Source organism: Paracoccus tegillarcae (assembly GCF_002847305.1).
Classification (GTDB): Bacteria; Pseudomonadota; Alphaproteobacteria; order Rhodobacterales; family Rhodobacteraceae; genus Paracoccus; species Paracoccus tegillarcae.
Window position 1 is genome coordinate 1385001 of the sequence record NZ_CP025408.1, and the last position, 229285, is coordinate 1614285.

General features: G+C 62.0%; 212 protein-coding genes, 1 pseudogene and 2 riboswitches (2 of these 215 only partly in view). Of the genes and pseudogenes, 109 read left to right on the forward strand and 104 right to left on the reverse strand.

Translation table 11 applies throughout. The annotated features are described in order from the left end of the window. The 5 genes from msrP to asd form a co-directional block, all read right to left on the reverse strand. On the reverse strand, nucleotides 1-678 hold the 5' portion of the coding sequence (gene msrP, locus CUV01_RS06885) for a protein-methionine-sulfoxide reductase catalytic subunit MsrP (RefSeq protein WP_101459819.1). Its footprint begins 219 nt before the window's first position; the window shows 678 of its 897 coding nt (coding positions 1-678); its start codon is at nucleotides 676-678; its stop codon lies beyond the left edge, outside the window. Between the two features lie 272 nt (nucleotides 679-950). Beyond that, a complete protein-coding gene (gene recQ / locus CUV01_RS06890; RefSeq protein ID WP_101459820.1) occupies nucleotides 951-2990 on the reverse strand; it encodes a DNA helicase RecQ in 2040 nt (679 codons plus the stop codon). Nucleotides 2991-2992: 2 nt separating this feature from the next. Then, nucleotides 2993-3793 (reverse strand): alpha/beta fold hydrolase, encoded by an 801-nt coding sequence (locus tag CUV01_RS06895; RefSeq protein ID WP_101459821.1) that lies wholly within the window; start codon nucleotides 3791-3793, stop codon nucleotides 2993-2995. Between the two features lie 11 nt (nucleotides 3794-3804). Next, nucleotides 3805-4098 (reverse strand): YggT family protein, encoded by a 294-nt coding sequence (locus CUV01_RS06900; RefSeq protein ID WP_101459822.1) that lies wholly within the window; start codon nucleotides 4096-4098, stop codon nucleotides 3805-3807. A gap of 13 nt (nucleotides 4099-4111) precedes the next feature. After that, the gene (gene asd, locus CUV01_RS06905; RefSeq protein ID WP_277869391.1) at nucleotides 4112-5185 is read right to left on the reverse strand and encodes an aspartate-semialdehyde dehydrogenase; all 1074 of its coding nucleotides are present in this window, start codon (nucleotides 5183-5185) and stop codon (nucleotides 4112-4114) included. 216 nt (nucleotides 5186-5401) lie between these two features. On the opposite strand from asd, the gene CUV01_RS06910 reads away from it, so the two are divergent. The 4 genes from CUV01_RS06910 (at nucleotide 5402) to CUV01_RS06925 (ending at nucleotide 9165) form a co-directional block, all read left to right on the forward strand. After that, nucleotides 5402-5962 carry an acyl-CoA thioesterase gene (locus CUV01_RS06910; protein WP_101461917.1) on the forward strand — a complete coding sequence of 187 codons (561 nt, stop codon included), beginning with the start codon at nucleotides 5402-5404 and terminating at the stop codon, nucleotides 5960-5962. Between the two features lie 85 nt (nucleotides 5963-6047). Then, a complete protein-coding gene (locus CUV01_RS06915) occupies nucleotides 6048-7406 on the forward strand; it encodes an MFS transporter (RefSeq protein WP_101459824.1) in 1359 nt (452 codons plus the stop codon). Beyond that, entirely contained in the window at nucleotides 7403-8287 is an 885-nt protein-coding gene (mepA, locus tag CUV01_RS06920) for a penicillin-insensitive murein endopeptidase (protein WP_101459825.1), read from the forward strand. The genes CUV01_RS06915 and mepA overlap by 4 nt, the downstream gene beginning before the upstream one ends. A 71-nt stretch (nucleotides 8288-8358) precedes the next feature. Then, the gene (locus tag CUV01_RS06925; RefSeq protein WP_232962565.1) at nucleotides 8359-9165 is read left to right on the forward strand and encodes an esterase-like activity of phytase family protein; all 807 of its coding nucleotides are present in this window, start codon (nucleotides 8359-8361) and stop codon (nucleotides 9163-9165) included. Between the two features lie 15 nt (nucleotides 9166-9180). Here CUV01_RS06925 and CUV01_RS06930 read toward each other — a convergent pair whose 3' ends face one another. From CUV01_RS06930 to CUV01_RS06950, 5 genes are all read right to left on the reverse strand, one after another. Next, entirely contained in the window at nucleotides 9181-9492 is a 312-nt protein-coding gene (locus tag CUV01_RS06930) for a GNAT family N-acetyltransferase (protein ID WP_157994801.1), read from the reverse strand. A 188-nt stretch (nucleotides 9493-9680) separates the two neighbouring features. After that, entirely contained in the window at nucleotides 9681-10493 is an 813-nt protein-coding gene (locus tag CUV01_RS06935) for a transglutaminase family protein (protein WP_101459828.1), read from the reverse strand. A 3-nt stretch (nucleotides 10494-10496) separates the two neighbouring features. Beyond that, nucleotides 10497-11453, reverse strand: a complete 957-nt coding sequence (locus tag CUV01_RS06940) for an alpha-E domain-containing protein (protein WP_101459829.1) — start codon at nucleotides 11451-11453, stop codon at nucleotides 10497-10499. Between the two features lie 16 nt (nucleotides 11454-11469). Then, nucleotides 11470-12879, reverse strand: coding sequence for a circularly permuted type 2 ATP-grasp protein (locus CUV01_RS06945; RefSeq protein WP_198731892.1), 1410 nt, complete (start codon nucleotides 12877-12879; stop codon nucleotides 11470-11472). A 268-nt stretch (nucleotides 12880-13147) separates the two neighbouring features. After that, nucleotides 13148-14314 carry an acetyl-CoA C-acyltransferase gene (locus CUV01_RS06950; RefSeq protein ID WP_101459831.1) on the reverse strand — a complete coding sequence of 389 codons (1167 nt, stop codon included), beginning with the start codon at nucleotides 14312-14314 and terminating at the stop codon, nucleotides 13148-13150. A 92-nt stretch (nucleotides 14315-14406) separates the two neighbouring features. On the opposite strand from CUV01_RS06950, the gene CUV01_RS06955 reads away from it, so the two are divergent. Together CUV01_RS06955 and CUV01_RS06960 are read left to right on the forward strand one after the other, a co-directional pair. Then, on the forward strand, nucleotides 14407-14739 hold the full coding sequence (locus tag CUV01_RS06955) for an STAS domain-containing protein (protein ID WP_101459832.1): 333 nt from the start codon (nucleotides 14407-14409) through the stop codon (nucleotides 14737-14739). 65 nt (nucleotides 14740-14804) lie between these two features. Further along, nucleotides 14805-15239 (forward strand): ATP-binding protein, encoded by a 435-nt coding sequence (locus CUV01_RS06960; protein ID WP_232962567.1) that lies wholly within the window; start codon nucleotides 14805-14807, stop codon nucleotides 15237-15239. Nucleotides 15240-15335: 96 nt separating this feature from the next. Here the strand turns inward: CUV01_RS06960 and hspQ are convergent, their stop codons facing one another. The 6 genes from hspQ to CUV01_RS06990 form a co-directional block, all read right to left on the reverse strand. Beyond that, on the reverse strand, nucleotides 15336-15668 hold the full coding sequence (gene hspQ / locus CUV01_RS06965) for a heat shock protein HspQ (RefSeq protein WP_101459834.1): 333 nt from the start codon (nucleotides 15666-15668) through the stop codon (nucleotides 15336-15338). Nucleotides 15669-15779: 111 nt separating this feature from the next. Further along, nucleotides 15780-16247, reverse strand: a complete 468-nt coding sequence (locus CUV01_RS06970; RefSeq protein WP_101459835.1) for a CreA family protein — start codon at nucleotides 16245-16247, stop codon at nucleotides 15780-15782. A 14-nt stretch (nucleotides 16248-16261) separates the two neighbouring features. Then, nucleotides 16262-16996: a metallophosphoesterase gene (locus tag CUV01_RS06975; protein ID WP_101459836.1), complete on the reverse strand. Its 735-nt coding sequence runs from the start codon at nucleotides 16994-16996 to the stop codon at nucleotides 16262-16264. Between the two features lie 73 nt (nucleotides 16997-17069). Continuing rightward, nucleotides 17070-18659, reverse strand: coding sequence for a phosphoglycerate dehydrogenase (gene serA, locus CUV01_RS06980; RefSeq protein WP_101459837.1), 1590 nt, complete (start codon nucleotides 18657-18659; stop codon nucleotides 17070-17072). Between the two features lie 122 nt (nucleotides 18660-18781). Next, a complete protein-coding gene (locus tag CUV01_RS06985; protein ID WP_101459838.1) occupies nucleotides 18782-19930 on the reverse strand; it encodes a phosphoserine transaminase in 1149 nt (382 codons plus the stop codon). A gap of 240 nt (nucleotides 19931-20170) precedes the next feature. Further along, entirely contained in the window at nucleotides 20171-23602 is a 3432-nt protein-coding gene (locus CUV01_RS06990; RefSeq protein WP_198731893.1) for an ExeM/NucH family extracellular endonuclease, read from the reverse strand. Between the two features lie 189 nt (nucleotides 23603-23791). On the opposite strand from CUV01_RS06990, the gene serB reads away from it, so the two are divergent. Continuing rightward, nucleotides 23792-24667 (forward strand): phosphoserine phosphatase SerB, encoded by an 876-nt coding sequence (serB, locus tag CUV01_RS06995; protein WP_101459840.1) that lies wholly within the window; start codon nucleotides 23792-23794, stop codon nucleotides 24665-24667. Here the strand turns inward: serB and CUV01_RS07000 are convergent. Together CUV01_RS07000 and CUV01_RS07005 are read right to left on the reverse strand one after the other, a co-directional pair. Then, nucleotides 24657-25670: an NAD(P)H-dependent flavin oxidoreductase gene (locus tag CUV01_RS07000; RefSeq protein ID WP_101459841.1), complete on the reverse strand. Its 1014-nt coding sequence runs from the start codon at nucleotides 25668-25670 to the stop codon at nucleotides 24657-24659. The two genes, serB and CUV01_RS07000, sit on opposite strands and share 11 nt — an antisense overlap. A 54-nt stretch (nucleotides 25671-25724) precedes the next feature. Continuing rightward, complete coding sequence (locus CUV01_RS07005; RefSeq protein WP_338418342.1) at nucleotides 25725-26588, reverse strand: ABC transporter permease; 864 nt, start codon at nucleotides 26586-26588, stop codon at nucleotides 25725-25727. Between the two features lie 334 nt (nucleotides 26589-26922). Here CUV01_RS07005 and CUV01_RS07010 point away from each other — a divergent pair, with 334 nt between their 5' ends. From CUV01_RS07010 to CUV01_RS07025, 4 genes are all read left to right on the forward strand, one after another. Then, complete coding sequence (locus CUV01_RS07010) at nucleotides 26923-28008, forward strand: KpsE/RkpR family capsule polysaccharide export protein (protein WP_232962569.1); 1086 nt, start codon at nucleotides 26923-26925, stop codon at nucleotides 28006-28008. A 2-nt stretch (nucleotides 28009-28010) separates the two neighbouring features. Beyond that, on the forward strand, nucleotides 28011-28709 hold the full coding sequence (locus tag CUV01_RS07015; RefSeq protein WP_101459843.1) for an ABC transporter ATP-binding protein: 699 nt from the start codon (nucleotides 28011-28013) through the stop codon (nucleotides 28707-28709). A 139-nt stretch (nucleotides 28710-28848) separates the two neighbouring features. Further along, nucleotides 28849-31164 (forward strand): cache domain-containing protein, encoded by a 2316-nt coding sequence (locus CUV01_RS07020; protein ID WP_101459844.1) that lies wholly within the window; start codon nucleotides 28849-28851, stop codon nucleotides 31162-31164. 14 nt (nucleotides 31165-31178) lie between these two features. Next, nucleotides 31179-31823: a response regulator transcription factor gene (locus tag CUV01_RS07025; protein WP_101461919.1), complete on the forward strand. Its 645-nt coding sequence runs from the start codon at nucleotides 31179-31181 to the stop codon at nucleotides 31821-31823. Nucleotides 31824-32069: 246 nt separating this feature from the next. Here the strand turns inward: CUV01_RS07025 and CUV01_RS07030 are convergent, their stop codons facing one another. The 5 genes from CUV01_RS07030 to CUV01_RS07055 all read right to left on the reverse strand — a co-directional run bounded on the left by CUV01_RS07030 (nucleotide 32070) and on the right by CUV01_RS07055 (nucleotide 37550). After that, nucleotides 32070-33281, reverse strand: coding sequence for a glycosyltransferase (locus CUV01_RS07030; RefSeq protein WP_101459845.1), 1212 nt, complete (start codon nucleotides 33279-33281; stop codon nucleotides 32070-32072). Next, the gene (locus CUV01_RS07035) at nucleotides 33278-34183 is read right to left on the reverse strand and encodes a glycosyltransferase family 2 protein (RefSeq protein ID WP_101459846.1); all 906 of its coding nucleotides are present in this window, start codon (nucleotides 34181-34183) and stop codon (nucleotides 33278-33280) included. The genes CUV01_RS07030 and CUV01_RS07035 overlap by 4 nt, the downstream gene beginning before the upstream one ends. After that, on the reverse strand, nucleotides 34180-35205 hold the full coding sequence (locus CUV01_RS07040) for a glycosyltransferase family 2 protein (RefSeq protein WP_101459847.1): 1026 nt from the start codon (nucleotides 35203-35205) through the stop codon (nucleotides 34180-34182). The genes CUV01_RS07035 and CUV01_RS07040 overlap by 4 nt, the downstream gene beginning before the upstream one ends. Continuing rightward, nucleotides 35202-36569, reverse strand: a complete 1368-nt coding sequence (locus CUV01_RS07045; protein ID WP_157994802.1) for a lipopolysaccharide biosynthesis protein — start codon at nucleotides 36567-36569, stop codon at nucleotides 35202-35204. The genes CUV01_RS07040 and CUV01_RS07045 overlap by 4 nt, the downstream gene beginning before the upstream one ends. 279 nt (nucleotides 36570-36848) lie before the next feature. Continuing rightward, complete coding sequence (locus tag CUV01_RS07055; protein ID WP_101459850.1) at nucleotides 36849-37550, reverse strand: sugar transferase; 702 nt, start codon at nucleotides 37548-37550, stop codon at nucleotides 36849-36851. A gap of 573 nt (nucleotides 37551-38123) precedes the next feature. Between CUV01_RS07055 and CUV01_RS07060 the strand changes: the two genes are divergently transcribed. From CUV01_RS07060 to CUV01_RS07095, 8 genes are all read left to right on the forward strand, one after another. Next, nucleotides 38124-38798, forward strand: coding sequence for a PIG-L deacetylase family protein (locus CUV01_RS07060; RefSeq protein ID WP_101459851.1), 675 nt, complete (start codon nucleotides 38124-38126; stop codon nucleotides 38796-38798). 16 nt (nucleotides 38799-38814) lie between these two features. Then, the gene (locus tag CUV01_RS07065) at nucleotides 38815-39705 is read left to right on the forward strand and encodes a sulfotransferase family protein (RefSeq protein ID WP_101459852.1); all 891 of its coding nucleotides are present in this window, start codon (nucleotides 38815-38817) and stop codon (nucleotides 39703-39705) included. Continuing rightward, a complete protein-coding gene (locus tag CUV01_RS07070) occupies nucleotides 39693-40994 on the forward strand; it encodes an O-antigen ligase family protein (protein ID WP_101459853.1) in 1302 nt (433 codons plus the stop codon). Before CUV01_RS07065 ends, CUV01_RS07070 begins: the two co-directional genes overlap by 13 nt. Beyond that, on the forward strand, nucleotides 40991-41848 hold the full coding sequence (locus CUV01_RS07075) for a sulfotransferase family 2 domain-containing protein (protein ID WP_101459854.1): 858 nt from the start codon (nucleotides 40991-40993) through the stop codon (nucleotides 41846-41848). The genes CUV01_RS07070 and CUV01_RS07075 overlap by 4 nt, the downstream gene beginning before the upstream one ends. After that, complete coding sequence (locus tag CUV01_RS07080) at nucleotides 41845-44043, forward strand: GumC family protein (protein ID WP_101459855.1); 2199 nt, start codon at nucleotides 41845-41847, stop codon at nucleotides 44041-44043. Before CUV01_RS07075 ends, CUV01_RS07080 begins: the two co-directional genes overlap by 4 nt. 139 nt (nucleotides 44044-44182) lie before the next feature. Then, nucleotides 44183-46474 (forward strand): glycosyltransferase, encoded by a 2292-nt coding sequence (locus CUV01_RS07085; RefSeq protein WP_198731894.1) that lies wholly within the window; start codon nucleotides 44183-44185, stop codon nucleotides 46472-46474. 37 nt (nucleotides 46475-46511) lie between these two features. Continuing rightward, complete coding sequence (locus CUV01_RS07090; RefSeq protein ID WP_157994803.1) at nucleotides 46512-46889, forward strand: hypothetical protein; 378 nt, start codon at nucleotides 46512-46514, stop codon at nucleotides 46887-46889. A 40-nt stretch (nucleotides 46890-46929) separates the two neighbouring features. Next, nucleotides 46930-47670: a hypothetical protein gene (locus tag CUV01_RS07095; RefSeq protein ID WP_101459858.1), complete on the forward strand. Its 741-nt coding sequence runs from the start codon at nucleotides 46930-46932 to the stop codon at nucleotides 47668-47670. A 112-nt stretch (nucleotides 47671-47782) separates the two neighbouring features. On the opposite strand, the gene CUV01_RS07100 is transcribed toward CUV01_RS07095, so the two are convergent. From CUV01_RS07100 to CUV01_RS07155, 12 genes are all read right to left on the reverse strand, one after another. Next, entirely contained in the window at nucleotides 47783-50932 is a 3150-nt protein-coding gene (locus CUV01_RS07100; RefSeq protein ID WP_101459859.1) for an efflux RND transporter permease subunit, read from the reverse strand. After that, entirely contained in the window at nucleotides 50929-52155 is a 1227-nt protein-coding gene (locus CUV01_RS07105) for an efflux RND transporter periplasmic adaptor subunit (RefSeq protein ID WP_101461920.1), read from the reverse strand. The genes CUV01_RS07100 and CUV01_RS07105 overlap by 4 nt, the downstream gene beginning before the upstream one ends. A 225-nt stretch (nucleotides 52156-52380) precedes the next feature. Next, nucleotides 52381-53352 (reverse strand): HesA/MoeB/ThiF family protein, encoded by a 972-nt coding sequence (locus tag CUV01_RS07110; RefSeq protein WP_101461922.1) that lies wholly within the window; start codon nucleotides 53350-53352, stop codon nucleotides 52381-52383. Continuing rightward, nucleotides 53349-53960: a thiamine phosphate synthase gene (locus tag CUV01_RS07115; protein WP_101461921.1), complete on the reverse strand. Its 612-nt coding sequence runs from the start codon at nucleotides 53958-53960 to the stop codon at nucleotides 53349-53351. Before CUV01_RS07115 ends, CUV01_RS07110 begins: the two co-directional genes overlap by 4 nt. Continuing rightward, nucleotides 53960-54718 carry a thiazole synthase gene (locus CUV01_RS07120; protein ID WP_101459860.1) on the reverse strand — a complete coding sequence of 253 codons (759 nt, stop codon included), beginning with the start codon at nucleotides 54716-54718 and terminating at the stop codon, nucleotides 53960-53962. Before CUV01_RS07120 ends, CUV01_RS07115 begins: the two co-directional genes overlap by 1 nt. 4 nt (nucleotides 54719-54722) lie before the next feature. Continuing rightward, nucleotides 54723-54920: a sulfur carrier protein ThiS gene (gene thiS, locus CUV01_RS07125; protein ID WP_101459861.1), complete on the reverse strand. Its 198-nt coding sequence runs from the start codon at nucleotides 54918-54920 to the stop codon at nucleotides 54723-54725. Continuing rightward, entirely contained in the window at nucleotides 54910-55851 is a 942-nt protein-coding gene (locus tag CUV01_RS07130) for an FAD-dependent oxidoreductase (protein ID WP_101459862.1), read from the reverse strand. The genes thiS and CUV01_RS07130 overlap by 11 nt, the downstream gene beginning before the upstream one ends. Continuing rightward, nucleotides 55848-57653 (reverse strand): phosphomethylpyrimidine synthase ThiC, encoded by a 1806-nt coding sequence (thiC, locus tag CUV01_RS07135; RefSeq protein ID WP_101459863.1) that lies wholly within the window; start codon nucleotides 57651-57653, stop codon nucleotides 55848-55850. Before thiC ends, CUV01_RS07130 begins: the two co-directional genes overlap by 4 nt. A gap of 90 nt (nucleotides 57654-57743) precedes the next feature. Next, a riboswitch (TPP riboswitch) is annotated at nucleotides 57744-57864 on the reverse strand. 186 nt (nucleotides 57865-58050) lie between these two features. Then, nucleotides 58051-58464: a hypothetical protein gene (locus tag CUV01_RS07140; RefSeq protein WP_101459864.1), complete on the reverse strand. Its 414-nt coding sequence runs from the start codon at nucleotides 58462-58464 to the stop codon at nucleotides 58051-58053. 225 nt (nucleotides 58465-58689) lie between these two features. Beyond that, nucleotides 58690-59406, reverse strand: coding sequence for an inositol monophosphatase family protein (locus CUV01_RS07145; protein WP_101461923.1), 717 nt, complete (start codon nucleotides 59404-59406; stop codon nucleotides 58690-58692). Between the two features lie 52 nt (nucleotides 59407-59458). Next, nucleotides 59459-60811 (reverse strand): TldD/PmbA family protein, encoded by a 1353-nt coding sequence (locus CUV01_RS07150; protein ID WP_101459865.1) that lies wholly within the window; start codon nucleotides 60809-60811, stop codon nucleotides 59459-59461. Between the two features lie 68 nt (nucleotides 60812-60879). Then, nucleotides 60880-62514 (reverse strand): DUF2125 domain-containing protein, encoded by a 1635-nt coding sequence (locus CUV01_RS07155; RefSeq protein WP_157994804.1) that lies wholly within the window; start codon nucleotides 62512-62514, stop codon nucleotides 60880-60882. Nucleotides 62515-62601: 87 nt separating this feature from the next. On the opposite strand from CUV01_RS07155, the gene CUV01_RS07160 reads away from it, so the two are divergent. Continuing rightward, complete coding sequence (locus tag CUV01_RS07160; protein ID WP_232962571.1) at nucleotides 62602-63210, forward strand: enoyl-CoA hydratase/isomerase family protein; 609 nt, start codon at nucleotides 62602-62604, stop codon at nucleotides 63208-63210. On the opposite strand, the gene CUV01_RS07165 is transcribed toward CUV01_RS07160, so the two are convergent. Further along, nucleotides 63207-63548, reverse strand: coding sequence for a DUF2853 family protein (locus CUV01_RS07165; protein WP_101459868.1), 342 nt, complete (start codon nucleotides 63546-63548; stop codon nucleotides 63207-63209). The two genes, CUV01_RS07160 and CUV01_RS07165, sit on opposite strands and share 4 nt — an antisense overlap. A gap of 205 nt (nucleotides 63549-63753) precedes the next feature. Between CUV01_RS07165 and CUV01_RS07170 the strand changes: the two genes are divergently transcribed. The 3 genes from CUV01_RS07170 to CUV01_RS07180 all read left to right on the forward strand — a co-directional run bounded on the left by CUV01_RS07170 (nucleotide 63754) and on the right by CUV01_RS07180 (nucleotide 71442). Next, on the forward strand, nucleotides 63754-64677 hold the full coding sequence (locus tag CUV01_RS07170; protein ID WP_101459869.1) for a glucokinase: 924 nt from the start codon (nucleotides 63754-63756) through the stop codon (nucleotides 64675-64677). A gap of 97 nt (nucleotides 64678-64774) precedes the next feature. Next, nucleotides 64775-66640 carry an autotransporter assembly complex protein TamA gene (locus CUV01_RS07175; protein WP_101459870.1) on the forward strand — a complete coding sequence of 622 codons (1866 nt, stop codon included), beginning with the start codon at nucleotides 64775-64777 and terminating at the stop codon, nucleotides 66638-66640. Continuing rightward, on the forward strand, nucleotides 66640-71442 hold the full coding sequence (locus tag CUV01_RS07180) for a translocation/assembly module TamB domain-containing protein (RefSeq protein WP_101459871.1): 4803 nt from the start codon (nucleotides 66640-66642) through the stop codon (nucleotides 71440-71442). The genes CUV01_RS07175 and CUV01_RS07180 overlap by 1 nt, the downstream gene beginning before the upstream one ends. Before the next feature lie 59 nt (nucleotides 71443-71501). Here CUV01_RS07180 and CUV01_RS07185 read toward each other — a convergent pair whose 3' ends face one another. After that, the gene (locus CUV01_RS07185) at nucleotides 71502-73067 is read right to left on the reverse strand and encodes a PAS-domain containing protein (RefSeq protein WP_232962581.1); all 1566 of its coding nucleotides are present in this window, start codon (nucleotides 73065-73067) and stop codon (nucleotides 71502-71504) included. 82 nt (nucleotides 73068-73149) lie between these two features. Beyond that, complete coding sequence (locus CUV01_RS07190; RefSeq protein ID WP_101459873.1) at nucleotides 73150-74430, reverse strand: ActS/PrrB/RegB family redox-sensitive histidine kinase; 1281 nt, start codon at nucleotides 74428-74430, stop codon at nucleotides 73150-73152. Nucleotides 74431-74591: 161 nt separating this feature from the next. Between CUV01_RS07190 and CUV01_RS07195 the strand changes: the two genes are divergently transcribed. The 3 genes from CUV01_RS07195 to CUV01_RS07205 all read left to right on the forward strand — a co-directional run bounded on the left by CUV01_RS07195 (nucleotide 74592) and on the right by CUV01_RS07205 (nucleotide 76220). Beyond that, complete coding sequence (locus CUV01_RS07195; protein ID WP_101459874.1) at nucleotides 74592-75221, forward strand: SCO family protein; 630 nt, start codon at nucleotides 74592-74594, stop codon at nucleotides 75219-75221. A 59-nt stretch (nucleotides 75222-75280) separates the two neighbouring features. After that, complete coding sequence (locus tag CUV01_RS07200) at nucleotides 75281-75832, forward strand: ActR/PrrA/RegA family redox response regulator transcription factor (RefSeq protein ID WP_101459875.1); 552 nt, start codon at nucleotides 75281-75283, stop codon at nucleotides 75830-75832. A gap of 64 nt (nucleotides 75833-75896) precedes the next feature. Continuing rightward, nucleotides 75897-76220 carry an H-NS histone family protein gene (locus tag CUV01_RS07205; RefSeq protein WP_422385868.1) on the forward strand — a complete coding sequence of 108 codons (324 nt, stop codon included), beginning with the start codon at nucleotides 75897-75899 and terminating at the stop codon, nucleotides 76218-76220. Nucleotides 76221-76289: 69 nt separating this feature from the next. Here the strand turns inward: CUV01_RS07205 and CUV01_RS07210 are convergent, their stop codons facing one another. The 3 genes from CUV01_RS07210 to CUV01_RS07220 form a co-directional block, all read right to left on the reverse strand. Next, complete coding sequence (locus CUV01_RS07210) at nucleotides 76290-76910, reverse strand: HD domain-containing protein (RefSeq protein WP_101459876.1); 621 nt, start codon at nucleotides 76908-76910, stop codon at nucleotides 76290-76292. Between the two features lie 18 nt (nucleotides 76911-76928). Beyond that, nucleotides 76929-77456 carry a protein-export chaperone SecB gene (gene secB, locus CUV01_RS07215; RefSeq protein ID WP_101459877.1) on the reverse strand — a complete coding sequence of 176 codons (528 nt, stop codon included), beginning with the start codon at nucleotides 77454-77456 and terminating at the stop codon, nucleotides 76929-76931. An 81-nt stretch (nucleotides 77457-77537) separates the two neighbouring features. Further along, on the reverse strand, nucleotides 77538-78050 hold the full coding sequence (locus CUV01_RS07220; protein ID WP_101459878.1) for an FxsA family protein: 513 nt from the start codon (nucleotides 78048-78050) through the stop codon (nucleotides 77538-77540). Between the two features lie 111 nt (nucleotides 78051-78161). Here CUV01_RS07220 and CUV01_RS07225 point away from each other — a divergent pair, with 111 nt between their 5' ends. Further along, a complete protein-coding gene (locus CUV01_RS07225; protein WP_101459879.1) occupies nucleotides 78162-78818 on the forward strand; it encodes a Tim44/TimA family putative adaptor protein in 657 nt (218 codons plus the stop codon). Then, nucleotides 78818-79402, forward strand: coding sequence for a Smr/MutS family protein (locus CUV01_RS07230; RefSeq protein ID WP_101459880.1), 585 nt, complete (start codon nucleotides 78818-78820; stop codon nucleotides 79400-79402). Before CUV01_RS07225 ends, CUV01_RS07230 begins: the two co-directional genes overlap by 1 nt. 162 nt (nucleotides 79403-79564) lie before the next feature. Here the strand turns inward: CUV01_RS07230 and CUV01_RS07235 are convergent, their stop codons facing one another. The 8 genes from CUV01_RS07235 to tsaE all read right to left on the reverse strand — a co-directional run bounded on the left by CUV01_RS07235 (nucleotide 79565) and on the right by tsaE (nucleotide 90691). Continuing rightward, nucleotides 79565-79744: a PLD nuclease N-terminal domain-containing protein gene (locus CUV01_RS07235; RefSeq protein ID WP_101459881.1), complete on the reverse strand. Its 180-nt coding sequence runs from the start codon at nucleotides 79742-79744 to the stop codon at nucleotides 79565-79567. Nucleotides 79745-79802: 58 nt separating this feature from the next. Next, nucleotides 79803-81110: an ATP-dependent protease ATPase subunit HslU gene (gene hslU, locus CUV01_RS07240; RefSeq protein ID WP_101459882.1), complete on the reverse strand. Its 1308-nt coding sequence runs from the start codon at nucleotides 81108-81110 to the stop codon at nucleotides 79803-79805. Nucleotides 81111-81170: 60 nt separating this feature from the next. Beyond that, nucleotides 81171-81728, reverse strand: coding sequence for an ATP-dependent protease subunit HslV (gene hslV, locus CUV01_RS07245; RefSeq protein WP_101459883.1), 558 nt, complete (start codon nucleotides 81726-81728; stop codon nucleotides 81171-81173). Between the two features lie 161 nt (nucleotides 81729-81889). Next, on the reverse strand, nucleotides 81890-82210 hold the full coding sequence (gene trxA, locus CUV01_RS07250; RefSeq protein WP_101461925.1) for a thioredoxin: 321 nt from the start codon (nucleotides 82208-82210) through the stop codon (nucleotides 81890-81892). A 59-nt stretch (nucleotides 82211-82269) separates the two neighbouring features. Then, nucleotides 82270-85656, reverse strand: coding sequence for a double-strand break repair helicase AddA (addA, locus tag CUV01_RS07255; RefSeq protein ID WP_101461926.1), 3387 nt, complete (start codon nucleotides 85654-85656; stop codon nucleotides 82270-82272). Continuing rightward, nucleotides 85649-88600, reverse strand: coding sequence for a double-strand break repair protein AddB (gene addB, locus CUV01_RS07260; RefSeq protein ID WP_101459884.1), 2952 nt, complete (start codon nucleotides 88598-88600; stop codon nucleotides 85649-85651). Before addB ends, addA begins: the two co-directional genes overlap by 8 nt. Then, the gene (locus tag CUV01_RS07265) at nucleotides 88590-89276 is read right to left on the reverse strand and encodes a nucleotidyltransferase family protein (protein WP_422385869.1); all 687 of its coding nucleotides are present in this window, start codon (nucleotides 89274-89276) and stop codon (nucleotides 88590-88592) included. Before CUV01_RS07265 ends, addB begins: the two co-directional genes overlap by 11 nt. Beyond that, entirely contained in the window at nucleotides 89264-90691 is a 1428-nt protein-coding gene (gene tsaE, locus CUV01_RS07270; protein WP_101459885.1) for a tRNA (adenosine(37)-N6)-threonylcarbamoyltransferase complex ATPase subunit type 1 TsaE, read from the reverse strand. The genes CUV01_RS07265 and tsaE overlap by 13 nt, the downstream gene beginning before the upstream one ends. A gap of 112 nt (nucleotides 90692-90803) precedes the next feature. Here tsaE and CUV01_RS07275 point away from each other — a divergent pair, with 112 nt between their 5' ends. From CUV01_RS07275 to CUV01_RS07290, 4 genes are all read left to right on the forward strand, one after another. Continuing rightward, a complete protein-coding gene (locus tag CUV01_RS07275) occupies nucleotides 90804-91403 on the forward strand; it encodes an SH3 domain-containing protein (protein ID WP_157994805.1) in 600 nt (199 codons plus the stop codon). Between the two features lie 148 nt (nucleotides 91404-91551). Beyond that, nucleotides 91552-92574 (forward strand): aspartate-semialdehyde dehydrogenase, encoded by a 1023-nt coding sequence (locus CUV01_RS07280; protein ID WP_101461928.1) that lies wholly within the window; start codon nucleotides 91552-91554, stop codon nucleotides 92572-92574. A gap of 6 nt (nucleotides 92575-92580) precedes the next feature. Continuing rightward, on the forward strand, nucleotides 92581-93180 hold the full coding sequence (locus tag CUV01_RS07285; protein WP_101459887.1) for a DedA family protein: 600 nt from the start codon (nucleotides 92581-92583) through the stop codon (nucleotides 93178-93180). A gap of 90 nt (nucleotides 93181-93270) precedes the next feature. Further along, entirely contained in the window at nucleotides 93271-94899 is a 1629-nt protein-coding gene (locus tag CUV01_RS07290; RefSeq protein WP_157994806.1) for a DUF4139 domain-containing protein, read from the forward strand. A gap of 78 nt (nucleotides 94900-94977) precedes the next feature. Here the strand turns inward: CUV01_RS07290 and CUV01_RS07295 are convergent, their stop codons facing one another. Then, complete coding sequence (locus CUV01_RS07295; protein WP_101459889.1) at nucleotides 94978-95625, reverse strand: carbonic anhydrase; 648 nt, start codon at nucleotides 95623-95625, stop codon at nucleotides 94978-94980. A gap of 149 nt (nucleotides 95626-95774) precedes the next feature. Here CUV01_RS07295 and CUV01_RS07300 point away from each other — a divergent pair, with 149 nt between their 5' ends. The 3 genes from CUV01_RS07300 to CUV01_RS07310 all read left to right on the forward strand — a co-directional run bounded on the left by CUV01_RS07300 (nucleotide 95775) and on the right by CUV01_RS07310 (nucleotide 98424). Next, nucleotides 95775-96152: a hypothetical protein gene (locus CUV01_RS07300; protein WP_101459890.1), complete on the forward strand. Its 378-nt coding sequence runs from the start codon at nucleotides 95775-95777 to the stop codon at nucleotides 96150-96152. A 77-nt stretch (nucleotides 96153-96229) separates the two neighbouring features. Next, nucleotides 96230-97603 carry a leucyl aminopeptidase family protein gene (locus tag CUV01_RS07305; protein ID WP_101459891.1) on the forward strand — a complete coding sequence of 458 codons (1374 nt, stop codon included), beginning with the start codon at nucleotides 96230-96232 and terminating at the stop codon, nucleotides 97601-97603. After that, nucleotides 97600-98424 (forward strand): C40 family peptidase, encoded by an 825-nt coding sequence (locus CUV01_RS07310; protein ID WP_101459892.1) that lies wholly within the window; start codon nucleotides 97600-97602, stop codon nucleotides 98422-98424. Before CUV01_RS07305 ends, CUV01_RS07310 begins: the two co-directional genes overlap by 4 nt. Before the next feature lie 10 nt (nucleotides 98425-98434). On the opposite strand, the gene CUV01_RS07315 is transcribed toward CUV01_RS07310, so the two are convergent. The 4 genes from CUV01_RS07315 to rbfA form a co-directional block, all read right to left on the reverse strand. Then, the gene (locus CUV01_RS07315) at nucleotides 98435-98833 is read right to left on the reverse strand and encodes an SH3 domain-containing protein (RefSeq protein WP_101459893.1); all 399 of its coding nucleotides are present in this window, start codon (nucleotides 98831-98833) and stop codon (nucleotides 98435-98437) included. A 61-nt stretch (nucleotides 98834-98894) separates the two neighbouring features. Further along, on the reverse strand, nucleotides 98895-99788 hold the full coding sequence (truB, locus tag CUV01_RS07320; RefSeq protein WP_101459894.1) for a tRNA pseudouridine(55) synthase TruB: 894 nt from the start codon (nucleotides 99786-99788) through the stop codon (nucleotides 98895-98897). Between the two features lie 44 nt (nucleotides 99789-99832). Then, on the reverse strand, nucleotides 99833-100540 hold the full coding sequence (locus tag CUV01_RS07325) for a phosphodiester glycosidase family protein (protein WP_422385875.1): 708 nt from the start codon (nucleotides 100538-100540) through the stop codon (nucleotides 99833-99835). A gap of 37 nt (nucleotides 100541-100577) precedes the next feature. After that, nucleotides 100578-101006: a 30S ribosome-binding factor RbfA gene (gene rbfA / locus CUV01_RS07330; protein WP_198731895.1), complete on the reverse strand. Its 429-nt coding sequence runs from the start codon at nucleotides 101004-101006 to the stop codon at nucleotides 100578-100580. A gap of 68 nt (nucleotides 101007-101074) precedes the next feature. On the opposite strand from rbfA, the gene dapB reads away from it, so the two are divergent. Continuing rightward, nucleotides 101075-101884 (forward strand): 4-hydroxy-tetrahydrodipicolinate reductase, encoded by an 810-nt coding sequence (gene dapB / locus CUV01_RS07335; RefSeq protein WP_101459896.1) that lies wholly within the window; start codon nucleotides 101075-101077, stop codon nucleotides 101882-101884. Between the two features lie 37 nt (nucleotides 101885-101921). Here dapB and CUV01_RS07340 read toward each other — a convergent pair whose 3' ends face one another. The 4 genes from CUV01_RS07340 to CUV01_RS07355 all read right to left on the reverse strand — a co-directional run bounded on the left by CUV01_RS07340 (nucleotide 101922) and on the right by CUV01_RS07355 (nucleotide 105325). Next, complete coding sequence (locus CUV01_RS07340; protein ID WP_101459897.1) at nucleotides 101922-102563, reverse strand: glycosyltransferase family 29 protein; 642 nt, start codon at nucleotides 102561-102563, stop codon at nucleotides 101922-101924. Next, the gene (locus CUV01_RS07345) at nucleotides 102560-103600 is read right to left on the reverse strand and encodes a glycosyltransferase family 4 protein (RefSeq protein WP_101459898.1); all 1041 of its coding nucleotides are present in this window, start codon (nucleotides 103598-103600) and stop codon (nucleotides 102560-102562) included. Before CUV01_RS07345 ends, CUV01_RS07340 begins: the two co-directional genes overlap by 4 nt. Beyond that, nucleotides 103593-104783, reverse strand: coding sequence for an MFS transporter (locus tag CUV01_RS07350; protein WP_101459899.1), 1191 nt, complete (start codon nucleotides 104781-104783; stop codon nucleotides 103593-103595). The genes CUV01_RS07345 and CUV01_RS07350 overlap by 8 nt, the downstream gene beginning before the upstream one ends. A 128-nt stretch (nucleotides 104784-104911) precedes the next feature. After that, nucleotides 104912-105325, reverse strand: coding sequence for a hypothetical protein (locus CUV01_RS07355; RefSeq protein ID WP_232962584.1), 414 nt, complete (start codon nucleotides 105323-105325; stop codon nucleotides 104912-104914). A gap of 135 nt (nucleotides 105326-105460) precedes the next feature. On the opposite strand from CUV01_RS07355, the gene leuB reads away from it, so the two are divergent. Further along, nucleotides 105461-106588 carry a 3-isopropylmalate dehydrogenase gene (leuB, locus tag CUV01_RS07360; protein WP_101461931.1) on the forward strand — a complete coding sequence of 376 codons (1128 nt, stop codon included), beginning with the start codon at nucleotides 105461-105463 and terminating at the stop codon, nucleotides 106586-106588. A 15-nt stretch (nucleotides 106589-106603) separates the two neighbouring features. Then, nucleotides 106604-107590, forward strand: coding sequence for a DMT family transporter (locus tag CUV01_RS07365; protein WP_101459900.1), 987 nt, complete (start codon nucleotides 106604-106606; stop codon nucleotides 107588-107590). 21 nt (nucleotides 107591-107611) lie between these two features. Here the strand turns inward: CUV01_RS07365 and CUV01_RS07370 are convergent, their stop codons facing one another. The 7 genes from CUV01_RS07370 to CUV01_RS07400 form a co-directional block, all read right to left on the reverse strand. Then, the gene (locus tag CUV01_RS07370) at nucleotides 107612-108247 is read right to left on the reverse strand and encodes a PqiC family protein (protein ID WP_232962586.1); all 636 of its coding nucleotides are present in this window, start codon (nucleotides 108245-108247) and stop codon (nucleotides 107612-107614) included. Nucleotide 108248: 1 nt separating this feature from the next. Further along, the gene (locus CUV01_RS07375; protein WP_101459901.1) at nucleotides 108249-110588 is read right to left on the reverse strand and encodes a PqiB family protein; all 2340 of its coding nucleotides are present in this window, start codon (nucleotides 110586-110588) and stop codon (nucleotides 108249-108251) included. Nucleotides 110589-110598: 10 nt separating this feature from the next. Then, the gene (locus tag CUV01_RS07380) at nucleotides 110599-111246 is read right to left on the reverse strand and encodes a paraquat-inducible protein A (protein WP_101459902.1); all 648 of its coding nucleotides are present in this window, start codon (nucleotides 111244-111246) and stop codon (nucleotides 110599-110601) included. Further along, a complete protein-coding gene (locus CUV01_RS07385) occupies nucleotides 111243-111950 on the reverse strand; it encodes a paraquat-inducible protein A (protein WP_232962587.1) in 708 nt (235 codons plus the stop codon). The genes CUV01_RS07380 and CUV01_RS07385 overlap by 4 nt, the downstream gene beginning before the upstream one ends. Nucleotides 111951-112011: 61 nt before the next feature. After that, complete coding sequence (locus tag CUV01_RS07390) at nucleotides 112012-113814, reverse strand: sensor histidine kinase (protein WP_101459903.1); 1803 nt, start codon at nucleotides 113812-113814, stop codon at nucleotides 112012-112014. 7 nt (nucleotides 113815-113821) lie between these two features. Next, nucleotides 113822-114415 (reverse strand): RNA polymerase sigma factor, encoded by a 594-nt coding sequence (locus CUV01_RS07395; RefSeq protein WP_101459904.1) that lies wholly within the window; start codon nucleotides 114413-114415, stop codon nucleotides 113822-113824. After that, a complete protein-coding gene (locus tag CUV01_RS07400; RefSeq protein ID WP_101461934.1) occupies nucleotides 114416-114565 on the reverse strand; it encodes a NepR family anti-sigma factor in 150 nt (49 codons plus the stop codon). It lies immediately after the preceding gene. Nucleotides 114566-114663: 98 nt separating this feature from the next. Between CUV01_RS07400 and CUV01_RS07405 the strand changes: the two genes are divergently transcribed. Continuing rightward, nucleotides 114664-115470 (forward strand): response regulator, encoded by an 807-nt coding sequence (locus CUV01_RS07405; protein WP_101459905.1) that lies wholly within the window; start codon nucleotides 114664-114666, stop codon nucleotides 115468-115470. A 22-nt stretch (nucleotides 115471-115492) separates the two neighbouring features. Here CUV01_RS07405 and CUV01_RS07410 read toward each other — a convergent pair whose 3' ends face one another. From CUV01_RS07410 to CUV01_RS07425, 4 genes are read right to left on the reverse strand one after another with little or no spacing between them, the layout of a single operon-like run. After that, nucleotides 115493-116446, reverse strand: a complete 954-nt coding sequence (locus CUV01_RS07410; protein WP_232962589.1) for a YihY/virulence factor BrkB family protein — start codon at nucleotides 116444-116446, stop codon at nucleotides 115493-115495. Next, nucleotides 116391-117092: a DNA polymerase III subunit epsilon gene (dnaQ, locus tag CUV01_RS07415; RefSeq protein WP_101459906.1), complete on the reverse strand. Its 702-nt coding sequence runs from the start codon at nucleotides 117090-117092 to the stop codon at nucleotides 116391-116393. The genes CUV01_RS07410 and dnaQ overlap by 56 nt, the downstream gene beginning before the upstream one ends. Next, nucleotides 117085-117672, reverse strand: a complete 588-nt coding sequence (gene coaE / locus CUV01_RS07420; protein WP_101459907.1) for a dephospho-CoA kinase — start codon at nucleotides 117670-117672, stop codon at nucleotides 117085-117087. The genes dnaQ and coaE overlap by 8 nt, the downstream gene beginning before the upstream one ends. After that, nucleotides 117669-118523 (reverse strand): shikimate dehydrogenase, encoded by an 855-nt coding sequence (locus tag CUV01_RS07425; protein WP_101459908.1) that lies wholly within the window; start codon nucleotides 118521-118523, stop codon nucleotides 117669-117671. Before CUV01_RS07425 ends, coaE begins: the two co-directional genes overlap by 4 nt. A gap of 490 nt (nucleotides 118524-119013) precedes the next feature. Between CUV01_RS07425 and hemJ the strand changes: the two genes are divergently transcribed. The 7 genes from hemJ (at nucleotide 119014) to CUV01_RS07460 (ending at nucleotide 126282) form a co-directional block, all read left to right on the forward strand. Next, nucleotides 119014-119460, forward strand: a complete 447-nt coding sequence (hemJ, locus tag CUV01_RS07430) for a protoporphyrinogen oxidase HemJ (protein WP_101459909.1) — start codon at nucleotides 119014-119016, stop codon at nucleotides 119458-119460. Between the two features lie 126 nt (nucleotides 119461-119586). Continuing rightward, a complete protein-coding gene (rho, locus tag CUV01_RS07435) occupies nucleotides 119587-120858 on the forward strand; it encodes a transcription termination factor Rho (protein ID WP_101459910.1) in 1272 nt (423 codons plus the stop codon). 19 nt (nucleotides 120859-120877) lie between these two features. Beyond that, on the forward strand, nucleotides 120878-122134 hold the full coding sequence (gene mnmE, locus CUV01_RS07440; protein ID WP_101459911.1) for a tRNA uridine-5-carboxymethylaminomethyl(34) synthesis GTPase MnmE: 1257 nt from the start codon (nucleotides 120878-120880) through the stop codon (nucleotides 122132-122134). A gap of 10 nt (nucleotides 122135-122144) precedes the next feature. Continuing rightward, nucleotides 122145-124007 (forward strand): tRNA uridine-5-carboxymethylaminomethyl(34) synthesis enzyme MnmG, encoded by a 1863-nt coding sequence (gene mnmG / locus CUV01_RS07445; protein WP_101461936.1) that lies wholly within the window; start codon nucleotides 122145-122147, stop codon nucleotides 124005-124007. Continuing rightward, a complete protein-coding gene (rsmG, locus tag CUV01_RS07450; RefSeq protein ID WP_101459912.1) occupies nucleotides 124004-124597 on the forward strand; it encodes a 16S rRNA (guanine(527)-N(7))-methyltransferase RsmG in 594 nt (197 codons plus the stop codon). The genes mnmG and rsmG overlap by 4 nt, the downstream gene beginning before the upstream one ends. Next, nucleotides 124590-125387 carry a ParA family protein gene (locus CUV01_RS07455; RefSeq protein ID WP_101459913.1) on the forward strand — a complete coding sequence of 266 codons (798 nt, stop codon included), beginning with the start codon at nucleotides 124590-124592 and terminating at the stop codon, nucleotides 125385-125387. Before rsmG ends, CUV01_RS07455 begins: the two co-directional genes overlap by 8 nt. Next, nucleotides 125380-126282: a ParB/RepB/Spo0J family partition protein gene (locus CUV01_RS07460; protein WP_101459914.1), complete on the forward strand. Its 903-nt coding sequence runs from the start codon at nucleotides 125380-125382 to the stop codon at nucleotides 126280-126282. Before CUV01_RS07455 ends, CUV01_RS07460 begins: the two co-directional genes overlap by 8 nt. Here the strand turns inward: CUV01_RS07460 and CUV01_RS07465 are convergent. Genes CUV01_RS07465 through rph form a run of 4 tightly spaced genes read right to left on the reverse strand, consistent with a single transcriptional unit; the run spans nucleotide 126279 to nucleotide 129150 of the window. Continuing rightward, nucleotides 126279-126584: a YbaN family protein gene (locus tag CUV01_RS07465; RefSeq protein WP_232962591.1), complete on the reverse strand. Its 306-nt coding sequence runs from the start codon at nucleotides 126582-126584 to the stop codon at nucleotides 126279-126281. The genes CUV01_RS07460 and CUV01_RS07465 overlap by 4 nt on opposite strands. Nucleotides 126585-126642: 58 nt before the next feature. Then, nucleotides 126643-127830, reverse strand: a complete 1188-nt coding sequence (gene hemW, locus CUV01_RS07470; protein ID WP_101459916.1) for a radical SAM family heme chaperone HemW — start codon at nucleotides 127828-127830, stop codon at nucleotides 126643-126645. Between the two features lies 1 nt (nucleotide 127831). Further along, nucleotides 127832-128440 (reverse strand): RdgB/HAM1 family non-canonical purine NTP pyrophosphatase, encoded by a 609-nt coding sequence (rdgB, locus tag CUV01_RS07475; RefSeq protein ID WP_101459917.1) that lies wholly within the window; start codon nucleotides 128438-128440, stop codon nucleotides 127832-127834. Beyond that, a complete protein-coding gene (rph, locus tag CUV01_RS07480; RefSeq protein ID WP_101459918.1) occupies nucleotides 128437-129150 on the reverse strand; it encodes a ribonuclease PH in 714 nt (237 codons plus the stop codon). Before rph ends, rdgB begins: the two co-directional genes overlap by 4 nt. Nucleotides 129151-129225: 75 nt before the next feature. On the opposite strand from rph, the gene hrcA reads away from it, so the two are divergent. The 14 genes and pseudogenes from hrcA to CUV01_RS07550 all read left to right on the forward strand — a co-directional run bounded on the left by hrcA (nucleotide 129226) and on the right by CUV01_RS07550 (nucleotide 141495). Next, on the forward strand, nucleotides 129226-130281 hold the full coding sequence (hrcA, locus tag CUV01_RS07485; protein ID WP_101459919.1) for a heat-inducible transcriptional repressor HrcA: 1056 nt from the start codon (nucleotides 129226-129228) through the stop codon (nucleotides 130279-130281). Between the two features lie 7 nt (nucleotides 130282-130288). Further along, nucleotides 130289-130819 (forward strand): nucleotide exchange factor GrpE, encoded by a 531-nt coding sequence (locus CUV01_RS07490; protein WP_101459920.1) that lies wholly within the window; start codon nucleotides 130289-130291, stop codon nucleotides 130817-130819. Nucleotides 130820-130992: 173 nt separating this feature from the next. After that, nucleotides 130993-131766, forward strand: a complete 774-nt coding sequence (locus tag CUV01_RS07495) for an amino acid ABC transporter substrate-binding protein (RefSeq protein WP_101459921.1) — start codon at nucleotides 130993-130995, stop codon at nucleotides 131764-131766. Then, entirely contained in the window at nucleotides 131766-132440 is a 675-nt protein-coding gene (locus CUV01_RS07500; protein WP_101459922.1) for an amino acid ABC transporter permease, read from the forward strand. Before CUV01_RS07495 ends, CUV01_RS07500 begins: the two co-directional genes overlap by 1 nt. Beyond that, nucleotides 132437-133189, forward strand: a complete 753-nt coding sequence (locus tag CUV01_RS07505) for an amino acid ABC transporter ATP-binding protein (RefSeq protein WP_101459923.1) — start codon at nucleotides 132437-132439, stop codon at nucleotides 133187-133189. Before CUV01_RS07500 ends, CUV01_RS07505 begins: the two co-directional genes overlap by 4 nt. A gap of 123 nt (nucleotides 133190-133312) precedes the next feature. Then, complete coding sequence (gene gfa, locus CUV01_RS07510) at nucleotides 133313-133897, forward strand: S-(hydroxymethyl)glutathione synthase (RefSeq protein WP_101459924.1); 585 nt, start codon at nucleotides 133313-133315, stop codon at nucleotides 133895-133897. An 81-nt stretch (nucleotides 133898-133978) separates the two neighbouring features. Then, a complete protein-coding gene (locus tag CUV01_RS07515) occupies nucleotides 133979-135106 on the forward strand; it encodes an S-(hydroxymethyl)glutathione dehydrogenase/class III alcohol dehydrogenase (protein WP_101459925.1) in 1128 nt (375 codons plus the stop codon). Between the two features lie 91 nt (nucleotides 135107-135197). Further along, a complete protein-coding gene (locus CUV01_RS07520; RefSeq protein WP_101459926.1) occupies nucleotides 135198-135830 on the forward strand; it encodes an ATP-dependent Clp protease proteolytic subunit in 633 nt (210 codons plus the stop codon). Beyond that, complete coding sequence (locus CUV01_RS07525; protein WP_101459927.1) at nucleotides 135827-136345, forward strand: GNAT family N-acetyltransferase; 519 nt, start codon at nucleotides 135827-135829, stop codon at nucleotides 136343-136345. The genes CUV01_RS07520 and CUV01_RS07525 overlap by 4 nt, the downstream gene beginning before the upstream one ends. Further along, the gene (gene fghA / locus CUV01_RS07530) at nucleotides 136342-137184 is read left to right on the forward strand and encodes an S-formylglutathione hydrolase (protein ID WP_101459928.1); all 843 of its coding nucleotides are present in this window, start codon (nucleotides 136342-136344) and stop codon (nucleotides 137182-137184) included. Before CUV01_RS07525 ends, fghA begins: the two co-directional genes overlap by 4 nt. Before the next feature lie 167 nt (nucleotides 137185-137351). Beyond that, a pseudogene (locus CUV01_RS07535) lies at nucleotides 137352-139148 on the forward strand (methanol/ethanol family PQQ-dependent dehydrogenase); the annotation flags it as partial. A 325-nt stretch (nucleotides 139149-139473) separates the two neighbouring features. Further along, nucleotides 139474-140154 (forward strand): c-type cytochrome, methanol metabolism-related, encoded by a 681-nt coding sequence (locus CUV01_RS07540; protein WP_232962593.1) that lies wholly within the window; start codon nucleotides 139474-139476, stop codon nucleotides 140152-140154. 1 nt (nucleotide 140155) lies between these two features. Then, entirely contained in the window at nucleotides 140156-140968 is an 813-nt protein-coding gene (locus CUV01_RS07545; protein ID WP_101459930.1) for a substrate-binding domain-containing protein, read from the forward strand. Further along, complete coding sequence (locus CUV01_RS07550; protein WP_232962595.1) at nucleotides 140965-141495, forward strand: rhodanese-like domain-containing protein; 531 nt, start codon at nucleotides 140965-140967, stop codon at nucleotides 141493-141495. The genes CUV01_RS07545 and CUV01_RS07550 overlap by 4 nt, the downstream gene beginning before the upstream one ends. On the opposite strand, the gene CUV01_RS07555 is transcribed toward CUV01_RS07550, so the two are convergent. Both CUV01_RS07555 and CUV01_RS07560 read right to left on the reverse strand, forming a co-directional pair. Continuing rightward, on the reverse strand, nucleotides 141470-142405 hold the full coding sequence (locus CUV01_RS07555; RefSeq protein WP_101459931.1) for a YncE family protein: 936 nt from the start codon (nucleotides 142403-142405) through the stop codon (nucleotides 141470-141472). The genes CUV01_RS07550 and CUV01_RS07555 overlap by 26 nt on opposite strands. Continuing rightward, nucleotides 142402-142959 carry an SRPBCC family protein gene (locus CUV01_RS07560; protein ID WP_101459932.1) on the reverse strand — a complete coding sequence of 186 codons (558 nt, stop codon included), beginning with the start codon at nucleotides 142957-142959 and terminating at the stop codon, nucleotides 142402-142404. Before CUV01_RS07560 ends, CUV01_RS07555 begins: the two co-directional genes overlap by 4 nt. A 226-nt stretch (nucleotides 142960-143185) precedes the next feature. On the opposite strand from CUV01_RS07560, the gene CUV01_RS07565 reads away from it, so the two are divergent. From CUV01_RS07565 to CUV01_RS07590, 6 genes are read left to right on the forward strand one after another with little or no spacing between them, the layout of a single operon-like run. Continuing rightward, nucleotides 143186-144328, forward strand: a complete 1143-nt coding sequence (locus CUV01_RS07565; RefSeq protein WP_232962597.1) for an ABC transporter substrate-binding protein — start codon at nucleotides 143186-143188, stop codon at nucleotides 144326-144328. An 8-nt stretch (nucleotides 144329-144336) separates the two neighbouring features. Beyond that, entirely contained in the window at nucleotides 144337-145299 is a 963-nt protein-coding gene (locus CUV01_RS07570; RefSeq protein WP_101459934.1) for a YVTN family beta-propeller repeat protein, read from the forward strand. Between the two features lie 48 nt (nucleotides 145300-145347). Beyond that, nucleotides 145348-145926 carry a cupredoxin domain-containing protein gene (locus CUV01_RS07575; RefSeq protein WP_101459935.1) on the forward strand — a complete coding sequence of 193 codons (579 nt, stop codon included), beginning with the start codon at nucleotides 145348-145350 and terminating at the stop codon, nucleotides 145924-145926. Nucleotides 145927-145943: 17 nt separating this feature from the next. Next, nucleotides 145944-146666, forward strand: coding sequence for an ABC transporter ATP-binding protein (locus tag CUV01_RS07580; RefSeq protein WP_101459936.1), 723 nt, complete (start codon nucleotides 145944-145946; stop codon nucleotides 146664-146666). Next, entirely contained in the window at nucleotides 146663-147484 is an 822-nt protein-coding gene (locus CUV01_RS07585; RefSeq protein ID WP_101459937.1) for an ABC transporter permease, read from the forward strand. Before CUV01_RS07580 ends, CUV01_RS07585 begins: the two co-directional genes overlap by 4 nt. After that, nucleotides 147481-148098, forward strand: coding sequence for a hypothetical protein (locus tag CUV01_RS07590; protein WP_232962599.1), 618 nt, complete (start codon nucleotides 147481-147483; stop codon nucleotides 148096-148098). The genes CUV01_RS07585 and CUV01_RS07590 overlap by 4 nt, the downstream gene beginning before the upstream one ends. Before the next feature lie 29 nt (nucleotides 148099-148127). On the opposite strand, the gene CUV01_RS19610 is transcribed toward CUV01_RS07590, so the two are convergent. Next, nucleotides 148128-148337, reverse strand: a complete 210-nt coding sequence (locus tag CUV01_RS19610; protein ID WP_157994807.1) for a hypothetical protein — start codon at nucleotides 148335-148337, stop codon at nucleotides 148128-148130. Between CUV01_RS19610 and CUV01_RS07595 the strand changes: the two genes are divergently transcribed. Next, entirely contained in the window at nucleotides 148336-148731 is a 396-nt protein-coding gene (locus CUV01_RS07595) for a LysR substrate-binding domain-containing protein (protein ID WP_232962709.1), read from the forward strand. The two genes, CUV01_RS19610 and CUV01_RS07595, sit on opposite strands and share 2 nt — an antisense overlap. A gap of 6 nt (nucleotides 148732-148737) precedes the next feature. On the opposite strand, the gene argC is transcribed toward CUV01_RS07595, so the two are convergent. Continuing rightward, the gene (argC, locus tag CUV01_RS07600; RefSeq protein ID WP_101459939.1) at nucleotides 148738-149655 is read right to left on the reverse strand and encodes an N-acetyl-gamma-glutamyl-phosphate reductase; all 918 of its coding nucleotides are present in this window, start codon (nucleotides 149653-149655) and stop codon (nucleotides 148738-148740) included. 265 nt (nucleotides 149656-149920) lie between these two features. Here argC and CUV01_RS07605 point away from each other — a divergent pair, with 265 nt between their 5' ends. Together CUV01_RS07605 and CUV01_RS07610 are read left to right on the forward strand one after the other, a co-directional pair. Further along, entirely contained in the window at nucleotides 149921-150952 is a 1032-nt protein-coding gene (locus tag CUV01_RS07605) for a calcium-binding protein (RefSeq protein WP_101459940.1), read from the forward strand. A gap of 177 nt (nucleotides 150953-151129) precedes the next feature. Beyond that, nucleotides 151130-152167, forward strand: coding sequence for a calcium-binding protein (locus tag CUV01_RS07610; RefSeq protein WP_101459941.1), 1038 nt, complete (start codon nucleotides 151130-151132; stop codon nucleotides 152165-152167). A 79-nt stretch (nucleotides 152168-152246) separates the two neighbouring features. Here the strand turns inward: CUV01_RS07610 and CUV01_RS07615 are convergent, their stop codons facing one another. From CUV01_RS07615 to CUV01_RS07640, 6 genes are all read right to left on the reverse strand, one after another. Then, entirely contained in the window at nucleotides 152247-153341 is a 1095-nt protein-coding gene (locus CUV01_RS07615; RefSeq protein WP_101459942.1) for an ABC transporter ATP-binding protein, read from the reverse strand. 16 nt (nucleotides 153342-153357) lie between these two features. Then, entirely contained in the window at nucleotides 153358-154896 is a 1539-nt protein-coding gene (locus tag CUV01_RS07620; protein ID WP_101459943.1) for an alpha-amylase family glycosyl hydrolase, read from the reverse strand. A gap of 3 nt (nucleotides 154897-154899) precedes the next feature. Next, the gene (locus CUV01_RS07625; protein WP_101459944.1) at nucleotides 154900-156033 is read right to left on the reverse strand and encodes a carbohydrate ABC transporter permease; all 1134 of its coding nucleotides are present in this window, start codon (nucleotides 156031-156033) and stop codon (nucleotides 154900-154902) included. Further along, nucleotides 156033-157025: a carbohydrate ABC transporter permease gene (locus CUV01_RS07630; protein ID WP_101459945.1), complete on the reverse strand. Its 993-nt coding sequence runs from the start codon at nucleotides 157023-157025 to the stop codon at nucleotides 156033-156035. Before CUV01_RS07630 ends, CUV01_RS07625 begins: the two co-directional genes overlap by 1 nt. Before the next feature lie 77 nt (nucleotides 157026-157102). Then, nucleotides 157103-158458: an ABC transporter substrate-binding protein gene (locus CUV01_RS07635; RefSeq protein ID WP_101459946.1), complete on the reverse strand. Its 1356-nt coding sequence runs from the start codon at nucleotides 158456-158458 to the stop codon at nucleotides 157103-157105. Nucleotides 158459-158559: 101 nt separating this feature from the next. Further along, nucleotides 158560-159615, reverse strand: coding sequence for a quinoprotein relay system zinc metallohydrolase 2 (locus tag CUV01_RS07640; RefSeq protein ID WP_101459947.1), 1056 nt, complete (start codon nucleotides 159613-159615; stop codon nucleotides 158560-158562). Between the two features lie 121 nt (nucleotides 159616-159736). On the opposite strand from CUV01_RS07640, the gene pqqA reads away from it, so the two are divergent. The 6 genes from pqqA (at nucleotide 159737) to CUV01_RS07670 (ending at nucleotide 163723) form a co-directional block, all read left to right on the forward strand. Next, nucleotides 159737-159829, forward strand: coding sequence for a pyrroloquinoline quinone precursor peptide PqqA (pqqA, locus tag CUV01_RS07645; protein WP_101461940.1), 93 nt, complete (start codon nucleotides 159737-159739; stop codon nucleotides 159827-159829). A gap of 74 nt (nucleotides 159830-159903) precedes the next feature. Then, nucleotides 159904-160785 carry a pyrroloquinoline quinone biosynthesis protein PqqB gene (pqqB, locus tag CUV01_RS07650; protein WP_101459948.1) on the forward strand — a complete coding sequence of 294 codons (882 nt, stop codon included), beginning with the start codon at nucleotides 159904-159906 and terminating at the stop codon, nucleotides 160783-160785. Continuing rightward, on the forward strand, nucleotides 160782-161528 hold the full coding sequence (gene pqqC, locus CUV01_RS07655; RefSeq protein ID WP_232962601.1) for a pyrroloquinoline-quinone synthase PqqC: 747 nt from the start codon (nucleotides 160782-160784) through the stop codon (nucleotides 161526-161528). The genes pqqB and pqqC overlap by 4 nt, the downstream gene beginning before the upstream one ends. After that, nucleotides 161525-161818: a pyrroloquinoline quinone biosynthesis peptide chaperone PqqD gene (gene pqqD / locus CUV01_RS07660; RefSeq protein ID WP_101459949.1), complete on the forward strand. Its 294-nt coding sequence runs from the start codon at nucleotides 161525-161527 to the stop codon at nucleotides 161816-161818. The genes pqqC and pqqD overlap by 4 nt, the downstream gene beginning before the upstream one ends. Then, nucleotides 161815-162948: a pyrroloquinoline quinone biosynthesis protein PqqE gene (gene pqqE / locus CUV01_RS07665; RefSeq protein WP_101459950.1), complete on the forward strand. Its 1134-nt coding sequence runs from the start codon at nucleotides 161815-161817 to the stop codon at nucleotides 162946-162948. Before pqqD ends, pqqE begins: the two co-directional genes overlap by 4 nt. Nucleotide 162949: 1 nt before the next feature. Further along, nucleotides 162950-163723: a quinoprotein dehydrogenase-associated SoxYZ-like carrier gene (locus CUV01_RS07670; protein WP_101459951.1), complete on the forward strand. Its 774-nt coding sequence runs from the start codon at nucleotides 162950-162952 to the stop codon at nucleotides 163721-163723. A gap of 7 nt (nucleotides 163724-163730) precedes the next feature. Here the strand turns inward: CUV01_RS07670 and CUV01_RS07675 are convergent, their stop codons facing one another. Genes CUV01_RS07675 through CUV01_RS07685 form a run of 3 tightly spaced genes read right to left on the reverse strand, consistent with a single transcriptional unit; the run spans nucleotide 163731 to nucleotide 166060 of the window. Further along, nucleotides 163731-164324: an ATP-binding cassette domain-containing protein gene (locus CUV01_RS07675; protein ID WP_101459952.1), complete on the reverse strand. Its 594-nt coding sequence runs from the start codon at nucleotides 164322-164324 to the stop codon at nucleotides 163731-163733. Next, entirely contained in the window at nucleotides 164314-165054 is a 741-nt protein-coding gene (locus CUV01_RS07680; RefSeq protein WP_232962603.1) for an ABC transporter permease, read from the reverse strand. Before CUV01_RS07680 ends, CUV01_RS07675 begins: the two co-directional genes overlap by 11 nt. 34 nt (nucleotides 165055-165088) lie before the next feature. After that, nucleotides 165089-166060, reverse strand: a complete 972-nt coding sequence (locus CUV01_RS07685) for an ABC transporter substrate-binding protein (RefSeq protein ID WP_101459954.1) — start codon at nucleotides 166058-166060, stop codon at nucleotides 165089-165091. Between the two features lie 170 nt (nucleotides 166061-166230). Here CUV01_RS07685 and CUV01_RS07690 point away from each other — a divergent pair, with 170 nt between their 5' ends. The 9 genes from CUV01_RS07690 (at nucleotide 166231) to CUV01_RS07730 (ending at nucleotide 173820) form a co-directional block, all read left to right on the forward strand. After that, nucleotides 166231-166938 (forward strand): response regulator transcription factor, encoded by a 708-nt coding sequence (locus CUV01_RS07690; protein WP_101459955.1) that lies wholly within the window; start codon nucleotides 166231-166233, stop codon nucleotides 166936-166938. Next, nucleotides 166938-168077 (forward strand): FIST N-terminal domain-containing protein, encoded by a 1140-nt coding sequence (locus tag CUV01_RS07695; protein ID WP_101459956.1) that lies wholly within the window; start codon nucleotides 166938-166940, stop codon nucleotides 168075-168077. Before CUV01_RS07690 ends, CUV01_RS07695 begins: the two co-directional genes overlap by 1 nt. Next, the gene (locus CUV01_RS07700; protein WP_232962604.1) at nucleotides 168077-169399 is read left to right on the forward strand and encodes an ATP-binding response regulator; all 1323 of its coding nucleotides are present in this window, start codon (nucleotides 168077-168079) and stop codon (nucleotides 169397-169399) included. The genes CUV01_RS07695 and CUV01_RS07700 overlap by 1 nt, the downstream gene beginning before the upstream one ends. A gap of 97 nt (nucleotides 169400-169496) precedes the next feature. Further along, the gene (locus CUV01_RS07705) at nucleotides 169497-170105 is read left to right on the forward strand and encodes a hypothetical protein (RefSeq protein WP_101459958.1); all 609 of its coding nucleotides are present in this window, start codon (nucleotides 169497-169499) and stop codon (nucleotides 170103-170105) included. A 38-nt stretch (nucleotides 170106-170143) separates the two neighbouring features. Then, on the forward strand, nucleotides 170144-170437 hold the full coding sequence (locus CUV01_RS07710) for a hypothetical protein (RefSeq protein ID WP_232962607.1): 294 nt from the start codon (nucleotides 170144-170146) through the stop codon (nucleotides 170435-170437). A gap of 146 nt (nucleotides 170438-170583) precedes the next feature. After that, the gene (gene rpe / locus CUV01_RS07715) at nucleotides 170584-171273 is read left to right on the forward strand and encodes a ribulose-phosphate 3-epimerase (RefSeq protein ID WP_101459960.1); all 690 of its coding nucleotides are present in this window, start codon (nucleotides 170584-170586) and stop codon (nucleotides 171271-171273) included. Nucleotides 171274-171324: 51 nt separating this feature from the next. Further along, the gene (locus CUV01_RS07720) at nucleotides 171325-172104 is read left to right on the forward strand and encodes an SDR family oxidoreductase (protein ID WP_101459961.1); all 780 of its coding nucleotides are present in this window, start codon (nucleotides 171325-171327) and stop codon (nucleotides 172102-172104) included. Between the two features lie 3 nt (nucleotides 172105-172107). After that, the gene (locus tag CUV01_RS07725) at nucleotides 172108-172701 is read left to right on the forward strand and encodes a histidine phosphatase family protein (protein ID WP_101459962.1); all 594 of its coding nucleotides are present in this window, start codon (nucleotides 172108-172110) and stop codon (nucleotides 172699-172701) included. A gap of 39 nt (nucleotides 172702-172740) precedes the next feature. Then, on the forward strand, nucleotides 172741-173820 hold the full coding sequence (locus CUV01_RS07730) for an ABC transporter ATP-binding protein (protein WP_101459963.1): 1080 nt from the start codon (nucleotides 172741-172743) through the stop codon (nucleotides 173818-173820). On the opposite strand, the gene CUV01_RS07735 is transcribed toward CUV01_RS07730, so the two are convergent. Further along, nucleotides 173817-175499 carry a glycosyl transferase family 90 gene (locus CUV01_RS07735; RefSeq protein ID WP_157994809.1) on the reverse strand — a complete coding sequence of 561 codons (1683 nt, stop codon included), beginning with the start codon at nucleotides 175497-175499 and terminating at the stop codon, nucleotides 173817-173819. The genes CUV01_RS07730 and CUV01_RS07735 overlap by 4 nt on opposite strands. Nucleotides 175500-175708: 209 nt before the next feature. Beyond that, nucleotides 175709-175798: riboswitch (glycine riboswitch) on the forward strand. A gap of 147 nt (nucleotides 175799-175945) precedes the next feature. Between CUV01_RS07735 and gcvT the strand changes: the two genes are divergently transcribed. The 9 genes from gcvT to CUV01_RS07780 all read left to right on the forward strand — a co-directional run bounded on the left by gcvT (nucleotide 175946) and on the right by CUV01_RS07780 (nucleotide 192929). Further along, nucleotides 175946-177073, forward strand: a complete 1128-nt coding sequence (gcvT, locus tag CUV01_RS07740; RefSeq protein WP_101459965.1) for a glycine cleavage system aminomethyltransferase GcvT — start codon at nucleotides 175946-175948, stop codon at nucleotides 177071-177073. A gap of 10 nt (nucleotides 177074-177083) precedes the next feature. Further along, the gene (gene gcvH, locus CUV01_RS07745) at nucleotides 177084-177440 is read left to right on the forward strand and encodes a glycine cleavage system protein GcvH (protein ID WP_198731923.1); all 357 of its coding nucleotides are present in this window, start codon (nucleotides 177084-177086) and stop codon (nucleotides 177438-177440) included. Between the two features lie 126 nt (nucleotides 177441-177566). Beyond that, nucleotides 177567-180407 carry an aminomethyl-transferring glycine dehydrogenase gene (gene gcvP / locus CUV01_RS07750; RefSeq protein ID WP_101461942.1) on the forward strand — a complete coding sequence of 947 codons (2841 nt, stop codon included), beginning with the start codon at nucleotides 177567-177569 and terminating at the stop codon, nucleotides 180405-180407. A 108-nt stretch (nucleotides 180408-180515) separates the two neighbouring features. After that, the gene (locus CUV01_RS07755) at nucleotides 180516-185942 is read left to right on the forward strand and encodes an alpha-2-macroglobulin family protein (protein WP_101461943.1); all 5427 of its coding nucleotides are present in this window, start codon (nucleotides 180516-180518) and stop codon (nucleotides 185940-185942) included. A 1-nt stretch (nucleotide 185943) separates the two neighbouring features. Continuing rightward, nucleotides 185944-187992, forward strand: coding sequence for a penicillin-binding protein 1C (gene pbpC, locus CUV01_RS07760; protein ID WP_101459967.1), 2049 nt, complete (start codon nucleotides 185944-185946; stop codon nucleotides 187990-187992). A 72-nt stretch (nucleotides 187993-188064) separates the two neighbouring features. After that, on the forward strand, nucleotides 188065-189063 hold the full coding sequence (locus CUV01_RS07765; protein ID WP_101459968.1) for a Gfo/Idh/MocA family protein: 999 nt from the start codon (nucleotides 188065-188067) through the stop codon (nucleotides 189061-189063). Continuing rightward, the gene (locus CUV01_RS07770) at nucleotides 189063-190634 is read left to right on the forward strand and encodes an acyl CoA:acetate/3-ketoacid CoA transferase (RefSeq protein ID WP_101459969.1); all 1572 of its coding nucleotides are present in this window, start codon (nucleotides 189063-189065) and stop codon (nucleotides 190632-190634) included. Before CUV01_RS07765 ends, CUV01_RS07770 begins: the two co-directional genes overlap by 1 nt. Further along, nucleotides 190631-191401 (forward strand): enoyl-CoA hydratase/isomerase family protein, encoded by a 771-nt coding sequence (locus CUV01_RS07775; protein ID WP_101459970.1) that lies wholly within the window; start codon nucleotides 190631-190633, stop codon nucleotides 191399-191401. Before CUV01_RS07770 ends, CUV01_RS07775 begins: the two co-directional genes overlap by 4 nt. A 4-nt stretch (nucleotides 191402-191405) precedes the next feature. Then, nucleotides 191406-192929, forward strand: coding sequence for an aldehyde dehydrogenase family protein (locus CUV01_RS07780; protein WP_101459971.1), 1524 nt, complete (start codon nucleotides 191406-191408; stop codon nucleotides 192927-192929). Between the two features lie 14 nt (nucleotides 192930-192943). Here CUV01_RS07780 and CUV01_RS07785 read toward each other — a convergent pair whose 3' ends face one another. Beyond that, nucleotides 192944-193966, reverse strand: a complete 1023-nt coding sequence (locus tag CUV01_RS07785) for a LacI family transcriptional regulator (RefSeq protein ID WP_101459972.1) — start codon at nucleotides 193964-193966, stop codon at nucleotides 192944-192946. Between the two features lie 220 nt (nucleotides 193967-194186). On the opposite strand from CUV01_RS07785, the gene CUV01_RS07790 reads away from it, so the two are divergent. The 10 genes from CUV01_RS07790 to CUV01_RS07835 all read left to right on the forward strand — a co-directional run bounded on the left by CUV01_RS07790 (nucleotide 194187) and on the right by CUV01_RS07835 (nucleotide 204813). Then, entirely contained in the window at nucleotides 194187-195443 is a 1257-nt protein-coding gene (locus CUV01_RS07790; RefSeq protein ID WP_101459973.1) for an ABC transporter substrate-binding protein, read from the forward strand. A 108-nt stretch (nucleotides 195444-195551) separates the two neighbouring features. Next, entirely contained in the window at nucleotides 195552-196454 is a 903-nt protein-coding gene (locus CUV01_RS07795; RefSeq protein ID WP_101459974.1) for a carbohydrate ABC transporter permease, read from the forward strand. Further along, a complete protein-coding gene (locus CUV01_RS07800) occupies nucleotides 196454-197335 on the forward strand; it encodes a carbohydrate ABC transporter permease (protein WP_101459975.1) in 882 nt (293 codons plus the stop codon). Before CUV01_RS07795 ends, CUV01_RS07800 begins: the two co-directional genes overlap by 1 nt. Before the next feature lie 4 nt (nucleotides 197336-197339). Next, complete coding sequence (locus CUV01_RS07805) at nucleotides 197340-198458, forward strand: ABC transporter ATP-binding protein (RefSeq protein WP_101459976.1); 1119 nt, start codon at nucleotides 197340-197342, stop codon at nucleotides 198456-198458. Beyond that, complete coding sequence (locus CUV01_RS07810; protein ID WP_101459977.1) at nucleotides 198458-199948, forward strand: FAD-dependent oxidoreductase; 1491 nt, start codon at nucleotides 198458-198460, stop codon at nucleotides 199946-199948. The genes CUV01_RS07805 and CUV01_RS07810 overlap by 1 nt, the downstream gene beginning before the upstream one ends. After that, nucleotides 199945-200703 (forward strand): 3-ketoacyl-ACP reductase, encoded by a 759-nt coding sequence (locus CUV01_RS07815; protein WP_101459978.1) that lies wholly within the window; start codon nucleotides 199945-199947, stop codon nucleotides 200701-200703. Before CUV01_RS07810 ends, CUV01_RS07815 begins: the two co-directional genes overlap by 4 nt. 6 nt (nucleotides 200704-200709) lie before the next feature. Continuing rightward, on the forward strand, nucleotides 200710-202305 hold the full coding sequence (locus CUV01_RS07820; RefSeq protein ID WP_101459979.1) for a GMC family oxidoreductase: 1596 nt from the start codon (nucleotides 200710-200712) through the stop codon (nucleotides 202303-202305). 3 nt (nucleotides 202306-202308) lie between these two features. Further along, the gene (locus CUV01_RS07825) at nucleotides 202309-202635 is read left to right on the forward strand and encodes a Dabb family protein (protein WP_101459980.1); all 327 of its coding nucleotides are present in this window, start codon (nucleotides 202309-202311) and stop codon (nucleotides 202633-202635) included. Further along, nucleotides 202629-203798, forward strand: coding sequence for a dihydrodipicolinate synthase family protein (locus CUV01_RS07830; protein ID WP_101459981.1), 1170 nt, complete (start codon nucleotides 202629-202631; stop codon nucleotides 203796-203798). Before CUV01_RS07825 ends, CUV01_RS07830 begins: the two co-directional genes overlap by 7 nt. A 1-nt stretch (nucleotide 203799) precedes the next feature. Then, nucleotides 203800-204813 carry a LacI family DNA-binding transcriptional regulator gene (locus CUV01_RS07835; RefSeq protein WP_101459982.1) on the forward strand — a complete coding sequence of 338 codons (1014 nt, stop codon included), beginning with the start codon at nucleotides 203800-203802 and terminating at the stop codon, nucleotides 204811-204813. Here CUV01_RS07835 and CUV01_RS07840 read toward each other — a convergent pair. Further along, on the reverse strand, nucleotides 204810-205928 hold the full coding sequence (locus tag CUV01_RS07840; protein ID WP_101459983.1) for an iron-containing alcohol dehydrogenase family protein: 1119 nt from the start codon (nucleotides 205926-205928) through the stop codon (nucleotides 204810-204812). The genes CUV01_RS07835 and CUV01_RS07840 overlap by 4 nt on opposite strands. A gap of 263 nt (nucleotides 205929-206191) precedes the next feature. On the opposite strand from CUV01_RS07840, the gene pdxA reads away from it, so the two are divergent. After that, nucleotides 206192-207169, forward strand: a complete 978-nt coding sequence (pdxA, locus tag CUV01_RS07845) for a 4-hydroxythreonine-4-phosphate dehydrogenase PdxA (RefSeq protein ID WP_101459984.1) — start codon at nucleotides 206192-206194, stop codon at nucleotides 207167-207169. Nucleotides 207170-207191: 22 nt separating this feature from the next. Here the strand turns inward: pdxA and CUV01_RS07850 are convergent, their stop codons facing one another. The 11 genes from CUV01_RS07850 to CUV01_RS07900 form a co-directional block, all read right to left on the reverse strand. Beyond that, complete coding sequence (locus CUV01_RS07850) at nucleotides 207192-208370, reverse strand: sialidase family protein (RefSeq protein ID WP_101459985.1); 1179 nt, start codon at nucleotides 208368-208370, stop codon at nucleotides 207192-207194. Nucleotides 208371-208452: 82 nt separating this feature from the next. Beyond that, on the reverse strand, nucleotides 208453-209175 hold the full coding sequence (locus CUV01_RS07855; protein ID WP_101461944.1) for a FadR/GntR family transcriptional regulator: 723 nt from the start codon (nucleotides 209173-209175) through the stop codon (nucleotides 208453-208455). Between the two features lie 44 nt (nucleotides 209176-209219). Continuing rightward, a complete protein-coding gene (locus CUV01_RS07860) occupies nucleotides 209220-210248 on the reverse strand; it encodes a four-carbon acid sugar kinase family protein (protein WP_101459986.1) in 1029 nt (342 codons plus the stop codon). A 27-nt stretch (nucleotides 210249-210275) separates the two neighbouring features. Continuing rightward, nucleotides 210276-211181, reverse strand: a complete 906-nt coding sequence (locus tag CUV01_RS07865) for a 5-dehydro-4-deoxyglucarate dehydratase (RefSeq protein WP_101459987.1) — start codon at nucleotides 211179-211181, stop codon at nucleotides 210276-210278. A gap of 24 nt (nucleotides 211182-211205) precedes the next feature. Further along, nucleotides 211206-211886, reverse strand: a complete 681-nt coding sequence (locus CUV01_RS07870; protein WP_101459988.1) for an SDR family NAD(P)-dependent oxidoreductase — start codon at nucleotides 211884-211886, stop codon at nucleotides 211206-211208. After that, on the reverse strand, nucleotides 211883-212857 hold the full coding sequence (locus tag CUV01_RS07875; RefSeq protein ID WP_101459989.1) for a 2-hydroxyacid dehydrogenase: 975 nt from the start codon (nucleotides 212855-212857) through the stop codon (nucleotides 211883-211885). Before CUV01_RS07875 ends, CUV01_RS07870 begins: the two co-directional genes overlap by 4 nt. Next, nucleotides 212857-214476, reverse strand: a complete 1620-nt coding sequence (locus CUV01_RS07880) for an ABC transporter ATP-binding protein (RefSeq protein ID WP_101459990.1) — start codon at nucleotides 214474-214476, stop codon at nucleotides 212857-212859. Before CUV01_RS07880 ends, CUV01_RS07875 begins: the two co-directional genes overlap by 1 nt. Then, nucleotides 214469-215392 (reverse strand): ABC transporter permease, encoded by a 924-nt coding sequence (locus CUV01_RS07885; protein ID WP_101459991.1) that lies wholly within the window; start codon nucleotides 215390-215392, stop codon nucleotides 214469-214471. Before CUV01_RS07885 ends, CUV01_RS07880 begins: the two co-directional genes overlap by 8 nt. 7 nt (nucleotides 215393-215399) lie before the next feature. Continuing rightward, a complete protein-coding gene (locus CUV01_RS07890; protein ID WP_101461945.1) occupies nucleotides 215400-216314 on the reverse strand; it encodes an ABC transporter permease in 915 nt (304 codons plus the stop codon). Nucleotides 216315-216392: 78 nt separating this feature from the next. After that, on the reverse strand, nucleotides 216393-217892 hold the full coding sequence (locus tag CUV01_RS07895) for an ABC transporter substrate-binding protein (protein WP_101459992.1): 1500 nt from the start codon (nucleotides 217890-217892) through the stop codon (nucleotides 216393-216395). A 201-nt stretch (nucleotides 217893-218093) separates the two neighbouring features. Then, nucleotides 218094-219017, reverse strand: a complete 924-nt coding sequence (locus tag CUV01_RS07900) for a DMT family transporter (protein WP_198731896.1) — start codon at nucleotides 219015-219017, stop codon at nucleotides 218094-218096. Nucleotides 219018-219195: 178 nt separating this feature from the next. Here CUV01_RS07900 and CUV01_RS07905 point away from each other — a divergent pair, with 178 nt between their 5' ends. Then, nucleotides 219196-220128, forward strand: coding sequence for a LysR family transcriptional regulator (locus CUV01_RS07905; protein WP_101459993.1), 933 nt, complete (start codon nucleotides 219196-219198; stop codon nucleotides 220126-220128). Between the two features lie 26 nt (nucleotides 220129-220154). Here CUV01_RS07905 and CUV01_RS07910 read toward each other — a convergent pair whose 3' ends face one another. The 4 genes from CUV01_RS07910 to araD are packed head-to-tail and all read right to left on the reverse strand — an operon-like array spanning nucleotide 220155 to nucleotide 225053. Continuing rightward, on the reverse strand, nucleotides 220155-220865 hold the full coding sequence (locus CUV01_RS07910; protein ID WP_101459994.1) for a ribonuclease activity regulator RraA: 711 nt from the start codon (nucleotides 220863-220865) through the stop codon (nucleotides 220155-220157). Between the two features lie 2 nt (nucleotides 220866-220867). Beyond that, nucleotides 220868-222388: an aldehyde dehydrogenase (NADP(+)) gene (locus tag CUV01_RS07915; protein ID WP_101459995.1), complete on the reverse strand. Its 1521-nt coding sequence runs from the start codon at nucleotides 222386-222388 to the stop codon at nucleotides 220868-220870. A 13-nt stretch (nucleotides 222389-222401) separates the two neighbouring features. Beyond that, nucleotides 222402-223301 carry a dihydrodipicolinate synthase family protein gene (locus CUV01_RS07920; protein WP_101459996.1) on the reverse strand — a complete coding sequence of 300 codons (900 nt, stop codon included), beginning with the start codon at nucleotides 223299-223301 and terminating at the stop codon, nucleotides 222402-222404. Nucleotides 223302-223310: 9 nt separating this feature from the next. Then, nucleotides 223311-225053, reverse strand: coding sequence for an L-arabinonate dehydratase (gene araD, locus CUV01_RS07925; RefSeq protein ID WP_101461947.1), 1743 nt, complete (start codon nucleotides 225051-225053; stop codon nucleotides 223311-223313). Between the two features lie 208 nt (nucleotides 225054-225261). Here araD and CUV01_RS07930 point away from each other — a divergent pair, with 208 nt between their 5' ends. From CUV01_RS07930 to CUV01_RS07945, 4 genes are all read left to right on the forward strand, one after another. Beyond that, a complete protein-coding gene (locus CUV01_RS07930) occupies nucleotides 225262-226308 on the forward strand; it encodes a type 2 periplasmic-binding domain-containing protein (protein ID WP_101459997.1) in 1047 nt (348 codons plus the stop codon). An 83-nt stretch (nucleotides 226309-226391) separates the two neighbouring features. Further along, nucleotides 226392-226811, forward strand: a complete 420-nt coding sequence (locus tag CUV01_RS07935; RefSeq protein WP_101459998.1) for a tripartite tricarboxylate transporter TctB family protein — start codon at nucleotides 226392-226394, stop codon at nucleotides 226809-226811. A 13-nt stretch (nucleotides 226812-226824) separates the two neighbouring features. After that, entirely contained in the window at nucleotides 226825-228327 is a 1503-nt protein-coding gene (locus CUV01_RS07940; protein ID WP_101459999.1) for a tripartite tricarboxylate transporter permease, read from the forward strand. Nucleotides 228328-228372: 45 nt separating this feature from the next. Then, nucleotides 228373-229285 carry the 5' portion of a LacI family DNA-binding transcriptional regulator gene (locus tag CUV01_RS07945; protein ID WP_232962609.1) on the forward strand. It continues 131 nt past the right edge of the window, so the window shows 913 of its 1044 coding nt (coding positions 1-913); the start codon lies at nucleotides 228373-228375; the stop codon falls past the right edge of the window.

A 229285-nucleotide genomic window follows, 5' to 3' on the forward strand; every position in this document is an offset into this window, starting at 1 on the left:
GTCGGTCAGGGTGATCTTGACGATGGATTTGATCGACTTGAATCCGTATTTCCATGGCACAACAAGGCGGATCGGCGCACCGTTCTGGTTCGGCAGCGCATCATCGTACAGACCGGTCGCAAGGATCGCCAGCGGGTGCATCGCCTCGTCAATCCGCAGACCTTCGCGGTAGGGCCAATCAAGAATGGGCCGCGACTGACCCGGCATTTCCTCGGGCCGCACCAGCGTCTCGAATGCGACGAATTTCGCGCCCGGCTGTACGCCCGCCTTGTCCAGCACGCCGGCCAGCGGCACACCGATCCAGGGGATCACCATGGACCAGGCTTCGACGCAGCGCAGGCGGTAGATACGCTCTTCCAGCGCATTCGCAGGGGCAAGATCATCGACCGAATAGCTGCCGGGACGATCCACCAGACCGCCAATCTCAACTGACCATGGATCGGTCGTCAGGTTACCGGCATGCCGCGCGGGATCCTCTTTGCCGGTGCCGAATTCGTAGAAGTTGTTGTAATTTGTGATTTCTTCCAGGGTGTTGGGCGCCTCATCGGTCGAGAGGCCAGAGGGCTTTCCCGTCAGCGCCAATGCCGGAGAGGCGACCAGCGCCGCCGCTGCCGTCATGAAGCTGCGCCGATTGAGGTAGTCAGCCTTGGGCGTCACGTCAGACCATTTCAGTTTCATCGCCTAGTTCTCCTTCGCATCGTTCCTGATGGCTGGGCCGCATCCCATCATGTCACAGACACGACAGACAGGCTGATTATGCGCATCACATTCCTATTACCGTTCGTTCTGATAAGCCTGCCCGTTACAATTCTGGCAAATGAAAGGACCGTGATCCACCTGCAAATGCGGCACGAAAATGCACTCGGAGGGCGCCATATTCATGGTCGGGATCGCGCGCATCGCCGGTTTTCTGCTGCGATCTCGCCGGATCTCGGGCGCGCCGCAGAAAATCAGTCCGTGACCAGAATCTCGTGCAGAAAGGCAACGCCAAAGCGGTCCAGCCGGGGTTCATCCAGATAGCGGCCAAGCGCAGCGGTATCTGATGGACGTGCCTGGGCAATGCGTCGCAATTGCGCGGTGGAACAGGACAGCGGCTTGTCCGTGCCGTCCTGCCCACGCGCCAGCCGCGTCTGCGTTTCGGCCAGGCGATCGAACAACGCGCCCGCCGGCTTGCCGGCCAGGCTGCGGCGCGCCGGGTGCATGTCGGGAACATCGCCAGCAATGACCGCGAGAAAAGCGGCGCCGTAGCTGTCCAGCTTTTTCGCACCGACGCCGTTCACCTGCGCCATCGCGTCCAGCGTTTGCGGCCGGCGCTCGGCCATTTCGATCAGGGTGCGGTCGGGAAAGATGACATAGGCGGGCACCCGCGCCGCCTCGGCCAATGCGCGGCGTTTTGCCTTGAGCGCGGATAGCAGCGGCTCGTCCTCTTCCGAGACCTGCGTGCGCAGAACGGTTCCGGTCTTGGCCTTGATCGCGGTGTCGTGGCGCAGGGTGATCTGCGCCTCGCCTTTCAGGATCGGGTGTGCTGCGGGGGTCAGGTGCAGCGCGCCGTGCCGGTCGGGATCGGGGCGGCACAGATCGCGGCCCATCATTTGACGAAAGATCCCCTGCCACTGACCCTTGTTGAAATCGCCCCCGACGCCGAACGTCGGTAGCTGATCATGGCCGCGCGCACGGACCTTTTCCGTCGTGCTGCCGGTCAGGATATCAATCAGATGGCCCGCGCCGAACCATTCGCCGGTGCGAAGCATGGCTGACAATGCCATCCGCACGGCTTGCGTTGCATCGAACAGCTTGGGCGGGTTGGCGCACAGATCGCAATTGCCGCAATCCTCGCGCATATCCTCGCCGAAATAGCCCAGCAGCTGGCGGCGCCGGCATCCTGTTGCCTCGGCCAGCCCCAGCAGAGCATTCAGCCGGCCATGATCCGCCTCTTTGCGGGCATTCTCGGCCAATCCTTCATCGACCTGCGTGCGCCGCAGGCGGATATCATCAGGGCCGTAGAGGGTCAGCGTCTCTGCAGGATCGCCATCGCGGCCCGCGCGCCCGATTTCCTGATAATAGGCCTCGATCGACTTGGGCAGATCGGCATGTGCGACCCAGCGGATGTCAGGCTTGTCGATGCCCATGCCAAAGGCGATGGTCGCGGTGACGATCAGCCCGTCCTCTTGCTGAAACCGCGCCTCGGTCGCGCGGCGCAAATCGGCCTCCATTCCGCCGTGATAGGCAACCGCCGTCATCCCGTCGCGGTTCAGCGCGTCGGCCAGCGTTTCGGTCTTGGCGCGGCTGGCGCAGTAGATGATCCCCGACTGCCCGCGCCGCGCCGCCGCAAATGCCATGATCTGCTTGCGCGGCCCGTCCTTGGGCTGAAAGGCCAGCCGGATATTTGGACGATCAAAGCCGCGCAGAAAGGTCTCGGGCGGGCGACCGTCGAACAGGCGGGTGACGATCTCTGCCCGCGTTTCGGCATCAGCGGTGGCGGTAAAAGCGGCCAGCGGCACGTTCAGATCGCGCTTGAGATCACCGATCCGCAAGTAATCGGGGCGAAAATCATGGCCCCACTGGCTGACGCAATGCGCCTCGTCGACGGCGACTGCCGTCACGCCCGCGCGCCGCAGCAAATTCAGCGTTCCGCCCGATGCCAGCCGTTCCGGCGCCATATAAAGAATCTTCAGCGCGCCCTCGGCCAGCGCTTGAAAAACTGCATCTGTCTCGTCCTGTGTGTTGCCGCTGGTCAATGCGCCCGCTGCTACACCCGCCGCGCGCAGGGCGCGCACCTGGTCCCGCATCAATGCGATCAGGGGCGAGATGACCACGGTCACGCCGTCGCGCATCAGGGCAGGCAGTTGGAAACACAACGACTTGCCGCCGCCCGTCGGCATGATCGCAAGCACGTCATGGCCATCGGCGACCGCACGCACGATCTCTTCCTGACCGGGGCGGAATCCGTCAAAGCCCCAGATCGCGCGCAAATGCTGTTCGGCATCCATGATCACGGCGCAAGCTCCACCCGGTCAAGCCAGTCTTCGATCAGCGCATGCGCCAGTGGCATCTGATGGTCCAGCGGAAACTCGTGCCCTGCGGCATCCAAGACGGCCAGCGTTGCGCGCGGCCAATCGGCAGAGCGATCCACCGCATCGCGCCAGCCGACATTGTCATCCTGTCGCGCCACCAGGATCAGGGCCGGGTGCTGAAACTGCGTCTGCACCTGCCGCATGTCATAGCGCGCGGGATCGCCGCGCAGTGGCCCCAGATCGCGCCCACGCGCCCGGCGCATCGCAGGAAGAACGCGGGTCTCCATCTTGGCCAGCAGCGCCTTGATCCAGGCAGGCCGCTGGATGATCGGCGCGGCGCCCAGGATAATGCGGTCCCGTCGCGCGAGCGAGGCAATCAGATCGGCATCCTCATGCAGCACCGGCACGGGATCGACCCGGCGCCGCTGGTCATCGCCATGGATCATCGGCACACGCAGCAGCAGGCCACGCAGGCTTTCGGGCATCCTCGCAGCGACACCGCAGGCAATCAGCGCGCCTGCGGATGTGCCCGACAACAGAAAGGGCTGATCGCCGATCTCGTCACGGATCGCCGCCGCGACCTGGTCTGCATAGCCGTCTAGATCATGCGGCAGCGGCAAATCGGTGCTGCGCCCCATGCCAGGCAGATCAAAATAGATGCGTCGATAGCCGCGAGCCGCGAATACGGCATCGTAGCTGGCGAATTCATCGCCGTGATCCATCAGCCAACCGTGCAAGAACACGACCGGCGGTCCGTTTCCTTCAAGCCGGGTCCACATCACGCGGCCCCCTAGTAGCCCAGGAACAGACCCGCGTTATTGGCCAGAGCCTGCCGCAGAATGATGATGATGATGAACACGACCAGAGGCGCCAGATCCAGCGCGCCGGTATCGGGCAGGATACGACGGATCGGTCCGTAGATCGGTTCCAGAAGTCGGTTCAACCCGTCCCAGATCTGCGCGACGATCGGTTGACGCAGGTTCAGCACCTGAAAATTGATCAGCCAGGACATGATGATGTGGACGATCATGATGAACCAGATCACGTCGAGGATCAGCATCAGCGCCTGAAACAGTGTTGTCATAACTACGCCCCTCTCAGGCTTCGATTAGGATGCGCAGCATCCGGCGCAGCGGCTCGGCCGCGCCCCATAGCAATTGGTCGCCGACGGTGAAGGCGCCCAGATAGTCCGGACCCATCGCCAGCTTGCGGATGCGGCCGACAGGGATGGCCAACGTGCCGGTTGTCGCCACAGGCGTCAGGTCGCGCATGGTCGCCTCTTTCTCGTTCGGGACCACGCGGACCCAATCGTTGTCGGCGGCGATCATGGCCTCGATCTCGTCCAGCGGCACATCACGGCGCAGCTTGAAGGTCAGCGCCTGACTGTGGCAGCGCATCGCGCCGATGCGAACGCAGAAGCCGTCGATCGGGATCGCGGCCTCGTTCGAGCCGCCAACGGCATCCGGACCGAGACCAAGGATCTTGTTGGTCTCGGCCATGCCTTTCCATTCTTCCTTGGTCACGCCATTGCCCAGATCCTTGTCGATCCAGGGGATCAGGCTGCCGCCCAGGACCGCACCGAACTGCTGCGCCTCATCCGTGCCATCCATCGCGCGCTGACGCTCGATCACGCCGCGGTCGATGTCGAGAATGGCGGCTTTGGGATCATCCAGCAGTGGCCGCACGGCCTCGTTCAGCTTGCCATACTGGGTCAGCAATTCGCGCATATGCTGCGCGCCGCCACCCGAGGCGGCCTGATAGGTCTGGGTCGACATCCACTCGACCAGACCGGCCTTGAACAGCGCGCCCACGCCCATCAGCATGCAGGAAACGGTGCAATTGCCGCCAACCCAGTTGCGATTGCCCGCCACCAGCGCAGTGTCGATCACCGGGCGATTGACCGGGTCCAGCACGATCACCGCTTCACCGTCCATCCGCAACGTCGAGGCCGCATCGATCCAGTGGCCCGCCCAGCCGTCTGCACGCAGCTTGGCAAAGACCGCGCCCGTGTAATCACCGCCCTGACAGGTGATGATCGCATCGCATTGCGCCAATGCGGTCAGGTCATGCGCGTCCGCCAGCGGCGCCTCGCCCAAGGGCGCGGTCCCGCCTGCATTCGAGGTCGAAAAGAATACCGGTTCGATCAGGTCGAAATCGCCTTCACTCTGCATTCGGTCCATCAGGACCGACCCGACCATGCCACGCCAGCCGACCAGGCCAATAACAGGTTTGCTTCCGTTCTTTCCCAACGCCACGAGACTGCCATCCTTTCCGAAAATCGCGCCATTCCTATTGCAGGCAGCGCATGGGCGCAATGGCTGCCGCGAGGTCGTGGTTGACCTTGCCGCCGCTCCGCGCCAAGCCCGGCACGGAAAGGCAGGTGGCCCATGTATCCGCTTATTCGGTTCGTCAAAGAGATGATCAAGTTCCGCGCGGCGCCGCGGCTGTCGGTGACCGGCACCCATGTTTCGACGCATATGTGCTGGCCCTGGGATCTGGACCCCTGGATCGAGCTGAACAACGGCCGCACGCTGACGCTGTACGATCTGGGCCGCATCCCGATGGCCGCGCGGACCGGACTGGTGGGAATTCTGCGAAAGAAAAACTGGGGCTTTACAGTCGCCGGAAATTCCGTGCGCTACCGCCGCCGCATCAGGGCGTTTCAACGGTTTACCATGATTTCGCGGGTCATCGCGTGGGATGCGCGGTTCATCTATATGGAACAGTCGATGTGGCGCGGCGATGATTGCTGCAACCACATGCTGCTGCGCTCTGCCGTGACCGGGCCGAAGGGCATCGTCTCGCCCGCCGAAGTTCTGGCCGAGATTGGCGGCGACCCGGAAAGCCCGCCTCTTCCCGGTTGGGTCGAAGCCTGGATCGAGGCCGATGCACAACGTCCATGGCCACCTGTTTTGCCCGAGGATGTGCAAGGCATCTTGCCAGACTGATCCGTCTTTGGCCTTATGGCCCGGTCGGACCGGGGGCCAGCCCCCGGACCCCCGGGATATTTGACTGAAGAAGAAAAGGGCCGCCATGAACCGCAAGCGTATCTGGGGGTGGTGGTTCTTTGATTGGGCCAGTCAGCCCTTTGCGACCCTGCTGCTGACCTTTATCTTTTCGATCTATTTCGGCGAAGTCGCCAGAACCCACTTTATCGCCATGGGCGAAGGCGCGACCGTAGCCGGCGCGCAGGCGCAGACGTTGTGGGGCACCGGGCTGGCGATCTCGGGGGTGATCATTGCGATCTGCGCCCCGATTCTGGGGGCAGTTGCCGATACGACCGGGCGACGGATGCTGTGGATCTGGGTGTTTTCCGGCTTTTATGTATTGGGCGCGCTTGGGCTGTGGTTTCTGGTGCCGCAGCAGCCGCCCCTGACCTTGGCGCTGATCTTTTTCGGCATCGGATTGATCGGGATGGAGTTCGCCACGATCTTTACCAATGCGCTTTTGCCGGCGCTGGCACCGCCCGACGAGATCGGGCGCATCTCGGGCAGCGGCTATGCCTTTGGCTATCTGGGCGGGTTGGTCTCGCTGGTTTTCATGCTGCTGCTATTTGCGGAAAACCCCCGCACTGGCCTGACGCTGGCCGGGATCCCGCCGATTTTCGGGCTGGACGCAGCAGCGCGCGAGGGGACCAGGTTTGCCGGGCCATTTACAGCGATTTGGTATGTGATCTTCATGATCCCGTTTTTCCTGTGGGTAAAAGAGCCGCGGCTGCCAAAGCGGAGCTTCAGCGCGGGTCGCACGCTGTCCGATCTGTGGCGATTGATCCTGAGCCTGCGTGACCGGCAATCGTTGAGCGCATGGCTGGTGTCGTCGATGTTCTCGCGCGATGCACTGAACGCGATGTATGCCTTTGGCGGGATTTATGCCGGTACGGTCCTGGGGTGGCCGGTGTTTTTGTCGGGCGTCTTTGGCGTGGTCAGCGCGTTGGCGGCCGCCATCATCTCGCAATTGGGTGGCCGGGCCGACAGGGCATATGGGCCAAAGCCCGTCATCATCGTCTGCACAATCGCACTGATCGCGGTTTGCGTGGTGATCGTCGGGATGGACCGGACCTCGCTGCTTGGCATTCCGCTGGCCGCAGGGTCGCGGGTTCCAGATGCGGTGTTCTTTGCCTGCGGCGCGGTCATCGGGGGCGCGGGCGGTGCGTTGCAGGCCGCCAGCCGCACGATGATGGTGCGCCACACCACCCCCGAAAAGGCGACCGAAGCCTTTGGCCTTTATGCGCTATCGGGCAAAGCCACGGCCTTTCTGGCGCCGTTCCTGATCGCCACCGTCACGGCGATTTCCGGTGATCAGCGGATTGGTATCTCTCCGCTGATCGTGATGTTTATTCTGGCGCTGGTCCTGCTAAGATGGGTCAAAGCAGAAGGGGAGGTCGAGCAGTGATCCGCAAGATTTTGACAACCGCCGCTATTCTCATCGGGATGGTGGCCCCGGTATCCGCGCAATCTCCATTGGCCAAAGACGTGTTCGGCCGCGTCGGAGGCCCCACGGCGGGCAACGCGGTGGCGATTGGAACCTACAACAAGGGTTGTTTCAACGGGGGCGCGCAGCTGCCTCAGTCGGGTCCGACCTGGCAGGCCATGCGTTTGTCCCGCAATCGCAACTGGGGGCATCCCGACATGGTCAGCTTTCTTGTGGGGCTGTCTCAGGCGGCAACCAAGATGGGCTGGCGCGGCCTTTATATCGGCGACATGAGCCAGCCGCGCGGCGGGCCGATGCTGACCGGGCATGCCAGCCACCAGCTTGGGCTGGACGCCGATATCTGGATGCTGCCGCCGTCCAACCTGAACCTGTCGCCCGCGCAGCGCGAAAACATCTCTTCGATTTCGGTCGTTGCCGGGAACGGTCTCAGCGTGAATCGCAACTGGACCCCGTCGCATGCGGCGATCATCCAGTCGGCGGCGATGGACCCGCGTGTAGACCGCATCTTCCTGGACGCGGCGATCAAGGTGGCGATGTGTCAGGCCAACAACAATCGCGGCTCGTGGCTGCAAAAGCTGCGGCCGACACCGAACCACGACTATCATTTCCATGTCCGCCTGAATTGCCCGCGCGGCAGCGGCGGTTGCGTCAACACCGCCGCGTCGGTTGCCTCGCTTTCGGGCAATGACAATGGCTGCGGTGCGGCCATGCAGGAACTGCAATATCGCGCCAACCCCGGATCGCGGCCGAGGGGTCAGGGAAATCCTGATTACCGTCACCCGCGTACCTTCCGACTTAGTGAGATGCCAAGGCAATGTCAGGTCATCGGCACCGCCCGGTAGCATTTCCTGTACTCTTTCTGACTTGTCTGCTCGCCGCGGTATCGCCCGCCGCGGCGGCGAGTCTGGAATACGTGGCGACCTATGTCTGGTCGATGCCACAGGATGCGAATTTCGGCGGCTTTTCGGGAATAGAAATCTCTGACGACGGGACCGAGTTTCACGTCCTCAGCGACCGGGCACACCTCTATTGGGGCAGCATCAACCGAGACCCTTCAGGACGGATCCGCGGGCTGAATGTAGCAGGCCGTGCGCATCTGAAGGACAGCAAGGGCAATCCGCTGCCGCCGGGCCGGCTAGGCGACAGCGAAGGTCTGGCAATCGGTGCCGACGGTCGGATCTGGGTCAGCTTTGAAGGGCTGGATCGACTGGCCGCCTATGATGATCCCGACCAGCCGGCGCAGCGTATCCCGCAGCCGCCCGTGCTGAAGGAGCTTAGCCTGAATGCCGGGATGGAAGCTTTGGCCATCGAGCCCGACGACACCCTCTTGACCTTGCCCGAGCGTTCGGGTGGCGCGCGCAAGCCCTTTCCGATGTTGCGATACCGCGATGGCAAGTGGGATCAGCCTTTCTCGCTGCCTCGCAACAGCGACTGGCTGCCGGTCGGTGCCGATATCGGACCGGATGGGCGGCTTTATCTGCTGGAACGTGATTTCCATGGGATCATGGGTTTTTCGTCGCGCGTCCGGCGCTTTGACCTTGGCCCCGACGGTCTGAGCGAGGGCGAGGAACTTCTGACAACACGGCCGCTGCAATATGACAATCTCGAAGGGATCTCGGTCTGGGATGACGGGCTGGGGCTGCGGCTGACGATGATCTCGGACGACAATTTCCTGTTCGTGCAGCGCACGGAACTGGTGGAATATCGGCTATTCGAATGACCGGCAGCATGATGGTCAGACCGACAGTGTCTTCATCATCCGGCGAAGATCATGTCCTTGATCGGTAAAGCGATGGTCCCCGGTCGGCTGAAAACCCTGCCTTTGCCAAAAGGACCGGGCGCGCGGATTGCGATCCAGCACCGCCAGATACAGTCGCGGCGCCCCGGCCTGACGGGCCAGCCCTTCGATATGGTCCAGAAATCTGACGCCATGACCTGCAGACTGTGCCCATGGCCCCAGCACCAGCCGCCCGAGATAAGCATCATGGGTTTGCGGAAATCCAAATGACAGCTCTGCCAGGCCAGACAAGCGTTGATCCAGAAACAATCCCAGTCTCGCCGAAATCGTGGGATCACAGCCGGGCGGGCAGTCGGAAAAGAACTCTTGCGCCCTGACATCCGGGTCGCAATGGCCCTCGGCCAGCAGCCAAAATTCCGGTGCTTCGTTTTAGAACCGCGTCACCAGCGGCAGGTCTGCTATCGGGAGCAGCGGCCTGATCGTCACTTTGCCGCAGCCTATTGCGGCAGCTCTTCGACCTGAACGCGCACACCCATCTTTTCTTCGCCCGTTCCCATCGCGACGCCGCGGATCGGCGCTGCATCCTGCGCATCCAACCCAGAACCCAGCCGGACATAGCGTTCATCCGGACAGCAGCTATTGGCTGCATCAAAGCCGACCCAGCCCAAACCGTCGATGAATATCTCGGCCCAGGCATGCGCTGCGTCATGCGAGTCGCCGTCGATTGTCGAATGCAGATAGCCCGAAACATATCGCGCCGGCATCATTCGCAGGCGGGCGATGGCGATCAGCGCATGAGCATGATCCTGGCAAACCCCCTCGCCCAGCGCCAGCGCCTCGGCGGCGGTCGTCGATACCTTGGTGACGCCACTGACATAGCGGATAGCACCCGCCACCGCCGATGACAGCTTATGCGCCGTGTCCAGCCCGTCATCCGCGTTTCCGTCGACCTCTGCGGCCAGGTTCTTGAGCCCGTCATCGACGCGGGTGGGCGCGGTGTCGCGCAGATAGGTCATGGGGTGGATCACCTCACGGTGCCCGCGCAGAACGCCCGCCGTGTCGCGCGTGTCGACGCGACCAGAGATGCGCACCGAGACCTCTTCGACAGGACCGCGCACGGTCCAGCCCTCGATCCAGTCACCGGTACCGTCGCGAAAGCAGGGCCCTTTCATCCCGCCGGTCACGTCAATCGTCCATTCATGCGTTTTCTGGCCCTCGAAAACCGAAGGGGTCAGGCGCAGGCTTTGAACAAGATTGCGGATCGGCTTGTCGTAGCCATAGACCGTTTCATGCGAAATGCGCAGCTTCATGGGTCAGGCGCTCCCCTGTAGGTAATCCTGGTGAACCAAGGCGGCGACACTTCCGATGCTGGTGATGAACCAGGTCAGAAACTCATGCAGCCCCTCGTCAAAGATGGTGTCGATATCGCGATTCTGCAGCGTCTCCAGCACCTGTCGCGCCTCATCGCGGGCGGCCGTCGGAACCGCATCGCCGTAACGGCGCGCCAGACCCTCCAGATGCCAGACGGCTTCGTAAAGAGAGGTGATCAGCGAACGCGGGCTTTCACCGTTCAGGATCAGGAAATCCGCGACCCGACCGGCGGTCACATCGCCGCCGTAAGCCCAGTGGAATGCCCGATGCGCCGAAAGCGCACGCAGGATCACCTGCCACTGATAGGAATCCAGCCCAGAGCCTACAAATTCGATCCGTGGCAACAGCACGAAATATTTCACATCCAGCAACCGCGCCGTCGCATCCGCGCGTTCCAGGCCATAGCCGAGATTCATGAAATGCCAGCCATCATTGCGCAATTGCGTCGCGTTGATGGCGCCGCGCACGGTCGAGGCATGGCGGGTGGTGAAATCCGTCAACCCGGCCATGTCCAGCTTGTTTCGCGGCGTCTTCTCGATCTTGCGCAATTCCTGATAGGCCACATTCAGCGCGTCCCAGACTTGCCCTGTCAGCGCAGTGCGGACGATCCGGCCACTTTCGCGGGCCTTTTCGAAACACACGACGACCGACGACGGATTCTCACGGTCGAAGAACAGATATTCCTCGATGTTTTCCTGCGTGACGTCGCCATATTTCGTCGTAAAGGCTTCGATCGTTCCCGATGCCCGCAGCAGCGATTTCCATTCGCTCTGATAGCCCTCGTCGGTGTTGGGCAACAGCGTGATACGCTGGCCCACATCGATCAGACGGGCGGCTGTTTCGGCGCGTTCCAGGTGGCGGCCCATCCAGAACAGATTCGAGGCGGTACGGCTTAGCATATTCTTATCCCTCCTCTTATTCCGACAGAACCCAGGTGTCCTTGACCCCGCCGCCCTGCGACGAGTTCACGACCAAAGATCCTTCGCGCAGCGCCACCCGGGTCAGTCCGCCTGGCACCAGCTCGATCCGGTCTCCACACAGGCAATAGGGCCGCAAGTCCACATGACGCGGTGCGATTCCCTCATCGACAAAGGTTGGCGTGGTCGACAGCGCCAAGGTGGGCTGTGCGATATAGTTCGAGGGATCGGCCTCGATTTTCTTGCGGAATTCCTCGATCTCGGCCTTGGTCGATTTCGGACCGACCAACATGCCGTAGCCGCCAGAGCCGTGAACCTCTTTCACCACCAGGTCGGGCAGGTTTTCCATCACGTATTTATAGTCATCTTCCTTCCACAACGTCCACGTATCGACGTTCTTCAAAAGAGGCTCTTCACCCAGATAGAAGCGCACCATTTCCGGCACAAAGGTATAGATCGCCTTGTCATCGGCCACACCCGCACCTGGTGCCGAACAGATCGACACCCCGCCCGAGCGATAGATATCCATCAGCCCCGGCACACCCAGCATCGAATCGGGGCGAAAGCACAGCGGATCAAGATAGGGGTCATCGAGTCGGCGATAGATCACATCGACACGCTTGGGTCCCTGCGTCGTGCGCATATAGACGAATTCGCCATCGACGAACAAATCCTGGCCCTCGACCAGTTCGACGCCCATCAGGTTGGCAAGAAAGCTGTGCTCATAATAGGCGCTGTTGAAATGGCCCGGCGTCAGGATCACGCAATTCGGACGGCTCTCGCATTTCGCGGGCGCGACCGATTCCAAGGTGCGGCGCAGCAGTTCGGGATATTGATCAACCGGCTCGATCCGATTGCCCCGGAACAACTGCGGGAACATGCGCATCATGATCTCGCGGTTTTCCAGCATATAGCTGACACCGGACGGCGTGCGGCAGTTATCTTCCAGCACGAAGAACTCGTCCTTGCCCGTACGCACAAGGTCGATGCCGATGATATGGCTATAGACCCCGCGCGGCGGCACGACGCCGGCAACCGCCTTTTCATAGGCCTCATTCTGATAGACCAGCCGGGCCGGAATGCGGCCCGCGCGGACGATCTCGCCCCGGCCATAGACATCGCGCAGAAACGCGTTCAGCGCCCGTGCCCGCTGCTTTATCCCGCGCTCCAGCTTGCGCCACTCGTTCTGTTCGAAAACGCGCGGCATCATGTCAAAGGGGATCAGCCGGTCGGGATCGCCGCCCTCGCCATAGACGGCGAAGGTAATACCGATGCGGCGGAACAACTCTTCGGCCTCGGCCTGTTTCATCTGGCGAAAGTCATCGGGCATCGTATCAACCCAATTGCGCAGCCTCGCATAGGGTTCGCGGACCTTATCGCCCTCGTACATCTCGTTGTAAAATTCCATCACGTCCCCCTGCCCGACCGGACTTTAAAGGCCCGGCGTTATTGCCCGATGATCTGCGTCGATCGCAGCAAAGTCTATAATCGAAGCACCGGGAACCAGAGAAAGTTCCAATGTTTCATGGTGCTGCAATGCGACTTGCCGGCTTTTCAGGCTGATATTCCGACGTTCAAGCACTGACCGAGAGGGGGCTTGGCATCGCCTGGGGTTCCGTCAGGCCGCGAAGGTCGCGCCCCGACGGGGTTTTGGTCATGCATCCGGGCTTTGCCGATCAGACCAGTTCAATTGCGATGGCCGTGCCTTCACCGCCGCCGATACAGATAGCCGCCACGCCGCGCTTGCCGCCGCGCGCCTGAAGGGCATGGATCAGCGTGACGATGATGCGCGCACCCGACGCACCGATGGGATGGCCCAACGCGCAAGCGCCGCCATTCACGTTCACCCTGTCATGCCCGACACCCATGCGTTCCATGAAGGCCATGGGGACGACCGCGAAGGCCTCGTTGACCTCCCACAGATCGACATCGTCCTTGGTCCAGCCGATCTGGTCCAGCAACCGCTCGGTCGCGGGGACCGGCGCTGTCGGAAAATCGGCCGGTGCCTGCGCATGACCGGCATAACCCACGATGCGCGCGATTGCGCCATCCGCGTTAATACCGATCACCAGCGCCGCAGCGCCGTCCGAGATCGAACTGGAGTTCGCCGCCGTGACGGTCCCGTCCTTGCGAAAGGCGGGCTTCAATGTCGGGATCTTGTCTGGTCGCGCATTGCCGGGCTGTTCATCGGTATCGACGACATGTTCGCCCTTGCGCGAGGCGACGGTGACCGCCGCGATCTCGGCCTTGAACGCACCCGAGGTGATGGCCTCGTTCGCGCGGCTCAGGCTGGAGAGGGCAAAGTCGTCTTGCGCCTCGCGGGTAAAGCTGAACTCGCTCGCGCAATCCTCGGCAAAGGTGCCCATCAGGCGGCCCTTGTCATAGGCATCCTCGAGCCCGTCCAGGAACATGTGGTCGATGACCTGCCCATGCCCCAGCCGTGCCCCGCCCCGCATCTTGGGCAGCAGATAGGGCGCGTTTGTCATGCTTTCCATGCCCCCCGCGATCACCAGATCGGCGCTGCCCGCGCGGATCATGTCGGCGGCTGTCATCACGGCCTGCATCCCCGATCCGCACATCTTGTTCAGCGTCGTCGCCGGTACCGATTCCGGCAGCCCGGCTGCAAAACCGGCCTGGCGCGCGGGTGCCTGGCCCTGACCTGCCGGCAACACACAGCCCATCAGCAGCGCCTGCGGCTTGTCCGGCGCAACACCGGCCCGTTCCAATGCCGCAGCGATCGCAACCCCGCCCAGCTGTGCGGCGGAAACATCTGCAAAAGCACCTTGCAGCCCCGCCATTGGCGTACGGGCCGCACCAAGAATGAAAATGTCTCGGGTTGTCATCGTTGTCCTCCGCGATTTCGGGCTACGCTTACCGGATGGTAACCATTTCCGTCTAGTCAGGATGCCAGAAAAGCAGCTCAAGGGATTGTCCGATGAACCTGACAGTCACATCCGACACGTGCAAGACGGTGGTGAAAATAGAGGATCGGCGGCTGGATGCCGCGATTTCGACGCGCTTCAAGGATAGAATGCGCCAGATAGTCTCCAAATGTAAAAATCAGGTCACGCTCGACATGCGGCAGGTGGATTTCATGGACAGTTCGGGGCTGGGCGCGATGATCGCCGTGCACAAGGCGATGCCCGCCGGCGTACCGCTGATTCTATCGGGGCTGACGCCCAATGTTGGCCGGGTATTCAAGCTGACGCGGATGGATACGGTTTTCGTCATCGAGGATTCATCCGATCTGAAGCGCGAGGCAGGCTGATGAATGCGGCAAACAACGCGGATGCAAAGCGGGCGGGGCAGGTCACCCAGAGCCGCAGGCAGCCGATGTTTCACCGCGTTTTGCATGCCAGGCCGATGGTGGTGCGTGACACGCTGGCCGCCATACGCCGCCGCTTTGCCGCCGAGATTGACGAAGACGCGCTTGGGCGTCTTGAACTGGTGCTGGCCGAAGTGATGAACAACGTCACCGAACACGGCCCTCGCGGGGATACAACCGCGCCTGACGCGCCAGTGATTCATCTCAGCATCGTGCGTCACGAGGGCGGGCTGTCCTGCTCGATCACCGATGACGGTGTCTCTTTGCCCGATAGCTGTCTACTGCCCCGGCCCATCCCAGACACCGCGGCGCTTGACCTGCCCGAGGGCGGGTTTGGCTGGTTTCTGATCCAGGACCTGACGCAAGAACTGTATTACTACCGCGAGGAAACCCGTAACTTTCTTGCCTTTCACCTGCCGGTTACAGACGATCCTGAGAGCTGACAGGACCAGTTGCGCAACGCTGACGGATGAAACACATGGACCCTGCGCGGCTTTGCCGTTCGCAGGTTGCCTGGCCGCCAAACCGGCATCGGCCATTCAGTTCATGGGCGATTGCAACGGATATCGCCCGTCCTCGAATTCACCGAACATCTCTGTCACCTCGGGATGTTCCAGCGGCTCGCCCGAGAAATCAGGGACCAGATTCTGCTCGGACACATAGGCGACGTAATAGGTTGCCTCGGTCTCGGCAAAGAGATGGTAGAACGGCTGATTCTTGGCCGGCCTGATATCTTCGGGAATGGATTCGTACCATTCTTCAGTATTCGCGAATTCGGGATCGACATCGAAAACCACCCCGCGAAAATCGCGGCTACGGTGGCGGACGACTTGTCCCAAACTGTATTTCGCAATTCTGCGGTGAAGTATCATTTAAACGGTCCCAACCGGCAACCAACTATTGCAATATGTCCAAGCTGTCTACAGCCGCGACCGCCTGTTTCGACAGGTTTTCGTCCAGAATCGAGCTTCGCGCCGAAAGGCTTACTGGGCGGCCAGCGCAGCCAGTTCATCCTGCGTCAAGGCAACGGTCGAGATGGCCATCTTGGCCGAGCCTTCGCTCAGTTCGTTGGCATGCGCCAGATAGACCAGAACGCCGTTCACCTCGTCAAAGACGCGTTTGACCCGCAGCGATTTGAAGACCAGCGAGCGCCCCTCGGAAAACACGTCTTCGCCGCCTTTCCCGCGCTCGATATCGCCAACGGTGATCGGGCCGGTACGGCTGCATTCGATCGCGGAATTCGACGGATCCTCAAACCAGTTGCCTTGACTAAGGCGGTCAATGACCGAGCGGTCGAAATAGGCCAGATGACAGGCCACACCTTCAACCTCTGGGTCGCGGATGGCCTCTATCATGATGTCGTTTCCGACCCAGTCCACGCCGATCTCGCCGACTTCTTCTGCATTGGCCGACCCGGCTGTCAGCATCGCCAAAAGGATCAATCGTTTCATTCTGTCACTCCTTGTCATCCAACAGCGGGCTCGGGCATCAGCGGCACCGCCTCGTGCTCTGTCAGCAACCATGCCCCATCTTCGTCCAACCGCACCGCAGATAGCGGGCCACCATAGGCCGCGCCGCTGTCGAGGTTCAGCCGGTTTCCGTAATGTGTCGCACGGTCAATCGCCGTGTGGCCATGCACGACCAGTGAGCCATGATCGACGCCGCTGTCCAGAAAGCCCTTTCTGATCCAGACCAGATCCTGCTCTGCCTGCGCCTGCAAATCTACGCCCGGCCGGATGCCCGCGTGAACGAACAGCGCGCCGTCCTGCAAATGCCAAAGCGGCAATCCCGCCAGGAACTCGGCATGTTCGACCGGCACCGCCGCCTTTGCCGCTGCGTGCAGCAGATCACGCGGCTGATCCGGATCGACGCCATATGAGGCCAGCGTCGCCGCCGCGCCAAGACCTGAATGGTCTGTCCAGACGACCGGGGTCGCCAGGCCGGGGTCGGCCCAAGCCGAATCGCTGAGAAATGCGGGCAGAAAACGGTCGTGATTGCCGCGCAAAACAATCCAGTCGCGACCCGCCGCCTGCCCGTCCAGCAGGTACTGAACCACGCCGCGCGAATCGGGACCACGATCAATCAGATCGCCCAGATGGACGATCCTTGCATCGTCGCCGGCATCCGCTGCGATCAACCGATGCGCCTGATGCAACAGCTCTAGCTGGCCGTGGATATCACCAATGGCATAAACTGGCATGGGAACCTCGGTCGCCAATGAAAAATCCCGGCCTGTCTGGCCGGGATCAGTTCTTTTGGCAAGCCTCGAAGGATCAGACTTCGAAATGTAGCGGGCGCGCCTGGATGAATTTTCCGGTCTTTTGCAGCGCCGCCAGTGCCGAATCCGAGATCGCCTCGTCCAGATAAAGGATCGCGATGGCGTCATCACCCGCTGCCGAACGCCCAAGCGTGAAGTTGGCGATGTTGACGCCTTGCTCACCCAGGGTCATCCCCAATGCGCCGATCACGCCGGGCAGATCCTTGTTGCGGGTGTACAGCATGTGCTCACCGATCTCGGCGTCGATATTGATGCCGCGAATCTGGATAAAGCGCGGCTTGCCGTCGCTGAAGACCGTACCAGCGATAGAACGCTCGCGATCGGCGGTGACGACCGTCAGCTTGATATAGCCTTCGAAAACGCCGCCCTTGTCCTGATGCGTGGTGGCAACCTGGATCCCGCGATCCTTGGCGATCACCGGGGCCGAGACCATGTTCACATCCGGGTTCGAGGCCTTCATCACGCCTGCGATCACCGCCGCATTCAGCGCGCTGAGGTTCATGGTCGATACGACGCCGTCGTAAAGCACGTTGATCGCCTTGATCGGTTCGCCGGTCATCTGCCCGACAAAAGCGCCCAGATGGCTGGCCAGCTTGATCCAGGGGCCCATCACGGCTGCCTCTTCGGCAGTGACAGAGGGCATGTTCAGGGCGTTTTGCACCGCCCCGGTCAGCAGATAGTCCGACATCTGTTCAGCCACCTGAATGGCGACATTTTCCTGCGCTTCGCTGGTCGAGGCGCCCAGATGCGGGGTCACTACCACGTTGGGCAGGTTGAACAGGGGCGATTCGGTCGCCGGCTCGGTTGCAAAGACGTCAAAGGCTGCGCCTGCCACGCGGCCATCCTTCAGCGCCTCGGCCAGCGCGTCTTCGTCGACCAGACCACCACGGGCACAGTTGACGATCCGAACGCCCGGCTTCAGCTTGGCAATCGCCTCGCGCGACAGGATGTTGCGGGTCTTGTCGGTCAGCGGCACGTGGAAGGTGATGAAATCGGCCTTGGCCAGCAATTCGTCCAGTTCGACCTTTTTCACGCCAATGTCTTTCGCGCGTTCTTCCGACAGGAAGGGGTCATAGGCGATGACCTTCATGTGCAACCCAAGCGCCCGGTCGATCACGATCGAGCCGATATTGCCCGCACCGATGACGCCGAGCGTCTTGTTGAACAGCTCGACCCCCATAAAGCGGTTTTTCTCCCACTTCCCGGCATGGGTCGAGGCCGACGCCTCGGGCAGCTGGCGCGCGACCGCGAACATCATCGCAATCGCATGTTCGGCGGTGGTGACGCTGTTTCCGAACGGCGTGTTCATCACGATCACGCCTTTTTTGGATGCCGCCGGGATATCGACATTGTCGACGCCGATGCCGGCACGTCCGATGACCTTGAGGTTGGTCGCGTTTTCCAGCAATTTCTCGGTCGCCTTGGTGGCCGAGCGGATCGCCAGCCCGTCATATTGGCCGATCACCTCGGCCAGCTTGTCCTTGTCCTTGCCCAGATCGGGCAGGTAATCCACCTCCACGCCGCGATCGCGAAAGATCTGAACGGCGGTCTCTGACAGCTTGTCGGATACGAGTACCTTGGGCATAGCTTTTATCCTTGTTTGACGCGCCCGGGCCTCTGCCGCGCTGGCGCTTGTTCTGCTTTGGTCGTGAAATATCATCGGAGGGTCCGGGGGCAGTCAGCGCCCCCGGCCATGGCGGATCGCAATCAGCCTTGCGCAGCCAGTTCGGCGCGGTAAGCGTATTCGATCCACGGCATCAGCGCCGCGACATCGGCGGTTTCCACCGTCGAGCCGCACCAGATCCGCAGACCCGCCGGGGCGTCGCGATAGGCGCCTGCATCCAGCGCCACGCCCTCTTTCTCCAGCCGCTTGGCGACGGCCTTGGCGAACGCCGCACCGTCCTTGATCGCGGGGTCGGTGAATTTCAGGCACACGCTGGTGGTAGAGGCGGTAGCCGGATCTTCGGCCAGATCGGCGATCCAGTCCTTGTCCGCAATAAAGTCGCGAACGGCCCCTGCATTGGCATCGGCACGCCCGACCAGCCCTTCAAGCCCGCCGACCTGATGTGCCCATTTCAGGGCAACCAGATAGTCCTCGACGGCCAGCATCGAGGGCGTGTTGATCGTCTCGCCCCGGAAAATGCCCTCATTCAGCTTGCCGCCTTTGGTCAGGCGGAAAATCTTGGGCAAGGGACGGTCGGGGGTAAAGCTTTCCAGCCGCTCGACGGCGCGCGGGCTGAGGATCAGCATCCCATGCGCGGCCTCACCGCCCAGCACTTTCTGCCAGCTGAAGGTGACCACATCCAACTTGTCCCAGGGCAACGCCATCGCAAACGCCGCGGAGGTCGCATCGCAAATGGTCAGCCCCTCGCGATCCGCCGGGATGCCATCGCCATTGGGCACCCGCACGCCGCTGGTCGTGCCGTTCCAGGTAAAGACGACGTCGCTGTTGAAATCGACATCCGCAAAATCGACGATCTTGCCATAGTCAGCCTTGCGCACGGTAGCGTCCAGTTTCAACTGCTTGACGGCATCCGTCACCCAGCCTTCGCCAAAGCTTTCCCAGGCCAGCATCTCGACGGGGCGCGCGCCCAGCATCGACCACATGGCCATTTCGACCGCGCCGGTATCGGATGCGGGAACGATGCCGATGCGGTAATCCGCAGGCACGCCCAGAACCTCGCGTGTCAGATCAATCGCCTCGGCCAGTTTCGCCTTGCCGACAGCGGCACGGTGCGAACGACCAAGCGGAGCATCCGCCAGCAGGTCCAGATTGTAATTGGGGATCTTGGCACAGGGGCCAGAGGAAAAGCGCGGATTAACCGGGCGCGCAGCCGGGATCATTGGATCAGTCATATACTCAGCCTTCCAGCCAAAAGCCCTTCGTTGGGGAAGGGTGTCCCGCTGCCGGACATACGCCCAGCCCGGGGAAACCGCAATAGGCAATCCGGCCAAGCCTCTGACGCTGCTGCCATCTGCAGATCTTTGGCAGCGACGGCCCGCGCGTCCGATGCGTCACCAATCCGCCCAACGCAGCAGCCGGCCTCAAAAACGCCCGCGCAGCACCATGAAGGCTGCGCGGGCTTGCATGCGCGGTCAGGCCAGCAGCGGATCTTCCAGCGTCAGACCGACGATCAGCGGATCATGATCCGAGGCCGCGAAAGGTCCCGGCGTATAGAAACCCGGGTCATTAAAGGCAGAGTTATAGCCCAGCAGGTCGGGCTCATCCGCATTCACATGCCACTCTGTCGCGCCAGTGACATTGTCGGCCAGCCCGTCCGACGCCAGCCCCTGATCCAGCGTCCCGCGCTGACCGTCGAACACGTAGCTATAGGCCTGATCCTGTCCGATAAACTCGTCGATCAGATCAACCAGCCCCTGATCGCGCAGCAGTTGGACCGGGTCTTCCTGCGCATAGGCGTTCATATCGCCCAGCAGGATATAGTCGGTGACCCCGCCGCCGTTATAGCTTGTCTCGAGCCAATCGGCCAATTCACCTGCGGCATCCGTGCGCACGCCATTCCAATAGGCCTGCCCGTCGCCCTGATCAAAATTGGGGTCGGCCAGCAGCGCGTCGATATCAGCTTGCGAAAAGCCCGCAACTGCCTCGCCATTCGCATCCAGATAGGTCTGCGCCGCATCGGCCAGCGACGCCAGCCCGCTATCGCCCTTGGATTTGAAATGTGACGAGACAACGGTGAACTGGTTGCCATCCGCATCCTCGAACGTCGCAGCGACAGAAGGGCGGTTGCGCTGGTAATCCTCAAGATAAGTCCCCTGCGGCAGCGCATCATCCAACACCTTGGCAAGCTGATAGGTGGCGTCGGCAGATGCCTCTTCGAAGACAAGGTATTCGGTATGCACCAGGGTCACTTGGCTGCTGTCATAGATGATGCCGGTCATGATCGCGTCATCGCCGACAAAGCCGCCGGCGCCGGTCGGATCGACATAGACATAGACCGCGCCGGACCCGGTTTCCGTGGCCTCGGCATTCAGCGCATCGACCAGCGTATCAATCGCCGAGCCATCGCCAAAGCCGCCATTCTCGATCTCTTGCAGGGCAAAGACCTCGGCCTCGGTTCCGGTCATCACCGACACCAGTTTTTCGGTTTGCCGCGCCAGATCGGCCTCTGACGTGGCGCCGCGCGGATCAAGTGAACCATCCGGCCCTGTGCCGCCCGACAGCGTGGTGAAATAGTTCAGCACATTGATCGAGGCGACCTGCAGATCGCCGCCGACAGCATCGGGGGTTTCCTGGCGCGCGCCGCTATTGGTGGTCTCGTCAATCGGCAATTGCTCGGTCGGGATCAGAGCGAAATCGCCGAACTGATAGGTGATCACGCCTTCGATCGGCCCATTGAACTGCGCACCAAGCCGCAGCGTCGCGCCGTCATTGCCAAAGCTGTCCCCGGCGTCGATGTAACCATTGCCGTTATCGCCCGCCGAATTATTGGCAAGGAATTCGAAACTGTCGGGATTTTGCGCACTGACACCATCCTCGATGATCAGCCGGTTATTGGCGTTTTCCTGCGCCAACTGCGCGACCTGATCGGCCTCTGTCTGCGCGTCAAACAATTGGGTGGGCTGATATTGTGAACCGGCGCTGATGACGATTTCGCCGAAACGATCGAGGTTGAAATTCTCGATCACGGTCAGCGGATTACTGGTGCCGCCGACGACCGAAACCCGCATTCCTTCGACAGATTCAAAGTTGAAACCTTCGGGCGACAATTCGACCACGGCGGCGGTCGGCAGTTCGTTGTCGGACGAGATCGTCACGATTTCCGAGACATCGGTCAGTTCGGTCAGGCCATTGAACTCGGTAACGGTGCCATCCAGTTGCACCAGATCGCCAAGCGCGACCGCCGTGCCGCCGCCGGTATAGACAAAGATCCCCTCGGATGTCAGCGCGTCGCCATCGGCATCGGCGTCCTCTTCCTGGATGTAAAAGCCATTGGCGGCGATATGGACGACCACAGCCGTCACCTCGACCCGCTGTCCGATCATGGTCGACGCGTCGGTCGAGCCCTGAATGACCGAGATCAGTGCCGGCGTCGCCTCTTCATCACCGCCGCCGCCATCGCCACCACCGGAATTGGCGGCGCCTTTCGTCTCGGTCGCAGGGGCGGACCAGTCGCCATTTTCGTCGCGTTGCAGCGACAGGCCTATCTCGGTGTCCGGCGCCTCGGACACACCGATATCGCTGGATGTCAGGCCATCGGCAGTACCGCCATCTGCCGTCATCTCGCCTTCATAACTGAGGAATTCGACGACCTCGCCGCTATTGATCAGCGCCAACCCGTCGGGCGCGCCGTTCTGCAACCCGTTCGCCGGCAGATCCCAGACATAGTAGTCGTAGGTCCCGTCGCTGGCCATGGTCGCATCTGCAATCAACAAGCTGCTGTAAACACCGCCACCATTGCCGTTATAAAGCTCGATACTGAGACCCGAGGCATCGCCCCCTGCGGTGACCCGCACCTCGATGAACTCGCCCGTATCCGCGCCGGCATTGTCATAGTGGAATTCGTTGATCCGCGCCTCGAAGGCGGGGGTTTCCTCGACATCCGTGACCGTCACGGCGATATCGGCACTGTCGCTGCCGCCCTGATCATCCGCAACGCTGACGGTCACGTCATAGATATTGTCACCACCCGCATCGGTCGGATTTTCATAATCGGGCGCCGAGACAAAGCTAAGCGCACCTGTGTCCGCGTCGATCTGAAACAATGCGGCATCGGCACCGCCACTGATCGCATAGGTCAGCGCTGCGCTGTCAATGTCGGTCGCCGAAATCTGGGCCACGATCCCGGTTTCATTCTCGGCCATCTCGACCGCGGGGGTTACGCTCAGAACCGGTGCATCATTGGCGCCGCTGATGGTCACCGTGACGGTTGCCGTATCGGTTCCACCCCGGCCATCATCGACCCTATAGGTAAAGCTGTCTGTCGCGGTTTCACCTTCGGCCATATAATCAAAGCGCGTGCCCGGATCGTAAAGAATCTGATCGCCCTGCAACGTCACCTGGGCACCCGATGCCGCATCGGACACGGCTGCAATTGTCAGCGTGTCGCCATCGAATTCGCGGTCATTGGCCAGCAGACCCGCTGTGGACAGGCTGGCAACGCCATCCTCGCCTGCCGAAATCGCATCATCGCCCGCCATTGCGGCGTTGTTCCGACCGTCCAGATGCAGCGTGTAGTCGTCGCCTGCGAAATACAGCGCCTCGATACTGCCCAGCCAGTCGGTGCCCTCATCACCCCTCAAGGCGCTGACCCGAACCAGATTGCCGAACGAGGGGGTCACCGTGTAATCGGCAACACCGCCCAGATAAACCGCTGTGTCACGGCCGCCGCCGCCAAGAAGTGTGTCGTCACCGCCGCCACCCATCAGCCTGTCATTGCCGCCGAGGCCCAGCATCAGATCGCGCCCATCGCTGCCTTTCAGCAGTTTTGCGCCCCAATTTCCCAGCACAAATGAGGGCAGACCAAACGCCCCTTTGAAACCGATTCCCTTAAACGCTGATTTCATCGCCATGATCTGTTCGCTCCCCATCTGGCAAAACATCGGTCCATAAGACGCCGATTACACGACAAAGTTGTAACTAAATCTACAGCACCCGCAAAATCGTGCGCAAACGCGCCGGTCCGCCCTGCTCTGGCGCTGCGACCGCGAGTCGCTTAAAGGCTGGCCTGTCCGTTCAGACTGAAAGCTTCGCCCATGTTCACCCTCTCGCTGATCGCCGCGCCCCAAAACGCCAACCTTGAAAGCACGCTGATCGACAGCCTGCGCAAGGATTGGGGCGGAACCGCTGTTCGATGGCTGAACCCCGGGATTGCCGCTGAATTTCAGCTGGCCGAGCGTCCTGAAGGGTTGCAACAGCTATGGGCCGATCTGCAGTCCATCCAGATCGATATGGCCATCCAACCCACCGCAGGGCGGCGTAAAAAGGTGCTGCTGGCGGATATGGATTCGACCATGATCGATCAGGAATGCATCGACGAACTGGCCGCCGAGGCAGGCGTTGGCGAACGCGTCGCCACTATTACCGCGCGTGCCATGAACGGCGAGCTGAACTTTCACGAGGCCCTGATCGAGCGCGTCGGCCTGTTGGCCGGACTGCCCGAATCGGTGATCGGCAAGGTTCTGGCCGAGCGCATCACATTGGCGGCGGGCGGGCAGGAATTGGTCGCGACCATGCGCAACCATGGCGCCTATGCCGCGCTGGTTTCGGGCGGCTTTATCAGCTTTACGCATCCGATTGCCGCGCGATTGGGCTTTGATGAGAATCGCGCCAACACGCTGTTATCCGAGGGCGGCGTGTTGACCGGCCATGTATCGCTGCCGGTGCTGGGCCGCGAGGCCAAGGTCGAGGCGCTGAACGAGATCGTTGCCGCGCGAAACCTGACGCCCGCTGATGTGATCGCGGTGGGCGATGGCGCCAATGATCTGGGCATGTTGCAACTGGCCGGTTCGGGCGTGGCGCTGCACGCCAAACCCGTGGTGGCCGAGCAGGCCGGTATCATCGTCAATCACGGCGATCTGACCGCGCTGCTTTACCTGCAAGGCTATGCAGCCGAGGAATTCAGCCGCTGATGGCGGCAAGCGTCTGCGCCGCCGGACGCGCCACCGCATGCGCGGCACCGGTGCCGGCCCATTGCGCGGCATAGCTGTGATCACCCCGCGCCATTGCAGCAGCGCTGAGCGCCTTGGCGGCGTCATAGGCCATCGGATAAGCCGCCGCCCTCGCCTCATCCAGTTGCATCAGGCGATTGATCAAGCCGCGCGCCGGCCTGCCTGAAATGGCACGCGTCATCTGCGTCTTTGTGCTGGTCAGCCGCGCCCGGTGATCGGGGCTGGTGGCCGCCTCGGGCGCCAGCAAGAAGGCGGTGCCGCATTGCACTGCGGATGCGCCCGCCTGCATGGCAGCGCGGCGATCACCCGCCGTCATGATACCACCCGCTGCGATCAGAGGCAGGCCCACCTCGCGCAATTTCTCCAGCAAGGTCAGTGTTTCCATTTGCTCGTCGCGCGCCGGATCAACGGGATCGAACACGCCGCGATGCCCGCCGGCCTGCCAACCCTGCGCCACGATCCCATCCAGCCCGGCCTGCGCGATCCGCTGCGCGTCCTGGACGTTGGTCGCTGTCGCCAGCAGGATTGCCCCGGTCTCTTTCAATGCCTGCAACTGGTCCGCGCGGGGCAACCCAAAGTGAAAGCTGATCACTGGCGGTCGCCGCTCGATCAGCAGCGACAACAAGTCGTCATGAACACGAAAGCTGGGATACATCTCGTGCAATTCCGCCGGTGGCTTGGCCGAAAAGCGGTCGAATTCCGGGCCCAACAGCTGCAGCCACTCTGCTTCATGCTCAAAATCACGGCGGGCCGGTTCATGGCAAAACAGATTCACACCGAACGGACGGTCCGTCAAAGCGTGCGTCTTGTCCAACACCGCGCTCGCATCCGCCACCGAAAACGTGCCGAGCGCCACGAAACCCAACCCACCCGCATTCGCAATCGCGGCGGTCAGTTCAGCGGTCGAGACACCTGCCATCGGCGCTTGAATGACCGGCGCTTCAATGCCCAGTTTGGTAAACATCACAACACCTCATCTGCAGCCAGAACGCCGGCACCGACGACCCGCGTCAGCACCTCATGCTTCCATCAGCTGCTTGAAGTGCCGCGAGAGCAGCAGCAGGCCGAAGAAGAGTGTGATCCCACCAACCAATGTCACGAAAAGCGGGCTGATATATTCACCGTCATAGGTGGGGTACAGCCCGCGCCGCATCAGACCGACAATATGGACAAGGGGATTGTACCAAAGGATATCACGCGCGACGGCGGGCAATGTCTCAAAGGTAAAGAACACAGCCGAAATAATGAACAACGGCCGCGTCGCGATCGCCCAGATCTGCTCATAAATGGGAAATGACGTCATCATATAGCAATTCAACGTGCCAATCCCCGAGGCCAGCAGCATCGCAAGGCTAATGGACATGGCGAGACTGCCCAGATCAGCCCAGATCGGCAGACCAAAAATGACCATAATGCCGAACAAAACGACGGCCATGACGACGACGTTCGTCAGTGCGTTCAGCAGAAGCCGGGCGACCAGCGCATCCATGAACGTGACGCAGGGATATGCCATGAACGGCCGCGAGAAACGCACCGACTGCCCCACCTTGTTGATGGTTTGCAGCGTCATCGCAAAGGGCAGGTAGCCGCTGGCGTAAAACAGTGCAAAATTGGTCCCCAGGCCCGGCGATCGCAGCGCCAGCGAAAAGATGACCGAAAGCAGGGCAATACCCAACACCGGCTCGATAATCGCCCAGAAATATCCGCCTGCCGATCTGCCATAGGTCGTCGCGATCTCGCGCAGCATCAACGCCATGACCGTGCGCGTCATCTGAAAGCGGGGGCGCTTGCGCACCGCGTGAAGTCGTGCGGCGGGCTGGTCGATCGGTGGCGAGCTGTCAATCATGTGAACTGAGACTCTGGTATTGATGTTGATGCGCATGTAACAAGCCCGCAGCACGAGAAACAACCGAAAGCATCGTGACGTGAGCCAATCCCCTTCTACCGATGCGCAAAAATCGGCTCAGCCCGTCAAGGATAACACCGCGCCGTTCAGCCGGCCGGATATTCAGGCGCCACAAAAGCCGGCCGCTCCGGCGGGGCCACCGTCGCAAGGTCAGCCTGGGGCAGCAGGTGGCGCTGCGGGCAAGAAGCCGGCGCCGGCCAATCAGGCCAAGGCACAGCCACAGGCACAAGCACAAGCACAAGCACAGAAACCGAAACACACACCACTCCCTCCGGTCCCGTCGGCCAGTTTCGAGACGCGGCACCTTGTATTGGCGTTGACGTTTTTGCTGCTGATCGTTGTCCCGACTGCCGTTTCCGCCTGGTATCTCTGGACCCGCGCCGAGGATCGCTATGTCTCGACCGTCGGCTTTTCGGTCCGCAAAGAGGATTCTGCGCCCACGCTGGACGTGCTGGGCGGCCTGACCCAGATTACCGGCAGCGCGTCGGCATCTGATACCGATATTCTTTACGATTTCTTGCGCAGCGAAGACATTGTTGCCCGCATCGATGCGGCCGTCGACCTGCGTACCCTGTTCTCGAGGGAATGGCCGAACGATCCGTTTTTTGCCTTCGACCCTTCGGGTACCATCGAGGATCTGACGGCGCACTGGGATCGTCATGTCAAGGTTCTGTATGACACCTCGACCCAGTTGATCACGCTTCGCGTGTCAGCCTACACGCCCGAAGATGCCTTGGCCATCGCTCAGGCAACGTTCGAGGAAAGCAGCCGCACGATCAACCGATTGTCCGACATTGCCCGCGACGATGCCACCCGTTTTGCCCGCGAAGAACTGACCCGTGCACAAGAGCGTCTGACCGAAACGCGCCAGGCACTGACAGCATTCCGGATGAGAACGCAGATCGTCGATCCGTCTGCCGACCTGGCTGGCCAGATGGGCATCCTGAATACACTGCAGGCAAGTCTGGCCGAAGCGCTGATCGAAGTTGACATGCTACGCGACAATGCAACCGACAGCGACCAGCGCGTGATACAGGCAGAAAAGCGGATCGAGGCCATCCGCGCGCGCATCGCGGAAGAACGCGGTAAATTCGGTGCCGGCAGCGAGGGACCAGCAGGTGAAAGCTATGCCCAGCTTGTTGCGGAATATGAAAAACTGGCCTCTGACCTGGAATTTGACCAGATCGCCTTTCAGTCAGCGCAGGCCGCATATGATTCAGCCATAGCCGAAGCTCGGCGGCAGTCCAGATATCTGGCAGCGCATATCGAACCCAAACTGGCCGAGGCCTCGCTGGTGCCAAACCGCCCGTTCTGGTTGATCAGCATCCTTGGCGCATTGCTGCTGGGTTGGTCGGTGCTGTTGCTGATCTATTATAGTGTTCGCGACCGGCGCTGATCATGATCGTTCTGCAAAACCTGACCAAGATCTATCGTCGGGTCGGCAAGAAGACGGTGGTGGCCGACAACATCTCTGCCGCGTTTCCCACGGGCGAATCCGTCGCGCTGCTGGGCCGCAACGGCGCTGGAAAATCCAGTCTGCTGCGGATGATTGCGGGAACCATGCTGCCCACCTCTGGCAAGGTCATGAGCGATGGCACGGTTTCGTGGCCGGTTGGCTTCGCTGGCAGTTTTCACGGTGAGCTGACAGGCGCGCAAAATGTGCGCTTTGTCGCACGGATCTACGGTGTCGATACGGATGCGCTGGTCGATTATGTCGATGACTTCGCTGAGTTGGGTGTGAACTACCACAAGCCCTTTTCGACCTATTCATCCGGCATGAGGGCACGCCTTGCGATGGGCACCAGCATGGGCATCGACTTTGACACCTATCTGGTTGACGAAGTCAGTAGCGTAGGTGACGCGTCCTTTCGCGAAAAATCCAAGGCCGTGTTTGCTGATCGAATGACCAATTCCAGCTCGGTCGTGGTCAGCCACTCGATGCCGTTTATCCGCGGGTTGTGCACAATGGGTGCCGTGCTGGAAAACGGGCATCTGGAAACGTTCCCCGATCTCGAGGACGCCATTGCCTATCATGAGACGCTGATGGGCGTCCCGCTGAGCCGACCCATGCGAAAGGCGGCCGCAGCTCGGCCCTGAACGACGACCCTCATTGCGGCACAGTGGCCGCAAAATGGGCATTTTGACGCAGCGATAACGTCGACATGTACGGACAGTCACCTTGCCCCGCCGCCAAAAGACACGCAAAGTTGCGGCCCAACGGGGGAACGCGTCGCGAATGAGAAATTCACTTGCAGCATTGCTGGCGCTTGGACTGGCCGGGCTGCAATTCGTTGCGGTCCTGCTAGTGGTGCTGTCATCCTATCTGACATCAGAGCAAGCACTGTTGAACCATGCGCGCGCGCTCCTGACCGATGTCGGCGTCAACGCGACCGAGCACACCAAGGGCTTTCTCGATCCCGCACGAGGCGCTGCCGAATTGGCCGCACGGCTAGCCCAGCACCGCGTCGTGGCCAGCGACGATCCAGTGTTGCTAGAGCAGTTCCTGTTCCAGCAATTGCGGGTCACGCCCAATTTCTCGGGTCTGTATTACGGCGATGAGAACGGCAATTTCGTCTACATCATGAGGACAGACGGGCCCGGCCCGTTTCGGACCAAGATCATACAGACGACCCCTGAACGATCGGTCAAGATGATGTGGCGGAACGAAGATTTCAGCATCGTGGACAGCACAACCGACCCCGAAGACATGTTCGACCCACGCAACCGGCCATGGTATCAGCGCGCCTTTGAAAAGATGGGCACGATCTGGACCGAACCCTATATCTTCTTTTCCTCCAAAGCGCCGGGGATCACTCTGGCCTCGCCGGTCTTCAGCAATGAAGGGACGGTACGCGGCGTCGTCGGTGTCGATATCGAGATCAGCAGCATATCGGAATTCCTGTCCAGGCTGCGCATTGGGCTGTCGGGCAAGGCGCTGATGATCAACCAGAACGGGGATGTCATCGCGCATCCCAATCTTGCACTGATCAGAACCGAAAACAGCGATGGCTCGCTGCGCTTTACGCAGATTAACGAATTGGAAGACCCGATCGCGCGGGCCGCCTTTGGCACGACCGGCGCGGCGATGACCGACACGCCGAGCACACGTGCCACGTTCACGGATTTTGAATTCGAGGGCTCGTCATATGTGGGCGGGGTGATGCCGGTCATCAGCGAGGAGCTGCCCTGGACGATTGCAGTTTACGCCCCCGAGAACGATTTTATCGGTGAGATAAAGAAAAACCGGGCGGATAATATCTGGATCGCAGCATTGGTCGCTGTCATTACCGGGTTGATCGGACTGGCGCTGGCGAATTTCATCCACCGTCCCGTGCGCGCCTTTGCCGTGCGTTCGGCGCTGATTGCACAGGGTGAAATCGACCCGTCAGAGCCGCAGCCCAAGACCTATTCTGAACTGGCCGAGGCCAATCAGACGCTGATGCGCCAGATCGTCGAGCGCAAGAAAACCGAACGGGAATACGGCCTGACCTTCGACCGGTCGTCGCGCGGAATGGCGCAGATGGCCCCGGATACAAGCCGTTTTCTCAGGGTCAACGATCGCTTTTCCGAGATGACGGGCTACAGCTCAAAAGAGCTGTCGCAGATGGTCTACACCGATCTGATCCCGCCCGGCGCTACCGGTCTTTTCCGGCCGCACAAACCCATGCAGGACGAAAGTTTCGCAACCCACCGCGAGGCCCGGCTGGTCCGCAAGGACGGCACGCTGATCAATGTCACCGTGAACGCCATCCTGATACGCGATCATAGCGGTCTGCCGCTGCATGCGGTGGTCGCGTTCGACGACATCACCGAGACCAAGATCAAGGAAGGACAGATTGACCAGCTCAGCCGGGATCTGTCGCGGCTGGCCAGGGGTGAAACCATGGGCGAGCTGGCCGCCGGGCTGGCACATGAGGTCAACCAACCGCTGGCCGCCATCGCGCAGAACGCCGATACGGCGCTGCTGCTTCTGGACAAGGAAGGCGAGCAGCCGAAAGAGTTGCGTGAAACGCTGGTCGAGATCGAGAAACAATCCCTGCGCGCTGGCGACATCATCCGGGCATTGCGCAGCTTTATTCGCAAGGAAGAGGTCACAGCAGAGCCCTTCGACATTGCGCAACTGCTGGACCAGACCCTGATCCTCGTGCAGCCAGAGGCAGCCGAGGCCGGCGTCACGATCAGAACAGAGATGCCGCCCTTGCCACCCATTCCCGCCAACCGCGTCCAGATCGCGCAAGTGCTGGTGAACCTGATCCGCAATGGCATCGAGGCAATGGTCAAGTCCGATCCTGCCAATCGCCGACTGACGGTCAGCGCGGTACAGGTCGGGCGGACGGCCCGCATCTCCGTCTCGGATACCGGGCCTGGCGTCGATTCCTCGATCAGCCTCTTTTCGAAGTTCGAAACCACCAAGGCCACTGGCATGGGACTGGGTCTGTCGATCTGTCGATCCCTCGTCGAAGCCAATGGTGGCAGGCTTTGGCTGGACGACGACCACTCCGAAGGAGCAAGGTTCTGTTTTACTCTGCCAATTCAGGCAGAGCCGAAATGAGCGGAAACACTGATATGCCCAAGAGCGACACCCCCCCCGTCGTTTTCATTGTTGATGACGACCCCGATATCCGGTCGTCCCTTTCGCGCGCGCTGCGCTTGCGCGGCCATACCGTCGAAAGCTTTGAAAACGCGGATGCATTTCTTGAACGTTATGACAGCAGCATGTTCGGCTGCCTCATCCTTGATCAAGGCCTGCCGGGTATGACCGGGCTAGAGTTGCAAAGACATATGAATAACCAGGGCATCCCTTTGCCAATCATCTTTATCACCGGCCATGGCGGCGTACCGGAATCGGTTCAGGCGATAAAGGGCGGCGCAATCGATTTTCTGGAAAAGCCGTTTCGTCAAACCGAATTGATTGAACGCATCAATGCCGCGCTGGAGGCCGCAAAGACTCAAAGGAAATCTGAAAGCCGCAAAAAGGATGCGCGTGCCCGCTTTGAACGACTGACACCGCGCGAACGCGAAATTGTCGATCATATGCTGCGCAATCCGTCCGAAGCATCGAGCAAGGGAATTGCGCGGGCCCTGGACATCAGCCCCCGCACGGTTGACCACCATCGCGCGCGCATACTGGAAAAGCTGCTGGTCAATTCGGTCGCGGAATTGATCGACCTGGCCTTGCGGCTGGACGAGGCACCAACAACTGACGTCTGAGACTAAGATTGTCCTATAAAAAAGTGCCGCCGAAACAGCATGGTGGCCCTGTTTCGGCTGGCATCCAGGCAAATACTCGTTTCTTATTATTATTAAAAAATCACTCGTTACGAACGGGGGGCGGAAGCGCGGGCCTTGGATTTGCAGGCGTCCGTTTCGCGTTCGGCGTAATCTGAATATCACGAAATAAAAGTTAGTTATGATGAGCAGCTTGGTAAATACGCGGCTTTACCTAGGTAAAGTTGCCTAGCCGGCAGAAAGACGCGGAAATGCAGCGGATGAGCGCTGCAGATCCAACGCGGGGGCCAGAAAGGGACGCACGTCTTGTGCAACCTGCACAAAATCGGATTCTGGGCGCGCCAGCAACCTGTTGCGATCCTGTGCCAGTTGCCGGGGCGTCAGGCCCTGCAGCAATGCGGCCAGTTCGTCCGGCTGCGGCGCATCAATGACATAGCCCAGATTGTCCCGTGCGATCCGGCGCCCCGTTTCCGTGGTCCTCAGCGCGACCGAGGGGCAGCCGCACCAGCTGGCCTCGTAGATGCGGTTGGGCAGCAGCCAATCGCTATTCGTGCCCCGCTGCCACATGTCTTGCGCCCAGACCAGATCGCAACCGGCATAGGCCTGCGCCAGTCCGGTCGGATAGTCATATGGCCCCATCCATTCAACATTTTCCCTCTGCGCGAGTTCATCGTGAAAGTCGCTCAGCGCATGTTCGTGCAGCGCACCAGCGATCCGCACGCGCACGCGGTCGCCCATCAGGTCAGCGGTTTCCATCAGCAGCCGGACCGAGGCCTGACAGCGGATCGAGCCGACCAGCCCGATGGTCAGTGGCCGGCCCTCAGAGCGTGCTTCAGCAGTGGGGCGCGGCGGTCGCGCGGCGTCGTCCAGTCCCAGCCACAGCTTGTTCTCGACCAGGGCGGTTGGGCCGTCATATCCCTGCAGCGGCTGAAAATATTCGCGTACAAAGCCCGGAGATGAGACGACCAGCAACGAAGCCCGCGCCAGCACCCGCCGCTCGGCCGCCCGCATGACGCGACCGACCCTGCCGGGGCGTGTCATCAGATCGTGGATGTCCAGACACTCATAGACCAGAGGCGCCGGGCGCCGGCCCGCGCGCAGACCCGCCAGGCGCCGTGCCGTCAACGCGATCAGCGCCAGATCCAGATTACGGGCAATGATGACTTGCGCCTCGGACAGCGCCCGCCAGCCTGACATCGCCCGTTGCACAGCGCGCGCCGATCCAAGCGCGCGGCCCTTGATATCGTTGTGACGCACGAGCCCCAGATCGATATTGCGCCATTCCGGCTGGAAATCGGGGCTGCCCTCGCGACGCTGGCAGAACGAGGTCACCTCGCAGCCAAGCGCAATCAACGAACGGATCCGCCGGATCTGCGCAGCCTCTGCGAGATCAAAGCCGAAAACGGCGACCTTCAGGCCAGGAGGGACAGCACCGGTCATACCGGGTCGCGACCGTAAAGTTGTGCCTGCGGCTTATCCAACAGACCTGCGACCACGCCGCGATGCAACTGGCCGCGCAAATACCAGAAATTACGCTGCGTTTCATCACTGCCCGACAGGTGCTCACGCAGCCGGCAGTAGGCCGCCTTGGCCCGCGCCGTCACCATCAGACGGGCGCGCGCGACCGCCGTTTGCGCGTTGATGATATGGGTCTGCCCCATGCGATAGCGCCGCTCGCCCAACCAATCCAGCGTCTGCCGCCCGGTGGGAACCGGCTCGGTCACCACGGCCAGCGGCGCGGCCGAGAAACGGGCGCCCATGCCGTGAAGGCGCAAAAAGAACTCGGTATCCTCGCCCCCGGTCGTGCCGCGCGCCAGATCATAGCGCTGGCCCTGCCAAGGCGCGCCATGCCAGCGCAGCGCGACATTGCCGCTGTTGCCGGTCCGGATATGACGGCCCAGATGTTCGGGGTGAGAGGAATGGAAATCCAGCACCTTGACCCACTCGGGCGCCTCTTGCGGGTAAACCGCAAGAACCTTGCCGAAACTGCCGTCATGGCCGCTGGTCGCCTTCATCAGTTCGACCAGCCATTCGCGACTGACCGTTTCATCGTCGTCCAGACTGGCGATCCAGTCGGCACCACGCGCGCTGGCGGCATCCAGGCAGGCGTTGCGCGCCAGTGAAATGTTGCGCGCCGGCGCATGGATGTAGAGACAGGGAAAGGGCAGCGACGCCGCAGCCTGTTCAACGACCGCACGGGCGCTGTCGGTATCGTCATTATCGGCGATGACCAGTCGCAGCTCGCTGTTTGCGGGCCGGTCGATCTTTCCGATGGCTGTGATCGCTTCGCCGACCTCGGGGCGGCGAAAGGTGCACATGAGGATGTCGATCTTGGTCGTCATCGGCCTGATCCCTTGATTATTCCGGTCAGAAAGCCCGCCCCCCAAGGCAGGTGCATGGCTGCAAGCGCCGGTCCCGCCAACAAGCCGCACGGGCTGCGATGGCGCAGTGTCATCCAGACCGAGGCCGCACCCAGAACCGCCAGATAGAGCAGCGGCCAGATCGCAGCCAACCAACCCGCACCGGCCAGTGCAAGCACCGCGCTGGCAAGCAAAAGGACCAGGTTCAGCGCGGGTGCCATCTGGCGCAGGCGTGGGCGCATCCGGTGCCTGGTCACTGTTCGCGCGCGGCCCTTGCCATAATTCCAGTATTGCCGGGCAAGGCCGCGAAGATCGGGGCGCATCCGGTAATCCAGCCGCAGATCGCGCGCCAGCCAGATCCGCCCGCCAGCCGCACGGATACGCTGATCAAGCTCGGCATCCTCGTTATGGCTGAAGCTGGCATCATAGCCGCCGACGCGCCGGAACCAGCCCATATCCATCGCCGCGTGGTGCCCGTGATCGACCTCGCCCGAGGCCTTGCCGCCCCGATGCGCCGATCCGCCGCTGCCCAGCGGGGTATCGACGATCCACGCGGCCGCACGGCCAAAGCAGGTCGTCCCAGTGGAATCCATCGGCACGACAACCGATGCCACGTCCATTTGCACAAGACGATCAGCCGCCCGCATCGCATAGCCCGGCGGATAGATCGCGTGCGCATCGGCACGGATCAGCACTCTGTGATGCGGCTGAGCGTGCGCCTGGACCGCCAGATTGAGACCAGCAGATTGCAGCCGTTGCGGGTTTTGGATCAATCGCAGCCGGGGAAACTCACGCGTCAGTCTGGCAACAATCTGATCTGTGCCGTCGCTGCTGCCACCATCCGCCACGATAACCTCGCAGTCCGTCAAGCGCGGATCGCCCGCGAAAAGCGAGCGCAGGCATGCCTCGATCCCGCGCGCCTCGTTCAACGCAGGCACGACGATCAGCACCTCTGCGCCGGAAACTACGCTGTCAGAGGCGATATCGGATTGATGGACGGTCATGCCGGCGCCCCGCTGTTGGTCGATGCCGCGCGCAGGTGGCGCAGGCTGAGTAATGTGGTGTCGACGCCTAGTCTGCTGCGGCACAGCCAGGCCATGATCGCCAGGTTGACCAGATGGCCGATCACCGCACCGACCGCAGCGCCGGTCAGGTCACCCATCACGCCACCCAGCGTCACCGCCAGAATCGTTGCGGTGGCACCGATGACATTGCCGGTGAAATCCAGCCGGCCCTGCCCACGTGACGACAGCACGATCGATGCCGGCCCGAACAGGATCGAACCCGCTGGCAAGAGCAGCAGAACCATCATCGCTGGCCATGCAGCAAGATAGTCGGCGCCGAACCAGCCCAGAATCCAATGTCCCAGCCCCAACAGCAGCCCTCCGCCCAAGGACAGGCCAGCCAGCTTGATCGCGCTCGACACGGCCAACAGCCGGTCACGGCGCGCACCATCGTCGCCGGCCATCGCATGGGCAATGCGCGGACTGAAGGCGACATCGACGGCGACAACGCCGAAATTGACGATATTGATGATCGAGAACGCGATCGCAAACAGACTAAGTTGTGCAGGTAGCAGGACAATTGCCGAAGCCGCGATCAGCAGGGCCTTGCGATACTCGCTCATCATCAGGCCGGGCGACAGCCACAGACCCAGCGAAAGCCAGTTGCGCCAACCCTCGGTGTTCGCCGGCTGATCCTTGAAACGGCCGAGGTCATTGCGCAGCAGATAGTGCTGCACGGTAACGGTCAGCGCCTCCGACAGGGCATAAAGCGCGGCGACGTGCCATGGTTGCAGGCGCCAATCAGCCAGCCAGACGATACCCAGCCCGACTGTCATCACGATCGGACCCATCAGCAGACGGGGCAACAGCCCCTTTCGCATCACCCCAAGCGCGGTCGCGTGTCGGGATGTCATCCGTGCCAGCGCGACCATGATCGCGCCCAAGGCAACGAACAGGATCACGCGGACCGACAGTTCCGGTGCGGCGAACAGCCCGTGCCAGAGCAGCGCCAACATTGCCAAAAACGGCACTGAAAACAGCATGATGCGGCGGTTAAAGCGGATAAATCCAGCCGCCTGATCCAACCGGCCCTCGCGCATCGCTGGCACCAGCGTTCGAACCGCCCCGGATTCAACATTCAACGTCAGCAGGATCGAAAACAACTGCGCCATTGCAATGGCCTGAAAGGCGATGCCGGACAGGCTGGGCTGCACCAGACGCACCAGCAGCATCGTCCAGACCAAAGCCAGCACATTCGCGCCGACCCGCGCGACGATCAGCAACAGCGAATCGACCAGCCCGGCGAGATATTCACGCCGGGGCTTGTCGATTCGCGTCACCGTTTGGGGCGTGGTCTGGGTCACGTTTCGCATTCAAGTTCCAAAGAGGTACGGGCCGCTGCGTACCTGGTAAAAGTCTTTCGAGATGAGGCTGGTAAAATGGCTTTTTCCATGCTGCTATGTCGCGATGCCGCTTGGATTATTGTTCATCTCGCTTCTGTGTGGGGCGCTCGGGGCCCTGGTCGCGCGGGTCGGCTTTGGCCTGTCATGGCCAATGTCGACGGTTGTCCTGATCCTGTTGGCGAATCTGATCGTTGGTGTCGGCCTGTTTTGGCTGGGCCGACACCGCAGAAAATAGCCAGATTACCGACCGGTCGCACCCAGCACCACGCCAATCGTTTGCGCCAGGATCGCCAAATCGCCGACCAACCCGAAATTGCGCGCGTAAGTCTGATCCAGCTGCACACGCTCATCGTAGGTTACATCGTTGCGACCGCTGACTTGCCATTTGCCGGTCAGTCCGGGGCGCATGGCAAGATAGCTTTGACAGGCCTCACCGTATTTCGACAACTCTGAGGCAGTCACTGGACGCGGGCCGACCAGGCTCATCTCGCCCCGCAAGACGTTCAACAGTTGCGGCAATTCATCCATGCTGCTTCGACGCAGAACATTGCCGAGCCCGGTTACCCGAGGATCGTCAGTCAGCTTTTGGGTCTCGCGCCATTCCTGACGGGCCTCCACATCCGAGGCCAGCAGCTTTTCCAGCCGTTTGTCGGCATCTGCCGCCATGGTCCGGAACTTGAGGCAGCCGAACTCTTCCCCGAACTGGCCAATGCGCGTGTGGGTAAACAATGCGCCGCCCGCTTGCGTGAGTTGCAATAGCGAGATGACCAGAATGATCGGTGAGAACACCACAAGCAGAATGATGGCGCCCGTGATGTCGAGATAGCGCTTGCCGCGCTTTGCGTAAAAACCGCCGCCTTGCTCGACTGCTGGTGGAGTAGCCGAATCCTGCGACGGACGAGAGGGGGATTTTTGCGAAGAATCCAGAACGTTATAAATCATGTCTGTAGCTCAATAAAATTGTGTCGTGGGCTTTCTTTAACGCAGATGAAGTCAACGTGTGAGGGTACCTCGTTTCGAACAGTCGGGGCGAGATATAGTTCATTCGGACTAGCTAGGCCCTACGACATCTCGGCGGTTTTCTGCTTTCACCCTAAATTGCACCACCGCCGGAAATGGCAGCGCTGACGGGGGTGCAACCAAGGGTAAATGCCCTTGGGTCGCGGCAGAATAAATAGCTTAATAAATGTGTATTTTGTTCAGTCGCTTATGGTCCAGAAAGTCGCATTTTTCTGACAGACGCTATGGTTCCCTATTTTTCCAATCAGTCATAAACGTGCGCGGCTTTTCGCCGAGCACATTGCCGTGACATGACCTGAACAACCCCTGTTCTATCAATCTTAAATATAGTGTTGCAACTAACCATTCGGTTTAGTTCGAAAAAACCCGGATATTTAGACGTTCAACTTGCGTTCATCCAGGAATTCAGTTGCAAGCGCGGGACGTAAACCGCCGCCTGACACGACTTGACGACTCACCCGTAGGGCGAATGGAAAACGTACCGGTTCTATTAATATGCTGATTAAACAAAGTTCGATTGAAACCCGCACCGCTCTGACAGTGCTCGCCCATCCCGATGACGCCGAGCTGGCTTGCTTTGGTCTGTTGGCCAAGCTGCGCAAGAATGGCTGGCGGGTTGTCATATGTATTGTAACGCGCGGCGAGAACGGTGCCGACCCCACGCAATGGGATCGCTTGAACGAGGCGCGGGTCGCGGCGGCCCTGATCGACGCCGAGATCGTGGTGGGCGATTTCATAGATGGCTTTGTGCCGCGCACGCGCGAGTTGATTTCATGGACAGAGGCGATGTTGGTCGACCACCGTCCGGATCTGATCGTGTCTCATCATGTCGGTGAAAGCCGGACCGCGCATCAGGATCATGTTGCCGTCGAGGCGGCTGTTCAAATCGCCGTGCGGCGGACCGATTGGCTGCCGACATTGCTGCTGGCAGAGGATACAGACCATGATCCCGCCTTTCGGCCGAACTGGTTCGTCGACATCACCGACGAGTTTGAAACCAAGCTGGCCGCAATCGAAATGCACAGCTCGCAAAGTCAGAAATACTATATGCGATCCGATTACCAAAAACTGCGCAGCAACCGATGGGCCCTGAACTTCACGGCGCAATCCCATGAGGTCGCGCTGAGCAAATATTACGAAGCCTATTTTCTTGTGCAGCAAGTCAATTGATCAGCGGACGAGTGCAATGACAACGATCACAGCGCCGGATCCAGACGGCATGACCACGACGGACAGCAGGGCCAACGCCCGGCCGATGGTCGATTTCGTCGTGATCGGCGCAATGCGGGCCGGCACCACGACCCTGCACAACACCCTGTCACGCCACCCTCAGATCAGCATGTCGCGCGACAAGGAGACCGACTTTTTCATTGCCGAAAAGAACCTGTCGCGCGGCGCTGACTGGTATCGCGGGCAATTCGACCCTCAGCGCCCCCTTTGGGGAGAGGCCAGTCCGAACTACACCAAGGCGCGTGATTTCGCGGGGGTGCCCGAACGCGTGGCGCAAAGGGCGCCTGACGCGCGGCTTATCTATGTCGTGCGCGACCCGGTTGCGCGCGCGGCATCTCAGTTCGAGCACAGCTGGACCATGGGCCTGCTGCGGACCCTGCCCGAGGATCTGATCGGCAGCCACGAATATCACAGCCTGATCGACATCAGCAGCTATGCCAAACAGCTGGACCTGTGGCACGCGCATTTCCCGAATGATCAGATCCTGGTCGTCGATTTCGACGCATTGCTGGCGGAACCCGACGTTCAGGTGAATCGCATCCTGGCCCATGTCGGCGCCGAATCGATGCAACTGGACAAGCTTGCCAGCCAAAACTCTGGCCGGCAATTGTCCAAGGTGCCGCTGCCCTTGCTGCGGCTGGCACAGGGTCCGATGCGCCCCTTGCTGACGACGGTGCTGGGGCCTCGTATGCGTGACCGGCTGCGCAGGCTGGCAGCCATCGGCCCGCGACGTGTCACCCCAAGCCTGCCAGAGCCGGTCTTGCAGCACATGCGAGACGATCTGGCCCAAGATACCGCGCGTTTCAGAGAGATGACGGGACTGGAGCTGGCACATTGGTCAGTCTGACCGCATATGATCAAGCTGCCGCGCCGCGTCGCGTGGCCCTGGCCCGTGGCGGCCAGCGTGCTGTCTGGCGGCTATACGATACCGGTCTGGCACTGATGGTGCTGATCGCCGCTGGCGATCTGCCCAACCGCTGGGGACTGACCTCGGAACTGTGGATGCTGATCTATGGTGCGGCGCTGCTGCGGATCTTGTCGGTCTGGCCGGCCTATTTCCGGCTGCTGGCGCGCAATTGGACCTATTTGCTGTATCCTGCCGTATGCCTGCTATCGGTGGCCTGGTCGGTGGTGCCAAAAGTGTCGCTGGTCGGCGGCATCCAGATCAGCATGTCGGTTCTGATCGCCTGCTATCTTGGCTGGCGCTTTGATCCGCGACGCCTGATGATCCTCGCCTTTTCGACCCTGTTCTTCGGCAGTGTCCTGTCGATGCTGAATTACCTCAGCGGCGGGGCCATCTCACAGCCGCTTTACAGCGATGTAGGCGGGTTGCTGGGTATCTACACCAACAAGAACATGCTGGGCCATTATGGTGCCATGGCAACGGTGCTGGCACTGACCTTCGTTCTGACGCCGCGCGGACAGATCCCGTCGATCTTGCGCGCCGCCGCGCTGGTCGCGCTGGTGCTTTGCCCGATTGCGGTGCTGCTGTCGAAATCAATGACGGCGATCTTGCTGTTGCCGATCTATCTGGCACTGACGCTGCTACTGAACCGGCGCAGACTGGCGGGCTGGCTGCGCCATGGCGCGATTGCGGCACTGGTGCTGGCCGTGGCGCTGGCGCCTGTGCTGATGACACTGGTGGGCTTTGATCCGATGGCCGAACTGTTCGCCCGCACCGGCAAGGACGCCACTCTGACCGGACGAACCGAGCTGTGGTCGATTGCGGCGGGCGAGATCTCCAAGGCGCCGCTGACCGGCTATGGTTTTCAGGCCTTCTGGACTGCCGAACGCTTTGAAAGCGTGCGCTTCCTGGTGCTACGCGCCGGCGCCACCGCACCGACCTTTCATAACTTCATCGCCGATACCGGCATCGGCACTGGCCTGCTGGGCATCGCGGCAATCTGTACACTGGTCTTGACCAGTCTGCGCCGGGTTCTGCGCGTCTGGAGGCTGGATGGCTCGCCCTTGGCGATCGGCTGCCTGATCACCGTCTTGATGCCAGTCAACGTTGCACTGGTCGAACCATATCTGTACCGCCAGCACGAATTTATGATGGCCTGGCTGATCATGATCGGCGTCAGCCTTGGCCGGGCCCGAACCTCACCTGTTTTCATGGATAAATTTTTACGATGAGAGAGCTTCCCCCATTTGAACGCTTCAAGCAGCGCTCGCGCCTTTATGCCGGGCGCTCGCTGCGCACCATGTCCGGCCAAAGCCTGCGCCACCCCTGTGTTTTCCTGCATGTTCCGAAATGCGGGGGCACGTCGGTTTCCGAGGCGCTGTATGCAACCGTTCCACTGCATCGCAAGATCGGCATCCTGGACAGCCCCTCGATCCGTCGCGCATTGGCCATTCAGAACAGCGGGCAGGATGATCAATCCTATCACGACGAAGGCCCACATGCAGCCGATGTCACCCGCTTTCGCGAATCCATGGTGCTGATGCACATGGCCCATCAAGCAACCCTGATCCATGGTCATTTCCTGTGGTCGGAAACCGCGTGGCAGCATTTCGGTGACCGCTATCGCTATGTCACGATTTTGCGTGATCCGGTTGCGCGGACGATCTCGAACTATCGCATGGACAAGCGCAGCGGCAACTTTACCGGCGACTTCGACGCCTTTCTGGTCAGTCCAGAGGGGCGCCGAAAGGCATTGCACAAACTGCGTTACTTCAGCGGCATGGCGACCGTGACACCCGAACAAGAGGCCGAGGCACTGACCCTTGCCCGGCGCAATCTTGGCCGCATGTCCCTTATCGGCTTTCTGGACGACCTGCCGGGATTTGCACGCGATTTTGCGTCGATCTTTGGCGTCCGGCCACGGATACCGCATTACAACAAGGCCGAGGACAAGGGCGTGGATCTGACCGATGATCAGATGAAGCGGCTAAGGGCGCTTTGCGCGCCGGATATCGAGTTGTTTGAACTTGCACAAAAGATCGCACCCGGGCGGACGGCCGGCGCTGCGTCGGAGAACGCGGCATGACCAATCACGACACGCAATGGCGCCCCCTAAGCGCGCAAGAGGGCGAGCACGTCCCCGAAGTCGATCTGGCCAGCACCATCCGCGCGCTGCGCGCAGGCCTGGGGCGACAATGGCGGCTGATTGCGGGGCTGACGCTGATCCTGCTGGCGCTGGCGCTGGTCTATATCGCGCTGGCGACGCCGAAATACACTGCCCGGGCAGAGCTGATCGTGGACCCCCGTATCTCGAACTCTCTCTCCGGCCCCGAGGCCCCGACGCTGCTGCTGTCAGACGCGCTTGTGGTGGACAGCGAACTCAAGGTCCTCTCCTCACGCGAGGTGACAATGCAGGCCGCCGACAGCCTGGGCCTGTTCGACGCCGCACCCGAAACCGAAGAGCCGGGCGTGTTCGGCGACGTTCTGCCCCGGCTGCGCGATCTGCTGGGCGTCGAGTCCGAGGCCCTGCCGCCCGAAGTCGCAGCCAATACCGAGTCGACCCGCCGCGAGGTCATTCGTCGTGACCTGATGCGCGGCTTTGACGTCAATCGCGATGGCGGGACCTATGTGATCGACATCGCCTATACCTCGGACGATCCGATTTTTGCGATGAACGCGGTCAACACTCTGATCGACGCCTATTTCCGCGTGTCATCAGATGCATCGCTGTCAGACACCCGCCGCATCAGCACCTGGCTGGACCAGCGCGTCGGCGTTCTGGCCGCCGAGGTGCAGACGGCGGATCTGGCGGTGGCGAATTACCGTCGCGAGAACGATCTGTTCACCATGCGCGACGATATCCTGCCCTCCGAGGCTGAACTGTCGGACGCGACAGACCGGCTGATCCGCCTGCGCTCTGACCTGATCGAAACGCAGACCATGCAAGACAAGATGGAGGGCATCGTCGCCTCGGAAACCGTTGCCGCACTGATGGACGGCACGCTTGGCGGCGACGTGGCCAGCCCGGCCCTGCGCGATGTTCAGACCCGCTTTGCCGGTCTGATTTCCGAAGAGCGCGATCTGATTGGACGTTTCGGCGCCAACAGCGATGTCGTCGCGCGCAATCGCGCAGAACAGGATCAGCTGCGCCAGTTGATGCTGGAAGAGGCCGGTCAGATCGCCCTGCGTCTTGGATCGCAACAAGAGGCGACCCGCCGCGAAATCACCGCGACCGAAGCGCAGGTCGAAGAACTAAGGGCACGCACCAATATAGACGCCGAGAAATCCATTCGCCTGCGCGAACTGGAACGTGACGCCGACGCCAAGCGCGAGCTTTACGGCTCTATGCTGCAAGAGAGGATCTCGGCAACGCAGCGCGAGACCTTTCAGCGCGCGCCCGCCCGCGTGATCGCCCGCGCGGTGCCGCCCGACCAGATTTCATCGCCCAATGCAAAACGCCTGCTGATCCTGACCGTGTTTGCGGGCGTGATGCTGGGGGGCGCGCTTGGTTTTCTGCGTGAGGTGATGGACAGCAAGCTGCGTCGCGTCAGCGACCTGCGCGAAGGCTTGGGTTTGCGTTGGCTGGGCCTGCTGCCGCGTCTGCCGGGTGGCGAAAGTCGGCTACGGCGCCCGACGCTGCTGGTGACACCGCCCACCCGGGGCGAGGCCTCGGCCACCTTGCGCGGGCTGATCTCGGAATTGCAGCAGCGCAAGGCCGATGGCGGCACCGCGCTGATCACCGGGATCGGTGCGGTCAGTCCCGGCGCGGGCCGCGCGGCACTGGCCGGTTGGCTATCGCGCGCCATCGCGGACTCGGGCAGCCGCGTCGCCGTGCTGGATCTGGACGCACAACGCGCCGGTCTGTCACGGCAGCTGCCGGGTCGTGTGCTGCTGGGCGATCCGTTCCTGCCCGGCACCGTCGATGCGGATCTGGATCGCATTCGCGACGCATGGCAAGAGGGCGACCCGCTGATCCTGTCGCTGCCAGCAGAGGCCGATATCCTGACCCGCGCCCAGCAACGGGCATTGGGTGATTATATCACCGCGCTGCGGCCCGACCTGGATCACCTGCTGCTGATCCTGCCCCCGCTTGTCGATCGAGCCGAGGCCGACACCGCCGCCGCCCTGGCAGACACCGCCATACTTGCGCTGCGTTGGGGCGAAACCGGCATCTCACACGCGTCCGAAGCACTGGCCGCCAGCGGGACATTGCGGCACAAATTGCTGGGGGCGGTTTTCACGACAGATAAGCCAAAGGCCTTTTCCAGGTACAACCGCTAGGATATAGGCGGCGCAACCACGCCTATATCCTCATTCAACCGATCTTTCCGGTTTTGAACGGGACGCGCGGGTTGACAGTACCACGTCGTTCGATAAGCACCGACACATGATTTCTGAGGCCTCGCGGACCCCTACCGATATGAGCACTGCCCTGCACCTTACCTCCGACGCTATTCTGCCATCATTGGACCTGCCGGCCAAAAACTGGGACGTCGTCCTGACCTGTTTTGAGCCTCTCATCGCGGTCACCGGTGGCATCGGGACCTATCACCGGCTGCTACTGCAGGAACTCGCACAGTCGGGAAAGAAGGTACTGGTACTGACCCGGGGCATGAATGCAGAGCAGGATTTTCTGCCCGAAATCGAAAAGATCAATGTCGATCTGCTCAAGCCGGCAAAGGCATTCAATTTCGTCGGTCTGGAGCACGAGTTCTTTTCGCTTCAGTGCCATTTTGCGCTGCGCGCATTGTACCAGACAGGCCATCGGTTTGGTCTTGTCGAATTCTCGGATTACGGCGCGGATGGGTTCTATCCACTGCGCGCGCGCGCGGCGGGCATCTACGAGTTTGGCGTCGGTGCTGTCAGGCTGCACTCGCCCAGTGTCATGCTGACCGAGGATAATGGCGGCAACCATTTCAGCCTGAACGACTTCAACAGGGACCGTATTGACCGTGAAATGAGCGTCTACCAGGACGCCGACGCCATCCTGTTCGGCGGTGACGCCATGCGCGACCGCGTTCTTGAACTGACCGAGCGGTTCGGACTGGATGTCGCCGACAAGATGGTGAAATGTCCGCATCCCTATCCAAGGCACTTGTTCACAGCGATCGAAGGAGTGTCCGACGATGCGATGGGCGATGCGCGGACGACATTGATTAACAAGGTCTGTGAAAAAAGCAGATTTGTGAAGCCGGCCGACCTTCAAACCGCGCGGTTCATCGGCGTTTTTGGCCGCATCGAGGACCGCAAGGGTCAATTTCAGATGTTCTGGCAGGCCGTGACGGACGCCGACTTCGTCCGCTTTGTCAAAACCAGTGACTTTCACTTTTTGGTTGCCGGTCACAATGTGCTGGACCACATCGGCAACTATAGACTGAACGACCTTTACGCGCTGATCCATGAAAAGGGTTTGCAGGGTCGCATCCACTTTACCGGCAGGCTGGAACAAGACGAGCTAGCCGAATGCTCTCGTGCGGTATCGGGCTATATCTTTCCGTCGATCTTCGAGAACTATCCCAATGCGCTGCTGGAAATCCTTCCCACCTGCCGGCCGGTCGCGATCTCTGTGCATGGTTGTATGCCAGAGATTACCGAGGGCTTTTCTGACGTCGCGCTGATCGACCCGAAAGAACTGGAGACCGAATCGCTGATTGCCTTCATGCAAGGCATACCGGTCGAAGTCGGGCCCCCGGCGGAGGATGAACTGGCCAAACGGATCGCGACATTCGAGCATCGGCAGGCCGAGATGATGGCCTATTACAAGCAGGATTTCCCGACCCCTGACGTGGACGCGAATGTCGACCTGCCCAGCCTGGGCATCGTGCTGCCGGTCTATCAGGAGCACCGCTACCTGCATCAGGCCATATCGACCGCGAAAACCGTGCTGGGCGGTGGCGAGAACATCGTCGTGGTCGATGATCATTCTGCGCCTGAAAACGCCAGGAAAATCGCGCGGATCACCAATGAACTGGATGTCCAGCTGATCACTCTGCCGGAAAACGCTGGTCCGGCAGTCGCCCGCCTGCATGGGGTGAAGGCGCTGACCACGGATCTAGTGCAGCTATGCGACGGCGACGATCTGCTGGACCCGCAGGGCATCGCCGCGATCCACTTGATGTTCGCGCGCGATCCCGACCTGACCATGGCGACCGGCGTGATGTCCTGCTTTCAGGAAGAAAATCACTGCTGGACACCGCGTAACGGCAATATCTGGACCGCAACCGCTGCGAATTTCGGCCATAGCGGCAGCATGTTCAGACGCGACGCGCTGCTGGCGGCCCTTGGCACGCAGCATGAACGGCTGCCGCTGAACGAAGACTGGTTGATGAATCTGTTGATCTTGGTTAAGGGCGGAAAATGCCGGATGACACCCGAGATCACCTATCACTATCGGCGCTATGGTGGTTCGCGCAGCACGCAGAATGCATCGCTGGTTGGTCGCGTTTCACGCCAGATCAATCGCATCATCAGCGATGAAATGAGCTTCCAGAACCCCGAACAAAAAGCCAGATTGCGCGAAATCTACAAGGGCTATCTCGGCTCTGTCAGCCGGCCCGGAGCGCCCGGAAGCCACATGTCGGCGCACTCCTTTCCGCTTCGCTATCAGTATCTGGACGCAGTGTTCTTCAAATTGGTAAAGATCAAAGGGATAGAACCCCTGTTCCTGAAATTGAAGAGACGGCTTGTGCAGCGCAGCAGAGTGAAGACCTAGGGTCACCGAATCCTCCAACTCAGAGTAGAAAGCTCAGATGACAACAGCCTCTGGACAGCCTGATGAACTGACAACAGTTTTTGTCATGACCTATCGTCGGTCGGACTCCACATTGCTGCACGCCATCATGAACGCAATGCAGGACTTGATCATCCGTGGAAAAAACAGCCTGGCCCTTGCCCCACTCTTAGAAAGCTGGCGGCGGATCAAGAAAAACAAAAACAAGTTCGCGCGGGTCGCTAACACAGCGGTTTTGCGTCCTGAATCCGATCGGCGGATCGTCGGATATAAGGAAATTCGCTACAACGGCTTCATTAAAGCGCCCGCCGAAGCGCTACATACAGCGGAGTTTGTGGGATCGACCGTTGACACCGATGCCGTAGAAAAGATTCATGGCAACCGGCTTGCACACTAGAAGATGTGCGAAATAGAGAATCCGAAGGCATGAGGTAGGAATGGACAAGAAAATCGACAAGATCTGTTTGGTCTGCATGGATCGCACCGGATCGAACATGGTCTCTCAGCGCCTCAACACGCACCCCGAGATCATTTTCTACAACGAGGTGTTCCATCGTCAGTACATGATTTTTCACGACAAAAGGGTGAATGGCGACCCTCAAACCCTGGCAACGCGCGACGGCAAGCCAGCCGCGTTCGTATCGCAGCTTTGGTCAGGTGCCTTCGAGCCGAAAGACGAGCTTGAAAACGTCAAGGCGATTGGGTTCAAGCTCTTCCTGAACCACAATGCCGAAGCGCTGAAATACGTTGTCAACTCGGATGCCAAGCTGCTCTTTCTGCGTCGGCGCAACCCGCTTAGCCGCTTTTCAAGCTTCAAGATCGCCGCCGCGACCAACGAATGGAAATCCACGGTCCTGTCCAAGACAAAGAAGACCGTGCAATTCCACCCCCCGGAATTTCGCGCCTATATGCAGAACTTCACTTCGCTTGAAAGCTTGTTCGAGATGGTCGCGAACCGCTGGAATCGGCCATATTTCGACCTGTGGTACGAGGATCTGGTCAAGCGTCCCGAGGTTTGGGACAACATGTGCGAATACCTTGGCTATCCCGGCGACGCATTCGGGGAATCGCCGATCGTCAAACAGAATTCGAGTGATATTCTCAGCCGCTTCAGCAATCCCGATGTGGTGAGGGACTACGTCAGCCATCTCGGCAAGTACGAGTGGCTCAGCGAATAAAGCCGCTGCCGTAAATGGCATGTGATCGGCCATACTCTTTTGCTCGTCCTGCAAGGCAGCCGCCAATCGGCTGACCCGCTGTTTGCCAGTTGCTCTGCAGGGCGGGCCGACGCTAGGTGCCGGCTGTCGCGGCCATCGCTTGCTGTGCCTCGGCCCGCTGCCTGCGCTTTGATTTGGAATTGTCGCGCAGCATCAGCATCGCAGGGGTAACGATCAGGGTCAGGATGGTCGCGATCACCAGACCGCCCGCAATGGCCGACGAAAGTTCGGTCCAATACTGGGTCGATGGCGCACCGTAAACGATGCTGCGCTGGAAAAAGTCGATGTTCAGCCCGATCACCATCGGCATCAGACCCAACGCCGTGGTGACCGATGTCAGGACGACCGGACGCAGGCGCTGCGCACCTGTGCGCAGCGCGGCCTCTAGCGGGTTCAATCCCTTGGTGCGGAAATCATTATAGGCATCGATCAGAACGATGTTGTTGTTCACCACAATCCCCGCCAAGGCGATGACCCCGACGCCGCCCATGACCACGCCGAACGGTCGACCCGTCACCACCAACCCCATCAGCACCCCCGAGATCGAGAACATGATCGCGCTCATCACGATGAACGACTGGTAGAAGCTGTTGAACTGAATGATCAGGATCATGAACATCAGCACGATGGCCGCCGCAAAGGCGCTGATCAGAAAGATCATGCTTTCCTGCTGATCCTCGGCCTCACCCGCGAACGTATAGGTGGTTCCGTCTAGCAGGTCCGCCGATTCCAGCGCGGCGCTAAGCGAGACGATCAGATCGTTGACCAACAGGCCCGGCGCGACATTGGCCTCGATCGTCGTCACCCGCCGTTCATCGACGCGCTTGATCACGCCCACCCGCTCGACCGCCGAGAAGGAGACGAAATTCGAGATCGGAACCAGGCCCGTCGACGTCGGCACGCGCAGATTGCTGAGTTCGTTCAAAGAGCGGTCGCCAGACGGAAAGCGGACGCGAATATCCAGCTCGCCCTCGGCATCCGAGGGGCGATAGTCTGCCACCGCGATACCCTGCGTCAGCAGCTGAATCGCCTGACCCAGCAGGCTGACATCCGCGCCGTATCGTGCAGCCTCGGCGCGGTTCACATTGATCGCCACCTCGACACCCGATAGCGGGCGGGTATCGGTGATATCGGTAAAGCCGCCGAGCCGTTCCATGATCGCCAGAACCTGCTCGACGCCCGCATTCTGGTCCTCTGGCGTCCCAGCCGAGATCCGCAGGTTCACCGGTTTGCCGGCGGACGGGCCGCCACTTTCGGTTTGAACCTGCACGTCGATGCCGGCGATGTCGGCTACCGTCTCGCGAATTTCAGCGCCGATTTCAGCAGCCTTCGGGCGGGTATCCCAATCCAGCAGGTCAAGCTGGATCGTGCCGATCACGTCCTCGTCGTCCTGACCGGAACCGCCAAGGCTAGAGCGTGCATAGACCGTCTCGATCCCCTCGGTGCCGATGATGCGATCCTCGACCTTGCGCACAAGATCGTCGCGCTCATAGATCGACAGATTGTCGCGGGCGCGAACCTGCACCTGCATGAATTCGGGTTCGATCGACGGAAAGAAGGAAATCCCGCTGCCGAACTGACCGTAAATCCCGAAAGAGCCCAGAAGCATGGCAACGGCCAGAATGACGGTTGCCCATGGCCGCATGATCGCGCGTTCCAGCAGCCTGACATAGGCACCCGTCAGTCCCGGCACTTCACGCGGGTCGCCATGGGTTGATGCAGCCTGCGCCAGCTTGTCGCTTGCGGTCTGCGGGCGCGCGCGGCCGATAGCGCCACCGACAACGGGGATAAAGATCAGCGCCATGAACAGCGATGCCCCCAATGTCAGAATCACCGTGATCGGCAGGTATTTCATGAACTCGCCGATAATGCCGCCCCAGAACAGCAACGGAAAGAACACGCTGAGCGTTGTGGCGGTCGACGCGATGATCGGCCATGCCATGCGCTTTGCGGCGTGGGCATAGGCCTCGCGCGGGGTGTCGCCCTCGTGCAGACGTCGGTCGGCCAGTTCAACCGTGACAATTGCGCCGTCGACCAGCATCCCCACGACCAGGATCAACGAAAACAGCACCACGATGTTCATCGTATAGCCCATGGCCCAGATCGCAGTGACCCCGGCCAGGAAAGCACCCGGAATAGCCAGTCCGACCAGAATGGCCGAGCGCGCGCCCAGCGAAAATACGATGACGATCATCACCAGCAGGATTGCGGCCAACACGTTGCTTTCCAGATCGGAAAGCAAGGTCTTCACCTCTTCTGCCTGATCCTGCAGATAGGTCGCATCAACATTGCTGGGCCAATCGGCGGTCAGCGCCTGTCCCACAGCCCGTGTTTCAGCCACGGTGTCGATAATATTCGCGCCCGAACGCTTTTTGACCTCCAGTGACAGCGCCGGCTGACCGTCGATGCGCGCATATCCCGTCGGATCCTCAAAGGTGCGCCTGACGGTCGCGACATCGCCAAAGGTGACCACCGTGTCGCCGTCGACCTTGACCGGCATGGACAACACATCGGACATGTCCTCGATCAGGCCCGGCACCTTCAGGACGATGCGCCCGCCACCCGATTCGATGGCCCCCGCGGCGATCAGCTGGTTGTTGCGGGTCAACTGCGAGATCAGCGTCTCAAAGCTGAGATTGTAGGTCTGAAACACCGTCGGATCGATCAGAACCTCCAGGAATTCGTCGCGCTCGCCGCCGACATCAACCTCGAGCACACCGAACAGCGCCTCTACCTGATCCTGCGCCTGTTCGGCCAATGAGTTCAGCATCCGTTCGGGTACAGGACCGGACAGAACCGCGGTGATGATCGGGAAAAGCGCGGTGTTGATCTCGACCACGTGGATCGCGCTGGCGTCTTCGGGCAGGTCGGCCTGCACGCTGTCAGCAGCCTCGCGCACCTTGTCCAGCGCATCGTCGATATCGCCGCCCGCAGCGAATTCCAGCTGGATGGCGGCATAACCCTCGGCGGCAGTGCTGGACATCAGGTCCAGCCCCTCGATGGCGCCAAACTCGGCCTCCATCGGCTCTAGCAGCAAGCGTTCGGCGTCGGACGGGCTGATGCCGTCGACCGTGGTCGAGACATAGACCAAGGGCAGGGGCACCTCGGGATTGGCCTCTTTCGGGATGGTCAAATAGGCAATGGCGCCGACCACAAGGATCATCGCAAGCGCAATGATGACCGCCCGGCTGCGCGAAAAGGCCGCGTCGATGAGTCCGTTCACAGATTCGTCTCCGTGGCGTCGGGGACGATATCGGCATCGACCGCTTCGACGGCCTCGGCGTCGGCGGCTGCGGCCTCTTCGTCTTGCGCACGAACAGCGTCGCCATCGCGGACGAAACCCTGGCCGATGGTGATCATACGGACCTTGTCGGCAAGACCGGTCGCCCAGATGCCACCGATCTCGGCGGCTGCGATTTCGATCGGGTGGAAGACGACGATGCCGTCTTCTTCTGTCTTGATGCCCAACTCACCATCAATCCCCAGCGATACGATCGAGGGCTCGACAAAATGGGCCAGCTTTTCGCCGGTCGGGATGACGATGCCGGCAGACACACCGGCGGGGATTTCTCCGCCGGGATTGGGAACCTCGATCTCGGCCAGAAAGGTCCGGGTCGCGGTCGAAGCGGCGGTCCCGACAAAGCTGACAACGCCCTCGATCGTCTGACCGGTGATGAATTGAACCGTCGCCGTCTGGCCAGCCTGTAGCCTGTTCAGAGATTGCTGCGGCACCTGAAACGATACCGTCAGCGGATCATTGTCGACAATCCGTGCGACCTCATCGCCCGCCGATACGAACTCTCCTTCATTGATCGCCAGGGTCTCGACCCGACCGGCAAAAGGCGCGGTGATTGTCAGATTTTGCATCGCCTTATCGGCAAGGGCGACCTGCGCATCGGCTGCCGCCAGAGCGGCCCGTGCCTCGGTCACGCGATCGGTTGTGGCGATGCCACGTTCGCGCAGCTCACTGGCATTGCTGAATTCCCGCTGCGCGCGAGTCTGTTCCTGTCGGGCCTGATCGAGGCTGGCCTCGGCCTCTTCGGTCGATAGCTGGGCGATGACCGCACCGGCCTCGACATTGTCGCCCTTGGCCACCTCGATCTGCAACGCCGTGCCCGACGCCTCGGAGCGAACGCCCGTATCCCGCTCCGGCTCTGCCTGTCCTTCGGCGCGGAAGTTCAGCGTGACCGCCGACGCTTGCGAGTTGCGCACAACGACCTTTGGCGGCTCGGGCTCGACCACAGGCGCGGCGGCGACCGGCTCGTCCTTGATAAATAAACCGCTGCCCATCCAGAGAATGATGAGCAACAGGATAATCCCCGCCAGCCAGACAGACCGCGATGCGCCCGGATCGCTTTCGAATGTCAGCTTGCCACGTTGCGGTTCGGCCGCAGCAGCCTGCGCCTCAGCGATGGTCGTGTCGGCCTCAGGGGTTTCGGTCGTCATCGTTGCGCGCATCCTTCAAAAGCTCTGGATCGACTGAATCGGCCCAAAAAACTGCCTTTACCTACTTTTTTTGACCCTATGGCACAATCCGTCATGGCCAAACACGCGGTCACAAGCGCGTCTGTGCCGCTGACCGGACCGGTGGCGTTGTCGCGTTCGTGCGAGCAAGATCAACCCGCGATCAGGACTTTTTGCCCGTGCCCGATGCGCGATAAGGGCGGTGCGTCAGCCCTCGCGCGGATCGGCCAGGATCGCCACGCGCGCATGCCCTGCGTCGTTTAGCACGCGCGCAGCACGCCACGCGCGCAGCCCGCTTGCGCAGACAAAGACCGCGCGCCGATCGCCCGGCGGATTCAGTGCGGCGACGGAGGCAGCGGGCATTCGCTGCACCTGAGCGCTGGTCAGGCTGGGCAGTTCCGCTGCGTCGCGCAGATCAAAAAGCAGATCATCGGCGGTGATCTGCCCCCAGCCCAGCACCTGAGGAACAGCCGTCAAGGGCTCTTGCGCATCATCAAAGCGAAATCCGGACATGCGCCAGCTTGCCATGTCCAGACTGACAAGCTGACCCAGCGGTGAGGGCCGGTGATCCAGCAGCACCGAAAGGCCCATCTGCGCCTGCAGCGCGCCCAGCGTGGCCACTGCCGGCCCCATGACGCCGGCGGTCGCACAGCTTTGCAGATTGGACGGCAGATCGGGAAAGATCGCGCGAATGCTAGGCGCAGCGCCGCAAAAGCCGCCGACATAACCCTGACGCCCCAGAACCGACGCGCTGATCAGCGGCTTGCCAATGTCACGGCAAAGGTCCGACAGCGCATAGGTCGTGGCAAAGGCATCCGCCGCATCAAAGATCAGATCGGCATCGGCGATTTCATCTGCCGCATTGTCCGGACCAAGCCGAGCGATAACCGGCGTGACGCGGCAGTCGGGGTTCAACGCCGTCAGCGCCTCAGCCGCCACCTGCGCCTTGGGTCGGCCAAGATCGGTCATGCGAAACAGGATCTGACGGTGCAGATTGCTTTCTTCGACCCGGTCCGGATCGTATACCCGGATCTCGCCCACACCTGCGCCAGCCAGCAAAGGCAGCAGCGTTGCGCCCAATCCACCCGCGCCCGCGACCAGAACGCGCGACGCGGCAAGCCGTGCCTGCCCCGCCGAGCCGATCTCTGGCAGGCAGGTCTGGCGGTCATAGCGGGTCACGTGGACACCACGCGTGTGGCGGCGATCCATTCGACGCAGCGTCGTTCGGGGTCATCGGCGGCCTGAATGTCGGTCACGACGGCGGCGCTGTCGGCACCTGCCGCGAACAGGCCCGGCAAGCGGTCCACCGTCAGCCCGCCGATCCCGACCAATGGCACTTCGCCCACCAGACGCCGCCATTCGCGCACCTTTTCCAGCCCCTGCGGTGCCCAGGGCATCTTTTTCAGCAGCGTCGGATAGACAGGACCCAGCGCGACATAGGCCGGTTTGCAGGCAAGCGCGCGCTCCAACTCGTCGTGATCATGGGTCGACAGACCAAAGCGGATACCAGCCCGGCGCAGCGCGGGCAGGTCGGCGCCTTGCAGATCCTCTTGGCCAAGATGGACGAAATCACAGTTCATCTGCAGGGCAATTTGCCAGTGATCGTTGACCACCAGCTGCGCGCCATGGGCGGCACAGATGCTGCGCGCACGCGCAATCTGTCGGCGCAGTTCAGCCTCGGGGCTGTTCTTGAGACGCAGCTGCACCAGCCGCACGCCCAGCGGCACCAGACGCTCTAGCGCGGCCACATCGCTGACGATCAGATAAAAGCGATCGAGTGTTGTCATCATGCCAGCTCCGCCATGCCGAATATGGGGGTCGAAGCCACCGCCATATCGCGGCGCGGCATCAACCCGGCCTGATATGCAGCCTGCCCAGCCGACACCGCCTGACCAAAGGCATGCGCCATGCGGACGGGATCGGCAGACCGGGCAACGGCGGTGTTCAGCAGCACAGCATCATATCCCATTTCCATCGACTGGGCCGCCTGCGAGGGCGCGCCGATGCCGGCATCGATTACCAGCGGGATCTGCGAAAAATGCGCCCTGAATGCGCGCAGCCCATCGGGATTGCGCAGCCCCTGACCAGAACCGATGGGCGCGCCCCACGGCATCAGCACCTGACAGCCCGCCTCGATCAGCTTTTCGCCAACGATCAGATCGTCGGTGGTGTAGGGAAACACCGAAAAACCATCAGCGCAGAGGATGCGGGCGGCCTCGACCAGTCCGAACGGATCGGGTTGCAGTGTGTCGGCGTGACCGATCACCTCAAGCTTGATCCAGTCGGTGCCGAACAGTTCACGCGCCATCCGCGCCGTCGTGACCGCCTCTGCCACGCTATGGCATCCGGCAGTGTTGGGCAGGATGCGGCAGCCAGTTTGGCTTAGCAAATCGCGGAATTTTGCGCCCTCATGCCCCTCGCGCCGCAGCGAAACGGTGATCACTTCGGCACCCGACGCCTCGATGGCGTCGTGCAGGACAGCGGGCGATGGATACTGCGCCGTGCCCAGCATCAGACGGCTTCTCAGATCGACGCCGTAGAACATCTGATCACCCCCCCTGCATTGGCGACAGAACCTCGACGCTGGCGCCCTCGGCCAGTTGGGCATTCATGCGCGCGGCACGCGGCACAAAGGCGCCGTCCACAGCCGTCGCAACGGCATCTGCCGGAAATCCCTGCTCGGTGATCAGGTCATCCAGCGTCATTGCGCTGGTTTCGATGAGGGCGCCGTTCAGCTTAATCTGCATCTGCTGTCTCCTTTGTCAGCATCTGGGCCAGTTCATCCGCCAGGACAGGCGCCATGAGAAAGCCGTGACGATGCATTCCGTTCATGTGAACCCGCCCGTCGACGCGGCGAAGGGCGGGTATGTTGTCTGGAAAAGACGGGCGCAGGCCAACGCCGGTTTCGATCAGTCGGGCCTCTGCAAAGGCCGGATGAATCGCATAGGCGGCGGCCAACAGTTCCATGACCGCGCGGGCGGTGATCGGCCCGGCTTGCGCGGTTTCAACCATGGTCGCGCCGATCATATAACGGCCCTCGCCGCGCGGGACGACATAGCAGGGAAAGCGCGGATGGATCAGCCGGATCGGGCGGGTCAGGGTGACATCCGGCGCGTGGATCATCAGCATCTCGCCGCGAATGCTGCGCAGATCAGGCAGCAGATCAGCCGCCGCCGTGCCACGGCAATCGACGATCTTGTCGCCACGACCCGCCGAAGGCCGGTCGCGAAAGTGCACGCCGCGCGACAGCAACCCCTGACGCAGCGCGGCCAGCGCGGCCCCGGGGTCCAGATGCCCCTCGCGGGCAAAGAACAACCCGCGCACAAAGCGGCCGGCCAGATCGGGCTCCAGATGGGCCGGTTCAACCCAGCGATGTGCGGTCGTTGCACGCGCGAAACGGTCCAGTTCTGCGCTGTCGCGGGGCGGCGCAAGCACCAGCGTCCCGCGCCGGGTGACGGGCGTATACCGGGACCACCAGTCCAGTGCAGCCGCCCCTCGTGTAACGACCAGATCCGGGGCATCCTCACCCTCGCAAAAAGGTGCCAGCATCCCGCCCGCCAAGGCCGAGACAGCCGGCGGTGCATCCGTGGGCAGGATCACCTCGACCGGCAGGCCGGCCCGGGCCAGCGAGGTCGCGGCGCACAGCCCCGCGACACCCGCCCCCAGAACCGAGATCATTCGGCACCTTCCTTGGCGGCCACCTCTTCGGCAGGCATATACAGTGCCCCGCCTTCGCGGAATTTCTCGGCCATCTTGTCCATGCCCTGCTGGCGTTCGGCCTCTGCCCGGATATCGTGGCTGATCCGCATCGAACAGAATTTTGGCCCGCACATCGAACAGAAATGCGCGACCTTATGCGCCTCTGCGGGCATGGTTTCGTCATGCATCTCGCGCGCGGTGTCGGGGTCCAGTCCCAGATTGAACTGATCCTGCCAGCGGAACTCGAACCGTGCACGGCTGAGCGCGTCGTCGCGCCGCTGAGCGCCCGGATGCCCCTTGGCCAGATCGGCCGCGTGGGCGGCAAGTTTATAGGTGATGACCCCGGTCTTCACATCGTCGCGGTCGGGCAGGCCCAGATGTTCCTTGGGCGTGACATAGCACAGCATCGCGGTGCCGAACCAACCGATCATCGCCGCACCGATGGCGCTGGTGATGTGATCATACCCGGGCGCAATGTCGGTCGTCAGCGGCCCAAGCGTATAAAAAGGCGCCTCGTGACAGTGCTTTAGCTGTTCGTCCATATTGGCCTTGATCTTGTGCATCGGCACGTGGCCGGGCCCTTCGATCATCACCTGACAGTCCTTGGCCCAGGCGATTTTGGTCAGTTCGCCCAGGGTCCGCAGCTCGGCAAACTGTGCCTCGTCATTGGCATCGGCAATGCAACCCGGGCGCAACCCGTCGCCAAGGCTGAAGCTGACATCATAGGCGCGCATGATCTCGCAGATTTCGTCAAAACGTTCATAAAGAAACGACTCGCGATGATGGTGCAGGCACCATTTTGCCATGATCGAGCCGCCACGGCTGACGATGCCGGTCACCCGCTTGACCGTCATCGGGATCATGTGCAGCCGCACGCCGGCATGGATGGTAAAGTAATCCACCCCCTGTTCGGCCTGCTCGATCAGCGTGTCGCGATAGACCTCCCATGTCAGATCCTCGGCGATGCCGCCGACCTTTTCCAGCGCCTGATACAGCGGCACGGTGCCGATCGGGACCGGCGCGTTGCGGATGATCCAGTCGCGAATGTTGTGGATGTTGCGACCGGTCGACAGGTCCATCACGGTGTCAGCGCCCCATCGGATCGCCCAGACCATCTTTTCAACCTCTTCCTCCATGGATGAGGTGACGGCGGAATTGCCGATATTGGCGTTGATCTTGACCTTGAAATTGCGGCCGATGATCATCGGCTCCAACTCTCGGTGGTTGATGTTGGCAGGGATGATGGCGCGGCCAGCAGCGATTTCCGAGCGAACGAATTCAGGCGTGACCAGATCGGGCAGTTCGGCGCCGAAAGGCTCGCCGTCGCGGGCGCCGGCGGCTTGCCTGCCCTCGTTTTCGCGAATGGCCACGAATTCCATCTCGGGCGTGATGATCCCGGCGCGGGCATAAGCCAGTTGCGTCACCGCGCGCCCATCCGTGGCTCGCAAGGGCGGGCGTTGCAGCGGAAAGGGCGGCGTCAGGCGGCTGCCCGAGGCAAAACCGTTATCGGCATCGGTCACCGCGCGCGCCGGATATTCCTCGCACTCGCCGCGCGATTGCAGCCAGCCGCCGCCGCGAACCTCGGGCAGCCCGCGCGAAATATGGGTCTCTGCGCCATCGGCGGTGTATGGGCCTGAGCTGTCATAGACGATCAGCGGCGCCTCGCCCGCGACGGTGATTTCGCGCATCGGCACGCGAATATCATGCGTCTGACCCGCGACATGGATCTTGGTCGAGGCAGGCAGCGCGCCAGTGGTGATGGTGGGTGGTAGGTCTTTCATTCCGGTCTCCTCTTTCGAAAAGACCCAAGCGAAAACTTTGGCAGAAAGGGGCCATCTGGCCCAAAGGACCACCCCTTGATGCGATCGGGGGAAGTTGCCCTTCGGTCTTCCTACGCCAGTATCAACTGGGTCAGGTTCAAAGGGTCGCTTCACCGGGGTTTCCCCCTGTCAGCCTCTCAGTCCCCTAGGTGGGACTCCCCCGACGTGGGCGCAGATTGGCGCGAATGGTGGTCGGGGTCAAGCAGGTCCGGCGGCGCTGAACGCGCCCCGGCATGTTTTGCATGAGAAGAACATAAAAAGACGGGCAGCCCTGGGGCTGCCCGTCCGCCTATCCGCAAGCCACGACGGGGGGGAAACTCGTTAAAATAAGGCTCGTCGGATATCGTGCGACAACTGGTTATCTTACATCGGGTTGTGTCGGGCGTTCGCCCATCACATGGGTCAAGGCCGGCAGCACATAACGCTCAAACTTCTGCCGGTCGGGTCGCAGGGCTCCGGGCTTGCCGTGGCCGTTGCATTCTTCGCAATCATGGATCGTGCCCCAGCAATTCGAGCAGGCGCCAAGAGCGGATGCCAACACATCTAGCTGGTGAACGAGCAAGTCGTTCTCGCGTGCCAGCCGCTCGAATTCGACAGGAGCCGGGCGGTCGTGGCCGGGCTGAGGAAAACCCGCCCTCGACCGCCCGTAAATCGCCGCAGTCAGTGCCTGCGCAGTCCGCTGTTCCGGTTCATTCTCCGCGCCCACCGGCAGGGTACGCAAGAACTGAAGGGCGGCGATAAGGGTATCCAGCTGTTCGTTCGGAATGGACATCGTGGGTCTCCCGCTTGGCGCTGTCTGCTGACTTGCTGAGGTCACGCCGTGTTTGCTGAAACCAGTTATCGCCCCATGGCGTGAATCCAGCGTGAAAAGCGCGTGAAAATTCAGGCAGATTCGCGTGAAATTTTACGAATCTTGCGATTTTTTTCGCTGAGATTAAGGAAATCTTCAATTTTATCGGTCTGTGCGACACAAAGCCCGGGCTTCGCGAATCCCGGATCAGACCAGCGAATCAACCAAGAGGCGATGCAGGATCGGTCCGGCGATGGCCAGACCATCGACCGCAGCGCGCGGGCTGTTGAAGCGCATGTCCGTGCCCCGCCTGTCGGTCACCGCCGCGCCCGCGCGCTGCGCGATCAGGCTGCCTGCGGCAATGTCCCATTCCCAGGCCGAGCGCAGCGACAGCGCCGCATCAAAGCGGCCTTCGGCCACCAGACACAGCCGCCACGCCAGAGAGGGACGAAATTCGCGGCGAAACGGCGGCGGCTGGCCTGCCTTCCAGTTCTGCGCCTCGGACACGGCGCGATAGGTCAGCACAGTGGCATCCTGCATCTGGCTGCGCGTGCTGACCGCAATCGGCTGCCCATCCATCAGCGCGGGGCCATCGGCATAGGCGGTATAGATCTGGTCACGCGCAGGCAGATAGACGACAGCCGCCGTAATCCGGTCACCGGTAGAGACCGCCAGCGAATGCGAAAACCCTTCTTGCCCCGCGATAAAGGCGCGGGTGCCGTCGATCGGGTCGATGATAAAGCAATGCTCGGCGTCCAGCCGCGACAGATCGGCCTCGCTTTCCTCGCTTAGCCAACCATAATCCGGGCGCGCCGCGCGCAGCATCAACTCCAGATGCGCATTGACCGCCAGATCGGCCTCGGTCACGGGGCCAGCATCACCGCCCTTGTCCCAGCTTTCGGGATCGTTGCGCCAAAAACGCATCGCGATCTGCCCCGCCTGCCGGGCAGCATCTTCCAGCAGGCGCAGATCGTCTTCAGGCGCCGGCAACCGTCATCCCCCGCACCAGTAGGCTGGGCACCTGAACGGGACGCCAGTCCTCGGCATCATTTCCGGCGGTGATCGTCATCAGCATATCGCGCAGATTTCCGGCGATGGTGCATTCATTGACCGGATAGGCGATCTTGCCGTTCTCGACCCAGAAACCAGCGGCACCGCGCGAATAGTCCCCGGTCGTCGCATTGATCGAGGCCCCCAGCATCGAGGTGACGACCAGTCCCGTTCCCATGTCGGCCAGCAGATCGTCAAAGCTGGCGTCGCCCTGCGTCAGGCTGACATTGGAATGGCCGGGCGAGGGCGCCGAGGTCAGTCCGCGCGTTGCCGAGGCCGTGCTGTCCATGCCCAGCTTGCGCCCCGTCGCCAGATCCAGCGTCCAGCCGGTCAGGACGCCGCCGGCAACGATTTCGCGCGGCAGGCAAGGCAACCCTTCGGCGTCGAACGGACGCGAGGACGGATAGCGCGGGCGCAGCGGATTTTCGGTCACGGTCAGATCCGCTGGCAAGACAGGTTCATCCAGCGCATCGCGCAGCCAGCTTGCCCCGCGCACCACGGCATTGCCGTTCACGGCGGCAAGCAAATGCGCGATCAGCGTCGGTGCGACGCGGCGATCGTACAGAATGGGAAACGCGCCGGTCGGTGGTTTGCGCGACCCGATCCGTGCCAACGTGCGCTGCGCCGCCAGCAGGCCGATCTGCTCGGGGTCGGGCAGATCGCTGGCCCAGACACGGGATTCCCCGGCATAGTCGCGTTCCATCCCGGTGCCCTGCCCGGTAATGGCAACCGCCGACACCGAATGACCGCTGCGCGTGTAACCACCAGAAAAGCCATTGCTTGCCGCCAGCCACATCTGCCGGCGCGAAAATGCCGCCGCCGCGGATTCGACCTGCGTGATACCGGGCTGCGCCGCCGCCGCAGCCTCGGCACGCAGGGCCATCGCCTGCAGCGCATCGGGGCTAGGGTCGGGGGCCGGATCCGTCATTTGCAGGGCAGCGCCATCGCGCGTTTCTGCCAACTGATCCGGATCAGCCAGCCCCAGCATATCGTCGACCGGCGCCTCGCGTGCCATCGCAACCGCGCGGGCGGCCATTTCGCGGATGGTGATGTCGGAATGGTCCGAGGCCGATACGCTGGCTTGCCGCCCGCCGATCAGCACGCGCAATCCGATTTCGGTTGCCTCCGCGCGCTCGGCCAGTTCCAGACCACCCTTGCGGACATCAATGGACACGGATTGCCCGCGGACCGCGATGGCGTCGGATTGGTCGGCACCGGCCTGCGATGCCGCCTGGATCAGCGCCTGCGTCAGGGTTTCAAGATCGGGGCTGTCGCTCATTCGGATCACGTCTTCAAAGGAAAGGGCCGGGACACGATGCCCGGCCCGAGGTTTACCCATATGGGCGCTTACTTCACTTGCTGGCCATTGGCAAAGATGCTGCCATCGTCGCGGAACTCAAGCTCGGTCGTCAGTTTGCCCGGCTCGCCCTCGACCGGACGAGCAAACATGGACAGCATCATGCGTGCGCCCATCATCTGCTCTTGCGGGATCAGACCCATCGCGCCCAGCGTGCCCATCAGCGACTCGATGCCAGTGAACTCACCCGTGATCTGGCCGACCGGGGCTTCGGCCATCGTGCCGCCTTCGGGTGCCGTCAACTCACCTTGCACCTTGGCCTCTGCACCGACAGCCTTCAGCGAGATATCGTTGATCGTGACCTTCACGGGCATCGGCGGTTCTGGCATCGCCTCCATCCCGGGCATGGCCTCGCCGTCATCGGCCATATCATCACCAGCCATATCGTCGCCGGTTGCCTCGTCCCCGCCCTGTGCCTCACCAGAAGGTTCCGGTGCAGAAGGATTCATCGGCGGGTTGAGCAGCGATTCTGTCATCAGCAGATCGCCTGCCACGTCGATGTTGAGGTCAGCGGCGTCACGCGGCAGTTGGGCGTTGGGATCGAACAGCGCCCAGACCTCATCATTGACGGTCAGGCCCGAGATCGCGCTTTTAAAGGTGAACGGCGCAGGCTCGTCGGACGGCAGGACCGGGATGGCCAGTTCAAAGCTGCCAGCGTTCAGAGCATACTGCACCGGAAACGGCATTCTGCTGTTGCTGAAAGTGTTCGTGCTGCTCTCGACATCCGCAGAATAGGTCAGGCCCTCATCCGACATCGCAAAGCTCAGCTTGCCCGGACCTGCTGTCATCGAGCCCTCACCGTTGGTCGGGGCGCCATCCGAGTCGGTACCGTTGAAGGTGAAACTGCCGGTGCCGCCCGTATAGGAGGCGTCCAGCACCACCTCCATGCCGCCACGCAGGGCCTCTTCAAGCTGCTCTTCGAGGTTATCGACCCCTTGCGCCAGCACAAACCGGCCAGTCATTTCCAGCCCGTCCATGACGTACTCGCCCGCCGCTGTCCCCGCGCCGCGGCCTTCGCCTTCCTCGATATTGGCGTCCAGCGCGAAGCCCAACCTGGTGATGGCACCGTCGAAATCGACCTCGCGTCCGCCAGCAGCACCTTGCTCGATCGAGCGTTGGGTCCCGCTCAGGCCCTCCATGGTAATGGTCAGCGGAACCGGTGCGCTTTGTCCCTCATCGACAGGGAATTCCATGGTAACAGTTACTGTCTCTGCCGTGTATTCATGCGTCAGATCTTCGAACGACCCGGTGGTGACCGTCTCGTTGACCGGCATCGAAAGGGTGAAGGGAATGACGATTTCCGTGTCGTCCGGCGTGACCTCGGTGATGCTGCCGGTCACGTCGCCCTCCAGGAACCAACGGACACCGCCATCGCCGGTCTGGTTCAGGACGACCTTGGGCATCGTCATTTCCATCGACGACGTCGCGGATTCATTCGAAAACACCGCGTCGGTGATGGTCAGCGTATCGCCGGCCTCTTCACGGCTGCCTTCGGTCAATTCGATGCCGACAGATTCATTTTCGGCGATCAGTTGATCCCAGACTTCTGCGGGGGTGATTTCAGATAGCGCGGGAACGGCCATTGCGGCCATTGCGAGCGAAGAGGTTGCAAGCCTGCGGAACATACCGGATACCTTTCAATGCAAATTAGTATCGTCCTGATTTGTGCCGGAATGTGGCACAGGCCGGGGAAATGCGAAAGGGACGTTCAGGTGATCAGCGCATTTCAGCAGGACGGTATACAGGTTTTGCGGATCGAAAGACCGGACAAGGCCAATTCCCTGACCGAATCGATGCTGTCGCGCCTGACCGAGGAATTTGACCGCATTGCAGCGACTGATTGCAACGCGGCCATCCTGACCGGCGCGGGCAAGGTTTTCTCCGCCGGTGCCGATCTGGAAGAGGCCAAAAGCGGGCTGGCCACGTCCCCGCAATGGGAACGTCTGTCGGCCCGGATCGCGACCATGCCTTGCCTGACGATAGCGGCACTAAACGGAACGCTGGCGGGCGGTGCCTTTGGCATGGTGCTTGCCTGTGACCTGCGCGTCGCGGTGCCCGGCGCGAATTTCTTTTATCCGGTGATGAAGCGGGGCTTTCTGCCGCAACCCAGCGATCCGCGCAGAATGGCGGCGCTGATCGGACCGGCGCGGACAAAGATGATCCTGATGGCGGGCGCGCGGATCGACGCGCAGCAGGCACTGGACTGGGGCCTGATCGACCGGATCGCCGCTGATCCTGTTGCCGCCGCCACGGAACTGGCCGCTGATTGCCTTGCGGCCAGCCCCGATCATGTCATGGCGATCAAAGGGCTGATCGCCTAGGCGTAGACCGACTGTTTCCCGAAATGGGTGCACAGCATGTAATAGACCACCGGGCGATATTTGTTGCGGTTCGAGCGGCCGTATTTTTCGATCACGGCGTCGATGGCCTCCATCAACTGCGGCCCGTCGGCAAGGCCCAGCTTCTTGACCAGATAGCTGTCCTTTACACGCTCAAGCTCTGCCTTGTCCGTACCCGATACGGTTTCCGCATCAGCGTTATAGATCGACGGCCCGCAGCCGATCGTGACTTTGGTCAGCAGATCCATGTCGGGCGTGACACCCACCTTGTCCTTCAGGTCCGCCGCGTATTTTGCGATCAAATCGTCGCGTTTACTCATCTATCTTTTCTCCCTGGTGGCTTTTTAGATGGATCGACATTACCGGCCAATCAGCAAATATCAATCGTGGATGCAAAGGGCGCTGGAACGGTCCGGTTGCTCTTGCGGCCTTTGCATAAATAAGAAAATCATGCAGATGCACGCTCGTCAGTTGCGCGGCGATCTAGTATGTGGGCGCTAACAGTCCGAGGGAGAGGCAGGAACCATGGCGACTTTGCTGGCCGATGTTGGTGGAACGAACGCACGTCTGGCAATCGCGCGGAACGGCGTGATCGACGGCGAGACCGTCACCCGTTTCAGAGGTGACGACTACAGTAGCTTCGACGATGTCGTGCGGCAGTTTCTGCAAGAACAGGACGCCCCGCGCATCACCAGCGTGGCCGTGGCTGTGGCAGGGCCGGTGTCCGGCGGCATGGCGCAGCTGACCAACCGCGACTGGGACTTTTCCGAAGACCGGCTGGCGCGGCTGACGGATGCCGATCAGGTCCGGCTGATCAACGACCTGACCGCGCTGGGCTATGCCACACCATCGCTGTCTGGTGATGGGCTGGGCATTCTGCGCGAGGCACCCGCCGAGCGGCATCGCAATGGGCAGTCGCTGGTGGTTGGCGCCGGCACGGGCTTTAACGTCTGTGCGGTCAAGGTGTTGTCGGACCACCGGATCACCTGCCTCGAGGCCGAAGAGGGCCATACCTATCTGCCCGACATCATCATGGATCGGCTGCGCGACGAATTGGCCGACAAGGCCGACCAGTTCTTTTCGGTCGAGGAAACCTTTGCCGGGCGCGGGTTGTCACGACTGCACGCGCTGCGCACCGATACGGCACCCATTCGCAGCGAAATGATCGCCGAGGCCGCGTCGCAGGGCGATCCGGACGCCGATGCCACCTATCGGATGTTCGCCGAGATGTTCGGACTGATGTGCCGCGAACTGGCCCTGCGCTTCATGCCGATGGACGGCATGTTTCTGGCAGGTAGCGTCGGGCGCAGCCTGTCGAACCGGCTGGACCTGCTGGTCCCTGCCTTTCTGTCAGACGAACAGATGCGCCAGATCCCCGAAAATGTGCCCCTGCTGCTGATCAAGGACGACATGGCGGCGTTGCAAGGTTGCCTCGCTGCGCTGGATTAACCTGAGTTAACGGCACAAACCCTACTCTTCACTGGAATTTGTACCCACGACCTGCAAAATTAGGGCAAAAGAGGCCAAAACAGGCAGGGCAGGATAGATGAAGCTTTTTCGGGCTGGATTGATTGCGTCGGTGGCCTTGACGGTGCCTGCGCTGGTATTCGCACAGTCTTCATCACCATTTTCGGGCCTTTCCGGGCTATTTGGCGGCAATAGCGAAGCCGACGGTCCGGTCAAACTGGATATCTCTGTTTCCGGCGACGATGACGCGCTGATCCGGCAAGTACGCAATACCTCATTGATTTCGGCGGCATTGTCCGAGGGCCGAAGCACCGGTCAGGACGTGCTGGCGGCGGCCCGCGCCGATTATGCCCGCATTCTGGGCCTGATGTATGATGAGGGGTATTATTCGGCCATCATCAATATCACGCTGGACGGTGTCGAGGCCGCCGAGGTTGCGCCGCTGGACGCGCCAGAGGTGGTCAACAACGTGGTGGTGGCGGTGGAATCCGGTCCGCGCTTTACCTTTTCGCGCGCAGAGATCGCCCCGGTCGCGCAACAATCGGATATCCCCAGCGACTACGCGGTGGGCGAGCCCGGCGGCACCGGCACGATCAAGTCGGCCGCGCTGGCTGGTGTGGATGGCTGGCGCAATTCCGGTTACGCCAAGGCCGATATTGGCGCCCAGGACATTGTCGCAGACCACGATCAGAACGCAATCGACAGCCGCATCGGGCTGGCTCCCGGACCTGTCGTGACCTTTGGCAAGCTGAACATCAGCGGCTACGAGCGCATGGACCCGCGTCGCCTGCGCAAGATCGCCGGCTTCCCCGAGGGCGAGCGCTTTGACCCCGAAGAACTGGACACGGTGCGCAAGCGCCTGCGTCGCAGCGGCGTCTTTTCGGCGATCACGCTGGAAGAGGCAGATGTTCTGGGCGCCGGTGATACCATGGATGTGGCGCTGACGGTGGTCGAGCAAAAGCCCCGCCGAATCGGTGCAGGGTTCGAGATCTCGAATACCGACGGCGCCATGGTTTCGGCCTATTGGATGCATCGCAACCTGCTGGGCGGCGGTGAGCGCCTGCGGATCGACGGCGAAGTCTCGGATATCAGCTCTGATGTCAGCGGGCTGGATTCCGAGTTCAAGCTGCGTCTGGACCGGCCCGCGACCATCACCGCCGACACGACCGCTTATTTCGAGACCACCGTAACCCGCAGGCGCGAAGAGGATTACGATTCCGACACCGGCGCGATTGCCTTTGGTCTGAATCACATCTTCAGCGATCGGCTGACTGCGGATATCTCGATCCTCTATGGCAAATCGCGCGTGACCGATGCCAACGGGACCAGCGATTTCGAGGTGATCGCGCTGCCGATGAATGTCGAATGGGACATGCGTGACGAACCCACCGATGCCAAGAGCGGCTATTGGCTGTCGGGCGACGTCGTGCCCTTTGTTGGGCTCAAGGAAACAGGCAGCGGGGCACAGGTGCAGGGCGAGGGACGGGGCTATGTCTCGTTCGGTGAAGATGATCGCATTACCGTCGCCGGCCGCGCGCGGTTGGGCACTGTGCTGGGCTCGGACATTGGCGAAACGCCCCGCGAATATCTGTTCTATTCGGGTGGCGGCGGCTCGGTCCGCGGCCAGCCTTTTGAATCGCTTGGCGTTGATGTCATTCCCGGCCCCGATGGCCCGATCCGCACCGGCGGCCTCAGCCTGGCCAATGTAAACGCGGAGCTGCGTTTTCAGGTGCGCGAACGCATCGGGCTGGTTGCCTTTGCCGATTTCGGTCAGGTCTGGACCGAGGGCAGTTTTCAGGGCGACAGCAACAATCACGCCGGCGCGGGGCTTGGTATTCGCTACAAGACACCGATCGGCCCGCTGCGCTTTGACCTCGCCGGTCCGGTATCCGGCGATACCGGCAATGGCGTGCAGCTTTACCTTGGTCTGGGACAGGCATTCTGATGATGATACGGAAAATCCTCGTTCTTCTGGCGCTGATCATGCTGCTGCCGCTGTCACCTGCACGGGTGGCCGCGCAGGACAGCGCCGCCGAAATTTCCGAACAGACCGAGGATGATCGCGGCTTCATCACGCGATTGCTGGAAGAGAACCTTTCGGGCGCAGGGCGACAGGTCATCATCGAGGGCTTCGAGGGCGCCCTGTCCTCGCGTGCTACCTATGACAGCATCACCATCGCGGATGCCGATGGCACGTGGCTGACGCTGAATGACGGTGCGATCCAGTGGAACCGCTCGGCGCTGCTGCGCCGCCGGATCGAGATCGCCGAGCTTTCCGCCGCCGAGATCCTGCTGCCGCGCCTGCCAAAAAGCGAACAGCAGGCCACCGCCGAGGCTCAGCCCTTCTCGCTGCCCGATCTGCCGGTCTCGATCAGGATCGATCAGATCCTGGCCGAGCGGGTCGAACTGGGCGAACCCATCATCGGCATGCCCGCATCGCTGAAGGTCAGCGGCACAATGCAACTGGAAGGCGGCGAGGGCACGGCGCAACTGTCCATCGACCGGCTGGACGGCCCCCGCGGCCAGTTCGTGCTGGATGCGGGCTATGCGAATGAAACCCAGACCCTGAGTCTGGACCTGCAACTGGACGAAGACGCCGACGGCCTGCTGGTCAATCTGGTCGATCTTTATGACAAGCCATCGGTCAAGGCGGAAATCTCGGGCCAGGGACCGCTGTCTGACTTTACCGCCGAAATCCAACTGGCAACCGATGGCCAGCCCCGCGTCACAGGCCGGGCCAGCGCCACCGCGCGCGCGGCCGAGGATGGCGCGCCCGGCACCGCGTTCAGGCTGGAACTGGGCGGCGATGTGGCCAGCCTGTTGCCGCCCGATAATCGCGCTTTTTTCGGCCCCAACACGCAGCTGCTGACCGAGGGCTGGCGCGGCGATAACGGGCGGTTGGAACTGCCCGTGCTGATGATCGACACCGATGCGCTGAACGTGTCGGGCTCGCTCACCACGAACGAAAACGGCGCGCCGCAAACCGCGGTGCTGCTGATGACGCTTGGTGCCGATGCCGGTGCGACCGAGGTGCCGGTCGTGCTGCCTTTTGGCGGCGGCGACATGCGCGTGAATGACGGCAGGCTGGAACTGCAATACAACGCCGCCGAAGGCGACGGCTGGCTGCTGTCGGGTCGGGTCGGCCAACTGGATCAACAAGGCGTTCGCATCGGTTCACTGGATCTGGACGGATCAGGGACGGTTGCGCTGGACGAAGGCGAACTGACCGGCATCGACGGCCAGATCCGCTTTGGTGCCCGCCAGATGGACTTTGACGATGCCGCAATGGCGCAGGCCATCGGCGAGAACGTGACCGGCTCGACCGAGTTCCAGTTCACACCCGGCGAAGCACTGCAACTGTCCGAACTGACGCTGGACGGTTCGGATTACGGGCTGGCCGGGCAGATGCTGATCTCGGGGCTTGGCAGTGGCATCACCGTGTCGGGCGATGTCTCGGCCAGCTATGACGACCTGACGCGGCTGTCGCAACTGGCGGGCCGGCCGTTGACGGGCAGCGCACAGGCGGTCGTGTCCGGCGACTATGTCGTGCTGTCGCGCGGCTTTGACGTGAATGTGCGGGTGACGGGAACGGATATTTCGGCGGATCAGGCGCAGCTTGATCGCCTGCTGGCCGGCGAATCGCGCATCAGCTTGCAGGCGCGGCGCGACGAAACCGGCATCACGCTGTCGGAATTTCTGGTCAATGCACAGCGCCTGACCGTCAGCGCCGAGGGCGTTATCAACAGTGATTCCAGCGACGTCAAAGCCTTCATCTCGATGCCCTCATTGTCGGATGCCGATGCCGAACTGGGCGGATCGCTGGAGGCAGAGGCGTTTCTGAACGGCCCCACCGGGCAGCGGCGGCTGACCATCAGCGGTGAGGCCCAAGACCTCAAGACCGGCATTGCCGAACTGGACGGCGCCTTGCAGGGCACCACCAATCTGGCGGTCCTCGCCGGCGAACAGGATGGCGGCTATGTGGTCGAACAGTTCCAGATCACCAACCTGCAGATCAAGGCAACCGGCGAGGGCAATCTGGTGCCCGGCCAGATGGACGCACAGGCCAGTGTGGAAGTGCCCGATCTGACGGTGCTGGAACGCGGCTGGTCCGGCGCGCTGACCGCAAACGCGACGCTGCGCGAAGAGGACGGCATCCGCTTTCTCGATGTGACTGGCAAGGGCAGCGATCTGCGCATGGGGCAGGAAAACGTCGATGGCGCGCTGACCGGCGAAACCGACATTCTGGTCCGGGCCCAACAACAGGGCGACGTCTTTACCATCCGCGAGGCGCAACTGCGCAACGACCAGATGCAGGCGACCGCAGAGGGTGTCTACGGCGCCGGTGAAACGGATCTGTCGGCGGATATGTCGATCCGCTCTCTGGCGGCCCTCGGCCAAGGCTGGAGCGGCTCGCTGCAAGCCCAGGGCCGGGTGCTTGATCAGGACGACGGTTCGCGCTTGCTGGATATCACCGGCAGCGGCCAGGATCTTTCCCTTGGTCAAAGCCAGGTCGACGGCGCCTTGACCGGAGAGACGCGGCTGACGATGCGCGGCACAGAAAAGGACGGCGTTCTCACCATCGATCAGGCTCATATCCTGAACGATCAGGCCGAGATCACCGCCGAGGGCGTGGTCGGCGGCGATCAGACCAACTTCAGCGGTCATATTGATTTCAAGCAGTTGGCAGCTCTGGGCGCGGGCCTGCAAGGCAGTCTGGTCGCGGATGCCAGCGCCGTTGCCGGCAGTGACGGCGCGATACAGGTCGATGTCACCGGCACGGGCCGCGATCTGGCGATGGGCCAACAGGATCTGGATGCGGCGCTGTCGGGGCCAACCGATATCAGCCTCACGGGTGAATTGCGCGATGGCGTGTTCACCATCGAGGATGCCCGGATCGACAACGCCAATCTGGATGCGACCGCGTCCGGTCAGGTCGGCGCAGGCGTGACCGACCTCAGCGCCAATCTGGTGGCGGGCGATCTGCGCTTTCTCGGGAGAGGTGTCTCGGGCGGGGTCAATGTCAACGGGCGGATGCTCGATCAGTCCGGCACGCGTGAGATCACACTCAACGGCACTGCAAACGGGCTTGCCATCGGGCAGCCACGGGTGGACCCCGTACTGGCCGGCCAGACCACGCTGGATCTGGCGGCAACACAGCGGGGCGAGATCCTGACCTTGCAGCGCTTTGTCGCGCGCAACCCTCAGATGAACGTGACGGCCGATGGCAGTCTGCAAACCGGGATCAATCTCAACGCCACGCTGAACAATCTGGCGCTGGTGCAGCCGGGCTTTGCCGGGCCGGCGACGATGACCGGCACCATCCGCCAGCAACAGTCAGACGGCGAGTTTGCCGTCAATCTGGCCACAACGGCACCGGGCGGCACGCGCGCGCAGGTCACCGGCACGGCAACGGGTGATTTTTCAACGACCAATCTGCGGGTGACGGGCGTCAGTGACGCGGCGCTGGCCAATCCGCTGATCCGCACACGGGCGGTCGAGGGGCCGATCAGCTTTGACCTGCTGATGCAGGGCCCTCCGGGTCTGGACGCGATCAGTGGCACGGTATCGCTGAACAATGGCCGCGCGGCCGAGCCAAGGCTGGGCATCACGCTGTCGCCGATCAATGTCACGGCGCAACTGCAAAACGGGCTGATCAATATCAACGGCAGCAGTGGCGTCGAGGCGGGCGGCACGATCCGCGTCGATGGCTCAGTCAATGTCGGCACAGGGGCGCAGGATATCGCGATCAATCTGGACGGCGTCACCCTGCGCGACCCCAACCTCTATGAAACGCAGGTCAGGGGCGATCTGCGGTTCGCCGGGACAGCGGCCGAAGGGCAGCTGATTTCGGGCCGCATCATGATCGACGAGGCCGAGATCCGTATCCCCTCGACCGGTTTGGGCGGCGCAAAGGCAATCCCTGATATCGAGCATGTCGGCGACACCCGCCCCGTACGCGCAACACGCGCCAAGGCCGGGCTGGAGGCCTTTCCCAGCCTCGCCTCTCAGGATGCGGGGATGCGCGGACCAGCGGCGACGCCGCCGGCAAACCCGCCGCGCCTGGACCTGCTGATCGACGCCCCGAACCAGGTGTTTATCCGTGGTCGCGGCGTTGATGCCGAAATGGGCGGACAAATTCGCCTGTCGGGCACCACCCGGAACGTTATTCCGATCGGCACGTTGGAGCTGATCCGTGGTCGGGTCGACCTGCTGGGCAAGCGTTTTGTCCTGACCGAAGGACTGGTCGAGATGCAGGGCAGCCTGGTGCCGGTGCTCCGCCTGGTGGCCGAGACCTCGCAGGACGGCATCACCACCCGCATCATCATCGACGGCGAGGCGCGCAATCCCGACATCATCTTCGAAGCGTCGCCCGACATGCCCGAAGAAGAAGTCCTGTCGCAACTGCTGTTCGGGCGCGGGCTGGACAATATCAGCCCCTTGCAGGCGGCCCAACTGGCCAATGCGGTCGCCGTTCTGGCCGGGCGCGGTGGCGAAGGGATCATCGGCAATCTGCGCAATCAGGTCGGGCTGGACGATCTGGATCTGCAAACAGATGACGAAGGAAATGTGCAGGTGCGCGCGGGCAAGTATCTGACAGACAATGTCTATACCGATGTCGCGGTAGGCGATAGCGGCAAGACGCAGTTGAACCTGAACCTCGACATCTCGGAAAGCCTTCGCGCACGCGGATCAGTCAGCAGCGACGGCGAAAGCACCATCGGGGTCTACTTCGAACGCGACTATTAAGGCTGGTTACCGGGCCCAGGGGCGGATGCCACCAGGCAACGCGCCCTTGGGCCCGTTCGCTATTTCGCGCCAACGGCTTTTTGCTGTCGCGCGCTGTCTTCATCGTTGCCGTTCGACATTGCAGTCGTGTCACCGGGTCGGTCAGGCTGCCGGAAACGCACCAACTGTCGCCCGCCAGACAGGGCGCGGACCGACCATGACAGCAGACCACCATTCGGTGCGGCCATTGCGCCATCGCTGCGGCCCTGCCCGTCCCGGTCAGCCAGCCGATCCAGCAGCGCGGCAAAGCCCGCACCCGCCTCGATCTGACCGCGCCAACTCTGGATCGCGTCGGTCATGTTGCAGCTTTTGTTGCCCCACAGCTGCACATAGGCATCGTTGGACAGCAGAAACTGTCCGTTCGCGCCAAAGACGACCAAGCCATCATCGATCCCGTCCAGCACCAGCGCACCCAGACTGAGATCGGCGCGAAACTTGCGCGTCAGAGAGATCTCGGAGGTGATGTCCTCGAGCAGGAATGCGACAGCGCCATCGGGATGCGGTCGCCCGGTCACACGGTAGGTGCGACCACCGGGCAGCGACCAGGTCTCGACATGGCGGCCCGTGGCGGCGGCGGTTTCCAGATTGTTCATCTGCTGACGCCAGCTGCGATAGTCCTTTGGCTCGGGCACCATGCGCGCATCGCGCAGCTTGTCGAGAAAATCGAACAGCGTTGGCCGTGCTGTCAGAAAACCGGCAGAAAGGCCTGTCAGATCAATCAATGCAGGATTGAACAGTTGCAGATTTCGTTCGCGGTCAAAGATGGCCAGCCCGGTTGGCAGATCGGCAAAGGTCTTGGTCAGGGTCTGCACGAATTCTCGCAGGCCCCGTTCCGCACGGACAGCCGCGTCAGCCGGCAGCGCGAAATACATCGTCTGATCGCCAGAGCGGTGCGCGTGACAATCGAACCACAAAACGGATGTGCCAGTCATCAATTGCGTTCGTCGCGTCAGGCGCGCACTGCCAAGGGGCAGACTGGGCAGGTCGATCAGCCGGGGCAGCGGCCAACTGACCTCGCCCCGCGTGATCTCTTCGGCGCGGATCATATAGGCCGCATTCGCCCAGGTGACCTCGCCGCCGCTGTTCTGCCTCCACGCCAACATCGGCGTCTGGTTCATCGAACTTCGCAGCAGTTCCAGTTCTTCTTCCATGGCCAGCAGCGTCAGCGAGTCGACCAATATCCCTGCGTCCTCTGCATTCGGGTCTGTAATCGTCACACGGGTCGTGCCCTGCGCCAGATCCTCTGCCAGCAGACTAAGCCGCGCGATACCGGTTCCGCCCATGCCGACGACCTCTATCCGGCCTTGGGCAGCGAGGTCAGGCCATCGATGCGACAATTCGGGAAAGCGCGGCTCTAGCCAGGCAATCAACCGCTTCAGATCGGCGGGATCTTCGCCCATCATCCCCAGCAGATTTCTGGCCGGGCCCGTCGCGTCGACCAGCCTGTTACCCCGAAACAAAAAGATAATGGGTTCTGGCCCTTCGATCAGCGATTTCCCACGGGAAGCAGAAGGACGGTTATCGCGCCTGCGATCCAACCAGCGGATCAGCAACAATGCAAAGACCACCGAAAGCGTACCGGACAAGAGAGCCGTCGCGATTATGAATATGCTTTGCATCGTTCAGGTTTTTACCAAGCGCGTTTCGCTATGCCTAGCTTATGGAAGCTTAAGATTTCGTTAAAGGCTCCATATCCAGCCCTCCCTGGCGCGGGTTGATTCCCAATGCCCGCCGCGAATCGGCTGCAATAGCTTTCAGCGGCCAGATCACCGTCACGGTCGCGCCCGGCCCGCCATTGGCAAAGGTCAGGGACGCACCAGATCTTTCAAGCAAGGTCTTGGCGATAAAAAGGCCCAGGCCCATGCCGTCATATCCCGGTCGCTGGCCTGAACTTCTGCGCGATGTCGGATAGGGATCGCCCAATCGCGCAAGCACCGTGGGCGGATAACCCGGGCCGTCATCACCAATGGTGACGACCAGATTGTCGGCAATGACAACGGCACTGACGGTCACGCGCGACGCTGCGAAATCGACGGCGTTCTGTACCAGATTGCGCAGCGCATGGATCACGCCGGGATCGCGACGAACATCCGGGCCGCGGGCTGTGATAACCACCTCCGGGCCGCGATTGGCATGAACACCGACCGCCTGCTCCAGCATCACGCTCAGGGGGGCGCTGTGCAGCAGCAGATCATCCTTCCCGGCCTGACCCATCGCCCTGAGGATCGTGCCGCACCGGTCGACCTCGCGACGCAATTCGGCCAAATCGCCGTCCAGATCGGGACGGTCCGACATTTCGTCGGCCAGTTCACCGGCGATCAGCTTGATGGTGGCCAGCGGCGTCCCAAGCTCATGCGCTGTGGCCGCGACGACGCCGCCCAGATGCTGCAATCTTTGCTCGCGCGCCAGCGCCATCTGTGTCGAAAACAGCGCATTCGACGTCACCGTCAATTCGGCAACGACGCGGTGCGAATAAGTCGCGAAAAAGACGACACCGATCATGACGGCAAACCAATGACCAAGCGCCAGCAGCGGCGGAATCGTCAGGATTGTGCCGTCAGCCAAGCGCAACGGGGCAGCCGACCAGAAGGCCAGCGAGACCAGAACCATCGTCGCCCCGCCAATAGCCAGCGTTTGCCGCCTGGGCAGCGCTGTTGCGGCAATCGTGACGGGCGCAAGAACCAACAGCGCAAACGGATTGGATGGCCCCCCGGTCAGCCATAGCAACATGGCGATCTGCATCATGTCGAAACCCAGTTGTGCCGCAGCGCGGTCATGCGAGACGCGCGCCCAGGGTCCAGCCAGCATCCATGTGTTCATCAACGCGGATGCCGTGATCAGCATCAGCACCGGCCAGATCGCAAAGCGAACGCCGATGGACCAGGCAACGATCACCGCCGCCAACTGCCCGGCAACCGCTGCCCACCGCAAAATGACCAGCGTTCGCATTCGGATGGGCTCGACCCGCGGCGGGTCGGGAAGCAGGGCGGATTGATCAGATGTTGGTGAAGCGGACAAGTAAGGGCCCTTTGGCGACTATCCGAAACTTGATAACCGCGGCTGGATGGGCGATCAATGCGCGCATTTCAAAAGCTTGGGTGAGAATGGCCATGAAACCAGATCGAAAACTGCTGATCGGCGGGCTTGCCGCAACCGTCGTCGCGCTGCTGGCAGGTGGCTGGTGGATCTCGCGCGATAATTCGGGCAATCAATTCGCCCAGTGCCAGCGCTCGGTCGTGTCGGGCGGCATGGAGAGTTTCGGCACCGACTTCACCCTGACCAACGGTGCAGACCAGCGGACGACAAGCCAAGAGGTGTTCAGCAAACCCTCGCTGCTATATTTCGGCTATACGTTTTGTCCTGATGTTTGCCCGATGGACAGCGCGCGGAACGCGGATGCGGTCGAGATTCTGAAAGAACAAGGCGTCGATGTGCAGGCGGTTTTCGTTACCGTCGATCCGGCACGCGACACGCCGGAACTGGTTTCCGAATTCACGCAGCAGTTTTCGCCGGAAATGATCGGTCTTACCGGCTCTGTCGAAGAGATCGACGCTGTCTCAAAGGGCTGGCGCAATTATTACAAGCTGCAAAATGAAGAGGATGACGAGTATTATCTGGTCGATCACATGACCAACACCTATCTGGTCATGCCAGAGCAAGGCACGGTCGAATTCTTTGGCCGCGATACCTCGCCCGATGAAATGGCCGAGCGCACCGCCTGCTTTGTGGGTGCGGTCTGATAACCAAGCGGTCGCACCTGCGCCTGTCGCAGGCGGCGCTGGCAAGGAGAGATGTCACAATGGATGATATTCAGGACAAGATCGGTGACGATCCCTCGCTGCTTTTGGTTGATGACGACGAGAATTTCGTCAAACGGCTGGCTCGGGCAATGGAAAAGCGTGGCTTTGTCCCGACCAGCGCCCTTAGCGTCGCAGAGGCGATGCAGGTAATCAGACGGTCCGCGCCGGCCTATGCGGTCATCGATCTCAGGCTGGAGGATGGCAGCGGCCTCGACGTGGTCGAGGCCCTGCGCGAGGCCCGCGAAGACGCCCGAATTATCGTGCTGACGGGCTATGGCGCCATCGCGACAGCCGTTGCGGCGGTCAAAATGGGGGCGACCGATTATCTTTCCAAACCCGCTGACGCGACGGAAGTAACCTCTGCCTTGCTTTCTATCGGCGAGGTTTTGCCACCGCCGCCTGAAAACCCAATGTCGGCGGATCGGGTAAAATGGGAACATATTCAGAGGGTTTACGAACAGTGTGACCGTAATATTAGTGAAACTGCCCGAAGACTTCATATGCATCGCCGAACTTTACAGCGGATTCTTGCCAAGAGAGAGCCCCGTTAATTATTGTGTGAAACTATTCACTGCCGTGTTATATTGAATATATGGTGGGTGGAATTAGTTATGCATGGACGACAAAATGACTATAAACTTTGATAAGATGTCTCTGAAAGAGATGAAAGAGCTTCAGGGTAAACTGGAACGGGCTATCAACTCGTTCGAGGATCGCAAGCGCCGCGAGGCAATGTCTGCAGTTGAGACAGTCGCGCGCGAGCATGGGTTCAGCCTGAATGACCTGACTGGCGGCAAAACGCGCCGTACAGGGGTTGTTCCGCCGAAATACTCAAACCCTGATGATCCAACGATGACCTGGACCGGCCGTGGTCGTAAGCCTCGGTGGGTACAGGAAAATCTTGAGCAGGGTAAAACCCTGGACGACCTGACCATCTAACGGTCTTGCGATCCGGGCCACGGAACGAGGCATTCCTGTGGCCCGGATTTGCATTGCCGGATACGGGCGTCAGGCCGTTATCCCATCAAGCCGCGATATAATGTCGGCGTGCCGCGCCAGCATGGCCGCGCGAACCTCGGATGGTGGCCGGGGTAATACTTCCAGACCAGATAGTTTATTGTTTCTGAGGGGTTTGAATAGCTTGTTCGCTTCGCTTTCCGAAAAGCCGGCAATCTGAACCGCCTCCAGCCAGGCCGAGATGTGGTCTGCCTGTTTGATCAGCTTTTTAATTGACGCAGGCAGAATAGCAGGCAAACCAAAGCGCTGGTGAATGGCGATGGCCAACCTTTCATCAAGTTTGCCGTAATCTCCGCCCAAAGCGGCTTTTACCGGCGAAATCATATCTCCGATCACATATTCAGGCGCATCGTGCAGCAACGCTGCCAATTGCCAGCGCGGATCGGCAGGCGCGGTCAGTTCGGAAAATATCTGCTCGACCAGCAAGGAATGCTGCGCGACCGAATAGGGCCAGTCGCCCTTGGTCTGGCCGTTCCAGCGCGCCACAAAGGCCAGCCCATGCGCGATGTCCTCGATCTCGATATCAACCGGGGTGGGGTCCAGCAGGTCCAGCCTGCGCCCGGACAGCATTCGCTGCCAGGCGCGCGGCTGAGAGTGTGATGTCCGTGCCATCAGGCCCGCCCGTGGCGATCAGGACAGCTTCTGCCCTTCGGCCGGCTTCTCGGCCTGTGCGCGGCGCGACAGTTCCTGACGGTACAGGGCAACGAAATCGACCGGATCCATGTTGAACGGCGGGAAGCCGCCATCGCGGGTCACGTCCGAAATGATGCGGCGCACAAAGGGAAACAGCATCCGCGGGCATTCGATCATCAGGAACGGATGCAACTGGTCCTCGGGCACGCCCTCGACCAGAAACACCCCGCCATAGTCCAGCTCTGCCAGAAACAGCGGCTGCTGATCGCCACTGTTGACCGACGTCACCTTGAACTTCGAGATCACCTCGTACTGGTTCTCGGTGCCGCGCTTGCGGGCATCCAGGCTGACCTGCACGCTGATTTCGGGCTTAACCTCGCCAGAGGGGGCGCCTTTTTGCGCGACGATGTTCTCAAACGACATGTCGCGAATGAATTGTGCCAGGATCTGCATTTTCACGGGCTGCTGCGCCGCTGGTTGCTGATCTGCAGGGGTCGCGCCGGAATTGGTGCTTTCATCGGCCATTGGTCTGGCTCCTCATCAACTGATTATCGCCGGATCGGCGATCCGGGCTCGCCGCGTTTCTAACAGCAGCGCGGCGCGGCCTCAATGCTGCGTCCAGCCCGATGGCTTGGAGGGCTTGCGATTCGGGTCTGCGGGCTTGGTCGTCGGCATTTCTTCGGGCTCGACGACATAGTCGGCGTCGATCACGCCATCTTCATAGGGCGGACGATGCGGGTCGCGGGGCCGTGCGCCCATCCCCACATGGCTGACCTTGACCCGCTTGCCAGCCTGCCGCAGCGCCCAGGTCCGAAAACCGGGAATCAACAGCAAAAGGCCCGTTGCGTCAGTAAAGAACCCCGGCGTCAGCAACAGCGCACCGGCGAACAGGATCATTGCACCATGCGCCATGGGCTGCGAAGGATCGCGAAATTCCGATATGTTGCGCTGGATCTCGGCCAGGGCGCGACTGCCCTGGCTGCGCATCAGCGCCGTGCCGATCACGGCCGTCAGCAGCACCACCGCCAGTGTCGGCCACAGCCCGATCAGTCCGCCGACCTGGATGAACAACCCGATCTCGATCAGCGGGATGGCTATGAACAAGATGAAAAGCCACATGACGCCCTCCTTTCCCCGGCAGTGAAACTGGACTTGCCGCCGTCCACCACCTACATAATGTCCAACGCCGATGTAGCCAACCTGCCTGCCCAAGATTTGAGGTCCTCCGATATGTCCAGCTCGCTGATCCAGCTACTTGTGCTCGCCGGGATCGCCATCTTTTTGATCCTGCGGCTCAAGAATGTGTTGGGCACCCGCGACGGGTACGAACCCCCCAAGGTCGAGACCCCGCGCGAAGGCCCGCGTCGGTTTGAAGTGATCGAAGGATCGGCCGATCAGGTCGACAACGACATCCTTGATCATGCCGAAGCAGGCAGCCCCGCCGCCGAGGCGCTGACACAGATGAAACTGGTTGAACCGGGTTTCGGCGTCGGCGATTTCCTCACGGGTGCCAAGGGTGCCTATGAAATGATCCTGATGGCCTTTGAACGCGGCGATCTGTCTGACGTCAGAGCATTTCTGACCGACCCCGTCGCGGATGCCTTTCAGTCGGTGATCGACCAGCGGAAACAGGCGGGACAGACGGTCGAGGCGCAGTTCCTGGGAACGCGTGAAACCTCGCTGGCCGGTGCGACCTTTGACACCAGAGACAACGAAGGCGAGATTTCGGTGCAATTCGTGGCCGAGATCATCGCCGCCACGCGCAATGCCGAGGGCGAAGTGATCGAAGGCGATCCCAAAGCATCCCGCAAGCAGCGCGACATCTGGACCTTTGGCCGGCGCATGGGCGAAGACGATCCGAACTGGCAACTGGTTGCGACTGGCTGATGGCGCGAAGGCGCGGGCTTAGCACAGAGGACCGTGAGCTATGGTCCCGCGTTGCCCAGACGGCGACACCGCTGCATCCTGCGCTGAAGAAACGCACGCCCGCCCCGGCCCCTAAGCCGGATAATCGCGGCGCCGATGTGCCAAAATTCAACGTCAAACCCTTTCGCGCCGGCCAGTCGTCGCGGCCCGCGCTTGCACAATCCAGCGCCATGGCGCCCTCGCCGGCCGAGCGGCTGGCCCAGCACGCCCTGCGCATGGATCACAAGACCCATCGCAAGATGCAGCAGGGCAAGCTGCGCCCCGAGGCACGGCTGGACCTGCACGGGATGACCCTGGCGCAGGCACATCCTGAACTGATGCAATTCGTCCTGTCCTGTCAGGCCGCCGGCAAACGGCTGGTGCTGATCATCACCGGCAAGGGTCGCGGCGATCACGGTCCATTGCCCACACGTCCCGGCGCGCTGCGCCATCAGGTGCCCATCTGGCTGCACCAACCGCCACTTGCTGCTGCGGTCCAACAGGTGCAGGCAGCGCATTACCGCCATGGCGGTGAGGGTGCCTATTACGTCTATCTCAGGCGCTAGGACGGCCCATACGATCGAAGCCAGATCTGCCGCTCGCGATCCGACCGCTCAAACGATCATGGATCGCATTTTGAGAAAAGATGGCGGATGATTGTCTTGATCAGCCATGGCGATATAGGTGCCGCCATGGCCCGGTGTAACAATCACCGCGATCGCGCGCCGTCAGCTGGAATAATTGGCCTTCGGACCAGCGAACCACCAGATGATCAGACCCAGCACCGGCAGGAAGGCGACCAGTGCGATCCAAAGGATCTTGGTTCCCGTCGACGCATTGGTGTTGATGATCGAGGCAATCGCCCAGACGTCGAGGGCGAAGATGATGATACCGAAGATATATTCCATGTCGGAGGGTCCCTGAACTGTATAGGGGGCCAACACGCGCGGCCCCCCGCCGGTTCCCTTACAGCACGTAGCGCGACAAATCGGTCGAACGTGACAAATCGCCCAGATGCTTTTCGACAAAATCTGCGTCGACCGTCACCGTCTCACCGCCCTTGTCGGGGGCGCTGAAGGACAGATCCTCAAAGACCCGCTCGATCACCGTATACAGCCGCCGTGCGCCGATATTCTCGATCGCGCCATTCACCTCGGCCGCGATCCGCGCCAGCGCGGCGATGCCGTTTTCGGTGAATTCGACCGTGACCTTTTCGGTCGCCATCAGCGCTGTGTATTGCAGCGTCAGGGCGTTGTCCGTCTCGGTCAGGATGCGGATGAAATCCTCTTCGGTCAGCGCCCGCAACTCGACCCGGATGGGCAAACGACCCTGCAGTTCCGGCAGCAGGTCACTGGGTTTCGCCACGTGGAAGGCACCAGAGGCGATGAACAGGATATGATCGGTTCTGACCGGGCCGTATTTGGTGGAAACCGTGGTGCCTTCGATCAGCGGCAGCAGATCGCGCTGCACGCCCTCGCGGCTGACTTCGCCGCCACGCGCCTCGGTCCGGGCGGCGACCTTGTCGATCTCGTCGATAAAGACGATGCCGTTTTCCTGCACCGATTCCAGCGCCGCGGCCTTGACCACCTCATCGTCCAGCAGCTTGTCAGCCTCTTCCGCGATCAGCAGCTCATAGCTTTCCGATACGGTCACCTTGCGGCGCGTGCGACGCCCGCCAAAGGCCTTCATCAGCCCCGACAGGTCCATCATCCCGCCCATGCCGCCGCCGGGCTGACCGGGAATGTCCATCATCCCAAGCGGGTTGGAGTTGTCCTGCAACTCGATCTCGATGACGGTATCGTCCAATTCACCACGCTTGAGCTTGTCGCGGAACATCTGGCGGGTCCCGTCGCGGGCCTGTTCGCCGGCCAGCGCCTCGATCACCCGATCCTCTGCGGCTGTATGGGCGCGCGCCTTGACGTCCTCGCGCATGCGGTCGCGCGTCTCGATCAGGGCGGCATCGGTCAGGTCGCGGATGATCTGTTCGACATCGCGCCCGACATAGCCCACCTCGGTGAATTTGGTCGCCTCGACCTTGATGAAGGGCGCATTCGCCAGCTTGGCCAGCCGGCGGCTGATCTCTGTCTTGCCGACGCCGGTCGGTCCGATCATCAGGATATTCTTGGGATAAACCTCATCGCGCAGGTCATCGCCCAACTGCTTGCGCCGCCAGCGATTGCGCAGCGCCACCGCAACGGCGCGCTTGGCGTCCTTTTGCCCGATGATAAAGCGGTCCAGTTCGGACACGATTTCGCGGGGGGTCAGGTCGGTCATGATGTTTCTCAGCCTTCAGCCTGCATTGCTTGTCGATTATCGCGAAAGAAGGGCGGCACCCTATTCCTCCAGCACTTCGACCGTCAGATTTCCATTGGTGTAGACGCAGATATCCGCCGCAATCGCCATCGCCTTGCGGGCCACGCCCTCGGCGTCCAGATCGGTTTCCAGCAACCCGCGCGCCGCCGACAGCGCGAAATTGCCGCCCGAGCCGATGGCGGCCACGTCATGTTCGGGCTCCAGCACATCGCCCGCGCCGGTCACAACGTAAATCTGCGCGCCATCGGTGACGATCAGCATCGCCTCGAGGTTCCGCAGGTATTTGTCGGTGCGCCAATCCTTGGCCAACTCGACACAGGCGCGTTGCAATTGACCGGGCGCAGATTCCAGCTTTTTCTCAAGCCGCTCCAGCAGGGTAAAGGCATCGGCGGTCGAGCCGGCAAAGCCCACAACCACATCGCGCCCGCCGGGTTGCAGGCGGCGCACCTTGCGCGCCGTGCCTTTCATCACCGTCTGGCCGACGCTGACTTGCCCGTCACCCGCAACAACCACCTTGCCGCCGCGCTTGACCGCAAGGATCGTTGTGCCGTGCCAGCCAGGAAAGTTTTCATCCGCCATCGTGGGTCTCCGTCTTGCCTGATGCTGAGATATGGGCCGGCGGGCGGCTTCGCAACCCGCATGGCCGAAAGGATAGCTGCCGGTTGGGCCAGGGTCCGGCTTTCACGAAAAAGCCCGCCACGCCAACTCGGGCATGACGGGCTTTCTCGATCTGTATCGGATCAGATGCTTTCGTCGATCCAGCTTTTCAGCGCAGCCTTGGGTGCCGCGCCCATGCGGTTCGAGACGACCTCGCCACCCTTGAACATGAACAGCGCCGGAATACCGCGCACGCCCAGGCCTGCGGCCGTATCGGGGTTTTCATCGACATTGACCTTCACGATCTTGATCTTGCCGGCATATTCTTCCGACAATTCCTCAAGCGAGGGACCGATCTGCTTGCATGGGCCACACCATTCAGCCCAGAAATCGACCAGGACAGGGGTCTCTGCGTTACGAACTTCGGCGTCGAATTCGGCGTCGTTCACGTGGCTGGTTGCCATTTTCATGCTCCTTCAGATGGGTGCCGGCCAAGGCCGGTTTGAATAGGGTCAGGTGACAGCTAGGGTCGCGGCGGCGTCGGGTCAAGGGCTGCCCGCGCCTGATCCAGAACCGCATCGGGCAGCGCCATCAAACTGCGCGTGGCCGTCCACAGCACAGCAGCCGAGACGGGCCTGTCGGGATAAATCAGGCGCAAAGCGTCGCGATACGCCGCCATCTGGCGCAAAATGCCGCTGGGCACGGCCTCGGCAGTGGCGGGCACATCGCTGTTGGATTTGTAGTCGATGGCCAGCACTCGAGCGGGGCCCACGATCAGCCTGTCAACGGTGCCGTGCAGCGTGCCGACCCAATCGAGCGGCGCGGTCAGATCGACCTCTGCCAGCACCGTTTCGCCCGGCTGCGCGGTCATGATCTGCGCCAGATCGGGTGCCGCGATCACGGCACCAGCCTCGGCCAGCAGATCGGCCATGTCATCCGCGCCCGGCAGCCCGCCCTCGGCGCCCGAAAGTGCGGTGCGCGCCAGTTCAGCCCAATCGCCGGGATCGGCGCCGGGGAGGTGCTCTAGCAACAGATGCAGCCGGGTCCCGCGCAGCATGGCGGCCTGCGGATCGGCATTCTCGACCGCCTGACCGGCCAACACCTTGCCCCCGCCCAAGGCCGTCGCTGCAACGGGCGCAGGCGGCCGGGCAGGGCGCGCGGGCCTGACCCGGACCCAATCGGGCAGCGCCGTGGCGTCGGCGCCGTGATCCACCGTCGGCGCGCTATGGCTGGGCCAATGGCCAAAGCTGTACCTCGTAGCCGTACCGATCCCGTCGATCTGGATCGGCTGATGGTCCAGCCCAGCGCCATTCGCACCCTCGGCAATCATCGCATGCCAACTGTCCAGCCCTTCGCCGGTCTCGCCCGCAGCCGCCACGATCAGCCAGCTTTCCGCCCGTGTCATCGCAACATAGAGTAGCCGCCGCCGCTCTTCGTCCTGCCGGGTTCGTTCATGCGCGACCGCTCGTTCGACCGGATCGGGGCGCTGATGCTTGCTGCCGCGCCAGACCGCCGGGCCATCCGGCAAGGTGATTGTCTGCGCCGCCGGCGGAGATTTGCGCTTTGCTGTGTCCGGCAGGATGACAACCGGGCTTTCCAGACCCTTGGCGCCATGCACCGTCATCACCCGGATCAGATCCTCGTCACCACTGCCGGCCTGACGGCGCACCTCGACATCATCCCCGGAAAGCCAGACCAGAAAGCCCGTCAGACTGGGCGTTTCCAATGCCTCATAGGAAAGCGCCTGCGACAGCAATTCGGCAATGCCATCCTCGGCCTCTTGCCCCAACCGCGCCAGCAGGCGTTCCCGCCCGCCATGGCGGATCAGCAACCGTGAGATCAGATCATGGGGCCGCATGTATCCCGCCTGCGCCATCAGGTCGGTCATGATCGCCGTCGCGGCGATGTGATCAGAGGCGCGCAGCCGCTCCCACAGGAATTCGCGCTTGCGCCGGCCATGGGCCAATCGGTACAGCGCATCCTCATCCAACCCGAACAAGGGCGAGCGCAGAGCGGCGGCCAGTGACAGATCGTCCTCGGGCGTATCAACACAGGCCAGCACAGCGCGAATATCGCGCACAGCCAGTTCGGCGGCCAGTTTCAGGCGGTCGGCACCGGCAATCGGCAGTTCGGCGGACTTGCAGGCACGGATGATTTCATCGAACAGCCCCTTGCCCTTGCGGCCCTGCACCAGGATCAGCACATCGCCATATCGCAGCGGGCGCGTTTCGCCGCTGCGGATGTCATGCAGCGGCGTGCCGTGGATCGCCTTGATCTGACTGGCGATCGCATCGGCCAGCACAACTTCGGCCGAGGGCGGCACGGGCTGATCCTGCGGCACCCACCATTCGCCATCCGCAGGCGTCTCGGGTGCGGGTGCAGGCGGCCAGATATCAACACGCCCCGGCAATGCATCGCGAAACGCGATATGGCGCGAGCCTTCGCCCAACCCTTCGGCCGCATCGCCGACGAAAACCGCGTCGACCACCCGCAGGATCGCCGGCGAAGATCTGAACGAATGCTGCAATTCGCGCTGCGCCATGGGTGCCTGCACCTGCGCGAAAGCCTGATCGAACTGCGTGCGCATGGCCTGAAAGACGGCTGTATCGGCACCCTGAAAGGAATAGATCGACTGTTTCGGGTCGCCCACGACAAACAGTGTGCGTTCGCGCGGCACCGCGCCGCTGCCACTGGTGAACTCCTTGGTCAGCCGTTCAATTACCTGCCATTGCTCGGGGCTGGTATCCTGCGCCTCGTCCACGAGGATATGGTCGATGCCACCATCCAGGCGCCACAGCACCCATTGCGCCATGCTGGATTCCGACAGCAAACCGCCAGCACGACGGATCAGGTCGTCAAAATCCAGCCACCCATGATCCAGCTTGCGCACCGCATAGCGACGAGTGAATTCATGGGCAAAACGGTGCAGCGACAGGCTGCGCAGCGCCAGGGTCAGGGAAACCCGATCCGGGCGCGCGGCCTCGACCCGACGCATCAGCGCGTCCAGCTGGTCCATCAGCGGCGCGCAGGGACCGTTTTGCAGGGCCTTGGTCGGGAACTTGCCCAGCTTGGCAGCAAAAGGCTCTTTGGCGCCAGAACCGTTCAAAAGCACATCTTCCAACATCGCCAGTTCGGCCAGCCCAGGTGCTGACCAACGGCCCTGTCCCAGCCGGACGCCAGCGCGCCGGTCGGTGGGGCCACTGGCAAGCAGCGGCGGGATCAGCGACGCGATCAGATCTGCCTCACCGCCCAGCAGAACACGCGACAGCAGACGGCGTTCATCCACATCCGCGGCCAGGCCGTGCGCCGCCCACAACGCATCAGCGTCAGGCGGGCCGGTATGGGCCGCCTCTGACAGTCCCGCCAAAAAGCGGTTCAATTCATGCCCGCTGTGCAAAGCCGTCAGATCAGCGATGACGGGATGTCCCTCTTCTGCCATTTCCTCGACGATCTCGGCACGAAGGACGGCGGCGCTACGGTCATCCAGTTCCGCGAACCCAAGCGGCACGCCCGCCTCTAGCGGAAAGCGGCGCAGCAAGGCCGCACAAAAGCTGTGGATGGTCTGCACCTTCAGCCCGCCGGGCGCCTCGATTGCCTTGGCGAACAGACGCCGGGCTTCGGTCAGATCGGCGGTGTCGTCTTCGCCCAATGCGGACAGGGCGGCGCGCAAATCGGGTTCCGGCAACATCGCCCATTCACCCAGCCGGCGCAGCAGCCGGTTCTGCATCTCGGTTGCAGCGGCCTTGGTATATGTCAGGCACAGGATGCGTTCCGGCCGCGTGCCGCGCAGCAGCAGCCGTGCAACCCGGTCGGTCAGCACCCGCGTCTTGCCCGAACCGGCATTGGCCGTCAGCCAGGTCGAGGCCCTCGGATCAGCCGCCTCAACCTGGTTCTGCGTCGCGCTATCCATCGCCGCCAACCTTTCGCGGCTGCGCCGGGTCCGACAGATCCCATTCGCCAAACCGTGCAAGATGTTCGTAATCGCCGGCAAAGCGGGACGTGGTCCCTGACCGCATCGCGGCAAAGCCAGCATCGCCCGACAGATAGGCTCTGATCAGGCTGACAAAGCGGTCCCAGAAATCGCCCATCAGATCGCCGGGTAGGCTGCGGTCATGCGTCTCGCCCTTGTCGCCCAGCTGGATATAGCTGATGCCCGCGACCTCGGACGGGCCGATGCTGTCAAAGGCCCCGTTTTCGACCATCACCGCCTCTAGCAGCAGCTGCTTTTCGCTGGCTTCGATATCGCTATCTTTCGGCGGCGCTCCGGATTTGTAGTCATAGACCTGCGCCCGCCCGTCGTTCAGCATGTCGATCCGGTCAGGCTTGGCCGTCAGCACCAGTCCGGTATCGGCCACGGCCATCTGCTGCTGACGCTCGATCACGGCGGGATGGCCCAGTTGCAACCGCGCCAACTCATCCGATACCAGCCGCTCGGCGATCCCGGCAATGCGGGCCAGCCAGAAGGCGCGGGCCGAGGGCCAGGGAACCTGCTCGTCCAGCACCTCGCCTGTGATGTGCAGCAACCGTGCCTTCAGCGTCTCGGGTGGAGTGTCGGCATCCGGGCGCGATTCCAGCAGGCACTGCACGATCATGTGCAGGGCTGTCCCGCGCAGCATCGCATCGGGTTCGGGTCGCAGCGGATCAAGCGCGCGCAGCCCCAACACGCGCTTGGCATAGATCGCATAAGGGTCGCGGATCAGCGTTGCGACATCGGTGGCCGACAGTTTCGTCAACGCGGGCGCGGGCGGGATCGGCGCGGGGCGCCTGGCCGGATCAACGCGCGCCTCGGGCCGGGCCAGCGCAGCAGCCATCGCCAGCCAATTCCCGCCCCGCGCCCGCATCTGCGCCAGCGCGGTCTTGCCACCCTGATCGGGCAAACCGTCCAGCAGGTTGGTCAGCCGGTTCAGCCAGCGCGAGGGTATCGTCTCGGCGGTGTCGTCCCGCCGTGCCCGCGTCAGGATCACCCGATCCGCGCCCATGCCTTGCTGAAAATCATGCGCAGCCAGTCCGATGCGCCGCTCGGGCAGGGTCAGCCCCGCCTCCAGCCGCATCTGCCGCGACAGCCAGGGATCGGGCTCCAGCGATCCGGGCCAGCCGCCCTCGTTCAGACCGGCCAGAATGACCGTCCCGTGGGCGTTTGTGCGTGCCTCTCTTGGGCCGCGAAAACGGATCAGGTGGTTGAAGGCAGGGTCGGCGCGCACCGCCAATGGCTGCATTTCGGTGCGCAGCAGGTCGGCAAAATCGCCCGGCCGCATCGGCGGCCCCTGATCGGCATGTTCCGTCAGATGTGCCAATAACGACTGCGCCTGCGCGCCATCATCGCCCTGCCACAGCCGCGAGGCGGCGACCTGCCCACCCGGCCCCGCGGCCAGATCGCTGGCCAGCGCCAGATGATCCGCCGCGCGATCGGCCAGTGGCCTTGCTGCGCGATCATCGGCCAGGGCGCCGATCCGGTCCAGCACCGCCGCCAGCCATTCAGCCCAGACCTTTTGCAAGGCATCGCCACGCGTCGCCCATTCGCGCAATTCGTCGCCATCCGGAAAGACCGGCCCTTCGCGGCGCAGTTTCAGCTCCAGATCCCGCGTCAGGCGCAGCAAATCGTTGCGGCCAAGCTGATCCGAGCCGCTGGCCGTCACCGGATGCTTGAGCAGCCCGAGCAGCGCGTCGATGGTCAGCGGCTGGCCAAACAGACCCGCGACCTGCCGCAGAAACAGCCCCGGTGCAGTCATCGGCAGTGGCTGGCCCGCGCTGTCATCGGGCACCAGATGCCAACGATCCAGCGCCGCCGTGACACGGCGAACCAAGCCCCCATCTGCGCAGATCAAGGTGATCGGCAGCATGCGCTCTACCGCGTCGCGCATGATCAGGGCGATGGTTTCGGCCTCCTGGCCAAGCGTATCAGCCTCGATCAGGGTCAGTTCATGCGTCGCAGGTTCCAGATCGCCCAACATCGGACCGTCGGCGATCCACTGTTCGGTCACCGGCGCGGGTCGCAGGGCCAGCGACATCAGCGCATTGCGTTCGGGTACGGGCGCTGCGCGATCCGTCCAGCGGGACGGATAACCGGCAGCCCGGATCAACGGGGCAAAGCGCGCCTGCGGGTGATCCTCGGCGGTGTGGTCCAGCCCGTCCCAGATCGCGTCTGGCTGATCGAAATCGAAGCCGGGCAGGACCACGGCGCCATTGGGCAGCGACGCCACCGCCTGCATGAACAGCCGCGTTGCCCCATGCGATCCGGTCGAGCCCGCGACAAACACCGGCGCAGCGGGCAGATCGCGCCCCTCGGCCCAGTTCGCCGCTACCGACTCGGCCGCTGCGCGCTGGCGAGCAGCACGGTCCACCGGCGGCTCACGCAGATAAAACCCGGCGGCAATGCCCAGAAACTGCAGCGCGTTCTGCCAGTGCCTCGCATGCTCGCCGGGGTCGATGCGCGACAGGGCATCCGGGCCGCAACCCTCGGTCTGCATCTCGGTCATCAGTTCCGACAGTGACTGCGCCAGTTCAGGGATCGAGTGCCCCGCCGCCAGATCCTGCCGCTGCAGCGACAGTCCGGCAACCAGACGCCCCAGTTGCAACCGCCGCGCCAAGGGTGCCTCCAGCGGTGCCATTGCCGCCGCCGGCCCCGCGCCCAGATCGGTCACGATACGCAAACGTGGCAAAAGCAGCGCGCCACAGGCGTCAAAGGCGGCCTTGATCGCGGTCAGCGTACGTCCGGAATTGGCGTAAATGGTTGCGCGGGCGATGGCTTCGGGCGGTTGGCCCGCCATCCGGTCCAGAAAGCCTGCCACGAATTCCTGCGCGAAATCGACGCCCGGCGGCAATGCGAACAGGCCCGGTTGCCAATCAGCCGCCATTCAGCATGGCCTCGGCCAGAGGGATCGTTTCGGGCCGTCCCAGATCGCACCATTGGCCGCCATAGACTGTGCCAAAGGCGCGGCCTGCGGCGATCTGCAGATCCCACAGCTTGTTCAGCGAAAAGACCTGGTCTGGTATCTCGGCCAGCCGTGCGGGGTTCAGCATCTGAACACCGCCATAGACCAGATCGCCCTTGCGCATCAGTCGGCCCGCATCATCGGTGCTGAAGTCACCGCCGCCAACGCGCCCTGTCGTCTGCGCCAAGGGCACCAGCATCAACAAGGCATCCATGCGCGCGCCGTCCCAGGCAGCGTGCAGCGCCGCAACCGGGTTCGCCCCGCGCCAGACCACATCCGGGTTCAGTGTTACCACCGGCCCCTCGCCCAGCAAGGGCAGGGCCTTGCGCAACCCGCCGCCGGTGTCCAACAGCAGATCAGCCTCGTCGCTTATCGCGATGTCCTGACCGGCCAGATGGTCGGCGATCATCTGGCCCTTGTAATGGCTGTTCACCACGATCGGCCCGGCCCCGGCCTCGCGCGCAACGAACAGGGCGCGATCCAGCAGCGTCTGCCCACCGACCTCGATCAGGGGTTTGGGACGGTCGTCGGTCAAGGGCCGCATGCGCGTGCCCAGCCCCGCGGCAAACAGCATCAGCGGCGCGGTCAGGCGTTGCATCGTGCGGCTATCCTGTCGGTGATTTCTGTAGTTGGCGCGGGCAGATCGTTCACGATTGCGGCCAGCGGCGCAAGGGCGGGATGCGCCAGATTGCGCCCGATATAGCCCCACACGCGCGGCATGAATGCAAGATAGCGCAACTTGCCATCGCGCAGCGCCAGCCGCGCGAATATCCCCATGATCCGCAGGTTACGCTGCGCACCCAACAACGCATAGGCAGCGCGGAAACGCCGGGCATCCGCCCCTGTTGCCGCGATGTAGCGGTCGATCATCGCGGTCTCGATGGCTGGATCAACGTCGCGCCGCGCATCCTGCAATGCCGAGACCAGATCATAGGCCGGATGCGCCGCCACCGCGTCCTGGAAATCCAGCAGGCCCAGCGGATCCTCACCGCGCCAGATCAGGTTTTCGGCGTGAAAATCGCGCAACGACAGCACCGGCGCTACGTCTGCACATAACTGCGCATGCAGATCGCGGATCAGCCCGGAAATGGCCTGTGCGGGTGCAGGGTCTGTCCCTGCTGCCTGCGGATACCATTCCGCGAAAAGACCGACCTGATGGGCCAGTTCCGGCCCGTCCAGTGCCATCACATCCGGCGGCGCGTGGCGGTGCAGATCAATCAGCAGATCCGTGATCCGCTCATAGATTGGCCGGGCCAGTGCCGGATCACGTTCCAGCACCCGTGCGACCAGATCATCGCCCAGATCCTGCATCAGCAGCAGCCCCGCAGGCGGGTCCTGCGCCAAGATCTGCGGCGCAAGCAAATCGCGCTGCCGCAGCCAGGCGGTCATGGTCAGATAGGCGGCGGTGCTGCCGGGCGGTGAGTCATCCATCAATACGGCGCTGTCTGCGTCACGCGACAGCCGGAAATAGCGCCGAGCCGAGGCGTCCCCGGCCAATGGCACGGCGCGCGCATCGTCCCAGCCTGCCTGATGCAGGAACCCGGCGCGCTGGACCGCCCTGGCAATGTCGGGCCAGTCCTCGGTCTGCCCATGCAAGGAAATATGACGCAATCCGGGCTCATCTGCCTGCGCGATCCGCAGCCACAGCGCGCCTGCTGGCGCCTCGCCCATGCGATCGGGCCATTCGATCAGCACCACGCTGTCGGCCATCGCGTCATCCAGCCCCAGTTCTTCCAATTCCGACACATCGCCAAGTCGATACAGGTCCGCGTGCCAGATTTCGGTGCCCGACGGATCGTCATATGTCTGGACCAGAGTAAAGGTCGGGCTGGGCACGTCCTCGACCAGATCACCCTGACGAGCCTGAATAAAGGCGCGGGCGAAATGCGTCTTGCCGGCGCCGACCGGCCCATCCAGCAGGATCGCCTGACCGGGCCGCAGCATCGCGGCCAGCATCCGGGCAAGGGCAGAGGTCATCGCCTCATCGGCGGTCAGATCGGCAAGCAGTGTCATGGATGAGGTTCTAGCCGCTGTCGCGCGCCGGGGGAATGGGCGCGCGGCAATGTCAGATGCAGGGATCGGGAAATCTGCTATTCTGATGCCGAAACAATCAAGAAAGCACGCCATGCGCCTGAGCGCCCTTGCCCTGACCACCGCCTTGCTGGCCAGCCCAGCCCTTGCAACGCAGGAATATATCCTGCCGACGCTGTTTGATGTGACCGGGGTGGCCGATGATGATGTGCTGAACATTCGCCAGCAACCCTCGCCGTCATCGCAGATCATCGGCCGGTTCGCCCCCGATCAGACCGGGATCGAGGTGGTCGACCAACGCAACGGCTGGGCGCTGGTCAATACGGCCGAGCAAAGCGGCTGGGCCTCGATGCGCTATCTGACCTATCGCACGGATGTCTGGCAGGCGGGTCAGCTGCCCGCATTCACCTGCGCCGGAACCGAGCCTTTCTGGGGTCTGCGGCGTGAGGACGGCGACCTGGTGCTGGATGGGGTGGACCTGCCGGAAACCAGTTATCCGCTGCAATCGGTGCTGGGCGGCGATGTGTTCCGCGATCCATCGCGGGCCTTGCTGGCCGAGGGGCTGACCGTCAGCATCATGCCGCAGCAATGTTCGGATGGCATGTCGGATCGTCGATACGGTCTGCGCGGCCATATTATTCGACACGGCGCCGAGCCTCGGCTGTTTCAGGGCTGCTGTACGATCCAGCCCTGACGACAGCCCTGCAGTCCGCACCGGCCCCGCGATCCCGCCGCAGATAAAACGCCGCGAACGACGTTGCGCGCGGCCCAAGGCGCACCTACTTTCATCTGGTCGCGCTTTGCGATAGATGCCGCCGCTTGCGGAAGAAGGAACCCCCAAGATGGGCTATAAGGTCGTTGTCGTCGGTGCCACGGGCAATGTGGGCCGTGAAATGCTGAACATCCTCGCCGAACGCGAATTTCCCGTGGATGAAATCGTCGCGCTGGCCAGCCGCCGCAGTCTGGGGACCGAGGTCAGCTTTGGCGAACGCGATCTGAAAATTCAGGATATCGACAGCTTTGACTTTTCGGGCTGGGATATCGCGCTGTTTGCCATCGGCTCGGACGCAACCAAGAAATACGCGCCGGCCGCCGCCAAGGCAGGCTGCGTGGTGATCGATAACAGCTCGCTCTACCGCTATGATCCCGACGTGCCGCTGATCGTGCCCGAGGTGAACCCGGACGCCATCGCGGGCTATGCCAAAAAGAACATCATCGCCAATCCCAACTGTTCGACCGCGCAGATGGTCGTGGCGCTGAAGCCGCTGCATGACCGGGCCCGGATCAAGCGCGTTGTCGTCTCGACCTATCAATCGGTCAGCGGCGCCGGCAAGGACGCCATGGACGAACTGTGGAACCAGACCAAGGGCATGTATGTGCCGGGCCAAGAGGTTGCACCCAACGTCTTTCCCAAGCAAATGGCCTTCAACGTGATCCCGCAGATCGACAGCTTCATGGAAGACGGCACCACCCGCGAAGAGTGGAAGATGGTGGCCGAGACCAAGAAGATCATGGACGCCAAGATCAAGGTCACGGCGACCTGCGTGCGCGTGCCGGTCTTTGTCGGCCATTCCGAGGCCATCAATGTCGAGTTCGAGGATTTCCTGGATGAGGATGAAGCACGCGACATCCTGCGCGAGGCACCGGGCATTCTGGTCGTCGATAAGCGCGAAACAGGCGGCTATATCACGCCCGTCGACAGCGTTGGCGAGTTTGCCACCTATGTCAGCCGCATCCGGCAGGATTCGACCATCGAAAACGGCCTGAACATCTGGGTCGTCGCCGATAACCTGCGCAAAGGCGCGGCCTTGAACGCAGTGCAGATTGCAGAACTGCTGGGCAGCCGCTTTCTGAAAAAGGGCTAAGGACCGGTGTTCGACTGGATCACGGACCTGATGCAGGGCGGCGGGGCCTGGGCCATTGCCGCCCTGATGTTTCTGGAAAACGTCTTTCCGCCGATCCCCTCCGAACTGATCATGCCGCTGGCCGGCTTCAATGCCGCGCGCGGCGCAACACCGCTGTGGCTGGCCATTCTGGCCGGCGGGGCCGGATCGCTGGCCGGTGCGTATTTCTGGTATCTGATCGGTCGCGGCTTTGGCGCGGAACGCCTGCGCCGTCTGGTCAAGCGCCATGGCCGCTGGCTGACGGTTACGCCATCCGAGATCGACCGGGCGCAGGACTGGTTCGCCCGCCACGGTGGCCGCGCGGTCTTTCTGGGCCGCTTTGTTCCGACGATCCGCACGTTCATCTCGGTGCCCGCCGGGCTTGCCCGGATGTCGACCCTGCCATTTCTGCTGTATTCCGCCGCCGGCAGCTTGATCTGGAGCGGTGTCCTGGCCACCGCGGGCTATCTGCTGGAGGGCGGCTATCAGTCGGTCGCGCATCTGATGAACCCGATCTCGACCCTCGTGGTGGTGGGGCTGATCACGCTGTATATCTGGCGCGTCATCACCTACGATCCCTCACGTTAAGGACAACTTCGCGCGACTTGTCCTGTGCAGCGGCTTGCCATGATGGTCCGGCTCGTCAAGACTGCCGGCACCCTATCATCGGAGCCCGGCATGAAATCTGTGACCTTCGCCCTGACGCTGACCTGCCTCTGGCCCGTTTCTGAGGCATTGGCCGACCGGATCGATCTCAACGCCCCGGCCAGCAGCGCCACCGTCTATCCTGACGGGGCAAGCGTCACCCGCATCGTCGAATTCAGCGCCCCCGCCGGGCAGCACCAGTTGGTTATCCCCGACATGCCTGCGGGCACAGACCCCGCCGCGCTGCGGATCAAGGCCGAGGACGTCACCCTTGGCTCGGTCGAGCTGCAATCCGCCCGCAACCTGCCTGACCACGCAACCCAGCCGCCCGCCATCACGGCGGCGCAGGCTTCGCTGCGCGAGGCCCATGATGCCGTGCGACAATTCGACCGCAGCCAGCAGGCACTGGCCACACGCGCCGAGGCGTTGCGCCAGCGCGCCCAGATCACCCGCGACCTGCTGCAGGGTGACAGTCGCCTGCCCGCCGATGAGATCCCTGAAACGGTCGAGCGCATGGGCGCGCTGATCGAGGATTTGCTGGCGCAGGCCGACGAACAGGATCACCAGATCGCCATGCGCGAACCGGACCGCCAGCCGCTGCTGGAGGCGATTGACCGTGCCGAGGCCGAACTGGCCGCGCTGCGAGAGGACAGCAGCAACCACGAGACGCTGATCCTGACGGTCGAGGCCACCGGTCAACCGGCACAGATCGCGATCACCGGCTTTACCAACGCCGCAGGCTGGCAGCCCGATTACGAGTTGCGCCTTGATCGTCAGGCCGACAGCCTGACCATGCAGCGCGGCGTAACCGTCTGGCAATCCAGCGGTGAGGACTGGTCAGACGTGCAGCTGACCCTGTCCACAGCCCGCCCGCAATCGCGCACGGACCCGACCCATGTGCCATCCTGGATGCCCCGGTTCGGGCGACCCGATGCTACGGAAGACATGGTCATGGCCGAGGAATTTTCAGCAGCCGACGCCCAGAGGGGTGCCAACCTCGAGATGGCCGCCGCGCCCATCGGAGCGGCCAAGATGTCGCGCATGGGGATCACGGTGGTCTATGATTATCCGGGCCGGGTCACAGTCCGCGATCAGGCCGATTCACTGCGCCTGACGCTGGACGAAAAGCAACTGACCCCCGATGTCATGGCCGAGGCCGCACCGCGCTATGATGACAGTGCCTATCTGATCGCTGAATCCGTCAATGCCACCGGAGAACCGATCCTGCCCGGCGCCGTTACCCTTTATGCCGACGGCGCGCTGGTGGGCCGCAGCCAGATAGGGCTGGTTGCGGATGGCGACAAGCTGCGCTTTGGCTTTGGTCCGATCGACGGGCTGCGGGCGGAAATCCGTCTGCCCGAAGAGATCGCGGGCGAGGACGGCTTTATCCGCCGATCGAACACCATGCATGAGACGGCGACGCTGATTGTCGAAAACCTGACCGATGAAGAATGGCCGCTGCGTGTCGTCGACCGCATCCCGGTATCGCGTCAGGAAGACCTGCGGATCGAATGGTCGGCAGAGCCTGAGCCGACCGCGACAGACCCGGATGGCCGGCGCGGCGTTCTGTATTGGGAATCGCCCATCGCGCCGGGACAGACGCAGGAAATCGTGCTGACCACCGACTTGCGCTGGCCAGACGATAACGAGCTGCTGCGCTAAGGATTGTCAGGCCGTCCGGGTTTTGGTTTCACCATCTGGACCGCCTGACAGCACGCCCATGCAGCGCGTCGACGCCGTTCAGACCTCGGAAAACGCTCCCGCGCCATCAACCTGCACCAGCGTGCCGTCCGAGATGTTGTGCACCATGCCGTGCAGCGACAACTCGCCACTTTCCACCGCCGCGCGAACGAAGGGAAAGGTCATCAGGTTTTCCAGCGAAACCAGCACCGCCTCACGTTCCAGCGCACTGACCTGTTGGTCCTCGGGCAGATCCTTGACCCGGTCGTAGCCGGGGCGCAGGATATCCATCCAGCGGCCAACAAAGCTGGTCTTCTCGTCCAGTTCGGGGGCATGACCCGCGCACATCGCGTGGCAGCCAGCCACGCCACCGCATTTCGTGTGTCCCATGATGATCAGATGCGCGACCTTGAGCGACGTCACGGCGAATTCCAGCGCAGCCGAGGTGCCGTGCTGCTGGCCATCGGGCTGAAATGGCGGCACCAGATTGGCGATATTGCGGTGAATAAAGAACTCACCCGAATCTGCGCCAAAGATACCGCTGACATGCACCCGCGAGTCACAGCAGGAAATCATCATGGCCCGTGGACGCTGTCCCTCTTCGGCCAGTCGGTGGTACCAGGCGCGGTTCTCGGTAAAGGTGGTGGCCCTCCAACCGTGATAGCGCTGAACCAGATATTTCGGCAGTGGGCGTGCAATGGTGGTCATGACGTCCTCGGTCTGATCTGTTTTCCTGCGCCGTGATAGACACAGTTTTCGAAAAATTCGAGAGGTTTCTTTCAGCGCGTGTAACCGTTTGTTCAGCCATTGCAGTCAATCTGCACGGACGTGTGGGGACACGAATGTTGGAGGTTTAAATGGCGCAGGTAACTGCATTGGCTGTCGATGAGGCCATTCAGGTCGACGCAAGGCGCGTCGGCGATATTGTAAATGAACTGGGTGAGCATGCCGCCCAGAATGTCATCGGACTGGCGCTTGAACAGATGGCGGTGCTGCTGACGGATGTTGACGCATCGCTGGACGCAGACCGCCTGGCCGATGCCGTTCAACAGGCAGAGCGTCTGTCACGGCTGGCGTGGCAGGTCGGGCTGTCGTCGCTGGCAGGTGTCGCGGTCGATCTGGCCTCATGTGCCGAGCGCCGTGATCTTGCGTCACTCAGGGCGGTGCAGGCGCGCTTGGCGCGCGTTGGCAATCTGTCGCTGACAGAAGTCTGGGAATGCGATGGCGGGCGGTAGATACGGGGATTGGCTTGCGAGGCCGGGTGGGCACGTTGTAGTCTGGCGCCCGACAAACCAATCAGGAAATGACCGCTATGCTGCCGGAATTCGCTGCAAACGCTGACGATGCTCTGCCCTTGTGGCTGGTTGCCAGGAACGGCCCTGTTCCAGAGGAAGCAGCGGGTGATTGGGTCAAAGCCAGCGGATTTTCTGGCAAGGCAGGCCAGATCTGCCTGCTGCCGGATGCCAAGGGCGGACTGCGCGGTGCGCTGTTCGGCATGGGTGATTCCGCGCAATCAAAGCGCGGCAGGTTTGTCATGGCTCGCGCCGCAAGCGGATTGCCCGCCGGCGACTGGCGCCTGGCTGACCTGCCTGAGGGGCTTGATCCAGACGAGGCCGCCCTGGGCTGGCTGCTCGCGCATTACAGCTTTGACAGATACAAGGCCGGTGGCGGGGCCAAAGCACGGCTTGTGGCGCCCAAAGGGATCGATATTGACCGCCTGCAGGCCATCGCATCGGGCGAGTTCCTGACCCGCGATCTGATCAATACCCCGGCCAATGACATGGGCCCCGATGCGCTGGAACAGGCCGCGCGCGATCTGGCCGCCGAAATCGGCGCGGACATTGCCGTGACCAAGGGCGATGCGCTGATCAGTGAGAACTTCCCGCTGATACATGCGGTTGGCCGGGCCGGCGCGCAGCAGCCCAGATTGATCGACATGACCATTGGCGACAGCGGTCCAACGCTGGTTCTGGTCGGCAAGGGCGTGTGTTTCGACACCGGCGGCCTGAACCTCAAGCCGGGCGCCTCTATGGGCATCATGAAAAAGGATATGGGCGGTGCGGCAACCGTGCTGGGTCTGGTCAAGATGCTGGCCTTGACCGGCGCGACGGACCGGATGCGGCTGCGGGTGCTGATCCCGGCGGTCGAAAACGCGGTCGCGGGCAACGCTTTCCGCCCCGGCGATGTGCTGACCAGCCGCAAGGGCCTGACGGTCGAGATCAACAACACCGATGCCGAGGGCCGTCTGGTTCTGGCCGACGCACTGACCCTGGCGGCGGAAAGCGCGCCGGATCTGCTGATCAGCTATGCCACGCTGACAGGGGCCGCGCGGGTGGCGCTTGGTCCCGATATTCCACCGTTTTATTGCGACGATGATGCCACCGCGACGGCGCTGCAATCAGCGGCGATGGACGTGGCCGACCCGCTGTGGCGCATGCCCTTCTGGGACCCTTATGAGCCGATGATCGAACCCGACATTGCCGATGTGGACAATGCGCCGGGGGGCGGCATGGCCGGATCGATCACCGCCGCGCTGTTCCTGCGCCGTTTCGCGCAGGGCGCGGGCCGCTATGTGCATCTGGATATCTATGGGTGGCAGCCAAAACCCGCGCCGGGCCGTCCGAAAGGCGGCGTCGGGCAGGGCGCGCGGGCCTTGCTGGCCGCTTTGCCAGAGGTTCTGGGATGAGCGATCCGCGACTGACCCCTGCGACCGACCGCGTGGCGCTGTCCAGCCTGCGCGGCACGCTGGATCGTCCTGACTATACCGATGGCAAGCTGATGCGCGTGGCGGTGCCCCTGGCCGAACTGTGCCGCACGCCCGCCGGGGCCCGCGACCGACAGCTGAACTTTGGCGCTGACGTAACGGTCATCGACGAGGGCGGCGAGGATGGCTGGGTCTTTGTTCAGGCCATGGCCGATGGCTATTGCGGCTGGACGACCGGCGGCGCGCTGTCGGATCAGCGCCCGCCGCTGACACATCGCGTCTGCGCCCCGGCGACGCATCTTTACCCTGCCGCGAACATGAAGCTGCATCAGTATTTCGCGCTATCTATCGGCGCGCAGCTTGCGGTCGACGGCTTCGAGGGCAGTTTCGCCCGACTGGCCACCGGCGGCTATGTGCCCGTACAGCACATCACCGATCAGTTGGAGACCGACCCGGTTGCCGTCGCCCTGCGCTTGCTTGGCACGCCCTATCTTTGGGGCGGCAACAGCGATTGGGGGATTGATTGCTCCGGTCTTGTGCAGGTCGCGTTTGCGGCCTGTGGCATCGCCTGTCCCGGTGATACGGACCTGCAGCGCGACGCGGGTCGGGCGGTCGACGGCGCGCCGCAGCCCGGCGATCTGCTGTTCTGGCCCGGCCATGTGTCGATGGTGATCGACGAGGAAAACATGGTTCATGCGAACGGCCACGCGATGGCAGTAACGATTGAGAATATCGAGGCCGCCAAGGCCCGTATCGAGGCCGCTGGCGAGGGGCCGCTTCAGGGCGCGCGGCGGTTTTCCTGACGCGGCGTAGTCAGGGGATGATATCGCCGACCCAATTCGAGTGGACCCAGCCAAGACCCGAGCCGGTCAACTGACGCCGGGGTCCGACCCTTTGGCAGGCATTGCCTTGGTCGATCTGACCGCCGGGAATCGCGATTCCCAGCCACTCGCCACTGCCGTTGAAGATGGTGATGCGGTCGCCGTTGTGCAGTTCGCCCAGTTTGCGATAATTTCCGCCCGGTCCGCTGCGGATCGACAGAAAGCCGTCGCCATCCGCCTTTAACCCCATGACCGTCCCGGCAGAGCAATTTGCGGCCTGACCATCGGATTCATGTTCAAAGATCGGGACGTCCAACTGCTGCGCAGAGGCTGCACCGCAAGCGATTGTCAGGGCAACTGCTGCCGCTGTTCCTGAGAAAATATGTGTCATGCATCCAGCCTAGGCCGACCGCGACGATTCGCGCAACGAAATCAATGACGCAGAGTGCCGGTCACAGGTTGAACACCCGGTCGGGATGAACCAGCCCGCCCATATAGCGACCAATGCAGATCGGCCCGGCGGGGTCGCCGACCCAAACCGTCTCTCCGAACTCGGCTGTGCCGGTCACCTGCCCCGGATTGCCGTTGCGGATGCGCACCGCTCCCTCGGTCGTGGCGCGCAAGGCCGGCATGTCACCAAGGGCAATTTCCAGCGGCAAAAGCTGGGCTTCCAGCCAATCCTGCGCCTCGCGGTCGATCTTTTCGAAGTCCACGCCCTGATCGGCATCGAAGGGCCCTGACCAGACCCGGCGCAGATGCGCGACATGACCCAGAGAGCCCAATTCGCGCCCCAGATCGCGCGCGATGGACCGGACATAGCCGCCCTTGCCGCAGACCATATGCAGTTGCGCGGTATCGGCTTTGCTATTCTCAAGGGACAGTTCCTCGACCCATAGCGGACGGGCGGCCAGTTCCAACTGTTCACCCCCACGCGCCAGATCATAAGCGCGTTCTCCATCGACCTTTACGGCGGAATAGGCCGGCGGCACCTGCATGATATCGCCGGTGAACCCGGTCAGCGCGTCCCTGATCTGATCGACGGTTGGCCGCATATCGCTGCGCTTGACCACCTGACCCGAGGCATCGTCGGTATCCGTCTCGGCACCCCAGTTAACGGTGAAATCATAGGCCTTCAGCGCATCGGTGATATAGGGGACGGTCTTTGTCGCCTCGCCCAGGGCAACCGCCAGAACGCCCGTCGCGTCCGGGTCCAGTGTGCCCGCATGTCCGGCCTTTTTGGCATCCAGCGCCCAGCGAACCTTGCCCACGACGGAGGTCGAGGTCACGCCCGCAGGCTTGTCCACCACCAGCCAACCCGAAATATCGCGACCCTTCTTGCGTCCCATGGATGCGCCTTGTCTCTAGGAAAGACGGCGGGATAGCGCCGCGCCTATTCGCCGTCAACCAGCCCGATCATCGGGCCCAGGCTGCGACCGAAATCGGCCCGGTTCAGGCCCGGCGCATAAAGGCGGCTGATCGAGCCGTCGAAATACAGCGCGTCGCGCACACCCAGCCCATCGCGGAACAACCGACCGAATTCGTGAAAGGTCACCGGGCGGTCGGAAATCGCGAACCACGCGGTCTGGCCGTCAGGCGATACACCAACACCGTTGCGAACATAGCGGCTGTCACTGTCGACCAGAAACCGCGGATGCAGCGCGCCGTCGATGACCAGCATCGGCCCCGATTGCGTGGCCAGCCTGCAAGCCGGTTGCGCCTCGGCAAAGGCGCGGCTTTCGATCACCTGAAAGGGCCGCGCGCCGCCCGTGCAAAATACGCCGTTGGGCAGCATGCCGAAATTGCCGCCACCGCCGGCTGTGACAATGCCCTTGCGCTCTTGCCCGTCTATCACCAGCAGCCCGACCGGACTGTAATCGGCGTGAAACATTCCGGCATTCATGGCGAAACGCAGCGCCTCATTTCCCGCCAGCGTCCGCCGCACGGCGGAAAAGCTGCGCAAGGGCGCGCCGTCGGCATCGTCCTGCCACAACCGCAGGCGCGGCTCGGCGGCGGCGTCTACCTCGCATATCACATAGCTTTGGCCGTCATGGTCCAGCTTGCCGCAACCTTCAGCGGATGCGGGGATGGCCAATGCCATCAGAAAGCCAGCGGCCAGCCCGATGCGACGCCAGCGGTCAGTCTCTTTCGGCATCGTCGATGTCGTCCGGGGTTTCAACGTCGCGCTTCACGCGTTCCTCGCCAAGCATGCGGCGGGTGTCGTCCATGCGGTCAAAGGTCTCGTCCAGCATGAATTTCAACTGCGGTGCATATTTCAGCGTCATCGCCTTGGCGATATGATGCCTCAGTTCTGGCGCGTTGCGGCGCAATGCAGCCAGCGCTTCGTCAGCCTCGCGCCCACCCAGAGGCAGGACATAGGCCGTGGCGACCTTGAGGTCGGGGGACGCCTGAACCTCGCCCACGGTGATTGAGTGGCGGTTCAGTTCAGGGTCGTGGACATCGCCGCGCAGCAGCACGTCGGATAGGGTACGGCGGATCAGCTCTCCGACGCGCAGCTGTCGCTGCGAGCGGGTTCCGGCGCCTTGATGATTGTTCTTCTGTGCCATGGCCCCGATGTAGGGGGTCGCGGGCCGCGCCGCAACGGGATATGCACAGCCTAAAAGGGGTGTGACGCATGGATAAACCGGGAATTGTGGTCGCCGGCGCTTCGGGGCGCATGGGGCAGATGCTGATCCAGTTGATCGGCGACAGCGATCAGGCACGGCTGGTGGGCGCGGTGGATCGGCCGGACAGCCCCTGGATCGGTCAGGATGTCGGCACCGCCATGGGCGGCGCGGCCATGGGCATCGTCGTGACCGATGATCCGATCGAGGTGATTGCTGGCGCGCAGGCGGTGATCGATTTTACCTCACCCGCCGCCACCGTGGCGCTGGCCGAACTGACCGCACAGGCCCGCGCCGTGCATGTGATCGGCACCACCGGCCTGTCCGAGGGTGACCTGAAACATATCGCCGCGGCCGCACGCCACGCGCCGATCATCCGCGCCGGCAACATGAGCCTTGGTGTCAACCTGCTGGTCGGACTGACCCGCAAGGTTGCCGCCGCGTTGGGCGAGGATTGGGATATCGACGTCGTAGAGGCGCATCATCGGCACAAGGTCGATGCCCCATCCGGCACTGCCCTGATGCTGGGCGAGGCCGCCGCCGAGGGTCGCGGCAAATCGCTGGATGATTTGCGCACCCCTGCACGCGAAGGCATCACCGGCGCGCGCGAAGAAGGCAGCATCGGCTTTGCCGCAATTCGCGGCGGTGACGTGGTGGGCGAGCATGACGTGATCTTTGCCGCTGATGGAGAGCGCGTCGTGCTGCGCCATCTGGCCACCGACCGCGCGATCTTTGCCCGCGGCGCGCTGCGGGCCGCGCTGTGGGGTCAGGACAAGGGGCCGGGCGAATATGACATGTCGGATGTCTTGGGACTGGGCTGACCGCCTGCCACGACCTGACGCCTAACGCGCGATCCGGTCAGGCGTCAGGCGATCCGGCCACCGGAGAGACCATCTTTAGCCGGGGATCACTGGCGGCCAGCGCCTGCACCCACTCTGCCTCGGACCCGAAATCATGGGGCACCTGATCGGCCCTGCGGCTGCCCGACAGGCTTTGACTGGCAAAGAAGTCGAATCCATACAGCGTCAGGCCCGCCAGATCAGAGCGCAACAACAGATCGATCATCATCGCGCCGGTGGTGGGCGGCGCGCCCAACTGTTCGCTGAGCGTGCCGTATTCGGCCAGTGGATGCAGGTAGAAACCGGGACTTTTCGCGGTCTGCCAGTCCAGCCGTTTGCGCTTCGGCGACATCCACAGAATGCGGTCGGGGCCGAACTTTCGCCGGTCCGCAGGCTTCAACCGGGTTGCCAGCGCCAGCCAATCGGTGCGCGAACCGTGGCTGTCGGCACTGGGCATCGGCGCGCGGTTGATGCGGATGACCAGATCGGCGGCATCGATATCCGCCCCTTGGTGACCCTCTTGCAAGGCCCGCGCATTGCCGACCAGCGCCACGTGCCGACCCGCCAGTTCGGCCAGCAGCGCGGGCTGGGGCACAGACAGCGTGGCCAGCATCGGTTCGTTTCGGAAGGCGCGGGCAACAAAAAATCGCAACGGGGTCATGACGCTCTTTCCAGCAATTCGCGATAGATGGCGACCAGCGCGGCGGCCTCGACCTCTATGGCATGGTTTTGCTCGACATGCCCGCGCGCGGCCCGGCCCGCGTCTGCCATGGCGACGGGATCGTCCAGCCAGCGCGCAATCGCGCCCTGCATCGCGGGGCCATCCTCGGGCTGGATCAGGGTGCCGGTGTCTACGGTCAGCAGTTCCTCGAACGCGCCAACGCGGGTCCCGACGACGGGCACGCCGCAGGACATCGCCTCTAACGGGGTGAGGCCAAAGCCCTCCCACCGCTGCGGCGCGACATACAGATCCAACGCGCCATACCAGCGCGCCATCTGATCGACTGACACCTCGGGCAGGAACAGAATGCGATCAGCCAGACCGGCCTCGGTCACCTGATCCTTCAGGCCGGCCAGATAGGCCTGATGCTGTTCCGTCGCGCGGCCCATGACCAGCGCGGTGACATCAGCTCGGTCCGGCAGCAGCGCCAGCATCGCCTGTACGAAATCGCCCGTGCCCTTTTGCGCGCGGATGCGGCCATAGCAGCCGACCAGAACCTGACCGGGCGGCAGGCCAAGCTGATTGCGCAGTGCGGCGCGGTCATTGGGAGGGGCAAACCCGTCCGTGTCGATGCCGTGATGTATCACGGTCGCCGGTCGGTCCAGATAGGCCGCGCCTTTGGCCGAGGTCGCGACCAGCGCATCCATGCGCTTGATCAGCCATTTGCTATAGCCCGAATGCTTGCGCTGCGAGGCCGAGGTGAACAGCAGCCGATATTTGCGCCGCAGCACGTGCCGCAGAAACAGGCCCAGCAGCATTTCGGTGTTGCGCCGCGCATGCCAGACCCGCCAGCGGTCCCGTGGCATGGTCGCCGTCTGGATCACTGGGATATGCGGCACCTCTGGCGGCAGGCCGGGGCCGGTGGCGCAGATCGCGATCATGCGCGCCTGAACCGGCACCAACCGGACGATGGTGGCGGTGACGCCAGAAAGGCGGCGCTTCAGGTTCGGGGCGATCACAAGCGGCTTGTCAGTCATCCGGTGCCTCTGGGGTCAGGAAATAGAACAGAAAGCCGACGGTCAATGGAACCAAAAAAAAGAGGAAGAGGGTCGAATAGGTCTGCGCGGCGGTCGAATCAGCACCGGCCCAGCGATAGACCGGGCGCGAGGCGAATTGCATGATGCCCACACCGCCGATAGAGATCATGTTCAGAAAGGTCACGCCGCGCCCGATCAGATGCGGCGGCAAGAACGGCCTGCCCTGCGCCATCAGCAGCGTATAGCCCGCCCCCGACAGGCCGACCAGCGCCAGCAGGACAATCGCCACGCCCAGCCCCGCATCAGGCCAAAGCCACAGCGCGGCCATGACCAAAACCGTCGCGCCTGTCACGATCATTGCAGCACGGCGCGTCCCGCCCAGCCAGCGCGCCACAGCCCCGATCAGCAGGTTCCCGATCACCATGGTCAGCCCCATGATCAGCGTCGCCCGACCGATGGTCTGGGCGTCAGCTGCGTAGACCTCGGCCAGATATGGACCCGCCCATAGGCCCCGGATACTGGCCGAAACCGCATAGCTGGCAAAGATCAGCGGAAACATCAGCCACAGCGCCCGCACCTGCAACAGCTGGGCCAGAGAGCCGCGCGGATGGCTGTCATCCAGTCGCGCCGGGTCGCGCACGGTCAGCGCAATCGCTGCCGCGACCATCAGGGTCACGCCGGCCAGCCCCCAGAGGGCAAGGCGCCAGCCCGTGGCCTCGATCAACCAGACCAGCGGCGCGGCGCCCAGAATATTGCCCAGCGAACCAACGCCGATCATCATCCCCGCCAGGGCGCCGAACGACGCGGGCGGATATTCGCGGGCAAAGATATAGTAGGGGCCCATCAGGGCGGGCGAGCAGCCAATGCCCAGAAGCGTCATCGACAGATGCAGATGCCAGGGCGCGGTTGCCAGCGCAAAGACGACCGCCCCGCCAGCGCCGCCCAGGGCCAGCAGCACGGCCACCGTACGGCGCGGCCCGATCTGGTCCAGCGCCCAGCCGACCGGGATCTGCATCAGCGCAAAGGCGATGAACCACAGCCCCGATGACAGCGCCAGATCACCCGGCGTCGCCCCCAGCTCCTGCCCCAGCACAGGGCTGAGAACCGCAAGAAAGGCGCGGTAGAACTGGCTAAGCGTATAGCCCAGCATCAAAGAGATGATCGAAGCCGAAAGGACCGGCATGTGCCCTCGCCATTTTGGCGCAAGCTGCGGCAAGCGCGGAGAATGCGCAAGGCCGCGCTGCCAGTGGGCGGAACCGGATCTTAAATCCAGACGGTCGGTCTGGCGCAGATGATACCCCGCGCCCTCGTTCAGTTCGCCGCGGGCTCGGTCGCGCCGCCCATCTGGACCAGACGGTCGATCAGCGGTTTGGCCTTTGGCCCGATGCGGCCGCAGGACGACGGATCATCCAGCAATGTAAAGGCCGGCCCGAAATAGGCGCGGTCATACTCGCTCGGGTCCATGCCCAGCTTGGCAGCCAGAAGGTCGCTGGTGCCTGTCATCAACGTCCACTCTCCGTCGGTGACCGGGTAGTCGGCGCAGTTCGAGGTGATGACATTGACCTCGGCCAACTCGCGGGTCAGCGCCTCGGCCTCGGCCTCGCTTAGTGCCGATACATCGGGCAGCGGTACGGAAAGCCTGTCCTCGGCCATCGCCACCTGTGCGCCGACCAGCACGATGCTGATCAGCACGATCAGCGCCATGAGCGCGTCCCAAAGTTTCATATCTGCCTCGATTACATTGCCTGTTTGCGTCATCCCGCCTCATCGCAACATAAACCGCAACCAAATTCGCCGTGAACTTGACCGCGAGGCAAGCCGGGCCTAGTGCATCGGCAACACAAACCCGAGGAGGCCGTGATGTCCGACCGCTATTCCCTTCTGATCCTGCCCGGCGACGGCATCGGCGCCGAAGTCATGGCGCAGGTCACCCGCGTTATCGACTGGTTCGCGACCAATCGCGGCATGTCCTTTGATGTCAGCGAGGATCTGGTTGGCGGCGCAGCCTATGACAAGCACGGCACACCGCTGGCTGATGAAACGATGGCCAAGGCGCAGCAGGTCGATGCCGTGTTGCTGGGCGCTGTTGGCGGGCCGAAATACGATGTGCTGGATTTCAGCGTAAAACCCGAACGCGGTCTGTTGCGCCTGCGCAAGGAAATGGATCTGTTCGCCAACCTGCGTCCGGCGCAATGCTTTGATGCGCTTGCCGATTTTTCGTCGCTCAAGCGTGACATCGTTGCCGGTCTGGACATTCTGATCGTGCGCGAACTGACCAGCGGCGTCTATTTCGGCGAGCCGCGCGGCATCCATTCTGACGACAACAATCCGGAAAACGAAGGCGGCCGCGTCGGCATCAATACCCAGCGCTATACCAGCGGCGAGATCCGCCGGGTCGCGCGCTCGGCCTTTGAACTGGCCAAGCGTCGCGGCAACAAGGTCTGCTCGATGGAAAAGGCCAATGTCATGGAATCGGGTATTCTGTGGCGCGAAGAGGTGCAGTGGGTCCACGACAACGAATATCCCGAGGTCGAACTGTCGCACATGTATGCCGATAACGGCGCCATGCAGCTGGTCCGCAACCCGCGCCAGTTTGACGTGATCGTGACCGACAACCTGTTCGGCGACCTGCTGTCAGACGCCGCAGCCATGCTGACCGGCAGCCTTGGCATGCTGCCCTCGGCCAGCCTTGGCGCGGTGATGGAAAACGGTCGGCCCAAGGCCATGTACGAGCCCGTCCATGGATCGGCCCCCGATATTGCCGGTCAGGGCAAGGCCAACCCGATCGCCTGTATCCTCAGCTTTGCCATGGCGCTGCGCTATTCGTTTGATCAGGGCAGCGCAGCCGCTGAACTGGAGGCTGCCGTCGAAAAGGTGTTGGCCGACGGCGTGCGAACCGCTGATCTGATGGGTCCCGATGGCGGTACGCCGGTTTCGACCTCGGGTATGGGCGACGCGATTCTTGCGGCACTGGACGCGGGCCGCTGACCTGACGGGGTAACTATGGCTGGCAGCAACAACGCCAAGGCAGCCGTCATCGCCCTTGTGGCGATGGCGGTCTATGCGACGCATGATGCGGTGATCAAGCAGCTGGGCAGCGAGTATCCATCGCACCAGATTCTGTTCTTTTCGCAATTGCTGGCCTTTCCACTCGTCGCGGTGCTGTTGATGAGCGACCGCAGGCAGGCCAGCCTGCGCCCGAACCAGCCCGGCTGGGTCGCCCTGCGTTCGGCCTGTGTGGTGATCGCGGGTCTGTGCGGCTTTTTCGCCTTTTCGCAACTGCCGATGGCACAGGTCTATGCGATCCTGTTCGCGACGCCGCTGATGGTCACCGTTCTTTCCATTCCGATTCTGGGAGAAAAGGTCGGTATCCATCGCTGGGGCGCTGTGATCGTGGGACTGATCGGCGTCATGATCGTGCTGCGCCCGGGCCAGGCGGACCTGACCGCCGGTCATGCAGCCGCCCTTTGTGGCGCCATGGCCAGCGCGCTGGCATCGGTCATCGTGCGCAGGCTGGGCCGGTCCGAGCGCGCTGTCGTGCTGATGCTGTGGCCGATGCTGGGCAACTTTGTTCTGACCGGCGGGATGCTGACACTGGCCTATAAGCCGATGACGCTGGGCGATCTTGCGCTGGCCGGGATGATATCGGTTCTGGGGCTGATCGCGGGTTTTCTGGTGATCCGGGCCTATCGCACCGGCGAGGCCACGGTTGTGGCGCCCATGCAATATTCGCAGATCATCTGGGCCACGATCTTTGGTCTGCTCATCTTTGGCGAAGGGCTGGACACAGCCACGCTGATCGGAACCTCGGTCATCATCGCATCGGGCATCTACATCGTCTGGCGTGAAGGCAGTGGCGGGCGGTCCGACAACACGCCGGTCATCGCGGCCCGGATGCGGCCAGAGACGGTCACCTCGCCCAAATCGACCCTGTTGCAGCGCCTGCTGCATGGCCGCAATTCATCGACATATCACCAGGACGACGACTAGTCGCCCTTGTCCGGCGCAGGTCTAAAACATCGGGTCCAGTGCAAACGGGTCGCGCGGTGTGCGGGTCACAAAGGTTGTGCCCGGGCCGCCCAAACCTGCGATTTGCTGGGCCAGGGTCGACAGCGCCGAAGATTGCGCCAGCGCGATGGTCTGCGGCTCTGTATTTGAAATCGGCACGGAAATATCAAAGCTGCGCGCATGATTGGTGCCACCGCCGCTTTCGTTGGCGACAAAGTAGCGGCCAGCCAGACGATAGATCCCATCGGCCTGCGCCAATGCCTTTTCCACCCGAACCTCCAGCTTGCGCTCGGCCGGTTCGCCCAATGGCCATGGCTCGGCGATAACCGTGGCGCCAGAGACATCGGAAATCGCCCGCGCCAAGGTCAGGGTCACAGCGCGTTCGGGGCTGTCTGCCCACAGATTGTCGGGGTTCGATCGCACCGCGCCATCGGCTGTCTGCCAGGCCACCTCTTGCCCCGACGCATATTCCGGCAAGGACACGTCGCGCAACTCGACCGTGGCGCCAAGCTGGTTGGCCACCTGGATCGGTTGTGACGGCGGGTCGATCAGAAAGCGACCGGTCGCCTCTGGATCGGAACAGGCCGCCAACATGGACAGCGTCATCAGAGGTGGCAGTGCGAACAGAGATTTCATCATCTTATCGTCCTAGGATAAAGGCGCGGGGGTTGCGTTCGATCATCCGCGCCAACGAGCCGAACGCCTCGGTCGCGCGGCGCAGTTCGCGCATCATGTTTACAGCCTCAGCGTTAAAGGCCGAGCGATCGCCATAGGATGCCATCACCGATTCCGCGCGCAAAGCGGTGCGTTGCAACTGTCCGATCAACTCGGGCAGTTCCTGCACCGCGCGCGCGACCTCGTCGGCTGCGGAACTGGCAGAATCCAGTGCGTTGTTCAGACTGCCCGCGGCATTTCCGTCACGCAGGTCGTTCAACAGCCCAGAGGCCGCCTCTAGCGTGGTGGACAAGTTGCGCGGCAGTTGCTCGGCATCTTCGGTCCCCAGCATCGCGCGCAGATCAGCCAGAATGCCTTCGGCCTGCGCGCTGATTTCCGAGAAGGCGAATTCGTCCACGGCCTGTGCGGCTGCGTCGATATCCTCGACCATCTGCGGCACGTCCGCAGCCGCCAGGGTGACCGCGTCCGCTGCCTCGGATGCGCTGTCCAGCGCGGCGCTAAGCGAGGCAACAACCCCGGCATCACGCAGTTCGCCAACAAGGACCTGCAAATCGTTCAACGCGTTCTCGACCGAGGCCATGGTGCTGTCCAAACGCCCCGGCAGCGCCGCCGCCGCATCGCTGCCGATGACATCGCGCAACTCGGACAATGCGGCGTTCAGTTCCGCCCCGATGCTGGTGAAATCGACCCCCTCGAGCGAGGTCCCGACCTCATCCAGCGACGTAATAAGCGACGGCAGGTCTTCTGATGCGTTGTTCAGCCGCTCTATCAATTGCGCGGTGCGTGTTCCGGTTTCGGCTTCGTTCAGCTGGGTGACGATCTCTTGCAGCTCGGCGATCGTGACTTGGGTTCCTTCGATCGTATCAAGCACTGCGCCCGGGATGGCGCGCGTGTCCTGCGAACTGGCCAGCGCCGTGACCGAGTTCATCATATCGGTGGCCGAGTTCAGCACCTCTTCGATAGGCAGATTGCCCACGCGCGTCAGGAAGCCCTGGGCGCTGGCACTGAAATCAGAGATCTCGCCTTCGACCGAAGGAATAATGGGATAGGGGTCGCCGCCGGCATCCAGCGTCGCGGGAACGGCATCGGGGATCGGGACCAGTTCGACCATCAGCGACGTGCCAAGCAGACCGGCGCTGGCCACGCGGGCGCGCAGACCGTTTTGCACCTCGCCCGCCAGAAAGTCCTGCACATCCTCTGGCGTGGTGCCGCTTTCCAGCCCCATCCGGGTGGGCGACAGGGCGATGGTCACCTGTTGACGCACCAGTGTCGGCTGATTGCCTTCCGGTTCATCCACCCGCACCGACAGATCGGTGACGCGGCCAACACTCAGGCCCTGAAATTGTACATCTGCATCGCGTTCCAGCCCGCGCACAGCGTTGTCGATCAGCAAGGTATAGCGAACGTCGCCGACTTCGTCGTCGGTAAACAGACTGCTGCGTGCGCTGTCTTCGTCGGGCTGCAGGCGAAAGACGTGACCCGGCTGGACCGGGCTGCCGCCACTGGTCAGGGTGGCAAACTCGACCCCGCCCTGCACCAGCGACGCCAGCGAGTTCACGTTGAACGAAACCCCCTGCGCACCAAGCGACAGCGAAAAGCCGGACGTATCCCAGAACACGGTCGCGGTGGTCAGCCGCTCGTCATAGGGGGCGCTGACAAAAAGGTCGGCCAGGACCGTCTCATCATCTTCGGACAATCGCAGATTTTCCATTCTGCCGACCTCGAGCCCGCGGAACAGAACCGGGGCGCCCTCGCTCATGCCTTCGGCATTTTCAGCTGACAAAGAAACCCAGGTGCCCGGCGCGTCTTCGCGCGTCAACGGCGCGCGCTCGAGGCCGATGAAGTGGTTCTCTGGCTCGCCTCTGGCGGCGGTCCAATAGCCCTCGATAAAAGCGCCGGTCAGCACGGTATCCAGCCGGGTGACGCCCTGCGCGGAAACCTGTGGGCGCACGATCCAGAACTGAGAATCCGCATCGATATAGGGCGCGACGTCCTGATCCACGCGGATATGGACAACGACCTTGGTCAAATCTTCGGAGAAGGCCACGCTTTCGACCTGGCCCACGGTGATTTCGCGAAACTTCAGCACGGTTTCGCCCGGCGTGATGCCCGTGGCATCGGCGAACTCGACCTCGATCAGGTCGCCGCGATTGGAATATGAATTCCACGCGATGGCCAAGGTCACGATCAGCGCAAGGATCGGCACCAGCCAGATAACATTGATCCCTGCCTGCGCCGCGCGGCGGGCGGTCTTGCGAACTGGGCTGGCAGGGCGGTTGGCCGGGTTCGGCGGCGTATCGGTCATCGCATTCCGTTCAATTCTTGCTGCTTTGCAAGGGCAGGCCCCGCCAGATCAGCCGTGGGTCAAAGCTTTGCGCTGAAAGCATCGTGAAAGCAACGGACAGCGCAAAAGACGCAGCCGCGGGGCCGGGGTGGATCGAGACGACAAAGCCCAGCTGCACCAGCGCCGACAGCACCGCCACCACAAAGACGTCGATCATCGACCAGCGGCCGATGAATTCCACCACCTCAAAGACGCGCAGCCGAGAATGCGCGTCCTCTGCCGTTGAGGGTTTGCCTGCGACCAGCCCAAGCCAGATGATCGCCACGAATTTCGCAATGGGCACGACCACCGAGGCCACAAACACGATGATGGCGATATCGTAGCTGCCGTAATGGATCAGCTCGATCACGCCTTCGATGATGGTCGCCTCTGTGCCACCCTGCAGGCTGGCCAGAGTCTGCGTCCGCATCATCGGAAAGATGTTGGCCGGGATGTAGCAAATGATCCCGGCAGCCAGCCACGCCCAGACAAATTGCAGGCGGCGGCGGTCAGGCGGGTGCAGGCTGGCATGACAGCGTGCGCATTTTTCGGTGCCTTCGGGCCAGACGCGACCGCAACTGCGGCAGCCGACCAGACCGGCGCGATGTGCCGTCAGGACCTTGGTGCCACCCTCGCTCATTCGCCCGGCACCTGTTCACGGCCATCCGTGTGCAAGCCGGCGTCTTCGATCGCGTCCCAGATCGTCGTCTGACACATGAAGCCACGCGACGCGAGGTTGACCAGAATCAGCGCGCAAAACGCCCAGAACGCGGGGCCCAGATGCACGGTCGCCAGACCAGCCACCTTGACCAGCGCCACGGCGGTGCCGATGACAAAGATCTCGGCCATGGACCAGGGTCGCAGTTCTTCCGAGATGCGAAAGGCATCCGCGGCGTGACGGTGCGGCGGACGGCCCTGCGCCAGCGGGACCAGCGTGTAAAGCAGCAGCATGGAGCGCAGGATCGGCAGGCCGACCACCAGCGCCAGCACCGCCAGAACCAAGGGCAACAGCGCACCTTCAGCGAAAGCCAGCGCCACGCCAAAGAGCGAGGTGGCATTGCCAAAGCCCATGCGCGAAATTTCAAGGAACGGAAAGAAGATCGCCCCGACCAGCAGCACGACCGACGTAAAGGACAGCGCGATGATCTGCACAAACGCGCCGCTGCGGGGCTTGCCCAGAACCGAGCCGCAACGAATGCAGCGCGCGGTTTCACCGATGTCCAGTTCTTCCTCGACGTGCAAGGCATCGCAGCGCGGGCAGCCAAGCAGCCCTTCGCCGGTTTTCAGATCGTACTCGCCCGCACCGCTGTTCATGTCGCAAAGATAAGCCTGCTGCCTGTTCATACAAGCGCATTGGTCGCACGGCGCGAACGGCAGCGTGAAGATGTGGCAAGCTTGCCGATCACTAGTGCCGCGATCCCTCGCGCGCAGCGGAGGTCAGAACGACATTGCGAATGTCGGTTATATCGACCGAGCTGACCCTTTCGACGCGGAACGGAAGCCGCAGGGTATAGCGATTGTTCTCGTGCGTGCAGTGGGCCTCGCCTTCCAGTTGGGCGGCAAAGGCCTCGATCAACTGGCCGCCAAGACCGGTGCTCTCGCCCGGATCCGGCTGCTCGACCCGGTCACCGGTCGAGTTCGATATTTCCAGCACGGCTTCGTATTTCGTGGGATGGGTCAGCGTGACGCGAACCCAGGGGTGATCCTCGCCCGGCGCGGTGCCTGCGTATTTCAGCGCATTGGTAAAGGCTTCGGTCGCCAAGAGTGTCAGCGGGACTGCCTGATCGGGCTGCAGTGTCAGCGGCTCGAACCCGGTGCGGACCCGCAAATCGCTGCCAGCCTCGACAGAGGCGTTGACCATCTGGTTGATGATATCGCCGATCAGACGATCTGCATCCACCGCATCAAGATGCTCGGCCTGATAGAGGTTACGATAGATCGTCGCCAGCGCGGCAACCCGGTCCTGAACCGACCGCAGGACGCGCTTGGCATCAACGTCTTCGATCATCCGGCTTTGCATGTTGATGATCGAGGCAATGAGCTGAAGGTTGTTCTTGACCCGGTGGTGAACCTCTTTCAGCAGCACCGTCTTTTCCGCGACAGCCGCCTCCATCGCCTCTTCATCGCGGATCAGGATGCGGGCCATGTTATGAAAGGTCTGGCTGACATCTCTGATCTCTGCGGGCGCATCCGTCAGCACCAAGGGCGGTGCGTCCCGATTGCCGATCGCAAACCGCCGCATCTGACTGCGCAGCACCCGGATATGGCGCAGGACCAACCGGTACACGGCGAAATAAGCGACCGCCAAGGATACCAACCACAAGGCGATGGGGATCAGCACGGCGGTGAATTGCGACATCGCAAAACCGCCCAGACCGGCCAATTGCGGGCTCCAACTGCCAAGCGCGTAAACCAGGCCCGGCACAACCGGCACAACCGCAAACACCCGCGTATCGCCGGTATTGCTGCGTTCGACAAAGGTGGTTTCGTTGCGCTCGATCAGGCTGGACAAGGTCGAACCCCGCGGCAAAAGATCGCCCACGCGAACCTCGGCGCGGCCATCGCTTGTCAGTGGCTCACCCCGGTGGTTGAACGTCAGAATACCGGCGCCTTCGGTCCCGAAACCCACGGAATGCGTTGACTGCAAAAGCGCGGATGACAGCGACACCACGACATAGCCCAGCAGATCACGGTCGCGGTATAGCGGCTGCATCACGACAACCACCGGGCGGCCGCTGATGATGCCCTGCGACAGCGATGCAATCATGGTCTGGGGCTGCGCGACGAACTTCTGGTAGGCCTGCGAGGTCCGCATATCCACCGGCCCGTCAGCCGGACCGCCCGATGTGCAGTTGGACACCCCGCTCATCGGCACGAAGGCCGCGCCTTGATAGACTGCGCTATGTGCGATGAACGACCGCATGATCTCGGTGCAGGCTTCCGCGCTGTCCAGCACCTCTAGCACGGTCGGTCCCAGCGCATCCGCCGTGCCCAGCGCACTTTGCAGCAAGGCGCGCTCGCCTGCGGCGGCCGAGGCCGTGCGGCCCAGCAGGGCGATTTCGGCGCTGCGCTCTGCCTCGCGCGAGACATGCAGGGTCTGCACCAGCGAAATCAGCCCGATGGGAAGAATGGCAACCGACAGCAGCGCGGCAAGCCTGAAGCCCAGACCCCTGGTAAAGTCCAGCCGGTCGCGCAGCCGCCACAGCATCCGAGATTTAGCGAGAAACGGGATGGTTCAAGGCCATGACAGCAAGGGTTGCCTGATCTGTCATTTCCAGCTCTTCCCCATCAGCCAGGTGCAAAAGTTCGGCCAGCTTGCGCCGACCGCGATTGGCCCGCGATTTTACCGTGCCCACCGCGACACCAGTCATATTGGCCGCCTCTTCGTAAGAAAAGCCAGAAGCCCCGACAAGGATCAGCGCCTCGCGCTGTTCATCGGGAAGCTGCTGAAAGGCCGCGCGAAAATCATGCAGTGCAAGGCGGCCATCGTGTTCTGGCCGGGTTGCCTGACGCGCCGCGTGAATACCGTCGGTATCGCTGACCTCGCGCTTGGTCTTGCGCCGCGCAGAATAGAAGGTGTTCCGAAGGATCGTGAACAGCCAGGCACGCAGATTGGTGCCTGCCTGAAACTTGTCCATGTTGGTCCACGCCTTGACGATGGTGTCTTGTACAAGGTCATCTGCCGACGATCCCTCACGCGTCAACGACAACGCAAACGCCCTCAGAGCCGGCAGATGATCTACCAGTTCGTCACGCGGATCGCCTACCTTGGTGCCCTTGGCGGGCGCCGGGTCCCTTGACGTGGTCATTTATTTATCCTGGTCCCGCAATTGCTGCAAAAGGGCGACAAACCGGTCGGGAATCTCGCTGGTCGCATCCTGCTCATAGACACGCTTCAAATTCTCGTCGATCTGCTTTTCGATCTCGGCCTTGGGGCGATTTTCCCGATTTTCGGTCATGCTTTTGTTAAATCCAGCAAGCTTGTGCACACCCATTGTAACATGTAGTGGTTTGGCAGAGTTCCCATACTTGGAACCTTTTTTAAGGAATAAGATCTATGTCTTCTGCCGATGTAGCACAAATCATCGGGCGCGAACTGCCCTTTCTGCGGAGATACGCACGGGCACTTACTGGCACTCAATCTGCCGGAGACAACTACGCTGCCGCGACCCTGGAAGCCATCCTTTCAGACCGATCAATGTTAGAGGGGTCCAGCGATATTCGTGTTGGACTGTTCAAGGCATTTCACGCCATCTGGCAAAGCTCGGGTCAGCCCGTCGAACTGCAAGGCGACGCTGATGGTCGCGAGGCGCGCGCCCAGGCCCACATGCGCAACCTGACCCCGAATTCGCGCGAGGCGCTGCTGCTGCGCACGATCGAGACCTTTCGCTATGATCAGGTCGCTGAAATCATCCAAAGCACGCAGACCGAGGCCGAGGAACTGGTCCAGATCGCATTGAACGAGATGGGCCAGACGCTGCGTGGCAGTGTAATGGTGATCGAGGACGAGACCATCATCGCGATGGACCTCAAGGGCATCGTGCAGGCCATGGGCCACGAGGTTACCGGCGTGGCCCGTACCCATACCGCTGCCGTTGAACTGGGCAAGCAACGCCGCCCCGATCTGGTTCTGGCCGATATTCAGTTGGCCGACGGATCATCGGGCATCGATGCGGTGAACGAGTTGCTGGCTGATCAGGCCGATCTGCCGGTGATCTTCATCACCGCCTTTCCCGAACGCCTGCTGACCGGCGAACGGCCCGAACCGGCGTTCCTGATCTCCAAGCCCTATTCCGAAGAACAGGTTCGTTCCGCGGTATCTCAGGCGATGTTCTTTGCATCGACCGAGAACATGGACGTCTGACAGCAACTCCGCCGCGGCGAGGTCAGGCGGATAGCCGGGCCGCGCGCGCGGCGGCGACACGGCGGCGGCGGGCAAGCTCGACATTGATCAGCGCGCCCAGCAGCACCGAAAATCCCGCGAGATAGAACCACATCAGCAGCGCGATCACCGCGCCAATCGAGCCGTAGATACGATTATAGCTGTTGAAGCTGCTCAGATAGGATGAGAACGCGATCGAGACGGCCGCCCAGACCAGCGCGGCCACCAGTGCGCCCCATGTAAAGATCGAGGTGCGCGGCGCTTTGACGTTGGGGCCGTATCGGTAAAGGATGCCAATCCCCAGGATAACCAGCGTGAACATCGCCACCCAAGGTAGCCCCGAAACCAGCCATGACCGCAACGGGCCGAAGGTCATGAAGTTGATGATCACAGGCAGGATCACAATCGTTGCCAAACCGGACAGAACGATCCCCACGATGGCCAAGGTCAGCACATAGGCCAACAGAAAACCAAAGATGGTCGAATGCGACCTGACGCCGTAAGCGGCATTCAGGCCGCGCACCAGCGCATCAACCCCGGCGCGCGCCGCAATCGTGGCGACCAGGAACGACAATACAGAAGCCCAGCCTATCGTCGTGCGTCCGCCCGACAACAGCGCCTCGATCTGGGAATCCAGGATCGCCGCTGCACCATCCGGAATGAACTCATGGGCGACGCGCAGATATTCGTTGATCACCGCCGGATCGAACCAAAGACTCCACAAGGCGATGATCGCGGCCAGACCGGGAAAAACCGCAAACATCGCATAGAATGCCACACCCGCCGAGATCAGGCCCATGTGGATCTTGTCCATCCGGACCAGCACCGCCGAAATGAAGGCGCCAATATCGCGCAGGCGGTTCAGAGGGTGCCTCGGGTGGCTGCGATGCGATGCAACCGTGTCATGAAAACCGCGCCCAGATCGCATCATCGCCCAGTTTGGCGATGAACTCTGCATGGGCCTGGGCCTCTGGCTGGGTGATGCGCGGCGGCAGGTCTGTTGGGCGCGGCTGACGGCGATTGAGCTGCCGGTCGCCTTCATCGGTTTGCTCTGACGTCTGCGCGGGGCCGCTGAGAACCAGATCAGGCTGACGGCCGCCAATCAGTTCAAGGTAAACCTCGGCAAGCAGTTCGCTGTCCAGCAGCGCCCCGTGCAGGGTGCGGTTGGAATTGTCGATCCCGAACCGGCGGCACAGCGCATCCAGCGAGGCTGGCGAACCGGGATATTTCTCTCGCGCCATTGCAACGGTATCGAGCGCGCGGGATGCCGGCAGCGTCGCAAGGCCGGCGCGGCGCAGTTCGGCGTTGAGAAACTTCATGTCAAAGCTGGCATTGTGAATGACCAGCTTGGCGTCGCCGCCGATGAAATCAATAAAGCCTTGCGCGATCTGGGCGAATTTCGGTTTTCCCCGCAAAAAGTCGTCGCCCAGCCCGTGGACATCAAATGCCTCTTTGGGCATCGAGCGCTCCGGGTCGATATATTCGTGATAGGTGACGCCGGTGGGCAGGTGATTGATCAGCTCAATCGCGCCGATCTCGACGATGCGGTCATCCTTTTCGGCGTCAAAGCCGGTGGTTTCCGTATCAAGGACGATCTCACGCATATGATTGTATTTCTTTGCTTATGTCTAAAACGGCCTGTCTTGCACCCGCCATATTATCGGATGGAATGATCCAATCCGCCAGCACCCTCTTTTCCGCATCCGGCATCTGCCGGTCAAGGATCATCGCGAAATTTTCCTCGGTCATGCCGGGTCTGTCCAGAACACGCCTGCGCTGCATTTCCGCGCTTGCCGAGACAACTGCCACGCCGTCCATTCCGGCTTGCCCGCCGGTCTCGAACAAAAGCGGAATGTCAAAGACGATGATCGCAGCACCTGAATGGCGATCAGCAAAATCCTTGCGATCCTGCAGCAAGAGGGGATGCACGATCGCCTCTAGTCGCGCGAACCCGGTCGGATCGGCTGCCAGAGCAGATTTTAGCGCCGTGCGATCGACCTGACCATCGACAACTGATCCGGAAAAGGCCTGCCCGACTGGCACGACAGCCAGACCGCCTCTGGCGTAAAGCCGATGCACGGCGGCGTCTGCGTCCCATATCGGATGGCCAAGATCCCTGAACATCTGCGCGGCAGTCGATTTTCCCATGCCGATGCTGCCGGTAAGGCCCAGGCGAAAGCTCATTCGAGCACGGCGGCGCGGGCTGCCTCATCGACCTCGGGTCGTTGGCCGAACCAGCGCTCGAACCCCGGTGCGGCTTGGTGCAACAACATGCCCAACCCGTCCACGATGCGGCAACCACGCTGCTGTGCGCCCTCGAGGAAGGGCGTCATCAGGGGGGTATAGACCAGATCGGTTGCCACCGCGTCCGGCGACAGCGCGTCCAGTGGTATCCGGAACGGCTGTTTACCGGTCATGCCGAGCGAGGTCGCATTGACCGCAGTCGCCGCCCCATCCAGCATATTCCCGGCTTGCGCCCAGTCATAAACGACAACGCGCGCACCGAATTCGCCCTTGATCTGCTCGGCCCGCAAGCGTGTGCGGTTCGTGATGCGCAATTCGTGCACCCCGCTATCCAGCAATGAGGCAACCACGGCCCGCGCCGCACCCCCGGCCCCAATGACCGCTGCCGGTCCTGCATCCGCCTGCCAATCTGGCGCATATTGCCGTAAATTCGCAATGAAGCCATAACCGTCTGTATTATCGGCGTGAATCTTACCATCAGGCCGAAAGATCAGGGTGTTCGCCGCACCGATCAATGCCGCACGGTCGGTGACGACATCGGCCAGCGTCAGGACGGCCTCTTTATGCGGTATGGTCACGTTCAGCCCGACGAAACCGGCAAAGGGCAGCACCCGCAACACTTCGGCCAGATGTTCTGGCATGACCGACATGGGCACATAGTGCCCGTTGATGCCATAGTGCTTCAGCCAATGACCGTGCAGCCGCGGAGATTTGGAATGACCAATCGGCATTCCGATAACACCTGACAGCGGTACATCAGCGATCTGGGTTGGTGCGACAGCATCGGCCATGCGTTGGTGAACCATGAGAAAACGCGCTTTGCCGATAATCTAGGCCGCATCCGCAAGGTGGGAAAGACAAAACCCACATTTATCGTTGGTTGTGGCAGGCAAGTCTCAACTGTGGACAAGATCGGGGATATTCCGGGGCGTGGCCTTGGGGCGGTCATGGGGACGGCGAAACGTGGGGAAAACCGCTTGAGACAAAGGCGGAACGACTGCGTTTCCTCCACATGGTGACAGTTTTATGACCGATCACCTTTCGTCTGTGGAGATGGGACCTTATCCACATCTTGTTCACAAGATAGAACATCATAGCAATATGATTTTATTATATTTTTTTGTTTATCAACAGTTCTACACCCAAACTCTGAAGGGCACATGATTCTGTGGACAATTGGTCCTGAACCGGGATTGTCCAGACTGTCCACTGCCCTTACAACTACATCAATCTTTATTCTTTCTTTCTATTATATAAGAAGAAAGGCGATGAGGCTGTGAAATGACCGACCTGCTGAGCACCCTCTATCCGTGGATCAAGTCCCTGCATGTGATGGCTGTGATTTCATGGATGGCTGGCCTGTTCTATCTGCCCAGGCTGTTTGTCTATCACGCAGAACGCGGGATGCGGGACGGTGAACCGTCTCAGAGCTTTGTGATCATGGAACAGAAGCTGCTGCGCCTGATCATGAACCCGGCAATGATCGTGACGTGGATCGCTGGGCTCTGTCTGGTGTTCACACCCGGGATCGTCGACTGGGGTTATGCCTGGCCTTGGGTCAAGGCTGCAGCAGTGCTGGCGATGACCTGGTTTCATCACTGGCTGGGCCGGCAGCGAAAGAACCTGATGAAGGGTAAGGCGCTGGATGGTCGGCGGTACCGGCTGATGAATGAGGTGCCGACCCTGTTGATGGTCATTATCGTGCTGTCGGTGATCGTAAAATTCTGATCGGTTGACTCTGTAGCGCCGGTCGCCTATGTGCTGCACAAGCCCGGCCGTCCGGTTTGGGGATTTCCATACATTGATGCTGTACCCGCCTGTAATGCTGCGGGTCGTTTGATATCGGTCCAAATTATGAATGAAGAACGCCTGAACCTGTCCGATCTGAAAGCCAAGACGCCAGCTGATCTGCTGTCCATGGCCGAAGAGTGGGAGATCGAGAACGCCTCGACCATGCGCAAGGGCGAGATGATGTTCTCGCTGTTGAAAGAGCATGCCGAGGATGGGTGGGACATTGGCGGCGATGGTGTGCTGGAGGTCGTTCAGGACGGCTTTGGCTTCCTGCGCTCGACCGAGGCGAACTATTTGCCGGGTCCCGATGATATCTATGTCAGCCCTGACATGATCCGCCAGCATTCGCTGCGGACCGGTGATACCGTTGAGGGCGTGATCCGCGCGCCGGGCGAGAGCGAGCGTTATTTCGCCTTGACCAAGGTCGAGCAGATCAACTTTCAAGATCCGGAGCGGGCACGTCACAAGGTTGCCTTTGACAACCTGACACCGCTTTACCCCGATGACCGGCTGAACATGGAAATCGAGGATCCGACGATCAAGGATCGCTCGGCCAGGATCATTGATCTGGTGGCCCCGATCGGCAAAGGGCAGCGTTCGCTGATCGTTGCACCGCCGCGGACGGGGAAGACAGTGCTGCTGCAGAATATCGCGCATTCGATCGAACGAAATCACCCGGAATGCTATCTGATCGTTCTGCTGATCGACGAGCGGCCGGAAGAAGTGACGGATATGCAGCGTTCGGTTAAGGGCGAGGTTGTGTCCTCGACCTTCGACGAACCGGCCAGCCGCCACGTTGCGGTATCGGAAATGGTGATCGAAAAGGCCAAGCGCCTGGTCGAGCACAAGCGAGATGTCGTAATCTTGCTGGATTCGATCACGCGGCTTGGTCGGGCCTTCAACACGACGGTGCCGTCATCGGGCAAGGTACTGACCGGCGGCGTTGACGCCAACGCGTTGCAGCGTCCCAAGCGGTTCTTTGGCGCGGCGCGGAATATCGAAGATGGTGGATCTCTGACCATTATCGCGACGGCGCTGATCGATACCGGGTCGCGAATGGACGAAGTGATCTTTGAGGAATTTAAAGGTACCGGCAACAGTGAAATCGTGCTGGACCGCAAAGTGGCGGATAAACGGGTCTTCCCCGCAATGGATATTCTCAAGTCCGGGACCAGGAAGGAGGAACTTCTTGTTGATTCCAAAGACTTGCAGAAGACTTACCTGTTGCGTCGTATTCTTAACCCGATGGGTACGACCGACGCGATCGAATTCCTTATTTCGAAGTTGAAGCAAACCAAAACCAACAGCGAATTCTTTGATTCCATGAACGCGTGACCAAGGTTGTAGCTTTGCTATGGACACGATCTTCGCAGAAGCAACGCCACCCGGCAGGGGTGGCGTTTCCATTTTAAGGATCAGCGGCCCCGATGCCAGATCGGCGGCTGAGCTTTTGGCAGGGCCATTACCCATCCCCCGCCAGGCTGAATTCCGTGCCTTGCACGACGCGGATGAGGTGTTGGACCAGGCGCTTGTCATCTGGTTCGAGGACGGCAAGAGCTTTACCGGAGAACAGTCCGCAGAGTTGCAATTGCATGGTGCCCCTGCTGTTGTGCGGCGCGTTATGGAGGCGTTGCGAGGCACCGGACTACGCGAAGCAGAGGCGGGAGAATTTACACGGCGTGCATTTCTGAACGGCAAGCTTGATCTTGCCGAGGTCGAGGGACTGTCTGATCTGCTGTCGGCCGAGACGGAATCACAGAGGCAGCAGGCGATGCGGGTAGCCGGTGGTGACATCGGCAAGCTAACGGCGCGCTGGCGCGATATGTTGATCCGGGCAGGCGCCTTGATAGAAGCAAGCATCGATTTTGCAGATGAAGAAGCGCCGGATGAAGTGCCTGATGAGGTTTATGAGCTGATCGAACAGCTGCGGGAGCAGATATCGGAAGAGTTGAAGGGCTATCCGGCCAGCGAACGGATTCGCGAGGGCTTTGAGGTGGCGATCATCGGGCCACCGAATTCAGGCAAGTCGAGCTTGATAAACCGGATTGGCGGCCGTGACGTCGCGATCGTTTCATCGCGTCCAGGAACCACCCGCGACATCATAGAACTGCGGCTGGACCTGCGTGGATTGTCGGTGACCCTGCTGGATACAGCTGGGTTGCGCGAAACCGAGGATGAGATTGAGGCGGTCGGCGTCGCAAAGGCGCGCCAGCGAGCTCAGAATGCTGATTTGCGAATATTTTTGGCTGAAGGCGAGCACTCGGATCTGTCGTTGTTTAAGGATGGCGATCTTCGTTTACAGTCGAAGGCTGATCTGGATCCGGCATCCGAAGGCGTTTCCGCGCTGACAGGTTCCGGGATAGATCAGATGCTTGACGCAGTGTTTGCGCAACTGTCGCAGAGGGTCGCGGGCGCTGGTCTGGTTAGTCATCGCCGGCAGGCAGATGCCCTTCGCGAGGCGATTGCGGCGCTGGATATAGCGGACTTGCGCCCAGAGATACTTGCAGAATCCGTCAGACAAGCGGCATTGTCTCTTGAGCGGCTGGTTGGCCGCGTGGGGGCAGAGAATTATCTAGACGTTGTATTTTCGTCGTTCTGTATCGGAAAGTAGGGTGTTTCACGTGAAACATTTTGATGTGATCGTAATCGGCGGCGGCCATGCCGGCATAGAGGCCGCGGCAGTTTCTTCGCGAATGGGCGCGCGAACTGCGCTTGTCACCATGCGCGAGACAGACCTAGGCGCACTCTCCTGTAACCCGGCCATTGGTGGTTTGGGAAAAGGCCATCTGGTTCGCGAGATAGACGCGTTGGACGGCTGTATGGGGCGCATTGCCGACAAGGCCGGAATTCAGTTCCGCCTCTTAAATCGTCGCAAAGGCCCGGCTGTTCGTGGCCCGCGCGCTCAGATGGACCGTGCTGCCTACCGCCGAGAGGCGCGTGCACATCTTGATCGTACCGAAAATCTGACCCTCATATTCGGCGAGGTTGTTTCGTTTTTGCAGGCTGGCGATTCTGTTATTGGCGTTTCGCTCGCGGATGGCAGCAGCCTAGAGGCAGCGTCGACCGTGCTGACGACGGGCACCTTTCTGAACGGCGTCATTCATATTGGTGACGAAACTCGGCAGGCGGGCCGATGGGGAAATGGCGCGTCTGTCGGGCTGGCCGCATCGCTGGCAAGATTCGATCTGCCGCGCGGCCGACTGAAGACAGGCACCCCGCCGCGTCTTGACGGGAAAACGATCGATTGGGATGCGTTGGAACAGCAGCCTGGTGACGACCAGCCAAGCCTTTTCTCTGATCTCAGCAGCGGCACATCGCTGCGGCAAATTTCCTGTTCGATCACCCACACAAACGCCGACACGCATCAAATCATCAGGGAAAACCTTGGCCGCTCCGCAATGTATGGCGGCCAGATCAGCGGGCGGGGGCCGCGGTATTGTCCGTCGATCGAGGATAAGATTACGCGGTTTGCAGACAAGGAATCACACCAGATCTTTCTTGAGCCCGAAGGACTGGAAGACGATACGGTCTATCCGAACGGGATATCGACCTCGCTGCCCCAAGATGTTCAAGTCGACTACGTTCGGACAATACAAGGTCTTGAAAATGCGGTAATTTTGCAGCCAGGCTATGCGGTCGAATATGATTATATTGACCCTCGCGCGCTATTGCCCACGTTGCAGGTCGAGACCGTTCCCGGGCTCTATCTGGCGGGACAGATCAACGGAACGACAGGCTACGAGGAGGCCGCCGCGCAAGGCTTGGCGGCGGGGTTGAACGCGGCTGCAACAGCGTTGAGCGCTCCCAACGTCGTCTTTAGCAGAACCAGTAGCTATATCGGCGTGATGATTGATGACCTCATCACACGCGGCGTGACCGAGCCCTATCGCATGTTCACGTCCAGAGCTGAGTTCCGGCTTAGTCTTCGGGCGGATAACGCGGATCAGCGACTGACCGAGATCGGCATGCGCGCAGGATGCGTCGGTCAAGAGCGGCAAGCGCACTTCAGCAAGAAGATGGCGGCATATTGTAACGCTCGCGATATCGCCGAGGCAGCCAGCTTCACGCCGACACAATTGGCAAAAGCCGGCCTGTCAGTAAGGCAGGACGGGCAGCGCCGCTCGGCCTTTGAGCTGATGGCCTATCCTGATGTCGACCACGACACAGTTCTTGGGTTGGCGCCAGAACTCACGCGCTGTCAGCCAGCGGCGGTCGAGCAGGTTCGCAATGATGCAATATATCACCAGTATTCCGACCGTCAGTCCCGTGATGCCCGGGCCATAAAAGATGACGAACAGACCCTGCTGCCGGGCGATATGGACTATACCCAGCTCTCCGGCCTGTCGTCGGAACTGCAAAGAAAGCTGACAGAGTATCGACCGCGCAACCTCGCTGACGCGGCCAAGCTTGAGGGAATGACCCCGGCTGCGCTGATGTTGGTCCTTGCGGCGACGCGGAACAGCAACCGAAAGCGCGCTGGATGAGGGGTGTTTCACGTGAAACATCAGAGCGTCTGGCGGCCTATCAGGCGCTTGTCAAAAAATGGAATCCGCGGATAAATCTGATTGCGCGATCCACGCTCGATCAGATCTATGACCGCCATATTCGTGACAGCGCACAGCTGGTCGATATGGTTGGCCTCAACAGCGGCGCCTGGGCAGATATCGGCAGCGGCGGTGGTTTCCCCGGCCTCGTTGCGGCGATTCTGAGGGCTAATCAGCCGATATCCTTCTCACTGATTGAAAGTGACCAGCGCAAGGCGACATTCCTGCGCGCCTGCGCCCGAGAATTGGCATTGCCGAATGTCCAGGTGCACGCTGCGCGCATCGAAGCGCTGAAACCCGCCGCTGCCGATATAGTTAGCGCCCGCGCGCTTGCCCCTTTGCCCGACCTCATGTCATATGTTCATCGACACATGAAACCCGACGGTGCGGCATGGTTGTTAAAGGGCGAAAGCTGGCAAAGTGAAGTCCAGGATGCGAAGGTCGACTGGCGCTTTGATTTCGATGCCCACCCCAGCCAAACACATGACGGCGCGGCAATTCTCAGGATAACAAATCTGTCCCATGTCTGAACCAAAGATCATCGCCATAGCCAATCAAAAGGGCGGCGTCGGCAAGACGACCTCGACGCTAAATCTTGGCGCGGCGCTAGCGGATGCTAGGCACCGGACCATTCTGATCGACCTGGATCCGCAGGGAAATGCGTCGACCGGGCTGGGTATTGATACAGAACGCCGCGAAATCACCTCATATGATCTGTTGGGCGGGCAGGCAGAGTTGACCCAGGCGGCTTTATCCACCGATGTTGACAACCTTCGCATCGTCCCGTCGACACCTGATCTTTCCTCGGCGGATATCGATTTTTCCCGCAGCACCGACCGAACGCGCCTGCTGCGTAAGGTTCTGCGCAATGGGGCCGATGCCGACATCGTTCTGATCGATTGCCCGCCGGCACTGGGTCTGCTCACCGTCAACGCCATGGTTGCCGCAGACGCGGTGCTGGTTCCGCTTCAGGCAGAGTTCTATGCGCTGGAGGGGCTGTCGCAGCTGCTGCTGACCGTGCGCCAGATCCGCCAGTCCGCAAACCCGAACCTGCGGGTCAACGGTGTTCTTCTGACGATGTCGGACAGCCGCAACAATCTATCCCAGCAGGTAGAGGCCGACGCTCGTGCTACCCTTGGGGATCTGGTTTATCGTACCACGATCCCGCGCAATGTCCGCGTGTCCGAGGCGCCTTCGCATGGCAAGCCGGTTGTTCACTATGACCCGGCCTCCAAGGGCGGTGTCGCTTATCAGGCTTTTGCCAAGGAATTCATGCAAAGGCTGAGCCTTTCTACACAGAGGGAGGCCGTAAATGGCTGAATCTAAAACAGGAAAACGCGGTCTTGGTCGCGGCCTTTCGGCGCTGATGGCCGATGTTGATCTGGCTGATTCCGCCTCGGATCAGGCCCGTCCGGCGGTCGAGCGCACGCTGATCCCCATCGAGCAGCTATCTCCCAATCCCGATCAGCCGCGGCGCGATTTTCAGCCCGAGGCGCTGCAAGAACTTGCCCAGTCGCTGAAATCACGCGGTGTCCTGCAGCCGCTGATCGTTCGACCGCACCCCCGCGACGAGGGGTTGTTTCAGATCGTTGCCGGCGAACGCCGCTGGCGCGCGGCGCAGTTGGCACAACTGCATGAGTTGCCCGTTATCGTGCGCGAGATGGACGATACCGAAGTGCTGGAAGTCGCTCTGATAGAGAATATTCAGCGCGCCGACCTTAACGCCATCGAAGAGGCCACCTCGTTCCGGCAGCTCATGGATAAATTTGGCCACACGCAAGAACAGCTGGGCGAGGCTTTGAACAAAAGCCGCAGCCATATTGCCAATCTCCTGCGCCTTCTGGGCCTTCCTGATCAGGTTCAAAGCTGGCTCAAAGAGGGCAAGCTAAGCGCCGGTCATGCGCGCGCGCTGGTGACTGCGCCCAATGCGGCGCAATTGGCGCGGCGGGTGATCGACCGGGGTCTGTCGGTTCGCGAAACCGAGAAACTGGTTCGTGACCTGACAAAGCCCGCCGCTGAAAAGCCTGTCCAGCGTCGCGCAGCAGTCGAAAAGGACGCAGATACCCGTGTTCTGGAGGCCGATCTGTCAGCGCATTTGCGCATGCGCGTGGCGATCAATCATAGCGGAAATGCCGATGGCGGACAGTTGGTTGTGAGCTATCGCGATCTCGATCAGCTTGACCGCCTGTGTCAGGTTCTTGGCGGTACGGCCTAAGGCCGTTGCCGCGAGGGGCGGCTGACCACAAAGATGGCGATCAGGGTGCATATGATCGCTTGAGTGGCGACGACCCAAGGGGGCATGCCAAGCCACCATGACAGGCCGACGCCTGCCGACATGGCGAGCACGGCCCACGTCTTTGCCAGAACCGAAATCACGCCGTCCTCTTGCCAGGCCCTGACCGAAGGTCCGTATTTGGGGTGATTGCGGATGCGCGCGCGCAGCTCGGGCGAGGAATGCGAAAAGGCCCAGGCCGCGACCAGCAGAAATGGCACGGTTGGCATGACTGGCAGGGCCACGCCGATGACCCCCAGGCCAACAGATACCCACCCCACACTGAGCCAAAGAAGACGCATCCTAAGCCGCCAGTTCTCGCAAGATTGCATTCAGCACGGGTCGCCCTGCGCGCGTCGCCGCGATATGTTCGCCATGCCGTTCGATCATACCCCAATCCAGCAACCGGTCGATGGCCCCGGCGTCTAACGGTTGCCCCGACAGACGTTCATAGCGTTGGGTCGAAACACCCTCGCGCAGGCGCATGGCCATCAGCAGATACTCCGTGGCCTGATCCTGATCGCTCAGATCCGTTAGCGCAATTTCACCCGATCCCTGTTGCTCCACCGCATCCAGCCAAGCCCCCGGGGCGCGCAGCGCCTCGGTTGCCACGCGTTTGTCGGTCAGCGACAGACGTCCATGCGCGCCGGGGCCGACCGCCGCCCAATCGCCCTGACGCCAATAGACAAGATTATGGCGGCTTTCCGCGCCGGCCCTTGCATGATTGGAAACTTCATAGCCTGGCATATCTCTCGCAGCGCAAATATCTAACGTTTCCAGATACATATCTGCGGAGACATCGTCATCTGGCAACCCGCGCAGGCTACCGGCTGCGTGTCGTGCGCCAAAAGCGGTGCCGGGCTCGATCGTCAGTTGATACAAGGACAGATGGTCGGCTGCCATAGCCAGTGCCTCAGCCAGTTCCGCGCGCCACTGGTCGATGGTTTGGTCCTGACGGGCATAGATCAGGTCAAAGCTGACGCGGTCGAAACAGCGTTGTGCGATATCAAAGGCTGCCCTCGCTTCGGCGACAGAATGCAGGCGCCCAAGGCGGCGCAGATCGTCGTCACGCAGCGACTGAATCCCCATGGATAGCCGGTTGACGCCTGCATCGGCAAAGCCTTGGAATCTTCCCTGCTCAACGCTGGTCGGATTGGCCTCCAGCGTAATCTCGATGTCATTGGCAAAGCCCCAGGCACCGCGCGCCGCGGCGATGACAGCATCGACCGTCTCGGGCTGCATCAAAGACGGCGTTCCGCCACCAAAGAAGATGCTGCCCAGTTGCCGCGCGGAGCCGGTTACTTGCCGGCCCAGACGCTGGATTTCGGCCGTCAGCGCGCTCGCCCAGCGGCGCTGATCCACCTGCGACACGACATGGCTGTTGAAATCGCAATAAGGGCATTTGGCCGCGCAAAACGGCCAGTGGACATACAGGCCGAAGCCACCGGCCCGCCAATCGTCGCGGGCAAGTGCGCCGGTCTGATCGCTCATCTCAAGCAAAACTGCCAGCCATCATCTTGGCCACGGCGCGCGCGCGATGGCTAAGCGTATTCTTCTGATCAGCCGACATCTCGCCCAGTGTGAGCTCATGGCTTTCGGGCATGAAGATCGGATCATAGCCATGCCCTTCGGCGCCGCGTGGTGGCCAGACAACGCGTCCGGGCAAGACCCCCTCAAAGACCTCGTCATGGCCATCGGGCCACATCAGCACCAGAGTGCAGCGAAACTGCGCATTTCGTGGCTCTGGTGCGGAAATCGCTTCTAGTTCGTCCCAGGTCCGCTGCATCGCCATGCCGAAATCACGCCCGTTGCCGGTTTCAGCCCAATCGGCGGTATAGACGCCGGGCGCGCCATCCAGCGCGTCGATGCTGATGCCGCTGTCGTCAGACAGTGCGGGCAGGCCGGTGGCCGAGACGGCGGCGCGGGCCTTGATCCGCGCATTGCCGACAAAGTTGTCCTCGGTTTCGACAGGCTCTGACAGGCCGGCCTCTGCGGCGCCGATGACCTCGATCCCGCGAGGCGCCAGCAACGCGCGCATTTCGTCCAGCTTTCCGGCGTTATGCGTCGCAATCAGCAGTCTCTGGCCCTCGAAACGTCTCATCCGATGGCCGCCTTTTGCGCCGCGACCAGTTCGGCCACGCCCGCTTCGGCCAGATCCAGCAAGCCGCCCATTTCGTCACGCGAAAAGGTCGCACCCTCGGCGGACATCTGAACTTCGATCAGGTTGCCAGCGCCGGTCATGACAAAATTTCCGTCCGTCCCCGCTTCGCTATCCTCGGCATAATCCAGATCGGCAACCAACTGTCCGGCATAGATACCGCAAGAAATCGCCGCGACATGATCGACCAGCGGATCGCTGTTCAGCAACCCGGCCTTGAGCAGTTTGTTCACGGCCAGCCGTAGCGCCACCCAGCCCCCGGTGATCGAGGCGCAGCGGGTGCCCCCATCGGCCTGTATCACGTCGCAATCCACGGTGATCTGACGCTCGCCCAGCGCACGCATGTCAACACCAGCGCGCAGGCTTCGACCTATAAGGCGCTGAATTTCAACGGTTCTTCCGCCTTGCTTGCCGGATGCCGCCTCGCGCCGGTTCCGGGTATTGGTCGCACGCGGCAACATCCCGTATTCCGCGGTGACCCAGCCCTTGCCGCTGCCCTTCAGCCAGCGCGGCGGGTTCTCTTCGATACTGGCAGAACACAGCACATGGGTTCCGCCGATTTTGATCAGACAAGAGCCCTCGGCATGACCCATAACGCCGGTCTCGATTGTAATTGGCCGCAATTCGCTTAAATTCCTGCCAGAGGGGCGCATGGGCTTAGTCCTTTCCTTGGTTTTCTGCCCCATATAGGCCCACCGCAGAACGACGCAACCCCGCGAGAGGCACGGTTGAGCCAGCAACTACAGCTTTCCGAACTGAATGAGCGCTCGCGCGAGGTCTTTCGCCGCGTCGTCGAGTCCTATTTGCAAACGGGCGAGCCGATCGGCTCTCGCACCCTGACACGCGACATGTCCGAGCGAGTCAGCGCGGCGACGATCCGCAACGTCATGCAGGATCTCGAGTATATGGGGCTGCTGGACAGCCCGCATGTGTCGGCTGGCCGACTGCCCACGCAGTTTGGCCTGCGCCTTTTCGTAGATGGCATGATGGAGGTCGATACTGTCGCCCCGACCGACCGTGCGCTGATCGAACAGACCATCGGCAATGACAGCCCGGATACCGGCACTTTGCTGGACCGGGTCAGTACCGCACTCAGCAGCATCACGCATGGCGCGTCGCTGGTCCTGACGCCAAAGCACGAAGCACCGGTTCGGCACCTGGATTTCGTCAGCCTGGCCCCGGATCGCGCGCTTGTGGTGCTGGTCTTCGCCGATGGCCATGTCGAGAACCGCATCTTCACGCCGCCGGCGGGCCAGACGCCCTCATCCATGCGCGAGGCGGCAAATTTCCTCAACGCCATCGCCGAGGGTCGCACCCTGTCCGAACTGCGCAGCCATATCAGCCGTGAAATGGCTATACGGCGCCAGCAGCTTGATGGTCTGGCGGCTGAACTGGTCGATTCCGGTTTGGCCCTGTGGGACACCGCCGAAACCGATGCGCGGTTGATCGTGCGTGGGCGGGCCAATCTGCTGGACAGCGAAGCCGCCGATATCGACCGTATCCGCGAGCTGTTTGATGATCTGGAACGCAAGCGCGATATCGTCGATTTCCTCGAGTTGACGGAACAGGGCGACGGTGTGCGCATATTTATCGGCTCAGAGAACAAACTTTTCTCTCTTTCGGGTTCCTCTCTGGTGGTTTCCCCCTATATGAATGCCGACCGTAAGATTATAGGCGCCGTGGGCGTCATTGGGCCGACGCGTTTGAACTATGGCCGTGTCGTTCCCATCGTGGATTATACTGCGCAGCTGGTCGGGCGGGTGCTGTCTGGCCGGAAAGGATGAAAAGGCGATGACTGATCAGAACGACTTGCCCGGCGATGACCCGCTTGACGACCCGCTGTCCGATCCCTCGATCCAGATCGAACAACTGGCGGCCGAGCGTGACGAAATGCGTGACAAGTTCATGCGCGCGCTGGCAGATGCGGAAAACGCCCGCAAGCGCGCCGACAAAGAGCGTCGTGACGCCGAACAATATGGCGGCTCGCGTCTGGCCCGCGACCTGCTGCCGGTCCATGACGCGCTGAACCGCGCACTGGAAACTGTGGGCGAAGAACAGCGCGCAGTCGCGCCGGCGCTGATCGAAGGGGTCGAACTGACCCTGCGGGAACTGGCCAATGTGTTCACCAAGCATGGCATTGCCATTCTTGCGCCGCAGATCGGCGACAAGTTTGACCCCCAAAACCACGAGGCCATGTTCGAGGCCGCCGTTCCCGGCACGCGATCGGGCGAGATCATTCAGGTCATGGATAGCGGCTTCAAGCTGCATGACCGGCTGCTGCGCCCCGCCAAGGTCGGCGTCAGCTCTACACCGGCCAGCTAACACTCAGGCGCCCCCGAACGCCGTTCTGGCAATCCGGTCGGATGGCAGAACGGCGTTCGCGTGTCAGCCGCGTTGTTGCAAACGACTTTCCTTTCTGTTGAAAACCACGGGACTCGCCCTTGCGGGCATTCGCTGATATCCACATCTGATCCCTGAATTTACAGGAGTTTCAGATGTTCAAATCGCTGATCGCCGCGCTGGCCCTTTCTGCCGCCAGCATCGCCCCCGCCGCCGCCGACACCATTCGCGTCGGCATGTCGGGTGGGTATTTCCCTTTTACCTTTGTCGAACAGGACGTTCTGCAGGGGTTCGAGGTCGATTTTCTGAACGCCATCGGTGAGGTCACCGGCGACGATATCGAATTCGTCACCATGTCCTTTTCGGGCCAGATCGGCGCGCTGGAATCGAACCGCATCGACACCATCGCCAACCAGCTCACCATCACCCCCGAACGCGAGGCGAAATTCGTCTTTTCGCAGCCCTATGTCTATGACGGCGCCCAGATTGTTGTACGTCGCGGCAACGAGGTTGGCATTGGCGGCCCCGACGATCTGTCGGGCAAATCCGTTGCCGTGAACCTCGGGTCCAACTTCGAGGAACTGCTGCGCGAACTGCCGAATTCGGCAGATATCGACATTCGCACCTACGAATCGAATATCGAGCAGGACGTCGCCATCGGTCGCGTCGATGCCTTTGTGATGGACCGCGTTTCGACCGGTCAGGTCATCGCCAAAAGCCCCGCCCCGCTCGAGCAGGCGGGCGAGCCGTTCAGCGAGATCCGCAATGCGCTGCCCTTCCGCAACGACGAGGCTGGCAACGCGCTGCGCGACAAGGTTGATGCGGCCATCACCACGCTGAAAGAGAACGGCAAACTGGCCGAGATTTCGGAAAAATGGCTGGATGCGGACGTGACGCAACCTGCCGCCGAGACGGTCCCTGCTGAATAATGTACACGCTTAATCTGGAATACATGATCGGCCTCGTGCCGGTCATTCTGGGTTACGTTCCCAAAACCCTGGCCATGGCGTCCGCCGCCATGGTCGCGGCACTTATACTGGCGGCGGTGCTGGCGGTCTTCAGGGTCTTCAAGATCCCGGTGATCGATCAGCTCGTCGCGCTGTTCATCAGCTTTTTCCGCGGCACGCCGCTGCTGGTGCAGCTTTTCCTGTTCTATTACGGCCTGCCACAGGTCTTCGCCTCGCTTGCCAGCATTGACGGCATCACGGCGGCCATTATCGGCCTGACGCTGCATTTTTCGGCCTATATGGCCGAATCGATCCGCGCCGCGATCCTTGGCGTCGACCGCAGCCAGTGGGAGGCCTCGGAATCCATCGGCATGACCCGCTGGCAGATGCTGCGCCGGATCGTCCTGCCACAGGCCGCGCGCATCGCCGCGCCGACATTGATGAACTATTTCATCGACATCATCAAAAGCACCTCGCTGGCCTTCACACTTGGTGTGACCGAGATGATGGGCGCCGCCCAGAAAGAGGCCGCCGGCAGTTTCCTGTATCTCGAGGCCTTTCTGGTCGTTGCGATCATCTATTGGGGGCTGGTCGAGTTCTTTTCCTTCTTCCAGCGGCAACTTGAACGCCGCATGAACAGGGCCTTCGCACGATGACTACCGATTGCGAGATCAATATTGACGGGCTGACCAAGCGTTTTGGCGACAACACCGTGCTAAACGATATCGATCTGTGCCTTAAACCGGGCGAGCGGGTGGCGATCATCGGCCCGTCCGGCACCGGCAAATCGACGCTGCTGCGCTGCCTGAACTATCTGGATCGTCCCGATGCCGGCACGATCAGCATTGGCGATCTGAGCGTCGATGCCGCCAGTGCCAACCGCAAGCAGATCCTGGCCTTGCGTCGTCGCACCGGGTTCGTGTTCCAAAACTACGGCCTTTTCGCCAACAAGACCGCGCGCCAGAATATCACCGAAGGCCCGATTGTCGTGCGCGGTCTGTCGCGTGATCAGGCAGGCCAGAAGGCTGATGAGGTACTGGCGCAGATCGGGTTGGCGGATAAGGCCGACAGCTATCCCACCGCGCTGTCAGGCGGCCAGCAGCAACGCGTCGGCATTGGTCGGGCGATGGCGATGGAGGCAGATCTGCTATTGTTCGATGAACCCACCAGCGCGCTGGACCCGGAATGGGTGGGCGAGGTTCTGGACCTGATCCGCGAGGTCGCGGATGGTCGCCAGACCATGCTGATCGTCACCCACGAGATGCAATTCGCCCGAGAAATCGCCGACCGGGTGATCTTTATGGACGGCGGCCGAATTGTCGAACAGGGCCCGCCCGCGCAGATTTTTGATGCCCCTCAGGACGAGCGGACTCGCAGCTTTCTGCGCCGCGTCAGCCAGTCCTGAGCGGTCACCAGCGCAGATCGCGGTTGTTTTTCCCGGCCCTGCTACAACCTTTTTCCCACTTGTTTGCCACCCGTTCCCGGCGTCAGGCTGAAACTCCATGAAGCCTAACGGGAGGAGCGGGCCATGGCTGACACCAATGGGGTCACCATTCACCCTGCCGTCGACAACGGCATAAAAAGCGGCAATTCGAATCTGAGCGGTGGGGTCTTGACCTGTCACTGCGCGACCAATCCGGTCAAGGTTCGGGTTGGGGCGCAGACAGCGCATAACCACGTTTGCGGCTGCACGAAATGCTGGAAGCCGGACGGAGCGGTCTTCAGCCAGGTCGCCGTCGTCTCGCGCGATGCGGTTGAGGTGCAGGAAAACGGTGACAAGCTTGAGATCGTGAACGCAGACGCGCCGATACAGCGCTATCGCTGCAATGGCTGCGGCGTGCATCTGTATGGGCGGATCGAGAACAAGGATCATCCGTTCTATGGTCTGGATTTCGTCCACACCGAACTGTCCGACGAAGACGGCTGGTCAGCGCCAGAATTTGCCGCTTTCGTCAGCTCGGTCATCGAATCGGGTGTCGATCCCATGCGGATGGACGGCATCCGGGCGCGGCTGCGCGAATTGGGGCTGGAGCCTTACGACGCCTTGTCGCCACCGTTGATGGACGCCATCGCAACGCATATCGCCAAGCGCTCGGGCGCCTTGCCTGCCTGACGTGTTTTCTGACAAAATTCCGGGGGCCGCGTTTGCCGGCCCCCTTGGCTATGACTGAACTGAAATAACTGGAGAATGACCATGAGAACCCGCGCCGCCGTCGCAGTTGAAGCCGGTAAACCGCTAGAGGTCATGGAGATCAACCTCGAAGGCCCCAAGGCCGGCGAGGTCATGATCGAGATCAAGGCCACGGGCATCTGCCACACCGATGAATTCACCCTGTCCGGCGCAGACCCCGAGGGGCTGTTTCCTGCGGTCCTGGGCCACGAAGGCGCGGGTGTCGTGGTTGAGGTTGGCGCAGGCGTCACCAGCGTCAAACCCGGCGATCATGTGATCCCGCTCTACACGCCGGAATGCCGCCAATGCGCGTCCTGCCTGTCGGGCAAGACCAATCTTTGCACCGCCATTCGTGCGACGCAGGGTCAGGGTTTTATGCCTGACGGCACCAGCCGTTTCAGCTTTCTCGATGGCAAGCCGATCCATCACTACATGGGCTGCTCGACCTTTTCGAATTTCACGGTCCTGCCCGAAATCGCCGTGGCGAAGGTCCGCGACGACGCGCCGTTTGACAAGATCTGCTATATCGGTTGCGGCGTGACCACTGGTATCGGTGCGGTAATCAACACCGCCAAGGTCGAGATCGGGGCCAAAGCGGTTGTCTTTGGTCTGGGCGGCATCGGATTGAACGTGCTGCAGGGGCTGCGTCTGGCGGGCGCCGACATGATCATCGGCGTTGATCTGAACGACGGCAAAAAGGAAATGGCCGAGCGTTTCGGCATGACCCATTTCATCAACCCCAAGAACGTCGAGAACGTGGTGCAGGAAATCGTCAACCTGACCAAGACGCCTTTCGACCAGATCGGCGGCGCGGATTACAGCTTTGACTGCACCGGCAACGTCAACGTCATGCGCGACGCTCTGGAATGCACCCACCGTGGCTGGGGTCAGTCCATTATTATCGGTGTGGCGCCTGCCGGCGCCGAAATCGCGACCCGTCCGTTCCAACTGGTCACGGGCCGGGTCTGGAAGGGCACGGCCTTTGGTGGCGCGCGCGGCCGGACCGATGTGCCCAAGATTGTCGACTGGTACATGGAGGGCAAGATCGAGATCGACCCGATGATCACGCACCTGCTGACGCTGGACGAGATCAACAAGGGCTTCGATATGATCCACACCGGCGAGTCGATCCGTTCGGTGGTTGTTTACTGACCCGCCTTTACTGATCCTTAATGGCTGCTTAGGTAGAGATACGGCGGGGCCCTGCGCCCCGCCGTCGCCATATGATGTGAAGGAGAGCAGGATGACGCGGCAGTTTTGGCTGGACGACGACGACGATGACGAAGGCCGCGACGACGACAAGTCGAAAAGCGAAGGTCTTGGCCTGCCCGAAGGCGACAATATGGGCAAGCTGTACTTCAAATCCCGCACGGTGATCGTGGCGGGCGAGATCAACGACAAGCTGGCGCAACGTACCGTGGCGCATCTGCTGGCTCTGGCCGAGGAAAGCGACGATCCGATCAATATGCTGATTTCATCGCCCGGCGGGCATGTGGAATCGGGTGATATGATCCATGACGTGATCAGCTTTATCCGCCCGACCGTGCGCACCATCGGCTCTGGCTGGGTCGCATCGGCGGGTGCGCTGATCTTTGTTGGCGCGCAGAAAAAGAACCGCTACTGCCTGCCCAACACGCGCTTTTTGCTGCACCAGCCCTCGGGCGGGATCGGTGGCACGACGTCGGACATGATGATCCAGGCCGAACAGATTCGCCTGATGCGCGAGCGCCTGAATCAGATCATGGCGGATGCGACCGGTCAGACGGTCGAAAAGATCGAAAAAGACACCAACCGCGATTTTTGGCTGAATACGCAAGAGGCGGTGGATTACGGTCTGGTCAACAAGATCATTCGCGGCGTGGATGAACTGAAGTGAGCCCCAGCGGGGAGGTTTTCATCCGCCCCGCGACCGGACCGGATCATGACGCGATCTGGGCAATTCTTGAACCGATCTATCGCGCGGGCGAAACCTATTGCATCCCGCGCGACATTACCAAACAGACGGCGCTGGACGATTGGTTCGCGCCGCCTTTTTCCGCCTTTGTCGCTGTCGCTGATGGCCGGGTTCTTGGCACCAGCCATGTCGGTCAGAACCGTCCCGGGGGCGGCGCGATTGTTGCCAATGCCAGCTTTGCCACCCATCCCGATGCGCGCGGGCGTGGCATTGCACGCAGCCTGGTCGAACATGCCAAGCACTGGGCGCGCGCTCAGGGTTTCCGCGCCATGCAGTTCAACTTTGTCGTCGCCACCAATGCCGATGCCGTCCATTTGTGGCAGAAAGCCGGTTTTTCGGTTGTGGGCCGGCTGCCTGGCGCGTTTGATCACCCCGAACAGGGCTATGTCGATGGGCTGGTCATGTATTGCGATCTGACCAAAGGGGAAACGCCATGAGTATGAAATACGAAACCGTATCCGAAAACCGCAGCTTTGGCGGGACTCAGGGGGTGTATTCCCACCAGTCAGAGGCCACCGGCACCAAGATGACCTTTGGCCTGTTCCTGCCCGAAGAGGCGCAATATGGCCGCGTTCCGGTGCTGTGGTATCTGTCCGGCCTGACCTGCACCCATGAAAACGCCATGACCAAGGCCGGCGCGCAGGAATGGGCCGCCGAGGCCGGCATGGCGCTGGTTTTCCCCGACACCTCACCGCGCGGCGAAGGCGTGGCCGATGATGAAGCCTATGATCTGGGTCAGGGCGCCGGGTTCTATGTCGATGCCACCCAGGACCCGTGGAAACCGCATTTCAAGATGTGGCACTATGTGACCCATGAATTGCCCGAACTGGTCAGCGATAATTTCGCGATTGATCGCGACTCGATGGGCATCACCGGGCATTCGATGGGCGGCCACGGCGCGCTGACCATCGCCATGACCATGCCGGAACGCTATCGCAGCGTATCTGCCTTTGCGCCCATTGCGAATCCGACGGACTCGGACTGGGGCCGCAAACAGCTGTCAGCCTATCTGGGCGATGACGACACCGCCTGGGCGGCGCATGATTCGACGCGGCTGATGGAAGCACGCGGCTATCCCGGCGAGGTGCTGATCGATCAGGGCTCCAGCGATCAGTTCCTTGACCTTTTGAAGCCCGAGGCAATGGCCCATGCCATGGCCAAACGCCGTCAGCCGGGGCAGTTCCGCATGCAGCCGGGCTACGATCACAGCTACTTCTTCGTGCAGACCTTCATGCCCGACCATGTGATGTGGCACGCCGAACAGCTGGCCCGCTAGGGCCTGCACAATTTTCCCGGGCGGCCTGCTGAACTGACCCATACTTTATGGGTAAATGCCGGTACGGTGGATTGACGCAACGGGTACCCCGTCCAACACTGTCTGCAGATCAGCATGGCCCACGGAGGAGGGCTGTGGCCGATTATGAAGATGGGGAGGAAAAATACATGAAATATCTGCTGACCGGCGCCATGGCGGTCGCGTTGCTTTCCGGCACCGCGCTTTACGCCAATGAAAGCGTCCTGACAGAGACCGGAAAGACTGGCCAATGGGCAATTCAGACCGGCGACTATGCAAACACGCGCTATTCGGAACTCGATGAGATCAACCGCGACAACGTCGGTGACCTGCGCGTCGCCTGGACGTTCTCGACCGGCGTCTTGCGTGGACACGAGGGCGGGCCGCTGGTTGTGGGCGACATCATGTATGTCCACACCCCGTTTCCCAACAATATCTTCGCGTTGGATCTGGCTAACGACGGCAAGATCCTGTGGCGCTATGAGCCGCAGCAAGACCCAGAAGTCATTGCCGTCATGTGCTGCGACACCGTTTATCGCGGCGTGGCCTATGCCGACGGCATGATCATCACGCATCAGGCCGACACCACGCTGGTCGCGCTGGATGCGATGACGGGCGAAGTCAAATGGTCAGTCAAGACCGGCGATCCCGCAATCGGCGAAACCAACACCGCCACCGTTCTGCCGGTGGGTGACAAGGTCATCGTCGGCGTGTCAGGCGGCGAATACGGCGTTCGTGGCCGGGTAACCGCCTATAACTTGTCTGATGGTTCCGAGGCGTGGAAAGCCTATTCCACCGGCCCGGACGAAGAAATGCTGGTTGATCCCGAAAACACCACGCATCTGGGCAAGCCAATCGGCGCCGACAGCTCGCTGAACAGCTGGGAAGGCGATCAGTGGAAGATCGGCGGCGGCACGACCTGGGGCTGGTATTCTTATGACCCGGAACTGAACCTGTTCTATTACGGCTCAGCCAACCCCTCGACCTGGAACCCGGCGCAGCGCCCGGGTGACAACAAGTGGTCCATGACGATCATGGCCCGCGATGCCGACACAGGTATGGCCAAGTGGTTCTACCAGATGACCCCGCATGACGAATGGGACTATGACGGTGTGAACGAAATGATCCTGACCGATCAGGACGTCGACGGCACGCCGCGCAAGCTGCTGACCCATTTCGACCGCAACGGCCTGGCCTATACGCTGGATCGTGAAAGCGGCGAACTGCTGGTGGCCGAGAAATTCGACCCGGCGGTGAACTGGACCTCTGGCGTCGATATGGACCCGGAATCCGAAACTTATGGCCGTCCCGAGGTGGTTGCCGAATACTCGACCGAGCAGAACGGCGAGGACGTGAACTCCACCGGGATTTGCCCGGCAGCTCTGGGCACCAAGGACCAGCAGCCGGCAGCCTACAGCCCGAAAACCGAACTGTTCTACGTGCCGACGAACCACGTCTGCATGGATTACGAACCGTTCCGCGTCGCTTATACGGCTGGTCAGCCATATGTGGGCGCCACCTTGTCGATGTATCCTGCGCCTGAAAGCCATGGCGGTATGGGTAACTTTATCGCCTGGGATAACGTCGCAGGCGAGATCAAGTGGTCCCTGCCGGAACAGTTCTCGGTCTGGTCGGGCGCACTGGCCACCGCTGGCGATGTCGTCTTTTACGGGACTCTGGAAGGCTACCTGAAAGCGGTCGATTCCGAGACGGGTGAAGAACTCTACAAGTTCAAGACTCCGTCGGGCATCATCGGCAACGTCATGACCTACACCTCTGGTGGCAAGCAGTATATCGGCATCCTCTCGGGCGTCGGTGGTTGGGCCGGTATCGGTCTGGCAGCTGGTCTGACCAACCCCAATGATGGTCTGGGCGCCGTGGGCGGTTATGCCGCGCTGAGCGACTATACCGAACTGGGCGGTCAGTTGACCGTGTTCGAACTGCCGGGCGACGGCAATATGGACGCGGCTGAGGCAGAGCCTGCCGATGCAGCGGCTGAACCTGCTGCTGCAGAGACAGCTGAAGCCGAGGCGCCCGCCGAAGCGGAAGCTGAAGCACCGGCAGAGGCTGATGCCGCCGCGGAAGCCGAAGCACCCGCCGAAGGCGAAGCTCCGGCCGACGCAGAGGCACCGGCAGAGGGTGAAGCTCCGGCCAGCAACTAAGACTTTGGTCCGTTAAACCAAGATTGAACTGCACATAAGCCACCCCAAGGTTATGCTTGGGGTGGCTTTTTCCCGGCAGGAGGTGTCGGGCTCGGAGGAGGAGAGCATAATGAATTACCTAAGTCCGCTTGCGGTCATGGCATTAGGGGCGGCATTGTCCGGCCCCGCGTTTGCCCAGACCAGCGAATCGACTGAGACCCCGCCCGCAGAGGCGGGCGCCGGCGCAGCCGCCGCTGTTTCCGGTGACGCAGCTGCCGAAGCACCGGCAGAGGCTGATGCGGCGCCGACAGAGGGAGGAAATGACCAGCCCGTGGAACTGGCCGAGGATGAAACCGTGCTGCCGAACGGCATGGATACCACCGCCGATTACGAAGAAAATGGGCGTTGGTACAACGCCGATGGCATCCCGACCTTCAAGATAAACGAAGATGGCGCAGTCGACTTTGCGACGTTCAACGGTTTTCGTCGCTATCACGCAGAATGTCACGTCTGCCACGGCCCTGACGGTGAGGGGTCGTCCTACGCGCCGGCGCTGAAGAACTCTGTGCTGAACATGGACTACTATGATTTCCAGGAGATCGTTGCTTCGGGCAAGCAGCAGGTTAACTCGGCGCAGAATCAGGTGATGCCGGCGTTTGCGACGAACCGGAACGTCTGGTGCTATATCGACGATATCTACGTGTATCTGCTGGCACACGGCACCGAGACAATTCCGCGCGGTCGTCCTGCTGAGCGCGCTGACAAGGCCCCGGAATACGCAGAGCAGGAAGATTCCTGCATGTCAGGCTGATATGCACAGCGCCCTCCGGACGCTCATCCTTGTCTGCGCCGCAGCCACCCCGGCGGCGGCGCAGGTCGCCGATCTGCGTTCGACGACGCAGTTCCGCGTCTGCGCCGATCCCGCAAACAGCCCGATGTCCTCCAAGGATGGCTCGGGTTTTGAGAATAGCCTGGCCGAGATGTTCGGGCAGGTGCTGGATCTGCCGGTGACCTATACGTGGTTTCCCTTGGGCATGGGCTTCATCCGGCAAACGCTGCAGGCAGGCGATTGCGATGTGGTGATGGGCTATGCTCAGGGCGACGAGATGGTGCAGAACACCAACCATTATTACACCTCGATTTATGGCATCGTGACCCGTGCCGACAGCGATCTGGCCAGTGTCGACCGCCTCGGGGATCCGGCGTTGAAGGATCGCGAACTTGGCGTGATCGCGGGTACGCCGCCTGCCACAACGATGGCCCGGGCTGGATTGGCCAAGAATATGCACGGCGGCGATCTGACCGTCGACCGGCGCGTTTTGGATCCGGTGGGCGATATGATCCGCGAAGTGCATGATGGAACGCTGGACGCCGCTGTCCTTTGGGGTCCGCTTGCCGGGCCGCAGGTCAAGGACGACCCAGAGCTGCAATTCACGCCGCTGTTGAAGGAAGAGGCTTCGCCGCGGATGTTCTATCGGATCACCATGGGCGTTCGACTGCCGGAACAGGAATGGAAACGTGAACTCAACAGCCAGATCCGCCGCAATCAGGACCAGATCAACCAGATCCTGACCGAAGCCGGCGTACCGCTGGTCGATGACTACGGCAAGGAATTGCTGAATTGATCCTGCGCGCTGCCATCGTTTTCGTGGCCATACTGGCCGGTGCGGCTGCCGGCCAGGACATGGATCTGTATCGCGGGCCGCCCTATAACGCGCCTGTGCCAGACCAATTGGACGGCACGACGACCATTGACGGCGAGCAGGCGGTGGCGCTGCATGATCAGGGTGTTGCCTTCGTCGATGTCTATCCTCGCACCGCAAAGCCCGATGATCTGCCCGAGGGCACGATCTGGCAAGAGCCGCGGCACGATACCATCCCGGGCGCGATCTGGCTGTATGACACCGGCTTTGTCCGCCTGTCAGATGCCGAGCAGGCACGGCTGGAAAACGGTCTGCGTCTGGCAACCGAGGACGACACAGCGGCGCCAGTAGTGATCTTTTGCCGCGCCGATTGCTGGATGAGCTGGAACGCCGCCAAACGCGCCGTGGCGCTGGGCTATACTGACGTGCATTGGTTCAGCACCGGAACCGAGGGCTGGGAGGCGGCATCGGGTGCCGATCTGGTCAAGGCTGAACCTGCCGACCCGTGAATTGCCCAAAGGCTCGCGGCCCGGCTGGCATTTCGATTTCGGCGGTGATCTCCAGCGTCTCTGCATCGACGACCTGAACGGTGTCACTGTCCCAGTTTGCCACGACCACGCCGCTGCCATCGGGCAGGGCCGCGATCCCCTCGGGGTAATCGCCGATCTCGACCTTGCCCAGCACCTGCAGGCCATCCGGATCGAACACCGTCAGGGTGGATCCATACTGATCGGTCACAAAACCACGCCCGCGTGCAAAGGCGATGGCATAGGGGTGGCTGCCGCTGGGGATCTGACCCAGCAATCTGCCCGCCACCGGATCGATCACCGAAACGACGTTGCCCTGAACATCGGCGGTCCACAGGCGACCCTCATACCAGGTGATGCCAAAGGGATGTGCGCCGGCTGTCGCGACCTGATGAAGCCGCTGCCCCGTTGCCGCATCAAAGACGCTGACCGCGTCGTCATCGCGGTCAGCGGTCGCAACCATCTGACCGTCAGGGCTGACGGCGATGCCTGCGGGTGCAAGGCCCGTCGTCGCCTGCCACAGCGTTTCCAGATCCTGGCCCAGGCGCATCAACCGCCCGCCATCCCAGTCGCCCACATACAGCGCACCGCCGGGGCCGGTCGCGATGCCAAAGACACCCTGACCCAGATCCAGACCGCCAACGATCTCGCCGGCTTCGTCCAGAACGGTCAGCCGGCCGCTATCTGCCGATACCACATAGGCCAACCCGACTGCCGGATCATAGGCGACGGGTGCAGGGGCCCCCTCGACAGTGGTCGAGGCGATAACCTGCATCTCTTGCAGGTCCACAATGCTGACCGAATTGCCGTTCTGCGAGGTTATGAATGCCAGATCCCCGGCCATGACGACCGGGGATGACAGAAACAGCGCAGCCAGTGCGGCGCGGATCACTCGACCTTGCCGAACCGTTCGGTCAGGGCATCCAGACCGGCCTGATAGATGCCGATCACGGCAGCGGTGGCCGCCTCATCATCCTGACCGGCCGGCGGATCGTTGTTCGGAAAGCCCCGATAATAGCCGGCCTTCCAGACCACCTCGGCCTTGCCGTCCTGGTCGTTGACCTGCAGCGTTGACGAGTAATTCGTCACCGGCAGGATCTCGACCGCGACATCGGTGATCATGTATTTGTACATCCGCTTGTCCGCATCGATGGCCATCAGTTGTTCGGTGATGGTGGGGTCGCCGCTTTCGGCGTTCAGATGCAGCACGCGAGTGGATTCGTCGGGTTGATCGGCGGGCGCGCCCTCTGGCACCATCTCGGTCGAGACAACTGCCGGATGCCAGCTCATATCGTCGAACTGGCCGATGACCTGCCAGACCTCGTCGGGCGTTGCGTCCAGTATCACCGACATTTCGGATTTCAACCGCGAGGGCCCATGCGCCCCGGCCATCCCACTGGCCGCCAGAACGACCCCCATCGCCAATGCTGTGATCCTGCCTATCATCGCGTCCGCTGCTCCCTTTAGCTGATGCTGTCCTTTTGTCGCGGGCAGGATGCGCGCCTGTCCGTTGGCCGTCCATCAGACAAAGGGATGAGGCAAAACCTCCCAAAGGCGCCGGGAATGATTGCAGGCTTGCCGCAAGCACCTCGGACCTACAGGATCAAAGCAGGGGAGGATACCGATGATGAGAAGAATCATCATACTTTTGGCTGGTTTGGCGGGATTTGCAATGCCGGCCCTATCACAGCAGGCAGCCGATCCTATCCTGATCCGCGCGGCAGTTCTGCGTGTCGACGATCCGGGTTTGCCGCCGATTTCGCGGCTTGAACTGCCAAGCGATGATCTGGGCTTCGCGGGTGCGCGGCTGGCGATCGACGATAACGACACGACCGGCCGCTTCATGGGCCAGGATTTCGAAGCCATCGAAGTGACGGCCTCGACCGAGACCGCGACAGCAGAAATGGACAAACTGCTGGCTGATGGCGTTCAGTTCATCGTCGTGCTGGCCGATGATCCCGTAACATTGGCGTTGGCCGATCAGGCCGGCGATCAGGCGCTGATCCTGAATGCCAAGGCGCGCGGTGATAATCTGCGCGGCGCCGATTGCCGCTTTAACACCGTCCATGTGGCGCCCAGCCACGCGATGATGGCCGATGCGCTGGCGCAATTTCTGGTCTGGAAGCAGTGGCAAGACTGGTTCCTGATCAAGGGAAGCCATCCGCAGGACGAGGATCTGGCGCAGGCATTTCAGCGTGCAGCCACCAAATTCGGTGCCAAGGTGGTCGAAGAACGGCTGTACGAAGACACGGGCGGCGCTAGGCGCACCGATTCCGGTCACGTGCAGGTGCAAAAGCAGATGCCGATCTTTACGCAGCGCGCGCCCGCGCATGACGTTGTGGTTGCCGCTGACGAGGCCGATATCTTTGCCGCCTATCTTCCCTATCAGACCTGGGACCCGCGCCCTGTTGCCGGTTCAGCCGGTCTGGTCCCGCGCAGTTGGCACCCGGCGATGGAGGCCTGGGGTGCGACGCAGTTTCAGAACCGCTTTGAAGAACTGGCCAACCGCAACATGCGAGAGGTTGACTATCAGACCTGGCTTGCACTGCGCGTTCTGGGTGAGGCGGCGACGCGCACCAATTCTGGCGATCCGGCGGTGTTGCGTGACTTTATCCTGTCGCCCGACTTCGACGTGGCCGGCTTCAAGGGGCAAAAGCTGACGGTCCGTGACTGGGATCATCAGATGCGCCAGCCAATCCTGCTGACCACCGGTCTGTTGATGACCAGTGTCAGCCCGCAGGACCAGTTTCTGCACCAGACCAGCACGCTCGATACGCTTGGCATGGACCGCCCCGAAACCGAATGCAGCTTTTGAGGCCCGAGATGAAAACCCTACTGACCCTGTCGCTTTGTCTTTTTGCCGCAGGCCCCGCGCTGGCGAACCGGGTGTTTGTGAGCAATGAAAAAGGCAATGACATCACCGTTCTGGATAGCGACACGCTGGAGGTGATCGGCCATTATCCCGCCGGCAACCGCCCTCGCGGGATTGCCATCAGCCCAGACGGGACCGAGCTTTACGTTTGCGCCAGCGATGATGATCTGGTCCGCGTCTTTGACCCAGAGACGATGGAGGAAACGCACACGCTGCCATCCGGGCCGGACCCGGAACTCTTCGTGCTGCACCCGTCGGGCAATCCGCTCTATGTCGCGAACGAAGACGACAATCTGGTGACCGTGGTCGATACCGAGACCCATCAGGTGCTGGCCGAAATCCCGGTGGGCGTTGAACCAGAGGGAATGGGCGTCAGCCCCGATGGCAAGGTGGTGATCAACACCTCGGAAACCACCAATATGGCGCATTTCATCGATACCGAGACATTCGAGATTACGGCCAATGTCCTGGTCGACAGCCGGCCCCGCTTTGCCCAGTTTAACGACGCCGGCACCAAGCTGTACGTCACCAGTGAGATCGGCGGTACCGTCAGCGTCATTGATCCGGCAACCCAGGAGATCATGCACAAGATCAGCTTTGATATTCCCGGCGTGTTGCCCGAGGCGATCCAGCCGGTCGGTGCGCGCGTGACCAGCGACGGCAAGACGGTCTTTGTGGCGCTTGGTCCAGCAAACCGGATCGCGGTGGTCGATGGCGAAACCGATGAGGTGATCGACTATCTGCTGGTCGGCCAGCGCGTCTGGCAGCTGGGCTTCAGCCCCGACGAGAAATACCTGTTCACGACCAACGGCAACTCCAACGACGTGTCGGTGATCGACGTGGCCGCGCGAGAAGTCGTTAAATCCATACCCGTCGGGCAACAGCCCTGGGGCGTGGTCGTCGCCCCGGACTAAGGCGTGTGTCCGCCCGCAATCAATATTTACCATGACAGGAGAAACCCCGTGACCCGCCTGCTGACCCTTATCATGATGATCGCTGGCCTGAGTGTGCCAGCCACCGCACAAGACGCCGCCACTGAAGGCGAGGCACCGGCCGAGGCACAGCCTGCTGATGATGCCGCCGCACCCGCTGAAGAAGATGGTGACGACGACGACGATGAAGAAGGCGGTGATGCTGGCGAAGAAGGCGTCTATGAGGCGACCGGAAAGTTTGACTTTGGATTCTCCGGGATCATGGCCAGCGATAACCGCACCACCTTGGCGCCGCTGACGCTAAGCTCGGGTCAACCGGTTGCGGGCAGTGAATACACCCTGAAATCGGGTGGCTATTACACCATCCATATCGAGGCAGATGGCACCGCCGAATTGGCGCTGTCGGGCGGTGATTTCTTCCGGGCCATCTGGATCAACGAGGTTGTCATCAACGATATCGAGATCCGCCCGATGGGTGTGCACAGCATCGAATTCGACGATGAGGGCAGTGCCCGCATGAGCTTTATCGCCATCGTTCCGGGCCGCTATACTTTGTCGATCCCGGGGTCGCGTGGCGAAACGCAAGAGGCGGTGTTCAATATCCAATAGCGCGCTATCATAGCGCCATGGCCCCCGCGCTGGAAATCACCGATGTCAGTCACAGTTTCGGCGCCGTCCAGGCGCTGAAGGATGTATCGCTGACGGTGCCGCGCGGGGGTTTTACCGCCTTGTTGGGGGTAAATGGCGCGGGAAAGACCACGCTGTTTTCCCTGATCACGCGACTTTACAACAACACCTCGGGCAGCATCCGTGTCGCTGGTTATGACCTGCGGCGTCAGCCGGCTCAGGCGCTGGCCCGGCTGGGCGTGGTGTTCCAAAGCCGCGCGCTGGATGCCGATCTGACGGTGGCCCAGAACCTGATGTATCACGCCAGCCTGCACGGCATCGCCCGCCGAGAGGCCATGGTCCGCATTGACGAAGTGCTGGAGCAGGTCGATTTGTCCGACCGCGCCGGTGACCGCGTCAACGCCCTGTCAGGTGGGCAGCAGCGCCGGGCAGAGATCGCCCGCGCCCTGATCCACAGTCCCGATATCCTGCTGCTGGATGAGGCGACCGTGGGGCTGGATGTGAAATCGCGGGCCGAGGTTCTGGCCCTGACGCGGCGCCTGATCGCCGACAAAAGCGTCTCGGCGCTGTGGGCCACCCATATCCTTGACGAGATCGCACCCGAAGACGGTCTGGTCGTTCTCCACAACGGGCAGGTGCTGGAGCGCGGACTGGCGGGCCAGATCGCGGGCGATGCGGGGCTGACCCGCATGTTTCTAGATCTGACAGGGACCAGCGCATGAGCGATATCGCCTTTCCGTTTCGGGCATGGGCCACCGCCTTTGCCGGCATCGCGCGGCGCGAGACGCTGCGCTTTGTCAATCAGCGCGGGCGATTTCTGGCGGCACTTGTGCGCCCTCTGGTCTGGCTGTTCATCTTTGCCGCCGGGTTTCGCGCCGTGTTGGGCATGTCGATCACACCGCCCTATCAGACCTATGTGCTCTACGAGGTGTATGTGACGCCGGGGCTCTGCGCGATGATCCAGCTGTTCAATGGCATGCAATCATCGCTGTCGATGGTCTATGATCGCGAAACCGGGGCGATGCGCACCTTGTTGGTCAGCCCCTTTCCGCGCTGGTTCCTGCTGGGGTCCAAGCTGATCGCGGGCGTGATCGTGTCGATCATCCAGGTCTATACCTTTCTCGCCATCGCCTGGTTTTGGGATATCCGTCCACCGGTCTGGGGTTACGTCGCCTTGCTGCCCGCGCTGGTGCTGGCCGGGCTGATGCTGGGGGCGATGGGGCTGTTTCTCAGCTCTGCGATCCGGCAGCTGGAAAATTTCGCCGGGGTGATGAACTTTGTCATCTTCCCGATGTTCTTTGCGTCATCCGCCCTCTATCCGCTGTGGCGGATGCGTGAAAGTTCGGTTTTGTTGCATGATATCTGTGCCTTGAACCCCTTTACCCATGCGGTCGAACTGATCCGCTTCGCGCTTTATCTTCAGGTCAACTGGCTATCGCTGGCCGTGGTTCTCGGATGTTTGGCGGGGTTCTTTGGTGCCGCAGTCTTCATGTATGATCCGGCCAAGGGAATCTGGGCCAGCAGGAAGGGACGCGCATGAAAACCTCTGCCACCATCGTCACCGCCATCGCGGTTGCCATTACGGTCTGGGTCGGCAATCACCCGGCCGGCGCTGCCGAGGGCACCGATCCGACCTGGCCCTGCATCCAGCGCAAACAGCCGCACCTGTCCATCGGTCAGATGTGGGCCGGTCCGCCGCCTGATGACGCCACAACCGCACTGTCGCGTGACCCGGGCATTCAGGCGCTGGCGGCGCGACTGGAACAGCGCCGCCTACCAATCGAAGAGGCCGAGGTCCTGATCACCGATTTTGCCGAAGCGGCGGATAATGATCAACTGACGGCCCTCATGCAGGCGATACTGGACAAGATCGAACCCGAACGCACGGCGATGATCGAAGGTATCGCGCGCTATGGCCAGAAACAGGTCGAACTGGCCCGCATGATCGAGGATCGGCGCGCCAGTTTGAGCGAGCTGGAGGCTGCTGACCCTCCCGATTTCGACGCAATCGACGCCGAGGAAAAGGCGCTGGACTGGGATGAGCGTATATTCACCGACCGCCAGCACGCACTGACTTACGTGTGCGAAAGCCCGGTATTGCTGGAGCAGCGCGCCTTTGCGCTGGCTCGCGCGATTGCCGGACATCTGGAATAACCGGTCTGTTCGCGCGGTATCAGGACGTCCTATTCTTCCGCATAGCTGAGACACGGGTCCAGCACGACCGGTTGCTCGCCATACCTCGCATAGCCGCCGGCGAACATGATGGTGTCCCCGGTTACCTCTTCGGGATAGTAGGTCGCGCACATCACCTGAACGCCCTTGGCCGGGCACATGACCAGATAGGCCAGCGCGCCGTCCCAATGGCTTTCGATGATTTCACCCTTCATGGTCATGGATATTCGGCCGTCACAGTCGGGTACTCGGTCGATCCAACCGCCTATCGTTTCGCAAAGCTTGAGATCACCCGAGGACCTGGCAGATCACCAACCACTCAGATCTTACAGGGCGGATAAATGGCCAGGATGGTTTGACGGGCTGGGCATTGGCTGCCCCGATTTGCGCGGCCCTGTGCTGGATTCGTCGGTTGCCTTGGCCGAACTGGCGGCGGGCGGGCTGGGCGTTGCCTTGCTGCCAGCCGCCATGTTTGCCGCGCATCTTCAGACAGCGCAGCTGGTCAGGCCCTTTTCGCATGAGGTGTTGACCGGCCGCTATTGGCTGACCCGGATCAGGGGCCGCAAGGCGACGCGCGCCATGACCCAACCCGAAAGCTGGCTGTCAGCGCGCTGAAGCGTGTTAAAGTCCTGCGCCCTCGTCCACACCCAGCATGATGTTCAGGTTCTGAACGGCCGCGCCCGAGGCGCCCTTGCCCAGATTGTCCAGCACTGCAATGACATTGGCCATGCCGGTTCGATCATCGCCGTGCACCGAGATTTCCAGCATGTTCGTATCGTTCAGCTTGGTCGGCACGATGCGCGCGCCGGCCTCTTCGGCGGACAGCACCCGGACGAATTGCGCGCCGGAATAGTGGTCAGCCAGCGCCTGATGAAGGTTGCTGAGGTCGCGCGTTTCACCAAGATGCAGCGGTACCTGTATCGCCATACCCTGTGCGAAATTGCCAACCGCAGGCGAAAACACTGGCCGCCTCGTCAGTCCCGTCCTGACCATGATCTCTGGCAGGTGTTTGTGGTTCTGGGCCAAGCCATAAATGAAATGCGCCGGCGCTGTTCCATCATCATACTCGGCGATCAACGCCTTGCCGCCGCCCGTGTAGCCGCTGACACCGCTGATCGACAGCGCCTCGTCGGCATCTATCAGGCCTGCTTTAATCAGGGGCGCGAGAATTGCGATGGCGCCGGTGGAATAGCAGCCCGGATTGCTGACCGTCTTTGCGGCCGCGATCGCCGCGCGACCGCCCGACACCGCCTCGGGAAAACCATACACCCAGCCATCCGCCACGCGATGCGCAGTCGAGGCGTCGATAAAACGCACATCCATGCCTTCGGCCAACGCCACGGCCTCGCGTGCGGCGTCGTCCGGCAGGCAGAGGATCGCGACATCGGCTTCGGCAAAGGCCTCGCGCCGGGCATCGGCATCCTTGCGCCGCTCCTGGTCGATCTGGACCAGCGAGACATCGTCACGCAGCGCCAGGCGGTCGCGAATCTGCAGACCCGTCGTTCCTGATTCGCCGTCGATGAATACCTTGCTTGCCATGACTGACCTCCTTGTTCGGGGTCGGATTAAGGGAATTGGCGGCACCGCGCAATCTGTTCCGACGGTTTCAGTATCGCTCTGGCTGTAACGAGCGCCACCACTCAACCGAATCCGCAGGGCATCCTGTCCAAAAGTATAAATGTTAAGAATTTCTGAAGACTTCTTAAAATGATACCAATCTTCATGATCTGTTCTGTCTGACGATACGCCCTCACAAGGTTTGGCGCAGTGTCAGGTAAATTTTTTGAGGTGGAGGTTTAAGCGGATGAACATCATCTACGGTACCAATAATAACGACATCATGTTTGCGACTGACGGGTCCGACTGGATCGACAGTCTTCTGGGGATCGACGTCATTCATGGCGGCGGTGGCAAAGATGTCTATACCGTCGCGGCGGATGGGCTGCAGAAGGTCTTTCAGGACTTTCAGGACGGTAGCGATCTGATCGACCTGCGCGGCGCGGGAATCAACAGTTTCGATGAGTTGACGCTTGAGGTCTTGGGCGACGACAAGGTCAAGGTGACCAACGCCGACGGCAGCCTGCAGGTTTTTGTCCAGGCCGTTGATGGCGAGCCGTTGACCGTCGATGCGACCGATTTCATCTATGCTGATACGCCGGTCATCGAGTATTCGCGCTGTTTCGATTCGGTGAATGTTGGCAGCAACGAGTATGCGGTCCACCTGGGAAATGGTGGCAATAATTGGCTGAACCTCAAGCAGCTTGTGCGCGGCGCTGATACCGCACGCGAGGGCGCGCTGGTTGAAATGGATGACGATGCCCTCGGGAACGGCACCTTTACCATCAAGGGCGTGACCCAGCATTTCTTCGATTTCAGCAACGTCCGCGGCACCAATGGTCAGGACACCATTCACGGTGACCAGCAGGACAACAACCTTGTCGGGCTGGGCAATGCCGACCGCATTTATGGCGGCGACGGCGATGATCGCATCTTTGGCAACAGCGGCACTGACCGTCTGTTTGGTGACGATGGCGATGATATTATCAATGGCGGCACCGGCTATGACCTGCTGCGCGGCGGCGAGGGTGCGGATACGTTCGTTTTTGTCAGCTATGACAACCGCACGGACGTTGTGTTCGACTATGAAGACGGCACCGATATGCTGGATATTTCGCAGTGGGGCGTGACCAGCGTTGACGATCTGGAAATCACCCAGCTCAGCGCGGGGCGCCTGCGGATCGAATTGCCTTCCGAGGGTCTGGGCTTCGAGCTGCGCTCGGAAGATGGTCCTCTTAGCCCAAGCGATATGGACAACGGCGACTTCATCTTCGTTTGATCACAACGCTGGCGATGGCGTGCTCTCGGGCACGCCATTTGTCTTGGCGAATATTTGCCCAAAGAATGAGACAAATGTGCACGTGTAAGGCGGGTTGCCGCCGATGCCGTGTTTGTGGCTGTCTATACGAATGGGTTTACGCTAGATCAGCTGGCGAAATGAACAGGGCTGATCGACATGAACTATATTTACGGAACCAGCGGAAATGACAATCTGATTTCGCGCCCGACGCCTGGTCCAGACATCGTCATCGGTAACGGTGGCGCTGACGTCCTTTGGGCGGGTGAAGGAAAAGACATATTTGTCATCGACGCGGATGACATAAAAGAATTCATTTATGACTTTGAAGATGGGCGCGATCTGATCGACCTCCGCGAAGTCGGAGTCGCAAATTATCAGCAACTGATCGAACTATACCAGTACGATACAGATATCGTCGAGACGACGGTCGGCCCGTTGCGCTTGTATGTGAATTTGAAGGACAATCATGAAGGTCGCGTCGATCTCGACCCGACCGATTTCATTTTGACCAACACGCCTGTCTACGAATACTCCGATGGCGCTGACTATGTCTCGCTGACCGAGAACGTCTATTCCGTCTATTTCGGAAATGGCGGCTATAACAAACTTGAGCTCAATCAGCTGGAAATCGGCCCGGACCGTGAGGGTGCTGAACTGATCATGGACACTGGTATCTATGCGACCGGAAAGTTTGTGCTGGATGGCGTAACTCACCATTTCTTCGATTTCCGTTCGTTCACGGGGACGATCGGAAACGACTGGCTTATCGGAAATGGCCAGGCGAACGTAATCGAGGGCGAGATCGGTAATGACGTCATCGGTGGCAGAGGCGGCGACGACATTCTGCATGGCAATTATGGCCGCGATTGGCTGGTCGGCGACTATGGCGACGACACGCTTTCAGGCGGACATGATCGCGACGTATTGGTAGGCGGTCCGGGCGCAGACGTCTTTGTCTTCATCGAGGGCGATAAGTTTTCAGATGTGGTTCGCGATTTCGATGATGGCGTGGACAGGCTTGATATCTCGGCTTGGGGCGTGGAAAGCCGCAGCGAATTGTCATTCACCAACAATGGCGATGGCTCAGTTACCGTGATCTACGATGAGGGTGATGTCAGCTTTATCGTGCGAAGCTTGGATGGCGACGCGCTGGATGCGTCGCAACTGGGCGGCGACGACTTCATCTTCGCCTGAGCGTACATTCCGCAACCCACACTAAAAAAACCCGCCAGAAGCGATTCTGGCGGGTTTTCTGATTTGTGTCCTGGTTCGATCAGTCGCGATACAGCAGCGACCGGCCTTCGTGGAACAGGTGCATGGATTGCGGATCCGCTGTCAGTCGCACGCTTTTCCCGGTCATGCCTGTCTGAATGCCCGGCAGTTTGGCGATGACGGGTGATTTGTTTTCCGCATCGTTGGTGCCAAAGTAATATAGCGTGACCTCGCCCAGAGCTTCGGTCAGATCGACCACGCCTTCGAATACGGCTTCACCTTCGGCCAGACGCATATCTTCGGGGCGGGCACCGACATTGACGACCATTCCCTCGTCGCCCGGACGGGTCGGGATGGCCACATGCGCCACGCCGCCACCGTCCAGATTGACCACTGTGGTTTCGCCGACCTCGGCCACCTTGCCGGGCAGCAGGTTCATCGCCGGGCTGCCGATGAACTGTGCGACGAATTCGGTCATCGGGCGTTCATACAGATCCAACGGCGCGCCGACCTGCGCGATGCCGCCGCCGGCCAGCACAACGATGCGGTCGGCCAGCGTCATGGCTTCGGTCTGGTCATGGGTCACATAGATCATCGTGCGATCGGGCATCGAGGCCTTGAGTTGCGCGATCTCGATCCGGGTCGCGACACGCAACGCGGCATCCAGGTTCGAAAGCGGTTCATCGAACAGATAGACCTTGGGGTCACGCACAATGGCGCGGCCGATGGCGACGCGTTGCCTCTGACCGCCTGACAGGGCCTTGGGCAGCCGGTCCAGATAGGGCGTCAGTTGCAACATCTTGCCGGCGCGGTCGGTTGCTTCCTTGATCTCAGCGGCGGATTTGCCGGCGATCTTGAGGGCAAAGGCCATATTGTCGCGCACGGTCATATGCGGATAAAGCGCATAGGATTGAAACACCATCGCGATGCCGCGCTGGCTGGGCGGGATGTCATTCATCACCTCGCCCCCGATCTGCAGCGTTCCGCCAGAGATCTGCTCGAGCCCCGCGATCATTCGCAACAACGTTGACTTGCCGCAACCCGATGGGCCGACAAAGACGATGAACTCGCCTGATGTGATGTCCAGATCAATATCGCGAAGCACATTGACGTCGCCATATGATTTGGCGACCCCGGTCAAGTTTAGATCAGCCATTATCCGTCCCCCCTTTTTATTCCTCGGTAATATCGACTTGCCAAGGCTCCATTCCGGCGGCGCGGCCGTCGGAAAGATTTGCCCTGACCAACACGCTGCCATCGCCCGTGCTGCGCTGAAATGACAGGATCGGCCCATCCGCGCGCGTTCCTGTCTGATCGCCATGGCGAAGCGCCGGATGCTTGTGGCGCAGCTCTATGGCCCAGCGGTAGTGGTTCAGCATCGAGCCCGCCTGATGGTCCTGTTCGGACGCCGCCAGATGGCGATGTTCCGGCGGTATCGGCAGCCAGGGCCGAGTCGATGAAAAGCCGCTGTGATCGTTGGTATTGGTATCCCAGACCATCGGGGTCCGGGCGCCGTCGCGGCCCTTGTATTCGGGCCAGAACTCGATGCCGTAGGGATCTTGCAGATCCTCAAAGGCGATTTCGGCCTCGGGCAGGCCAAGTTCTTCGCCCTGATAGATGCAGATCGACCCCTGCAGGCACATCAGCACGGTGCAATAGGCCTTGGCGGCCGTGTCGCTGAGGTTCCAGCGCGTGATGTGACGCGTTACGTCGTGGTTCGACAGCGCCCAGCAAGGCCAGCCCTCGGGCGCGCGTCGTGCCTTTTCGTCGAACACATCCGTGATGCGCTGCGCCGTCAGATTGTCGCCCGACAGGAAGTCGAAGACATAGGACATCTGCACGCGCTTATTGCCCTGCGTGTATTCCTCGAGCAATTCCCAGGCCCTTTCGCTGTCGCCGATTTCGCCGACGGCGGCTGCGCCCTTGGTGTCCATGACGCCGCGCAGCTTTTCCAGGAACACCAGGTTCTCGGGCTGTGATTTGTCGTATTTGTGGCTCTGGTGGTTATACGGATTGACCGCCGGCGCGGTATCCGACCTGCGCTGATCCAGCGGCAGCGCCGGGTTGTCGCGGAACTGGGCGTCGTGGAAATAGAAGTTCAGCGTATCCAGCCGGAACCCGTCCACCCCCCTGTCCATCCAGAAGCGCACCACATCCAGCAATGCCTCTTGCACATCGGGATTGTGAAAGTTCAGGTCGGGCTGCTCTTTCAGGAAGTTGTGCAGGTAATATTGCTCGCGCGCCGCGTTCCATTGCCATGCGCTGCCACCAAAGATCGACAGCCAGTTGGTCGGCGCCGTGCCGTCAGGCTTGGGATCTGCCCAGACATACCAGTCCGCCTTGGGATTATCGCGCGAGGTCTTGCTTTGCTGAAACCAGGCATGCTGGTCCGAGGTGTGCGACAGAACCAGGTCGATCATGACCTTGATGCCAAAGCGATGTGCCCGTGCGATGATCTCGTCGAAATCCTCCATCCGGCCAAAGATCGGGTCGACGCCGCGATAGTCGCTGACGTCATAGCCGAAATCCTTCATCGGGCTGGTGAAAAAGGGCGAGATCCAGATCGCATCCACGCCCAGAGACGCGATGTGGTCCAGCCTTTGGGCAATGCCCTGCAGGTCGCCACCTCCGTCACCGGTCGTATCTTGATAGCTGCGCGGATAGATCTGATAGATCACCGCACCTTTCCACCAGTCGTCTGATTTAACCATGGATCAGCCGCCCTTTACCGAGCCGGCAAGCAGGCCGCGCACCAGGTATCGCTGCATCGCAAAGAAGACCAACAGCGGCACAAGGATGCTGATAAAGGCCGACGTCGCCAGAATTTCCCATTCGCCCCCGCGAGAGCCCATCATCTCGCGCAGCATGGCTGTCATGACCAGCTGTTCACGGGTGTTGCCCAGAAAGACGGTGGCAACCAGCAGGTCGTTCCATGTCCACAGGAACTGGAAGATCGCGAAAGAGGCCAGCGCAGGGAAGGACAGCGGCAGGATGATGCGGCGAAAGATCTGGAATTCGGTCGCGCCGTCGACGCGGGCGCTTTCGATCACCTCGCGCGGCAGCCCGGCCATATAGTTTCGCAGCAGATAGATCGCCAGCGGCAGACCAAAGCCGGTATGGGCAAGCCATATCCCCAGATAGCCCTTTCCGATGCCGATCTCGTTATGCAGCCGCAGCAGCGGGATCAGCGCCACTTGCAGCGGCACGACCAGCAGCCCGACCACCGCGGCCAGCAGCAGCGACCTGCCGGGAAATGGCATCCACGCCAGCGCATAGGCCGCAAAGGCCGCAATCAGGATCGGAATGATCGTCGCCGGGATTGTCACCGTCATCGTGTTCATGAAGGCGCGGCCCAGCCCGTCAGCGGTCAGCACGCGGCGATAATTGTCGACGGTGAACTTCGCCGGGACCTCGGTCGTGGTAAAGATCCGCTCGCCCCGCGAGATGTCGAAGGGTTGAGGCGAGGTCAGCCGATAGTTGCCGTCCTCGGCCACCGTCAGTTCCCAGTTCTCATCGATGGTCGTGCTGGCGCCGGGTTCGAATTCATCCGGGCTGCGGGCGGATGTGCCCCAGGCCGTCAGGCTTTGGCCTTCGGCGAGGACATTGCCCTCCAGCACATACATTCCGTCCACCTGTGCGGCGTCGTCGCTCGTGCCGGTGCGGACAAAGCCTGTCTGCTCGGAGGCCGAGAATGACTGCCACCATCCCGAGGTCGAGATTTGATCGCGATCACGGAATGACGACACAAACAGACCAAGTGTCGGGATTGTCCATAGCAACACCAGCAAGAAGGCCGCGATGTTGACCGCCCAGGTGAGCGAGGATTTTTGTCCAGCCATGCCTTCCATCAGCGTGCCTCCTTGCGCAGGTTGATGATGTTCCAGACCATGATCGGGGTGACCAGCAGCATCAGCACGATCACAATGGCCGAGCCGCGTCCCGCGTCGTTCGCGCGGAACGACCAGTCATACATCAGGTTCGCCAGAACCTGCGTGCCCCATTGGCCGTTGGTCATGACGAAGACGATGTCAAAGACCTTCAGAACGGTGATGGTGATTGTCGTCCAGACAACGGCGATCGTGCCCATGATCTGTGGTACCTTGATCTTGAAAAAGACCTGCCAGGGCGATGCGCCGTCCAGAATGGCGGCCTCGATGGTTTCCTCGGGAATGCCGCGCAGGGCAGCCGACAGGATGACCATGGCAAAGCCGGTCTGAATCCAGACGAGGACGATCATCAGGAAGAAGTTGTTCCACGGGATCAGCGTCAGCCAGACCTTCGGGTCGCCGCCAAGCGAGGTGACGATCGCGTTCAGCAGGCCGATCTGCGTCTCGCCTGATTCGCGGTATTCATAGATGAACTTCCAGATGACACCGGCGCCGACAAAGCTGATGGCCATGGGCATGAAGATCAGCGATTTGCCGAAATTTCCCCATTTGATCCGGTCGGTCAGCTGTGCCGCGACCAGTCCGAACAGCGTCGACAGGGCGGGCACGATCAACAGCCAGAACAGGTTGTTGCGCATCGATTCCCGGAACTTGGCGTCGCCCATCAGCCAGGTATAGTTCGCACCGCCGACAAAGCGGCTGCCATCCGCGTTATGCATCGATGCCCAGAAACTGCCGATTACGGGATAAACCAGATAGATCGACAGAAACAGGATCGCGGGTCCCAGAAACAGCCATGGCCGGATCTGGCTGGCCCTTCTGATATTATCCCCGGCCTTTGGGCCGCGCGGTGGGTAGATGCTGTCCAGCACCATGTTCGAGCCCCAGAACCACGCGACGCAACCGAATACGCCGATAATGATGGTGCTGACGGCAAGCCAAAGAAGTTCCATCCCCGATCCTCCCTCTTGCAGTTGACCGGCCCGCTAATCGGGCCGATCTCATGTTCAAGCCCGCATCCGGGCAGCGCTTAGTTCAGCGTGTCCCAGCTGCTTTGGATCGTGTCCGTCACGGATTGCGCGTCAGCGCCACCGACGAAATCGATCATCCCGGTCCAGAAGGCACCAGCACCAATCGCGGCCGGCATCAGGTCGGAACCGTCAAAGCGGAAGGTCGTGGCGTTCAGCAGAATATCGCCCATCTTCTTGGTCGTATCGCTGCCATAGGCTTCCGTGTTCGCGCCGGTATGCGGGGTCAGGAAGCCGCTTTGGGACATCCAGATTTCGTGTGCCGCTGGCGTTTGCAGAAACTCGATGAAGGCCATTGCCGCAGGGTTTTCGCTGTGAACACCGAACAGGGTGCCACCGCCAAGAACAGGCTGACCCAAAGATCCGTCGGCCTTGGCCGGGAAGTAGAAGAAATCTGCATCGACCCCGATCTCGGTCCCCTCAGGGAAGAAGGACGGGATAAAGCTGGCCTGCCGGTGGAAATAGCAGCTGGGCGGGCTTTCAAACAGACCCTTCGGGCTGTCGCGGAAATCGGTCGAGCTGACCGATCCGACGCCGCCGGCGACAAAGTCGGGGTTCTTGGCGAACCAGCCGAACTCTTCGATCGCCGCAACGACCTTGGGATCGTTGAACGGCAGTTCGTTGGTCGTCCAGGCATCATAATCTTCGGGGCTGTTCATGCGCAGCATGAGGTCTTCAACCCAGTCTGTTGCTGGCCAGCCGGTCGCACCGCCCGAACCCAGGCCGATGCACCAGGGCGCCTCGCCATCCGCTGCGATCTGCTCGGTAACCGACTTCAGATCCTCATAGGTTTCCGGTACGTCATAACCCAGATCTTCGAGGTTCTCAGGAACGTACCAGACCAGCGATTTCACGTCGGCCTTATACGGAAACACATAGAGATGCTCGGCGCCGTCCGGGCCCTCGTAGGTGCTGAAGTTTACCCAGCTGTCACCGGCTGCATAGTTTTCCGACAGCCAGGTCGAGGTTTCCTCGGGCAGCGGCTGCAAATGGCCCTTGCGTGCAAGGTCTGCTGCCAGACCCGGCTGCGGGTAAACGGCGATATCCGGCGGTGATCCGGCCTCGCTGTCGATGACGATCTGCTGTTCGAAACTGTCCGAGCCCGAGTAGTTCACGGTGATCCCGGTGGCATCTTCGAAATATGGCAGAATCGATGTGAACAATTCCTGGTCGGCGCCCAGCCAGGGACCAAGGACAGACACTTCCTGGCCTTCCATCCCGGAATGAGACGCTTTGAAATCTTCCAGACTTTGCCAGTTGATGCGGTCGTCGCTGCCCGGTTCGATTACCATTTGCGCGTGTGCGAGACCTGCTGTCAGCGCCAATGCGGCAGCCGACGTCATGAGAATTGGTTTCATTTTTCTCCCCCCTTTTCAGGACTATTTGTGCGTGTGAAACGACCGCGCCAACATCCTGTTAGCGCCAACATCGTAAACTTTCGTGAGTTTGTCAATCGTAACTATTCCCATTCCAGCTCTTTGAATGCAGCGGTGGCATCGCGGGCGATGGTGTCATCGAAATCGGTCCAGCCTTCCGCAACATTCTGAAGCTCCGATACAATTGTGGGCACAGCCTCTGACATTGATTGGCCCGACGCGATGGCGTGACGAACCGAATCACGCAATTGGAGCAGCAGGTTGCTTTGTTTTGCAACAGCCTCTTGCCAGTTTTGTGCCACGGGGCCATGTCCGGGCACGATCAGCCCGACTTCTGCGGGCGGCGCTTCAAGCCAATGCAACCACCCGTTGAGTGACCCATCGACGACCGGCGTCAGGTCGCGAAACACCAGATCGCCGGTGAACAAGGTGTTGGTCGCATCGTCACGAACGATCAGATCATTATCCGTATGCGCAGTGGGCACCGCCGCAAGTTCAAGGGTGCGCCCGCCCAAAGAGATCCGGTCGCTCTGCGCAATGGTCATATCGGGCAGCGTGATCTCGGTACCGATCATCTCGGGCGCGCCCACGATGCGGGACATATTCTCCAGATAGCCCTGTCCGCGCATGTCCAGCGACTGAACCAGCTTTTCGTTGGCAACGATACTGGCACCGGCTTCGGCAAAAACCGATGCACCAAGAACGTGATCGGGATGCATGTGGGTCAGAATGACATGGCTGACAGGCTTTGGGGTCAGGTGTCGGATGGCCGCATACAGATCCTGTCCTTCTGCGCGACTTGCGCCTGCATCGATGATCGCAACGCTATCGGTGCCAATGATCACCGACAAATTTGCGATGCGCCCACGATTGTCCGACGCGATTTGCGCGGTTTGCCCCTGCCGCAGCCAAACACCCGGCGCGATTGAATGCAGTTCGAGTCCGCCGACATCGGTATTTTCAATGCACTCGGTTCCCGAACCGGTCAGATCCGGGTGATCTGCCAGCCAGTCCCGGCTGATTCGCTCGGCCTGCGAAAGACAGGCCTGCGGCGTCAGGCCATCGCCCTGCGGCAGCAGGATCGGGCGGCAATCCCCGGAATCAACGGCAATGCAGGCAGTCAAGATTAGATGAAACATTTGCCAAATCTTCCCGATGGTCGTTTTTTTGTAAGGCGTCGAGCGCTCGTTGCGACTTAGGTCGCGTTGACGAACAGTCGAACAATCCTAGCATGAACGAATTATGCGTAAGGAGGAACTGATGGCTTGGAATAAACCCGTGCTGAAAGAGATCGCCTGTGGCATGGAAATCAACATGTATGCCCCGGCCGAGGATGAACCGGTTCTGTTCTGAACAGACCGGAAGTGAATTGATTTTACGGCCCCGACCGAGTTTACCGGCCGGGGCCGTTTTCGTTTTGGGGTGCCATGCGGATCTTTGTACTTGGGGCCGCGGCAGGCGGCGGATTGCCACAATGGAACTGCGGCTGCGTGAACTGCGCCGCCGCACGCGCTGGCCGCATCCCATCACTTAGCCAAAGCAGCATCGCCGTTTCCGCGAACGGGCAGGATTGGGCGATCATCAATGCCTCGCCCGATATCCGGACGCAGATGGCCGCCACACCCGTGCTGCATCCGACCGGCGCCCGGCAGATGCCTTTGCGGTCGGTTCTGGTCACCAATGGCGATATCGATCATGTCGCAGGGCTGCTGACGCTGCGCGAAAGCCAACCCTTTGATCTGTTCGCAACCGCCACCATCCACGCCGCGCTGGACGCAAACCCGATGATGTCGGCGGTCAATCCTGAATTTGTCCCGCGCCGGACTGTCGCGCTGGATCAGCAGTTCGATCTGGCGCCGGACCTTGCGGCGACGCTGTTTGCCGTGCCGGGCAAGGTGCCGCTTTATCTGGAAGGCGACACCGTCGAGACAGACCTGATCGGCGAGAATACCGTGGGGGTCGAACTGACCTCGGGCGGCAAGCGCGCGCTTTATATTCCGGGCTGTGCGGATATGCCCGATTGGCTCAAGGATCGTATTAACGGTGCGGATCTGCTGATGTTCGATGGCACGCTGTGGCAGGATGATGAGATGATCACAGCCGGGCTTGGCCGCAAGACCGGAGGCCGAATGGGCCATATGGCCGCACAGGACAGCATTGCCGCGCTGGCCGATCTGTCGCTGGCGCGGCGACTGTTTGTGCATATCAACAACTCAAACCCGCTGACTGATCCGGGCAGCCCGCAGGTGGCCGAAGCCGAGGCCAATGGCTGGCAAATCGGTCGCGACGGAACTGAGGTGGTAGTGTGAAAGATCTGCAAGGCCCGCAAAACCAACAGGATTTCGAGGCGCGACTGCGCGCCATCGGGGCTGAACGCTATCACGACCGCCATCCGTTTCACGCGCGGCTTCATGGTGGGCAATGCACCCCTGACGAGGTGCGCGCCTGGGTCATAAACCGCTGGATGTATCAATCGCGCATCCCGATGAAGGACGCGGCCTTCATGTCGCGCGTCGACGATCCCGATCTGCGCCGGCGTTGGCGCAAGCGGATCGAGGATCATGACGGCGGCGTCACCGAGGGCGGTGGTATCCGGCGTTGGCTGGCATTGTCGCGCGCCGTGGGTCTGGACCCCGACTACGTTGCCAGCGGCGCGGGCATCATGCCGGCCACCCGCTTTGCCGTGGATGCCTATGTCAGGTTCGTGCGCGACATGCCGTTGCTCGATGCCGTCGCTGCCAGCCTGACCGAACTCTTCGCGCCCAAGATCCATGCTCAGCGGATCGAAGGGCTGTTGGCGCATTACGACTTTGCCGATGACACCAGCCTGGCCTATTTCAAGCGCCGGCTGACCGAGGCACCCGAGGATGTGGCCTTTGGGCTGGATTATGTGCTGACCCATGCCGACACGCTGGAAAAACAGAACGCGGCGGCGGCGGCGTTGATCTTCAAGACAGATGTGCTGTGGGCGCAGCTTGATGCGCTTTGGCACGGCTATGTCGAAGGGAATATCCCGCGCGGCGCGTGGCGACCCGGCGAGGGGCTGCTATGACCCGGCTTATTGAACCCGAACAGATCCCGTACCTGCCGCGCGGGGTGCGGCTGACCGATGACCGCGTGCGCGGTATCCGCGTGCTGCAGGCGCCCGAGCGCGCGATGCAACTGGATGCCGTGGGCGACGCGATCCTGTCGGAACTGGACGGATCGCGCAGCATGGCCGACATCGCCGAAGGTCTGGCCGTGGCTTACAACGCGCCCGCCGATCAGATCTCAGGCGATGTCGCCGATTTCCTGACCGGGCTGATTGAACGGCGCATGGTTTTTGTAAAGGCCGCGCCATGAAGGACCAGTTCCAACCCCAGGATCTGGATGGCAACCCGGTCACGCCGGGCCTGCCGATGGCAATGCTGGCCGAAATCACCCATCGCTGCCCGCTGGCCTGCCCTTATTGCAGCAATCCGGTCGAACTGACCCGCGCCGCGCAGGAACTGGACGCCGAAACATGGGCGAGGATCTTTCGCGAGGCGGCGGATCTGGGCGTGCTACAGGTCCATATCTCGGGCGGTGAACCCGGTGCGCGCCGCGATCTGGCGCAGATCGTGGCCAGTGTGCGCGATGCGGGCCTGTATGTGAACCTGATCACCTCTGGCATCGGCATCACCCGCCAGCGGCTGCAGGAACTGGACACCGCAGGCGTCGATCATGTGCAGCTGTCGCTGCAAGGCATCCGGCCAGACATGGCCGACCGGATCAGTGGGCATCCGGGGTCTTGGGACAAGAAGATGGGTTTCGCCGAATGGGTGACCGAAATCGGCTTTCCGCTGACCATCAACGCCGTGGTGCATCGTCAGAACATGGACCGGCTGCCCGACATGATCGAACTGGCCGAAACCCTCGGCGCGCGCCGCATCGAGGTGGCGACCGTGCAATTCCACGGTTGGGCCGACCTGAACCGCAAGGCGCTGATGCCGACGCGCGAACAGGCGGGCTTTGCCCGGCAGGTCGTGAATGATGCACGCGGCCGGCTGCGCGGGCGCATGGTGATCGACTATGTCCCGGCGGATCATCACGCCATCTACCCAAAGGCCTGCATGGGGGGCTGGGGCTCGACCGGGTTGAATATCGGGCCCGATGGCACCGTGCTGCCCTGCCACGCGGCGCAAACCATCGACTGGATGCGCTTTGACAACGCCCGCGACCGTCCGCTGGCTGATATCTGGCACGACTCTGGCAGCTTCAACGCGTTTCGCGGCACCGGCTGGATGGCCGAACCATGCCGCACATGTGACAGAAAAACCGTGGATTTTGGCGGCTGTCGATGCCAAGCTATGGCCATGGCAGGTGATGCGCGGGCAACCGATCCGGTTTGCTCGAAATCACCATTGCATGCGCAGGTGGTGGCAAGGGCCGAAGAGGACGCGGCCAGCGATACTGCCGATCTGATCTATCGGCGCATGAAAAAGGGAGGATGAGATGAAGGCATGGCTTATTGCCGGGCTTTTGCTGGCCACCCCAGTATTGGCTCAGGAAAACCCGATGCAACCGTCCGCGACCTGGGACGACTTGCGCGAATCCGTTGTCGGACTGACCGAAGAACCGCCGGTCGACGCAGCCATTCTGGACCTGGATGCGCCGATCCGCGCCCATGATGCGGCAATCGTGCCGATCCGTCTGACCCAGCCGGCAGATGCGCCGGATTTGACCGACCTGATTCTTGTGATCGACGAAAATCCCGCCCCCGTCGCCGCCGAATACAACTTTGGTTCTGCGCTGATGCCCTTGGATTTCGAGGTGCGCGTTCGCGTCAACGCCTATTCCGATGTGCGCGCCATCGGCACGGGACCGGATGGTGCGCAGGTCATGGCCGGGCGCTTTGTCAAAGCCTCGGGCGGGTGCTCTGCCCCGGCGGGCAAGGATATGACGACGGTGATGGACACGATGGGCCAGATGCGCTGGAAATCCGCGCAAGAGGATGGCCGCACCATTGGCACGCTGATGATCCGGCATCCGAATTTCTCGGGGCTGCAGCGTGATCAGGTCACGCTTCTGAACATCCCGCCGCATTTCATCGACACGCTGGAGGTGCGGCAGGGCGAAGAGATGCTGTTCACCATGTCGGCTGGCATTTCGATCAGCGAAGATCCGGTTTTCCGCTTTGGTTATACGCCAAACGGCCAGCCCGTGACCGTTCATATCGAGGATACCGACGGTAATAGCTGGGATCAGAGCTTCGACGTTTCCGGTTAGCTCTGGGTCAAGGCGCGGTCACAAGTGTCGCGGGGCGACCCGACAATCTGACCGGGCTGGCCCCCAGCCTTGCCGGTTCGCCCGCATCATGCGTCACCAGGATCAGCCCGGCCCCGCTGCGGTCCAGCAAGGCGGCGGTCAGGTCGATCATGCGAGTGGCTGTCTCGGCATCGAGGCTGGCGAAGGGCTCGTCCATCAGCAGGATATCTGGCCGTGCGGCAAAGGCGCGGGCCAAGGCCAGGCGCCGCTGCTGGCCCAGTGACATCTGTCGCGGATAATGGGCCTCGTGCCCGTTCAGCCCGACCTGTTCCATCAGATCGCGCGCATCGCCGGCATCGCATCCCGTGGGGATGGTCACATTCTCGATCGCCCGCCGCCACGGCAGCAAGGTCGGTTCCTGAAACACCACGGCAAGGCGGTCACCGCCGGTCAACGTGCCGTCATAGCGATGGTCCAGCCCCGCGATGATACGCAGCAGCGTCGATTTGCCGACGCCGGATGGTCCCAGCACAGCCAGCCGCTGCCCGCGCGTGACCTGCATCGTCAAAGGCCCCAGCACCGGCTGGTCGCCAAATGATTTGCCCTTCAGGTCAAGCTTCATCGCGTCGCCAGCGGTTCGCGCGGGCCTCCCACGGGCGCAGGATGGCAAGGTCGATGAGCAGCATCACGGCGACAAATGCCAGCGACCATGCCAAGACGCCGGCCACGTCAAAGCTTGAAAACAGCAGGTGGATCTTGAAGCCGACCCCGTTCGAGCGGCCAAGAAATTCGACGACAAGGACGATCTTCCAGATCAGTGAAATACCGGCGCGGGCGGCAGCCGCGATATGGGGCGCCAGCTGCGGCAGCACCACATGACGCAGACGCGCCACCGGTGTCATCCGAAAGGCCGCCGACATGTCGTCCAGATCGGGACGCAGCGCCCGCGTGCCCTCGCGCAGCATGACGGTAACGACCGGGATCTTGTTCAGCGCCACGGCGGCGATTGCCGCGACCTCGTTCAGCCCGATCCAGATATAGGCCAGCACGATGGTGACCAGCGCCGGAATGTTCAGCGCGATCACCAGCAGCGGGTTCATCCACTGATCCGCGCCGCGCGAGCGGCCCATCCACAGGCCAATCGCGATGCCAACGGCCATGGCGATCACAAAGCTGGCCAAGACGCGCATCAGCGTCATGCCGGCGTGGAACCACAGCTCTCCGGACGCGGCAAGCGACCAGATCCGAGACGCCACGACCCATGGCGCGGGCAATGTGTGCGGCCGTTCGGTCAATTGCGATGCGACGGTCCAGACCGTCAGCAGCGCCAGGACCGACAAAAGCCCCGGCAAGGCGCCGGGGCTTTGCCAGGGATATCTTTGCCCCTTAGTCACCCGACCAGAACAGCCCCTCTGGCAGTTCGGTCAGACCGCCGGTCAGTTCGTCGCCGCCAAGATCAGCCATCACGGCGAACATGGCCTGCGCGTTATCGGCATTGACCGGGCCTTCGGGCGGAATGCCCGCAATCCAGCCCTCGCGCAGCGCCTCGAATTGCGCATCATCTGCTGCGTTCATGATCGGGCGGATGGCTTGCCATGCGGCATCATCGCTGGCCAGCAGATCCTTGGCCTGCCGCGACGCCGCAGCCAACCCCTTTGCCAGATCCGGGTGCTCGGCGATCCAGGCGTCGCGCAGGACGTAGCCCAGCAGCGGCGTTGCGGGATCAAGCCCGAGATCGCGGGCCGCATCGGCCACATTCACCACCGGGCGCATCCCTGCCGCTTGCATCTTGGCCAGGAAATGCCAGAAATTGATCGCGCCATCGACCTCGCCCGTTTCGGCCGCGTTCATGATGACGGGCGGTGCGCCAAACACCTGTTCGGTCACGTCCGCCAGATCCTGGCCGGTCTGTTGCTCGTGCCAGGCGCGCAGGATCAGCCAGCTTTTATCCACCGGCCCACCGGCGATGCCGATCTTTTTATCGGCCAGGTCGGCCAGTGTCTGGACCGGGCTGTCGGCGGGAACGACCAGACTGCCCACGGCGGTTGAATAGGGCAGAAAGGTGAAGTCCTCGCCCCTTGCGCGCTGTTGGGCCACCCACAGGAAATCCGAGACGATGGCATCGACCTCGCCCCCTTGCATGGCCACCTGTGTCGCAGGATTTCCGGCCAGAGGCAGCAGTTCCAGCGTAAAGCCATTGGCCTCATCCAGACCCTGGTCCTTGATGGTCTGCAATTCCCAATTGACCGTGCCGTTTTCCAGCGTTCCGATTTCGATCACCGGCAACGCGGCATCCTGCGCCTGCGCGGCCGGGCTGAACATCGCCAGCGCGACCGCCATTGTTGCGAAAAACTTCATGGCCGCTACCCCCTTGATCCGGTCTGTCAGCGCCGAAACTGGCACGGCACCGGCACCTCGCCAATAGCACGTAAGTTGTAAGGCTCTTGCGTTGCAGGCAGCCAGTTCTACAATCTGGTCGAACGAAGCCGTTGAAATCAGGTTTCGATCATCCTGGGAGGAAGTGCAATATGCCGGCCGATACGGAAGCCGACAAAGCCGCGTCGGTGCAGCGGCTGTCGGCAGAACAGGTCAAAGAGATCCTGATCGTCGATGATCACCCGCTGATGTGCGATGCACTGGCGCTGACCCTGAAGATCAGTTTCGGGCTGAAACATGTGCGAACGGCGCGCAGTCTTGGTGCTGCGGTCGAACAGATCAAGTCGCAGGGTGCGCCCGATGCGGTGATCCTTGACCTGAACCTGCCCGATGCGCGCGGCGCTGAAGGCATCGTGACCCTGCGCCGCTTGCTGCCTGAGGTGCCGATCACCATGATTTCCGCGGATATCGAGGCAAGCCAGATCCAGGCATCGCTTGCCGCCGGGGCGCAGGGCTATATCAGCAAATCACTGGGCCGCGAGGCGCTGGTAGACAGCCTGCGCCGGATGTGGGGCGGCGAGACGGTCACGCCCGAGGGCTATGAGCCGGAACTGGCGCAAGAGGAAGAAGAGGCCCGTGCCGATCTGGCCCGCCGCTTTGCCAGCCTGACCCCTCAGCAGATGCGGATTCTGCGGCTGATCTGTCAGGGCAAGGCGAACAAGGAAATCAGCTACGAGCTGTCCATCGCCGAGGCCACCGTCAAGACGCATATCACCGCGATCATGTCCAAGATCAACGCGCGGCGGCGCACGCAGGCGGTGCTGCTGGCCAATACGGTCAAGCTGTTCGAGGCCGGATAATGCAGGACGGCGCTGGCCAGCCAGAGGGGCCGCAGATCCTTCTGATGGATGGCCAGGACGCGGATGGCGCGGACCAGGTGATCCGCGACATGGCCGCGATTGAGCCGGCGCTGGTGATCCTGTTCGGCTCGCCCCGCGAGGCGCTGGCGCCGCTGGCGCGCGCGCTGCACCGTGCCCTGCCGGATTGCCGCGTGGCGGGATGTTCATCGGCGGGCGAGATCGGGCCGCAGGGGTATTGCCATGGCAAGATCCTGGCGATTGGCTTTCCGCGCACCGCCTTTCGCGCCGAGGTGGTCGTGTTGCGCGATCTGGCGCATATCCCGGTGTCGCGGTGGATGACGCAGTTACGCGAAACACACGCCCATTTCGCGGGGGATCGCGACAGAGGCCTGTTCGGCCTGCTGTTTTCCGACGGCCTCGCTGGCAAGGAAGAGGTGCTGACCGCCGCGATAGAGGCCGCACTGCCGGCGGTGCCTGTGCTGGGCGGCTCGGCCGGCGACGGGTTGGAGTTCACACGGACCTGCATGATTGCCGATGGCGAGGTCCAGTCCGATGTGGCGGTGTTCGTGCTGATCGAAAGCGCGCTGCCGGTCAGCGAGGTGACATTCGCCCATTTCAGCCCGACCGCGACACGCGCGGTCGTGACAGCGGCCATTCCTGAACAGCGGATCATCCTGGAACTGAACGCCGAACCCGCAGCCGAGGAATATGCCCGGCTGACCGGCATTCCCGAGGCCGATCTGACGCCTACAGATTTCGCGCGACACCCGCTGCTGCTGCATGTCGGTCGCCGTCACCATGTTCGCGCCATCAGCGCGCGGACAGAATGCGGCGGACTGGCGCTGATGTCTGCGATCGACGTCGGCTCGGTGCTGACATTGGGCCGGGCCGAGGAACTGACTCACGGCTTTGCCGAGGCCATGGAGGCGCTGCCGCGCCCGCCGCTTATGGTGCTGGGCTTTGACTGCATCCTGCGCCGATTGGCGCTGGAACGGGCAGGCCTGGAACGAGAGATGTCCGAATTGTTCGCGCGCTACCGCATCGTCGGTTTCAACACCTATGGCGAACAGCACAGCGCCATGCATGTGAACCAGACATTCGTCGGTCTGGCGATCCTGCCGCCGGCAGAGGCGCCGTGATGCTGCGCGATGATGACAGCGCCGACCGGCGTGCGCTGAAACTGGGCCGGATCGCCAATGCGCTGATCGAACGCGTCGACCGGCTGGAGGAATCGCGCGGTTCTGCCTGGTCGATGTTCCAGGCGGCCGTGGCGCTGGAACAAGAGGTCACCACCCGCACGGCACAGTTGGAACAGGCGCTGGCGGATCTGTCGCAGCGAAATCGCGAACTGGCCGTCGCCCGCGCGTCGGCGGAAGAGGCAAACCGCTCCAAGACCCGTTTTCTGCGCGCGGCCAGCCATGATCTGCTGCAACCCCTTTCGGCGGCGCGGCTGTTTCTGGATGCGCTGGCCGGGACCGATCTGGATGACGGACAGCAAGAGATCGCGGCGCGTTTGACGGGCGCCTTCGAGTCGGTCGAACAATTGATGCATGCGGTGCTGGACATTGCACGGCTGGACAGCCAGCGGATCGAATTCAACCGCAAACCCGTGGCGATGGACCGCATGTTCATGCGGCTGGCAGATGAATTTGGCCCGACTGCCGAGGCCAAGGGTCTGCGGCTGCGTTTCGCCCCGACCTCTGCCGTGGTCGACAGCGACCCGGTTTTCCTGCGGCGGATCGCCCAGAACCTGATCTCTAACGCGATCAAATACACGCCGCGCGGTGGGGTGCTGGTGGGAATGCGCCCGCGCGGGTCTCTGGCCTGGCTAGAGGTCTGGGACACCGGACCTGGCATCCCGGCCATCGACCGCAACCGCATCTTTGGCGAATTTCAGCGGCTGAACAGTGATCCGGGGGCGGTTGGCATGGGGCTGGGCCTGTCCATCGTGCGCCGCGCCTGTGCCAAGCTTGGTCATCCGCTGAAACTTGACAGCGAGCCGATGCGCGGCACGGTGTTCCGCGCGGGTCTGCCGCTGACCGCAGAGGCCGACCCGATGGGCTTTTGTGTCTGGCCGGGACATAGCGGCACATTGCAGGGTCGCCTTGCCATGGTGATCGAGAATGATGTGGGCATGCGCTGCGGCTATGAGATGATCCTGCAGGGGCAATTGGGCATGATCGCGCGTCTGTCCGGCGGCACCGATGAGGCGCTGGCCACCATGGGCGATGATCCTCCGGACGTGATTCTGGCGGACTATAATCTGGATGACGGCGACACAGGCATTGCGGCCATCAACGCACTGAGGGAAGCCGCCGGTCAGCCGATCCCGGCAGTCATGGTCACAGCGCGCCGCGACCCGACCATCGCCCGCGCCTGCGCCGATATCGGGGTGCCGCTGCTGGAAAAGCCGGTTCGCCCCGCCGACCTGCGGACCATGCTGGAACAGTTGCTGTCCTGACGATCTGCGACCTATGAGTGAGGCCGCGGTGCCGGCCCTTGCCCGCACAGCATGGCTGGGCCAATCTGACACCGAACTCTGGGGGAGAAGGCGCCGCATGAAGAACATTCTTTGCTGGATCGTGGCGTTGATGCTGCCGGCTCTGCCGCTGACCGCTGGCGAGGCGGGCGATGCTGTCTTTGCCGAGCGCGGACCCTGGTCTCTGGGTACGCAGGAACTGGTCTGGACCGAGACGGTTCAGGGCCCTGCGGCCGAGGGCTTTCGCACGGTCGAGGATGGCCGCTTGACGCTGTCCGAGGCGATCGATCCGACAGATGGGGAACCGATCCTGCAGCTGACCCATCGTAAGGGCACATATGATCGCGTCATCGGCCCCTATCCCATTTCAGGCGGCGATCCGGTCCTGACCTTCTTTCTTGAACGCACAGCCCGCGACATGGCCGCGCTGACCGGCGGCAGCCCGTTCTATATCCGGAACAGGATGAAGGACGCGCTGTTTCGTGGCGGCAGCCTAAGCCGAGATGGCGATACGGTCGAGGCGCGGTTCAAACCTTTCGAAGGCGATGGCAACGCGGATCGGATGGGCGGTTTCGAGACCTTGGAACTGGTCTTCATCATCGGCGACCCCGACGCGCCGATCCGCGAAATGACCGCCAGCACCGACGGCGAGGCGCTGGATTATCTCAACCGTCTGGTGATGCAATGAGGGTCGCAGTTGCTGCCCTTGCGATCTGCGCGGCGCCCATGGCAAACGCGCAAGAACTGAATGATTTCCCGACCAATGCACGGGCCGAATACGTGTTCGCCTGCATGGCCACCAACGGTCAGACCCGCGAGATGCTGGACCGCTGTTCCTGCGCCATCGACCAGATCGCCAGCGTGATCGGTTACGAGGACTACGTCGCAGCCGAGACAGTACTGCGGATGCGTCAGGTTTCGGGTGAACGGGCCAGCATGTTTCGCGGCATGCCCGAAATGACCGAATACGTCGCGACATTGCGCCGCGCCGAGGCTGAGGCCGAGCTCCTGTGTTTTTGAGTCTGTGACCAGCGATCGCTGCCCCGGATGGCGGGAGGTTGGGGCCGTTTGCGCCATGCGAACCCCAGGTCAGAGGCCGGTTCTCATTGACGTGGAAGGTGCCGGGACCGTAAGGGTGCGCCATCCAGCACTTCGAGGGCCGTCCCATGACATTCGACCGCAAGATCAAGATCGCTCCGTCCATCCTCTCTGCCGATTTCGCCGATTTCGGGCGCGAGATCCGGGCCATCGAGGATCAGGGGGCCGATTGGGTGCATGTCGATGTGATGGACGGGCATTTCGTGCCGAACCTGACCTTCGGCCCGCCTGCGGTTAAGGCATTTCGTCCGCATGTGACGACCTTCATGGATGTGCACCTGATGATCGCGCCGGTGGACCCCTATATCGAGGCCTATGCCGAGGCAGGCGCCGATCTGATCACCGCCCATGTCGAGGCCGGCCCGCATATCCACCGCACCTTGCAGGCGATCCGGGCGACGGGAAAGAAATCCGGTGTGGCGCTGAACCCGGGAACGCCGGTTGAGGCGGTCGAATATGTGCTGGATCTGTGTGATCTGGTGCTGGTCATGTCGGTCAATCCCGGTTTCGGCGGGCAGAAATTCATTCATAGCCAGGTCGACAAGATCGCCCGCCTGCGCGGCATGATCGGTGATCGGCCCATCCATATCCAGGTGGATGGCGGCGTCGACGCAAAGACCGCCCCGCTGGTCGCAAAGGCCGGCGCCGATGTGCTGGTTGCAGGCTCGGCGGTGTTCAAGGGCGGCTCGGTCGGCGCGCCCGAAGTCTACGGTAATAATATGCGGGCGATCCGCGACGCAATCGACACCGGGATTTGACAATGCCCGTCTTGCGCGCTTCCCTGTAGCGAAACCTGTCGGAGGACAATCATGGATTTGGGTATCAAGGGTAAGCGCGGGCTTGTTTGCGCCGCCTCAAAGGGGCTGGGCCGGGGTTGCGCCGAGGCGCTGGCAGGGGCCGGCGTGGATCTGGTCATCAACAGCCGGACCGAGGCGGATATCACCGCGACCGCCCGTGAGATCGCGGACAAATACGGGGTCGAGGTCGTGCCGGTGGCGGCCGATATCACCACCGAGGAAGGGCGCGCCAAGGTTCTCGAGGCCGTGGGTCAGGCGGACATACTGGTCAACAACGCCGGCGGTCCGCCCCCCGGCAATTGGACCGATTGGAGTCGCGACGATTTCATCAAGGCGCTGGATGCCAACATGCTGACGGCGATTGCGCTGATGCAGGCGCTGGTGCCGGGGATGATGGATCGGGGATGGGGTCGTGTGGTCAACATCACCTCGCAATCGGTGCGTTCTCCGATCCCGGTTCTGGGTCTGTCGAACACCGCACGGACCGGGCTGACCGGCTTTGTCGCCGGCATGTCGCGTCAGGTGGCTGGCAGCGGCGTTGTGGTGAACAACCTCTTGCCCGGCATTCACGCGACCGACCGTGCGGCCAGCCTCGATGGTGGCGTTGCCAAGGCCGAGAACATCAGCGTGGACGAGGCCCGCAAGCGTCGCGAGGCGAATATTCCGGCCCATACCTACGGCACGGCCGAGGATTTCGGCGCGACATGCGCTTTCATGTGCAGCCAACATGCACGGTTCATGATCGGCCAGAACATTCTGCTGGATGGTGGCGCGCTGAACGCGACGATCTGAGCGTTGGCCGTCCTGCGCTATCTCAGCCATCCGCAGGTGGCGATCGATCCGAATATGCCGGTGCCTGATTGGCCACTGTCCGATCAGGGCCGGGCGCGAATTGCGGCGCTGGCCGATGCGCCGTGGCTGGCTGCGACCAGCGCGGTCGTCAGCAGCGCAGAGGTCAAGGCCCGCGAAACGGCTGCCATGATCGCTGCCATACTGGGCCTGCCGCCGCGCAGCGATCCGGCATTGAACGAGATCGACCGATCCAGCACCGGCTATGTGCCTCATGACCGGCACGAAGCACTGGCCGATGCGTTTTTCGCCGACCCGCAAGACAGTGCCGAAGGATGGGAGCGCGCATCTGACGTGCAGCGCCGGGGAATGACGGCGATCCGGCGGCACGTGGCGGATCATGGGGACGGCGATTTGCTGATCATCGGGCATGGTGGCATCGGCACGATGTGCTGGTGCGCGCTGTCGGGCGATGATCCCCGCAGGCGCCCCGATCAACCGGCGGGTGGCGGGGCGGTCTGGGCCGCATCCTTGCCGGATCTGGCGCCGATCCACGCCTGGCAGCCAATGGAACGGGTTGCGAGCGCGGTGCGGCGCTGATACCTGCGACGAAACCCGACAGAAAGCATCGGCCAAAACGTGTCCACCCCACCCCGATTAGAGGTTCAGAACCTGACCCGCCGTTTCGATGGCCGCTCGGTGGTGGATGACGTCTCTTTTTCGGTGCTGGCGGGACAGGTTGCCTGCCTGCTTGGGCCGTCTGGCTGCGGCAAGTCGACGACCTTGCGGATCGTTGCCGGGGTCGACATGCAGGATTCTGGCCGGATCAGCGTCGATGGCAATCTGGTTTGCGACACCGTGTTCCGGGTGCCGCCTGAACGCCGCGCCATCGGGCTGATGTTTCAGGATTTCGCGCTGTTTCCGCATCTTTCCGTCGCCGAAAACGTGGCTTTCGGTCTCAGGGGCGGCGCGCAGGCCAACCGTGATCGCGTGGCCGAGCTGCTGGACCGGGTGCAGATGGGCAACCATATTGACAGCTATCCGCACCAGCTATCCGGCGGTGAACAACAGCGGGTTGCGCTGGTTCGTGCGCTGGCGCCCAGACCGCGTGTGCTGCTGATGGACGAACCTTTCAGCGGCTTGGACGAACGTCTGCGCGACGGCATTCGCGACGAAACGCTGGCGCTTTTGAAAGAGGAAGGCACCGCCGTTCTGCTGGTCACACATGAGCCGGTCGAGGCGATGCGGATGGCCGACCAGATCCTGCTGATGCGGGACGGGCGAATCGTGCAGCAGGGCGCGCCCTATAACCTGTATAATGCGCCCGCGGATCGGCGGGTGGCAGGGTTTTTCAGCGATCTCAATATCTTGCCTGGCCGGGTCAAGGGCGCTCTGACGCGCACGCCGTTCGGAGAGTTCCTGACGCCCGGGATGAAGGACGGCACCGAGGTCGAAATCGTCATTCGCCCCCAGCACCTCAAGATCGATTTTGACCGCAACGGTCAGGGACCGGCCCCGACAGCGGAAAACGGGTCGGCGGCCCATGCACGCGTGGTTCGGGCGCGCTATCTGGGCCGGGAATCGCTGGTCGAATTTGTCACCGATCAGGATGCAATCACACTCAGCGCGACGGTGCCGGGGGCGTTTCTGCCGCCTGCAGGCACGCCGATGTGGTTGATGCTGCGGCGTGACCGGGTGTTCGTCTTTCCAAAGGCCTAGCCGTTGACCGATTGCCCCTTCGCTGCGCGATAAGCCTCAAGCACCAGTTCCAGATGACCTTTGCGGCCGGCGGGGTCAGCCAGTGCGGCGCAGACCCGGCGGGCGCGCTCGGTCATGGTTTGGCAGGCATCGGGATTGGCCCGCGCCCAGTCCAGCTTGTCGGCCAGATCGCCCGCTCCGTATTCCAGCGGGATATAGTGCTCCCAGGCATGCAGCAGGCAGGAATTGTAGAACTGCCAGCCATCCTCTTCTTTCAGCACCACCGCGCCTGCATTCAGCGCAGGCAGGAATTCCTCGGCCAGTGGCGCGCCGCCCAGGCAAATCACATAGCGATGCGTGTGCAGGTGATCCTGGGTCGCTCCATCGGTGATCAGATTGCCCATGCCGGCCTTGCGCAGCGCCTGCTTGGCCCGTGGATCGGGGTAGAGCCGGACATCCACGCCCTCGGTCTTGCGCCAGTCACGGACAAAGGCGATCCGGTTGGCCCTGCGCAGCGCCTGATGCGCGGCCTCGCCCTGGGCAGAGCCGGGCGCGGATTTCAGCACCTGATCCACCGCGCTGCCGGCGGGCTGGTTCAGATTTGGGCCATTCTGCCCGCGCAGATAGCCGGTCAGTCCGCCCTGCCAGACCGCCCGGTCCTGCCGTTGGTCCAGTGGTGTCGCGGCGTTCGGATCTGGTCCCAGAAACGCATTGTTGCCCAACCGGTGATATCGCGGCATGGGCCAGAGAAAGACGTTTTCCGCACCGGGTCTGCGACTTGGCGCGATGACGGGCCCAGCACTGCGCAGGCGAGGGCCTGTGCCGATGCGGCAGGCGTCGCGCATGTCCAGATCATAGACACCCTGATCTGTGACGCCCGATATGTCATTCGCGGTGGCTGCGATCAGCAACAACCCCTTGCTCAGCGGGTCCGCGTAATAACGGCCATCGCCGCCGCGCCGGATTGCCAAACGCTTGCCCTTGGCGTCGTGCAGTTGTGCCCTGGCCGCGTCAAAGCGAACGATATGGCGCTGAACGGCGTCGCCTGCCTGATCGTGGCGCTGGATCTGCTGAGGGCTGGCAAAGCGCGCTAATACGCCCGCCACGGCCTCTCGTTGGTCGGTCGTGATGCCGTCACCGGGTTGAGGCGCGGCCAGTGTCTCGGCCAATTGCACGGCGTAGCTTTTGCGCCGGTCCAGACGCTTGTCGTCTGGCAGATCGGGGATCTTCGGCAGGTCGAACCAGGGTGATAGCGCGGTTCGGTAATCCTCGGGGGTTGCGTGGTCGATGTCGATCTCGATGAATTCCGCGCGGGTGCCGAAATGCGACCGGCAGGCTGTGTGATGGGCGCGCCAGTCCTCGCGCCAGATATCGGCCAGATCGGCCAGCCCGACATCCAGATTGCGGGCAAAGGCGCGCGCGTAGCTGCCGCCCAGATGCACATATCGGCTGTTGATCCAGTCATCGACACGCCGCGTGTTCAGCAAAAAGATCGCGTCGGGGAAGTGCTGGTCCAGAAAGGCAAATTCACGAAAGCCCTCGATCACCGGCATGTTGATATGACGGATCGATTCCATATCGGTAAAGACGGTCGCCTCCGCCGCCCATTGCTGCAGGGGTGGTCGTCCGACAAGTTTGGAATAGGCGATATCGTCGGCCAGCGCGCCTTTCAGCCAGTGCAGCGCCGGGATACCATTCATGTGAAACAGCCTTTCTATGAAGGTTGTGCCGCATTTGTTGAAACCGATCTGAAAAAACTTGCGCGCCACGCTGCGTCCCGTTGAACTGCGGTGTTTGTCGCGCAGGGCGCACGGCGCTGTCAATCTGAAGGCCGGCAGGAAAGCGGCACCTGGGGTCCCGTTCACGACAAAACCCTTGCCTTGTTTTCTGACTGCGGCTACCAGATCGACCTAGGAATTCGGGAGAAGCTGGCCAGGCGCCAGTGCCGAAGGAGCAGCCGCCCCGGCGAACTCTCAGGCAAAAGGACCGTTTCCTGCAGAACTCTGGAGAGTGGTCGGCAACGGCCCGCCGAAGGGATAACGATCTCAGGCGTTCGCGGTGCGGGCAGGGACAGAGGGGGCATCTTGGACTGGCAACCTGCCGGTCGATAGATGCCGGGCCACCGGCGCCAGTTGAAGGAGGGCCCATGGCCGAGGACCTGAAGCGAACCGGACTTTACGATCTGCATGTCGCGCAGGGCGCCAAGATGGTGCCTTTTGCGGGCTGGGACATGCCCGTGCAATATCCGCAGGGCGTTCTGGGCGAACATCTGCACACGCGGGAAGCGGCGGGGCTGTTTGATGTGTCGCATATGGGGCAGGTGCGCATCGTGCCCAAGGATGGCGATATGGCCAGCGCGGCGCTGGCGCTGGAATCGCTGATCGCCGCTGATGTGCTGAGCCTGCCCGAGGGGCGTCAGCGCTATGGGCTGTTCACCGACGATGAGGGCGGCATTCTGGATGACCTGATGTTCGCCAATCGCGGCGATCATTATCTGCTGGTGGTGAATGCCGCGCGTGCCGATCACGATATTCCGCATCTTCAATCGCTGGACGCGGTGCAGGTAGAGCCGATCACCGATCGCGGTCTGCTGGCGTTGCAAGGCCCCAAGGCGGTTGCCGTGCTGCAGCAGGTGTTGCCGGGCGTCGAGGCGATGAAATTCATGGATGTGGCCACGTTTGACTGGGATGGGGCCGGGCTTTGGGTGTCTCGGTCCGGCTACACCGGCGAGGACGGGTTCGAGATCTCTGTGCCGCAGGACAAGCTGGCCGGTTTTGCGCAGGCTTTGCTGGATCAGCCAGAGGTCATGCCCATCGGGCTGGCGGCGCGCGACAGCCTGCGGCTTGAGGCGGGGATGCCGCTTTATGGCCATGATCTGACCGAAGAGACGACCCTGGTAGAGGCCGCCTTGACCTGGTCCATCGGCAAGGCACGGCGGCAGGGCGGCGCGCGCGAAGGCGGCTTTCCGGGCGCGGCGCATGTGCTGGACCAGATCGCCCAAGGATCCATCGCCACGCGCAGGGTCGGATTGCGGCCCGAAGGCCGTGCGCCGATCCGTGAAGGCGTGGCGATCTTCGATGCCGAGACCGGCGGGACCCAGATTGGTACCGTGTGTTCGGGGGGTTTTGGCCCCTCGGTCGGCGGGCCGGTGGCGATGGCCTATCTGCCTGCTGACCTGTCCAGCGATGCCCAGGTCTGGGCCGAGCTGCGCGGCAAGCGGATGCCGGTGCGGCTGGCTGCCATGCCGTTCATTTCACCTTCCTACAAACGCTGAGGACCCTATGCTGAAATATACCGAAGACCATGAATGGCTGCGCGCCGAAGGTGATGAGATTGTCGTCGGCATCACCGCCCATGCCAGCGAGCAGCTGGGCGATGTGGTGTTCATCGAACTGCCCGAGGAGGGCCGCGAGGTCGCAGCCGGCGAAGAGATCGTGGTGATCGAATCCGTCAAGGCGGCCTCTGACATCACCGCGCCGGTTGCGGGCGTGATCACGGCGGTGAACAACGACCTGGGCGATGCGCCGGGCGGCGTGAACGACGATGCGATGGCCGCTTGGTTTTTCAAGATCAAACCCAGTGAAGCGAGCGCCATCGAGGCGTTCATGGACGAGGATGCCTATAAGGCGCTGATCGGCTGACTGAGCTGCCGGGCCTTATGGCCCGGCGATGGCCGGGGGGCTGTCTGCCCCCCGGACCCCCCGAGGATATTTTCACACCGATGACGGGCCTGTCTGCGGCTTGATCACTTTGACTGGATGGCGATGATGACCCGCTGGAACCCCACCGACTATAACCCTGATGATTTTGCAAACCGGCGACATATCGGGCCCTCGCCTGTCGAGATGACGGATATGCTGAAGGCCGTCGGTGCGGACAGTCTGGACGCGCTGATCGAACAGACCGTCCCCCAGGCAATCCGGCAGGATCAGCCGTTGAGCTGGGCGGCGCTGTCCGAGGCCGGGTTGCTGGCGCGGATGGAAGAGGTCGCAAAGAAGAACCGGGTGATGACCAGCCTGATCGGTCAGGGCTATTACGGCACCGTCACTCCGCCAGCGATTCAACGCAATATCTTTGAAAACCCGGCCTGGTACACGGCCTACACCCCCTATCAGCCCGAGATTGCGCAAGGGCGGCTGGAAGCACTGTTGAACTATCAGACCATGGTGGCCGATCTGACCGGGTTGCCCGTGGCCAATGCGTCATTGCTGGACGAGGCCACGGCAGCGGCGGAAGCCATGGCGATGGCCCGGCGGCAGGCGAAATCCAGTGCGGATGCGTTCTTTGTGGCCCATGATCTGCATCCGCAGACGATTTCGGTGATCGAGACCCGCGCCGCGCCGTTGGGTATCCGGATCATCAAGGGCTCCATCGATGATCTGGTGCCCGATCAGGTTTTTGGAGCCATCTTCCAGTATCCGGGCACTTATGGCCATATCCGTGATCTGACGCCAGAGATCGAGGTGCTGCACGAGGCAAAGGCCCTCGCGGTCGTTGCCACGGATCTTCTGGCGCTGTGTCTGCTGAAAGAGCCCGGTGCCATGGGCGCAGATATCGCCGTGGGCTCGTCGCAGCGCTTTGGCGTGCCGATGGGTTACGGCGGACCACATGCCGCCTTTATGTCCTGCACCGACGCGCTGAAACGCGCTATGCCGGGGCGGATCGTCGGCGTCAGTGTCGACAGCAGTGGCAATCAGGCCTATCGCCTGTCGCTGCAAACGCGCGAGCAGCATATCCGGCGCGAGAAGGCGACCTCGAACGTCTGCACCGCTCAGGCTTTGCTGGCGGTGATGGCGTCCTTCTATGCGGTGTTTCACGGGCCTGTGGGTCTGCGCGCCATTGCGCAGCGGGTGCATCTGAACGCGGTGACGGTGGCGGATGCGCTGCGTGCGGCTGGTGCTGACGTGGCGCCGGATGCGTTCTTTGACACGATCACCGTCAAGGTCGGTGTGGGTCAGGCGGGCATCCTTGCTGCCGCTCAGCAGCGGGGGATCAACCTGCGCAAGGTTGGGCGTGACCGCGTGGGGATCAGCGTCGATGAAACCACCGATGCCAGCGTGGTCGCCCGGCTGATGAACGCGTTTGGCATCACTGATCTGGCCTCGGCTGCGGACAACCCGACCATTCCCGACGATCTGCTGCGTGACAGCGATTACCTGACCCATCCGGTCTTTCACATGAACCGGGCGGAATCCGAGATGATGCGCTATATGCGACGTCTGTCGGACCGCGATCTGGCGCTGGACCGGGCGATGATCCCGCTTGGCAGCTGCACGATGAAGCTGAACGCCGCAGCCGAGATGATGCCCATCACCTGGCCGGAATTCGGTGCGCTGCATCCCTTTGCGCCGCGTGATCAGGCGGCGGGCTATGCCGAGGCAATCGCCGATCTGGACGCCAAGCTGTGCGAGATTACCGGCTATGACGCCTTTTCGATGCAGCCCAATAGCGGCGCGCAGGGGGAATATGCGGGGCTGCTGACCATTCAGGCCTATCACCGCGCGAATGGTGATGATCAGCGCGATGTCTGCCTGATCCCGATGTCGGCGCATGGCACCAACCCCGCCAGCGCGCAGATGTGCGGGATGAAGGTTGTCGTGGTGAAATCCGCGCCAAACGGCGACATCGATCTTGAGGATTTCGCCGAAAAGGCAGCGACGGCTGGCGACAAGCTGGCAGCCGTGATGATCACCTATCCCAGCACGCATGGCGTCTTTGAGGACACTGTGCGCGACGTCTGCAAGATCACCCATGATCATGGCGGTCAGGTCTATATCGACGGCGCCAATATGAACGCGCTGGTCGGGCTGGTGAAGCCGGGCGAGATCGGCGGCGACGTCAGCCACCTGAACCTGCACAAGACATTCGCCATTCCGCATGGCGGCGGCGGTCCGGGCATGGGGCCGATCGGGGTCAAGGCGCATCTGGCGCCGCATCTGCCCGGAGATCCGCGCGAGGATGACAGCGGCGCAGTGTCGGCAGCGCCTTTCGGCAGCGCCTCCATTCTGCTGATTTCATGGGCCTATTGTCTGATGATGGGCGGCGAAGGGCTGACCCAGGCGACGCGGGTGGCGATCCTGAACGCGAACTATATCGCATCGCGTTTGGGGGGCGCCTATCCGATCCTGTTCATGGGCAATCGTGGCCGCGTGGCGCATGAATGTATTCTGGATACCCGCCCCTTTGCCGAACATGGCGTGACCGTGGACGACATTGCCAAACGCCTGATCGACAACGGCTTCCACGCCCCCACGATGAGTTGGCCGGTCGCGGGTACGTTGATGGTCGAGCCCACGGAATCCGAAACCAAGGCCGAGATCGACCGCTTTATCACCGCCCTGCTGGCGATCCGCGATGAGATCACCGAGGTCGCCGAGGGCCGCATCGCAGCCGAGGACAGTCCGCTGCGCCATGCCCCGCACACGGTCGAGGATCTGGTCGCGGAATGGGACCGGCCCTATAGCCGCGAACAGGGTTGCTTTCCCGCCGGATCGTTCCGGGTGGACAAGTACTGGCCTCCGGTCGGGCGGGTCGACAATGCCTATGGCGACCGCAATCTGATCTGCACTTGCCCGCCGCTCGACAGCTATGCCGAGGCGGCTGAATAAGACGCGCAGACCACCACCTTGAGGCCGGGCCGCGATTTGGCCCGGCTTTGCCATTGTCGGGAATCGACAGCCATGCAACGATCACGGCGGAAAATTGCCGAGGTCCCGATGCGCCGTTTGACGATTGCCGCTCTGCTCGCCGCTTTGAGTGTCCCATCGTACGCGCCGCCCGTCATGGCGCAGGACGAACCGTTGATCCCGCCAAGGCGGATGGCCATCACGCAGGATACCGACCTGCCCGGCAATGATCTGCGGCAGATTTTCGACACCAGCATGGATGCCTGCCTGCGCAATTGCATGGCCGATAGCGCCTGCATGGCGGTCACCTATAACGCGCAGTCATCGGCCTGTTTTCCCAAATCATCTGCGTCACTGGCGCAGCCCTTTCCGGGGGCGTTTTCTGCTCGTGCGATCGATGCCACTGCCGAGGTCCAGGCGCTGGCGCAACGTCGCGTGGATGCCGCGCCGTTTCTTGACCGGGGTTTGCTGCAGTCGGCGCTCAGCCAAGCTCAGAGCATGTCGGACCATATGACCGGCGGGCTGGACGGGGCCGCGCTGTCCAGCTTTGCCCGCGAGGCGGTGAACAACGGCGATTTTGCGCAGGGACAGCGTTTGCTGGGCGCAGCCATCGCCGTGGATGACCGTGCCGAGGATTGGGGCGGATTTGCGGAACTGGCTCTGAGGCTTGGTTCGGACCGGGCTGACCGGCAAGCGGCGCAGGCAGCTGCGGTCAACGCCTATTTGCGGGCCCAGGGCGATGCCACCGCTGCCGAGGCGCTGTTTCTGCTGGCGAGGGTGCTCGAGGATGACGACCGTGGCCGTGATGCGCTGTCGGCGCTGCGTCTGGCCAACGGGCTGGACCAGCGTCAGGATATCGCGCTGGCCTTGCAGGACGCCGAAGAGAAATACGGATTTCGCATCACCGATCAGGTCGTCGAATCCGATCTGGCCTTGCCGCGCATCTGCGCGCTGTTCAACGAGGAACTGCAAGAATCGCTGGACTACACGCCCTATGTTGCCCTGCCCCAGACCGGGATGTCCGTTCAGGCTGAAACCGATCGGGTTTGCGTCGCAGGGCTGGATCATGGCGCGCGCTATGAACTGACGTTCCGGCAGGGCCTGCCCTCGGCATCGGGCGATGCAATGGGGCGCGATGTTCAGATGACCCAATATATTCGCGACCGCGCGCCGATGGTACGGTTCGAGGGCCGCAACTATATTCTGCCGCGGATGGCCGATGCCGGGCTGCCGGTGGTGACCGTGAATACCGACGTGCTGGACCTGCGGTTGATCCGGGTCTCTGATCGCAATCTGGTGCAGACCCTGCGCGATGGCTATATGGCCCGCCCGCTGGATTACTGGTCCGAGCAGGCGCTGACCGACCGCATGGGCGATGTGGTCTGGGAAGGTCACGCCGATGTAGGTGGTGATCTCAACGCCGAAATGACAACGCGCCTGCCCATTCAGGAGATAACCGGACCGCTTGGCACCGGCATTTATGCGCTGCAGGCGCAAGTGCCTGATACCAGCCCCAACGAGGTCGCCCCGGCGACGCAGTGGTTCGTGATCTCGGATCTGGGGATCTCTGCGCTTCAGGGCAGCGAAGGGATGCATGTGATCCTGCGCGGTCTGACCGATACCGCAGCGCGTTCCGGCGCGCGGGTGGCATTGCTGTCGCGCGGAAATGAGGTGCTGGCCGAGGCCGAAAGCGATGATCAGGGCGTGGTCGTCTTTCCCGCAGATGTGACCTCTGGCCAGGGCAATGCCGCGCCTGCCGCGATTACCGTGGCAGATGGCGATGACATGGCCTTCCTGCCGCTGACCGATCCCGAATTCGACCTGTCTGACAGGGGCGTCGAGGGGATGCCGCCCGCGCCGCCGGTCGATGTGTTTCTGACGACGGATCGCGGGGCCTACCGCGCCGGCGAAACCGTGCAAACGACCATTCTGGCGCGCAGTGGCGCGGATCAGCGGGCGCTGTCAGGCTTGCCACTCACGGCGGTGCTGACGCGCCCCGATGGTGTCGAGCTGACCCGCCAGATTGCACCAGAGGCCGGTGCAGGCGGCCATACCGCTGATTTCGCCTTGCCCGTGACCGCCCCGCGCGGCACCTGGCGGGTCGATGTCCTGGCCGATCCGGATGCGCCGCCGCTGGCCTCGGCGCGCCTGCTGGTCGAGGACTTCCTGCCCGAGCGGCTGGATTTCACGGTGCAGATCCCGCAAGGGCCGCTGGCCATGGACGCGCTGCCCGAAATCGCGCTGGATGTGCGCTATCTCTTTGGCGCACCCGGTGCCGGGCTCGAGGTCGAGGGCGAAACACGACTGTCCGCGACCGACAGCCTGCCCGATTTCGAGGGCTATCATTTCGGGCGGTATGATGAACGGTTCAGCCCCCGGACCGAATATCTGTCGCCCGGTGTGACCGATGATCAGGGACAACTTCTGATGACGGCCAGCCTGCCCGAAGATGCGGCGCAGGCGATGCGACCGTTGACGGCGGATTTCATCGTCTCGGTCCGCGAAGGATCGGGCCGCCCGGTCGAACGTGTCGAAAGCCGCACGGTGCTGCCCGATCAACCCGTAGCGGGCATTCGGCCCCTGTTTGCAGATGGCGCCGTTGCCGAGGGCGTCGAGGCAGGCTTTGCCGTTCTGGGCATCGGCCCCGACGGTCAGCAGATCGCCGGCCCGGCAGACTGGGTCGTGAACCGGATCGAGACCGATTATCAATGGTATTCGATGGACGGGCGTTGGGATTACGAGATGATCACCCGCCGCAACAAGGTCAGCGAAGGCAATGTCGATCTGCTGGCCGATGCGCCGGCGCAGGTTTCGCTGGCGCTTGACTGGGGGCGATATGAGATTGTGGTGACCCCGCAGGGCGGTGGCGCGGCGTCTTATGATTTCGATTCCGGCTGGTACACGGTTGCGGGCTCTTTGCAGACGCCTGACCGGATGTCGGTGGCGATGGATCAGGCGCGTTACAGCGCCGGCGATACGGCCGTGGCGCTGATTGACGCGCCGGAGGATGGCGTGGCGCTGATCTCGGTTCTGACCAATCGCGTGGTCGATCTGAAGCTGGTGCCCGTTGAGGCCGGCGAAAACCGGGTCGATCTGCCTGTGACGGATGCCTGGGGGACCGGTGCATATGTTACGGCCAGCGCGATCCGCGCGGTGGGTGCCGATGGCGGCCATGCGCCGGTGCGTGCACTGGGCTTGGCCCATGCCGCGATCGAGCCGGGCGACCGGGCGCTGACTGCCGCGATCGACGCACCCGCAGAGGCCGATCCGCGCGGCGTGCTGCCGGTGACCCTGCGCGTCGATGGCGCGGCGGGGCAGAGGGTGCACGCGACGCTGGCTGCGGTTGATCTGGGTATCCTGAACCTGACGGGTTTCGACGCGCCGGACCCTTCGGCGCATTATTTCGGTCAGCGCAGGCTGGGCGTGGCGATCCGCGACATCTATGGCCGCTTGATCGACGGGCAGGCCGGCGCGCAAGGCGCGATCCGGTCCGGTGGCGATGCCATGGCGCAGCTTTCGACGCAATCGCCGCCCCCAACGGACGAGTTGCTAAGCTGGTTCTCCGGTCCGGTCACGCTGTCCGCAGATGGTAGCGCGCAGTTGGAAATCCCGCTGCCGGCCTTCAACGGAACCGTGCGGCTGATGGCGGTAATGTGGTCCGACAAGGGTGTCGGACAGGCCAGCCAGGACGTGCTGGTGCGCGATCCGGTGGTGCTGACCGCATCCGCTCCGCGCTTTCTTGCGCCCGGCGACCAGGCGCGGGTGCTGCTGGAACTGACCCATGCCAGCGGTCCCTCGGGTCAGATCGGGCTGGCGGCCAGCGGGCAGGGTCTGGCGCTTGGCGATCTGCCCGCGACGGTGACGCTGACCGATCAGGAAACGCAGCGCCTGTCGCTGCCGATCACCGCGCCCGAGACCGTTGGCGCCACGCAGTTGGCGCTGTCGGTGACAACGCCAGATGGCCGGCAGTTGGACAAGACGCTGACCATCCCGGTCATTGCCAATGGCGCGACGATCAGCCGCGAAAGCCAGTTCAGGCTGGCTTCGGGCGATGATCTGACGCTGCCGCCAGAGCTGTTGGAAAACATGCAGCCCGGCACCGGCAGTGCGACCCTTGCGCTTGGTCCGGCGGCGCGGTTCGATGCGGCGGCGATGCTGCGCGGGTTGGCCGATTACCCCTATGGGTGCACGGAACAGATCACCTCGAAGGCGATGCCGTTATTGGCCTTTTCCGCCGCCGCGCAGGGGATGCCCGATGCGGACCGCGCGGCAGAACGCGTCGATCAGGCGATTGCGCGCGTGCTGACCCGGCAGGCTGCCAGCGGTGCTTTTGGCCTGTGGTCGCCCGAGAACGGCGATGACTGGCTGAATGCCTATGTCACCGATTTCCTGTCGAGGGCGCGATCTGCCGGCCATGATGTTCCCGATCAGGCGTTTCGGATGGCGCTGGACCGGCTACGCAACAAGGTCAACTATGCAGCCGATTTCGATGCCGACAGCAATGGCGGCGGCGAGGCGCTGGCCTATGCGCTGATGGTGCTGGCGCGTGAGGGTGCGGTGCCGGTGGGCGATCTGCGCTACTATGCCGATGAAAAGGGCGGCGATTTCGGCACGCCTTTGGCCGTGGCGCAGGTGGGTGCGGCCTTGGCCATGTATGGCGATCAGCGCCGGGCCGATGCGATGTTCGCCCGCGTGGCGCGGATGCTGATCCCGCAAGGCGAAGAACCCTATGTATTCCGCGCCGATTACGGCACCCGGCTGCGCGATCTGGCCGGCGTTCTGGCGCTGGCCGCGGGCGCGGGCACGCAGGCTGTGCCTCTGGATGGGCTGGGCGACAGTCTTGAGCGGGCGCTGCAGGGCCAGACCCTTTCGCCGCAAGAGGCCGTCTGGTCGCTGATGGCGGCGGGCCAGATGGTCTCGGGCGATGGTGGCGGGTTTACGTTGAACGGTCAGGCTCTGGGCGGCGCGCTGATCCGTGACGTCACCGCCGATGGCGGCGCGCTGGTGCATAATGGTTCTGGGCGCGAGGAACTGGTGACGCTGACCCTGACGGGCGTGCCCACTGTGCCTGAACCGGCTGGCGGCAAGGGGTACACCATCACGCGCGATTATTATGACCATGACGGCCAGCCGGTCGATCCGGCCAGTGTTTTGCAGGGTGACCGGCTGGTCGCCGTCTTGACGGTGACGCCGCATCAATCGGGTGGCGGGCGACTGATCGTGGATGATCCTCTGCCGGCGGGTTTTGAGATCGAGAACCCGCATCTGATACGGCAGGGCGATAACAGCGCGCTTGATTGGCTGGATGCCCTGTCCGATGTCGAGGCCTCGGAATTCCGCGATGACCGGTTCATCACGGCGGTCGACTGGACCTCGGATGACAGTTTCCGGCTGGCCTATAACGTTCGGGCAATTACGCCGGGCAGTTTTCTTCATCCGGCGGCCAGCGTCATGGACATGTACCGCCCCGACTGGCGCGGCTGGACCGCTGCGGGCCGGGTCAGCGTGACCGAGTAGCATGGGCTGGCTGCGCCGCCATGGATTGTTCCTGCTGGCGGGCCTGCTGCTGGCGGTAGGTGCAGGGCGCGACGGCGTGGAAGATTGGGTGACGCGGACGCGTCTGCCGTCGCTGATCGTGCCCACCGGCACCGAAATCGTTGCGCGCGACGGCACATTGCTGCGCGCTTTTGTGGTGGTTGACGGGCGCTGGCGATTGCAGCCCGGCCCGGTTGATCCCGGCTTTGTCGAGATGCTGCTGGCCTATGAGGACCGTCGCTTTTGGCACCATTCCGGCGTCGATGCGCTGGCATTCTTGCGCGCGACCGGGCAGGCGCTGCGCGAGGGGCGGGTCGTCTCGGGCGGCTCGACCCTGACCATGCAGGTCGCGCGACTGCTGGAGGAAGGGCCGACCGGGCAATGGGATGGCAAGCTGCGGCAGATGCGGGTCGCATTGGCGCTGGAGCGGCGTCTGGACAAGCAGCAGATCCTGGATCTCTATCTGCGGCTGGCACCCTATGGCGGCAACCTCGAGGGCATTCGCGCCGCCAGCCTGTCATGGTTCGGCAAGGAGCCACGACGCCTGACCCCGGCGGAATCGGCCCTGTTGGTGGCCCTGCCGCAATCGCCTGCTGTGCGCCAGCCCGACCGCAACCCCGATGCCGCGCGCCGGGCCGTTGACCGGGTGCTGGCCCGCGCCGTGGCAGCCAACGTGATCGAGGAAGATCAGGCCCGCGCCGCGCGTCTGGCCACCCTGCCCGCGACACGCCGCCCCTTTCCCGCACTTGCCCCGCATCTGACAGCGCGGTTGCACTGGGAAAACCCTGATGCTGCCCGCATTGCCACCACCATCGACGCTGATCTGCAGCGCGCAGCCGAGGCGCTGGCGCGGCGCGCCGTGGCCGGGCAGACCGCAGAAGTCACCGTGGCGATGTTGCTTGCCGATCACAGAACGGGCCAGATCCTCGCGCAGGTTGATGGGGCCGAATGGACCAGCACCGCGCGCGCCGGTTTTGTCCAGATGTCGGATGCGCTGCGCTCGCCCGGCTCGACATTGAAGCCGTTCGTCTACGGGTTGGCCTTTGACGATGGGATGGCCCATCCCGATACGCTGATCGAGGACCGGCCCGTGGCCTATGGCCGCTATGCGCCGCAAAATTTCGACCGCCAGTTTCGCGGTACTGTGACGGTGCGCGATGCGTTGCTGGCGTCTTTGAATATTCCGGTTGTGCGGCTGACTGACGCGGTTGGGCCTGCCCGGTTGATCGACGCGCTGGACCGAGCCGGCGCGCCGCTGACGGTGCCGGGCGGCCAGCCCGGACTGGCCGTCGCGCTTGGGGGTGCGGGTGTAAGCCTTGCCGCGCTGGTGCAGGCCTATGGCGGTTTGGCGGCGGGCGGAAAGGCCGTCGCCCTGTCGCCACTGCCCGGTATGGGTGGGCGAACCGATCGGCGCTTTCTGGGCGATGTTGCCGCCTGGCAGGTCGGCCATATTCTGTCGCAAGTGCCGCCGCCTGCCGGGGCTGCCCGTGGTCGCATCGCCTATAAGACCGGGACAAGTTATGGCCACCGCGATGCACTGGCTGTTGGCTTTGACGGCGCGCATGTCGGCGGCGTCTGGATGGGTCGCGCCGATGGCACACCGGTTCCGGGTGCCTTCGGTGGCGATCTGGCCGCGCCGGTGCTGTTCGAACTGTTCGACCGCGCGCAGGCGGGCGGCAGCCCCCTGCCGCCGCCACCCGATGCGACACTGATCCTGCCCACGGCGCGCCTGCCTGCGCCCTTGCGCCGGTTTCGTCCGCCGGGCGAGGCGCTGTCGGAGCGCGCACCAGATGCCCCGCAGATGGTCTTTCCGCCCGACGGCGCGCAGATCGAGGCCCCCTTTGGTCGGTTGGTCGTCAAGGTCCGAAACGGCGCGCCGCCCTTTACCTGGCTGGCCGATGGTCGCCCCGTCGCCATTGCCCGCAGCGAGACGGCATTGGAACTGGATCTGCCCCGCGCCGGTTTGACGCGACTGTCCGTGATCGATGTCAAAGGCCGGGCGGATTCGGTGAATATCGTGATCAAGCCGTGATTCAGACGCTTGACGACATATTTGGAACGTTCTAATTCTTTGTTTAAAGCGATCTGTCTGAAAGGAGCTGCGATGCGTTGGGGATTGATTGGGGCCAGCAATATCGCGGCGGATCACATGATCGGGGCCTTGCGCGCGGGTGGCGGCACGATGCATTCAGTGCTGAGCTCCAGCGCGGATCGTGCGCGCGACTATGCAGCCAGGCATGGGGTCGAGAGCGCCTGTTCCGATCTGGACCAGATGCTGGACGATCCAGATCTGGACGCGGTCTATATCTCGACGACGAATGAAAAGCACTTTGCGCAGGCCATGGCGGCGATCAAGGCCGGCAAGCATGTGCTGTGCGAAAAACCTCTGGCCATGAGCGTGTCCGATGCCGTGACCATGGTCCGCGCCGCTGAACAGGCCGGGCTGGTCTTTGCCACCAATCATCATCTGCGCAATGCCGGCAGCCATCTGGCGATCCGTGATCTGGTGCAATCGGGGCGTTTGGGTGAGGTGCTGAGCCTTCGGGTGTTCCACGCTGTCTATTTGCCGCCACATCTGCAGGGCTGGCGCGTCGACAATCCGGCGGCTGGCGGCGGCGTGATACCAGATATCACTGTGCATGACGCCGATACGGTCCGCTTTCATCTGGGCGAAGACCCTGTATCGGTGGTCGCGATGGCGACGCAATCAGGTCTGGGCAAAGGGGTCGAGGACAGCGTGATGTCGGTCTGGCAAATGCCCTCGGGTACGCAGGTTCAGGCGCATGAAAGCTTTACCCATCGTTTCGCCGGCTCTGGCGTCGAGATCCACGGCACCAAGGGATCGGTCATCGCGCGCAATGTGATGACCCAGCAGCCCGTTGGCCAGATCGAGTTGCGCATCGAAGGCGGGGTCGAGGCGATCGAATTCTCGGACCACAACCTTTATGAGCGCGCGGTCGGGCTGTTTGCCGATGCGGTCGCCGGCAAGGGTCGCCCTGCTGCGGATGGGCGCGACGGCATCTGCTCGCTGGCCATCGCCATGGCCGTGGCCGAGGCAGCCCGCAGCGGTCGCCGCACCGACGTTGATTATGGTGGCATCTGATGACCAGGATCGTCAGCGCAGCCGAGGCGGTATCCCGGATCAAGGACAATGCGGTGGTGACCGTTTCATCCTCATCGGCGCTTGGGTGCCCTGATGCGGTCCTCAAGGCGCTTGGGGAACGGTTTGATGCCGAGGGCCATCCCCGCGACCTGACCACGCTGCATCCGATTGCGGCGGGCGATATGTACGGCGTCAAAGGTGTCGATCACATCGCCAGGGACGGGCTGCTAAAACGGATCTTGGGCGGGTCCTACCCGTCTGGTTCGTCGAACCTGCCAATGCCCGAAATCTGGAAGATGATCGTTGAGGACCGGGTGCTGGCCTATAACGTGCCCTCAGGGATCATGTTCGACATGCACCGCGATGTGGCAGCCCGGCGGCCCGGTGTGCTGACCCGCGTGGGGCTGGATACCTTTGTCGATCCGATCCGGCAGGGCTGCGCGATGAATGATGTGGCGGCGGCTGCGCCCATTGTCCACCGGCAGGAGTTCGGCGGCCAGACATGGTTGCACTTTCCCAATATCGTGCCTGATGTCGCGATCATCCGGGCGACCACGGCGGACGAGCATGGCAACCTGACCTATGAACATGAGGGCGCCTATCTGGGGGGGCTGGATCAGGCCATCGCCACCCGCAACCATGGCGGGCTGATCATCGCGCAGGTCAAGCGCGTGACGGCGGCGGGCAGCTTGCGTCCCCACGATGTGCATGTACCGGGCCATCTGGTCGATCTGATCGTGGTCGCGCCGGATCAATGGCAAACGACCGAAACGCCCTATGACCCCGCCATCAGTGGCGAGGTGATGCGCCCTTGGGACAGTTTTTCTCTGGCGGAACACGGCGTCGAAAAGGTCATCGCCCGCCGCGCCGCGATGGAACTGCGCCGGGGTCAGACGGCCAATCTGGGTTTCGGTATCTCAGCCATGGTGCCGCGCATCCTGCTGGAGGCAGGTGAACCGCAGGCGGTAACATGGGCCATCGAACAGGGCGCGGTGGGCGGCATGCCCCTGACCGGATTTGCTTTTGGCTGCGCCTCGAACGCTTACGGCTATGTGCCCTCGCCCAATCAGTTCAGCTATTTTCAGGGCGGCGGCTTTGACATGTCCTTTCTGTCCTTCCTCGAAGTGGACCGTCAGGGCAATGTGAACGTCTCCAAACTCGGCAAGAAACCCTATCTGACCGCCGGCTGTGGCGGCTTTGTCGATATCACCGCCAATGCCCGCAAGATCGTCTTTTCCGGCTTTTTCGAGGCCGCTGCGCAGTTTGACCTCAGCGACGATGCGCTGCGCATCGCCAAGCCGGGCAAGTTCACCAAGATGGTGGACGAGGTCGAGCATGTCACCTTTTCGGGCGCCCGCGCGGTCGAGACGGGGCAGGACGTGCTGTATATCACCGAGCGCTGCGTGATCCGGCTGACCGCGCAGGGTCTGGTCGCGACCGAGATCATGCCGGGGATAGACCCGCAGCGCGATATCATCACGGCATCGCAGGGCCGGGTCGGCCTGGCCGAAAACGCTACGGTGATGCCGAAATCACTGCTGGCCGAAGCCCCGATGGAGTTGCCTCTATGACAGGAACCATTCACCTGACCGCCGAGGGCGGGATTGCCACGCTGCGGCTGGACAACCCGGCCAAGCTGAATGCCTTTACGCCCGACATGCTGTTGCAACTGGCCACCCATTGCGACGCGCTGGATCGCGATCCGGGCGTTCGTGCGGTGCTGCTGGTGGCGGAAGGCGATCGCGCCTTTTGTGCCGGGGCTGACATCAAGGCATGGGCGCCGCTGTCCGCCGCCGATTTCGCCCGCGACTGGGTCCGCGACGGGCACCGCATCTATGACCGGCTGGCGCGTCTGTCCAAACCCACAATCGCGGTTTTGCAGGGCCATGCCTTTGGCGGCGGGCTGGAACTGGCCGCTGCCTGCGACATCCGGGTGATGGCGCCGGGTGCAACGCTGGCCTTGCCGGAAACGCAGGTCGGGATCGTTCCCGGCTGGTCCGGCACGCAGCGGCTGGCGCGGCTGCTGCCAGAGCCGGTTTTGAAGGAAATGGCGCTGTTCGGGCGGCGTCTTTCGGCGGATCGCGCATTGGCATTGGGATTTGTCGCCGAGGTGGCGGACGCGCCGCTGCAGGTGGCCCGGCAGATTGCAGAGGGGCTGCAGGCAGCATCACCGCGCGCCACCGAGGTTGCGAAATACATGATCCATGCCGCCGTGGGTGAGGATCGCGATGCCATGATCGATGCGCTTGGCAGTGGCATGATTTCGGCCAGCGACGACAAGGCCGAAGGCGTCGCGGCCTTTGCCGAAAAACGCAAACCCGCCTTTCCGGGAAACTGAGACCATGAATGATTTCACCCTTATCTCTGCCAGCGACAGCAGCCTGTCGGATCACGCATTTATCGGCCGTCATCTGATTGCCGGTGCGTGGCGCGACAGCGCAGATGGCGCGACCTTTGATCGGTCCTCGCCCTCGCATGGTGCACTGATCAGCCGGTCGGCCAAGGGTGGCGAGGCCGAAACCCTGGCCGCCATCGCTGCGGCGCGCCGTGCCTTTGACGCTGGCGATTGGGCGTTCAGCAGCGGCAAGGCGCGCGCCACCTTGCTGAACCGCGTTGCCGATCTGATCGACCTCGAACGTGAACGCATCGCGCGGATCGAGGTGCTGGAATCGGGTAAACCCATCGCGCAGGCCCGCGCGGAAATCGAAGGTGCCGCCGATATATGGCGTTATGCCGCGGCGCTGGCGCGCACCATTCATGGCGACAGTCACAACAGTCTGGGCGCTGATATGCTGGGGCTGGTGCTGAAGGAACCCATCGGCGTTGCTGCGATGATCACGCCCTGGAACTTCCCCTTCCTGATTGTCAGCCAGAAACTGCCCTTTGCGTTGGCGGCCGGTTGTACAGCGGTGGTCAAGCCCTCGGAACTGACGCCCTCGACCACGGTAATCCTTGGCGAATTGCTGATCGAGGCCGGCTTGCCCGATGGGGTTTGCAACATCGTGCTGGGTTATGGCGATCCGGTGGGCACCATCCTGTCGACCCATCCGGATGTGGATATGGTCAGCTTTACCGGCTCGACCGGGGTGGGCAAACGCATCGTTGCAGCAGCGGCGGGGACGCTGAAAAAGGTCTCGCTAGAGTTGGGCGGCAAGAACCCGCAGGTGATCTTTCCCGATGCCGATCTGGACGCGGCGGCGGATGCGATCACCTTTGGCGTCCATTTCAACGCGGGTGAATGCTGCAATTCCGGCAGCCGGATCATCGTGCACGAAGATGTGGCGCAGGTGCTGACCGACAAGGTCGTGGCGCTGTCGCGCAAGGTGCCCTTTGGCGATCCGCTGGATGATCGCACACAAGTGGGCGCGATCATTTCGGATCAGCATATGGCCAAGATCTACGGCTATGTCCGGGATGCGCAGGCGGCAGGCGCGCAGGTCGTGCTGGGCGGCGGGGAACTGACGGTGCCCGGTCTGGACGGGCGGTTTTATCAGCCAACGGTCGTGGCGGGCGTGACACCCGAGATGGCCATTGCCCGCGAAGAGGTGTTCGGCCCGGTCCTGTCGGTGCTGACATTTCGGACCGAGGAACAGGCGATCGCGCTGGCCAATGATGCCGCCTATGGCCTGTCCGCTGGCGTCTGGAGCCGCGACGTCCACACCTGCCTGACCTTTGCGCGCCGGCTGCGCGCGGGCACGGTCTGGACGAATACCTGGATGGACGGCTTTTCCGAACTGCCATTCGGCGGCGTCAAGGAAAGCGGACTGGGCCGCGAACTGGGCCGCTATGGCATCGAGGAATATCTGGAACTGAAAACCGTGCAGATGCGGGTCGCGCGCGGACGTGCGAACTGGGTCGCCGGATGAACGTGGCGTTGACCCTAGCGCGCGATAAACTGCGGCTGATGCAGCACTTGCAGCCGCGCCGGGTCCTCGCCGGCCATAGAACGCAGCAACACCTCGCCCATGTCGCGCCCGGTCTGACGCAGATCCTCGGCAAAGATGTCGATGCGCGGGCGCAGCAGGTCGAACACGTCGCTGGCCTGTTTGGCCACCACGTCGATGTCCTGCCCGACGCGCAGCCCGCAATCCTGAATCGCCGCCAGCGCCGTCATCGCCGCGATCTCGCCCACACAGATGATGCCATCGGGCCGATCAGATTGCGCCAGCCGCGCCTTGAGCCAGCCAAGGGTCTGGTCCTGCGGGCTGTCCAGCGTGATATCGTCCGGCATTTCAATGCTGACCCCCGCCGCACGCGCAGCCGCAACTGCACCCCAACGCAGGTGATGGGCAAAGGAATATTTCTCGCCCGGCAGAATGATCAGCATCCGACGCCGGCCCTTGTCCAGCAACCGCTCGACTGCAAGCCGGGCAAAGGCCTCGTTGTCGTAATCCACGAAAGGATGTGGGCTCGTGAACTGGGTGCGGCCGTGGCACACAAAGGGAAAGCCCTGTTCGGTCAGATACCGGACGCGGGGGTCGAAAGGTTCGGTCCGGTTAAAGATTACGCCATCACCCAACCGCCCATCGACGATCTGGCGCACGCCGGTCAGCCGGTCGCGATCCAGAATGTCGGGAAAAAGCGTGACGGAATAGCCGGTGCCGGACAGCACCTCGGACAGTCCGCCGATCATCTCATGGGTAAAGCTGAGAAATTCGTGATCCAGGTTCAGCAGGATCTGGATCACCTTGGTCCGTCCGGTGCGCAGCCTTTGTGCCGCGCGGTCGGGAACATAGCCCAGACGCAGGGCGGTTTCGGTGACCAGCGTGCGCGTGGACTGTGCGATGCGTGGATCATTGGACAAGGCGCGCGAGACCGTTGTGACGGCCAGTCCGGTTTCGCCTGCGATGGTGCGCAAGGTCACGCGGCTGCGCGCCTGAGAAGTGGCAGGTGTATCGGGCAATGCGGGCCTCGGGTTGACTGTCGGTCCGAGGTTACGACAAGAATGTGTAACGATACAACAAATATTCCTCGCTGCAGCGCAGAGAAAGAGTGCATTGATTTTGCTATGAAATCATACAGAGTTCGGGATGCGAATTTTTGGTTGACGCAGAGGGTGTTTATAACGTTTTAATTGCTCATTCCCCGCAAAGTGGGGACGCAAGATAACCGGGAGGAAAAAGATGAAAATCTTCAGAGGGGTCGGAGTATCGGCCATGGCTTTGAGCTTGGCGATGACTGCTGCTGCCAAGGCCGAAGACGTCGAAGTGCTGCACTGGTGGACCGCGGGTGGCGAGGCTGCCGCGCTGAATGTGCTGAAAGAGAATCTGGCCGGGCAGGATATCGGCTGGCTGGATATGCCGGTTGCCGGCGGTGGCGGCGAGGCCGCGATGACCGCGCTGCGCGCCCGTGTGACGGCAGGCGATGCGCCCACAGCCGTGCAGATGCTGGGCTTTGACATTCTGGACTGGGCGGATCAGGGCGATGTCCTGGCCAACCTCAACGACGTGGCTGCGGAAGAGAACTGGGATTCCGTCATCCCTGCGGCCATCCAGAAATTCAGCAAGCCCGGTGACGCATGGATCGCAGCACCGGTGAACGTGCACTCGACCAACTGGGTTTGGGCCAACAAGGCGGTTCTGGACGAGTTGGGCATTGCCGAGCCGACCACCTGGGATGAATTCATCGCTGCGCTGCAGGCCGCGAAGGATGCCGGCAAGGTCGCGCTGGCCCATGGCGGTCAGCCCTGGCAGGAAGCCACCATTTTCGACAGCGTTGTGCTGGCGACGGGTGGTCCCGAATTCTATCAGGCGTCGATGATCGACCTCGACCCAGAGGCTCTGGGCGGCGAACAGATGGTTCAGGCCTTCGACAAGATGGCGCAACTGCGTGGTTTTGTGGATGACAACTTCTCGGGCCGCGACTGGAACCTCGCCTCTGCCATGGTCATCAATGGCGAAGCTGCGTTTCAGATCATGGGTGACTGGGCCAAGGGCGAATTCATCAACGCTGACAAGGTTCCGGGCACCGATTTTCTGTGTTTCCGGGTGCCGGGCACCGAGGGCAACGTGACCTTCAACAGCGACCAGTTCGTCATGTTCCAGCAGGATGACGAGGCCGCAACCGCTGCGCAGAACGCAATGGCTTCGGCAATCGAATCGCCCGAATTCCAGATCGCCTTCAACAAGGTGAAGGGCTCGGTTCCCGCGCGGACGGACGTGCCAAGCGACGAGTTCGATGACTGTGCCAAGAAGGGGATGGAGCAACTGGCCGCCGCCTCCGAGGCCGGCACGCTGCTGGGCTCGATGGGTCATGGCCACGCCAACCCGGCTGCTGTGAAAAACGCGATGTATGACGTCATCACCGCGCATTTCAACGGCGAATATGACAGCGCCACTGCCGCCGAAGAGATGGTGAACGCCGTCGAGGCCGCTCAGTAAGACAAGACAGGGCAGGATTGCGACGCGATCCTGCCCGTCATTTCGGCTTGATCAGGGCCGTCCCGCGTAATGACGCGGGGCGTTGCCCGACCCAGGGGGAGGGGCGTCATGGCGACTGCATATCAAACCAGCGATACCGATCTGCGCACCAAGTTACAGGACTGGTTGCCCAAGATCGTCCTGTCGCCATCCGTCGCGGCAGTGATGATCTTCGTGTATGGCTTCATTGCGTATACGATCTACCTGTCATTCACCGACAGCAAGATGCTGCCCAGCCACGACTGGGTGGGTTTCGAAAACTACGCCACTCTGTTCGGTCTGTCCGCCTGGTCGACCGCGCTGGTCAACCTGGCGATCTTTGCCAGCCTCTATATCATCATCAGCATGGCCATCGGGCTGACGCTGGCGATTTTTCTGGATCAAAAGATCCGGGGCGAGGGGCTGTTGCGCCCGATCTATCTGTATCCGATGGCGCTGTCCTTCATCGTGACCGGTACGGCGTGGAAGTGGTTTCTGGACCCCGGCATCGGTCTGGAGCACACCATGCACTTATGGGGCTGGGAGAGCTTTGAGTTCGGCTGGATCAAGGATCGCAACATGGCGATCTATACGCTGGTCATTGCAGCCGTCTGGCAATCATCCGGCTTTGTGATGGCGATGTTTCTGGCGGGGCTGCGCGGCATCGACAACGAGATGCTGAAGGCGGCCCAGATCGACGGTGCATCCAACTGGCAGCTTTACCGGCGGATCGTCATTCCGCTGCTGCGCCCGGCCTTCATGTCGGCCTTTGTCATTCTCGCCCATCTGGCGATCAAGTCCTATGACCTGGTGATCGCCCTGACCGGCGGTGGTCCGGGTCGCGCGACCGAACTGCCCGCGACCTTCATGTATTCCTATACGTTCACCCGCAATCAGATGGGGGTCGGCGCGTCCAGCGCGGTCATCATGCTGATGGGCGTGGCGGCGGTCATGGTGCCCTACATCTACTCTGAACTGAAGGAGAAGAAGTGATGGCCGCCGAAACACAGGACTCGGCCGTCCGCACCGGCCGCATTTCCCGGACCTTCATCTACGTGGTCCTGATCTTCTTTGCGCTGTTCTATCTGCTGCCGTTCTTCATCATGCTGATCAACAGCCTGAAGCCCCTGCCCGAGATTACGGCGGGCAACATGATGGCGCTGCCGCAGGAACCGACGCTTGCCCCCTGGGGCTCGGCCTGGTCCACCGCCCAGATCGGGGTCGAGGCAACGGGGCTAAAGCCCTATTTCCTGAATTCGATCCTGATGGTCGTGCCGGCAGTGGCGATTTCGACCGTTCTGGGGGCATTGAACGGCTATATCCTGACCAAATGGCGCTTTCGCGGCGATACGATCCTGTTCGGGCTGATGCTGTTTTCCTGCTTTATCCCGTTCCAGATCGTGCTGATCCCGATGGCGCGCATTCTGGGCATACTCGGGCTGGCCGGGTCGGTGCAGGGGCTGATCCTGGTGCATGTTGTCTATGGCATCGGCTTTGCGACACTATATTTCCGCAACTATTACGCCGCATTCCCGACCGAGCTGGTCAAGTCCGCCATGATCGACGGCGCCGGGTTCTTTCGCATCTTCTGGCGGATCATGATGCCTGTTTCTGGTCCGATCGCGGTGGTCTGCATCATCTGGCAGTTCACCAATATCTGGAACGACTTCCTGTTCGGTGTGTCCTTCGGCGGGCTGAATGCACAGCCCGTCACCGTGGCGCTGAACAATCTGGTTCAGTCCTCGACCGGGGTAAAAGAATACAATGTCCATTTCGCGGCCGCCATTCTGGCCGCGTTGCCCACGCTTCTCGTCTATATCGTCGCTGGCCGCTATTTCGTGCGCGGTTTGATGGCGGGCTCAGTAAAAGGGTGATGCAATGAGCTTTCTCGACATCGACAATGTCACGAAATCATATGGTGCCGTCGAGGTGCTGCACCGTGTGGATATCGACGTGCAAGAGGGTGAATTCCTTGTGCTGGTCGGGCCTTCGGGCTGCGGCAAGTCCACCTTGCTGAACATGATCGCCGGGCTGGAGAACATCACCGGCGGCAATATCTCGATCAACGGCCGGGTGGTAAACGACGTTCACCCCTCCAAGCGCAACATCGCCATGGTGTTCCAAAGCTATGCGCTTTACCCGAACATGACCGTCGGTCAGAACATGACCTTCGGCATGGAGATGCACGGCATTCCCAAGCCAGAGCGGGAAAAGAAGCTGGCCGATGTCGCCAAGCTGCTGCAGATCGAACAGCTGCTGGCGCGCAAACCGGGCCAGCTATCGGGCGGTCAACGGCAGCGCGTGGCGATGGGTCGGGCGCTGGTGCGCGATCCCGATGTGTTCCTGTTTGACGAGCCGCTGTCCAATCTGGACGCCAAGCTGCGCGTCGACATGCGGACCGAGATCAAGAAGCTGCACCAGAAGCTGGGCACCACCATCGTCTATGTGACCCATGACCAGATCGAGGCGCTGACCCTGTCCACGCGGATTGCCGTGATGAACAAGGGTTACGTGCAGCAATTGGGCACGCCCAAGGAAATCTATGACAACCCGGCGAATATGTTCGTGGCCAGCTTCATGGGCAGCCCGTCAATGAACCTGCTGCCCGTCAAGCTGGTCGAGGATAACGGCGCGCTGGCGGCAGAACTGACCGATGCCAACGGCACCGCCATGCGGCTGCGCCTGTCGCAAAACGGTGCGGGGCTGCGGCGCTATCTGGATGACAAGGTGATGTTGGGTATCCGTCCCGAGGCAATCACCGATGCCGAGGGCGCGGATCGGCGCGCGCAAAACCTGCAAGCACTGCCGAACGAGGTTTCGGTGACCGAGCCTGCAGGCTCCGACACATTTGTCACCATGACCCTGTCGGGCAAGGACTGCATCGCCCGCATGCGCGCCGACGCAGAGGCGCGACCGGGCGAGCGGTTCGAATTCACGGTAAACATGGACAAGGCGGTGCTCTTCGATCTGAAAACGGAAGAGCGGATCGACATCTGATGCAGCCCGATGTGATCGTCATCGGGTCGGGCATGGGCGGGGCGACGGTTGCCGCCTCACTTGCGCAATCTGGCCGCCGGGTGCTGATCCTGGAGCGGGGCGAACGGCTGACCGATACCCCGCAGGCCCGCGATCCGGTGGCGATTTTTCGTGATGACCATTTTCGCCCGGACGAAGAATGGCTGGACGGTCAGGGCCGGCCGTTCAATCCGGGCAATTACTACTATGTCGGCGGCAATACCAAGTTCTATGGCGCGGTCCTGCTGCGCTATCGCGCAGAGGATTTCCGACCGATCTCCCATCTTGGCGGGACCACGCCCGGCTGGCCTGTCAGCTATGACGATTACGAGCCGTGGTACAGTCGCGCCGAGGCGATGTTTCAGGTGCGCGGCGCCCTGGGTGAGGACCCGACCGAGCCTCCGCATTCGGGCGCCTATCCGTACCCGCCGGTCCCAGATGAACCCGAGATCGCCGATCTGCGCCACCGTTTGAGGGTGGCGGGGCTGCACCCCAGCAGCCTGCCGCTCGGCGTGGATATCGACCGCTGGCTGAGCCGCGCAAAGACACCCTGGGACGCCTTTCCCGATACCACAGGCGGCAAAATGGATGCCGAGACAGTTTCGCTTGCCCTCGCGTTGGAACGTTCTAATGTCGAGATTATGACAGGTGCATACGTTGAAAAGCTGATTGCGGATGACGATGGGCGCATCTCTGGTGCCGTTGTCAGTCATGACGGCATGACCGAAGTGATCAGCGCGCCGGTGGTCGTGCTGGCGGCGGGTTCGGTGAACAGCGCAGCCATTCTGCTCAGATCCGCGGATGCGGCGCGGCCTTCGGGTCTGGCCAACGGCTCGGATCAGGTCGGGCGGAATTTCATGAACCACAATTGCTCTGCCGTGCTGGCGATCCATCCAACGCGCCGGAACCGCAGCATTTATCAGAAAACCCTTCAGGTGAACGATTTCTACCTGTCAGGCGGGCCGGATGATCGCCCGTTGGGCAATATTCAACTGCTGGGGCGGGTATCGCGCCCGATTCTGGCGGCGACCAGCGGTCTGCCGGGCTGGCTGGCCGGGCTGATCGCGGATCGGGCCATCGACTTTTATGCCATGTCTGAGGATCTGCCTGCACCCGACAGCCGCGTCAGCCTGCGCGGGGGACAAATCGTGCTGGACTGGAAGCGGTCGAACTGGGCGGCGCATCAGGCTCTGGTTGCGCGGCTAAAGCAGGCATTGCGGCGCGCAGGCTTTCCGATCGTCCTGTCCAGGGCCTTTGACAGGCGCACACCATCGCACCAGTGCGGCACGACGCGGATGGGCAACGACCCCGCGACCAGCGTGGTCGATCCCTGGGGCCGCAGCCACGATCACCCCAATCTGTTCATCGCCGATGCAAGCGTGCTGCCCACCTCGGCTGCGGTTAACCCGGCGCTAACTGTTGCGGCCCATGCTCTGCGTGTCGGGAATCGTATTGCGAAAGGAACGACATGAAACCTGTCGCCTTGATCACCGGCGGTCAGCAGGGCATCGGGCTGGGCATCGCCCACGCCCTGCGCGACGACGGCTTTGCGCTTGCCATCGTATCCGAACGGCCCGCCGATGATCCGGTGGTGGTGGCGGCGATGGAGCAACTGGGCGCGGATGCCCGCTATCTGCAACATGACCTTGCGCGGATCGAGGGCGTCCCAGCCCTGCTGGATCAGGTGCAGGACAGGCTTGGTCCCGTCGCCAGCCTGATCCAGAACGCGGGTGTGCCCGCGCGCATTCGCGGCGATATGCTGGAGGTCCAGCCCGAGAACTTTGATTTCACGCTGGATATCAACCTGCGCGGCACTTTCTTTCTGGCGCAAGAGGTGGCGCGACGGATGATCGCGGCGCCCTCCGAGGCATATCGCTCGTTGGTTTTCGTCACCTCGGTCAGTGCCCGCAGCGTCTCGGTCGAGCGGGCGGAATACTGTATTTCCAAGGCAGGCGCGGCGATGATCGCACAGCTTTTCGCGGTACGGCTGGCAGCTGCGGGGATCGGGGTTTTCGATCTGAGACCGGGCATCATCCGCACGCCGATGACTGAAGGTGCAGCGGGCAAATACACAGGACTGATCCAGGGCGGGCTGGTTCCCGCAAAACGTTGGGGCGAGGCGTCGGATATCGCGCAGATCGTGGTGCCGCTGGTGCAGGGACGCATGGCGTTCGCCACCGGCGCGGTGATTCCCGTGGATGGCGGCCTGTCCATCCCAAGACTGTGAGACGAGATGGCTGACGATTACGATTTCATCATCATTGGCGGGGGCAGCGCGGGTTGCGTGCTTGCCGCGCGCCTGTCAGAGCAGCCGGAAAATCGCGTGCTTCTGCTGGAGGCGGGCGGCCGTGACCGGCACCCTTTCTACAAGATGCCTGCCGGCTTTGCGAAGATGACCAAGGGCATTGGCAGCTGGGGCTGGCAGACCGTTCCACAGCGCCACATGAAGGACATGGTGATCCGCTTTACACAGGCGCGGGTCTTGGGCGGCGGCTCGTCGATCAATGCCCAGATCTACACGCGTGGCAACGCGTTGGATTATGATGAATGGCGGCAAATGGGCTGCGAGGGCTGGTCCAATGATGACGTGCTGCCCTATTTCCGGCGTTCTGAGGATAACGACAGCTTTGCCGATCAATATCATGGTCAGGGTGGCCCTCTGGGTGTGTCCAGGCCGGCCGCACCCTTGCCCATCTGCGAGGCCTATTTCCGCGCGGCCGCACAACTGGGCATTCCCTTCAACGCTGACATGACCGGCGCCTCGCAGGATGGCGTCGGCCATTACCAACTGACGCAGCGCAATGCGCGGCGGTCCTCGGCATCGGTGGCGTTTCTGGATCCGGCGCGCGGACGGCCCAACCTGACGGTGCAATCGGGTGCGCAGGTCTTGCGGATCATTGTGCAGGACGGGCGCGCGACAGGCGTAGAGGTGACGACGCGGGGCGGAACCCACATCATCCATGCCAGTACCGAGGTCATCCTGTCATCAGGTGCCATCGGTTCGCCGCGTTTGCTGATGCTGTCGGGCATCGGCCCGGCGGATCACTTGCGCGATCTGGGTCTGCCGGTGGTCTGCGATCAGCCCGAGGTCGGCTCGAACCTGCAAGACCATCTGGATCTGTTCGTCATTGCCGAATGCAGCGGCCCACATACCTATGACCGCTATGCGAAACCGCTGTGGTCTGCGGTCGCGGGTCTGCAATATCTGCTGACACGCAAGGGGCCGGCGGCGTCATCGCTGTTTGAAACGGGCGGTTTCTGGTACGCGGAAGAGGGCGCACGTTCGCCCGATATCCAGTTCCATCTGGGCCTTGGCTCTGGCATCGAGGCCGGCGTCGCGGCGATGCCGGATGGTGGCGTCACGCTGAATTCGGCCTATCTGCGGCCACGTTCGCGCGGCACCGTGCGGCTGGCCAGCGCCGATCCACTGGCCGCGCCGTTGATCGATCCGAATTACTGGGCCGATCCTCATGATCGCGAAATGTCGATCAGGGGCCTGAAACTGGCGCAACAGATCATGCGACAGGACGCGCTGGCTGATATGGTCAGGCAAGAGGTCCTGCCGGGCCCCGATATACAGACCGATCAGGACTATTTCGATTATGCCTGCCGCAACGCCAAGACCGATCACCACCCGGCGGGAACATGCCGCATGGGCGCCGACGATGCCTCGGTTCTGGATCCCCGCCTTCGCTTTCGCGGGATCGAGGGGCTGCGCGTCGTCGATGCGTCCGTCATGCCCCGACTGGTCTCATCCAACACCAACGCGCCCACGATCATGATTGCCGAAAAGGCTGCCGACATGATCCGCGCCGACAACGGAGCCTGAACCATGATCCGCCATATTGTCCTTGTCCGCTATCGCCCCGATGTGACCGAGGAACAGATTGCCGCCATCCATTCCGATCTGGACGACATTCGCGCGCTGTTGCCCGGCATGGGTCGCTTTTTCGCTGGCCGCAGCGAAAGCCCCGAACTGCTGGAACGCGGCTATATGCACGGGTTCACCGTTGATTTCGACAGTTGGCAGGCGTTGGCCGATTATCAGGAACATGCCGAACACAAGCGCGTCGGTGATGCGATTGTGGCGGCGGCCGAGGGCGGTGTTGACGGTATTCTGGTCTTTGACCTGCCAGTTGACGGGGTCGATCCGTGCTGAACCTGCCCACCTATGACGGCACGCTGGAGCCTTATGCGCTGACCGGCGATCCGCTGATCCCGCGCGCGCCCAAGGTGGCGCTGACGCGCACCGCCTTTGCAGCCGCGCATGTGGTCAGCGATCCGATGGCCGAGCGCGCGCCATGGACCGGGCGCCCGGCCGTCGATTGGGACAACACGCTGCGGTTTCGTCATTGGCTTTGGGATCAGGGTCTTGGTCTGGCCGAGGCGATGGATACCGCGCAACGCGGCATGGGCGTGGATTGGCAGACGGCTCGCGAGTTGATCGAGCGCACGATGGCCGAGGCCAGGACCCATCCTCTCGGGCCGCGTGTGGCCTGCGGCGCAGGCACCGATCACATGGCACTGGATCATCTGCGCGACGAGGCCGCGATCATCGCCGCATATGAAACCCAGATGGCCGCGATCGAGGCAGCGGGCGGGCAGGTCATTCTGATGGCCACCCGCGCATTGCCGGCCATTGGTGCCGGCGCCGATGGTTACACCCGCGTGTATGATCGACTGCTGAGCCAGGCAAAGGACCCGGTGATCCTTCACTGGCTGGGCGACATGTTCGACCCGGCGCTGGCCGGGTATTGGGGTTCGCCCGATATTGCCGCCGCCTCTGATGCCGCTTTGGCGATCATCGAGGCAAATCGCGGCAAGGTCGACGGCATCAAGATCTCGCTTCTGGATCAGGCCCATGAAGAGGCCTTTCGTGCCCGCCTGCCAGAGGGGGTGCGGCTCTATACCGGCGATGATTTCAACTATGCGGCCCTGATAGAGGGCGACGGGACGCATCATTCGCACGCGCTGCTGGGCGCATTCGCGGCCATCGCCCCTGCGGCGGCACAGGCGCTTGAGGCCTTGGCGCAAGACGATCACGACACCTATCACGCGCTGCTGGCCCCGACCGTGGCCCTGTCGCGCGAAATATTCAAAGCGCCGACACAGTTCTACAAGGCCGGCATCGCCTTTCTTGCCTGGTTGAACGGGGCGCAATCTCACTTCATCATGCCTGCAGGCTTTCAATCTGCACGCGAAATCACGCATTATGCGCAGGTCTATCGGCTGGCCGATCGGGCGCGTGTTCTGGCGCGGCCCGATCTGGCGGAAAAACGCATGGACCAGCTGCTTGCGCTGCATGGTCTGGGTAAGGAGTAACATGGACAGACGCCCCACAATTCTGGACGTAGCCGCGCGTGCGGGGGTGTCGAAATCGACCGTATCTCTGGTCTTGAAAAACAGCCCTCAGATCAAGGCCGAGACCGCTGCAAGGGTGCGCCGCGCCATGCAAGAGGTCGGCTATGTCTATAATCGCGCGGCGGCCAATCTGCGCAGCAGTTCAACCGGGCTGATCGGACTGGTCATCAACGATCTGCGCAACCCGTTCTTTACCGAATTTGCGGCCTCGTTCCAGATGGCCCTGTTCGCGCGCGGTTACGCGACGGTGATATCGAATTCAGGCGAGGATGCGGCGATGCAGGCCGCGATCATCCATTCTATGATCGAACACGGCGTTTCTGCGCTGGCGATATCACCCGCTTATGGCGATGTGACCAGCACCTTCGATCAACTTGCCCGAGCCAACGTGCCGACCGTGCAGGTGCTGCGACAGGTCAGTTCGCGGACAGATAAATTCCCCTTTTCATCTTTCGATTTCGTTGATGGCGGCGGTCAGGCGGCCCGCCATCTGATCGCCTCCGGCGCACGTCGCATCGCCTTTGTCGGCGGGCTTGAGGGCCGTCAGATCACGGCTGAACGCATGTCCGGTTATCTGTCCGAGATGCAGCGGATCGGGACCGAACCCATCGTGCTGTATGGTCAACCCTCACGGAATGCAGGTGCCGAACTGGCACAGCAGATCATGCGCGAACACCCGCAGGTGGATGCGGCCATCTGTTTTAACGATCTGGTCGCCCTGGGCATGATGAATGCGTTGGAACGCGAGGGCCAGCGCGTTGGCGAGGATTTCCGGCTGGTTGGTTTCGACGATCTGGAGGAAAGCGCGCAGTCCTTGCCGCCCCTCAGCTCTGTCAGTTGCGACATCACCAGCTTTGGTGAAAAGACGGCGTCGAGCCTGCTTGACTGGCTGACCAAAGGCGTCGTGCCCCCGGCCACGCATCGACAATCGGTGCGACTGGTGACACGCGCATCCAGCGGTGGTCGGGGCGTTTAGTAGGCGGCGCGATAGATCGACTGAATATCGGCGACAGACAGATCGACGGGGTTCCAGTCCAGCAACCGGCGAATGGCGTGGGCCTCGGTGGCCATGGCGGGCAGATCATCCTCGGGCACGCCATGCGCGCGCAGCCGCATGTCCAGGCCAAGGGCTTCGCAGAACTCATTCGCGCCTGCCAGCACCGCTTGCGAGCCATTGGCGTCAAAGCCCAAGGCGTTGCAGATGGCCTGTGTCTTGTCTGCGGCAGCGGGGGCATTCAGCGCCAGAACATGCGGAAAAATCAGTGCATTTGCGATGCCGTGCGCAAGGTGATGCCGCGTGCCAAGCGGATAGGCGACTGCGTGGCCCGCAGTGGTATTGACGGGGCCTAGGCAAACCCCGCCATACAGCGCGGCCAGCGACAAGCCCGCCCGCGCCTCTGCATCAGATCCATCCTCCACCGCGCGGCGCAGATATTTCCCAACCAGTTCGATGCCCTGCAGCGCATAGCTGTCGATGATCGTATGCGCGCGCTTCGAGGTGAATGCCTCGACGCAATGGGCCATGGCATCGACCCCGGTTGCGGCCGTGACGAATGGCGGCACAGAATAGGTCAGCGCCGGATCAACAATGGCCAGATCGGCCAGCATATGCTGGCTTTCGGTTGCGATCTTGGCCTGAGTGCCGGGGTCGGTGACCAGCGCGCGCGTCCCGACTTCGGACCCGGTGCCTGCCGTGGTCGGGATCTGGACCAACCCCAACCGACGTGGTGGTGCGCGGTGCGGGCCCGAGATATCGCCAAGTGTGACGTTTTGACCGGCCATGACCGCGACCAGCTTAGCCAGATCCATGGCCGAACCGCCGCCAAATCCGATGACGCAGTCCGCCCCATCGGCAGCGTTCACCGCGGCGTTCAGGTTGTCGATATTCGGCTCGGGCACGACCGTGCCGAAGCAGTTCACCTGCCCCAATCCCAGAACCTGCAAGCGCGCGGCGTTCACCGGATCTGCGACAACCACCGGATTGCGGTAGCCCTGTTGGCTCATCCAGTCGGCCAACCTGTCGATCTGGCCCGCGCCAAAGCGCAGAACGGGCGGCCGCAGCATCTCGATCGGGTCTGAAAGCGTTGGCATGGGAAGCCTCCGGTTGTGGCAACTGCTGGTCGCTGGTGCTTACTGTTGATCCGGCATGTCCGGCATCGTCCAGAATTGGCTGGCAAGAATAATTTGTCAACAAGTATATTCTGCCTGAAATTACATATTTATTAGTATATATTGCGATATATATTCGGGCGGATGATGTTGTTAGCGAAACTAATTGACAACTTATGCGGTCAACCCCATTCTGCCAATACATTCGTATCAGACAGCTGAATCAGCCCCAAAAGGACCCGAGCATGACCGATAGACCCATCGTTATCACCATGGGCGACCCCTCGGGCGTGGGCGCCGAGGTTACCGTCAAGGCGATTGCCTCGCTGCCAGCAGAGGACCGCGCCGGTTATGCCGTTATCGGCGACCTCGATACGCTGCAGCGCGCAATTGCGGCCAGCGGTGTGTCACTGGCGCTGTCAGATCAGGCAGGCAACGGCGCGCTGCGCGTCGTGGATGTCCCGGTCGACGATCTGCCGGGCCGGTTTGGCGTCTTGTCCGAGGCCTGCGGCGAAGCGTCGTTTCAATATATCAATCGCGCCGTGCAGATGACCAAGGCCGGCGAGGCGGCGGGCATCGTGACCGCCCCGATCAACAAAGAGGCGCTGAATGCTGCCGGCCACCATTATGACGGACATACCGGGATGCTGGCGCACCTGACGGGCTGCAAATCCTCTTGGATGCTGCTGGCATCGGAAAGGCTGAACGTCATCCACGTCTCTACCCATGTCTCGCTGAAGGATGCGATCAGCCGGGCGACGCCCGAACGTGTGGCCGAGACCATTCGCACGGGCCACCGCCATCTGCGCCGCATGGGCATCGAAAACCCGCGCATCGCTGTGGCCGGTATCAACCCGCATTGTGGCGAGAACGGGCTGTTCGGTCGTGAGGATGATCTGCAAATCGCACCGGGGGTCGAAATGGCGCGGTCCGAGGGGATCGACGTTCAGGGCCCGATCTCAGCCGATACGGTGTTTCACCGTGCCTATCAGGGGGCTTTTGATCTGGTGCTGGCGCAGTATCACGATCAGGGGCATATCCCGATCAAGCTGATTGCCTTTGACAGCGCGGTCAATGTCTCGCTTGGGTTGCCGATCGACCGCAGCTCGGTTGATCACGGGACGGCCTTTGACATCGCCGGGACCGGAAAGGCAAACCATATCAACATGCTCTCGGCGCTGGACTATGCCGGCAAGCTGGCGCGGGGCAGGCGCGCCGCCTGATCACCTTACCTATTGGATGAGATTACAACCGGGGCAGGCGGTCCCGCCAGCCGGCTGCCAGACGCACATGCTTGATCGCGCGGCGATGGAACGTATAGGCCAGATGCAGGCTGCCATCTGCGGTTTCCAGCAGCCAAGGATATGACAACTCGTGGTTCTTGCCATCCAGCGAATTGTTCGACAGGCACGCGCCATCGCCGTCTTCGATCAGATAGCGTTCCGGAAAGCTGACCCCACCATCCGCGGACAGGCACAGGGCAACCGGCGCACGGCGTACCCCCCAGATGGGCTCGCACCCGCCAGTGGTGTCGGCATCAGGGCGGTCGTCGTCTTGGCCCAACTCGTCATACAGCGATGCGCGCCGATCCGTCGACATTTCGGCGTTCACCGGATTACAAATCAGGGCAACCTGCCCCGAAGCCAGCCGCGCTGCTGCAACTGACGAATTGTTGTTGGGAACGTCGGTCGCCACCGGTTCGGACCACGAACGTCCGCCATCCTGGCTGTCCGAGCGGCAGACCCAGTCTGCCTGACGGCGGCGATAGAACGCAGCCATCCGCCGACCATTCGCAATTGGTCCCATATGAACCGACCCGACCGAACCGGGCACCTCGCGATTGTCCCAGGTTTTTCCCTCATCCGCCGAGATCGCAACAGCGGCGACGTCGTGGCTGCCGGTCCATTTCTGCCCCGGCCTTTGCACGCAGCGAAACAGCGGCAGCAGCCAAGAGCCATTATCCAGAACCTGAATGTTTGCACGGATAAAACAGCCACGCGGCAGATCCAGATAGCTGCCCTCATCGGTGCTGAGTTGCAGCCCATCGCGGGCTAGACGCGCCATACGGATGCGGCATTCGTCCTGATTTCCGGCAGGTTGCGACGTGTGGAACAGCCAGAGCTGGCCGTCGGGCGCAGCAAAGATCACGGGGTTCTGTTCCGAATGGTCCGGGTCGTCACTGAGGGTGGCGACCGGCCCCCAGTCTGACGCACCGGGTTCCAGAACCGACGCACGAATAGAGATATCCGATTTGCCCTCGAGCGAGCCGCCGAACCAGGCGCAGATCACCGCGCCATCTGACATCTCGGCCAGAAACGCGGCGTGGTTCTGCACGGCTGGCGAGGGCAGAAAAGCCTCATCCCGGCCCGGGGCCACAGGCCGCAATTGCCCATTCATCACTGCAGCGATTTCGTCGACGGTCATGGCCCTCTCCCGGTTTGGCAGGCGGGATTCAGCGCCGCTCAGGGCGAAAAGTCAAGAAATTTGTTATCTTGTTATATTCTTGTCAATTTTTCATTCGCAGGTCGATCAGCCCGCCGCCGAACAACCGGTCCCGTGAATGTTCCAGATGGGCCCGCATCAGCCCTGCAGCCCGGTTGCCATCCTGATCCGCGATGGCCTGCCGGATCGCGGCATGTTCCTGCAACACGTCGGCCAGACCCTTGGCGCCGTCGCTCATCAGGGACTGACCATGCATTTTCATGCCAACGTTGATGTGCTCGCGCAGGGCGCGCATCGAGGCTTCGTAATATTGGTTGTTCGACGCCTTCGCGATGCCAAGATGAAAGGCGAAATCGGCATCCTCTCGATGTTGCAGCGATCCGGTGGCATCGCGCAGCAGGTCCAGCGCGCGGTCGATTTCTGCCAGCGCATCATCGTTGCGCCGCGCGGCGGCCAGCTGCGCCGCGTCACATTCCAAAGTCAGCCGGAACTCGTAACAGCGTTGGATATCGGCCAGAGTCTCGACCCGAGCAAAGCCGACAGGCGCATTGACGGGCAGCCGCACATAACTGCCGGCACCCTGACGCGAATAGATCAGTCCTTCGTCGCGAAGCCGTTCCATCGCGGCGCGAAGGATCGGACGCGAGACGCCGAATTCCTGCGAAAGCGCGCTTTCCGGGGGTAGTTTCTGGTTCACCTCGTATTCACCGTTCGAAATCCGGGTGAACAGCAGGTGATAGACCTTGTCGGCCAGCGTGGTTCGCGGCTTGGCCTTTACGTCGGTCATGGCGGGCTCCTTCGGCATTGTGACCCCATGACTAGCCGATCCGCTCACGATTTGACAAATTTATCTGCCAGCCTCGCCAGCGTATCGGGCCCGCCAAAGCCGCCCGACTTGGTCAACAGCGTCAGATTGCCGTTGAGGCTGCGCGAAACGGGCAGGCCGGGCAGGACCTCGCCCAGCAAGTTCAGGGCGCGAATATCCAGCTTGCGCAGGATCGCATGGGCGGTCTCACCACCGCAGGCAAACAGGCTGGCTGGCCGGGACCTCTGTATCTGACCGGCAATGCCTGTTGCAAAATTCTGCCCCGCCACCGCGCCAGTGATCGGGTGGTCGCCCGACGTCATCTGAACCAGTGTCAGAGGTGCCGTTGCCAGATCGGGCACCTGCCCGTTGGGTGCCGGGACAGGCTGCAGGCCTGACATGTCAATCTGCGTCAGCGTCACCGGATCGCGCGAGCCGATGGCCAGCAAAGCGGGCAGAGGCAGGGCGATTTGGGGGGGCCGCGGTCCCGGCGGCAGTCTGCGGGCCAGCGCCTCTGCCAATCCGGCGGCGCCGACATACATCATGTCGCGCAGATCGGCGGGCAGCGCCAGATCCAGATCGGCGTCGCTGGCGGTGTCGGGAATGTGCGCGGGCAGACCGATGGCGTCGGCAACAGGGATGGGCTGGGCGACACCCGCGCCGGTGACACAACCGTTCACCACCAGACGATCCAGTCGCGGGATCGCCGGCGCGGCCAGCACCGGCCGTCTGAAGCGGGCGCAAAGGGCGGCAAGCTCAGCCGACACATGACCCTTGAGCCGGCTATCGACCTTTTTGAAGATCACTCCATCGAAACGGCGGGCCATCCCCGCGATAAGACTGACCAGGCCAGCAGCCTGGGACGACGACAATTCGCGGGTGCCGGTGGCGATGGCGATGACCGGAATCGCAGGATTGGCCAGCGATTCCGGCAGATCGGCGGGGTCCAGCAGGACCCGCGTGGGGTATCCGCGCGCCGCAAAGGCGCAACCGCTATCCAACGCGCCGGTCAGATCGTCGGCGACGATCAGGATGCGGTTTGCGCGTTTGCTCACCTCATCCCACCTGCCTGTGCCCTGACATCAGCCCCGGCCGCGCATCAGATCTTCCATCATGCCGACCTCTTCTTCGCTCAGATCGACCAGCGGCGAACGGACCCTGCCGGCGGCAAAGCCACGCAGGCGTACGCCCGCCTTGACTGCGGCAACCTCATAGCCAGTCTTGCGGTCGCGGATCGCGGCGAAGGGGTAATAGAATTCTTGCAGCAGCCGGTTGCAGGTCGCGTCATCGCCCAAGGTAAAGGCGCTGTGGAATTCCAGCGCGGTTGCCGGGACGAAGTTGAAGACTGCCGAGGAATAGGTCGGCATCCCCGCGCCGCGATAGGCCTGGGCGAACAGTTCATGCGTCGGCATTCCGCCGATATAGCTGAGCCTGTCGCCCAACCGCAGGGTCACGCGCCGCACCGTGTCGATATCGCCCGTTCCATCCTTGAAGCCGATCAGGTTGGGGCATTCATCAGCCAGCCGCGCCAGCGTGTCTTCACTGACCCGCGCCTGCCCGCGATTATAGACGATCACGGCCATCTTGGTCGCATTGCAGACCGCGCGAATGCGGGCCTCGACCCCTTCTTGCGGCGCATTGATCAGATAGTGCGGCAGCAGCAGGATACCGTCACCCCCCGCAGCCTCGATAGCCTGCGCCATCTCGCAGGCCATACGCGTGCCATAGCCACAGCCGGCGATGATCGGCTGGTTGGGCTGCGCCTCTTTGGCGACGCGGACGACATCGACCACTTCGGCCGGCGTCAATGAGAACAATTCGCCGGTACCGCCAGCGACGATCAGCCCGGCGACGCGATAGTCTGACAGCCACTCCAGATGCGCCCGGAAAGGCTCGGCGGCAAAGCGATCCTGATCGTCAAAGGCGGTCACCGGGAATGACAGAAGGCCGGTGCGGATGCGGGATTGCAGGTCAAGGTTGTCGAGCATGTCAGATGTCCTGATTTAAGATGTTCAAAGCGAAGCGCCGCCGCAGATGACGATCTCTTGTCCAGTGATCGCGCCGGCATCGGGTGACAGAAGAAAGGCCACCGTCGCGGCAACTTCCCGAGGCCGGACCATCCGGCCGATAGGTGGCAGTTTCGGTGCCTCGGACGCGCGCTGCGGGTCGCGCAGCATGGGCGTGTCGGTGGCGCCGGGGGCGACGATATTCACGGTGACGCTACGCGGCGCCAGTTCAGCGGCGACGGATCGCGTCAGGCCCGACAAGGCGGCCTTGGACGCTGCATACAGCGCACGACCGGGCGCACCGCGCGCGACCCGGCTGCCGATCAGCACGATGCGTCCGCCATCTGGCAGTCGCGGGGCCAGGGCGCCGATAAGCCGGGCGGCGGTATCGACATGCAACTGCCACATGCGTGCGCCATCTGCGTGGTCAAAACTATCGTGCGGCCCGACGCGCAGCAGGCCCGCCGCATGAACGACACCCGAAAGCGCGGGCAGATCAGACAGTGCCTTTTCCAGCGCCAAAGGGTCGGTCAGATCGACGGGCATGTGGGTAAATTGCGGTCCCAGTCCCTTGGGCGCGCTGCGGCTAAACCCGATGACCGGGTGACCAGCCTCCAGCAGGGCTTGCGCGATGGCAAGCCCGATGCCTGAACTGGCTCCGGTTACAAGGATCGCCGGTTGGGTCATGCCTGCGCCGGCGCAGGTGCATAGGCCCGCAGATCGACCGGGGTCAGCAACGCCTGACCTGCGTAAAGCGCGGCCAGATTATCGACGACCAGTTGCGCCATGGCGTCGCGGGTTTCGACCGTGCCGGAGGCATGATGCGGATACAGCGTCACATTGGGCAGCGCGGTCAGCGCCGGGTCTGCATCCGGCTCGCTGGCGAAAACATCCAGCGCGGCATGGCCCAGGGCACCCGAACGAAGCGCGTTGATCAGCGCCGTTTCATCCACAACCGAGCCGCGAGAGACGTTGATCAGCAAGCCGTCAGGCCCAAGCGCGGCCATCACCTTGTCCGAAATCAGACCGCGCGTGCCCTCGCCACCCGCGACAATCGCGATCAGCACATCAGAGTCGCGCGCCAGCGTGACCAGATCGGCCTGATAGTCCCAGGGCAGATCCTTGGCACGGCGGTTCCAATAGCTGACCTGCATCTTCAGGGCCTCGGCGCGGCGAGCGATTTCCTGCCCGATCGTGCCCATACCCACAATGCCCAACCGCTTGCCCGCGATCGAGCGTTGCAGAGGGAACATCCCCTTTTTTGCCCAATCGCCGGACCGGACATAGGCATCCGCAGGCACCAGCCCGCGCCGCGCCGCCAGCATCAGCATGATCGCGGTGTCGGCCACATCGTCGCTGAGCGCGGATGAGGTGTTGGTCAGCTTGACCCCGTGTTCGGCCATGGCCGCCAGATCAAAGCTTTCGAACCCGGCGCTGGAGCAGGCAACCAGTTCCAGCCTGGGCATCGCCTCGATGATCTCGCGCGTAACAGGCACATGGCCGTTGGTCACGATAGCGCGGCAGTTCGGCCCGTTCTCGGCGATGAAGGCGGCCTTGTCCTCTGCCAGATCAACGCGGTGCAGCGTATAGGCGGCCTCTAGCTGCGCCATCGCGACGGGTCGCATCGGATACAGCATCATCACGTCGGGTTTGGTCATTACGCGGTCCTTGCCAAGCGTTCGGCCCGCCGTTGCGCCTGAACCTCGGGGTCGGGGTCCAGCGACGCGGCCAGCAGGTTCTGGGTGTAAGTCTCGCGCGGGTTTTCAAAGATTTGCCGCACCGGACCCTGTTCGACGATTTCGCCCTTTTGCATGACGATCACGCGGTCGGCGAAGTCGCGCACGACCGGCAGGTCATGGGCGATGAAGATATAGCTGAGGCCGAACTCATCCTTCAGCCGGTCCAGCAGGTCGATCACCTGCGCCTGAACCTGCACATCCAGCGCGGAAACGGCCTCGTCGCAGACGATGACGCGCGGTTCCAGCGCAAGGGCGCGGGCAATGGCGATCCGCTGTCGCTGACCGCCGGAAAATTGATGCGGGTTGCGATGCGCGTGCTCGGCCTGCAGGCCGACCTGTTCCAGCAATTCCGACACACGGTCGCGCCAACGCGTCTTTGGCAGGATTTCGGGGTGAATGACCCATGCCTCAGAAATGATCTGATAGACCGTCATCCGCGGGTTCAGGCTTTGCGTCGGGTCCTGAAACACCATCTGAATGTCGCGCCGCATTTCGAACAGCTCGCGTGGGGACAGGGTAAAGAGGTCGCGCCCGTTATACATGGCACGGCCACCACTGGGCTCTTCCAGTCGCAGCAAAACCCGCGCGGTGGTTGACTTCCCCGACCCGGATTCGCCGACGATGGCCAGCGTTTCACCCTCGCAGAGATCGAAATTGACGCCGCCAAGCGCCGTGAATTCGCCGTATTTCTTGGACACGTTTTCCAGCCGCAGGATCGGATCGGTCTTGGGCGGGTTTTCGTGCATCTCGCCCTGACCGGGCGCCGCGCCGATCAGCCGCTTGGTGTATTCGTGCTGTGGGTTGGCATAGACTTCGGCGGCGGTGCCCTGCTCGACGATTTCGCCGGCGTTCATCACCACGACACGGTCTGCGATCTCGGCCACGACGCCAAGGTCATGGGTGATGATCAGCAGTGCCATGCCGGTTTCGTGCTGCAATTCCTCTAGCAGCGACAGGATCTGCGCCTGCACCGTGACGTCCAGCGCGGTGGTCGGTTCGTCCGCGATCAGCACATCGGGGCGCAGCGCCAGCGCCATGGCGATCATCAGGCGTTGCCGTTGCCCGCCCGAAAACTGGTGCGGATATTTCACCGCCGATGCCGCCGGGTTGGGGATGCCGACCTTTTCCATAAGTTCCAGCGTTTTCGCCTTGGCCTGGCTGCGCGCTGTGCCGTGAGTGGTCAGCGCCTCTTCGATTTGCCAGCCGACGGAATAGACCGGGTTCAGGTGGCTCAGCGGGTCCTGAAAGATCATGGCGATGCGCTTGCCGTTGATCTCGCGGCGTTCATCGGCGTCCATCGTCAGCAGGTCCTTGCCGCGATAGATGATCTGGCCCGAGGTGATCTCGCCCGGCGGGCAGTCGATCAGATCCATCACCGCCGAGGCAGAGACCGACTTGCCCGAACCCGATTCGCCCAGGATCGCCAGCACCTCGCCCGGTGCGACCTGCCAGCTTACATTGCGGACGGCCTGAACGGGGCCGCGCGCGGTGTGAAATGTGACCGACAGGTTACGGACTTCCAGCAGGGGTTCAGCCATTTTTCCGGCCTCCGATTTCTAGGCGCCAGCGTTGCTGCGGGTCCAGCGCAACGCGCATCCAGTTCGACAGCAGGTTAAGCGACAGCGTGGTCAGGATGATCGCCAGACCCGGCCAGAAGCTGAGCCACCAGGCGCTGGTCAGATAGGGCCGGCCCTGCGCGACCATCAGGCCCCATGTGATTTCCGGCGGCTGAATGCCGATGCCCAGAAAGGACAGCGAGCTTTCGGCCAGCATGACGAACGAAAAATCCAGCGTCGCGATGGTCAGCAATGTAGGCAGGATCATCGGCAGGATATGACGAAAGATGATCCGCGGCGTCGGCGCGCCCATGACGGTGGCGGCCTGAACGAACATCCGTTCACGCACCTCCAGCACCTCGGCGCGCGTGGTGCGCAGGTAGATCGGGATACGGGTGATCGCCAGCACCAGAATGATGTTTCCGACCGAAGGGTCCAGCATGTAGAGCACGATCACCGCCAAGAGCAGCGACGGAAACGACATGATCACATCGGCCAGGCGGGGGATCAGTTCGGCCATGCGACCGCGCGAGTAACCGGCGATCAGACCCAGGGCCGAGCCGATCAGCATCGCCATCACGACAGCGCCTGCGGCAACCGCGACCGTGTTCTGGGCGGCCACAATCAGGCGCGCCAGCAGGGGCCGGCCCAGCTGATCGCCGCCGAGGATCAACATGAACCCCTGCGACAGATCAAACGGTGCCGCATTGCGTCCGCGCAGGTTTTGCTTGGTAGCGATATCCTCCATCAGGATTGGCCCAAAGATGGCGCAGGCCAGCACGAACAGCAGAAACAGCGTGGCAAAGAAGGCCAGCTTGTCCGCCCAAAGCAGGCGCAGCCAGGTCTGGAACGCGCTGCGTTCCGGCGGGGTCGTCACGGGGGTGGATGCCTGTGTCATGATCGCCTCAATACCGGATGCGGGGATCGAGTACGGCATAGGCCAGGTCGATCAGGATGTTCATGATGAAGATGGCGATGGCGGTGACCATGATCGCCGCCAGAATCACCGAAAAGTCGCGCTGCAGGATCGAATCGATCATCAGCTTGCCGACGCCGGGAAAGCCAAAGATCGTCTCGATCACGACGGCTCCGTTCAGCAGCGCGGCGGCCTGATCGCCGATCACGGTGATGACCGGCAGCATGGCGTTGCGCAGCGCGTGCACAAAGATCTGTTTCTTGGGGGTCACGCCCTTGGCGCGGGCGGTTTTCACATAGGCCGAGGACAGCGCCGTGATCATCGACCCGCGCACCACCTGCAGGATCAGGCCAAAGGGCCGGATGAACAGCACCGCGATGGGCAACACCCAATGCGCCGCCGTTCCGGTGCCAGATGTGGGCACCCATCCAAGCGTGAGGGAAAAGAACACGATGGCCACAATGGCGACCCAGAAATCCGGGGCCGCGGCGCCGATCAGCGAAAAGAAGGTGGCGACGCGGTCGAAAAAGCCGCCAACGTTAAAGGCCGCCAGCGATCCCAATGTGATCGCCGCGACCGATACCAACGTCATGGTGATCAGCGCCAGTTGCAGCGTCCATTTGAACGCCTCCAGCACGACCTCCAGCGCGGGGCGTGCGCGGCGAATGGAATCGCCAAAGTCCAGATGCAGGATATCCCAGACGTAATTGCCGAACTGCACGATCAAGGGTCGGTCCAGGCCGTGGACGGCGCGGAAATTGTCACGTGCCTCCTGGCTGGCGTCGATGGGCAGATACAGGTCTGTCGGATCGCCCGTCAGGCGCGACAGAAAGAACACGGCAACGATCAGCAAGGTCAGCGAGATCGCGCTGGAAATCGCCCGTTTGAACAGAAATTTCTTCATCGTCTCACTGCTTTCGGGTTGCCGGTTTGCCGGAACGGGTTCGGTGGCGGCACAGGGCATGCCGCCACCTTGTGTGCGCTACTTGATCTTGATCTGCGACAGTTGCAGTTCCGAGTTCGTGGCAATCGAGGGTGTAAAGTCCAGCCGTTCGGACACGCGGCTGAAGCCGACCATGTGGAACAGGAAGACATCGGCATAAAGATCATGTGCCTTTTGGAACACCGCGCGCCATGCGTCGCCGCGCTCGTCGCCTGTCTGGGCGGTCGCGTCGGCAATCAGCCCGTCCAGTTCCTCATCGCAGATGCCCGACTGCAAACCGTCACAGGCATATTTGAAGTACATGGAAAAGACGGGGTCGCCACGGTTATTGTCGTGCATGGCCGCAACCAATGCCGGCTGATCGCCTGCTGCGAACGGCTTGGAATAGTATTTGATCCATTCCGCAACTTCGACCATCTCAAGTTTGATGTTCAGCCCGGTCTCGGACAGCATCTGCTGCAGGGCCTCCATCACCTCGGTCACGTTGGGGAAGTTGCCCAGACGACCGACCAGCAGGATTTCGGTATCGACCGGCACGCCATCGGCACGCGCCTCTTCGACCAGCCGTTGCGCCTCTTCCAGATTGTATTCCGGCACGCCCAGATCGACATCGGCGCCAAGCGCGGTCGGCACGGTCATGTGCGTGGCCAGCGTCGCGGCCTCGGGCACCAGCGTGCCCAGGAAAGCCGCGCGATCCACCGCCATGTTCAGAGCCTGACGGATACGAATATCATCCAGCGGTGCAATGTTGCTGTCGACGCGCAGATAGGTGGTTTCCGAGTTCGGATAGGCGAAATCGGTGGCCTCGTTGGTGGCATCGATCTGGCTGATCAGCGGCACGATATCGGCCTCGCCCGCTGGCACCATGGCAGCGCGGACGGCATCGTCGGTGCGGAACAGATAGGTGGCCTTGGCGACCTCGGGTTGTTCGCCCCAATAATCGTCGCGGCGGGTCAGGATTATGTCCTGACCGACATTCCACTCCGTCATTTCATAGGGGCCCGTGCCAACCGGCTCACGCGTGAATTCCATTGCCGTTTCCGACGGCACGATGGTCAGCGTCGACATCAGCAGCGGCAGGATCGGCTGCGCGGGGTCCGAGGTGATTTCGATGGTGTTGTCGTCGACCGGCGTTGCGGTCAGCGTCATGCCGCCAAAGAACTTGGCCCCGATTTCGCAGGTCAGGTCCGGCGACAGGGTGCGGGTGATCGAATGCGCGACATCTGCCGAATCAAAGCTCGACCCATCTGAAAAAACGACGCCCTGACGCAGGTTGAAACGCCAGGTGCCTTCGCCCTGATCTTCCCAGCTTTCGGCCAGGCGCGGCATCAGCGAGCCGTCATCGGTGTTCAATTCGGTCAGGGTTTCCGAGATATTCTGCAGGATCACCCGGCCGATATTCGACTGCGAGGCCATGCAGGGCTCAACGGTTTCCAGTTCTTCGTTCAGGGCGATGACGACATCGTTTTCCTGGGCAAAGGCCGGCATCGCCAGCATAAGAATACTCGCCCCGCCAAGCAGGGTTGTGCGACAGTTCATTGGATTTCCTCCCATAGGAGCGGCTTTTGCAAGACAACCGGCGCGCGCCGCAGAACGCCGGAGATGTGCACCGACCCGTGACCAGCAGCAGCGGTCACCTCCATCCGGATCGGGTTTGATTTTAAGCGCATCAGCATTTCAGTCGACTCGTTTCTGATGCAGTTTGATACGTTCTCGCTATCAGTGGTGACTCCATTGGTATCAGCCCGGCACCACGACCTGCCGACCCCGCGCCGAGGCGGCCATCAACAGGATTGCGGCAAAGATCAGCGCCGCGCCCAGCCAGGTCGATAGCGGCGAAAGCTCGCTAAAGATCAGCCAGGCAGAGAGCGCGACAAAGGGTAGGCGCAGAAAATCGACCGGTGCGACCAGCGAGGCGTCGGCCAGTTGGAACGCCCGCGTGACGCCCAACTGGGACACCGTGCCAATCACCCCTTGCAGCGCCAGCAGACCCCATTGCGCCGTGGTCGGGGTGGACCAGAAATACCATGCAGGAATCGCCGCCAGCGGAACCGACATGATCAGGTTCCACGCCACCAGCGTATCAGCGCGGTCGGTGCGACCCATCACTTTCAGCATCAACTGGATCGCTGCTGTCAGCAGCGCGGCCAGCAGGGCCAGCATCAGCGCGCGCTCTTCGCCCAGACCGATCGAAGGCGCAAGAATGACCAGAATACCGGCAAAGCCCAGCAACAGCCCCCCAAGCCGCAGCGGCCCCGGTTTTTCCGAAAGAAACAGCCATGCGCCAAGGGTGACAAAGATCGGCGCGGCAAAGCCGATCGCCGTGACCGTCGCCAGTGGCGCCGCCTGCAGGGCCGCGAACATGGCCACCAGTGACCCCAGCTTCAGCGCGGCGCGGATCACATGGCCCGCCCGCGCCTTGGTGCGCAGCATTTCCGGACGGCGCAGGATCAGCGGCAGCATCGCGATCAAGCCAAAGCTGACCCGCGTAAAACCAATGACAAAGGGATGCACCTCGCCGGCCAGTAACCGCACGATGGTGCTGTCAACGGCACCGCCCATGGCGACCAGCGCCATGATCGACACTCCGGTTACGGCATTTCGGTCGGTCATCATCCCCCCGGTGCGGCACATCACGCCCCGCCATATGACAGGTTTCCGCATTTTTGTCATCTTGTAAACAAAATTCATCAATTTTGACCGAAGTCGCCACTTATGGATGAAATAAATACCAATAATAGCTGAATAATTTTAGACAGCAGGCCAAGATATACGAAAATAACAAAATCTGGGCCGTTGCGGCGACGCGCCAAGTTCCGCAGGATGCCGAGAGGGGGCGCGGATGAGTGGATCAACCATCGAACTGAACCAGTTGCGCTATTTTGTGGCGGTCGCGGAAGAGTTGAATTTTCGGCGCGCAGCCAGACGCCTGAACATGACGCAACCGCCGCTGTCGCGCCATATTGCGCTGTTGGAACACAAGCTTGGGGCCCGGCTGTTCGATCGGACCAGACGGTCGGTGCAATTGACCCCCGCCGGGCGCAGGCTGCTGGCGGACGCGACCGATATTCTGACGCGGACCGAAAGCGCGATTCTGTCCGCGCGACAGGCTGCGCAGGGTCGCGCGGGGCATATCGAACTGGGCTTCGTGCCCTCTGCCTGTATCGAGGTCATTCCACGGATCGCCCGCCGTGTCCGCGAGGCCTTGCCTGATGTCGATCTGAACCTGCGCGAAGTGATGACCCCCGAGGCCGTCGATTCCCTGCAGGCGGGCAGCCTTGATTTTGCGATCTTGCGGCTGCCGCGCCATAATCCCGGACTGCCCATCGAAAAACTGTGGAGCGAGGCCTTCGTTCTGGCTTTGCCAAAGGGTCACCCCCTGCTGGATCTGGATCCGATCCCGATCACCGCGCTGCACGGGGTGGATTTCATCAGCTACTCGTCCGAACGCGGCGGCTTTCTGGCCGAGGTGGTGCAGGGCTATCTGAACACGCAGGGCGTGACGCCGCACATGGTCTTTGCGGTGGCACAAAGCCACACGATCATGGCGCTGGTGGATGAGGGTTTTGGCGTCGCGCTGGTGCCCCGGTCCAACAGTCAGATCGCAATGCCGCGCACGGTAATCCGCGAGATCAACCTGTCGGGCGACATGCTGCATTCTGATTTGTATCTGGCGCTGCGGCCCAGAGAACCTGACCCGTTGATCCGGGATGTGGCGCAACTGATCCGCGATGAACTGACGCCCGAGATCTTGCCGCGCGGGCGGGGCGGTTAGGGCGCACTGATCTGCGCCCCGAACCATCAACGATTATTGGTTTTGCGCCAGTCTGCGAATTCATCCGCAAATTCAGGCTTGGTCTGCGGATACAGCCCGATGATCGGCGTGCCGGATTTGACCTTTTCGATGACGAAATCCTCATAGGCGGTCATTTCAACGGCCTCATCGGCCGCTTCGTCGGCAAGCGCCTCGGGAATGATGATCACACAATCCGCGTCACCCACGACGATGTCGCCCGGAAAGACCGGGGCATCGCCACAGCCAATCGGCTCGTTGATCGCGATGGCCTCGTTATTCGTGAGGTTCGTCGGGCTGGATGGCCGCGTGTGATAGGCCGGCATGTCCAGTTCCGCGATTGTTGCCGCATCGCGAAAGCCGCCATCCGTCACGACCCCCGCAGCCCCGCGCATCATCAGCCGGGTGATCAGGATATCACCGGCCGAGGCCGCGATGGCCTGTTTGCGGCTGTCCATGACCAGAACGTGCCCATCGGGACAGGTCTCGATGGCGACCCGCTGCGGGTGATCTGCATTGCGAAACACCGTCATTGGGTTGCGGTCTTCGCGTGCCGGGATATAGCGCAGGGTAAAGGCCGGGCCGACCATGTTCTTGCCCTTCCAGCCAAGCGGATTGACGCCCTGGATTACCTGATTGCGCAGACCGTGCTTGTACATCACGCTGGCCAGAGTCGCGACCGAGACGTTCATCAGCTTTTCGCGGGTAGCGTCTTTCATCGTCATACTCCTTGCAGGTCGCTTGGCAGCACGTCATCGGGGATGTTCTGAAAGCTGACCGGCCGCAGAAAGCGGCGGATCGACAGCGTACCGACCGAGGTTGCGCCAAAGTTGGTGCTGGCGGGATAAGGGCCGCCATGAACCATGCTGTCTGCAACCTCGACCCCGGTGGGGAAGCCATTGGCCAGAACGCGACCGGCCTTGCGTTCAAGGATCGGCAGCAGGCGGCGGGCCTCGGGGGCGTCTTCGTCGTCCAGATGGATGGTGGCGGTCAACTGGCCTTCAAAGCCCTTGGCCAGCTTTTCCATCTCTGCCGTGTCGCTGACGCGGATGACCAGACCAAGCGGGCCAAACACCTCTTCGCCAAGGGCGTGATCCTGCAGATAGGTCGCAGCATCGGTTTCATAGAGGTTCGGGTTGGCTTCCCGGCCCGCGCTTTCGTTTGACAGAACGGGCGTGACGCTGTTGCGACCCTCAAAGCGGGCCTGACCGTCGCGATAGGCGGATGCGATGCCATTGGTCAGCATCACTTGCGGACCAACATCAGCCAGTCCGGCCTTGGCGGCGGCGACAAAGGCGTCACCAGCGGCCCCCTTTTCCACGACGGCGATGCCTGGATTGGTGCAGAACTGGCCTGCGCCCATGGTCAGCGATCCGGCCCAGCCCTTGCCAATGTCTTCGCCACGCGCCTTGGCAGCATGGGGCAGAACGAACATCGGGTTTACGCTGCCCAGTTCGCCGAAGAACGGAATGGGCTCGGGGCGTGCGGCGCACAGATCGAACAGCGCGCGGCCACCGCCAAGTGACCCGGTAAAGCCAACCGCCTTGATCAGCGGGTGCTGGACCAGTGCGGTTCCCACATCGCGGCGTCCGCCCTGGATCAGGGAAAACACGCCTTTGGGCATCCCGGTTTTCTCGATGGCGGCGTTGATGGCCTCGGCCACGATTTCGCCGGTGCCGGGATGGGCGCTGTGACCTTTGACCACGACCGGGCAACCAGCGGCCAGCGCGGCGGCGGTGTCACCGCCGGCGGTCGAAAAGGCCAGCGGAAAGTTCGAGGCGCCAAAGACCGCAACCGGGCCGATGGGCCGCTGGATCACGCGCAGATCGGGGCGCGGCAGCGGCTGACGGTCGGGCAGAGCCTCATCACGGCGGCGGTCCAGATAGGCGCCATCGCGAATATGGCTGGCAAACAGGCGCAGCTGGCCGGTGGTGCGGCCGCGTTCGCCCTGCAGGCGTCCCTCGGGCAGACCGGTTTCCTGCGATCCGATTTCGGTGATCTCATCGGCGCGGGCTTCGATTTCGTCGGCGATGGCCTCAAGGAAGGCCGCGCGCTCTTCGCGCGAGGTATAGCCGTAGGTCCAGAACGCTTCTTCGGCCGCTTCACAGGCCGCGTTGACCAGATCAACAGTGCCCACGCTGAACTCGTGTTCCGGGCCGTGTGCGGGCTCGGATTTGAAGGTCTGATCGCCGCCGACCCATTCGCCGGCGATCAGGTGTTTTCCATGTGGGGTGAAGGTCATCGAGTGTCCTTTCTCAGATCAATTTGTTTGCCGACAGAAAGCCGGTCAGCTTGTCGCCCTGCGCAGGCGTCAATGGCCATGCCGAAGGCGGACGGGTCGGACCGCAATCCTGACCCATGGCGATCAATGCCGACTTAACGCCGGTGACGTTGGTTCCGTTCAGCTCTTCGGCGCGGATTTCCTCGAAAGCTGCCATATCGGCGATCAGTGCGCGTGCCTTTTCGTAGTCGCTTGCGTTCAGAGCCTCGAGAATGGCGACGGAGCGTTCGGGCCAGACGTTGATCAGCCCGCTGGTAAAGCCGCGCGCCCCGACGGCATAGAATGTGGGTGCCCAGACCTCGGCCAGACCGCCGACCCAGGTGATGCCGGGGTCGCAGGCGGCGATGGCTTCGGCCAGTTTCATCGGGTTGGGCGTAGCCCATTTGACGCCCTTGACGCCGGGGATGGCACAAAGCGCCTCGATCCCTTTGATGCCGATTGCGTCGTTGCGAAGGTACAGCATCATCGGCAACCCGCCGGATGCATCGCTGATCGCCTTGACGTAATCCACCGTGCCGCGCGGTGCCACGAACGGATCTGGCGGCTGGTGGATCATCAGCGCCGAGGCGCCCGCATCCGCCGACGTCTTGGCCAGACGGCAAGCATCGCGGATGCCGCGTCCCACACCGGCCAACAGCGGCACGCGGCCATCTATCAGCGCGGCAACCTCGGTTGCCATCGTGCAGGCCTCTTCGGTGGTCAGCGCGTAGAATTCGCCGGTATTGCCGTTGACGACCGGCAATTGCACGCCTGCCCCAATGGCCCGGTCAAGGATGGGGGCCAGTTTCGCGGGCGCGATTTCGCCATCCGCGTCATAAGGGGTCACAAGAATGCCGGAAATTCCGGCCAGAGCCTTGTCCAGATCGTGGGCCATGAGGTCCTCTTAGAAAATGTCGGGTTCACCGGCCGCTTGACCGAAGCTGCGTTCAAGAAAGTCGAAATCGCAACCCTTGTCGGCCTGCGTCACGTGGCGCGAGAACATATAGCCCCAGCCCCGCTCAAAGCGTGGCTCGGGTGCTTGCCATGCCGCGCGACGGTGTTCGATCTCGGCCTCGTCGACCAGCATGTTCAGCTGCCGGTTGGGCAGGTCCAGCCGGACGATATCGCCGGTCTTCAGCAGGGCCAGCGGCCCGCCGATATAGCTTTCGGGTGCGACATGCAGCACGCAGGCGCCGTAAGAGGTGCCCGACATCCGCGCATCGGAAATCCGCAGCATATCGCGATGGCCTTGCTTGATCAGCGCCTTGGGGATCGGCAACATGCCCCATTCGGGCATCCCCGGACCGCCCAGAGGGCCAGCATTCCGCAGCACCATGACGTGATCCGGGGTCACTTCCAGATTTTCGTCATCGACCGCCTTTTTCATCTCGGAGTAGCTGTCAAAAACCAGCGCCGGGCCTTCATGGACCCAGTATTTCGGATCGCAGGCGGCGGGCTTGATGACCGCGCCGTCGGGGCACAGGTTGCCGCGCAGCAGCGCCAGCGAGCCCTCTGAATAGACGGGGTTGGACAGCGGGCGGATCACATCGTCATTATAGACAGCCGCGCCTTCGATGCCTTGTCCGATGGTTTTGCCCGTCACGGTCAGCGCCGACAGGTCCAGCCGATCGGTCAGCTGCGTCATCAGTGCGCGAAGTCCACCGGCAAAGTAGAAATCTTCCATCAGATAGTCTTTGCCTGACGGGCGGACGTTGCAGATCATCGGCGTTTCGCGACCAAGCGCGTCCAGATCATCCAGCGTCAGATCGACGCCAGCGCGCCGCGCCATGGCGATCAGGTGGACAACGGCGTTGGTCGAACAGCCCGTTGCCATCGCGACGATAGCGGCGTTGCGGACCGAAGCGGGATTGACGATCTGATCGGGGGTCAGCCCTTCCCAGACCATGTCGACGATGCGGCGACCGCATTCACTGCCCATGCGCTGATGGCCGGAATCGGCGGCGGGGATGGATGAGGCGCCGGGCAGGGACAGGCCCAGGGCCTCGGTGATCGAGGTCATGGTGCTGGCTGTGCCCATGGTCATGCAGGTGCCGACCGAACGCGCGATGCCGCCCTGAACGCCGATCCATTCCTCGTCGGTGATGTTGCCCGCGCGGCGTTCGTCCCAGTATTTCCATGCATCCGAGCCTGAACCGAGGATCTTGCCCGCGTAATGGCCGCGCAGCATCGGGCCGGCGGGCAAAAAGATCATCGGCACGCCTGCCGTGATCGCGCCCATGACCAGCCCCGGCGTGGTCTTGTCGCAGCCGCCCATCAGCACCACGCCGTCCAGCGGGTGAGAGCGGATCATCTCTTCCGTCTCCATCGCCAGCATGTTGCGATACAGCATCGAGGTCGGTTTGGTGAAGCTTTCATCGACCGACAGCGCAGGCAGTTCCACAGGAAAGCCGCCGGCGGCTAGAACACCGCGTTTCACGTCCTTGACCCGCTCGGGGAAGTGACCGTGACAGGAATTCAGTTCGGACCAGGTGTTCAGAATGCCGATGATCGGCTTGTTCAGAAATTCTTCTTCGGCATAGCCCAGCTGCATCATGCGCGAGCGGTGGCCGAAGCTGCGCAGATCGTCTGGTGCGAACCACCGCGCACTGCGCAGCTGATCCGGCGAGATGCGTGCATCTTTTGGCATAATGTCCTCCGAAGGCAAGGCGTTCACCATCTGATGTATTCGCATTCATTGATTCGCGTCAAGCAGGAAAACTGCAGAATAGCACCGCTAATAGGCCTAAAAACTGAAAGGTTGACAGGCGGTTCCGATTCGTGATCCTTATTCAATGTATGCGAATACATAGCAGTGTGATCTAAGAGAATGGTCCATGCGGACCAAGGGAGGAACGATGAAACTGACCCGCAGAACCCTTATTGCAGCAGTTGCCGGTGCGACCATGCTGTCGCAGCCGCTGATGGCCGTGGCGCAGGATTTGCCGCGCAATCTTCGTATGGTAATCGGCTCTACCTCGACCGGAGGCGATACTTATCAGGCCGCCTCGATCGTGGCAGAGGCGCTGGCTGAACAGCTGGACATCAATATCAAGGTCGACGCGGTCGGCGGGGCCGAAGGCTTCAAGGCGCTGTCGCGTGACAAGCGTGGCGCGACCGTCATGCTCTATCACGACCACGCCTATCTGTCGGACCTGTACGACGTCGCTGGCAGCCCCGATATCTTTGCCGAATTTCTGGTCGGTCCCTCGGTCACGACCAATCCGGGCAACGCCTATCTGGTCGCCAAGAATTCGCCCTATCAGACCATGGAAGACATCCTGACTGCCGCCGCTGATGGCGAGCGTGTCCGCGTGGCCATTCAGCCCGGCGGTGTGTCCGAAATCGGCTTTACGGCGATGAGAAACGCGGCCCGTGTCCGTGCGCCGGGGTCGGAAGAGAACATTGTTCCGGTGAATACCGGATCGCAGGCCGACAAGAACCAGGCCATGTTCGATGGGCTGGCCGATGTCATCAACGGCTCAATTCAGGCCAACGAACAATTCGCGGCGCTGCCCGAGGATGACCAGAAGGCCATGCGATTTGTCTGGATCACCGCGACGCCTGAGACGCTGGAAGGCAGCCCGGAGGCCGGCATGGGTAACCTGACCCGCGCCGACATGATGCAATATGCCGCGCCCGAGACCTCTGTCACGCTGGACGGCACCGAGGATTTCACCTTCGATAAGGAATTCTTCCTGATCTACAACAAGGACACCGATCCGGCGCAGATGCAGGCCATCGATGACGCGCTGGCAGCAGTGTTCGAAAAAGGTGACATCCAGACCCGGATGCTGGAATCCTTCTTTATCCCGAACTATCGCCCGACGGCCGATAGCGCGGCGCATCTGGAAGAAAAGCGCGATACCTATCGCGGTGTGATCGACTCTCTGAAGGCTGAATAACAGCCTGCAAAAAAGGTGCCGGGCGTGATCGAACCGCCCGGCACCGCATGTCTCCGTGATCCGCAGCCGAGGAGGGCGCGCCCATGGCCGACCTGTTAAAGGTATCAATAGATTTCGACACCTCGCATCTGATCTTTCCCAGGTTGATCGGGATCATTCTGCTGCTGCTGGGTCTAGTAATCGTCATTCGCAACCGACGGGCCCTTGCCGGGTCGGGCGCCATGTGGAGCCAGACCTTTCAGCAGATGGACAAGATCCGGTTTTTCGGCACCCTTGCGCTGACGATCATCTATTTTCTGCTGATGGTCCCGATTGGCGATCTTTGGCCGAATACCGGGCTGGGTTTTCTGATCTGTTCGATCCCCTTCGTGCTGCTGATCAGCATTCTCTACATGCACGAGCGCACCCCGCGCGCCATGATCCCGGTGCTGATCGTTTCGGTCGTTGCCCCGACGCTGGTCTGGTGGCTGTTCACCTATGTCTTTGCGCTGACCCTGCCGTAAGGAGCACTGAATCATGGCCATTTTTGAATTTCTGACGCCCATGTACCTGTTCCTGATCTTTGCAGGAACGCTGGTCGGCATCATCTTCGGCGCCATCCCCGGCATGACGGCCACCATGGCTGTCGCGGTCTGTCTGCCGCTGACCTATTCGCTTGGTCTGGATAACGGGATGGCGCTGCTGCTGGGCTTGTATGTCGGCGGCATTTCGGGCGGGTTGGTACCGGCGATCCTGCTGGGCATTCCAGGCACGCCGTCATCCATCACGACGACATTCGACGGCTACCCGATGGCGCAAAGGGGCGAGGGCGAAAAGGCCCTGCGGATCGGTATCGTTGGCTCGCTGGTCGGTGGTCTGGTCTCGCTTACCGCGCTGTTCTTCTTTGCGCCCGCACTGGCGGAGTTCGCGATCAAGTTTTCCTATGTCGAAAAATTTCTGATCATCCTCTTCGCGCTGACCGTCATGGCGGCCCTGTCCGAAGATATGTTGCTGGGCATTTTCTCGGGCTTTCTGGGCATCTTCATCAGCCTGATCGGCGTCTATGACGTGACCGATGGCGGCAATGGCGAATACCGGCTGATCCCGCCCGGCATGGAATACTGGCTGGATTCCGGTTTTTCGCTGCTGCCGGTGCTGATCGGTCTGTTCGGCCTGGCCACCATTCTTGAGGCAGCCGAGGCAGGCATGCCCAAGGGCCAGTCGATGAAGGACATCGAGGTCGGTGAGCATTCGCGGTTCAAATGGTCGGTCTTCAAGGGTCAGATCACCAACTTGCTGAGATCCGCGGGCATCGGCACCTTCGTGGGCATCCTGCCTGGCGTCGGTGGCTCTGCCGCGTCGATCCTGTCCTATACGGCGGCCAAGACCAGTTCAAAGGACCCAGACAGTTTCGGCAAGGGGAATCCCGCCGGCATCATGGCCTCGGAATCCGGCAATAACGGGCTGACCGGCGGCGCGCTGGTGCCACTGTTGTCTCTGGGCATTCCGGGCGATTCCACCACCGCGCTGCTGATCGGTGCCTTTACCCTACAGGGCATTCAGGTTGGTCCGCTGTTCATCGGCAACAACCCGATGACATGGGATTCGATGATCGTCGCCATGCTGCTGGCCAATATCGCCATGTTCGGGATCATGTATTTCATGATCCGCTGGCTGGCGCTGGTGGTGACCATTCCCAAGCATATCCTGTTCCCGGTCATCCTGATGATGTGTGTGATCGGTGCCTACACGATCAACTATGGCATCATGTTCGATGTCTGGACGCTGCTGATCTTTGGCGTCGCGGGCTGGCTGTTCACCAAGCTGGGCCTTGAGGTTGCGCCGTTCATCATCGGCTTTATCCTTGGGCCGGCGGCCGAGATCTACTTTGTCAAAAGCCTTGAAAGCTTTGGCACGCTGTCGATCTTCTTTACCAAAAGCTGGATCGCGATGCTGCTTTGGGTGCTGATCATCGGCTCTGTCGTCGGCTCGATCATGCTGGCGCGTCGCAAGTCCGCGATGTCCCGCCCGGTTGCCTGATGGTCGCACTTGCACTTGGCACGGCTTAACAAGGATAAGGCGGCCATGGACGAACTGGAAAAAGCCAAAAAGCGTCGCGGCCCGCAATCGGGTGGCGGCGCTGTGACGATGGCAACCGTGGGTCGCATGGCGGGCGTTTCGCAGGTCACCGTGTCGCGGGCGCTGTCGCATCCCTCCAAGGTGTCCCCCGACACGCTGCGCCGCATCCAGGACGCAATCAGGGCGACCGGCTTTGTTCCCAATGCGCTGGCGGGTGCTCTGGCCTCTCGCAAAAGCAACCTGATCGCGGCGCTGGTGCCGTCATTTACCAACATCGTCTATTCAAGCCTGCTGCACGGCTTTTCCGAAATCATGCGAGAAAACGGCTATCAGATCATGCTGTCCGAGACGGGCCACGATTCTGAGCGCGAACAGACGCTGATCGAAACGCATTTGGGCAGACGTCCGGACGGCGTGTTGCTGACCGGTGTTCACCATTCGCCCGGCGCAAGGCGGATGTTGATCGGTTCGGGCATTCCCGTGGTCGAAGTTTGGGATATCAGCGAATCGCCAATCGATTGCTGCATCGGCTTTTCACATCCCGGAACGGGTCTCGCGGCAGCCGAGTTCGCGGTTGAGGCGGGCTATCGCCGTGCGGCGACGGTAACGGCCGCCGATGCGCGGGCTTGCCGGCGTCGTGATGCCTTTGCCGCGCGGTTCAGGGAACTGACCGGCAATGATGTGCTGACGATGGATTATGCGGCTGGCACGGCGACGCTGCAGCACGGGCGCGCGGCGCTGACCGATCTGGTTGATCATCAGGGCTTCATGGACGGCGTGGTGTTTTGCAGTTCGGACCAATACGCCCACGGGTTGCTGACCGAGGCTGCCGCGCGCGGGCTGAATGTGCCCGGGCAGATTGCAGTCATCGGCTTTGGTGATCAGGATTTCGCCGCCCATACCTATCCGCCCATGACCA

Coding starts and splice junctions, on each gene's coding strand:
- gcvP (WP_101461942.1), top strand. CDS start 177,567: ATGACCCGCTGGAACCCCACCGACTATAACCCTGATGATTTTGCAAAC.
- CUV01_RS07455 (WP_101459913.1), top strand. CDS start 124,590: ATGTCTGAACCAAAGATCATCGCCATAGCCAATCAAAAGGGCGGCGTC.
- CUV01_RS07060 (WP_101459851.1), top strand. CDS start 38,124: ATGCTGATTAAACAAAGTTCGATTGAAACCCGCACCGCTCTGACAGTG.
- CUV01_RS07870 (WP_101459988.1), bottom strand. CDS start 211,886: ATGACCCAACCGGCGATCCTTGTAACCGGAGCCAGTTCAGGCATCGGG.
- CUV01_RS07290 (WP_157994806.1), top strand. CDS start 93,271: ATGAAATCTGTGACCTTCGCCCTGACGCTGACCTGCCTCTGGCCCGTT.
- CUV01_RS07800 (WP_101459975.1), top strand. CDS start 196,454: ATGGCCGCCGAAACACAGGACTCGGCCGTCCGCACCGGCCGCATTTCC.
- CUV01_RS07595 (WP_232962709.1), top strand. CDS start 148,336: ATGGATATTCGGCCGTCACAGTCGGGTACTCGGTCGATCCAACCGCCT.
- CUV01_RS07590 (WP_232962599.1), top strand. CDS start 147,481: ATGAAAACCTCTGCCACCATCGTCACCGCCATCGCGGTTGCCATTACG.
- CUV01_RS07880 (WP_101459990.1), bottom strand. CDS start 214,476: ATGGCTGAACCCCTGCTGGAAGTCCGTAACCTGTCGGTCACATTTCAC.
- CUV01_RS07075 (WP_101459854.1), top strand. CDS start 40,991: ATGAGAGAGCTTCCCCCATTTGAACGCTTCAAGCAGCGCTCGCGCCTT.
- CUV01_RS07910 (WP_101459994.1), bottom strand. CDS start 220,865: ATGAAAGACGCTACCCGCGAAAAGCTGATGAACGTCTCGGTCGCGACT.
- secB (WP_101459877.1), bottom strand. CDS start 77,456: ATGGCCGATGAAAGCACCAATTCCGGCGCGACCCCTGCAGATCAGCAA.
- trxA (WP_101461925.1), bottom strand. CDS start 82,210: ATGGCAACCAGCCACGTGAACGACGCCGAATTCGACGCCGAAGTTCGT.
- addA (WP_101461926.1), bottom strand. CDS start 85,656: ATGGATAGCGCGACGCAGAACCAGGTTGAGGCGGCTGATCCGAGGGCC.
- CUV01_RS07630 (WP_101459945.1), bottom strand. CDS start 157,025: ATGGAACTTCTTTGGCTTGCCGTCAGCACCATCATTATCGGCGTATTC.
- CUV01_RS07155 (WP_157994804.1), bottom strand. CDS start 62,514: ATGTTCCGCAGGCTTGCAACCTCTTCGCTCGCAATGGCCGCAATGGCC.
- CUV01_RS07505 (WP_101459923.1), top strand. CDS start 132,437: ATGACTACCGATTGCGAGATCAATATTGACGGGCTGACCAAGCGTTTT.
- pqqA (WP_101461940.1), top strand. CDS start 159,737: ATGGCTTGGAATAAACCCGTGCTGAAAGAGATCGCCTGTGGCATGGAA.
- CUV01_RS07755 (WP_101461943.1), top strand. CDS start 180,516: ATGCGCCGTTTGACGATTGCCGCTCTGCTCGCCGCTTTGAGTGTCCCA.
- CUV01_RS07355 (WP_232962584.1), bottom strand. CDS start 105,325: ATGAAACTTTGGGACGCGCTCATGGCGCTGATCGTGCTGATCAGCATC.
- CUV01_RS07310 (WP_101459892.1), top strand. CDS start 97,600: ATGAGCGATCCGCGACTGACCCCTGCGACCGACCGCGTGGCGCTGTCC.
- CUV01_RS07315 (WP_101459893.1), bottom strand. CDS start 98,833: ATGACACATATTTTCTCAGGAACAGCGGCAGCAGTTGCCCTGACAATC.
- hspQ (WP_101459834.1), bottom strand. CDS start 15,668: ATGATACTTCACCGCAGAATTGCGAAATACAGTTTGGGACAAGTCGTC.
- CUV01_RS07385 (WP_232962587.1), bottom strand. CDS start 111,950: ATGAACAGGCAGCAGGCTTATCTTTGCGACATGAACAGCGGTGCGGGC.
- CUV01_RS07305 (WP_101459891.1), top strand. CDS start 96,230: ATGCTGCCGGAATTCGCTGCAAACGCTGACGATGCTCTGCCCTTGTGG.
- CUV01_RS07855 (WP_101461944.1), bottom strand. CDS start 209,175: ATGACCGACGTAAAGGCCAAGCCGCGAACCACGCTGGCCGACAAGGTC.
- CUV01_RS07670 (WP_101459951.1), top strand. CDS start 162,950: ATGAAGGCATGGCTTATTGCCGGGCTTTTGCTGGCCACCCCAGTATTG.
- CUV01_RS07345 (WP_101459898.1), bottom strand. CDS start 103,600: ATGACTGACAAGCCGCTTGTGATCGCCCCGAACCTGAAGCGCCGCCTT.
- CUV01_RS07000 (WP_101459841.1), bottom strand. CDS start 25,670: ATGTTTACCAAACTGGGCATTGAAGCGCCGGTCATTCAAGCGCCGATG.
- dnaQ (WP_101459906.1), bottom strand. CDS start 117,092: ATGCGTGAGATCGTCCTTGATACGGAAACCACCGGCTTTGACGCCGAA.
- CUV01_RS06915 (WP_101459824.1), top strand. CDS start 6,048: ATGAACCGCAAGCGTATCTGGGGGTGGTGGTTCTTTGATTGGGCCAGT.
- rbfA (WP_198731895.1), bottom strand. CDS start 101,006: ATGGCACAGAAGAACAATCATCAAGGCGCCGGAACCCGCTCGCAGCGA.
- CUV01_RS07395 (WP_101459904.1), bottom strand. CDS start 114,415: ATGACCACGTCAAGGGACCCGGCGCCCGCCAAGGGCACCAAGGTAGGC.
- CUV01_RS07620 (WP_101459943.1), bottom strand. CDS start 154,896: ATGGTTAAATCAGACGACTGGTGGAAAGGTGCGGTGATCTATCAGATC.
- gfa (WP_101459924.1), top strand. CDS start 133,313: ATGGCTGACACCAATGGGGTCACCATTCACCCTGCCGTCGACAACGGC.
- tsaE (WP_101459885.1), bottom strand. CDS start 90,691: ATGACACTGCTTGCCGATCTGACCGCCGATGAGGCGATGACCTCTGCC.
- CUV01_RS07515 (WP_101459925.1), top strand. CDS start 133,979: ATGAGAACCCGCGCCGCCGTCGCAGTTGAAGCCGGTAAACCGCTAGAG.
- CUV01_RS07585 (WP_101459937.1), top strand. CDS start 146,663: ATGAGCGATATCGCCTTTCCGTTTCGGGCATGGGCCACCGCCTTTGCC.
- CUV01_RS07380 (WP_101459902.1), bottom strand. CDS start 111,246: ATGAGCGAGGGTGGCACCAAGGTCCTGACGGCACATCGCGCCGGTCTG.
- CUV01_RS07835 (WP_101459982.1), top strand. CDS start 203,800: ATGGACAGACGCCCCACAATTCTGGACGTAGCCGCGCGTGCGGGGGTG.
- CUV01_RS07300 (WP_101459890.1), top strand. CDS start 95,775: ATGGCGCAGGTAACTGCATTGGCTGTCGATGAGGCCATTCAGGTCGAC.
- CUV01_RS06990 (WP_198731893.1), bottom strand. CDS start 23,602: ATGAAATCAGCGTTTAAGGGAATCGGTTTCAAAGGGGCGTTTGGTCTG.
- CUV01_RS07030 (WP_101459845.1), bottom strand. CDS start 33,281: ATGACCGGTGCTGTCCCTCCTGGCCTGAAGGTCGCCGTTTTCGGCTTT.
- CUV01_RS07765 (WP_101459968.1), top strand. CDS start 188,065: ATGCGTTGGGGATTGATTGGGGCCAGCAATATCGCGGCGGATCACATG.
- rpe (WP_101459960.1), top strand. CDS start 170,584: ATGACATTCGACCGCAAGATCAAGATCGCTCCGTCCATCCTCTCTGCC.
- rph (WP_101459918.1), bottom strand. CDS start 129,150: ATGCGCCCCTCTGGCAGGAATTTAAGCGAATTGCGGCCAATTACAATC.
- truB (WP_101459894.1), bottom strand. CDS start 99,788: ATGGGACGCAAGAAGGGTCGCGATATTTCGGGTTGGCTGGTGGTGGAC.
- CUV01_RS07735 (WP_157994809.1), bottom strand. CDS start 175,499: ATGAATGGTATCCCGGCGCTGCACTGGCTGAAAGGCGCGCTGGCCGAC.
- CUV01_RS07020 (WP_101459844.1), top strand. CDS start 28,849: ATGAGAAATTCACTTGCAGCATTGCTGGCGCTTGGACTGGCCGGGCTG.
- CUV01_RS07220 (WP_101459878.1), bottom strand. CDS start 78,050: ATGTGGCTTTTCATCTTGTTCATAGCCATCCCGCTGATCGAGATCGGG.
- CUV01_RS07580 (WP_101459936.1), top strand. CDS start 145,944: ATGGCCCCCGCGCTGGAAATCACCGATGTCAGTCACAGTTTCGGCGCC.
- CUV01_RS07940 (WP_101459999.1), top strand. CDS start 226,825: ATGGCCATTTTTGAATTTCTGACGCCCATGTACCTGTTCCTGATCTTT.
- CUV01_RS07095 (WP_101459858.1), top strand. CDS start 46,930: ATGGACAAGAAAATCGACAAGATCTGTTTGGTCTGCATGGATCGCACC.
- CUV01_RS07790 (WP_101459973.1), top strand. CDS start 194,187: ATGAAAATCTTCAGAGGGGTCGGAGTATCGGCCATGGCTTTGAGCTTG.
- CUV01_RS07710 (WP_232962607.1), top strand. CDS start 170,144: ATGGCAAACGCGCAAGAACTGAATGATTTCCCGACCAATGCACGGGCC.
- CUV01_RS07120 (WP_101459860.1), bottom strand. CDS start 54,718: ATGTTCTACGGCGTCGATCTGAGAAGCCGTCTGATGCTGGGCACGGCG.
- CUV01_RS07685 (WP_101459954.1), bottom strand. CDS start 166,060: ATGAAGTTTTTCGCAACAATGGCGGTCGCGCTGGCGATGTTCAGCCCG.
- pqqB (WP_101459948.1), top strand. CDS start 159,904: ATGCGGATCTTTGTACTTGGGGCCGCGGCAGGCGGCGGATTGCCACAA.
- CUV01_RS07275 (WP_157994805.1), top strand. CDS start 90,804: ATGCGCCTGAGCGCCCTTGCCCTGACCACCGCCTTGCTGGCCAGCCCA.
- CUV01_RS07495 (WP_101459921.1), top strand. CDS start 130,993: ATGTTCAAATCGCTGATCGCCGCGCTGGCCCTTTCTGCCGCCAGCATC.
- hslU (WP_101459882.1), bottom strand. CDS start 81,110: ATGACCGACCTGACCCCCCGCGAAATCGTGTCCGAACTGGACCGCTTT.
- CUV01_RS07705 (WP_101459958.1), top strand. CDS start 169,497: ATGAAGAACATTCTTTGCTGGATCGTGGCGTTGATGCTGCCGGCTCTG.
- CUV01_RS06940 (WP_101459829.1), bottom strand. CDS start 11,453: ATGCTAAGCCGTACCGCCTCGAATCTGTTCTGGATGGGCCGCCACCTG.
- CUV01_RS07460 (WP_101459914.1), top strand. CDS start 125,380: ATGGCTGAATCTAAAACAGGAAAACGCGGTCTTGGTCGCGGCCTTTCG.
- CUV01_RS07615 (WP_101459942.1), bottom strand. CDS start 153,341: ATGGCTGATCTAAACTTGACCGGGGTCGCCAAATCATATGGCGACGTC.
- CUV01_RS07890 (WP_101461945.1), bottom strand. CDS start 216,314: ATGAAGAAATTTCTGTTCAAACGGGCGATTTCCAGCGCGATCTCGCTG.
- rho (WP_101459910.1), top strand. CDS start 119,587: ATGAATGAAGAACGCCTGAACCTGTCCGATCTGAAAGCCAAGACGCCA.
- CUV01_RS07065 (WP_101459852.1), top strand. CDS start 38,815: ATGACAACGATCACAGCGCCGGATCCAGACGGCATGACCACGACGGAC.
- CUV01_RS07570 (WP_101459934.1), top strand. CDS start 144,337: ATGAAAACCCTACTGACCCTGTCGCTTTGTCTTTTTGCCGCAGGCCCC.
- CUV01_RS07695 (WP_101459956.1), top strand. CDS start 166,938: ATGCAGGACGGCGCTGGCCAGCCAGAGGGGCCGCAGATCCTTCTGATG.
- CUV01_RS07605 (WP_101459940.1), top strand. CDS start 149,921: ATGAACATCATCTACGGTACCAATAATAACGACATCATGTTTGCGACT.
- coaE (WP_101459907.1), bottom strand. CDS start 117,672: ATGAGCTTTCGCCTGGGCCTTACCGGCAGCATCGGCATGGGAAAATCG.
- CUV01_RS06910 (WP_101461917.1), top strand. CDS start 5,402: ATGTATCCGCTTATTCGGTTCGTCAAAGAGATGATCAAGTTCCGCGCG.
- CUV01_RS07815 (WP_101459978.1), top strand. CDS start 199,945: ATGAAACCTGTCGCCTTGATCACCGGCGGTCAGCAGGGCATCGGGCTG.
- CUV01_RS07235 (WP_101459881.1), bottom strand. CDS start 79,744: ATGGAATATATCTTCGGTATCATCATCTTCGCCCTCGACGTCTGGGCG.
- CUV01_RS07780 (WP_101459971.1), top strand. CDS start 191,406: ATGAATGATTTCACCCTTATCTCTGCCAGCGACAGCAGCCTGTCGGAT.
- CUV01_RS07130 (WP_101459862.1), bottom strand. CDS start 55,851: ATGATCTCGGTTCTGGGGGCGGGTGTCGCGGGGCTGTGCGCCGCGACC.
- CUV01_RS07930 (WP_101459997.1), top strand. CDS start 225,262: ATGAAACTGACCCGCAGAACCCTTATTGCAGCAGTTGCCGGTGCGACC.
- CUV01_RS07905 (WP_101459993.1), top strand. CDS start 219,196: ATGAGTGGATCAACCATCGAACTGAACCAGTTGCGCTATTTTGTGGCG.
- CUV01_RS07090 (WP_157994803.1), top strand. CDS start 46,512: ATGACAACAGCCTCTGGACAGCCTGATGAACTGACAACAGTTTTTGTC.
- CUV01_RS07280 (WP_101461928.1), top strand. CDS start 91,552: ATGGGCTATAAGGTCGTTGTCGTCGGTGCCACGGGCAATGTGGGCCGT.
- CUV01_RS07225 (WP_101459879.1), top strand. CDS start 78,162: ATGTCCAGCTCGCTGATCCAGCTACTTGTGCTCGCCGGGATCGCCATC.
- argC (WP_101459939.1), bottom strand. CDS start 149,655: ATGGCAAGCAAGGTATTCATCGACGGCGAATCAGGAACGACGGGTCTG.
- CUV01_RS07170 (WP_101459869.1), top strand. CDS start 63,754: ATGGCGACTTTGCTGGCCGATGTTGGTGGAACGAACGCACGTCTGGCA.
- CUV01_RS07370 (WP_232962586.1), bottom strand. CDS start 108,247: ATGATGAAATCTCTGTTCGCACTGCCACCTCTGATGACGCTGTCCATG.
- CUV01_RS07920 (WP_101459996.1), bottom strand. CDS start 223,301: ATGGCCCACGATCTGGACAAGGCTCTGGCCGGAATTTCCGGCATTCTT.
- CUV01_RS19610 (WP_157994807.1), bottom strand. CDS start 148,337: ATGACCATGAAGGGTGAAATCATCGAAAGCCATTGGGACGGCGCGCTG.
- CUV01_RS07325 (WP_422385875.1), bottom strand. CDS start 100,540: ATGGCATTGGCCATCCCCGCATCCGCTGAAGGTTGCGGCAAGCTGGAC.
- CUV01_RS07825 (WP_101459980.1), top strand. CDS start 202,309: ATGATCCGCCATATTGTCCTTGTCCGCTATCGCCCCGATGTGACCGAG.
- CUV01_RS07850 (WP_101459985.1), bottom strand. CDS start 208,370: ATGACCGTCGACGAAATCGCTGCAGTGATGAATGGGCAATTGCGGCCT.
- CUV01_RS07145 (WP_101461923.1), bottom strand. CDS start 59,406: ATGCGTTTTTGGCGCAACGATCCCGAAAGCTGGGACAAGGGCGGTGAT.
- CUV01_RS07340 (WP_101459897.1), bottom strand. CDS start 102,563: ATGACCCCGTTGCGATTTTTTGTTGCCCGCGCCTTCCGAAACGAACCG.
- CUV01_RS06960 (WP_232962567.1), top strand. CDS start 14,805: ATGTTTCACCGCGTTTTGCATGCCAGGCCGATGGTGGTGCGTGACACG.
- CUV01_RS06895 (WP_101459821.1), bottom strand. CDS start 3,793: ATGTGGACCCGGCTTGAAGGAAACGGACCGCCGGTCGTGTTCTTGCAC.
- CUV01_RS07400 (WP_101461934.1), bottom strand. CDS start 114,565: ATGACCGAAAATCGGGAAAATCGCCCCAAGGCCGAGATCGAAAAGCAG.
- CUV01_RS07165 (WP_101459868.1), bottom strand. CDS start 63,548: ATGAGTAAACGCGACGATTTGATCGCAAAATACGCGGCGGACCTGAAG.
- CUV01_RS07405 (WP_101459905.1), top strand. CDS start 114,664: ATGTCTTCTGCCGATGTAGCACAAATCATCGGGCGCGAACTGCCCTTT.
- CUV01_RS07810 (WP_101459977.1), top strand. CDS start 198,458: ATGCAGCCCGATGTGATCGTCATCGGGTCGGGCATGGGCGGGGCGACG.
- CUV01_RS07865 (WP_101459987.1), bottom strand. CDS start 211,181: ATGCTCGACAACCTTGACCTGCAATCCCGCATCCGCACCGGCCTTCTG.
- leuB (WP_101461931.1), top strand. CDS start 105,461: ATGTCCGACCGCTATTCCCTTCTGATCCTGCCCGGCGACGGCATCGGC.
- pdxA (WP_101459984.1), top strand. CDS start 206,192: ATGACCGATAGACCCATCGTTATCACCATGGGCGACCCCTCGGGCGTG.
- CUV01_RS07565 (WP_232962597.1), top strand. CDS start 143,186: ATGCCGGCCCTATCACAGCAGGCAGCCGATCCTATCCTGATCCGCGCG.
- pqqD (WP_101459949.1), top strand. CDS start 161,525: ATGACCCGGCTTATTGAACCCGAACAGATCCCGTACCTGCCGCGCGGG.
- serA (WP_101459837.1), bottom strand. CDS start 18,659: ATGCCCAAGGTACTCGTATCCGACAAGCTGTCAGAGACCGCCGTTCAG.
- CUV01_RS07105 (WP_101461920.1), bottom strand. CDS start 52,155: ATGACGACCGAAACCCCTGAGGCCGACACGACCATCGCTGAGGCGCAG.
- CUV01_RS07195 (WP_101459874.1), top strand. CDS start 74,592: ATGAAACCAGATCGAAAACTGCTGATCGGCGGGCTTGCCGCAACCGTC.
- CUV01_RS07490 (WP_101459920.1), top strand. CDS start 130,289: ATGACTGATCAGAACGACTTGCCCGGCGATGACCCGCTTGACGACCCG.
- CUV01_RS07560 (WP_101459932.1), bottom strand. CDS start 142,959: ATGATAGGCAGGATCACAGCATTGGCGATGGGGGTCGTTCTGGCGGCC.
- CUV01_RS07625 (WP_101459944.1), bottom strand. CDS start 156,033: ATGGAAGGCATGGCTGGACAAAAATCCTCGCTCACCTGGGCGGTCAAC.
- CUV01_RS07035 (WP_101459846.1), bottom strand. CDS start 34,183: ATGACGACCAAGATCGACATCCTCATGTGCACCTTTCGCCGCCCCGAG.
- CUV01_RS07795 (WP_101459974.1), top strand. CDS start 195,552: ATGGCGACTGCATATCAAACCAGCGATACCGATCTGCGCACCAAGTTA.
- CUV01_RS07190 (WP_101459873.1), bottom strand. CDS start 74,430: ATGCGAACGCTGGTCATTTTGCGGTGGGCAGCGGTTGCCGGGCAGTTG.
- CUV01_RS06985 (WP_101459838.1), bottom strand. CDS start 19,930: ATGACTGATCCAATGATCCCGGCTGCGCGCCCGGTTAATCCGCGCTTT.
- pbpC (WP_101459967.1), top strand. CDS start 185,944: ATGGGCTGGCTGCGCCGCCATGGATTGTTCCTGCTGGCGGGCCTGCTG.
- thiS (WP_101459861.1), bottom strand. CDS start 54,920: ATGCAGATTAAGCTGAACGGCGCCCTCATCGAAACCAGCGCAATGACG.
- CUV01_RS07200 (WP_101459875.1), top strand. CDS start 75,281: ATGGATGATATTCAGGACAAGATCGGTGACGATCCCTCGCTGCTTTTG.
- CUV01_RS07675 (WP_101459952.1), bottom strand. CDS start 164,324: ATGAAGCTTGACCTGAAGGGCAAATCATTTGGCGACCAGCCGGTGCTG.
- gcvT (WP_101459965.1), top strand. CDS start 175,946: ATGGCCGAGGACCTGAAGCGAACCGGACTTTACGATCTGCATGTCGCG.
- CUV01_RS07180 (WP_101459871.1), top strand. CDS start 66,640: ATGATGATACGGAAAATCCTCGTTCTTCTGGCGCTGATCATGCTGCTG.
- CUV01_RS07640 (WP_101459947.1), bottom strand. CDS start 159,615: ATGTTTCATCTAATCTTGACTGCCTGCATTGCCGTTGATTCCGGGGAT.
- CUV01_RS07040 (WP_101459847.1), bottom strand. CDS start 35,205: ATGACCGTCCATCAATCCGATATCGCCTCTGACAGCGTAGTTTCCGGC.
- CUV01_RS07770 (WP_101459969.1), top strand. CDS start 189,063: ATGACCAGGATCGTCAGCGCAGCCGAGGCGGTATCCCGGATCAAGGAC.
- CUV01_RS07425 (WP_101459908.1), bottom strand. CDS start 118,523: ATGGCCGATGCTGTCGCACCAACCCAGATCGCTGATGTACCGCTGTCA.
- CUV01_RS07150 (WP_101459865.1), bottom strand. CDS start 60,811: ATGAGCGACAGCCCCGATCTTGAAACCCTGACGCAGGCGCTGATCCAG.
- fghA (WP_101459928.1), top strand. CDS start 136,342: ATGAGTATGAAATACGAAACCGTATCCGAAAACCGCAGCTTTGGCGGG.
- CUV01_RS07350 (WP_101459899.1), bottom strand. CDS start 104,783: ATGCCGGTCCTTTCGGCTTCGATCATCTCTTTGATGCTGGGCTATACG.
- CUV01_RS07820 (WP_101459979.1), top strand. CDS start 200,710: ATGGCTGACGATTACGATTTCATCATCATTGGCGGGGGCAGCGCGGGT.
- asd (WP_277869391.1), bottom strand. CDS start 5,185: ATGCAGAGTGAAGGCGATTTCGACCTGATCGAACCGGTATTCTTTTCG.
- addB (WP_101459884.1), bottom strand. CDS start 88,600: ATGGCGGCTGATTGGCAACCGGGCCTGTTCGCATTGCCGCCGGGCGTC.
- CUV01_RS07690 (WP_101459955.1), top strand. CDS start 166,231: ATGCCGGCCGATACGGAAGCCGACAAAGCCGCGTCGGTGCAGCGGCTG.
- CUV01_RS07055 (WP_101459850.1), bottom strand. CDS start 37,550: ATGATTTATAACGTTCTGGATTCTTCGCAAAAATCCCCCTCTCGTCCG.
- CUV01_RS06955 (WP_101459832.1), top strand. CDS start 14,407: ATGAACCTGACAGTCACATCCGACACGTGCAAGACGGTGGTGAAAATA.
- CUV01_RS07720 (WP_101459961.1), top strand. CDS start 171,325: ATGGATTTGGGTATCAAGGGTAAGCGCGGGCTTGTTTGCGCCGCCTCA.
- hslV (WP_101459883.1), bottom strand. CDS start 81,728: ATGGCGGATGAAAACTTTCCTGGCTGGCACGGCACAACGATCCTTGCG.
- CUV01_RS07205 (WP_422385868.1), top strand. CDS start 75,897: ATGGACGACAAAATGACTATAAACTTTGATAAGATGTCTCTGAAAGAG.
- CUV01_RS07025 (WP_101461919.1), top strand. CDS start 31,179: ATGCCCAAGAGCGACACCCCCCCCGTCGTTTTCATTGTTGATGACGAC.
- CUV01_RS07545 (WP_101459930.1), top strand. CDS start 140,156: ATGCACAGCGCCCTCCGGACGCTCATCCTTGTCTGCGCCGCAGCCACC.
- CUV01_RS06945 (WP_198731892.1), bottom strand. CDS start 12,879: ATGGAATTTTACAACGAGATGTACGAGGGCGATAAGGTCCGCGAACCC.
- CUV01_RS07520 (WP_101459926.1), top strand. CDS start 135,198: ATGACGCGGCAGTTTTGGCTGGACGACGACGACGATGACGAAGGCCGC.
- CUV01_RS07230 (WP_101459880.1), top strand. CDS start 78,818: ATGGCGCGAAGGCGCGGGCTTAGCACAGAGGACCGTGAGCTATGGTCC.
- CUV01_RS06900 (WP_101459822.1), bottom strand. CDS start 4,098: ATGACAACACTGTTTCAGGCGCTGATGCTGATCCTCGACGTGATCTGG.
- CUV01_RS06950 (WP_101459831.1), bottom strand. CDS start 14,314: ATGACAACCCGAGACATTTTCATTCTTGGTGCGGCCCGTACGCCAATG.
- CUV01_RS07365 (WP_101459900.1), top strand. CDS start 106,604: ATGGCTGGCAGCAACAACGCCAAGGCAGCCGTCATCGCCCTTGTGGCG.
- CUV01_RS07540 (WP_232962593.1), top strand. CDS start 139,474: ATGAATTACCTAAGTCCGCTTGCGGTCATGGCATTAGGGGCGGCATTG.
- dapB (WP_101459896.1), top strand. CDS start 101,075: ATGGATAAACCGGGAATTGTGGTCGCCGGCGCTTCGGGGCGCATGGGG.
- CUV01_RS07115 (WP_101461921.1), bottom strand. CDS start 53,960: ATGACAACACTCGATCGCTTTTATCTGATCGTCAGCGATGTGGCCGCG.
- CUV01_RS07410 (WP_232962589.1), bottom strand. CDS start 116,446: ATGCAGAGTTCATCGCCAAACTGGGCGATGATGCGATCTGGGCGCGGT.
- CUV01_RS07015 (WP_101459843.1), top strand. CDS start 28,011: ATGATCGTTCTGCAAAACCTGACCAAGATCTATCGTCGGGTCGGCAAG.
- CUV01_RS07805 (WP_101459976.1), top strand. CDS start 197,340: ATGAGCTTTCTCGACATCGACAATGTCACGAAATCATATGGTGCCGTC.
- CUV01_RS07885 (WP_101459991.1), bottom strand. CDS start 215,392: ATGACACAGGCATCCACCCCCGTGACGACCCCGCCGGAACGCAGCGCG.
- CUV01_RS07295 (WP_101459889.1), bottom strand. CDS start 95,625: ATGACCACCATTGCACGCCCACTGCCGAAATATCTGGTTCAGCGCTAT.
- CUV01_RS07915 (WP_101459995.1), bottom strand. CDS start 222,388: ATGACCTTCACCCCACATGGAAAACACCTGATCGCCGGCGAATGGGTC.
- CUV01_RS07935 (WP_101459998.1), top strand. CDS start 226,392: ATGGCCGACCTGTTAAAGGTATCAATAGATTTCGACACCTCGCATCTG.
- hemJ (WP_101459909.1), top strand. CDS start 119,014: ATGACCGACCTGCTGAGCACCCTCTATCCGTGGATCAAGTCCCTGCAT.
- CUV01_RS07265 (WP_422385869.1), bottom strand. CDS start 89,276: ATGCAACGCCTGACCGCGCCGCTGATGCTGTTTGCCGCGGGGCTGGGC.
- CUV01_RS07635 (WP_101459946.1), bottom strand. CDS start 158,458: ATGAAACCAATTCTCATGACGTCGGCTGCCGCATTGGCGCTGACAGCA.
- recQ (WP_101459820.1), bottom strand. CDS start 2,990: ATGGATGCCGAACAGCATTTGCGCGCGATCTGGGGCTTTGACGGATTC.
- CUV01_RS07175 (WP_101459870.1), top strand. CDS start 64,775: ATGAAGCTTTTTCGGGCTGGATTGATTGCGTCGGTGGCCTTGACGGTG.
- CUV01_RS07775 (WP_101459970.1), top strand. CDS start 190,631: ATGACAGGAACCATTCACCTGACCGCCGAGGGCGGGATTGCCACGCTG.
- CUV01_RS07140 (WP_101459864.1), bottom strand. CDS start 58,464: ATGTCCATTCCGAACGAACAGCTGGATACCCTTATCGCCGCCCTTCAG.
- pqqE (WP_101459950.1), top strand. CDS start 161,815: ATGAAGGACCAGTTCCAACCCCAGGATCTGGATGGCAACCCGGTCACG.
- CUV01_RS07840 (WP_101459983.1), bottom strand. CDS start 205,928: ATGCCAACGCTTTCAGACCCGATCGAGATGCTGCGGCCGCCCGTTCTG.
- CUV01_RS07210 (WP_101459876.1), bottom strand. CDS start 76,910: ATGGCACGGACATCACACTCTCAGCCGCGCGCCTGGCAGCGAATGCTG.
- CUV01_RS06970 (WP_101459835.1), bottom strand. CDS start 16,247: ATGAAACGATTGATCCTTTTGGCGATGCTGACAGCCGGGTCGGCCAAT.
- CUV01_RS06975 (WP_101459836.1), bottom strand. CDS start 16,996: ATGCCAGTTTATGCCATTGGTGATATCCACGGCCAGCTAGAGCTGTTG.
- CUV01_RS07390 (WP_101459903.1), bottom strand. CDS start 113,814: ATGCTGTGGCGGCTGCGCGACCGGCTGGACTTTACCAGGGGTCTGGGC.
- CUV01_RS06935 (WP_101459828.1), bottom strand. CDS start 10,493: ATGAAGCTGCGCATTTCGCATGAAACGGTCTATGGCTACGACAAGCCG.
- CUV01_RS07375 (WP_101459901.1), bottom strand. CDS start 110,588: ATGACCGATACGCCGCCGAACCCGGCCAACCGCCCTGCCAGCCCAGTT.
- rsmG (WP_101459912.1), top strand. CDS start 124,004: ATGAGGGGTGTTTCACGTGAAACATCAGAGCGTCTGGCGGCCTATCAG.
- mnmE (WP_101459911.1), top strand. CDS start 120,878: ATGGACACGATCTTCGCAGAAGCAACGCCACCCGGCAGGGGTGGCGTT.
- CUV01_RS07005 (WP_338418342.1), bottom strand. CDS start 26,588: ATGCGCATCAACATCAATACCAGAGTCTCAGTTCACATGATTGACAGC.
- CUV01_RS07500 (WP_101459922.1), top strand. CDS start 131,766: ATGTACACGCTTAATCTGGAATACATGATCGGCCTCGTGCCGGTCATT.
- CUV01_RS07085 (WP_198731894.1), top strand. CDS start 44,183: ATGAGCACTGCCCTGCACCTTACCTCCGACGCTATTCTGCCATCATTG.
- rdgB (WP_101459917.1), bottom strand. CDS start 128,440: ATGAGACGTTTCGAGGGCCAGAGACTGCTGATTGCGACGCATAACGCC.
- hemW (WP_101459916.1), bottom strand. CDS start 127,830: ATGAGCGATCAGACCGGCGCACTTGCCCGCGACGATTGGCGGGCCGGT.
- CUV01_RS07080 (WP_101459855.1), top strand. CDS start 41,845: ATGACCAATCACGACACGCAATGGCGCCCCCTAAGCGCGCAAGAGGGC.
- CUV01_RS07900 (WP_198731896.1), bottom strand. CDS start 219,017: ATGCGGAAACCTGTCATATGGCGGGGCGTGATGTGCCGCACCGGGGGG.
- thiC (WP_101459863.1), bottom strand. CDS start 57,653: ATGAAAGACCTACCACCCACCATCACCACTGGCGCGCTGCCTGCCTCG.
- CUV01_RS07700 (WP_232962604.1), top strand. CDS start 168,077: ATGCTGCGCGATGATGACAGCGCCGACCGGCGTGCGCTGAAACTGGGC.
- CUV01_RS07875 (WP_101459989.1), bottom strand. CDS start 212,857: ATGACCAAACCCGACGTGATGATGCTGTATCCGATGCGACCCGTCGCG.
- serB (WP_101459840.1), top strand. CDS start 23,792: ATGTTCACCCTCTCGCTGATCGCCGCGCCCCAAAACGCCAACCTTGAA.
- CUV01_RS07610 (WP_101459941.1), top strand. CDS start 151,130: ATGAACTATATTTACGGAACCAGCGGAAATGACAATCTGATTTCGCGC.
- araD (WP_101461947.1), bottom strand. CDS start 225,053: ATGCCAAAAGATGCACGCATCTCGCCGGATCAGCTGCGCAGTGCGCGG.
- CUV01_RS07895 (WP_101459992.1), bottom strand. CDS start 217,892: ATGAACTGTCGCACAACCCTGCTTGGCGGGGCGAGTATTCTTATGCTG.